Genomic DNA, 163,750 nt, shown 5'->3' with positions numbered 1-163,750 from the left:
CACAGGATTTGGCGGCGAAAATAACCGTGTCTTCTTTGACATGGGTGCGGAAGCTGGCCAAGTACAACTTGATAATATTAGCTTAACGTTAGCGTCTGACGATAGCGGTGATGATTCAGGTGATAGTGGTGATAATGCTGGTAGCGAGTTATTGACAAACTCTAGCTTTGATAGCTCAGAAGGTTGGGGTGGTACCGACGGCATGGCTGAGAGCATCGTTGATGGTGTATTCACTGCTGACGTAGCTGTTTCTGGCAACCCTTGGGATGTTAGTTTGAAGCAAAACCTAACGTTAATTGCCGATACTGATTACATCTTGAGCTTTGATGCGCGTTCAGACGATTCTCGCTCAGTGGTTGCTGGTTTAGGTTTAGACCAAGATCCTTGGACCAACGTAACTGAAACAGTGATGTTATCGACTGAGTGGACCAACTACAGCATAAACTTTACGACCACAGGATTTGGTGGCGAAAATAATCGTGTGTTGTTCGATATGGGGGCGGAAGCTGGTCAAGTACAACTTGATAATGTGAGTTTAGTGCTAGCATCAGCTGATTCAGATGACTCAAGTGATGACAGCGGTTCATCTGAGCCAACTGGTTTAGCAACGATTGATTTTGAAACTGTTGGTAACAGCTTTACTTGGACAACGTTCGAAAATGACTCAAACCCAGCCTTAGAAATTACAGCTAACCCTGCGGTCGATAGCGTTAATGACTCAGCAAATGTCGCGAAAATTACCGCTTTAGCAGGTGGTCAGCCGTGGGTTGGTGTTGAATCAGCGCACGGTGACTTTGGCCCATTAACTCTTGATGTTAACAACAGCACAGTGAAGATAATGGTTTATAAGTCTGTGATTAGTGACGTAGGAATCAAATTTGCGATTGCCAATGGTGGTGCGCAACCTGAAATTAAGGTTTCAAATACGGTTGTCAACCAATGGGAAGAGTTAACCTTTGATTTTTCTGGATATATTGGTTTAACAGAGTCAATTGATATTGACCAAATCATTATTTTCCCAGATTTCGATTTGGCAGGCCGTGGTCAAGATAATGTCGTTTACTTTGACAACATTAGCTTTCAGTAAAAGTGGCAAACTTGACGCGTAACAACAATTAAACATTGTTTGTTGATATCAAAAATACTCTTTGATGATTCAATTGGGTCATCAAAGAGCCAGATAAAAATAAGAAGGTCATTGTGAATAAGATGAACTTGAAAAGAAATAAAATATCTCTGTCAGTATTGTTAGCACTTGGTTCTTCAATGCTAGTGCCTAACTATGTAATTGCTCAGGAGAGTGAGCAAGAAACAGCTGAGCCTGAAGTCGAAGTGATTGAGGTTCGCGGTATTCGTGGCAGTATGATTCGCTCAATGGATCTAAAACGTGATGCCGATGGCATTATGGACGCGATTTCAGCCGAAGAAATGGGTAAATTCCCTGACACTAACTTAGCTGAATCATTAGGCCGTATTACAGGTGTTTCGGTAAGCCGTTCAAATGGTGAAGGTAGTGAAATTACCGTTCGTGGCTTTGGTCCTGAATTTAACTTAGTTACGTTAAATGGGCGCCAAATGCCTGGTACAGGTTTTACCCGCTCATTCGCGTTTGAAAACTTATCATCAGAAGGTGTAAGTGCACTAGAGATTCAAAAATCTGCGCGTGCCGAAACACCTACAGGTGGCTTAGGTGCTACGGTAAATATCGTCTCAACAAAACCATTGAATAACCCAGGTACACAAGGGTCATTTATGGCAAAAGGGATATATGATGAGTCAAACGTCAAGTATGACGACGTAACACCTGAAATTGCCGGTGTTGTGAGTAGCACTATGTTAGATGATACCTTTGGTGTGTCATTGAGCTTTTCACATCAACGTCGCGACTTTCAAAAGCAACAGGCTAACATTCAAGGTTGGCAATATGGTGAAGTTTTATATGGTCCAAACGACTTAGGTGAAATTGTTGCACAAGAGCAAGGTATTGGTCGATTACCGACATTAGACGATACGCGTGCTATAGATCCTCGAGCGATTGATGAAAATGGCGAACGTATTGGCGCTCACTTTTTTCCTAAAGACTTGAACTACGGTTATGAAGATATCCGTCGTGAACGTAATAACGGCCAGTTAACTTTGCAATACGCACCGACAGAAAACTTAACATTTACTGCTGACTATACTGCTAGCCAGGCAACGACAGCTGTCGAGTCTTTTGGTTGGGGTATTTGGAATAACTTTGGCTCAAATATTATTGGTTATGAGCTAGACCAAAACGGTACGGCAATTTACGCCGATATTGCCGGTGACGATGGTTCATTTACCTCAAGTAAAGGGACAACTGACGTTGACTCTAAATCGATAGGTTTCAATGTTAATTGGCAAATAACTGATAGCTTTAACATGGAAATCGATTATCACGACTCAACCAGTGAAGTGGACAATGGCGCCGACAAAGGTAGTGGCAGCCAAGGTCAAGTGATCTTGGGTTCTGATAAGTTAGTGTCGAAAGTTTATGATTTTACCAGTGGTGAAATTCCTCATTACACTATCAACTGGGATAACGGCACTAACCAGTTAATGGCAAGTGAAATAGATTCTAACTTTAGTCAGTTTCTTCATACACCTGGTAAGTCTGAAATTGAACAGCTGCAACTACACTTTGCGTGGGCAACAGACTACGAATATTTAACACAAGTGAAATTTGGTGCTGCACGCACTGAACAATCACTATCGGGCAGAAATGGTTGGAGTGGATTACGTGGTGGCCCTGGTTTTAACCCAAGCTTTACCGCTATCTTTCCTGATGACATGTTCACCGTTCACGATACTGGCGATTTCTTAGACCAGTTCTCTGGCGGTGGCTCTGGTTTGTCGCCTAACTATTTTTACACCTATGACTATGATGAAGCGGTATCGCGACAGTTAGCGGTATTAACTGAAGAAATTCTTGGTGACAATGCCTATTACACTGACCCGTACTATGCACAAGACACTATGAGTCGAGTTGAAGAAAATACCGATAGCTTCTACGTGCAAACGGATTGGGAATTTGAGTTAGGTGATATCTATGTTTCTGTTAATGCAGGTTTGCGTTATGAAACCACAGATGTTGTTAGCCCTTCAGAAGATAGTATTCCGATGCAAGTAAACTGGGTGTCTGCTGGTGAGTGGATTACACTTTACCAAGACGATGCTGTCGCAACCTCAAACTCTGCGTCATATGATGTTTGGTTGCCAATGATTGATTTTAAATTTGATTTAACGGATGACGTTGTTGCTCGTTTATCATGGGGTAAGTCAATGACACGTGCAGGTTTAGGCAACTTACTTGGAGGTATTTCTTATACAGGTAGTCCAAAAATTGGTGCTAGAACAGGTGCTCGCGGTAATACTGCGTTGAAACCATTCCTGTCAACAAACTTAGATTTATCTGTTGAATACTATTATGAGCAAGGTAGTTACGTGTCTCTTGGTTTATTCCAAAAAGATGTGGATGACTGGATTGCTAATTCACCCTTTGATCAAACCTTAGATGGTGTGCACGACATCTACCAAGGTGAACGTTGGAATCAAGCCGTTAACCAGATAGAACAACGTGGTGAAATTGCCACTGATTCTGCGATATTCCAGCAAATGCTTGTCAATGGTCATGGTAATGCCGATGGCGCTATAGAAGCTGATGCAGCAACAGATCCATTACTGATTTGGAGTATTAATTCACCTGAAAACGTTGATAAGCGCACGGTACAAGGTGCAGAGTTTGCTGTTCAACACCTTTTTGGTGAGTCTGGCTTTGGTGTCGCATTAAACGCTACCTTTGTTGACGGCGATGTTGAGTATGATCCTGCTATTTACGCAGAACAGCCTGTTCTTCCAGGTTTGAGTGATTCAGCTAACTTTCAAATGTTCTACGACTTAGATGGCTTATCTGTTAAAGCAACGTACTCATGGCGTGATTCTTACCTGATTGGTTTAGGCCAAGCGCAGGGTACGGTTATAGATACACCACCACAATACGCAAAAGAATATGGTCAATGGGATGTGAGTGTTAATTACGACATCACTGAAAACATTACTATCTTCTTTGAAGGTGTAAATATTAATAACGAAACTGAGCAAGGGTACGGTCGTTACGAGGAGCAATTCTTATTTGCTCGTCAATACGGTAGCCGTTACGCGCTCGGCGGGCGTATTAAGTTTTAACACCTAAAAATGCCACTGCAATGCAGTGGCATTTTTCTTCATGGCGTTTATTTATAAAACGTGTGTTTTATTTTCCAGAAAACAACAATTTTTAAAGGTTTAGAATGAAATTCATTTCTTTGACCCATACGCGGGTCGGTGGAAGGGTGCGTGCGAGCCTATGGATGCTTGCATTGGTTACGCTTAGTGCCTGTGGCGGCGGTGGTGGAGAAACAACGACTGTTGTTCAACCATCAACGCCAACGGTAACCCCGGATACAATAGCACCAGTTATTGCGTTAATTGGTGAAGCGACAATAGAACTAGAACATGGGGCATCGTTTGATGATCCAGGCGTTTCAGCTACTGACAATGTTGATACGAATGTTGATGTTGAGGTAACGGGTAGTGTTGATACAAATCAGGCTGGCGAATATCAACTCACATATGTTGCGACAGATGATGCTGGTAACGAGGCGCAAGTGACTCGTTTAGTGATTGTCTTAGCGCCAATTCCAGTGATCGAAAGTATCACGATACAGGCGCAAGATTATGGCAATTATAGTGATTCAGACGTTGGTAATACGGGGGGCCAATATAGAAATGACAACGTAGACATTGAAGCAACCACAGATACCAATGGTGAATATAATGTTGGCTGGACGGTAGCTGACGAATGGTTAGAGTACACTTTTGAGTCATCAGCAGCGACATATCAAATTGATGCGCGTGTTGCCTCTGAAGTTGGCAATGGTAGGTTTCGTATTAATATTGGCGACCAACAAATTGAATCGGATTCGTTGCCAAACACCGGTGGTTGGCAAACCTACTCCACTGAAAGTATTGGTTCTATTGCTTTGTCTGCCGGCGAGCACACGCTTAGAGTAACCATTATTACTGGTGATTTTAATCTTAACTGGTTATTGCTAGCACAAATTGATGATCAGGATTTTGACGGTGTAGGAGACACAATAGATGTTTGCCCTGACACAGCCGTTGGTTTATCGGTTAACGATATAGGTTGCCCTGATAGTGACGGCGACGGTGTAGATGATAGCGCTGATAGCTGCCCGAGCACACTTGAAGGTGATGTAGTAGATATTGATGGCTGCACAGTCGTTGAACCACTAGAAGAAGTAACGTCTGAAAACAATATACTCGTCGGGGGTAAAGATTCAATTAAGCCTGGTTTTAGTTTGTATGTTTTTGACAACGATTTAGGGACAAGCTCAAGTAGTTGTAATGATGGTTGTGCTGGAAATTGGCCACCACTGCTATTATCAGATGACGTACCTTCAGGTGTTGCAAATTTATCGACTATTATTCGTGACGATGGTAGTGAGCAAGTCACCTATGATAATCGTCCTTTATACTTTTTTGTTGGTGATGAAGCGCCTGGACAAACACTTGGTAATGGTGAGCTTTGGCACACTATAGAATTAGGACTTGTTGGTGATTTCGTTTCATTATTTAACAATGCTACTGAGCTAGCTCCGATCGCATCTTTTGTTCGTAGTGACGGTGTTGCTGTGACTCGTATTGCAGATCGCGGACGTGATCGCCATGCAAAAGACATTACTTTCCAAGATCATTACGATCACTTTCTCGCGCATTATTGGCAATATCGTACCGCTCGCATTCAACTTGAAGATTATACGCCGCTAGGTCAAAGCTTAATTAAAGTAACGTGGATCACTGAAGCTGAGCTTGGAGCGCGAGAGTTTCGGGTTTGGTATAACGGTATTACAACAACCGGCCAGTTCAATTTCAACCCACAGAAAGAAGAAGAAAAGGTTAGCCCAACAGAAACGGGGACGGTATATGTTGGTCAAGGTACGTGGGATGATAATTTTGAAAAGATTAGCGATGAAGGACATCAATTTAAATACACGTTAGATATTGTAGACGAGTGGCAATCTAATGGACCAATCATTCCACTTAGTACCGGTCGTCGAATGGAATTTGAAGCGAGTCAGTTTTTACTTTCACCACCTGCTGGCACAAGATTAAATTATTACGGAACTACATTTTTATATTTAACTGGGCAGCCGGGTGTGCATCCATTTGAGTGGGATAGAAATGAATATGATGATAGCTACCCGATACCTCAAAAAGGTTTAATTGGTGGCGATACATCACTTGGCTATAACTATAGTAAGGAGCCTGCTGGTCGCTTTATGGGCATGGCGACCAATATGAGTCCGGGTAATGCGCAACCTTGGGTTGAAGGAAGGCGAGTGCATCATACAAATTTTGAAACGGGTGAGCATGATGAGCGCCACGATAATATTATTTGGACCGAACAAATTGGAAAAGCAGGTCCTAGATACATTAATCAATCTTGTGCCAATTGCCATATTCGCAATGGCCGAGCACTCGTTTCAGATGTTGGCGAACCACTTGATAAATGGGTCTTTAAAATAGGTGATGAAAACGGTGAGCCTGATCCGAACAAAGGCAGTGTCTTGCAACCTGAGGTTGCTGACCATGCCATCGGTGCTAGTTCTGAAGGCAGTGTATCTTTAGCCGCGTGGACCGAGCTTGAAAACGGTTTACGTTCGCCAAACTATACGTTTACCCAAGGCAGGCCTGCTAAGTTCTCTGCACGTATAGCACCACAACTTGTTGGGCTTGGTTTACTTGAAGCGGTAAATGAAGCAGACATTATAGCATTGGCTGATCCCGATGATGCTGACGGTGATGGGATTTCAGGGCGTGTGTCTGAGGTGATTGACCCAGTGACTAATGATAAACGTGTTGGTCGTTTTGGTTATAAAGCAAGTACAGCGAGCCTAACTCATCAAATCGCAGCAGCGCTTAATACCGATATTGGCGTGCTTACTTCAGTATTACCGACACCTGATTGTGGCACAGAACAAACAGATTGTGGCGATAGTATTGCGGAGCTCAGCGATGAGAACTTAAATAAATTAGCTAAATATGTTGCCTTGCTTGGCGTGCCAGCGCGTCGTGACTACGATGAAGTAACTGGTGAGAACATCTTTACTAATATTGGTTGTGCCTCTTGTCATACTCCAAGTTTTACGACATCTGTTTTTCACCCTATGGCTGAACTTCGCAACCAATCAATAGCGCCATATACTGATATGTTGCTTCATGATATGGGAGAAGATTTAGCTGATAATCTCGCAGAAGGTAGTGCTAGTGGCGCAGAATGGCGAACAGCACCTTTATGGGGCCTTGGTCACGCTGTCGATGTTATGGTGAGGGATGACAAAGCCAATGATTCAGTGTCGTTGTCACAAAGTGCTAGCGATATTAATCGTGTTGGCTTCTTACACGATGGCAGAGCACGTACTATTGAAGAAGCTATTCTTTGGCATGGTGGCGAAGGTGAGAATGCTAAGTTAGCCTTTGAAGAGCTAAGCGCTGCAGATAAGAGCGCGTTAATGGCATTTTTAAATTCGCTGTAAATATGATGGCGATTGATGTAGCTCAATCGCCAGTTATTTTGTTTGGCATGAAATACGATAAAAAAAGCTCTACCGACAAGGTAAAGCTTTTTTATATGCTAAATTAAAATTATTTATAGGATTATGCTGTTTCTCTCATCACCAGTTTAGGGGTACGATCAACATAGAATAAGCCCCAGTGTTTTTCTGGTTCATTGTCATCACCTGAGCCTTTCCATGGTTCGTCAAAGGCTTCGAAAATAAATGTAGTTATTTTGTTTTCTTTGCTCCAAGCCAATAATTGCTGGTAATAAATAGCTTGTAGTTCAGGAGATGCATTCCAGCACTCAATTCCTCTGCCATTTGACGCGGTTGTCCAGCCAGCTTCGGTGATAACTATTTGCTTATCAGGATAGGCGTTTGCAACACTTTGATAATTTTCGATGGTGTAAGCCAGCGCCGTTTCAATGGTTTGGTATTCCCATGCCGGGTAGGTATGAATTGAGATAAAGTCAATCACCTCAACAAGTGGCTGCAACTTTTGACACCAAGGTACGTAGTTTTCGCAGAAAGTTACTGGTTGCTTAACATTGTTTTTAACTTGTTGAGCATAGCCGACTAATCGTTCAACAGGCACTAAATGATCAGTCCAATCAACACTTGCTTCGTTACCTATCGAAACTGCTGAGATAATCTCAGGATATGCATTTGCTAGCTCAATGAGTTTTTCAATTTGTGCTTGATTAGCCTTGGCATTTTTAGCCAATTCATCGTCACTATATTGCGCGCCCCAAGGACAATTAGGGTTTACTTGTTCAGCGCCAATATCAGCACCGAGCATAAGTTTAAAATTTAAATGTTCAGACTCAATAACATTTAGCACGATTTCAGCATGTGGCCCGCAATCGTAAAGTCTTAAATAACACCATTGATCATGTAGAATCAACAGGTCTTCTTTTACTTGTTCATAGCTTGGGTAAATACCTTCTCTAGGGTTTTGACCTTCGCGATATCCTGAATAGCAGATTGCCGTTGCAAACGGCAGTACATTGTCATTACTCATACTTCTACACCAACTCGACATTTAGGGTCTGTTGATCTTTCATTTTGTAATTCTGTTGCCTTGAAAAAGATGAGATTCGCGGCGCTTAAAGTAATGTTTGGTTGCTCCAAATACACTTTAAGCAACAAAGAATATCGCTTTTTCAAGTCAACCCAAAGGGCTTTGGCTAATTTTAAACCTAACATCGTTGAAAATCGTTAAGGTAGAACAACTACATTACTCTCTTTTCGCCTTGTTATCTTCAAAATTAGCCTAAAGCAGAGGCTAAAATGAAAGGTCAACAGCCCCTAATTATTAATATTTATAGTTTCCGTGTGTGTCCCATAGCCCCCAATGAGCACCCACACCGCCTTCATCTTTTACTTTCCATTTTTCATCGAATGATGAGAAATAGAAAACGTCGATATCTTCTTCACCTGCCCATTGATAGGTACCAATAAAGTACTTCATTGCATTAACAAAGCTTGGATCCGCCCCCCATTCACTGGGTCCTTGGTCTGGCCAACCGGTTTCAGTGATAATAACTTTCTTGCCATTTGCTATTTTGGTTGCCCGTCTGAACATATCTTTCATATATAAGATAGAGTATTCAAGGGCACATCCCTCCCAGAAAGGGTAGCAATTAGCTAAAATTACGTCGCATTGTTCCGTTATCCTAGGGTGATCTTCAAATTCATAGTAAGCATCAACATAGCCAACAGGGATATCTGGTAGAGCAGCCTTAACACGCACTAAATATTCAATAAGTTGATCTTCACTTAGCTCTTCTCGAAGGAGTACTTCGTTGCCAACAGCTGCGACATCAACAAACCCTGCCTTAGCCAGTGAAATTAAGTTCGTTATTTCTTTCTCATTGTTTTCTAAGTCGTCATTTAGCCATGCACCCACTAACGTTTTCAAACCTTTTGCTTTAGCTGCTTCAGGAATAAGTTCATTACCCTTGGTACAAGAAAAACTGCGAATCCAATGTATGTTGTTGGCGATAACACTTAGCCTTTCATTGATTTGCATCATTGTGACTTTATCGCCTGGCTTTTGCCCTTCACCATAAGGGCTGAAAGAAATTCCGTGAATTTTTTCGTCGAGAATTGTTCTCGCTTTAGCTTTTAATTCATCTTCAGGCAGGTTAATCACATTCATGCCTGAAATTGACATATATTTTTTCTTACGGTTAGACATTAATAAGTCCTTAGCTTAACGAAGAAAGAGTAGACGGATTTAACGTTAAGGTTATCGACGTAACCTTAGCCGTGCGTTCAAATATTGATTGAGCAATATCGCTACTTAATTGCAGATTTGGCATAACCAGTTCATGTGTTCCTATCTGGACCTTTAACGTTTCATCGGCATCGGTCAATTGATAAACGATAGGTACCTGACACCAAGTAAACGCCAATGTTTTCGCAGGTAGAGACAACACTTGCCACTGATTGTTAACATCAAGGTATTTGAATTCGTGCGGTTGAGAAGAAAACTCACATTGACGTAAAAGTGAAGGTTCAAAATTGACTTGTCCTTGGTTTACTCTAATGCCTAATTCACCAAATCGAGTCAGTACTTCCTCTTTTACTTGGCCTGTCATACCGGGTTGTTGCGCGCCACTATGGATCGGCGTATGTGAATACGGGTCTACAGGAAAAGCACCATACTCTAATGGTGTTTTGTTAAAACCTATGCCTTCACGTACGGCATAATAATGAACGGCTAACCGGTTGATTTGCTCTTCATCTTCACTCGCTGCAATCGCAGTGAAATAGCATTCTTGCACAGCAAGAAGTAACTTAGAAACCATATGCCAATAGATTGAGCCAAGCCCTTCGAAACCAAACATGCCGCCAGAGCGCCCCGTAAATGCTTTATGGTTAAATACCTGCTCATAAAGTGCATGCACAGCAGCTTTGTTTTCTAAAACAACAGGTTGCAAGGAGTTTGGCAGACTGACTAATGCATCTTCTAACTGATCTTTGTTTGTTAATGCGCTATTGAACCGATAATTACCTTCCACATCTTTTTCGATAATGCTGGTATCTTGATTATTTACTAATGCGTTAATTAATGGGTTTTTCTTGGCTTGAGCACTATCAACTACATTTTTATTCAAAAATGAAGGCAGCGCACGGTCTGGGTAAAGCATAAAGGTATGCTGATCTTCACGATATACATCACTAGCAAAGAGATTATCTAAGGCATTGTTTGTCTGTGCTGCACTTAAATAACCAGAACTTAATGCGGCTACTTGTCCTTCTAACATTGGGTAAAGGTGGTCAATTGCTAAGCTATCATCAGAGAGTGACAATAGGTTATAAGCGTGGAACATACCATTGGCCATTTGATTGGCTTTAATCGTGTAATCTATCGCTACTTGCGCATGGCTTAACATATTGACGATATCGGATACTAAAACCTTTGTTTTTCCAGAAAATCCTTTTTTATCGTAAACTGTTTGACGGTACCAGCTTGAAAGCTCGCCCAGTTGATTGGTCATTGCTAATTGTGTGTGTTCATCAACACGCCCAGCATTGATGTCGATGGCTGCTTTAGAAAGTATTTCACTTGTGCCAGCTAGCCATGTAGCGACTTCTTCAGACAACGCAACATCATGTTTTTCATTTTTAAGTAAGTTAATTAAAAATGCCGTGTAGCGTCGCATATAGCATAAGGTAACAACGGAAATGCCCTGACCAACTAATGCGTTGTTGGCATCGTTCCACTCAGGGCGTTGCGTGTTTAACCATATACCGCCACCAAGCACTAGATTACCCAATTTAGCAAGCAAGGCGACACAGAGCTTTTCAACTAAGTTAACATGATAAACCGTGCCATTTGCTGCTAATACAAGCTTACCGTCGGCACCCATTGATTCCACTCTATGCTCAATTTCTTCTGCACTTTCGTTATCGAAAAGTACCGTGCTTTTGGCGTTCTCTTTAATTTCGTCAAAAGACTTAATGCGGTAGGGAACGTTGGCATAACTAAAGATTTCTTTACCCAGTAGTTCAGTGAGCTTATTTGGGTGGAATTGATGGCTTAGCTCTAAGAGCTTTTGCAAATAAATAATTTGATGATCACCCCAGTAGCCAATGTAGCTCCACGGATCTTCAGGATCTTCAACTTCCCAATCAATACCTTCTTTAGTGATGCGGTATGGGTTGTAGCCTTCGATGGTTGAGGCATTAACAAATTTAGATACAACAGACTCAATAAACTCAGGGTAACTAAAGGTTAGTGCTTCCCAGTTTTGGAAAATGTCACGCCAATTACCTTGGTATGAAAGGATTTTTTCTTGGTTATCATCAAGTAGCTTTATCTCAAACTGATTCCAAGGGCGACTCGGGTCACCATGACGTCGGCCAAAAGTAATAGGCAAGTATTCCATCGCCAAACGTTCTAATTGGTGACAATCTAAGGATCGCACTTGTTTATGTAATTCAGGTAAACCAATAAAGTTAGGTAAGCTGTTTAGCCAACTACTGTGTTTGTAATAAACGCCTGAGTTAAAATGCTTGATGGTTTTTATGAAGTCTTTGGTCGAAATACTATATTGATCATCAAAAATACCACCTCGTAGCACATTGAATAGTACGTTCGCATAATGATGTGCGCTAACTGGCTCTTCGTTTGTCGATTGAAAACCATCTGCAGCAGCCATTTTCTTAGCCAGATTTTCAGAGCCATTCTCGATTGAATCCGCTATCGATTTTTGCAACGTGTCAGTTTTAGATAATTGTGAAAGTAATGCCACTATCTGACTTTGGCTTTGCTCAATATTGGTAACAAACTGCCATGTTTTTGATTGCTTGGCTGCTAGAGAAGTCGAAAAGTTTGCTAAATAAGCCCCTCGAACCCCTTTAATAATTGATTCACTTTCAAGGGTACTATCTTGTTTAAATGCTGAAATTTGATTAGACGACATCAACATAGTTGGCTTATCTAAGCCTAAACAAAAAACAGTATTAGCTTTTAAAGACTCACACGGCTCCGCGCGATCGGTGATGCCAGAAAACAGGCTAAACATCCCTAAATTGTAGGTTTCCTCTAATTCTGACCACTTATAAGCGTCAACTAGGTTACTTGAATTTGTTTGAGTATGTCTTGGGGTGCCAGCAGGTAAGATATTTTGAAAGCCATCGAGCAATTCTGCTTCAACCATTGATGAAGATAAGTTAGTTAGCTGACACGAGCGAATAAAACCATATTCGGCACTACTAGCCCATGTGTAGCAAAAAGATAGCTGTAAATCATGATTAATTTCTTCGTAACAAATCTTGTTACCTAACAAGTTTTTATAAAGATTACGAGTCACTTTATATCTAAAGTCATGCTCTTTATTGAAGGGTTCCCACTGTTGAGCTTGGTTATCACGCAAGACCTTCACTAAGGTTTTACAGCCTGTATGTGGGTGACTTTCATGAATTCTATCTACTGTTTCATAGGTAAACAGCGCAGTATCAGGAGAGACTCTGCCGGCGGTTAGTCCTGTATTTGAAGATAAAAACATCCAATGATCGCTATCAGAAACTAAGCTGATAAAAAAAGGCGCCATTTGGTCAACGTTTTTAATTGCATAGTAACGTTCACCATTGAGATCGATAAACTCTCCAGTGACGTTTGCATGAGATTGCACAGAAGTCGACATTACTTACTCCGAATGTGATGTATATATTAGCTAAATAGGTTGGCTGAATTGGGTGTTATCGATTGGTGTACATACGTACGTAGTCGATTTCCATTCTTACTGGGAATATCGAGTCATCGATCGGGCCACCGGCACGTCCCCACATGCCGCCTATAGCGAGATTAAGTATTAAATGATAAGGATGGTCGAATGGCCAAGCTCGCCATCCGGTTTGTTCGTTGCTGTAAGAAAAGTAGGGGGTGCCGTCCATTAGCACAACGATTTGTTGAGGTGACCATTCAACGCTATACACGTGAAATTCTTGATCAGCGCTTCTTGCATTTATCGCGCCTTTACGTTGCTCCCAGTTAATCCAGTAATATGCTTTGTTATGGACCGTGCCGTGCACGTTGTGCATGTCAAAGCCAACGTGTTCCATGATGTCTATTTCACCGGAATTTGGCCAAGCATCACATGTTGAACTTCCTTGCCAATCGGCACCCGCTTGACAAGAAGTCGCATAACGAAACGGGTCTGAAGGTAACATCCATATTGCAGCCCATGTGCCGCGACCAGCGGGTAACTTCGCTTTTACATCAATTTTTCCATAAAGTAAGTCTGCTTTTCCTAAGGTGTGTATTCTTGCAGACGTATACTCACCATTGTCATAGGGTTCTTTATGAGCTTCTATAATTAATTTACGACCGTCGACACGCACATTTTTTTCACGACTGGTATAAACTTGATCTTCATCGTTGACCTTTCTTGCTGGCCATTCATCAAAAGACCATTTTGTTGGATCTGGCTGACCTTCATAATCAAATTCATCTTGCCAGACAAGCTGCCATTGCTTGGTGTTTTCGTCATGGCTTCGAACAATAATCCCTGATAGCACCGGGCTACCTTTTATCGGGACTAAGTCAATAAACAGGTTTCCATTATCAACGTTAATATTATTGACGGTTTTATCGAGAGCAGAAAAAGCCTTCCCATCTCGCATACCTCTTATATCAATCGCTGATAATACTTTTTCGTCATTAATATTAACGTCAAATATACGCTCGCCGGTTGCAATGTCTTCCGGTTCAGCAAACAGAAAGGTGACATCATAGGTGCCATTATCTACAGCGTGATTAATTGAAATATTGCCTTCAATGTAGGTTTGATAAAGCGTAGGGTCTTGTGATCCTAAAATATTATCAACATTACCGAGTAAGAATTTGTGGGAAAGTTGGTCTGATTCAAATGTAACGCCACTTAAAGCTTGGTATTTATTACCACCAAAGTTTACCGCCCAAACAATGTTATTGGCATAGGCGTTTTCAACCGAGTTTGCACTTGCAACAAGGTTTAGGTTTTGACTGCTCGACATCTTAGATCCTTTATCACGTAAATCACCAGAATGAGATTGAGTAAAACAACCTGTTAATACCGGTAAAGTAAGTACGCTTATCACAAAGGAATTTTTAATTATTGTTAGCATTATTGAGTTACCTTTGTCTGTTGCAGGCAATATTTATCCTGCAAGTGACTGCATATAGTTGGCACAATAATTCGCCAGTCAAAGATAGCAATCAAAATAAGCTCAGGTGGACTCGGGTCAAGATTAAGCGGTCAAAGCTAGTAAAATAGCGATGTACAGAGGGAAGATAGCGCATCCTCAATCTAATCCTTTTTACTGTAAAACGATAGCTGAAATTTGAAAAAAGAAAACCGTCTTAATAGCGTGTTTGTCCGTATTGTCGTGTTATCGGGGACAGGTCAGCGTATTTTTCTCACTTAGTTGTTCAAATGTCATACAGTAGATTTCTTGATAATTTGCAAGGGGTTATAGGAGTCGATATGACGCAATTAGAAATGTCCGCAAGAGGCAAAGTGCCAATTGGTCAAAAAACAGCATACGGTACAGGTACCTTAGTGCTTAACTTACTCCCTGCTTCATTAGGGATTTTTTCATTCTTCTTAATTACTGCCTTTGGTGTTGATCCATTGCTTGCTGGTATTTTAAGTGGCGCACCTAGATTATTTGATGCGTTAACCGATCCAATTATGGGGTTCGTTACTGACAATACAAAGTCAAGGTGGGGGCGACGCCGACCTTATATTGTTATTGGCGCTATATTAAGTGGTACTTTCTTTGCCGCGATGTGGCAGCTTAATCCTGAGTGGTCACAAGATCATATTTTTTGGTATCTGATGTTGTTTTCCTTGGCATTCACCATTGGCAATACGATGTACGCAACGCCATTTGTTGGGCTAGGATATGAAATTACTTCTGACTACAATGAACGCACTCGACTTATGGCGTTCTCTCAGTTTATGGGGCAAATTGCATGGATGATAGTGCCATGGTTCTGGGTACTTATTGCGGATCCTGATTTATTTGCGACACAGGCTGAAGGGGTTCGTACGCTCTCACTATATGTTGCTGCTGGTTGTATCATTTTAGGGATAATGCCAGGCTTATTTTGTAAAGGAATTGATAGCGAGCAAATCGAAAATAGGGCAGAAATTTCCTTTAGTACCATTTGGGTAAATTTAGTTGGTGTTGCTCGTAGTATTGCGCAAACCTTCAAAAATAAGCAATTTGTTCAGCTCTGTACAGCAACGTTTTTAGTCTTTAATGGCTTTTATTTAGTGGCCTCATTTAGCTACTTCATTATTGTCTTTCATATGTTCAACGGTGATTACGGTTTGGCTGGAACTTGGCCTGCATGGTTTTCAACCATTAGTGCAGTAGTAACAGCATTTCTTGTTATCCCGGTTGTCACATGGATGTCTAATCGCTGGGGAAAAAAGAATGCTTTCATTGTTGCAACGTTTATTTCGATTATTGGCTATGGCTTAAAATGGTATGGGTTTAACCCTGAAAATCCTTGGCTTATTTTTATGCCAATTCCGCTCATGTCGTTTGGTATAGGTGGTTTATTTACCTTGATGATGAGTATGACAGCTGATGTGTGTGACTTAGATGAAATGAAAAATGGTATGCCACGTAAAGAGGGAACGTTTGGTGCCATATATTGGTTAATGGTCAAAATAGGGCAGGCGTTAGCATTTGTCTTAGGTGGCGCTGTACTTAAATATGTTGGCTTTGATGCAGGTGCGGCAACGCAATCTGTAGAAACCATGACTAACTTGCGCATTGCCGATATTGTTATTCCTGCGACAACGGCTTTTTTTGCCATTATTGTTATGTGGCGTTATAACCTGACTGAAGAAAAAGCCAATGAAATTAAACTTGTATTAGTAGAAAGGCGTGGAGATATCTAGCAGTTACAATCAATGAAAATGGGCTTGTATTGCCCATTTTTTGTTTCCAACCGGAGGGAATAATTGTCATCAATTATGATGAATGATAAAACATAGCTAACTATTATCATTGAGATGATAAGTAATGAATCCAAGTATTTTTAGTCGACCAAAATGCTGCTTATAGACACTCAATCCCCTACCTCGCCATTCGCAATAACATTTTGTTATAGCGACGCATGTGCCGATATCAGGCCATAAAAAAATGGTCTAGCCCCACACCTTGACAATGGAGCAAGCGTCATTTAACTCATTAAGAAAAGTGAATCTCTGTTCTTTTACTGATATTTTTTGTTGAATTCGATATCATCAATTCAAATTACAACAACATGCCAAAGATTATGTCATTTACAAAAAAGCTTTTATTTTTAAGTTTACTGCTCTCTATCTCTACTTTTTCTTGCTCTGATAACCTAAACGGCAAGCCTGTTGAGGTCAGTAAGGTGAATCAACAAATCATTGTTGAAAAATATATTGAAGATACCGGTATCCCCTGGGCTATGGCGTGGTTACCGTCAGGTGAGTTACTTATTACGATGCGAGCAGGTGAGTTACGCATGGTGAAAAATGGCATATTGCTTGATCAAACTATTAGTGGTCTACCTGAAATAAAGGTAAAGCAACAAGGTGGCTTACTAGATATTGCGTTACACCCAGACTACGAGAAAAACGGCTGGATTTACTTGTCGTATAGCAAGGAAGATGGTGAAGGTAATTTTAGTACCGCTATTATGCGTGCAAAATTAAAGAATATGTCTTTGGTTGAGCAAGAAGATATTTATGTCGCGCAAGCCTATGGCGAAAAAGGCGTGCATTTTGGTAGCCGTTTATCTTTTGATAACCAAGGTTTCCTCTATTTCTCTATAGGTGATCGTGGACAGCGTGATATTAATCCGCAGGATATTAGTCGTGATGCAGGAAAAGTTTATCGAATTCATGATGACGGTCGTATTCCTGAAGATAACCCTTTTGTTAGTGATATAGATGCTAAATCGGCTATCTTTTCATATGGACACCGAAACCCTCAAGGTATGGCAAAACACCCTATAACGGGTGATATTTGGACACATGAGCATGGCCCTAAAGGTGGTGACGAAGTTAATATTATTGCTAAAGGTAAAAACTACGGTTGGCCAGTAATTAGTTATGGTGTTAATTACTCGGGTACTAGTTTTACTGACTTAACTGAAAAAGCAGGAATGGAGCAACCTCTGTGGTATTGGGACCCATCAATAGCCCCTTCAGATATGGTGTTTGTGACAAGTGACAAGTATCCTCAGTGGCAAGGTAATTTGCTGGTTGGTTCATTGAAATTTGGCTATTTAGTGATGTTAACGTTAGATGGCAACAAAGTCGTTAAAGAGGAAATTGTTCAAGAAAACTTAACGCGCATACGCAGTATTTCACAAGGGCCAGATGGTTACTTATATGTTGGCGCAGACGGTGTCGGCGTTTATCGACTACTTCCTTAAATTATCGTGTGGAATAGGTAAGATCGTGATAGTTGATTAAAAAAGGTCATCAGATAAGGTGGCCTTTTTTGATACTTGTATGCACAAGTGCCAACAGCTAATAATACAGTTGATATCTCGAAACCTAGCTTTGTAAAGTCTAGCGTGACCTCACATTACGGAAAACTTAAGCTGAGCTGTTTAAAAATCTTACGCCAGTAGAGTCGAGTTGGCTAAATACTGGCTATAAATTATCTTGAAATTATTGCACTAAGCTTAAGATATATTTGATAACAAATGAGTTGGTGATATCAACAAAAAAGGCCGCTACTAACGGTAGAATAATGAACGCCATTGGCGCTGGACCATGAGTTTTGGTTACTGCCGTCATATTAGCGATAGCAGTGGGGGTCGCACCCAAGGCAAAGCCGCCAAAGCCTGCCGATAATACAGAAGCTTGATAATCTCGCCCCATTAATGGAAACACCACCCACAAGATATAGAAAACCGTCCCGATTGTTTGGAAAAAGAGAATTAGCAATAGTGGCCCCGCGAGACCTGCAATGGTCCATAGTTGCATACTCATCAGTGACATCGTTAAAAACAGGCTTAATGACAAGTCAGAAATAATCGCCAACGCTTTGGTATGATCTGGCCAGTTAACCTTTTTAAAGATAACGGGAATGGTATTGGATAAAATAATACCTGCAATTAGGCTGGTGACAAATAGCGGTAATTTAATACCTAGTTCGTTGAGCCATAAGTTAGCGATGTAACCAATAATAATACAAATATGAATGATTAAAATAGACGACATAAAGCTTAAATGACTAAGGCGTCCTACTTGCTGTTGCTCATAGCTAACGCCGACCACAGGTTCATTTATTTGCTCACTTTCTAACTTGTATTTGCCGATTAAGTATTTGGCAATAGGACCACCAAGTAAACTAGCGACAACGAGCCCAAGGGTAGCTGATGCAATACCTATTTCTAGTGCGCTATTTACACCTAGCTTTTCTATTTCGTCAGCCCACGCTATCGCTGTACCATGCCCCCCAATGAGTGATGCTGACCCCGTTAACACACCCATCGCTGGGTTTAAATCGAGCAGCTTTGCGCTTGAAACGCCGATAATATCTTGAATAACGATATAGGAAAGTGTGAGCACGAGTAGGATAACGAGAGGCTTTCCCCCTTTATACAAATCACTTATGCGGGCGTTGATACCAATACAGGTGAAGAAATAAACCAATAAGGTATCTCGGGTATCTAAGGTAAAATTAATTTCTATTTGCCATAAAAAATATAATAGAAAAGAAATGCTTGCAGCCAACAGCCCACCAGTCACCGGCTCTGGAATATTGAAACGTTGTAAAAATTGCACTTTCGTTGTTATGTAGCTTCCTATAAAAAAGACAATTATTGCGATGGTTAATGTCATGAAGCTATCAATTAACACCATTTTTTACTCCTTTTTATTCAAGCGACTAACTGCAATGCTATGACTTAATTTCAAGAATCCATTTATGTTAGTTAACGCAAAGTCAGGTGTTAGACGATATCATGCTGATCGGCGAATACTCGTGTTGGTGATAGGGTAGCGATCAAGTAGGTGGGTAATTTTACGGTACGCCTTACTGTTTTCATGCGACATATCATACTGTCATCCTAATCCCTTGTTGTTTTTTTATATTATTACTGTAAATCCAAGTTGTAAATCCAAGTTGTAAATTAAATGTTAGTTCTAAAGTTGTATGAACAGTGATTAGTCGTGGCTTAGCCTATCGCTAGGGATTGGTCTGATGACCAGGGGAATAACGAATTATTAACTTTTAAATGGCAAGAATTGTGTTACAAAGTGTCACTATCTGTAACTAGATCGTAACGGTCTAAAAAAACAAAGTGAAACGATCATGAAGAAGTTAAATTACTTGTTACCCTTAGCCAGCGCGATTGCCTTACCTGCGATGGCAAGCACTGCTGATCAACCAGGCTATTCATCCTATGGCGTATCAAACCATCATGCAATGTCGATGCATGGTGTTAACGCTGCAGTGCCAGCTGTCTATGCTAAAGAAGGCTTTGCATTTTTTGATATTTTCAATGTCAATGTACAAGCTGAAGCCGGCGATGTTGACTTTGTTGATGAAATTGAAGAGTTGATTGATATCCTCGATGAAGATGATATTACCCTTGATGAAGCAACCGAAATTATTGACCGGTTTAATGAAATTTTGCCGATTGCTGGCGAACAAGGATATGGCAATATTCACCTAAGTAGTGATTTACCGCTTTCTTTCCAATACAAAAATGACGTGGGCACGTTTACGCTTGGTACGCAAATGTCAGCATTCTTGCATAGCATTGTACTGGATGATGAGGTTCGTTATAACGAATTGCAACAAACCATAGAAACCAACAGTAGTGGTTATGTTAAGGCGGCTGAGAAATTACAAGTGAGTTTAGGTTACTCAAGACAAATTAATGAGAGTAAATATGGCGCCTTATATGCTGGTGTGCGCGCTAATCTTGTTCAATACGGTTTGTCTAAGCAAGTTATTTCGTTCGAAGCAGCAGATTCAGATGAAGACTTAGGGGATATTATTTTAGATGACTATGAAGATAATATTAAACGTGAAGTTGGTGTAACAATAGATGCCTCAGCGTTTTTCATGAGTCAAAACTATAGCTTAGGTTTGAACATTCTTAATATTAATCAACCTAGCTTTAAGTTTGGTGATATTGGTAAAAACTGTGAAGAAAAGCCTACCGAGGCCGCTCAAATAAACTGCTATACCGCACAATATTTTAGCGATCGTATCGCCTTGTCTGAAACCTATAAAGCCGATGCTTATGTTACGGCTCAAGCAAGTATCTTTAATGACAGTCAATCGATGGCAATCGATTTTAGCATTGAAACTGAGCATAACATTCCGGTAGGTATCGAAGAACAATGGGCAAGCGTGTCGGTTTCAGGTCGCCCAGAATCAAAATATATGCCTAATTTAAGCCTAACGTACAGTAAAAACCTAGTGGGTACTGAATTAAGTTATTTATCAGGTAACCTTGGTTGGGGGATTTTTAATTTAAGCTTAGGTGCTGCATTAGAAGATACCGAAATCGATGGCGATAAGTCACCACGTGGTGTGTTTATTGGTTTGTCATTGAATAAAGCCATTTAGTGGAGAAGCAATATGAAGAAGTTATTATTATCTACCGCCGTATGTAGTGCGTTAATCGGCTGTTCAACCGACGACCAAGACAGCCCAGAGTTACCCATTCAAGAAATCAATCCGAGTGTATCGGGTGTCGTGATTGACCCTTTTGTGACTGGCGCAATTGTGTTTGCCGATTACAACAATGACGATGTACTTGACCCGTTTGAGCCAAGAGCTATTACCGATAAAGATGGTTACTTTGGTGTTAGCGCACAGGGTGAGGACTATTGTGCATTAGGACAACTAGACTATTGTTTACAATTAAACTCAACCGACAATGTCACCATCAAAGCGGTGGGGGGCTATGATCGCTCAACGTTATCAAAACTCAATACCCGTTTTAGTTTTGATTACCAAGGCAGTAATACAAACGTTGTTATATCGCCGCTTAGCTCATTAGGCGCACTGGCAGTAAATAATCAGCAAACGGTGAACAGCGATGTTAATTTTATGACTGATCCATTAGCTGATGAGCAATCAATTCAATCACTGCGTTTGGCCTTTAGTACTGCCCTTATTATTGAGAAAATTACCGAAATGATAGGTGATGATTATCGCCAAATCGGTGATCATGAAGACCTACCTTCTGATTTAAGCAGTTTTATATATCAAGCACTAGAAACCATTGGTCAGCAAAAAAATGCCTCTATTGAAGCATTACTTTCAGATATTGATACTGAAGACGTGACTGTATTATTAGCGTTAGTTGAATCGGCATTAGAAGACGCTTATGAAAGTGCAGGGTTAGTAACACAAGATATCGATAATAAGGTTATCAAAGCGGCGTTAATAGCTGATGCGATATCGGCGATTGATACGACAGGTCGTCAAATTCTGACTATCGATAACGCGAATTTATTAGTCGAGTATATTGAAGGTAACCCTGATCTGGGTGTTGAAAATGTTAGTGGTCATATCGTTTCAGGCTTAACAAAAGCAACCAAAGGCATAGGCGAGTTAGCCTTTGAATTACCCAGTATTGCAGAACAAGTAGCGCCAATTTTTACACCGCAACTACTGAACGTGATTGCACAAGATAACTTCAATGCTGATGCATTTGAGCCACAAGAGATTCTCGAAGTAGTTATTCAACAAGGTGTTGATGTTAGCGATCTAGAGGCGATTGCTGAAGTGGTTAATACTTATGTAACTAGCGAAGACTTAACGCTTGATGCTAATGCTTTGCCCGATTCGCTTGCAAATAATCACGTCACCTTTGCTCAGTACGGCGACAAAGATATCGCGGCAAGCTTACATTTTGGTGGCGACTTATTTGCCGAGCAAGGCACCTTAAGCGCTTGTGTGAAATATCAAGACAACCAAGATCCTGATGATGAGCTTAATACACAAGGTAAACTGCTTTCCGGTTCATGGCAACGCTTAAGCGACTATCACTTAACGGTTAACCTTGAAATTGCAGGTACAACTCAGGTAAGCCAAGTGGCAAAAATTACTGACTTACGTTTTTCATTCGATTTTGATGATGAAGTGAGAGAGTTTACTAGTAGTACAGGTATTGTAGAGCAAAGTGATGACATTCCAGCGTCTGATGAGCAATGCCAAATGGCATTAGCCAATTTTTAAGTGCAACTTGAATGTAAAAAAGGTCGCAAATGCGACCTTTTTTATTGCGTGTTTAACTGTTAGCTAGGGGCTGTTGATCTTTCATTTTAGCCAAAGCCCTTTGGGTTTGCTTGAAGAAGCGATATTCTTTGTTACTTAAAGTGTATTTGGAACAACCAAACATTACTTTAAGCGCCGCGAATCTCATCTTTTTCAAGGCAACAGAGTTACAAACTGAAAGATCAACAGATCCTAGTTAGCAGCCATCGGCAATAATATCGTATGAAGGGGACGCAGTATCACTTTGAGCTTGGGTATAGCTGAAGTAGCACTGATCATCTTTAACTTGACCGTCTTGATCTAGATCGTAACCCACGTAAGTAAAGTCAATACCTTCTTCTTCAAAAATAAATTCATCAGAGACGTTAATACGCTCTTCAATATCAGTGTTGTCTAGGTAGTTATTTTTCAAACGTAAATCGTAATTACCGTCGCCATTTAAATCGATATCAAGCAAATCATCTCTACCTGGCACCGCTTGGGTTGCGTAACTTGGCATTTGAGATTTCATAAAAATCAGATCGTTTGCTGCTTTAACACTCGCTTTTATTTGCGTTAAGGCGGCTGTTCTTGCATCGCTTGATAGGTTGATAAACTTTGGCAGGGCGGTTGCGCTTAAAATCCCTAAAATGACGATAACGACGACTAATTCAATTAACGTAAAACCATTATGTTTTTGCATATTTTTTACTACTTTTTACCACTATCGCCAAGCGTAACTAACTTTCGTAAAGAAAGTGCGTTGTTCACGCTCTAACGAAGCTAATTCATCGTCTTCAAAACTATTATCTGAATAGCCTAAGAAGAATACTGTTTGCGGGTTGATTTTATACGCATAGATTAATTGCGTCGCAAGATTTTTTGTATTTTTATTGACATCATCATACAAATAATTATCAGGGTTTCTATCTATATCTTGATACACCACACTGAGTTTTAAATAGCTACGGACATTAAACTGATAGGTAATACGAGTATCAATGAGTTGAGCGTCATATACGTCTTGTTCGTCGGCATCTAGTGCACTATTGATATAGCCAAGGGTAGCTTTTAGATGATCTGTAGGATTCCACTCCAAGGTTGCGCCTAATTCCGTGATATCGCCAATTCGATTATTTGAATAATCAATTTTGTCACCTAAAGTAATAGCCGCATCAAGGTAAATGCGGTTAGTAAACTGTGCAGAGGCAAAGCCTGTAACAAGCTTTTCATTAAATAAGTCAGTATTACCAGTAATGGCTAAAGAGCTGTCATCGTGGCGTAAACCTACTCTATCGGCATATTCGTAAACAAGTTCAAAGTAAGACTGCATAGGGCCATCAATGCTAAATGTTGCGTTGTATTCGTCTACAATTAGCTCGCCGTTTTGATTTTTCTTCTTACGCCATTTACCTGATAAGATTGCCTCTTGCCATGCACTGTCATCTGTACCGTAAAATTTGCGAGCAACTTCAATTTCATTGCTTTTTACATCAACCTGAGACATAAAGCCTAAATCAGCACGGAAATCTTCACCGATATTTTCATGCTCTACGCCAAAATCCCAAAACTCTGATTCATGCTCATATTTTACGATAAACGCATCGTCGCTAAACTCGCCGTCTTTTTTAGCGCGAATAACTTGTTCTGAGTAGCTACAATTGCCAAATTCACAACTCGGTGGGATGTCGCTACAGTCGTCATCAAAACAAAAGTCTTGGAAGAGTTCATCAGGGTATTCGGTACTAGCGCCTAACCACATAGCTTTTAGGCTATTGTTGTCATCGAAACGGTACTTGGTATCAAGGCCTGCAACATAGTTGTGGTAATTGTCACTTTTTCGCAACGTTGAGATTGCACCAACGGATAATGATTGTTGGTAATCATATCTATAGCGAAGAACACCGGAATAACTCTCTTGATCAAGTGATGCAATTTCATCACTTAAATTCCCCGGCATTAAAAAGTTTGTTTCACTATCTTGAACGAAAAACGCACCATAAGTATGGTTTGAATTTGAACCAGTAAGCTTCGCGCCGTAATCAGGTTCAGCAATATTTCGGGTATAAACTAAATCTAACTGTGATTCAAAATACTCGTTATTTTCAAGGAAGAACGGGCGTTTTTCATCGTAAAATAATGAGTTTGTTGTATTGACGTTAAGTTGGCCAGCGTCAGACTCAATGGTTGAAAAGTCAGGGTTTATCGTAACATTGACTAAGGTATTTGCATCTATGCCCCAACGAAAATCAACACCCGCATTGAGCTCTTTTTCGTCTTGCCATTTACTACCTGGCGTATAAATGTCTTTTTGTTGCTCAAACCCCGCCACGATTGAAGGGGTAATGGTTAAATCATTTTCTACTTTTGCATCTTCAAAGCCAACGGCCACGGGGTATTGACATAACCAACAAGCGTTATCGCGATCTAAAGGTACATGAGAGATACGTAAACGTGTATCGCGCGGGTATTGGCGCGCTAATTCAAATGCCCAATATTTAGGACCATCTGTTTCTTTAAAGTTAAGAATATGAAAGGGAATTGCCATTTCGACTTGATAACCATTGGCGGTTTTTTTGCCGTATGAGTCCCAAATGCCATCCCATAAACTGCTAGCTTCGCCGGTAATTTCATTACTAATTTGATCGTTTTGCACGCCATATGGATTGACAAAAAACGCATAGTTGCTGCGTCTGTTGTTTTGTGGATCAATTTTAATACCGACGATATCATCAAACCACGTGGTATCTCGATCACCCAATACGCCTTGAATTTTTTCAGGATTTGGGTCGTCAGCTAAAAAGGAAATATACAGATATTCGCCATTTTCAACAATTTTCGCCGTTGTTTTTACCGGAGAAGGGCGGTTGTTCCAAGGGTGGTTGACGATATTAAGATCTATCGTTAAGGCGTCTTGCCAAGCTCTATCGTCTAATTCGCCATCTACGTTAATTTGGTGTCTTGTTTTAGGAATATGAATTTGGGTTGTATTGGTCGCAATTTGTTCTTGAGCGGCATAGGTTACAGCCATATAGCTCGTTCCACAAACTATCGCACTTGCCCATAACAGTATTCGTTGAAATGTTCTCTTTTTCCGAACCATGCATACTCCCTAACCGCATTTATTCTTATTTTGCTCGATTGTTACAAAATATTATCATTAACTCAACTGTTTGCTGGCCTCCACATAACAAAAAACCGCAAATTTATTAAGTTGCGGCTCTTTAAAAACTGATTTTAAATCAAGATATTAATGTCACTACTTTAGCCATGCATAGCTAAATTTCATGTAAACAGCACGGTTGTCTTGGCTTAAGTTGCTAAAACCCGTCGTTGAATCATGATGATCTGAATAGCCTGCATAAAATACCGTTTGTGGGTTCAATTTATAGGCGTACAGTAATTCAGTCGATATATCTTTGCTATTTGCATCAATATCTTCCGGCAACGTATATGGCGAGTTGAATGGGTTTCTACTGGTGTTATTGTAGATAATAGTAAAGCGCAAATAACTTTGTACGTTAAATTGATACGTGGTGCGTAAATCCGTTAAACGCGCCATAAACACATTCGCGTTGTCAGCATCTAACTCTCGGTAGGTATGACGTAGTTTGATTTCTAAATGCTTATTCACACTCCAGTTAATAACAGGGCGAACTTGAAGCTTTTTACCTGCGCGATTATTCGAGTAATCAATACCATCGCCCGACTCAACGCGGGTATTTAAGTAAAGCCCAGAAACCGGTTTAACTTCAGCAAATACATTAAATTCGTTTTGGTGGAACAATGTTGTGTTGCCTTCAATGGCTAAACTACTTTTATCAATGCGACTACCGACAACGTCACGATACGTATAACCAACTCGGAAAAATGACTCGTATTTAGCGCTTAAATTTGCACTCAGATCATATTCTTCTTCTAACAACTCACCAGCATCGTTGTGGCTAATGTCGTAATCACTGTATATATTAAAGCGATTCCACCAATTGCCTTGTTCGGCATACCATTTACGTTCAACCGCTAAACCTGCGCGGTTGTGGTCAACACGTGACATAAAGCCTAGATCACCACGAAAGCCTGAATTTTGTTTGTTATAAAATGCCCGATAAAACCAATCTCTGTCGCTATGACGATAGTCTGCTTTAAAGGCACTACCGCTAAAGTCACCGTCTTTTAACGTGCGTAAAACCAACTCATTTGTGTCACAACCTTCTTCAATACTACATGGCGGTAGGTTGGTAGAATCTTGACAGGCGAGAGGATCTTCTGCGTCACAAAATTGCTCGTAAAAATCTTCTGGATATAGGGTATTTGAATAAACACTTTGAAATTTAAAGGTGTCAGACTCAGTAAACTTAATATTTGCATCAATACCATGAACTTGGTTTTCATAGTATTGACCATCGCGCATCGTACTGATCCAGCCTAAGGTGATATCCTGACCTAGATTGTAACGATAGCGAAATGCTAATGCCTTTGATTCATCCTCAATCGTACCTACTGAAGAACTGCGATTGCCAGGAATCAAGATGTTTGTATACTCATCGTCGGTAAGGAAAACCCCCAGTGAGTGATCACCATGGCGACCTGTTAACTTTGCACCATAGTTAGGCGAGTTAATATTTCGGGTATAAACTAAGTTGTAATCTGATTCGAAATAATCGGCATTATCTAAAAAGAAAGGACGTTTTTCTTCGAAAAATAAAGCAAAGGTGCTGTTGATACTTAGTTGCGCACTATCTGATTCTACGGTAGAAAAGTCAGGGTTGATGGTCGCATTTAGTAGGATATCAGGCGTAATGCCCCAGCGAACATCTAAGCTAACTTCTTGGAGATCTTCGCTTTTCCAGTCAGTGCTATCATCATCACGCTCTTCTCGTCTGCCAAGTACAGCTGATGGCGCTATCGTTAAGTTTTGGCCTTGTTTTGCACCACTAAAGCCTTGAGCGGTTGCTAATTGACAAAGCTCACAGTTATTGTCTCTATCTAAATAAATATTAGAGATACGCAGGCGCTCTTGACGAGGGTAGAAGCGAACGAGTTCAATTCCCCATTCTTGAATGTCTAATCCTTCGTTAAAATTAAGCATACGCAAAGGTAATGCCATTTCCACGATATAACCGTTGTCGTTTATTTCGCCTTTACTTTGCCAAATGCCATCCCACGAATCACTTTCGCGACGTGTTACTGCATTTTCAATACCATCAATTTGTACACCTAACGCATTGGCTAGAAAGCGATATGCGAGTCGTTGATCGTTATAAGCGTCAATTTTAATACCGACAATATCATCGCCCCAAGAACGATCTCGGTCTCTAAGGAAAGCTCTAATTTGGCTAGGGTCTGGATCTTGAGCGATAAAGGCAATGTAAAATGTTTCACCATCTTCCATCAATAGCGCTTCAGTTTGCACAGGGCTAGGGACATTATCATAAGGACGAGTGACATTATTCACTTGCACCTTTTTAGCGTTTTTCCACTGTAGTTCATCAAGTTTCGCGTCAACTTGAATCTCGCCAGAAATTTTTGGGATTGGGATCGTTGGGGCGTCTTTTTCGATTGCGATTGCGCTAAACGACAATGTCATTAAAGTGCATAATAAAGCTGGCCAATTTGGTCGCATGGGTTTCCTGAACATCATTAGATTAATTTTTTCTTGTTGTAGTGTCGCAAATAATTACATTTTGGCGCAAAGCGTTTACGTTTGACGGTACTAAATTTACGTTAGTTTGCATTTGTTAATGAGTTGTAGGTTTTAATTAAAAGGTTTAAAAAGGCTAGTGAATAAATGTAAGTAAATAATTAATAAATGAATTAAATCTAGGTATGATAGGGGGAATTATTTTGGGAGCCTGTTTAAGACTATGATGCTATCGTTGATTGATATTGTCGCGGCAATATTTTTTGTCACTTGTTGGTATGGATATACCACTTTTGCTCGTAAAAAAGCGAAAACAACCAACTGTATTGCCCACTGTTTACATCAACATAGAATCCACTGGATGCATGAGTTGATAGGTCATGACGTAAGGGTGTCAGATGCATCGTTACTCGCCAATTTAGAACGTAATATTGCCTTTTTCGCTTCAAGTACTTTATTAGTATTGGCGGGTTTATTAACCTTGTTTGCTAAGGTGGGGCCTGTAGAAACTGTTATCAACTCGCTGCCGTACGCGTCTATTGCGACAGAAAGTTTAATTCAAATTAAAATCAGCCTGTTGGTCTGTATCTTTGTTCTGGCCTTCTTTAACTTTACTTGGTCGATGCGCCAATATGGTTTCTTGAATGTTATGGTGGGTGCTATGCCGCTAGACGAAGAGCGACAAAATGAAAACCTTAAACGTTATGCGCGTCAAATGGCTATCGTTCAAGATCAGGCTGCTCATTCCTATAACTATGGATTGCGCGCCTACTATTTTTCGTTAGCGGCGCTATGTTGGTTATATCACCCTTTTCTTTTTATGTTTGCTAGTGGCTTTGTCGTGTATACCTTATATATTCGAGAATTTCAGTCAAAAGCAGTAAGAGCGATAACTGTTGGGCAAGAAATTCTTAATCAAGAGCGCGATATCGAAATTAAAAAGCAGTAGGGCATCAATGTATGAGTAAGCAGTACGCTCATTATAGTGTTAACGACTTTGATAAGTATGATTGTTTGAAACTGTCCAAAGTCGCATATTTTGTTATTTTATTCGTCATGCGTGCTTATATCGTTTGGCTAATCTCATTAAGTAACTTTCAAGACAGAAGCAGCATCATTTCGATCATTTATCCTGAAAAACAGGTGTTTTATTTGAATTTGATTTCCGGCATGTTGGGGTTGTTGTTGCTTGCGATTGTTAGTTTACGTAGAGCCAATGCTCCTTCATGGGTGAAAAGGCTTTGGCCTCACTTTCGTACGTTATTGGTTGTTGCGCTAATCTTTGATTTTATTGTCAATGTTGTTGCTTTTTTCTATTGGCAGCTTACTTCTCAAACTTGGCTGTTCATCCAATTAGCTATCACCGTTTATTTAATTTATAAGTGTATTAAAAATAAACGGTTGTCGCTTAATCTCAAAGAGTTTCCTGAGCCATTACCCGAAAAGTAACGAGTTTACATTAGATAAGCTGCATCGGCATTTTGATGTAGCATTGGCCATTGTCTTCTGGGGCAGGCAAGTAACCACCACGAATATTAACCTGTAAAGCTGGGTATAGTAGACGAGGAATAGCCAGCTTGGCGTCACGTGTTTCACGTATTTGCACATACTCTTGCTCGCTTACCGACGCATTAATTTGAATATTATGCTGTTTTTGTTCTGCAACAGTTGTGATGTAAGCAAGCTCACGACCTTGCGGTCGGTAGTCATGACACATAAATAAGCGCGTATTGTCACCAAGCTGATAAATACGCTGGATAGATTGATAAAGTGTAGCTGCGCTACCGCTGGGAAAATCACAACGTGCTGAGCCTGAATCAGGCATAAACAAGGTGTCACCAACAAAGGCACTATTGCCAATGACATAGGTTAAACTATCGGGCGTATGTCCAGGCGTTGCTATAACATTAATGGTTAGATCGCCTAATTCAAGTGATTGCCCATCTTCTAAAAGTCTATCGAAGACATGAGTAGTTAAGACATCGTCCTTCAGATGTAACATCGTTTTGACACTTTGTTGAACATCTCTAATGCCGACGCCAACGGCAATAGTACCACCGACTTTTTCTTTTAACTGGCGTGCGCCAGTGACATGATCAGCATGTGCGTGGGTTTCGAGGAGCCACTCAACATCTAATTCGTTTGTCATGATGTAGTGCGTGATTTCTTCAAGTGGGCTACTCGATATGTCGCCTGAGTATATGTCGTAGTCGAGCGCAGCATCGATAACACAACATTTTTTAGTACGCTGACAATGGACGATGTAAGTAAGCGTAGAAGAATCGTGATGAAAAAATGCCTTGATGATGGGATGAAGCATTTTAATATTCCCAAAAGTGATAAATTATGTCTTTTGGGAATATTAAACAAGAAACGGCACTTTGCCAACGATAATTTACGCTTGGTACCCTTCATCGTCATGCAAGTCACTCGACATAGCTGCTTCACGCGCTAAATCATCACAGCGCTCATTTTCCGCATGACCACTATGTCCCTTGACCCATTTCCAATTTATTTCATGACGCAGGGTTTGTTCATAAAGCGCTTTCCATAAATCGACGTTTTTAACGGGCTTTTTGGCTGACGTTTTCCAATTGTTTTTTTGCCAGTTTTTAATCCAGGCAGTGATACCTTGTTTCACATACTGGCTATCTGTTGTTAATGTCACTTTACAAGACTCTTTTAATGAAGCGAGTGCTTTAACTGTCGCTAACATCTCCATTCGGTTATTGGTTGTCAGTTTAAAACCTTGTGATAACTCTTTGTTATGCCCTTTATATACTAAAATTGCTCCATAGCCACCTGGGCCGGGATTACCTAGGCACGAGCCATCAGTATAAATGCTTACTTCTTTCATTATGTTACTCATAAAATTTTTGTTTCATCTTATCAAAGCTCTACCTATTTGTTCGAATCTTTTTATTTATTTGAATCTGTCCGTATAATGGCATCAATGATATCGATAAAGAGTTAGTTAAGTGGGACATCAACAAGAAGTAAAACAAGAACGCCTCGTGATTCTCGATACGGAAACCACAGGTATAAACCCAAGAGAAGGTCATAGGATTGTTGAAATTGGTTGCGTAGAGATGGTTAATCGTCAATTAACAGGGCGAAGCTATCATGCTTATATCAATCCTCAATTTGAAATGGAACAAGAGGTTATTGATGTCCATGGATTAACGAATGAGTTCCTTGCTGATAAACCGTTGTTTGTTGAAGTTGCTCGAGACTTTATAGAGTTTATTCGAGGTGCAGAGCTTGTAATCCATAATGCTAAGTTCGACGTTGGCTTTATGGATCATGAATTTAACCTCGTTGGCCGTGGATTACCACAAACAGGCGACATTTGTACCGTAACAGATACTCTTAAAACCTCTAAAGATGAATTTGGTTCACCTAAGACTCTCGACTTTCTAGCTAAACACTACCGTGTAGACGGCCTTATCGACCGTACCTATCACGGCGCCTTGATCGATGCGCAGTTATTGGCTTTCGTTTATATCGAAATGACCAGAAAGCAAGAAACGTTGAATTTACATTCTGGTGCAGATTCTGATGGCGATAATAATGCAATTATTCGATTGTCTGCTGATCGAAAACCTCTTAAGGTTATTCAGGCTTCGGCCGATGAAATGAGTGCACACGAAGAAAGGTTAGATATTGTGGCAGATAAAGGGAGTGAGCCTATATGGCGCAAAAGAATTCAATCGTAGCTGCGCTTGGTGGCTCGATGATGGCGGCAATGATATCGCTATCGTCTTTGGCACAATCAGTAAGCGATAAAATCGATTTTTATCGTGTAGATAACGTTACCAATCAAATACCGTACTTTGATAATCGATTTAGAATTGATGCAAACATCGAAGAAATTACGTTGCTATTTTATCGCACACATGGCTCTGCTCCTATTATCTTAGTTCAACCAGACGGTACTAAAGTAAAAGTAGAGTCCCACGATAAAGAAAAAGTTGAGTGGTATGACGACCGTACCTTTGACATGATAAAAATTAAAAAACCGATGCCAGGCCCATGGCAAGCGTTAGGAAATATTATTCCTGAAAGCCAAATTATGGTGGTTTCTGATGTACGTATTGAAGTTGAGCCGTTACCGGAAATCTTACTTGCAGGCGAAACCGTAAAATTAACGGCAAAATTGTTTAATGGTGAGCTTGCCATTGATACACCACGGTTTGATGATGTGATATCAATTGATGTTGATTTTTTTAGTTCGAATAATCAAGACTTTGACAATTTCGGCGCTGACCTTGTTCGTTTAACAACATTTAGAGATGACGGCAGAGAACTCGATGAATTCGCCAATGACAGTACGTTTACCGGTGAATTTGAATTAACGATAGCGCCAGGCGAATGGGTACCTGTTTATAAGTTGACGCTGCCAATGGCAGCAAGAGAATTACAGCAAAAACCGATTATTTTGCACCGTAGTCCTATCACAACCGAAGTTGATACTTCATCGTCTGAAGAGGTTCCGCATAAAATTCACTTTAATATTGCTGATACCTATGTAAAACCCGACAGTTTAATTTTCCAAGGGAAAATAACGTACCCAGATAAACAAGCAGTGCCTTTCTCGGTATTAGAGGGGAGTGGTGACACGAGAACCGTTGATGTTGATTATACTGAATCTGGCGTTCATCGTGTCAAGATAAGTGCCTTTGGTGAAACCGTTAATGGTCGCGAATTTCGTTTAGTTATGCCGGAGTTTAGCTTTATCGTTCAACATACGGGGAACGCATTATTACCCGATGTGCGCAATATGAGTGATGAAAGCAAAGCGCTGGCAGAAGAAGAGCGCCGTGCTCAAATGGCGAAAGAGCGTGAAGAAAAACTCGCAGCACAAATAGCCCAAGTAAAAGCTGAGCAAGCAGAAAAAGAGAAAATGCAGCTCATTATTATTGTTGGCGGTAACGTGATCATTGTCATTATTGCCATTACTGTTTTAGTGGTTTATTTGCGTAAAAAGAAGAAGAAAAAGAAAACACAAGAACTTGAGTTAACAACCTAATTAGTTGGCTTGAGGCAGTGAACTGGCCAGTTGTTGACGTTTATTTCTGCTTTTTGGTTAGCAAATGTTCAACTAGCAAATAAAGTTAAAAAAAGTGTTGACGAGGGGGCATCATAACCGTATTATCCTCCTCGCTTTCAACGGCTTGCTGTTGAAACAAGGTTAGACGCGGAGTGGTAGTTCAGTTGGTTAGAATACCGGCCTGTCACGCCGGGGGTCGCGGGTTCGAGTCCCGTCCACTCCGCCAATTTAACCTTGATAGTTATATCCTAGTGGAGTGGTAGTTCAGTTGGTTAGAATACCGGCCTGTCACGCCGGGGGTCGCGGGTTCGAGTCCCGTCCACTCCGCCAACGATATAGCGCCTTATTGATATGTATACTGCGGAGTGGTAGTTCAGTTGGTTAGAATACCGGCCTGTCACGCCGGGGGTCGCGGGTTCGAGTCCCGTCCACTCCGCCACTTACATTCTCAATAAACAATTTGCTGCGGAGTGGTAGTTCAGTTGGTTAGAATACCGGCCTGTCACGCCGGGGGTCGCGGGTTCGAGTCCCGTCCACTCCGCCACGATTGTTTGTTCTTGTTGTCTTTTCTAATTACCTCAAATATCCTTTTGATATTTTCTACTGTTAAATCTAAATAACTATTTCTATATCTAAATTACACACCTTTCTCTATTACTATATTTGTCGTTTTGCCAGTGTAAATCATTATTTGCGAGCAAAAATAAGGCCTGCATTAATGCAAGCCCTCATTCGTTAATGATTACAGTATTAATGCTTAGGTTAAATACTTAGTCAGTAATTTATCTTTGTTTGTCCATGTATCGTTTAGCCATTGTTGGAATTGAACGCGATAGCTTTTGTCGTTGTAGTAGTCACCCATAACGTTTTCATCAACCGTTAAAGGCTCAACGTAAATGACAATCCTTTTTAAGTCACCGCACAGCATGTCCATCATGATATGGCCAGGATTGTCAGGGTAGGCAAGCGTAATATTTAAGACTTTATCAAATTGCTCGCCCATTGCTGCAAGTGTAAAGGCGATTCCCCCAGCTTTAGGAATAAGCAGGTGGTTAAACTTGTCACCTTGGCGATCATGCTTTTCTTTGGTAAATCGGGTTCCTTCAACAAAATTAACAATCGTTGTTGGCGTTTTTTCAAAGCGTCGACAAGAGGCTTTGGTCGTCTCTATATCTTTGCCTTTAAGGTGAGGGTTCTTTGCGATAAATGATTTTTTATAACGTTTCATAAACGGCATGTCGAGTGCCCAGCAAGCCATGCCAAGAAATGGTATATAACGAAGGGATTCTTTCAAAAAGAACTTAGGCTCAGGGATCCTGGTGCGAGCAAAATGGGCGATAACAAAAATATCCAACCAACTTTGATGATTAGCAATTAGTAAATACCAAGATTGTTTGTTGAGCGAGCTATCATTGATAATTTTCCATTCTACTTTATTAAATAAACTAATAATCAAATAGTTATTAAGCGACCATAAACGATAAAAGAAATGCATTGGTTTATAAAGTAGCTTGTGGAAAGACTTAAGTGGCACCAAAAATTTGATAAAGCCACCAAGAAAAACCATAAAACCACAAAATGCGAGGTTTAGGCAAAACAGAGTAAAAGTAATAGGGAAACAGATAAAGCGGGGTAAAAACGAAAACATGAATTATAACCTAACGACGTATATACCATTTTAAGAACAATAGTTTGTCTTATTCTAACGAGTTTGTTGTGAAATGGGTAATGCTTTGTTTGTTACACGTGTTCACTCAAAAAACGAGTCAATTCACTCATCATTTAGGCTGAACCGTTTAATTATGCGCGAATTCATGCCATTTCTATGATTTTCTTTAAATCAACCAGCATGATATTTTCCATCACCTTAGGTATCTGTAGGTATTTTCAGTTTTTGTCAAGTTTGCTCTTGTCGAGAGAAGCGGTTGATAAAAATAGGTGGATGCCAATAAAAAAGCCCTGAATAATCAGGGCTTTTTAAATTATCTAATACGATAGAAAAGATTATGCAGCGTTATGCTCTTGCTTAAGCTCTTCTTGATACAGTGATTTGTCTGCAGGTAAGTCAATCGGATCAAAGTCATCTACATCAATTGCCGCTTTACGTGCAATCTCTGTCTTACGTAGTAACTCAGCTTCAGCTTCAGTAATTACGTTAGCTTCAAGACCTTTTTCAGCAACTAGATCTAAACGGAAGAACGGTAGTTTTTCACCAATAGCACGACATACTTTATCGAATATTGGCTCACTTGCTAAAATATCATCTAGTGTTTGTTCTAACTTACCAATTGGGTTTTCTTCTTCACGCGTTAAGTACTGACCTTGACCAATACGGTTACGTGTAGCACTTGGCGTTTGCAGAATACGTGCAACTTTGTGATCAAGCTTGTCTGAAGGACGCGTTACTGACTTACCGAATGGTAAAATAGTCATGCGTAAGAAACCTGCAACTGCTTTGTTCGGGAAGTTAGTGATTACTTCATCAATCGCTTCTTGAATTTTGAATAAGCTATCTTCAACTGCCCATTGCATTAACGGTGCATCTTCAGCTAAACGACCTTCATCGTTAAAACGTTTAAGAGTCGCTGATGCTAAGTATAAGTGACTTAGCACATCACCTAGTCTTGCTGAGATACGTTCGCGACGCTTCAAGTCACCACCTAAGGTTAACATTGCGATATCTGAAAGCATTGCTAAGTTTGTGCTGTAGCGTGTTAATAACTGGTAGTAACGCTTCGTCACGTCGCTGTATGGCGATGAAATTAATCGACTACCTGTTACAGAGAACCAAATGCTACGACATACATTGCTCATAGAGAAACCAATGTGACCGAATAACGCATGGTCGAAATCTCGTAGTGCTTGGCTGAAGTCTTTATTGCCAGCAGCTTCAAGCTCTGCAAGTACATAAGGATGACAACGAATAGCGCCTTGACCATAAATAATCATGCTACGCGTTAGGATGTTTGCTCCTTCTACGGTAATTGCTACTGGAGCACCTTGATAACCACGAGCTAGGTAGTTATTAGGACCCATACAAATACCTTTACCGCCATGGATATCCATAGAGTCAGAGATACAATCACGCATCTTCTCAGTTAAGTGATATTTAGCAATTGCTGAGATAACTGATGGTTTTTCACCTAAATCGATAGCGCCAGTTGAAAGGGTACTAACAGCGTCCATCATGTAAGCGTTACCGCCAATACGTGATAATGCTTCTTCAACACCTTCCATTTTACCAATTGGTAATTTGAATTGACGACGAATTCGGCTATATGCACCTGTTGCCATCGCGATAGATTTAACGCCACCTGTTGAGTTAGAAGGAAGTGTAATAGCACGACCTACAGATAAACACTCAACAAGCATACGCCAGCCTTGACCGGCCATTTCAGGACCACCAATGATGTAATCTAGTGGAACGAAAATATCTTTACCTTTTGTAGGACCATTTTGGAATGGAACATTTAATGGGAAATGACGACGACCAACATCAACGCCTTCAAGGTCTGTTGGAATTAACGCACAAGTAATGCCTAATTCTTTTTCATCACCTAATAAACCATCAGGATCTTGTAACTTGAATGCTAAACCAAGTACCGTTGCAACTGGCGCTAGCGTAATGTAGCGCTTGTCCCAAGTTAAACGCATACCTAGTACTTCTTTACCTTCAAATTCACCTTTACAAACAACACCAAAATCAGGAATTGAACCGGCGTCTGAGCCAGCTTCAGGGCTTGTTAAGGCAAAACAAGGAATTTCTTCACCACGCGCTAAACGCGGTAAGTAGTAATCTTGTTGTTCCGTTGTACCATAGTGCTGTAATAACTCACCTGGACCTAAAGAGTTAGGTACACCAACCGTACTTGCTAGTACTGAACTAGCACCTGTTAGTTTTTGAAGTACACGAGATTGTGCGTAAGCACTAAATTCTAAACCACCATATTGCTTTTTGATGATCATCGCGAAGAATTTGTTGTCTTTTAAATACTGCCAGATTTCTGGAGCTAAGTCGGCACGTGAGTGGGTTGTATCCCAGTCATCAACCATGCGACAAACTTCTTCAACAGGACCGTCGATAAAGGCTTGCTCTTCAGCGCTTAAACGCGGAGCAGGGTAGTTATGAAGTTTCTGCCAATCTGGTGCGCCGCGGAAAAGGTCGGCTTCAAACCATGTGGTACCAGCATCAATTGCTTCTTTCTCAGTGCGAGACATTTCAGGCATGATGCTTTGGAATGCTTTAAGCAAAGGCTTAGAGATATATTGTTGACGAATGTTAGTCACATTTAATGGTGCAGCTAATACAACGAAGATTAACCAACCAATCCATGAAACAACTTGGTAAAAACTACCCACTACCATTAAAGCAGTAAATAACAGTGTAAATGTAGAGAGCTTCGCTCGGGAATAGGCCATAAAGCCTGTTAGCGCAACGGCGCTTAAAATCCAAATTAATGTTTCCACTTGTTTTCCTTATTCATAAATAAGAGGTCTGACCACTAAAGGTTATAACGTAATCATAACAATTTCAAACATAATTTTCCGTTGTTGACGAATATTTAATACAATAGGCTGAAATCGCAGTAAAAAGAGTGATAAATAATGTGTGAATTGCTTGCCATGAGCGCTAATGTGCCAACGGATATTTGTTTTAGCTTTAGTGGTTTAATGCAACGAGGTGGCAATACTGGCCCTCATAAAGACGGTTGGGGCATTACCTTTTATGAAGGTAAAGGTTGTCGAAACTTTAAAGATCCTTTACCAAGTGCAGATTCACCAATTGCCAAGCTAGTGACAGAATATCCAATTAAGAGTGAGTTGGTTATTTGTCATATCCGTCAAGCTAACTCTGGCGCGATTTGTTTAGAGAATACCCACCCATTTATTCGTCCAATCTCTGGTAAAAATTGGACCTATGCTCATAATGGTCAACTTGCTGATTTTAAAAACAAACTACCTATTAACAATAATTTTCCTATTGGTACAACCGACAGTGAGCACGCTTATTGTTGGTTACTTGATCAACTAGAGGCCAAACAACAAGGTAAAGGTGGGAGTTTATGCTTACGCAACTTAGCGCCATTTATTGGCCAGTTATGCAGTGAGATTAACAAGCTAGGTGTTTTTAACCTGTTGCTGAGTGACGGTGATTATTTGTTTAGCTACTGTGCTAATAACTTGCATTACATTACAAGACGAGCGCCTTTTGGCAAAGCAAGCCTAATTGACGCTGAGATGGTAGTCGACTTTCAGCAAGAAACGACGGAAAAAGATGTGGTAACTGTTATCGCAACTCAGCCATTAACTGATGATGAAAATTGGCATAAATATAAGCCTGGGCAGTGGGTTGTGTTCAATGGTGGAGAAGTGGTTTTACAAGGACAAGAGCAGGTTAACTAGTACCACCTGCTCATTTATATCAATAGCTTGAGTGGTTATTTGAGTTCAAACGTATCTAATTGGGCTTCAAATTGATCAACGCCTTCTTTAATTTGGTATAACCGCACAAGTAAATAATCAAGCTCAGGTGCAAACCACGCATAAGTGACACGTTCTTTCTCGGCAACCTCACGTTTATATTTTAACGCTTTCACCAAGCCATAAGGTAGCATTAACTCTTCTTCGTTAACAAACTCGTATCGGTAGTTTTTAATTTTTCCTGAGGTTGTGATTACATCATGATCAAAGGATTCTTGCTTTGGGTTGTCAATAAAAGATAATCGTTGCTGCAGGTGATAACTAAGTTTGTCTTGTAAGCCATTACTAAAATCAATCGGTATTTCTTTTTCTTTAACGATATTATGAGCTTTGTTTTGGTTTGGGTAATATTGCCAGTGTTGCTTTTTATTTGGTCCGGTGCCTGAACGAGTAAATTTATACTCTTGCAGTATGAGTTGGTTATTATCAGTTAACTCTAATAAACTAGTCTCTTTTCGTTTGTCCGAAAAGATCATCCATTTACCTTTAGTTTGATAGCTATATTCTATTAGCCCGTTGTCTTGGATGGATAGTTCACGATACCCTTTGCCAACGGGATCGCCTTTATGAAGGATGTTATATTGAGCTTTAAAGGGGGCAATAGGAACATCTTGAGTAGTTGCTAATGTCGTTGTTGAAACAACAAGAGAAGTTAACATCGCGACAAGTTTGACCATCTATTACCACCTTTATTTTAATTATTATTCGTTCGCGTATCCTGATTCCGGTAAAGGTTGATCATCAAGATATGCTAGGTTTTCTACCATTTTTAAACGGCCTTGGCAAAACCATTTTACTACCAGTGGATAAATACGGTGTTCTTGTTCATGAACACGCATGGCAAGATCATCAGCATTATCTTCAGGGAAGATAGGTACCTTAGCTTGCAGTATTACCGGACCACCGTCTAATTCTTCGGTAACGAAGTGAACACTAACACCATGTTCTTCATCACCAGCATCAATTGCACGTTGATGTGTATGCAATCCTTGATACTTAGGCAACAAAGATGGGTGAATGTTCAATAATTTTCCAGAAAAATTATCAACAAAGGCTGGGGTAAGGATTCGCATGAAACCGGCAAGGACAATTAGATCAGGGTTATAGGCTTCGATCGCGTCAATAAGCGCAAGATCATAACTCTCACGAGTAGCGTAATCTTTATGGCTTAATACTTGGTTAGCAATGCCAGCTTCTTCGGCGCGTGTTAAGCCGTAAGCATCTGCTTTATTAGAAATAACACCTGAGATGGTAGCGTCAATTTGTTGAGCTTTGCAGGCGTCAATAATCGCCTGCAAATTTGAGCCACTGCCTGATATGAGTACGACAATATTAGGCATCAGTAATTAACCTTGGTTAATCACAACTTGCTCTTCACCATCGGCTTTGTCGCTAATTTCACCTATGTGCCAAGCGTTTTCACCATGCTCTGTTAGGATAGCCAAGCTTTGCTCAACTTTGTCAGCTGGTACAGCGATAATCATACCTACACCACAGTTAAATGTGCGGTACATTTCGTGAGTAGTGATGTTACCATTTTCTTGTAACCAGTTGAAAATTTCAGGCCACTGCCATGAATCACCCTTAATAACTGCTTGCGCAGATTCAGGTAATACGCGAGGAATATTCTCCCAAAAGCCACCACCAGTGATATGAGAAAGGGCAGAAACATCAACGTCTTTTAATAGCGCTAAAATAGATTTTACGTAAATTTTAGTTGGCGCTAATAGGTGTTCGCTTAACGGCTTACCGTTTAAGTCTTCATTGGTATCTGTATTGTTTACTTCTAATACTTTACGAATTAATGAGTAACCATTTGAGTGTGGACCTGAAGAGCCAAGGGCGATTAACTGGTCGCCAGCTTTTACTGCGCTACCGTCTAATAAGCGAGATTTTTCAGCAACACCAACACAGAAACCAGCGATATCGTAGTCGCCTGCATGGTACATGCCTGGCATTTCTGCCGTTTCACCACCAACTAAAGCACAACCAGATAATACACAACCATCGGCAATACCTGATACTACGTCAGAAGCAACTTCAACATCTAATTTAGCGGTCGCATAGTAGTCTAGGAAGAATAATGGTTCTGCACCTTGAACGATTAAATCGTTAACACACATAGCCACAAGGTCGATACCCACGGTATCGTGCTTTTTAAGGTCAATTGCTAAGCGAAGTTTAGTACCTACGCCATCGGTTCCAGCTACTAACACAGGTTCTTTATAGTTTGTTGGTAATTGGCAAACAGAACCAAAACCACCTAAACCACCCATTACTTCGGGGCGAGTTGTGCGCTTTACAGCACCTTTAATATTCTCTACAAGTGCATTACCTGCATCAATGTCTACACCTGCATCTTTATAACTTAGCGACTGCTTCTGATCACTCACGTGGAACCTCTAATTAATACGTCTATCTTTAGTGGCGCATATTCTATCAGTGCTGTGGCTTTGTTGAAACATAAAGGTAAATTATTTTTTAATACTAATTAAATTACGTATTTGTATGTTAAGATCCTGATTATGCAACCGATTCGTTATGAAAATATGACTAAATCACTCTTTTTATCTTTACTCTTGTTGATAAATTGTTTTGTTTTTACAGCCCGGGCTATCGAAGTTACTCAGTTATACACGGCAAAAGTAACGGTTGATGGCCAAAGTAATGCTGAACGAGCCAATGGTCTTAAGCAAGCCATGAAGCAAGTGATGCTAAAAGTGGGCGGTAACAGTGATTTTGAACAAGATGTGTCAATTGAATCCGCACTAACACGTCCTCAAGCCTATGTTGCGCAGTTTTATTATGATCGTGTTGATCAACAAAGCATGCTGATTGCTGAATTTGATGAATTGAAAATCAACCAACTATTTTATCAAGCAGGTTTGCCCATTTTAGGCAGTATTAGGCCTTTGCTTACCGTTTGGTTGATTGAAGAAGATAATCTTGAGCGCAAGATAATTGACCACTCTAGTGAACATCTATTAGCCCAAAAAGTGCAGGGGTTTTCTGCCGAACGTGCGGTGCCGATGGTGTTGCCATTAATGGACTTGGAAGATATTAACCGAGTGCAAGTATCAGATGTCTGGGGGCGTTTTGCCGAACCTGTAAAAGAGGCATCTGAACGTTACTTAGCAGAAGCCTCGGTGATCATTAGAGTTTCAAACAATACGCTAGTCGAGCCCGTATTCGTTGATGAAGAAACCTGCGAGGCGCCTTGCCAGGTTAATCAATATGCCCTTGACTGGAGTATCCTTGAGGGGGTTCAACAATTTGGTGAACGCCTTTATGGTAATAATCCTGAGTTATTATTAGAGCAAGCCCTAGAAGCGATTAGTTCGCATATTCACCAGCAGTATGCATTAAGTACTGATACAACCAATGTCATGACAATTGAGATAGCTAATGTCGGTTCGATGAAAACATTTGTCGAGATTTCACAATTTTTATCTGATTTTTCTGCGGTAAGTAGCGTTAAGTTACGTTATGCCGAAGGTGAAGTTCGACGTTTTGATATTGGGTTAATTGGCTCTGAACAAACGTTTATGGCGTCAGTGAAATTAGTTGATGCGCTGCAACAAATAATCGACCCACTTGCTGATATTGATGAGCAAGCGATTCCGGTATTTTATTGGCAAAAGTAATGAAATCACGTTCACAACTCACATTGTCGGTGCAATTACCTGACGACGAAACCTTTGCAAGTTTTGAAGTAGGGGATAATCAAAGTGTCGTCAATGAATTGAAACTGTTTATTGGCGGTGAAAGCCAATACCAAACACCAGCAATGTATTTGTTTGGTGCTCAGTCTGTCGGTAAATCACATTTGTTGCATGCTAGTTGTGCACATGCCGATACCTTAAGTCAGTCATCTATTTGCATGTCATTCAATGAGTTAATGAACTTTAGCCCTGAAGTACTTGATGGTTTAGAGTTTTACGACGTGATTTGCCTTGATGATGTTGACTTAATCGCAGGAAAAGCTGATTGGGAACAGGCTGTTTTTGATTTGTTTAACCGCGTTATCGAGCAACAACATAAATTGATCATATGTGGTCAAAAGTCTGTCAAGCAACTTGGTATCACTTTACCTGATCTCGTCTCGCGTTTAGGTTGGGGCTATGTTGAATCGATTAAGCCATTATCAGATGATGATAAAATCAGTGCTATTCAATTACGCGCTAGTCAACGTGGCTTGATTTTACATTTAGATGTCGCCAAATTTCTCTTTAATCGTGTTGAGCGCGATATGAAAAATCTCGTCACGAGCCTTGATGAGTTAGACAAAGCATCAATTCGCGATAAACGAAAAATTACCATTCCATTTATCAAAGAAGTTTTACTTTAAGCATTTCTTTTGTACGCCATTTGTTCTGCCCCTAAAGGCATGACCTAGCTGTTGGTAACGCCTTAGAAATGATGGCTGCAATAACAATAAAAATGCTTGATACAATTAAACATGCGGTGAGCCCGTGCGCTTGAAACACCCAACCTGATAGCACAGTTCCTAGCAATCTGCCCATGGCATTTGCCATATAGTAAAAGCCAACATCGAGTGAAACGCCATCTTTGTCAGCTAAACTCACTATCAAATAGCTATGCAGTGATGAATTAATAGCAAACAGCACGCCAAAAATGAGTAAACCAATCAACAACGCGTGAGGCATTGCAATTTTTAGGTACAAGCAAAGTGCAATCAGCATTGGCACAATAGCAAGACTAGACGCCCAAAACACGGCATCGCTTGGTTGTGCTTGATGGCCATTACGATTGATAATTTTAGGGGCAAAAGACTGCACTGCGCCATAACCAATTACCCATAAGGCAAGAAAGCCACCTACATAGTAATGATCCCAATTAAATGCTTGAGATAGAAACACCGGCAAAGCAACGACAAACCACACATCCCTAGCGCCAAAAAGAAATAGCCTAGCTGCTGAGAGCACGTTTATCGATTGACTCTTAGAAAATATCTCGCGAAACTTTGGCTTGTTTTTAGCTTTGCCTAAATCTTGTTTTAACGAGAAAATACTAAAGAGCCAAACAAGAAATAACACACTGGCCATGATGACCATCGCGCCTTGGAATGAGAACATGCTTAATAGCAAGCCACCAAGGAAAAATCCAACGCCTTTTAACGCATTCTTAGAGCCTGTTAATATCGCAACCCACTTGAACAAGGTGCCTTCTTGGCCTTGAGCCACCAACATTTTTATCGAGCTTTTTGCGCTCATTTTATTTAGATCTTTGGCGATACCTGACAACGCTTGCGCTGCCATCACATAGGCCATACCAAGGTAGGTTGTCGGCATGGCAAGCATTGCTAGGGCTATAATTTGCAGGCCTAAACCAATGTTCATGGTTTTATTTAAACCGAGTTTGGCCCCTAAATATCCACCAAATAGATTAGTAAAAACACCAAATATTTCATAGAACAAAAATAGCATGGCCACTTCTAGCGGCGAATAACCCAATTGATGGAAGAACAGCACGACTAACATTCTTAGTGCGCCATCCGTTAAGGTAAAAGTCCAGTAATTACCTGTAACAATCAGGTATTTTTTTACGTCTTGTGAAAGAGAAGTCGCCATGCTTAATCTACTTACTTGTCTGCTAAACCAACTTTTAAGGCAAGCTCTGCTGTGCGGTTTGCATAGCCCCACTCATTGTCATACCACAAGTACATTTTTACCTGTGTGCCATTAACGACCATGGTTGACAAGGCATCCACTACCGTTGAACGCGGATCGGTTTTGTAATCAATCGACACAAGGGGCTTTTCCTCGTAGCCAAGAATGCCTTTTAATTCACCATTTGCTGCTATGGCCATTAGCTCATTAATTTCTGTTTCTGTCGTGGCTCGGTTTAATTCAAAAACACAATCAGTAATTGAAGCATTTGCCAAAGGCACGCGCACTGCATGGCCATTTAATTTGCCTTTTAACTCTGGGAAAATGTGCGTAATTGCAGTCGCTGAACCCGTAGTCGTAGGAATTAAGCTCATGCCACAGGCACGCGCTCGTCGTAAATCTTTATGAGGCGCATCAAGGATTGTTTGTGTATTGGTAATATCGTGAATGGTCGTCATGCTGCCATGCTTGATACCTATGCTGTCTTGTAACACTTTAACAACGGGCGCCAGGCAATTTGTGGTACAAGACGCTGCAGTAACAATCGGGTGGCTGTCTTTGTCAAATAGGTCATCGTTAACACCCATAACAACGTTTAATACACCTTCTTCTTTTACTGGCGCAGTGACGACAACACGCTTAACGCCTTGATCTAGGTACGCTTGCAACTTAGCTTTAGATTTCATCACGCCTGATGCTTCGATCACCAAATCACAACCTGACCAGTCGGTGTCTGCAATTGACGTGTTACGTGATACGTCGATAATTTTGCCATCAATAATCATTTGTTTATCATTTGATGATACATCGTTTGGCCAAATACCATGGACCGAATCATATTTTAATAAATGGCTTAACGTTTCAGCATTACCTGCTGGATCGTTAATCTGAACAAACTCCATATCAGGCCAGTCGAAAGCCGCACGAAGTGCTAAACGACCCATACGTCCGAAACCATTAATTCCAACTTTAATTGTCATAATTTATTCCTAATAATGTCCAAAGAATGTTAATTGTTTATCTTTAGTTAACGCTAAAGGACGAATGGACTGAACGAGGTTTTTCGCTTCTTTTTTGCGGTAACCAAACTCGACAAGTAACAAAGCGATAACTAGCCCCGTTCGGCCAGAGCCACCTTTACAATGTACTGCAATAGTTTGTTTATCTCGTAGGCGTTGTAACAGCTCATCTTTATGTTTATGCCAAGCAGCAAAAAAAGCGTCTTCAGGCCCATCATCATCAATAATCGGCAATTGATACCAGGCAATGTTTTTTGACTGGCATTGTGCTGGTAATGCTGTGGCACCAAGGCGAGCTAACTCGTCGTTGTGCATAACAGAGACAATGGCATGTGTTTGTTCGTTAGCCAATGTTGTTACTGACGCTGCTAAGTTTTCTTCTTTTGTGCCTGGACATGGCGTAAAGATAATCTTTGCACCATTCTCAATCGTTAATGTGTCAAATGGATGAGACATTGGTTACTCCTTCTCGTTGAACCAGTGTTGGGTTTTAATAGCAAAGGCACATAATGAAAGCATGACAGGTACTTCTACAAGTACACCAACGACAGTAGCTAATGCTGCTCCAGAATGTAAACCAAATAATGAAATGGCGACTGCTACCGCCAATTCGAAAAAATTAGATGTTGCAATCATGCTCGCAGGTGCGGCGATACTGAACGTTAACTTCATTTTTTTAGCAGAAAAGTAGGTAATAAAGAAAATACCGTAGGTTTGAATAAGCAGTGGGATCGCGATCAATACGATGGCTTCTGGCTTTTCTAAAATGGTATTGGCTTGTAAACCAAATAATATGACGACGGTAGCCAATAAACCCACGATAGAAAACGGTTTAAGTTTCGCTAAAATGTCTTCAATACCATGGGCTTTTTTATCAAGTGCTTTGCGCGTAAAGTAGCCTGCGATTAGTGGCAATAGCACATAAAGTACAACAGATAAGAAAAGTGTTTGCCATGGTACGGTGATGTCAGAAACACCCAGTAAAAAGCCTGCAATCGGTGCAAATGCGAATATCATAATGATGTCATTTACCGAGACCTGCACCAGCGTATAATTAGCATCACCTTTGGTTAATTGTGACCAAACAAAAACCATGGCGGTACATGGGGCTACACCAAGCAATATCATACCTGCGATATATTGCTGAGCTGTTTGCGGATCAACAAAATCGGCGAATATGCCCTCAAAGAATAACCACCCTAATAATGCCATGGTAAAAGGCTTCACTAGCCAATTAATGACGACGGTTAACACTAACCCTTTAGGGTTTTTGCCGACTTCTTTAATCGAAGAAAAATCGATTTGAATCATCATTGGATAAATCATTACCCAAATAAGCACCGCGATTACTAAATTAACCTGTGAATATTCAACACTAGCGATAAGCTCAAATATTTGTGGCGCAAAATGACCTAGACTAACACCTGCTGTAATAGCTAAAGCTACCCAAACAGATAAATAACGTTCAAAAATTCCCATTTTACTAACCTCTATTAACAGGATGGTTCACGAGAGGGGCGATCTCTCATGTCTTTAAGACGACTTATTGCATCTTGGATATAACTCGGTTCATTAACCAACGTGGTATGAAGCGTATCTTTCATCCATTTTGGCAGTGTCGCATTTATTCGATAGAACACCCACTGTTGGTGTTTTCTATCAACTAAAATGCCTTGTTTTTTTAGCTGGGCTAAATGACGTGATACTTTTGGTTGACTGTCTTCATCAAGTGCTGTCATCAATTCACAAACACATAACTCTTGCTCTAACAAAATAAGCAGTATTGATTGCAAACGAATATCGTCAGTTAAACATTTAAAAAAGTGCGTAGGGTGAAGGGCTATTTTTTTGTAATCATGAAGTTGTGTTAATAAGGTATGTACTTTGCCATTTATCGTATTAAAGGCGTGGGCAAAGCTCGTTTCGGTATCGTCTATTTTAGGGTCAGTGATTGGCCAATGTAGGTAGTTAACACCATCACTTAACTGTTGGCACTCACTTGCAGCACGTTCACATAAGGTAATAACTAAATCAAAGTCATGATCTGACAGAGAGTTTATTGATTTTGATGACAAGCGCGTTGAATCGATATTGAAATTTTCGAGCGTTTTTAGCGCTTTTTTACTTGGGCAAGAAGGTTGCGTACCAGCACTATAAACGTCAATATTTTCTGCGCTATGATGGCGCAATAGCGCTTCTGCCAATAAAGACCGTGCTGAATTTTCTGTACACAAAAATAGAACTTTCATAAATCACCTTTGAGAGATTGAAAGTATTATATAATGAAAATCGTATATAACAAATTTGTTATGTTGTGATTTAATATAAATTTGTAAAGAAACGTCACGGTTGCTAAATATAGCGAATAAAAAAGCCTGCTCTTGCAGGCTTTTTGGGGCTGTAGCTCGTCATAAATAACTGATCAGCAATAATTGATTAGCTAATTATTTTTCCGGTAACGCTTTATGCCCATATGGCAATATTTCAATCGCACCATGTTGATGAATGGTTGGCTTAACGTTATCTACACTATTAATGAACATAGGGCTAGGTGTTGGGGATATGGTCAAGTTTTCAAGCCAGTCATCTCCCACAACCATAGGAATTGGTGTAGGTAGTGAATCAATTGCCGCTTGCACATCGAACTCAGGTAAAATGCGCTCAGTCACGTATTCTGCACGTAATGAGATACCTGATTCTGCAACGCGCCCTCGTTGACCCCAACTGACGATATAGTCAGTCACCGAAATACTATCGCCTTGCGGTAAATTGGTCACAGCAACATCGCGGCGAATACCGTAGCGGCTTTGCATCATTAGCTCTTCAAACAACATGGCTAAATCTTCTCTGGTAGAAGAATAGTTGTAATAATCGGTCGCCGCGTCACTTGAAAAAATGTTACCTATTTCTGTCGGTGAATATGCACGTTGAACAACGCTTGCACTTTCACCTCTAAAGCTTACTTGTGCTAGATCACGCATGACTTGACTATCCAGCGGGTAGGTAGCCGTTAACTTATCAGACTCCCAGTTAGTTGCTTGCGCTGCGTCTAATATGCGTGTTGAAGCACTATGGCTTTGCCATTCCGCTGGCGGGAAAAAATCATTGGCATGCGCGAGTTCATGATAAAGCAATGAGGTTAATCGATGCTTTCCTGCTTCAATATCTCTATCGGCTCTGAGCTCTCTAGATTGCCTAATATAGGCATAATCGTTATCACGAACATAACGCCATGGCATTATAAATTGTAATTCTTGTCCGAAGGAAGAACGGTAATCAGGTGCTTCATTGATCGTGTCGCGCTCCTGTGCAGTTAACCATAAATTCTCTGGATCAAGATAAATAGCGCCTGTTGCAGCCCAATAAAACGATGGACGAACATCGTAAGAAAGAACAACAGCTGTTGTCGCTCTTAGCAAATTTTTAAAGTCATCATTAGGGTCGTGATTTTCTAGGAAGCTTTTAAACCGGTCACCCATCCATCGGTGTGAGACAACGACTCTGTCCATGATGTCATCAACAGACGGTGCTGTTGTATCTTGCGCCAGTAATGGCAAGGTACCTAATGTACATGAACTTGTTAACTGGGTTGAATAAACACACCCTACAATACTGTTTGCATACGGTGTATTGGCATTGTAGGGAAACACTGTGGCAACAGGGTCGTCAAAATAAGCATTGTTAGCGATACTCGGCTTGTCTTCAACAAGTACGGCTACGATATCCGACTCTCCTGAATTAGCATCGGTAACCTGAAAGCTTATTAAGGTGTCTTGAGTAACGGATGGCGCATCAAAATAAATAACGCGGTTATCGACAGTATCGCCTACTTCGAGGGTTGCTGTTGGCCCTTGTATTTGTTGCCAGGATAAAGCGTTTTCATCAATATCATCACTGATCGCGGCTCTTAACGAGACTTTGTTGCCTTCAACGACATTATGCCCTGAATGGATGCTTACACGGGCATTGTCACTCGAGACATTAAACGTGCGTATTAACGTTTGTGATTGTCCTTCGCTCGTAAAGCTAACTTGAAATTCGTAACTGCCTGCTTGTTGCGGTAACACAGAGATTAGCGGTGCAGTTGCCGATAATATAGGCAGTGGCTCACCCGATACTTGTTGCCAGTTAATATTGGTTGGCGTTAGGTTCGCATTAGGGGGAAGTAAGAAAAGCTCTACGCTTTGGTTGATATTAATCGATTCATCGATAATCGTAATTTCATCGAGTGTTGGACCGGGTGTAACAATAGGTGGGGTCGATGGAGAACTACTTCCTCCGCCGCCACAACCTGAGAGTACAGTAATACCTGCGAGTGTCAGTAAAGACCCTAATGAACTTTTCATAACATTCCTTCGATTTCTAAATTATTGTTCAGCCTTTTTCTTTCTAATACTAAGACCGAGTTCTTGGCCACGATATTTCGCGTAGTAAGTACCACCGTAAAACATCATACTGGCAAAAATTAATTCAAGTGCTGCATAAACCCGTTCATCGGCTGATACCCATAGCGCTGTTAGGCTATGTAAAAAGTAAATCATCACGATAAAGTTAGACCAAGCATAGGTATATGGATTACCTTGCAATAACCCTTTCATCGGAAATAGCAAAGGTAGTGTAAACATCACTAATGACAAAGTTGGAGACAATGCCGATGATGGAGCAAGCACGATAAGCCATAAAGGCATGAAGATAAGCAAAGAAAAATAGCCGATTAATGCTATTTTCCTATACGTTTGTGTGCTGTGTTTTTGAGGTTTAGTCATGTTATTTGATCAGCGTTAAAACATTTTCAGGAGGTCTACCTATAATCGCTTGTTGACCGTCAGTAACAATAGGGCGCTCAATTAATTTTGGCGTGTTGACCATGGCATTAAGCAAGCTTTCGTTGTCAGCACCTTTTAGGTTTTGCTCTTTAAATTCGGCTTCTTTAGTTCGCATCATGTTGATAACGTCAACGCCTAATTGTCCTTGTAAATTTTCAATTTCAGCTTTAGTTAGTGGTGTTTTAAGATATTCAACGACTGTAACCGGCGCATTTTTTTCTTCGATTAACTGCAAGGTTTGACGGCTTTTAGAACATCTTGGGTTGTGATAAATCGTTAACATAACTCTCTCTATAATCGTTTTAACTTAGTTTCTTCATTTTGAAATTGTAAAATTCTAGCTTTAATACGCTTTTGAACCAAAGGGCTCTCGCCAAAATAGTTGTATGCGGTTTGCAGCTCATCAACTGCGCGAGAGTATCCGCCTAGCAAAGCGAATACTTCTGCTTGTGTTGCATGCATATTACCCATGTCTTGTTGCTTACGGTAAATGCCTGTTAACAGATCATAACCAATAAAGTTTTCAGGACTAACGATCAGGAAGTCTTTCAGCAGTTGTTCTGCCTGTTCAAGTTTGCCAGCTTCTCGTAAAACATTGGCATAGTTCAAGCTAACGACTTGGTTGTTGGGCATAAAGTTGTGAGCTCTTTCTAGCATGGTTAACGCTGTCTCGAATTCTTTGAGTGCAATGTAAGTATCACTTAATGCGTCAATGTAAAACAGGTTATGATCATCTGCTTGATAGAGCTCTTCTAACACTTTTCGCGCATTCTTGTATTGCTTGTCTTCATAGTAACTTAACGCTAAACCGTATTGCGCACCTTCTTTTAAGCGATAGCGGCTTTTATTGAGTAAGGTTTGGTAATAGCCGATGTTATGCTCAGCGTCTTTTTGATAGCGGGCTTGAATACGTGCCTTACTTAATTCAAAAGCTAATGACGGTGGCAGTTGAACCGGCGGGTAAGCCTGAGCACGCAAACGTGCGTCAGAAATACGAGAATCAGGAAGTGGGTGAGTTAGCAACATTGCTGGTGGTTTACTTTTGTAACGAAAAGCTTCCGACATTTTGCCAAAAAATTCAGGCGCTCCATTTGGATCGAAACCACTGTATGCCAATAAAGCAATACCTACGCGGTCAGCTTCTTTTTCGTTACCACGAGTGTAGTTAATCGATGCTTGCTGAGTTGCTGCCATTGATGTTGATAAGGCAGCCATACCAACTTGCGGGTTGATGAGCGTTAATAATACACCCGTTAACATACCTGCTAACGAGAGTGATTGTGTTCTAGATTGCTCTTCTAGTCGCCTTGCGAGGTGGCGTTGAGTCACGTGAGAGATTTCATGGGCAACTACAGAAGCAAGTTCACTTTCGGTATCTGCCGTTGTTATTAAGCCACTATGGATACCAATATGACCGCCAAAAAATGCGAAAGCATTAATTTCATTGTTATTAACGATAAAAAACTCGAAAGGGTAATTTACATCGTTGGCATTTCGCACCATGCGATTACCCAAATCATTAATGTATTCAATTAATACGGGGTCGTTGACTAACGGTTGGCTCGCTCTTAGTTGCCTCATCAAAGCAAGGCCAACTTGTCTTTCTTTATCAATGGATAAGACGCTTGTGCCTGCTGACCCTATTTCAGGTAGGGCATTTTTATCATTTTGTTTACTTGCCAACGCATTGCTTGTGCTGGCAAGGCAAAGACCAAACAATATTGAGCATAAAGAAGTTGTAAATTTATTCATTAAATGTCCGCAGAATCATCGGGCGTTTCAATTAAGCCTGATGTAATTTCGCTATAACCTGAACTACTACCACGTACTCTGACATCAACTTCTTTATAAAATTCAACAATTGAATAACCGCGCATTTCAATGATGTCGAACTTTTCTTCAAGAATCTTGATCAGTCTGCTAACCGTTATGTAGGCATATTTAACTAAAGCTACATCTGCGTCATCGCCATTTTCATGGGTGAAAAATAAAAAAGAAGGTAAGCTATTTATTCTAAATAACATACGCATCGTTTCTGGATGCCATTCTTTAAACGGGCAGTGTGGGCTTTTTACTAAGGTTCTGTTTACTTTTTCATTCAATGCAATCGGAAAACAGTGTAACTCGTAGCCCATTTGATTGTAGGTATGACGTAAAGCTATTTGAGGCTTACGATTGACAACCGTTTCACCTGTTGGCAATCGTTCACCATCAAGTAACGAAAGGTTCCAGTTATTGGGATTTAAAATTTGTTTATATGCACTGTCAAAACCATGAGATAAAATTCCGTCTACTTCACCTACTGAACTTGCCACCATGTGGTAAATAGCAGGTACTTCTCCCCAATTTAATTTGCGCTTGTAAGCATTAATCTCTTTAAGGTTGGGATGCTTTGATAATTGCTGCATAACGAAGAAAACGCTCCTAAAATCAAAAAATAACTCAATAGTCTTAACTAGCCATTGTAATCAATTGTCGCAAAATAGATAATCAAACAAAAGGGTTTGTTAAGATAAATTTATGCACTTTGAATACAACGCTACTGAAGACAAATGTCCACTGCCTTTGGTGAAATTGCGTGTTATATTGAAAAAGATGCAACCGAGGGACACTTGTATGATTCAAGTATCCGATAAAGGTTCGAAAAAAGATATTCCTAAATTGCTCAACGAGCAAGGTTATCAGTTTAGTCTCAAGCAAATTGATGCCTTAACCACTCAAATAGATATTATTACAGGCTAGCTTACATGGTTAAAATGATTACCAATTGGTATAAAGAAAAATTCTCTGATCCGAACGCCGTTGCGTTAATTGTGATTCTTTTATCAATTTTTATCCTTTTTTATTTTTTCAATCATATCTTAATGCCGGTGTTTGTTGCATTAGCTGTTGCGTTTTTACTCGACAAACCTGTCAATAGACTGGTGAAATTTGGCTTAGGGAGAAAGCTAGCAACGACGATCATTGTCGCTTTGTTTGTTGGTATTGCGATGATAGCCATCTTAGGATTAATGCCTATCGTGTGGCAGCAGGGCAGTAATTTAATCCAAGAAGCGCCAAATATGATCTCTAGATCACAAGAGTATTTATTTGCCTTACCAGAAAAGTATCCTGAATTAATTAATGTGGATCAGTTACAAACACTGATTAACTTAACAAAACAGAAAGTTTTAGGTTGGGGGGAAGTTGTTCTAGAGGCTTCTCTTAATTCATTGTCTAATATTGTCGCGCTATTGGTTTATTTAATCTTAGTGCCTTTGATGGTGTTCTTCTTTTTAAAAGACAAGAAAGTATTGATAGCACAAGTAACACGCTTTTTACCTAAAGAGCGCCGTTTAGCATCGCAAGTTGGCGATGAAATGAATCAGCAAATTTTGAACTATGTACGTGGTAAGATCATTGAAATCATTATTATTGGTGCAGCCTCTACGTTAGCGTTTTTGTTCTTAGATTTGCGTTATTCAGTATTGCTAGGGGTGTTAGTTGGCTTGTCGGTGTTAGTACCCTATGTTGGCGCCGCTATTGTCACGATTCCTGTAGTATTAGTGGCATTATTTCAATTTGGTTTTTCTGCTGAATTTGGCTATGTCATGCTATCCTACGGTATCATTCAGGCTCTTGATGGTAACTTATTGGTGCCATTACTGTTTTCTGAAGCGGTAAACTTGCACCCTGTGACAATTATTATTGCGGTCATTTTCTTTGGTGGCTTGTGGGGCTTTTGGGGGGTGTTTTTCGCAATTCCTTTAGCAACACTGGTTAAAGCCATTATTAATGCTTGGTCAACACAAGTGGTTGAAGAAGTAAAAGCTCAATAGGTATTTCCTATAAAAAAGGCGCCAGAATAAACGTTATTCTGGCGCCTTTTTTTTTGTTCAATGCACTAATTAGCCAAGTTCAGCTAACACATCAAGTACAACTTGATGATGCTCTTTCGTTTTAAACTTATTAAAAACGTGTTCAATATTGCCGTCTAAACCAATTAAGAAGCTAATACGGTGAATACCGTCGTATTCTTTACCCATAAATTTCTTTAAGCCCCAAACGCCGAAATCATCAGCGACCTTGTGGTCAACGTCTGACAACAGTGTGAAGTTTAATTCATCGCGTTGACAAAATTTAGCAAGGCGCTTTGGCTCATCTGGACTGATACCAAAAACAACCGTGTTGTTTTCATCTAGCGCTGCTTTGGCATCACGAAGATTTTGTGCTTGGGTTGTGCAACCAGGTGTCATCGCTTTTGGGTAAAAATAAACTAATACGCGTTTTTTACCGATAAAGTCATTAAGGTTTACGGTACTTTCGTTTTCGTCTAACAATGAAAATTGTGGCGCTTTATCGCCTGCAGTTAAGGTATTCATGACCTTCCTTTTTAGTAGTTTGATTTTTTAATACAACCTTGAACATTAATTTGCTCACACAGCTGTAAAAAGTCATTTTCAAGTTCATTAACACAAGAGTCATCTTGCATTGTAAATAAGAGTGTTGCACTCATGATGTCAGTTTGCGGGTTAATTTCAGAACGCAATGACGACAAATCAATATTTCGATTGGCAAAAAACGCAGTGACGGATTTAAGCACGCCCGGCTGATCAATCCCTGAATACTGCGCTTGATATTGCTGATTGTAATCTAATGGTTTGTAAGCCGATGTACGCTTCATCATGGTTAATAGATCAAGTTCCATCGCGAACGCAGGCAACTTAACCTCTAATTGATTAATGCTAGCGATATCGCCTTTTAACATCATGATAAAAGCAAATTCTTCACCAAAAATTGCCATTTTACTATCAAGAATGTTACAGCCACATTCACTTGCTAATTTTGTCAGTTCGCTAACACTGCCCATGCGATCAGGCCCCATGGCGGTTAGTACTAAATACTGAGACATTGATAAACCATTAAATAAAATTTAAATAAAGTCTTATTGTAACGCAACTTTTCATCATAATTTAAGTCTCAATCTTGTTATTTCATTGCAATCGTAATAAATCATGCAATTTATTAGCTTGCCACTTGTGTTTGTAATATCAGCCAAGTACCATGAGGCTCACTAAATTAGCAGTAGTTAACTGCGATTGTTCAACAATAAAAATAAAACCTAAAAGGTTTTTTAGAAAACTACTAAGTGCGATGCTTAGTATGAAGACGTTATTCTTTGGGAGTGTTAATGAATCGTCAATTGGTTTATGTTTCGTTACTTAGTGCAGCTTTGGTTGCGTGTTCAAGTAATGACAAAAGAACGGCTGATGGTGGCTTTGAGTACGTAAAAGTCGATGAAGGCAAGCCACTAATTATGCCAGAAGCATTAAAAGCTCCAAAACAACATAGTACTTATATGATCACCAACGAGATTAACCAGTCTGGTCCTGTTGGTGACAAAATGGATATCCGTGCACCTTCGTTAGTGTTACCTATTGCAACCTCTACTAGACTTGATCCTAAAGCGACAAACGCTGTTGTATGGTTTGACCAAGAGCTTGATGATGTAAAGTTAGCCGATTTTGTTCAACAAGTTATTGCTGACATGTTAGTAGATAACGGTGCTCAAATGACGGTTGTCGATGCACAAAACTATATTTTTGAGTCAAATTGGATCAAAACTGAAAAAGAAGAAGGAAGTTTCTTCTCATCTAAAATCGATTCTAAGTCTGAAAAATATCGCTATACGTTTGATGTGAAACCACACGGTCGTAGCTTATTGTTGAAAGTCGAGTTAATTGATTATGAAGCAAGTGCATCGAAAAGTGAGTTAACGCAAATTGACCAGCATAGAGCTGAAATTGCCATGCTTAATAACGTGATTGGTTATGTCGATTATGAATACCGCTTAAAAGAGCGTGAACATCGCTTAATGATTGCTAATCAGAAGTTATTATCTATTGGTGAAAATGGTAAGCAAGAGCCATCATATTTAGTTGAAATGCAACGCGACAGATTATGGCAGAACTTACCGTTATTCTTTAATGATTATGGTTTTAAAGTAACTGATTTAAATGAAACGAAGCGTATTTATTACGTTACTTTCGAAAAGCCTGAAATTGGTATTTGGGATAGTATTTGGGGTAGTGATACACCAATCGTAGAAATTGAAAATGCTAAGTATGAATTTAGATTGTTCGATACTGAGAACCCAAGACAAACGGCACTGACAATCTATAACGAGTCAGGTGAAGCGGTTCCTGCGCAAGTATTAGAACGCATATTCCCAGTGGTAGAGCCAGGTTTATCATTTAGAAACATTTACTAATAACACAAGCTTTAAATAAAAAGGGTCAATGTAAGTAATTACGTTGACCCTTTTTTAATGGCTACTTCTTATTAATAGTAGGCATCACGTGTTTTTTCTTTTTACTGCGAGGTAAGGTTTCATCAAGATCGTTTAACGATTTTTTACGCAATGGTTTGCTCGATGTTTTATGGACCGTTGAAAAGTTACCAATCATAAAAAGAACAATAACAATGATGATAATCAACGTAATGGTGTAATCAGACATTCGGAAACTCGGCTACGTTTATAACGTATTGTTGGTATATCGTTGATATATTATCGACGATTTTATCTTTGAGTAATATATCAGAAGCTAATAATTGTGTTTTTAATGTATCCACAGATAATGCGCGTTGAAATTGCTTTGCGATAGGTAGATATGAGAAATGCCATGGCTCAACAGCCACACCTTGACGGTACGTGTCGTACGGGCGATAGAAACCATAATTTATTGCGTGCTTATCTAACCAACAGGTTAACGGGTAAAAATAACCATCTTGTTGATATTCCCAAGGTGTTAGCGATAAAGACGTATTTTTAGGTAACAATGAAGGGTCATAAAAATCAAAATCAGAGCCCCAGTGATGTCGGCTGGCGCCCGGCAAAGCAGAAAAATGTAGGATTGCTTTGAGCAACTCATCTTCAGATACTTCAGTGGGTAATAACCGTTGGTTTTGCTCGTCTAATATAGCCAACTCGCCAGACGCTTTTCGATTAAAAATTGACAGCTGTCGATCAAAGTTTCTAAAGCTACTTGCGAGCCTCAAGCTAAATCCGTCTTGATTAGCATGGGCGATTAACGCTTGAAGTGGCGCTAACACGTCATAGTGCGCGCCATGATTTGCATGATGCTCATCACTTACTTGCTGAGCACCGTCGTTTATCTCAATAATGTGCTGATTAGATAAACCAAGTATTGTTTGAGTTAAGGCACTGTCTTTTTCCATCGAATAGTTACCGCGTATTAGGTAAGAGCATTGACCAAACTAAGATAATATATTTCAGTTAAGCCTTTTAAATCGTCACAATTAACACATTCATTTACCTGATGAATGGTTTTGTTCACTGGGCCTAGCTCAATAACTTGAGCACCTGTAGGCGCGATAAAACGACCGTCTGAAGTGCCACCAGACGTTGAAAGTTCAGCATATTTCCCTGTTACTTGCTTAATGGCGGTTTGAACTGAATTAACTAAACTACCTGGCTCTGTGATAAAAGGCTTTCCGTTATATGTCCACTCTATATCATAGGCGATATTGTGGCTTTCAATAATATTTTCGATTTTTTCGACAATGCACTTATCTGTTAATTCCGTTGAGTAACGCAAATTAAACCATGCTGTAACCGTTTGTGGAACAACGTTTAGTGCCCCTGTACCACCTTCAATATTGGTGATTTGAAAGCTTGTCGCAGGAAAGTATTCGTTGCCTTCATCCCAATGTGTCGTGCTTAGTTGATCAAGCACTGGCATCGCTAAATGAATCGGGTTATTGACGTGTTCAGGGTAGGCGACATGACCTTGTTTACCATGAACTGTTAACTTGGCGGAGATTGAACCTCTACGTCCATTTTTAACGATATCTGCCAATTGATGACTACTCGATGGCTCACCAACGATACACATGTCTATTTTTTCATGACGAGCTTCTAAGGTATCAATAACACGTGTTGTACCGTTGATAAATGGACCTTCTTCATCACTGGTAATTAAGTAAGCTATTGAGCCTTTGTGATCTGGGTGATCTTTAACAAACCGCTGTGTCGCAACTAACATCGCGGCAAGGCTGCCTTTCATATCAGCAGCGCCACGACCATAGAGCATGTTCTCTTTAATAACCGGTTCAAATGGCGGTGTTTTCCATAGGCTAAGATCACCCGCTGGAACAACGTCGGTATGGCCGGCAAAACAAAAAACTGGCTGCTCGTTACCGCGCCTTGACCACAAATTTGTTGTGTCCTCAAAGACCATGGTTTCATTAGTAAAACCACATTGCTCGAGTAAATCTTTCATGAGCTCTTGGCAACCAGCATCTTCTGGGGTCACTGATTCTCTAGCTATTAATGCTTGTGCTAGTGCTATGGTAGGGTGACTCATGACTGAAATATCTGTAGGTATTGAGGCTCTTTAAAACCAAGGTAGGCGGTGTCATTTAGCACAAGAACAGGGCGTTTTATCAATGTTGGCTGCGCCACCAATAACTCAACAATATTCGTTTCATTGAGGTTTTCTTTAACCATGTCGGGTAAATTACGATAGGTAGTACTGCGCTTATTAACGAGTTCGCTTATATCAAGTTGCGCTAAAAACTGACTTACAAGCGCTGCATCAATACCGTCTTTACGAAAATCATGGAATTGATATGAGATGCTGTTTTTATCTAAAAATTTAAGTGCTTTTTTTACTGTATCACAGTTAGAGATACCATAAATCGTGGTCATAATTTCCCTTAAATAATGTCGTAACCATTCGCTAATAATGCGGTTTTGGCGTGTTCAATTTTATTGCTTTTAACAAGAATGTGATCGGTGTCAAACGTTGAAATAGCAAAAATACTAATTTTTTCGTTAGCTAATACCGTTGATATATTTGACAAAATACCCGTTAAACTAAACGCCAGAGGTCCTACAACTTCAAACATTCGCCAATCGTCTTCGATATCATCACTTTCGATAGTAATGTTTGACGGTAAAACAATAGAAACTTCTTGTGGTGTATTTGCTAAGAAGTATATAGGTGCATTGAACACTTGCTCAGGGATTTTACTTTTGGCTGGCAATGAATGAATTGCCATGACATCTTTCGTAAGTCTTAGGGTTAATTTACTCATTATTTATCTTGTTGATAAGTGTTGATAACACTATACCGATTTACATTGAAATTCGCTACTTATCTCGCGTTTTAGTGCTTATTCAATGACGCCAAGATAACTGGTATACCTGTGAAAATAGCGGTTTTAATGACATTTTTATTAAATTTGCAAAGAATTCATAACTAATCACGTAAAAACGGTGGTGGATTGTATGATTTAAAGTCAATGCACTATCCACAATATCCACAAATGCTGTGGATATCATTGTGTATAGCTTATGGTTAAATGTTTATGTATCTGTTTTTTATGGTTTTTTTTGCTAGGTTGAAAAACGTACTAATGATGTTTTTTGTATGATTTATCAACAATGTGGAAAAGTAGCGATAGTGTTAAGTTTATTAATAAATAGCGTGTTATTTACAATAAACTCAACACTAACTAGCGGTATTTAAGGGACTAGCGTTAATCTTTTGCTTGTATTGCGGTCAAGGCAATCGTGTAAACAATATCATCGACTAATGCGCCACGAGATAAATCATTTACAGGTTTATTCATACCTTGAAGCATAGGGCCAATACTGATTAAATCTGCTGAGCGCTGAACAGCTTTGTAGGTTGTGTTACCCGTGTTTAAATCAGGGAATATAAACACTGTCGCTTTACCTGCAACCGGACTATCTGGTGCCTTTTTCTTGGCAACATTTTCCATAATGGCTGCATCGTATTGCAACGGCCCATCGATTAAGAGATCTGGGCGTTTCGCTTTGGCTATTTCTGTCGCCTTTGCGACCTTCTCTACATCAGCACCTGTGCCTGAACTACCCGTTGAATAACTGATCATCGCTACTTTTGCATCAATGCCAAATCGAATAGCGGAATCGGCAGATTGAATAGCAATATCGGCAAGTTGTTCCGCATTGGGATCAGGGTTGATAGCACAGTCACCATAAACGAGCACTTGATCAGGTAACAACATAAAAAATATTGAAGAAACGAGTGAACTACCTGGTTTTGTTTTTACCAGTTGCAACGCAGGCCTGATAGTGTTCGCTGTCGTGTGCACTGCACCTGAAACTAAGCCATCTACTTGCCCTAGTTGTAACATCATCGTACCCAATACCACGTTATCTTGTAATTCTTGACGCGCAACAACCTCTGTTAGTCCTTTATGTTTGCGAAGCTCAACCATTGGATTCACATAATTTTCAATTATGTGGCTAGGTTCTGTGATGAGTAGACCAGTGGGCAATGTAATACCTTGCTGTTCAGCGATACGCAAAATCTCTTCCTTATTACCTAATAGCTGACAACGCGCAATTTTTCGTTCTGCACAAATCGCCGCAGCTTTTATTGTTCTTACGTCATTTCCTTCAGGTAATACAATTAATTTGCCTGCTTGGCGCGCCATCTCAGTTAACTTATGTCTAAAGGCTGGCGGAGATAGTGTATTGATACTGGTGACTTGGCTTGATAGCTGTTCAATCCATGAAGGTTCTATATGATCGGCAACGAATACTTTTACTTTATCTTGACGCTGTGTGTCGTCTTCTGGAATTTCTGGGTTGAAGTTCATAATATAACGTGAGGTCTGCCACGTGTCCCATGGTACCGACAAAATTGGTAATCCAGTTTCTAGTGCTTGCATACACAGTTTGCTAACTTGCTCGTTTGGTTCAAAGCCATTAGTTAAAAGCAAGGCACCAACTTTCGTTCCATTTAGTGCTGATAAACAGGTTGCGATAATGATATCGACACGATCACCCGGTGTCACAATGAGTCGTCCAGGCATTAGATGACTAACAAGATTAGCCACTGTACGAGCACAAAAGGTTACTGAACGAATTCTGCGATGATCCATATCGCCACTATGGATTATTTTTGCATCAAGGTAGTTAGCTATATCTGCAACACGAGGCGCGATTAGGTCTAACTCCCAAGGCACAGTACCAAGCAAAGAGAAATTTCTTTTATTAAAAATGGCTAATTGTTCAAAGTCGCTAAGTTGCCATGGTGCTTCGATATTACTTTCTTTAGGTAATAATCCAAATTCGTCTTTGTCAGGTGCGTTAACTTTATTGATAATACAACCAATAACTCGCTTATTTTTAAGACCGCCATAGGTTTCTGCGCTAACTTCAAGCCTGTCTTCAAATTCGATCAAAGAGTCTTTGTCAGGGCTTGCAACAAGTACAATGTCGGCAGAAAGAGCTTTGGCAACGTCTCTATTAATTCGACCAGCATAAGGTTGTCGAGTAGTAGGGATTAACCCTTCAATAATGATGACATCATGTTGTTTTTCTAACTCAGAAATATTTTCAATGATCCCTTCTAAGACGACTTCATGATCACCATCAGCCATTTTCTCCTCAACATAACTTAAAGGAATAGAGTGGCTATGTTTTTCAGGCTCATTATGGTGTCGAGTATTTCGCGCTGGCTGAGAAATTGGCTTGAAATAACAAACGTTAATACCGCGCTGTTGGCATGCATGCATGGCACCTAATGCAATTGAACTTAGGCCAACACCAAAACCTGCGGGCACTAACATAATGCGATGCGACATAATGACTTCCTTTTAAATAGCGTTGATAACTTGTGCTGTTTGTTTGGCAATAACCCACTCTTCATTAGTTGGAATAACCAAACAGGCGCGACTTTCATTCGCTGCAATGTTACCTGATTTGCCAAATCGAGTTGCTACATTTAATTCGTTATCAATGGTGATATTTAATAACGATAATGATTGGGTTACCTGTGCTCTAACATAGTCAGAGTTTTCACCGATTCCACCGGTAAAAATGATAGCGTCTAGCGTTGATAACGATGCTGCATACGCTGCAATTTGTTTTGCAATCCGATAACAAAAAATATCTAAAGCGAGCTTTGCTTGCTCATTGCCAGCTAACATAGCTTCTTCTAACAGGCGGCAGTCGTTACTTAATTGCGATAGGCCTAAAAGGCCACTTTCTTTATTTAGTAAGTCGTTAACCTGCTTTTGTGTGTAACCTAAACTATTAATTAAGTGAAAGATAATACCAGGATCAATATCGCCACTTCGTGTCCCCATCACTATGCCTGATAGTGGTGTTAGCCCCATTGAAGTATCGACACTTAAACCATTTTCAATAGCGCATATACTCGAGCCATTGCCTAAATGAGCGCTAATAAAAGATCCTTTCAGCGCAGGTAGGTTAAGCAACTGTGATGCAGCTCGGCTAACAAAGTAGTGGCTCGTGCCATGGAAACCGTAACGACGAATACCATGCTGTTCATAAAGTGCGTAAGGTAGAGCATACAAGTAAGCCTTTTTAGGCATCGACTGATGGAAAGCCGTATCAAAAACAGCGACTTGTGGTAATGAAGGAAAGGCTTTTTCCGAGGCTTCAATACCAGTAATGTTTGCGGGGTTATGTAAAGGAGCTAGTTGCGATAGCCTATGCAGTGTTGCCATCACGTTGTTATCAATTAACGCAGGTTCACTGTATTCTTCACCGCCATGAACGACTCGATGACCAACCGCAAACACTGCTTCTTTGTATGAGTGCTGCGTCAAAAAATCAACAATGCTACGTAGCGCTATTTGATGGTCAAAAGGACTGGTGAGTGACTGTTTCTCTTTATTACCATCGACTTTGAAGGTGATGGTAGCTTGTTCAGTCATTAAACTTTGTGCGAGACCATTAAGCCTTTCATTACCAGTAGCAGGGTCGATAAGTGAAAACTTAATTGAAGAACTGCCACAGTTGATAACAAGTATAAATTTATTTTTCATAAACCTATTAATAATAAGACGTTAGAGCATGTAGTTCTACTATAGCTCGTTATTTCAGAAAAATATCTATCTGCATCGTTAAAACCAAAAAAATATAAGAAAAATATTCGGAGTAACTTTTCATGGGCAAAAGGATAGGCTAAGGTTACAATATTAATATGAGCGTTATTGAAATTATTAAATTAGGTCACAGATATTTGAAACTGTGGCCAGAAAGACCAGAACTTAGTGAGTATTTTCAAGAATACTATGCGATTTCGCTTGCGCGTTTTGTATGGCGAAACTTTTTAGGTTTTAGTTTATTTATTTTGCTGCTGTTTACGTTAGTGGCAGGACAGCAAAACATGAGTTTGTTGGTGTTTTACGTTGTTTTTGCATTATCAATGCCTATACAGGTGTTAGTGATGCTTGGTGTAAAAGCAGATAAAATGTTACCGCCTGGATTATCGTCTTGGTATAAAGAAGGCCTTGCCAGATATAATGAAAGTGGTGGTCAACTGCAACTTTCTAGTCAAAAACCACGCTATATAGACCTTGCCCAATTACTCAATTTGACCTACCAATCAAGTATAAAGTAGCTGGACTATTGGTTATTTTTATACAGGCGGATCATAAAGTCTGCTTGGCATGAAAAAGCCGAAATTTCTGCCAATTGGGCTTTAACTTCTTCACTGGCTTTGAAGGCAAAAGGTGTCATGGCCAGTAAATGAATCGCATCTTCACCTGATGTTATTGTCATGTCGTAAGTGAGTTGTTGTTGATGAACAAGTGTTAGGTTGCTGATAGCTTGTTTTTCGTCATCGTGCTGTTGTGCATCAATATAGATTTTTTGCTTTAATGACAACAAGTGATCTTTTGCTGGTGTTACTGTTAATAAGTAACCATGGTCTGCAAGTACACGGGTGTACTCTTCTTCTAAAATGGGCGCATAGACACAGGTCATCCAGTCAATACTGTTATCGTTAAATGGCAGCATTGACAGGGTACCAACGCTAAAATGACATGCTTTATATCGTTTGGCGGCTTTTTTAATTGCTTCTTTAGATATATCAATGCCGTAGACTGAATTGCTTTGTGTTTTGTGTTGATGAGTATAAAAACCTTCACCGCAACCGGCGTCAAACATACTGCCATTTTCTCGACCATATTGTTGATAAAGCGCAAGCATCGCATCGACTAATGGTTGGTAATAACCTTTATCTAAAAATGCGCGACGTGCATTTACCATCGCTTTATTATCGCCAGGACTTTTTGATTGCTTAAACTGCACGGGAAGTAGGTTGAAATAACCTTCCTTTGCTTGGTCAAAACTATGGTGGTTATCACAGCGTAACGTGCGCTGTGATTTAGAAAGCGGTAATTGGCAAAGCGGACAACGATAAAGTATAGACATAGATTTTAGAAGGCTAACCTAGGCTAGCCTTAGCTGTTGAGTAGTTATTTAAAAGTAGACCAAATTGGTGCGTGATCAGAAGGTTTTTCGATGCCGCGCAACTCATAGTCGATATCTGACTCGATACACTTGCTTGCAAAACTTGGTGTAGCAAGCACAACATCAATACGTAGGCCTCGGTTATCGTCAAAACCACGTGAACGATAATCAAACCAAGAGTACTTTTCGCCAGTATCTGGGTGTAATTTTCTAAAGGTGTCTTCAAAGCCCCAATCAATTAACGTTTTTAACCATTCACGTTCTTCTGGTTGGAAGCTACATTTCCCCGTTTTCAACCAACGCTTGCGGTTTGGTTCGCCTATACCGATATCTAAATCAACAGGAGAAATATTGATATCGCCCATCACCACAATATTTTCTTCATTGTCATGGTGATCGTTTAGGTACTGCATTAAATCTTTGTAGAATTGGCGTTTATATGGGAATTTCGTTTCATGGGCAATATTGTCGCCCTGAGGAAAATAGCCATTTAATACGGTAACAGGTTCGCCATGTTCATTGGTTGTTTTTACCATAATCATCCGCTTTTGAGCGTCTTCGGTATCAGTTGGGAAACCTTTAATGACTTCATCTGCAGGTTTTTTACAGAGCATGGCAACGCCGTAATGTGCTTTTTGACCATGAAAGTAAACGTGATAACCCATTGCTTCAACGTCAGCTAAAGGAAACGCCTCGTCATGGACTTTAATCTCTTGAAGGCCAATGATATCTGGGTTGTGCTTATCAATAAGCGCTTGTAATTGATGAAGGCGAGCGCGTAAGCCATTTATATTAAACGAGATGATTTTCATTTGTTTACCTTGGATTTTCTTTTATGTGTAAGCGAAAAGCGGTGTTAATCACGTTTGCCACTTACTTTAACATGTTGATGAAATTATAGATTGTTTAGTAATGCCATTAGCTTATCTTTTGAAATTGGCTTTTTTAAGTGCGATAGGGCGCCTAGTTCAGTCGTCTTTTTAATATCTTTTGATGATGCATTACCTGAGATAATAATGACTGGTATATGTTGACATTCTGGCATCGCTTTTAACTTTGCGAGCGTCTCAAAGCCATCCATTTCTGGCATGACTAAATATAGCAAAATAACATCAGGTTGAGACTTGGTTAGTTGCCTTAATGCATTGGCTCCAGAGATCGCAGCTTGTAGTTTTATCTCTGCTGGCAGTATACCTTTGATAAGGTGAATGTTTATTGGTTCATCGTCAACGATAAGTACGGTATTAATCATAATTTCCTAGGTACGGCTTAACTGTTATATTTGCGAGTTTAAATGTGATTGCAAGTCGAGAACATGAGTTTTCGCGCCTTCGAAGTCATAATCTTCTATTGATTTTCTCACTTGCGCTAACAAGTCACTTTGAGTAACAAGCATCGATTGCTCATCGATTTCTTCAAATGCTTCAATCGCATCAGTATCAAAATCATCTAAAAGTACCAGTAGTTTATCGACACGAGCTAAGATAAAGTCTTTATCATCATTTTTCAATGCTATGTCGGTTTTAATTGGTAATTGATTGAATGCTTTTAAAATAGAGTCTATCGCAACGTTAAGTTCTATCGTCAAACTCAACAAATAAGGCAATAGCTGACTCATTTCAGTATTTGTTTTAGTTGCTGACTCAAGATTTAACGCAAGAGACTGTATAGCTGACGCACCGATATTAGCGGCAACACCTTTTAATGTATGAGCAAAACGCACTGCGGTATCTATATCATCGCTAATAACGGCTTCTCTAAAACGCTCCTCAAAATTAGCTTCACGTTCCGTGAACTTTATGAGTAATTTCTTATGTAGGTGTTTATTACCTTGGCAAGTATTCAAGCCAAGTGATTTGTTAATACCCAACATATCAGGTATTTCAACATCACCTTCTGCTGCTGAAACTACTTTAGGTTTTTGAACAGCTTGTGGTGAAGACGGTGTTATCCATTTAGAGAGGCTTCCAAATAAATCTTTTACGTTAATTGGCTTGGCAATATGATCATTCATACCTACAGCAAGCACTTTTTCTTTATCGCCAACCATAGCGTTTGCTGTCATTGCTAAAATAGGTAAGTCTTTAAATTTTTCTTTGTGACGAATAATTTTTGTTGCTTCATAACCATCTAGTACAGGCATTTGACAATCCATCAAAACGCCATCAAACGTTTGTGATTCAAGCATCTCTATAGCAATCGCACCATTTTTTGCGGTGGAGACGATAATGCCGTTTGATGAAAGTATTTCAACGGCAAGCTCCATATTGATCTCGTTGTCTTCTACTAAGAGTATTTTGGCGCCACTTAACTTGTCGATAAGTTGTTGTGTATGCTCTCGGCGTGCTGAACTGCGACTCACGTCGATAACTTTACGACCAAGGGCATCCATAATTGAATCAAGCAAGGATGATGGTGTTACAGGCTTAGTTAAAAAGCTACTAATAACAACTTCTTGAGCGGCTCTATAGGCTTTTTCTTTACCGTATGCGGTTACCATAATTACGGTAGGTATGTTCTCTAGGGTTTCATCAGACTGAATAAGTCGTGTTGCTTCAATACCGTCAATTTTCGGCATTTTCCAGTCCATGATGACAAGGTTGTAATTATCAGTAGTGTCTTGAGCTTTAAGCATCGTTAAAGCTTGCTCTCCATCGATAGCTTGGTCAACGTGCAAATCAAATTGGCTCAGAATGCTTGTGAGAATTTCACGTGAGGTTTCATTGTCATCAACAACTAAAACCTTCAGGTTTTCTAACAGGCTACTTTCTTTGGGAATCCATGCGTCTTTCGTGAGCCCAAGATCAATGCTGAAAGAGAATGTACTTCCTTGACTCTCTTGGCTTTTACACCAAATTTTACCACCCATCATTTCAACAAGTCGTTTACTAATTGCCAGCCCTAAACCTGTACCTCCATATTTACGGGTGGTTGACGTATCAACTTGGCTGAATGATTGAAACAGCTTTTGTTGTTGCTTTGGCGATATACCGACACCTGTGTCTTTTACGTGAAATGCTAGTGTTACGGTTTCGTCTTGTTTAGCGATGTATTCAACACTAATAACGATATCACCAGATTCGGTAAATTTTACCGCATTATTCCCTAAGTTAATTAATACCTGACTAATTCTAAGCGGGTCGCCAACGAGTGAAGTAGGCACAGAATCTGGAATATTAAACATCAACTCGAGGTTTTTCTCTTCAGCTTTCAAAACAACGAGATTAGCAAGGTTGTCAAAAACATCTTCAAGCCTAAATTCAATATGCTCAATATCGAACTTACCAGATTCAATTTTCGAAAAGTCTAAGATGTCATTGATGATCCCTAGCAATGACTCGGCTGAGCGGTGTACTTTATCAATGTAGTTTGCTTGCTTAGCGTTTAACTGCGTATTGAGAGCTAATTGTGACATCCCGATAATGGCGTTCATCGGTGTGCGAATTTCATGACTCATATTTGCCAAGAAGTCACTTTTGGCTTGCGTCGCACTTTCAGCTTTATCTTTAGCTTCGATAAGTTCGTGCTCTAATGTTTTTCTTGCAGTGATATCGCGAATTGCGGCGAGCACCAACATGCCTTCAGCGGTTTCAATTGGGCTTAAACTGATTTCAATAGAAAGGGGCTCACCATTTTTCATAATGGCTGTTAAGTCTCTACCTGCACCCATAGCTCGGACAGTTGGCTGTTTGAAATAATTGCTTACCATGCCTGGGTGAGCTGCACGTAAATCATGAGGCAACAACACATCAATTTTCTTACCAACAAGTTCGTGAGTTTTATAACCCAGTACGTTTTCTACTTGCTTATTAACAAACGCTATGATGCCGCATTTATCAACCAAGATAAGGCTATCTGGCGCAGATTCTAGTAATCCTTGGAATTTTTGTTCGTTAACTTTTCTGTCGGTGATATCTAGGACTGAACCATGAATTTTTATCGCTTCATTTTTCTCGTCATATTCTGCTTGGCCTTGTTCGTAAACCCACAATGTGCTGCCATCTCGATGACACAAGCGATATTCAATTGTATAGGTGTCATGATTTTCACAAGCGTTGCTAACGGTTTTTTCTACATGTTCAATATCATCAGGGTGAACAAGTTGTCGCCATGTAATGACATGAGATTCAGTAAAGTGCTCAACATCATAGCCAGTCAATTTATTAACTTCATGGCTAATAAAGCTCATTGTCATACCATCACTAATATCACAAGTATATGCCATGCCAGGAATGGTATTTACTAAGGCACTAAAATGATTCTCTCGCTCGGTAATGCGCTCTATCAATAAGTTGCGCTCCTTAATACGTTTCTCAATTAGTCTAAGCATGATGGCTAAGGTCACACTAATGAGAAAAATAGTAAGAGGAGGAATAATATTGGTGATTGAACTAGACGGGTAAATTTTACTGTTAGCCGCTTGCGCGTGAATCGTCCAATGGCGGTTAGCTACGTCAAAGTTATATTCTTTTTGCAGGAATTCAAGGTTGTCATCGACATTGGCAACACGTGAACGATGATGATATAAAAAACCATGTTCTTTTTCTGCGCCATCATCTGAAAACGTCAAATTTAAACCCGCAGGTTCTAAAAAATTACTAAGAATTCGCTCAAACGTAGGCTGTAAATAGATAACGCCGGCAATTAAGCCGACAACGGCATCATTGTATGGCACGCCATCTGCTAACTTCAATTGGTCATAAACAGGCAAATTAATGATAACGCCGAATTCTTCTTTAGGTGTTTGAACCAGGTCAATACGGCTTGAGATACTTACACTGTTATTGGCAATAGCTTCTTGTATGCCTTGAACGGAATCGTTAGAGGCAATTAATAGCGGATTTATGCCTAATGCCGGTTCATTGCCTTTAATAGGTTCTACATATGCGACAGGAAAATAATAGGGTTGCTCTGGCGCAACAATGACATTGCCTTCATTGTCATAGGATTTTAAAAAGTAATGAATACCCAACTCATCTGACAACGCTTTTTCGAAGGAACTTCTACTTTGATGAGAAACTTTAGGTAGCCATTCAATTGCAAGTAAACCTTTAAATTTATTCAATTCCGACATCGTTACGCTTTTAAATTCTGCTCGCGTTATCAAATCGTCTACGTAATAGGTATTTCTCACGTAGCGCAGCACTTCAATATAAAAGTTTATGCCTTGCTCAAGGGTTTTACCGTGTTGATTAACTCGGTGTTCAAACTTTAAACGGGTTTGTGTTTTTATGTTAGTACTGAGTAATTGGTAGATAGAGAACGATAAAATACTACCAAGAATCACTACTACTAACGGCATGTTAATTCTAGAGGATTGATTTTTATGTGTTTTAGCACGATCTTTGGCATTGATGATGAAAATAATACTTAGCGTTGCAAAAATGCCGCAAATAAGGATACCTTCTGCTGCAAGGCCTGAATTCATACTGTATTGATCTTCAACTTCTCTGTAATAACGATGAATAGCTTGCCATGATGTTAAGGTTAACGTGATGCCAAATATGCCAATGGGTATCGTTAACCAGTGTTCATATAGGCTTAAATAGTTATGTTTTAGTTGTTCTTTATAACAATACAAAAACGTAGCTAATGCTGAAAGCATAAAGGCAAACGATGTATGTACTGCCATTTTAGTTAAGCCAGCCCAACCCCATGATGTTTCAACGGTAAAATACTCGGCGAAAGCAACTAAACCAAACGACAACACGCAACTAGCTAATATACTTAGGACGGCATTAGAGTATTTGTTTTGTGTCGTTGAAATGATGTAGCCTAAACCGCATAAGGCAAAGCAAACCGCAGTATCCGGAGCCATTCTGCCTGGGTGCGTGACCCTTACATTGATATAGTGCTCCATCAATGCTTGATCGATACCTAGATTGATACCCAATATAAATTGGCTTAGGGTGATTAAACCGAGTAAAAGTAGAAAGCTACCAACAACATATAATGCACGTTGGTATTGTTTATTCATGAAAAAACCGCCAAGACCTAAAGCGAGGAAGCCCAACGCAGTGTTGTACTGCATGGGAACAAAAGCTTGGTTTATTTGGATGAGGGTTTCGTTATGTGTGTACCAACCGTAGATAACGACTAAGCCGATTGCTGCTGTTAGAAGACATAACAGCTTTACAACGGATTCAAGGCTATTGCTGCTGTTAGAAGACATAACAGCTTTACAACGGATTCAAGGCTATTGTACAGGTGTTGGTGCTTCATAAATTAATCGGCTTATTAAAGAAAATCCTTTATTAGTTCAAAGCTTATCTCATAATACAGGGGATTTCTAACCCTATATAGGCTTTATTTTAGTGATGTAAAACAATGTCATCATAGCGAGTAAAATAAGAGTTCCACCTAGCATGATGGCCCAAATACTGCCATATATGGCGATAAAACTACCTAACAAGGCCATCGTGACATTGGATATTGAGAATCCTGTGGTAAGAAGCCCCATTAGCCGCCCTTGATGTTCGTTCTGGTGTTGCTCTGAGATATAAATAGGCAATAAGCCATTAAAAAGTGCAATCGCAACACCGATTGACGCATAGCCAAGCCATACAGTCAAAGCACTGAAAGTAGGGTGACTAAAGAGCAAACATGCAAGACCAAATAACCCGATATATACCCCTCTTAACATGCCAAACTTGCGCTTAAACGGGGTGACAAATAAAGCACTCGTTGCCACCATAAAGGTTGTTAACAGCGCAGTAATCGTGCCAATGTCAGGTGAATTAAAGTTAAAGCGTTCAACGAGCCACACAGGATAAAAGCTGTAAAAAGCATTTAAGCCTAAGGTAACAAGCAAGTAGACAATAAATAGACGTTTAATCGATGGTACCTTAAGCAGTCCAAGGGAGTTTTTCTGAACGATAAGTTGATACCACGAAAACTTTTCATTGTTAGTTTTTGTTGGCTCATGATTAAGAAATAGGAAGACGCACAAACAAGCAAGCGCTAGCGAACATGCAGCAACATAAAATACAATTTCAGCGCCAAAAGGCTGCAAGAACCCGCCGGCTAAAGGCCCAATTAACCAACCCGCGTAAGTTGTTGCATTAATTAAACTAAACGAACGCGTTTTATCTAACGTTTTTGACAAATCAATGGCTACAGCTTTGGCAATACTTATATTGCCTTCACACAACCCTGTAAAAATACGCGTAATGACAAACAATGGGTAGTGCTCGCTAACTAGTGCGTATGCAGACAGCAAATAACCTAGCATTGAACCAAATAGTGAAATGATAAGTACTTTTTTACGGCCATAAACATCAGAGGCCGCGCCAATAACTGAACTACCAATGAGCACTCCTAACGGGTAAACCGCAAGCAACATACCCAAGAGTAATTTAGGATGAATGCCGCCAAATGTCGTCAATGGCGAAACTTCATTTAAAAAGAGTGGCGCTAAGATGGGGTAGGGCAAGGCAATGCCTGCACAACTTAACAACACAACGAGCATCATTGTTAATAACGCGTTAATCGCTTGTTGTCTTTGCATTTTCTACTACTTATAGGGGTTTAGATACATGATAGCTAGGCGAAGGGGATTGTAAAGACAAAGTTCTTGTTCTAAGTATTGATTATTCCGCTATTCTCAAAATGTAATTAATTGTTTTAATAGGGTAACATCATGTAGTTACAGTTGTTATCGTAATGTTAAGGGTATAATCTAATACCATCAATTTGTAAACGTTTTATACGGAAACTTAACAAATGGGTAAGCTTCTTTACCCAAATGTTAATAAAGCTAGCCAAGGCACGGGCTACAATTCTAAATAGGAGAATAAGAAATGGCTGAAAATAAGTCAGTAAAGAAAATTCTATTGGTTGAAGATGATCGTCAACTTTCAAATCTAATTACAGAATTTTTAGAGAGCGAAGGTATGCATGTTAAACAAGAGTTTCGTGGTGATACTGTAGCGAAGCGTGTTGAAACTTTCACACCGGATCTTATTATTCTCGACGTCATGCTACCGGGTAAAGATGGCTTTGCTGTTTGTCGTGATTTACGCCCTACTTTTAATGGACCAATCCTTATGCTAACAGCTAAGGGTACTGACTTTGATCAGGTTCTTGGTTTAGAAATTGGCGCTGACGATTACGTTATTAAACCCGTAGAACCACGTGTTTTATTAGCTCGTGTAAATGCCTTATTACGTCGTGGACAATTACCTCAGTCTAGCAATGAAGCAGCTGACTTAACGATTGGCGAGTTATTCATTTCTCGTGGCTCTCGTCAGGTGACGTTATCGGGTGAAAATATTGAACTCACTAGCCAAGAATTCGACTTATTATGGTTATTAGCTAGCCGCGCCGGCGAAGTACAAAATCGAGACTATATTTACAAAGCTGTTGTTGGACGTGAATACGATGGCATGGATAGATCAGTTGATGTGCGTGTTTCAAGATTACGCAAAAAGTTACATGATAGTAACGAGACTCCGTTTAGAATAAAGACTATCTGGGGTCAGGGCTACTTATTCGTGCCTGACGCTTGGTCGTAAACCCTACTTGAATGTTAAAGGGGGGTTTACTCCCCTTTTTTTATGTAAAGATCGATTATTATTTATGAGACTTGGCCGTACCTTTTTTAGCCTTTATTTGCTGATCGTTTTTTCTTTGTTGACCATTATGTGGTTCTTAGATCAAGCCTGGCATTTTTATTTAGAGCAAGATGTTGATTCATACGATGGTTATAAAGTCGTGATGAAGGCAGCTGAAGATCACCTACTTGAATTTCCACAAGAACAGTGGCCAGAAGAAATTAAGCGTATATCAGAAAAGTTTCAAATTGATTTGAATATGCGATTGATGCCGACGATTAAAAAGCTCACTAAAGATGATCAAGAACACTTAGCAAAAGGTAAAACCTATATCTTTTTGAAGGGCGATGACGTTATGTTGCATCACCTCATCGGTAAAACAGAAGAAGTCCTTATCTTAGGTCCTATGCAAATTCCTACTAGGCCTGAACTCGCAACATTCGGCCGCACGTTAATTCTCGTTATTTTTGGTATTCTTATTTTCTTTTGGCTGTGGCCATTATCTCGTGATTTAGACTCGTTAGATAAAACAGCGAGAAAAATTGGCGAAAGTCATTTTGATGTACAAGCACCAAAGGCGATGACGGCAACAATAAGTCCATTAACGAAAACCTTTAATATGATGGCTATTCGGTTAAAGAATTTAGCCAATGCTCACAAAGAGTTAACTAGTGCCGTTGCTCACGAGTTACGAACACCATTAGCTCGAAGTCGCTTCGCACTTCAAATGTTAGAGAATGCTAAAGACGACGAGAAGCGACTTAAATACATTCGTCAGATCGATAGCGACACAAAAGAGCTTGATGAATTAATTAATGAATTATTGATTTACTCGTCGCTGGAGTCTGACCGCCCACAGTTAAATTTTGCTGATTATAATATTAATCAGTTGATTGAAAGCCATATTACCAAGTATGAACAATACGATGGCAAAATTGAGATAAAAAATAAAGTTGGGCAGTTATATGTTGAACTTGATAAACATTTTATCAACCGCGCAATTGCCAATTACATCACTAATGCGATCAAATACGGTGAAGACCTTATCGTGATAACGATTTTTATAGAAGGTGATAATGTGGTTATTGATGTAGATGATAATGGCAGCGGTGTAGATGATGCAATTAAGCCAGATGTCTTTGAAGCGTTTACTCGCGCCGATAAAAGCCGCAATAAAGATGACGGTGGCTTTGGTTTAGGTTTAGCTATAGTTGAACGGATTATGGAGTGGCACCAAGGTAGTGTGCTGGTTGAAGATAGTCTATTAGGCGGTGCTAAATTTCGACTAAAATTTCCGATAGTTCAATAAATTACTAAAGCAATTCGTTTAATGACCGATATAGTTTTTAATCAAACTTTATCGGTCATGTTGTTTTGGAAATCGATACACTTTTAGTCAATGAATCTCAGCTTGGAGCGCAGTTAAATCACTGTGTTCATGACAAACGTCGTAGTGATTTTTCACTGATGCTTGCCATGTTAAGTCAAGACGTAAGAGACTTTAGTGAATTTCAACAAGATCAAGAGAATAAAGCCGAGCAGATAAATACTGATAATGATTTGCGAAGCCTCTTTGAGTTACCTGAACCTGAGCCTCTAGCATTAAAAAGTTTAGAAGAAGTCACTTCGTTTAATCAAGCCGCTACGGTAGAAAGTGAATTGTTTGACGATGTACGTTTATCGCAATGTATAGCGCCTAAACCATTGTCATTTAGAGATGATAAGTCTTATATTCCAACGCAAATTAAAGCTAATTTATCACTATGCCAACAACATCGATTAGCGCACCAAGGTAAAGATTCGATTGCTTCACCTCAACCGGCTAATGTCGCTTCTTGGTTAAAAAACGTTAAAACGGCAATGGCTAAATCAGCTTCGATTTCACTCCACAGCATTGTTTAAGTTTTTTCATTGAGCCACAAGGGCAGGGATCATTTCGTTTAGGTCTATCCAGTGCTTGATGATTTAAAATATCACCATCTACATATCGCCATACTTTTTGTTGGTTAATCTGTTCTTGTTCGAATCGTGAATGCTCTCCAATTTTATATAATTTTCGATTTTCTGCATAAGTCGCGATAAAGGTGACTGTTGTATCACTTGTTTTTGAAACTTCAAGCTTGAGCCAGGTTGTTGCTTTTGCCCACTCTTCTAGTTCACTAAGTGATAAACCTGCCTGCTTGTCGCTATGATAAGTATCAAATATATACTGGCTTAATGTTAAGGCGTAAGCACTGTACCGAGAACGCATTAATTGCTCTGGTGTTTGTGCTTGTTGGCTATTTGTATGAAAAGGTTCGCAACAGTTGGTATAGGTTTGTTGGCTTTGGCATGGACATAACAACATTGGAGAATCGACCCTAAAAACTAGAGTCGATAGTATAAAGCTACCGGCTTTTAATGAACAGTTAAAGGCGCCTCTAATACAATAAAGTCAGTATTTGAAAGTTGCGCTTGTTGGCTAAGCCAGTCAATTTGGTTCTGGGCGAAAAGTTGTTTACATAATACAACTGCACTGCAATTTCCTTTTCTAAGTGCCTTGTGGATACTTTTGGCTTCAATTCTTACTTTATTACTGTGCACTTTGAGAATCTTGTTAGTGTCGACATCATTACCCTGCGATAGTGACTTAAGCGCAGTATCTTCAGGATCAATCATGAGTATCCATTTATTTTCAGCCTTATGGTTACTATAGATATTGGCAAGTGTTTTCTGTTGTTGCTGAATAACATTATTCTTTACGATTTTCGTTGCTTGCATGTCCATCAAATTTCACCTGTATATTATCTGTATAAATTAACAGTACTGTAATTTAAAACAGTTTTCAACAATAAATTGATATTTTTTTAAACAATAACAAAATTCGACATAAGTAAAGTTGATACCTATGCCGTAGTAAAAGTAAAAAAGTATCTAGGAGTCAATAAAGGGTAAAACAGTGGCCAGCGCACATTGGCGTGCTAATCCAACCATTCAAGTTCATCTATCACAAGACGCGCCTGAGCCAACGTACAATTAGATTTAGTCATTAGCTCATTGACGGTAATATTAGGGTTGCGCTTGGCTAATGCCAGCAAACTTTCATGGGTAGTGTATTCAACATGGCTAGATAGTTTTTTAACTAACCATTGCCAACTTTCTTCATTACTGCGCGCGATGTCATGAACAATTTGCTCAAGTTGCTCCGTAGTGCCAGTTAACTGCCAATTACGCGAACGCCCAATTCTGTTTAACGCACAGCCATGATCTCGTATCAATGCTTTTAACGCATAAGCTTTCAGAGATTTCCTCAAAAAAGACGGTAAAATAATCGTAATTAAAGCGGCCACAATATTAATAAATTAGTTTGTTAAACACCCATCATAACATCAAAAAAAAAGCCAGCAAATTGCTGGCTTTGTTTTTAACAATTTGATACTTACCACTTTTTCTTCGGCTGAAAAAGCATATCTAATTCATCTTCTTCTTCTTTCGCTTTTTTCGCTCTGTCTTCAGCATTTGCTGATTTAAGCTGCGTAGTAATTTCGGCTAGCTTGTCAGATACTTCAGCTTTCTTTTGGATAGCGTACTCTGATTGATTTGGATGATCAGTAAGCGTTTGAAGTGCTTTTTCGTAGTATTGGCGAGCAGAACCGACCATGTCGTTACTGTATGCTTGGTTACCGCGCTTAACGAGGCTCTCAATATTTATTTTCAATTGCATCGAATCTAATCGTTTATCTTCCATGCTAAATACTTGAGGATCTATCACACCTTTTGTAAGTTCGCTTTTCAGTACAACGCGTAATTTCTTAATTAACTGCAAAATGGCAATAATTTGCTTTTCGTTGTCTGGCAAAATAAATTGCTCATCTTTGCCAGTTGATGCTTGAGCTATGTCTTTTGCACTATCGATTCGAGATTGCAGCTCATCAACACGTGAAGCGGTCGCTTTAGATTCGGGAGATAAGTTTTTCATTTCTTTTGCCGCATTCAAACTTCTGCGGTGAAGAATTAGGCTGAGATTTGGCGAAGCAGGGATATTAGACAGGTTAATAATGAGCTCTTCATTCTCATCAATAATAGCCTTTTGCTTAGCGATTTTTGCGCGCTTTTCTTGTTCTTGTTTTTGTTTTTGTTGCTGAATGGCGTTAACAACCACTACGATAACAATCAGTATGATTATTAAGCCGATAATAATAGCGACCATATTTCACTTCTCAGTTATGATTTTACAGACTCTTAGCAGTCTACAAAAAATGCTTCTATAAGCATAGCCTAAATCTTGTTTTTTTCATTGATGATAGTTAGATAGCTAGTTAATAGGGGGCTTTTGGTAATTTTATTATCAAGATATTAAATAAATTTTAACAGTTGATAAAAATAATATGGAATATTAGAGCGTTTTTGTATATATTTTTGATATAAGTAAATTAACTAAGATGCATTATGAAGCTGCAACAACTCCGTTATATCGTCGAAGTCCTAAATAATAACTTAAACGTTTCTGCCACAGCTGAAAGTTTATATACCTCTCAGCCGGGCATTAGTAAGCAAGTTCGTATGCTTGAAGACGAGTTAGGTATTCAGATTTTTGGTCGTTCAGGTAAGCATTTAACCCATGTGACCCCAGCGGGTAATGAGGTGATAAATATTGCCACTGAAATTTTGTCTAAAGTTGAAGCAATAAAAGCAGTAGCTCGTGAGCATACTCAACCTGATGAAGGTAAGCTACGTATAGCAACTACACATACGCAAGCGCGTTATGCTTTGCCAGATATTATTCAAGGGTTTGTTAAAAAGTTTCCAAAAGTGTCTTTACACATGTATCAAGGTACGCCAGCTCAAATTAGTGATGCTGCGTCGAAAGGTGAGGCTGACTTTGCAATTGCGACTGAGTCTATGCATCTATATAACGACCTTATTATGTTGCCGTGTTACCACTGGAACCGCAGCGTCATCGTAAGAAAAGATCACCCGCTAGCAATGATGAAAGATATATCGATTGCAGATATCGCGCAATATTCATTAGTCACTTACGTTTTTGGCTTTACTGGGCGTTCTGAATTAGATACGGCGTTTAAAGAAGAAGGTTGTGAGCCTAAAATTGCCTTCACAGCGACCGATGCTGATGTAATCAAAACTTATGTTAGATTAGGTGTCGGTGTTGGTGTTATTGCGACAATGGCATTAGATGACGAACTTGATAGTGATTTAGTGCGTATCGACGCAAGTCACTTATTTAAAGCAAGCACAACGAAGATTGGCTTTAGACGTGGTACTTTCTTAAGAAGTTACATGTTTGATTTTATCGAGCGCTTTGCACCGCACTTAAACAAAGATTTGGTGACAAAAGCCGTGTTATTGAAAAACAATGCGGAAATAGAAGAAATGTTTGCTGATATTGAGTTGCCAGTTAAATAACTCACTAGAGAGAATAGAAAAAAAGCCCTTAACGAAAGTTAAGGGCTTTTTTGATTAACATTCAATAATGTTTACTGCTAAACCACCACGAGAGGTTTCTTTATATTTGGTTTTCATGTCATTTCCTGTATCCCACATGGTTTTAATCACTTTATCTAATGACACTTTTTGTGTGCCATTACCACGCAAGGCTAGGCGAGAAGCATTAATCGCTTTAACAGCGCCCATCGCATTTCGTTCAATGCAAGGTACTTGAACTAAGCCACCAACCGGATCACAGGTTAAACCAAGGTTGTGCTCCATGCCTATTTCAGCGGCGTTTTCTACTTGATCAGGGCTACCGCCCATAATTTCAGCTAATGCGCCAGCAGCCATTGAACAGGCTACGCCAACTTCACCCTGACAACCGACTTCAGCGCCTGAAATTGACGCGTTAGTTTTGTACAAAATACCAATTGCTGCTGCTGTTAATAAGTAACGAATACAATCTTCGTCTTCAACAGGTTTCACAAACTTATCGTAGTAGCAAAGTACGGCAGGGATAATACCGGCAGCACCATTAGTAGGTGCTGTTACAACACGGCTACCTGCGGCATTTTCTTCGTTTACTGCCAAAGCAAATAGATTCACCCAGTCCATCGCAGTCAATGGATCATTTGAGTTTTCTACAGATAACGTTCTATGAAGCGCAGGTGCACGTCTAACAACTTTTAAACCACCAGGTAAAATGCCTTCTGTTCTAATACCGCGCTGAACAGACTCGTACATTGCTTTCCAAATGTTAACGAGGTTTTCACGAATGGTTTGTTCATCGTTAAGGCATTTCTCGTTGTTCATCATCAAGGTACTTATACTGATACCTTTGCTTGTTGCTTCTGTGATGAGTTCGTCAGCAGTCGTAAATTTATGTGGGCGGTCAATATTGCTGTGGAAAGAAAGCGCTTTATCTTTTTCTTTTTCAAACTCACTGTCTTCAACGATGAAACCACCGCCAATCGAGTAGAAGGTTTTCTCTAACAGCAAAGTATCGCCAGAATATGCGTAAAGTGTCATGGCGTTAGCATGTGCTGGCAGCGTTTTACGGCGATGGTAAATAATGGCGTCCCCTTTAGGGAAAGCTACTTGATGCGTACCATTAACTAAAATAGTTTGCGAAGACTCAACTTGCGCGAGCGTTTCATCAATTTTTTCTACTGGGATATCTTCAGGCGTTTGACCTGTTAACCCTAAAATGACGGCCTTACCCGTACCATGACCTATACCTGTTTGACCTAACGAGCCAAAGAGTTCCGCTTTGACACGATCAATTTGAGCTAATTTTTTTAATTTAACCAACTCATCAACAAAAAGTTTTGCTGCACGCATCGGGCCAACTGTATGAGAGCTGGATGGGCCGATGCCAATAGAAAACATATCAAATACACTAATCATGCTTAAAACCTGAATAAATATTGTAATAAATGTAATTATTTTGAATTATCTTCGGCAATAGTAACTGAAAGTTATCTTGTTGAACAACAAAATATATTCCGATATCGCTATTAGTATAGTCTTTGAACGCTATGAAATGTTAATTGCTATACAAGGCGCTTAGTTTGTTGAAGATGATTGGCAAAATCTTTCAACATGGCGGCAGTAGCTCCCCATATATTGTGATCTTGATAGGGGATGAATGTCACTTGATAGGGCTGCCCTTTAATTTGTGTATCAACATGCAGGTGATTTTGCACATCTAAACAGTGACTTAATGGGACAAAAAAAACTTCATCAACTTCATTTTGGTCAATATTGGTTTCAATCGGTGGCTCAAGAAACCCTATAACAGGCAATACATCAAAGCCTGAAATGGTCTGATAAGGGTTTAAGCAACCAAGCAACTTAATTTGATTTCTAGCGATGCCGATTTCTTCTTCAAATTCACGTAAGGCGGTAATAGTCAGGCTTTCATCACTTGGTTCAGCTTTTCCTCCGGGAAAACTCACTTGTCCTGCATGGTGCTTTAGGTGAGCTGAGCGTCGGGTAAGCAGGATTTCAAGCTGACCATTTCGTTCAGTAATTGCGATAAGCACGGCTGCTTGTCTGGTGGGCTTATTTGATACCAGTTCATAACGAAATTGGTGAGTTGAACAGTTTAAAGGAGATAAATTGAATAAACGATAAAATTGCGCTTTATCCATGTTACCTCCTTTGTTATTTATTATTTGTTATCAGTTAATTGGCTTAGAATTGGCAGTATCTTGTTAACTTTATCAAACGTTTCTTGATATTCGTCATCGGCTTTTGAATCTGCAACGATGCCACCGCCAGCACTGCAATAGATATGATTGTTATAACAGGTTAACGTGCGAATAGTGATACTCGTATCCATATTGCCGCAAGCAGATATATAGCCTATAGAGCCACAGTATATATTTCTTCGGTGCGGTTCAAGCGCTTCGATGATTTCCATCGCTCTAATTTTTGGGGCGCCCGTAATTGAACCTCCCGGAAACGCTCCTCGCAAAAGATCAACGGATAACTTGTCCGCAGCTAAATCACCTTCAACGGTGCTTACAAGGTGATGCACAGCAGGGAAGCTTTCGATATCAAATAGTTTTGGTACTTGCACAGAGCCGGCGCGACAAGCCTTTGATAAATCGTTACGCAATAAATCGACGATCATCAAGTTCTCCGCTTTATCTTTTGTTGCATTTAATAAGTCGGTTTTATTGGCTTGATCAATTGCTTGATCTTTACTGCGAGGACGTGTGCCTTTGATTGGCTTAGTTTGGACTTTATTTTCCTTAACTTGAATAAAGCGCTCAGGAGAAATACTTAAAACACTTAATTCTTCTAAGTTGATAAACGCTGAAAAAGGAGCATTATTGTGTTCACGCAAGGATAAATACGCGGTAAATTCATCGCCAACATAATGGGCATTAAATCGTTGCGTTAAATTGATTTGATAACAATCGCCAGATAATAAAAAGTCTTGAATCTTTTCAAACTTTTCGATGTATTCGGCCTTGGTCATATTAGCGTGCCAATCGCTTGTTAACATAAACGGCGTTAGTGACAGAGGCGCTTTAGCTTGGCTAATTAACTGTTTAGTAAGGGCGTTGCGTTTAGAGTCTTCACAAAATAAATACACCTGATTTTGACGCTTGTCGATGATAATTGCCTGATCATAAATGCCAACAGCCATGTCATAAATATCAAGATCATTATGGGCCGCGGTTGGTAGTTTTTCGAATTGACGCCCTAAGTCATAGCTAAAGTAGCCAACAGCACCACCGCTAAATGGAAGCGGGCTTTTGACAATATCGACGTCACAAAAACATTGATTAATTTGTTGTTCAACCGCAGTTAATGGATCACGAGTTGTTACGTGTTCTTGATCATTTTGCTTAACGATAGTTTGGCCATGTTTGCTCATAACTTGCGCTACAGGTTGCCAGACAAAAATATCAAAACGGTTGTCTACGTGCTCACTGTTACATGAGTCTAACCACATCGACCATGGCTTTTGTGCCATAAACTTAATGATGGCTAATGCATCCGGTGTGGATGTATTTGCCATTAATTGAGATGAGAACCGAACGGGTTGTATATTTGTTTGCAACGTAAACTCAATGATATTTATCAAAATGATTCGAAAACCCTCGCTAAAATCCCTAGCGAGACGCATTTAAGCAGGGTATCATATCGGCAAAATTATAACTTTCAACTAAAGTTTACTTAGCTGTGAGTACTTGAGTTGAAGAAATGAAAAAGAGAGACTCATGACAATTATAAAGCAAGAAGATTTTATCGAGAGTATTGCTGATTCATTGCAATATATTTCGTACTACCATCCTATCGATTTTGTTCAAGCGCTTGAAAAGGCTTATCACAAAGAACAAAGCACGGCGGCAAAAGACGCTATCGCTCAAATCCTAATTAACTCAAGAATGTCTGCCCATGGCAAACGACCTATTTGTCAAGACACCGGCATAGTGACATGTTTTGTTAAAGTCGGCATGGACGTAAAGTGGGATAAAACGGATTTAACCGTTCAACAAATGGTTGATGAAGGCACTCGACGTGCTTATTTGAACCCTGATAATCCATTGCGTGCATCAATTGTTGCAGACCCTGCAGGTAGCCGTAAAAACACGAAAGACAATACGCCTTCAGTGGTTCATTTAGATCTAGTTGCCGGCGATCACGTTGAAGTGATGATCGCAGCGAAAGGCGGCGGAAGTGAGAACAAAACTAAAATGGCGATGTTAAATCCGTCTGACTCAATAGCTGACTGGGTAGTGGAAACATTACCTAAAATGGGGGCAGGTTGGTGTCCACCAGGTATGTTAGGTATAGGTATTGGCGGTACGGCAGAAAAAGCCGGTGTACTAGCTAAAGAAAGTTTAATGGATCCTGTCGACATTCAAGAGCTACTTGAACGTGGTCCACAAAACGCTGAAGAAGAGTTACGTTTAGAAATTTATGAGCGTGTTAATAAACTAGGTATTGGTGCGCAAGGTTTAGGTGGTTTAACCACGGTTGTTGACGTGAAAATTAACTCTGCGCCAACTCATGCAGCTTCAAAACCTGTTGTTATGATCCCTAACTGTGCGGCAACGCGCCATGTTCATTTCCACCTTGACGGTTCAGGCCCTGCTGAGTTGACACCGCCTAAACTTGAAGAGTGGCCAGAAATCACTTGGGAAGTTGGTGAGAATGTTCGTCGAGTAAATGTTAATGAGCTGAAAAAAGCTGACGTAAGTGATTGGAAAACAGGTGAAACTGTTTTACTTTCAGGTAAAATTTTAACCGGTCGTGATGCAGCGCATAAACGTATTCAAGACATGGTGAATAAAGGTGAAGAACTACCAGTAGACTTTACTGATAAGTTTATTTACTACGTAGGCCCAGTTGATGCTATTGGTGACGAAGCGGTTGGTCCAGCAGGCCCTACAACGGCGACACGTATGGATAAATTTACCGATATGATGCTTGCTCAAACGGGCTTATTAGGCACAATTGGTAAAGCTGAACGTGGCGCAGCAACGTGTGAATCAATTAAAAATAACAAGTCTGTTTACTTAATGGCTGTTGGTGGCGCTGCTTACCTTGTGTCTAAAGCAATTAAACACGCTAAAGTTGTTGCTTTTGAAGACTTAGGTATGGAAGCGATTTACGAATTTGACGTAGAAGATATGCCTGTTACCGTTGCTGTTGACAGCACGGGTGAATCTGCGCACGTTACTGGCCCAGCAATTTGGCAAGCGAAAATTGAAGATCTTGATAAAGCGTTAAGCTAAGCACGCTTTTCATTACGAGAAAAAGCGCCGACAAGGCGCTTTTTTATTGCGCGAATTAAACGAATACTGAGTTATAAAGTAAAGGGTAAAAATCAATCAAGGTAATTCATCAAAAAAATGTCTAGATTTTAAACAAAAGGTGCTAACCTATTGAAATAACAATAAGCATTTAGGGGCTAGGAATGCTCTTTGATAGTTTGCCGTCATTACCCAATTTTCACGCACTGTTTGTGTTGCTTCTTACATTGGGCGCACTCTATTTATTTAAACGAGATGATGTTGCATTAGAAACGTCGTCATTAGCCGTTATTGCGATGCTCACCGTTAGTTTCGCCTTATTTCCTTTTAATGATGGTACTGAAGACTTAAACCCTGTGATGTTTTTTCATGGTTTTGGCCACGAAGCTTTAGTGACCGTATGTGCGCTCATGATCATTGGTCAATCTATTGTCTTAACTGGCGCGCTTGAGCCTATTGGCAGAAACCTTTCAAGGCTTTGGAAGGTTAGCCCATCTTTCTCATTACTTTTTACGTTAATTATCGCAGGCGGGTTAAGCGCATTCGTGAATAACACGCCAGTTGTTGTTTTGTTGTTGCCTATCTTAATTAGTGTTGCTATTCGCACCCAATCTAACGTCAGTGGTATGTTGCTTCCAATGGGGCTTGCTACGTTAGTTGGCGGTATGTTTACGACTATTGGAACGTCAACTAACCTACTTGTTGTTAGTGTTGCTGCTGACATGGGCATGGAACGTTTTGGTATGTTTGACTTTGCACCTATTGTTTTAGTGGCCGCTTTTGTTGCTTTACTTTATTTATGGCTAGTAGCGCCTAAAATTTTGCCAGAACGAGATGCTTCTCTTCCTGATACTTCACCACGCCTATTTAGCGCTTATTTGTATGTTGGGGAAGATTGCCCGTTAGTTGGTGAGAAAGTTTCAAAAGCTATTAAGCAAACAGACGGCATGATGAAAATAGAAAGTATTCAACGTGGTAAAGACTTCCATAAGTTATTACCCCTGCCTGATACAGTGATCAAAGTGAATGATCGGATTCATGTCAAAGACTATCCAGATCGCTTAAAAGAATACGAAAACGTTTTAAAAGCTACGTTGCATTCAGGAAAACATAAAATAGACGCAGAGCATCCGTTAGAAGCCGGGAACCAAGTACTTGCTGAAATTGTTGTTATTCTCGGCTCTGGCTTAATTGGTAAAACATTAAAGCGCGCCAATTTTAGCTCTGAATATGGCATTTCAGCTATTGCCCTGCATCGAGAAGGCAAGCCAATGGACATAGAGCGCCAAAGCATAGGCAGTATTCCTTTAAGGGTTGGCGATATTCTTTTGGTACAAGGAGAGTCTGAACAAATAGAAGAGTTAAAATCTCAACAAGGCATATTGGTTGTTGATGGCGCTTCTAAAGTTGTACAAACTAAAAAAGCACCTGTTGCATTAGCGGTTATTTGTGGTGTGGTGATGTTACCTGTATTTGATATATTGCCGATTGTCATAAGCTCTATTTGTGGTGTGTTCGTTTTATTAGCATCTCGGTGTTTAAACTGGGGAGAAGTTGCTTCGTCACTCAGTACTCAAGTTATATTAATTGTGGCTGCATCATTAGCACTTGGCGCAGCTATGGTTAAAACAGGCGCAGCGCAATATTTAGCGGAAGCTTTTGTTGCTATCTCGTCATCACTACCGGTAGGTGGGGTTTTAGCTGCGTTAATGTTGTTACTCGCCATTTTGACCAACGTTGTATCTAATAATGCAGCTGCGGTTATTGGCACGCCTATCGCAATTTCAGTTGCCCAACAACTTGGCGCGCCACCTGAGCCTTTTGTGCTTGCCGTACTTTTTGGGGCTAATTTAAGTTACGCCACGCCAATGGCTTATAAAACTAACTTATTAGTGATGAACGCGGGTGGTTATCAGTTTTCAGACTTTGTTAAAGTTGGTGTGCCGCTTATCTTTTTGATGTGGATAGCATTATCTATCACGCTAAATATTATCTACCTATCGTAACTATCGTAACTATCGTTTTCTTTCTATTTTAGGTTTTTAGTCCGCTCTGAAATTGGCCAGTGCCGTTTTTGATCTAGGTAGGAATATTTTCATAGGTTTTGATGGGAATTTATCCTAAACCCCAAATATTTGAGTTAACATCGTAGAACAGCTTTTCGAGCTAAACATCATTTACTCATCGAAGAATTGTATGGCTAAATTACTTTTGAATAATAAAAAACGATAGTTATTAATCACTAACAAGACCGTTACTGGATTTTTGTGATTGAGTAAGTAAATAGTGTTGTCGTTGAGTTTGAGGTTTTATAGCCAAAGTACTGGTTACTTCAATAGAAGAAATATAGTGATGTTTATGTTCGTTTATTTTGATAGAGAACATATCTATCCTTACGTTGTGGTTCGAGTAATCTTTATCATCGACAGTAATTGCTAGTTTACCAGGATCAAATATTGCGTAATATTTATCATCTTGACCGTTTACGTTCGAAAACCTTGTCCAACCTGGATCGTTTCCAATACGAACTTTAGTCAGAAAGTCTTTTTTATGAACGTCTATGCGATTTCCGTCAATTATCAAGTTTATTCTTTTAGGGAGATAATAGGATATAACATCTAACTCTCCTGCAGCAGCAGACAAAAAGTTAGCCATAACTTTACAACTATCTAAGGAACAATTTCCTGAACCCTTCAAGTCAGTCAAAACATTATCCGTAAGCTCATCTAACAACTTCCAGTCTGAATTATCTAAACGTCTATAGTGAACCTGAGACATATGTATAGGCTTTCCATTACTGTCATTAACTAGCCCTTGAAGTGCATTTGGTGCCCAATTTTGAATTGATTGTGCTAAAAGCAATACTTTGTCAGAGTGATTAAGTTTTAGTGTAGAAATATATTTAGAGTACTCTGAAAGTCTAGCTCTTAATGCACTAAGGCCATGTTGTTGAATGTTTTCATCTAACTCTTCTATAGCCCCCTTATAGCTATCTAACTGAGATGGTTTAAAACTATTTAGTGCGGCATTAAATGATCGATTTGTAAAGACCCCGTCAGTTTTAGACAGTTTTAACGTTAATAGCTCATGTCCATCATATCCGAAAGCTATTAGCTCATTAGTTATGTTTTGTTTGTCTAAAATCAGAAGAGATGAAGATGTTTGATCTTTTGAAGGCCACATTTTCTCTAATAAAGATACAAGCATCGTTGATATCTCCACAGCATCATCCACTGAACCTGCGGACATTTGTCCTAAAAGGTTAGCAGATGATATTAAATCCTTAATCAATGTCGCCTGCTTTTTATCTTCCCAATATCTCACAACTAGCTTTATTCTTGGTACGTCATCATCTTTATAAATAATAGATGAAGCAAGAGGGAACAAAATTCCTTTATTTACGGCTACACTATTTATCTCATATTTACTTTCATCATTTGTTGAGTAGGTAAATAATGGGATTTTTTTAGTTGATGCATCTTGTTGAATCTCTGCGTATACCAGCCCGAAACTAGTTTGTTTTCCCCATACCCTATCCCATAAGGTCGGTGTGTCTGGCTTTTGGGGTGTTAGGGACGCTAAATGTATGTTTAGGTAATGCGTAAGAGGATCGAAAGCCACCTCACTTCCACTTTTTTTTGTTACCTCGAGCTAGTTTATAGAATAGACTTTAGGTACAAAAAAAATAACTAATATTAGTGCTAAAGATCTAATCATGGCATACCTCGTGTATTATTTTACTTTCACAAGGATGCACTGAACTTGGCAATTTAAATCTAGACATCCTTGATCGTGTAATAAATATATACAACAAATTACAAACTTGCCTAATTTTTTAATAATTAATGTTTGTTGTTAGGTTGCTATATAGACATGCTTGACTTTGGTAGCAATTGTGAAGCCTTGTACGTTCGAAGTAGGCTGAATCATTTTATAAAGAGAATTAGAGGGTTATTGGGAAATTTATATCATCCCAAACGAGGAAAAGTCGCTAGACTGCAATTGTTAAGCCATCAACTTTGTACTTAGCTTTCGTAAATAATTTACGCGATCTCTAAATACCGCTAAGATAAGCGAAAAGTAGTGTAGTTAAGGTTGGTATGCTAGCTCAATTGGAACAAATCGATATAACATTATGGCTGTCATCAGGTGGCATTTTTTTTAGTCTTTTATTATTACTTCTGGTCTTTAAGCAAAAACGCCATATTGCAGAGTTAAGCCAACAGCAAACCACGTTAAATAGTCAGTTGTCGCAACTGGTGCCTTTACTACAAACTTTACCTGTTGAAATAAAAATGTCGACGGAGCAACAACTTGCTGATCTTCGCATGAAGCTAATGCGTCAGCAGGCCGATTTTCATCAGCAAACCAATGCACAACAACTCAAGTCTTTTGATACTTTGCATCAAACGCTTGCGCGCAATGGCAAAGAAAACAGGGAAGAGCTTGCTAATACCTTGGCAAAAAATATCGCAAGTCTTACTGAAACTACCGATAATCGTTTGCAGAATATCAGTGAACAAGTAGAGAAGCGTCTTTCAGATGGCTTTGAAAAAACCACTAAAACCTTCAATGATATTTTAAAGCGCTTGGCACTCATTGATGATGCACAACAAAAAATTACTGAGCTATCAACGAATGTTGTTAGCTTGCAAGAGGTACTTGCCGATAAGCGTTCACGTGGCGCATTTGGTGAAGTACAGCTAAATGCTTTGATTAAAAACGTTTTACCTGAAAGTCATTTTGCCATTCAACATACGTTATCAAATGGCAAGATTGCCGATTGTGTATTGTTTCTGCCACAACCCACAGGCAACGTTGTTGTTGATGCTAAATTTCCGCTTGAAAGCTATCGAACGTTTACCGATATCACATTGGCCGAGAGCGATAGAAAAGCCGCGCAACGACAATTCAAACAAGATATCAAAAAGCACATCAATGATATAAGTAGCAAGTATTTAATTGAGCATGAAACCGCAGAAGGTGCGGTAATGTTTATTCCTGCTGAAGCTGTGTTTGCCGAAATACACGCTCACCATAGTGACCTCGTTGAGTTGGCGAATAAAAAGCGAGTATGGCTAGCGTCGCCTACCACCTTAATGGCAATTTTAACCACTGCTAGAGCGGTAATTAAAGACGAAGCGACCAAAGAACAAGTGCATATCATACAGGCGCATTTAGGCCATTTATCGTCTGATTTTGCTCGTTTTAGAACACGCTTCGATAACTTGGCAAAGCATATTGATCAGGCCGCAAGTGATGTTAAGCAAATTAACACGTCAGCAAATAAGATCGCTAATCGCTTCGAAAAAATTGAGCAAGTTGATACCAGTTTAACTGACAGCAATCTTAGTGAAATTTCATCTAACAATTAAGGTGATTAAATAGCTAATGGTAAAGGCTGCATTAATCGCTGCGACTAATGAGTTTTGAATAATAAACACATAATTAATGGTATACAGTAATGAGATGCCAAATGTGAATAGCGAAATGAGGTTGATCAATTTCGCTCTACTTGTAACAGCAAAAGGTTGATTTTCTGTGCCTAAATTAATGACTTGTCTTAAAGACATAATCTTGCCTGTGTTATGATATTGCGAGAAAGGGCGCTTGTTATCGGTATTTTAACAAAATAAGAATAGCCTTAAACATACATTTACTTATTTTTTTCATAATTGGGGGAGTCATTGAGTAAACTGATCGGATTGAAAACAAGTATCACCAGTGTTTTCCTTATACTTGTTGCAATAATAGCTGTACATCAGGTCCCTGCCATTGCTCAATTGTTGGGCGAAGTATCATTTAATCAACTCGCACTGTTAATGCTAATAAGTTTCTTATTTGCTTGTCAGTTTAATCATTCTCGTTTTGCCTTGATGATTCTACTTTTTGCCAGTGTCGTGGTACTTGAATCAGGTAAATTATCTGATTTTTCACTACCAGCTATATCATCACAAACGATAGAACTTAGTGTGATGTTCTTTTTTGCTGGCCTCGCATTTTTCAAAGATAGAAGCTTATTCTCTGTCCACTTAGTTCCTCGTTTAGCGCTATTTGTTTTTGCTTACTTGGCTAGCCTAGGCTGGTTATTCATTTTGGAGAGCTTAGCTACTTATGAAACCGCTATTCCTTTTTACCCGTTGCTAAAACCCTATCTGGCAATTGATGTTATTTTTGGCGTCGTCATATTGATTTATATGTTTAAATGCGCAACGACAACCCATTTATTTTACCCTGCTGCATTAGCTAGTTTACTGTTGTGGTATGTCACCCGTGCACACTTTATCGACGTGAGTTGGCAATTATCATTAACCTTGTTGGTGAGCTATTACCTGCTTAGTGTTGTCGCAAGTTCATACTTTTTAGCGTATCGAGATGAGCTAACGGGCTTACCATCGAGAAGGGCATTAAACCAGTTAGCCTTATCTTTAGGCAGAAATTATAGTGTAGCTATGATGGACGTTGATCACTTTAAAAAGTTTAACGATACCTATGGTCATGATATTGGCGATCAAGTATTAAAATTAGTTGCAGCGAAGTTAAAACAAGTGAAAGCTGGCGGGCGTGTTTTTCGGTATGGTGGCGAAGAGTTTACGGTTATTTTCCCGAGAAAAAGTGCGCAGCAAGTGTTCGATGAGCTTGACAACCTGAGACAATCAATTGCTGATTATCAAATGGTCATCAGGCAAGGCGTCAGAAAAACCAAGAAAGACAGAACGCCTAAAGGCAAACAACAAGTGCGTGAGAAAACGGTGAGTGTCACTATTTCTATTGGTGTTGCCCAACGTATGAAAGGACAGACTTTTGAGCAAGTGTTAAAAGCCTCTGATGAGCTGCTTTATAAAGCGAAAAAAAGTGGGCGCAATAACGTCACCAAATAAACAGATTGACGGTACCAACTACAGGTAGCAAACGTTGAAATAAAAAAGCCCAAGTAAACTTACTTGGGCTTTCTTCGTAATAACGACTGTTAATCTTTGGTGATAAGCCAAATGGCGTGCAATATCGCCGGCACCCAAAAGAAAAAACATAAAACGATGTTGATTAGCAAATCTTTACCAGCGCCACTTTTTAGGAAAACAGCGATAGGTGGTAACAAGATAGCTAAAATAATATGTACTACTTTATTCATTGTTATATTCCACTTTTTATTTTTAGTATTAGCTAGTATAGACGCATATTGTGCTTTGGGTTAATCGCTACGCTAACGCAACGTTATAAAACACAATAAGTAAAAGAATAGGGCAAACGTACTGTAAATAATAGCCCCAATATTTTAACCAAGGTCTTTGTGCGATCACGGCATGATCTTTTAGCTTATTACCTCGCTTCCAAATCCATCCAACAACGATGAAATAAAACAAGCAGCTTAGTGGCTGTAGGATTGTCGTTAAGCCTTGAATAACAATACCAAATAACAGGTCAAAGAATGCTACTAGCGTCATACTTGCTATTAATACAGCACCAGAAACTAACCATGTTGCCTTGCGACGGCTCATCGACTTTTCTTCTACTAAATATGATACAGGTACTTCAGTTGATGAGATGGTCGAGGTTAACGCAGCAATTGATAACAGGGCAAAAAAGACACCTGAAACAAATAGACCAATACTCCCCATTGAGCTAAACAAGGTTGGTAAAATATTAAAAATCAGTTGTCCTTCACCAATTAAGTTACCGTCTGAAAAAACTTCTTGGCCGGCATGTTGAGCAACATACAGCGCAGGAATAATCAATAAACCCGCTAAAAATGCGATTAAGGTATCTAAAGCGCCAATGGATAAAACAAGTTTACCAATGTCTTTATCTTTTTCCATGTATGAGCCGTAAATCATCATACCGCCAACACCAATACTCAAAGAGAAAAACGCCTGTCCCATTGCCGAGATAACTAATCTGGGCTCTGTGATACGACTAAAATCTGGAATGATATATTGCTTTAATCCTTCCATCGCACCATCTTGCTGAAAAATATAAATAATTAAACAAACTAACATCACTAATAAGATCGGCATTAATCGGCTTGACCATTTTTCAATGCCTTTATGCACGCCTTGATGAATGATGGCAGCGCCAAGTAAAATGAATATTGGGGTGAAGATGATGTTTCTTAGTGTTGAATCACTAGCAAGCCAATTAGAGAGTTCACTAAAGCCTGCCATGGCTGAAAAGCCAGATAGTGCGTGAGAAAGCATCCAGCCCGCAACAATCGTATAGAAACTTAGCATCATGATGGCGCCAACTAAGCCTATTTTGCCAGCAAAACGACCAAACCTTGGCATTTTCTCGCCACAAGCTTCACCTAGCGCAGAAACAGGGTTTTTCTGTGCTTGGTTACCAATGTAAATTTCTGCATACAGTGCAGGTAACGCCAGTAAAAAGGTAACGACAAGGTATACGAATAAAAACGCACCACCACCATTGTTAGCTGCGTTAGTGGGGAACCCCCAAATATTACCTAAACCGATTGCACTGCCTGCGGCAGCTAATACGAAACCTATACGGGAATGAAATGAATCTCTTGATGCCATAAATATTTGAATTATTGTTTTTAATCAGAAAGCTTAACGAGTTGTATGGCATTAGTGAAGTACTAATTGGCGAAGTGTTGGTTTTCGAGGTTGAAATGGGGCTTAATTAGCTGAGCGAATCCCTTATAACAACAAAACTCTATAAGGGAAGTCATTTCACAGCGAGCGAAAATTCTTAGAAGTTTACGTTTACCCTACTTACAGCAGCAACATCGGTAATTTGCACTGAACCAATACTGTTTTGTAGGCGACCAGCAGTTTTATAAGCACCGTGCTGTTCGGCAAAATCAATGATGTCGACGTTGTTACACATAACGCCTAACGCTACATCACGTTGTTTAAGGTTATAATCATCTAATGCGACTTTTAACTGAATAGGCTTATTACTGGCAGCAGCCTCGCAGGTTTTAACTAATGCTCTTTCTAGTTGAGGCTCCATTTTTGCAACACTAGTTGCAGAAAAAACTAAAGCGCCTACGGTTACTGATAATGCTGCTACTGATTTAATTAACTTAGCCATGATATCTCTCCGTTTCATATTTATGCCTTATTGGCAAATTAATCATGGCATGCTTGATTCAATAAAGTGTTTCTAAACTCCCCGTGAATGTAAATAATCCTACCGTATAAACCTGCATTTCATCGCTAAGTAATTGAAAAGTTACTTGGCTACCTGCGTGAAAAATGTGTCGGCTGACATAGACTTTTACATTCATCGAGTAAAATTTAGTGTTTTCTTCGTTGGCTATTTATCTTATTACCCCAATAGCCATATAATACTGGGCAAATAAAGCCCAAATCGGCACGTATAATTAAAAGGTTTCACGCTATGTTGCGCTATCAAATTGTCCCCGTTACGCCATTTCAACAAAATTGCACGCTCTTTTGGTGCGATGAAACGTTAGAAGGGGCTATTGTTGACCCCGGTGGAGACGCTGAATTAATCAAAGCTGCGGTTAAGCAAAACAACGTTAACATTACCAAAGTACTGTTAACGCATGCGCACATTGATCACGCTGGCGCAACGAAAAGCATTGCTAATTTTTTTGATGTCAAGGTAGAAGGTCCTCATAAAGAAGATCAGTTTTGGATTGATTTGATTCCAATGCAAAAAGAACGTTTTGGTTTTTCTCATGCTGAAGCTTTCACGACAAACCGTTGGTTAGACCAAGGTGATAAAGTGCATTTTGGTAATGTTGAGTTAGACGTATACTTTTGTCCTGGCCATACGCCGGGCCACGTTGTTTTTGTTGATAAAGAAACAAAACTGGCCCAAGTAGGCGATGTTCTGTTTAAAGGTTCTATTGGGCGAACTGATTTTCCACGAGGCGATCATCCAACACTAATAAAGTCGATTCGCGAAAATCTATTTCCACTAGGTGATGATATTCAATTCATCCCAGGACATGGACCAATGAGCACGTTTGGCAATGAGCGTCGCTCTAATCCTTATGTGGCTGATGGAGTAGCATAGATGTCGTCTTTGGTTTTTAAGTTTCAACGTCGTTTAAAGAAAGTTGATAATTCAAAAATCTTTCAGGGTGTTGTTATTGGTGTCATCATATTATCGGCATTGTTAGTTGGCGCGAAGACACACAACTTACCCCCGTTAGCCATTCAGATATTAGGTATTTTAGATGTAGCGGTAACCTTCTTCTTCGTTTTTGAGATTGTTATACGCTTTATGGCTACCCCTAAGAAAAAGCAGTTTTTTAAAAGTGGCTGGAATATATTCGATACCATTATCGTTATCGGTAGTTTAATACCAGCAGGTGGCTCTGGCGTATTGATTGCCCGTTTATTACGAGTATTTAGAGTACTGCGTTTGGTGTCTATGGTGCCAGAGTTACGACTTTTGATTAACGCATTAATAAAAGCGATTCCTCGTATGGGGTATATTGCGCTATTGATGTTTGTCATCTTCTATATATATGCGGCGATTGGTTCAATTGTTTTTAATGAAATTAACGACGTTTTATGGGGCGACGTTTCTATCTCAATGTTAACGTTATTTAGAGTTGCTACTTTTGAAGACTGGACAGACGTTATGTATGAAACAATGGCGGTGTATCCAATTAGTTGGATTTATTATTTAACGTTTATCTTTTTAACTGCGTTTATCTTCCTGAATATGATGGTAGGTACAATCTTAGAAGTGATGAGCCAAGAGCATGAAAACTTTCGTGCCCAAGCTCATGGCGAAAGTGCTGAAGGCGGTGAGCCTGCTAGCCGCGCTCAAATAGATAAGCTAGAAAAAGAACTACAAGAAATAAAAGCACTGTTAAAACAACAAGCACCTAATTGATATAAAAAAGCCGATGATTACTCATCGGCTTCTTCTTGATAGCTAAACACACTTTCGATCGGCACATTGAATACGTCGGCGATTTTAAACGCCACTTCTAACGAAGGAGAATATTTTCCTTTCTCTATAGCAACTATCGTTTGCCTCGAAACACTAACCGCTTGCGCTAAGGCTTGTTGGGTCATCTCATTATGGTTAAAGCGCAATACACGAATATTATTAACTAATACTTTTGCCATGCTTAAACGCCTTTTTGGTAATGATAAAGTTGTGTTGCAAAGCGCAGTAATTCAGCTACTAAAAATCCAACAAGTAAAATATTCAGTACGTTGTATTCGCCACTTAGCGTATCGAAATAATAACGGGCATTTTCTAATGACGTTGCCCAAAGGCTAACAAGTACAATAACTACCCAGGTACTTAATGTGTTGTAGGCCATGTTACCGCCTTTTAAACTGATCAACTCATCACGTTCATCACTTTGTTGCTCTAGCTCATCTTTATTGCTTAATATCGCAACAATAGTGTGCACTGCAATATTCAAAATAACTAATTGAAAAGCCGTAAAGAGCAGCAACTCTGTATAGCCATCATTTGTCAGTTGGTGAGACTCATACAAATAGATAAAGCTATCGATATATTGATAGCCGATGAATAAGGTTATTAAAAATTGAACCCATACACTTTTGTGAATAAATGACATAACGTAACCCTAAAATTGATGTTAAAGATATTTGACATGGTGTAACAATAGTTAGACTTTGGTTGCGTGTCAAATATTTTGGCTCTATTTGCGTTAGTTGTTGATCTCTGAATTTGTACTATAATTAATTGTCCCAAAGCTAGAGAGGTCGGGACATTGAAGAAAAATCAATTCACACTAATAATTGAATCGTTATCTAAGCTAACACATAACCAAAAACGATTGCTACACCATCACGTTGTTGAAGACCTCAAACGTGGCGATACTGATAACTTGATCAATGAATGTAAAGGCGATGATGTTATCTGCCCCCACTGTGGTAATGAGGAAATTGGCAAATGGGGCATGGCTGCTGGCTTACAACGCTTCAAATGTAAAAGCTCTTCATGCGAAAAAACTTTTAATGCTCTAACGAAAACACCTCTAGCCCGATTGAGAAAGCGTGAACTCTGGGCAAAGAACCTAGAGTACATGTTAGATGGCTTGCCAATCAGAAGAGTTGCTGAACTTTTGGAAGTTGCAGAGACTACAGCGTTTCGATGGCGACATAGATTCCTCAAAGCTCCAGCACAGCGCAAACCATCAGAAGTAGCTGGAATCATCGAAGCTGATGAAATGTTTTTCATGGAGAGCTTTAAAGGCAACCAGACGATATATGATCGTAAGCCTAGAAAACGAGGTGGCATGGGCGATAGACGTACAGTTGATGATAAAATCCCTGTATTGATCGTAGTAGATAGAAGCGGTGGTTTAACAGATTTTGTACTTGATGATCATTCAAGCGATGAAATTCACAATGCAATGAGACCAATAGTAAATCACGACAGTATTCTCTGTAGCGATGGCGCACACGCCTATCGTTCTTTCGCCAAGGAAGAAAATATCCAGCATTATCGCACGATTGTCAGTAAAGGTGAGCGAGTGATCGGTGGTCAATTCCATATCCAGAACGTAAATGGCTATATGAGCCGTTTACGGGGCTGGATGCGAAGGTTTAATGGCGTTGGAACAGAATATCTCCCAAACTACTTAGGTTGGATGAGAATGATGGATAGCAAGCAAGATAAGTACAAAGAGATCAAAGTGGAGTATTTGATAAATGAAAATCTGGCATACTCATTACCAGTATGATGTTTGACATTCCTAATCATGCCATTAAGATAACTGTCTGATTTTATTGGTTTGCCTGAACTCATACATCGTTTTAGGCTAATTGGTGAAGCTATAAATTCAATGGAATGAAAGGTTGCTAAATGAAGCTATACATAACTATTTTCTTTACTCTTTTTATTGGGGGCTGTTCGAGTTTTATTGCTAATAAAATAACATCTTCAAATACACTTGATATTTCAGGAAATATTGCTGAACGTATTGTTTTAGTTGATTTATGTGATAACGATTTTCATTGTATTAAAGCGCAAAAGATTAAAGACTTAGAAGTTGATAAGATGGAATTGTCGTTTAACTTCAAAGTAAATAAAAACCATAAGAAGTGGCTGTTCAAGTTAAGAAATGCTGATGTAGTGAATTCAAATTCTGACAACAATCTAATTTTTATATTTTCTGGATATAGCCAGCCCAGCGAAATCATTTATATCCATCAACAGTGGTTACAATACATAAGTGGTGCAGAAGTCATTGTAATTCAAAGTGCGGATAAATCTGATTCGTTTCAATTTGGCTTAGATTATGTTTCGCCTATAGTCTCATACATTGAGAAAAAGAAGCCTAACCAAGTTCACCTAATAGGTTTTTCTATGGGGGCTGTTGCAGCTCAAGCTGTTTCAGAGAAAGTTGACAACCCTCACCTTCATTTAGTTGCTCCGATGACTAACTTTGAACACTCGACCATCGCCATATGGGATATTTTGCACAAAGAAAAGTTTTATTCCAAGTTCATATCACAAGTAGATGTGGAAGATGCGGTTCAATTAGTGTATGAAAAATCAAATGTAGATGTTCAAGACATAGACATAATGCGTAGGATTAAATCGACCACTGTACCGACATATGTATATGCTTCTACTGATGATAGGGTAACGCCAGCTTCTGATTGGAGTGATATACAGTTAAGTCAATTAGTATTAAACACATACAACGACTTAAATCACCTCGAAATGATGGGGTTAATCCATAAGCCTTTATTAAAAGATTTTGTTTCTAATCTTTTACAAACCGATATTATTGAAACAGATATAGAGACATTAGGGATACTTTGCGATATCACAGATGATAAATGCTTATCCAAGATTGAACGCCTCTAGTTGATTTTTACCCACCCAATAAATTGCTCGATTAATTTAGTAATCTCAACCAATTTAATTAACTAATTCTTGTTAGTTATACTTTCAACAACTAACGCAAATAGAGCCAATATTTTTTACTTTCAGTTTGTTATTTTTTACATGGTGTCAATAATAGTAACTATCGTTTAACTCTTTATTAAGAGAAAAATCGAAAGATATCTTTACCGTATTAATTGCGCTTGTGAGATAATTAGCAAAGAAATATCAAAAGGTTCCCCAATGCGATTAGATAAGTTTATTTGTAAGAGCTCAGAGCTCACACGCAATGAAGCCAAGAGGCTATTAAAATCAAAATTAGTGACTGTTAATGATGAGATAGTCAGCAGTGGCGCTACTAAATTACTTGATAACGATGAAGTAAAGATTGAAGGGCGAGAAATATCTATTATTGGTCATCGCTATATCATGCTCAACAAGCCTGAAGATATGATTTGCTCTACAAAAGATGAGCTGCATCCATCGGTGTTGAACTTAATTGAAGTTGAGCGTGTTTTTGATTTACACATCGCTGGAAGACTTGATGTTGATACAACTGGCCTTGTTTTAATCACCGACGATGGTAAGTGGTCACATAATATTACTTCACCCAATAAAGCTTGCCAGAAAACTTATCGTGTTATTACTCAGGCTGATATAACGACTGAAATGGTTGAACAGTTAGAGCAGGGCGTAGAACTTCGAAGTGAAAATGAGGCAACTAAGCCAGCACAAATTAAGGTTTTAGATAGTCGACAGATGTTACTAACGATTACTGAGGGTAAATACCATCAAGTAAAACGCATGTTAGCTGCAGTAGGCAATAAAGTCATTGAACTACATCGTGAGCAAATAGGTACTATTACGTTAGATGAAGATCTTGATTTTGGTCAATGGCGATACTTAACTGAAGAAGAGATTGCACTTTTTAAATAGGTTGATTGATGGATTATAAAGCTAGCCAAGAATACTTGCTTGCAAAGCCGGAAACCATTTGCGATTACCCGTTTGGCGCCGACGTTGAAGTATATAAAGTAAAAGGAAAAATGTTTGCGACCTTATCGTTTGGTAAAGGAAACGAAAAAGGAACCCAGGGTAAAATGGCTGGGTTTTATTGCATGAATTTAAAATGTAATCCTGAAGAAGCGCTGATGTTAAGGGACATATTTCCTTCGGTAATTCCGGGCTACCATATGAATAAAGCGCAATGGAATACGATCATTTTAGACGGCTCAATTCCTCAAGGTGAAATTGAGCGCATGATAGATAACTCGTTTATGTTAGTGGTCAGTAAAATGACCAAGAAAGATCAGCAGTCGATTCTGGTCCACTTATAACAATAGTGCGCCGGTCCTGGCTGTCAAACAAAGCTCATTGGTAAAGGGTTGTGACTGGATTCAATAAAACCTTTACTTGATAAGTAAAAGTAAAGTCTTGTGGTGCTTGTTCTATCAATGTTGAACCATTCCTGTTGGTTTATCTAGAAGATAACCAATCGCTAATATCTGGCAACGGCATAGGCTTACACAACCAAAAACCTTGTAGTTCATCACAGCCAAGCGTTTTCATGAGTTGATAAGTTTCCATATTTTCAACACCTTCAGCAACTACCTTATATCCAAGGCCATGAGCCATATCAACAGATGCTTTGACAATAATTCGAGAACTTTCATTGTGAGTTATATCCATAATCAAAGATCGATCTAGTTTGATCCCTGCAGCTGGAAGTTGCTTTAGGTAAGACAGCGAAGAATAACCTGCGCCAAAATCATCAATTGAAATGTTTAAGCCAAGTGATGTCAGTTGATTCAAAGCGATTAATCCTGCTTCAGGGTCATCCATTGCAGCTGTTTCTGTCAATTCAAGAAAGATTTTAGAGGGCACTACTTGGTATTTGTCTAATATCACCTCAATTTGTTCTTTTAGTTGCTCACTCAACAAGTCTTTCGCTGAAATATTTATAGACATGTTACCGTTATAGCCTATGCTACGAAGCGACTGGAGATCCCTAGCGGCACGGCCAATTGCCCAAAATGTTAACTCTTTGATAACCCCTGTTTGCTCAGCCAAAGGCACAAAGTATGCCGGCGAAACAAACCCTTGCTTAGGATGATGCCAGCGAATCAAGGCCTCTAAGCCAACAATAGTATCGTCTTCTAAATTGAGTTTTGGTTGATAATGCAATTCAGGTTCATCATTTTTGAGTGCCTCTCTCAAATCAGACATGAGTGTCAAACGACTTTCATTGTAAATATCTAAAGCGTTATCATAATAGCCAATTTGATCGGTCGCATGATGTGAACTCTCCATCGCGACTAACGCATTGCGAATGAGCTGGGCAGCATCAAGCCCATGTTCAGGGTAGATAGCACAACCCACTAAAGGTTCAAGGTCAATAGAAAGTGAATCTATTTCAATTGGCAATGATAGTTTTTTAACGAAGGTATAGTACTGCTCTATATTTTCTTCAAAGGTACTTTGCTTTATTAATACGCCGAAAGTATCACCGGTTAGTTGGAATGTAGCATCATGGGAGCCTTGAGATATTTGTGTAGTAATGACCCCAGGCATACGACGGATAGCATTATTCATATAATCGGCAATCGCTTTTAAAATGCGTTCGACACTTGAAAGCCCAAGTGTTCGAGTGATTTCATTGAAACGTGTAACTCTGGCTACACAAATAACAAAACGCTCATTCTTTTGTTCGTTAAGTATATTGTTTACAAACCATTCAAAGCGGTTGCGATTTGCTAAATTAGTCGTAGGATCACGCATGATGGCTTCTGACAATTGGTTCTGTATTTCAAGTCGCTGTTGCTCTTTTTGTATGTTACTAATCTGAGCTAGCGTTTTTTCTTCTCTTTCTCTATACAAGCGGTCAGCCAAAGCTAATGTGAGGATGAATGCTTCTAGTCCCGATCCTATTTGCATCGCATATTCGGTAAAAAAATTGTTCTGGAAAATACCTAATGAGCGTCCTGAAGTTACGACGAACCCTATAGTGAGCGGTACCCAAGCAATGGTAAAAAATATGCCTGCTCGCCTTTTAGCAAGCCACGTAATAGGGCCGGCAAAAAATAAGATAATAAATAGTACGATTGCGGAAATAGCCGATATTCGCACCGCTGTGTTGTAATCTAAAACTACGGCTGCAACCATATTAAAATATTCGAAATAAATCATGCCACGAATGGCCGTGTCCATCACTCGACTATGTTGCTTTGTTTGTAAGAACTCACGTGCAAACAGCAAAGAAAATAGCGCAAGAATAGGCATTGAAGAGAGAAAAAGTTGGCTATTAAGCGCGGGAGAGTCAGCAAACAATAATTGCTGACCATAACTTCTAGCTGTAATAAAGAATAGTAAATAACCGGTTGTTGCCAACGAATAATACAAATATAGCTTTTCATGCAGAGTAAAAAATATAGCTAAGTTAATTAAGATAATGATGGATAAAGAGCCATAGTAGAAAAAGTGGAATTTTTCTTCCTTGGCAGCGAATTCGAAGAATTCATGCTCTTGCCATACTCTAACAGGCAAGATCATAGAGCCTTTAGTTTTTAATTTCGCAAAGAGTTCTACACTTTCATCTGCTTGCAATTGAAAGCGCATTAACATGTTAGGGTGATCAATATCGCGAGGGTAGAAGGGCTTGCTGTCACCAATATCTAATATGCGAACCGTCCCGTCCTGTTTTACAGAATAAAATGTTACGTCATCTAAAAGTGGGTAGGCGATCTCAAAGACGAAAGTTTCAGTCTTGGCTTTCAAGTTATGAATGTTTAGCCTCAACCATAGCTGTGAATCACTCAATCCGAACGATGTATTTGGCTTGTCAGGTTTTATCCAGTATTCGTCAGATAGTTTAACGATGCTTTCAAAGCTATATTCCCTATTTATATCTTCGAAATACTCAAACTTGACACTCGCGTAGGAGAGTGAGGTTTCATTGAAAGAATTGATTGGTAGGCTGGCACTTGAATAACTAGTGAACAATAAAATAAAAACAGCGATGAGCCAATTTAATATACTCAAATTATTATGCCCATATTGATATTTATACACGTAGCTATATTCATTTTTTTCAGTGCAAGTGCAACAGCATAAGCATAGCACAAGTGTCTTAGACTACCAGAGAACTAGTGCGAAGCTAGGCCTATTCAAAGCTATTCTTTATAAAGCACTTAGTTGTACATTACGTATCAGTGGGATGTTCACACTGTAATCTACATGATTTTAATCACGCGGTTATTACAGAATTGAATTCATCCTTGATTTTATAACGTAGCGCTAATGATTACATGTATAAAGCAGAATGGAGCACGATCACTTTAGACGGCTCAATTCCACAAAGTGAAATTGAGCGTATGAACGATAATTTCTTTTCGTATGGTGGTCAGCAATCTAGCAAAGAAAGACTAGCAATCAATCTTGTTGCATTTATCATTCCTATTTGATTGTATCTATAATGATTATTTCACATTCAGTTTTCGCAGAAATTGTAATTGAGCTTGTTTGAGTAATCTCGGCACCATCTCCTTTATTCATCGTGATTGAAGCTGTTTCTTTTGTGATATTATCTTCAATGTTGAACATACCGTCTGAAGCTAGAATATAGGCTTGATGGTCAATACCATGTTCAATCGTGGCACCTTTGGCTAGCTTACCACCGTAAATTCGGGCGTGTTGATTGATAAAAAGTGCATCGCCTCTATCTTCGTCATAGCCAGAAGCGAGTAACATTAATGATTTAGTTTGCGTTGTTGGAAACTGTTTACTTTCCCAGCGAGGCGCAACGTTTTGCTTATTTGTTTCAAGCCAAATTTGGTAAAAGGTTAGTGGCTCTTTCGTTCTGTTGTATTCAGAATGAGTAATACCTGTGCCCGCGCTCATCACCTGAACCTCGCCAGCTTTAGTGACCCCTTTATTACCTGTACTGTCTTGATGAGTAATCGCGCCAGAACGAATAAAGCTAATAATTTCCATGTTACGGTGAGGATGAGACGGAAAGCCTGTTGCTGGCTCAACCCAGTCGTCATTAATAACACGCAATTTACCGAAGCCCATGCGCGCAGGGTTATAGTAGTGAGCAAAGCTAAAATGATGTTTAGATTTTAGCCAACCATGGTTCGCACTACCTAAACGATTATATGGATATTGTTTTAACATAATATTACTCCTGTAACTATAAGCGTGCAGTTAACTAAATTGCTTGTCTCTACCATGCGGCACAGTCCAATCTTGCTTATGCGTGATAGGAACAATGCCGTATGGATTAATGGTTAAATGGCTCGCGTAGTAATGTCGCTTGATATGCGCTTCATTTACTGTTTTTGCAATATTAGGCATTTGATAGAGCTCTAACATAAAGTGGTAAATATTCGGGTATTGCTCAATCAACTTTAAATTACACTTAAAGTGGGTATGGTAAACCCAATCAAAACGTATCAAGGTTACCCATAAACGCCAATCGGCTTCAGTTATGTTGCTACCTGTTAAGTAGCGCTGGTTTGATAGCAATAACTCAATGTTATCCAGTGCATTGAATAACGCGTTTACGTTTTTGTTATAGGCTTCTTGTGTCGTTGCAAACCCTGTTTTATACACGCCGTTATTGATCGCGTGATAAACTAATTCGTTTACTTCATCTATTTTTTCTCTCAATGTTTCAGGATACAAGTCGAGTGTATTACCCGTTAACTCGTTAAAAGCACTATTAAACATGCGAATGATTTCTGATGATTCATTGCTAACGATGACGTTATTTTTCTTATCAAATAAAATCGGTACGCTATTTACACCTTGGTAGTTAGGGTCTTGAGCGAGATATTTTTCTGCTATAAAGTTATCACCACATAACGCATCACCTGTTGTGCCATAAAGCTGCGCTGACTCTTTATCATGGGTAAATGACCAGCCTTTATCGTGCATATCAGGGTGTACCACACTAACAGTGATCAAATCCTCTAACCCTTTTAATTGACGAAATACTAAGGTGCGGTGTGCCCAAGGGCAGGCAAATGAAACATATAGGTGATAACGACCTGCTTCTGCTTTGAATCCGCCAACACCGCTCTTGCCTGCGCTACCATCAGGGGTAATCCAATTTCTAAATTGTGACTCTTTTCGTTGATATTCGCCGTCTTTGATACTGCTATTCCAACTTGTTTTAACGTCAGCCATGATCATTGCTCTCTTTTTAATGAATAAAGATTTACTGTGTTTATTTGTTTTTAGCTAAAGCGTCTAGCTAAAAGGTTATCGAGGGATAACTTTCCTGCGCCACTAATGACTAACGATACAGACGCTGCCAATAAAATCAGGGCAAACTCATAGCCATTAGCTGACATAAATAAACCGTTTTCGAAATGTACGCTAAATATTGCAACAACCATGGTTATGGCTAAAACAAAGCTTGTTGGCCTTGTAAGTAAACCAGCAATAAGTAATAAACCACCAAAGAACTCAGCACTGCCTGCCATTAGTGCCATTAAATAACCCGGAGATAGGCCGATTGAATCCATCCATTGCCCAGTGCCTTGCAAGCCATAGCCGCCAAACCATGCGAATAGCTTTTGTGCGCCATGGGCTGTGAAAATAATACCCGCTATAAGACGCAGCGGCATAGTTGATAAAGATTGTTCAGAATTTGTGATTCTTTTTAAAGTGTTTGTGATACTCATTTTTAATACCTTTTATTGGGTTGAAACGTAATTAACTAACTGTGAGACTATTCTATAAGTTGAATCGTGATTAAATAACCCATAGTATTTGTTTGGTTTGTTCAAAAAAATTGAATAATCTTTATGGGCAATATAAAAGGTAGGAGAACGGCATGAATACACCACCGCTTAGTATTGAAGCATTGATGGTTTTAGATGCAATTGAACATCGCGGCAGTTACGCGGCTGCAGCTGAGCATTTAAACAAAGTACCATCAGCACTCTCCTACATCGTGCAAAAGTTAGAAGAGCAATTAGGCGTCACTATTTTTATTCGTCAAGGCAGGCGTGCGGTACTAACACCTGCGGGAAAGCATCTATTGATTGAAGGGCGTAAAATGTTAAACGCCATCAATATACTTTCTGAACAAACACAAACGATTGCCAATGGCTGGGAGCCCAAAATACGTATAGTTTGTGATTCGATTATTGACACTAAGCCAGTATTTGAAAAGATTCAACGCTTTCTCAACGAGCATCAGACGATTGAAATTGATGTACAAGAAGAGGTAATGAAAGGGACGTGGGAAGCGTTGATGGAAGATAGAGTTGATTTAGTGATTGGCGCGCCAGCCCCAGTACCTGCTCAAAAGGGCATCAGAGCGGTAAAAATAGCTGAACTCAATAATGTATTGGTGGTTAATCAGTCTCATCCATTATCTGCCGTTGATATACCGATTCAAACGAGTGAGCTGTCAAAGCATCGAAGTGTTGTTGTTCATGATTCTGCCAAAAACGAAATTCCCTGGTCGGTGAATCTTGTCAAAGGCAGTCAGCGATTTTACGTTAGCAATGTCTCACGTAAGCTTGAAGCGATATTCGCCGGCATTGGTTTTGGCTATTTACCTTATTACCTTGCTGAGCAGTACATAAAGGCAGGGCAGTTAACGCAGTTGTCGCTATCAGATAAGTCTAAACACCAGGGTCTTTATATGGCGTGGAAAGTTGCTAATAAAGGAAAAGGGTTAAATAAATTAAGGTCAATTTTTTTGAATGAGCCGCTCTAGTTATCATGCTGGTGCCCCCAAAATAACAGGTAATGATTACGTTCGTTATGTATGAAGACAATCGCTCACTGTCAAGACCATAATTAGCTAAGAGGAGAAGTGACCAAGAAAGAGCATTAACCTTTCTTGGTACATATCAATTTACAAGCCGTGGTTTTAATCTGCTTCCTTGAGCTCTTGAAGTTTCTTATCAATACTCGATAACAATGGGTTAAATTTTTTCGTCACTGCTCGTTTATTTAGAAAATAAACAGCAACAATTAGTATTGTTAAAAAGCCATAGTAAATCATAAGTGATTCAGAAAGTTGAGGTATACCAGAAGCGTCAACGCTTGCGCCTAACGTTATCAAAATAATACTGACGGTAATTGGCGCGATATACCAACTCACTACACCTTCTAGCAAGGATTTTTGTTGCGATATTTTTTGTTTTTCATTTTCTAAATAAGATCTGATGCTACTTTCTTTAGAAACATTAATTTTTTTTGCGCTGACTAACCGATAGGGAATGTAGATACTGTTTAGTATCGCAAGTATCAAGCCTATTGACTGAATTATGCCTGCGGAATAAAACAGTCCAAACACCCAAAATGGAATTAACAATAGTGCAATAGTAATCTCAAGAATGTCTCTACGCTTTATCTCTTTATCTACTTTCTTTGTTTCGTGTTCTAACATAGCAATTACCTTTTCTAAGTTTTCGTTGTCAGCAGGTACATCAACGATTTCTTGCCAGTCTTGTTTCAAGTCATCAAGTTTCATTACTCTGCCCCTACATACTGATTTTCAAATGTTGCTTTGATACGTTTAATGCGAGCGCGTACTGCATTAGCGCTAATGCCAACCACTTCTGCACTGGCCTCTGAAGACAAACCGTCCAAATACATCATCAGGAGGCTAGCATCTATGTCGTTAAGTTCATTCATAAAAGTATTAAGTAGCTCCGCCTGACAATTATTTTGGGCAGGCTCACAGATAGGTGGGCGTATATTCGCTATTTGTTGTTTCAGCGCATTATGTTTCACTGCTTTCTTTACGTATGTACAGGCAGTATTTAATGCCACTTTATATACCCAGGTTGCTCTTGATGCCTGCCCTTCAAAGGAATTGAAGCTTCGCCAGAGCTGCAACAATATATCTTGGTATAAGTCGTCAACGTCACCATTACTGCAATAACGTGAAGCGATATACCTTAATCGCCCTTGGTTACTTTTTATGACTTGTTCAAATTCTTTAAGCATTGCACTAGGCGCTCGTTATTATTTGTTTGGATATATAGTTAGTATGTAAGGAAGTTAGATTGTGTCACGGTGATAGAAAAATAATTGATTTATTTTTCGTTTAGTACAATGAGTGAGCATGTTAATTATCGAAGATTATAATTGAATTCACTAATTTAGGGCATCGGTCACACCGTAATTGTGCACTGTAAATTAAGGTTCACTTTTTAATCGATAACCAGTTCACAGAAACTTATGAATTTAGTTTTAACTTCATATAGTTAAAATTATTTAGCCGAAAGTAAGTTAGCTGTTTTTCTCTGGTATGTTGTTTGCAAACGTAATGGATTGGAGCAAATTTGTATTAATGAGGACATGAATGGTTGCGTCTTTTTGGTACCCAGGGAGTTTTATCCTAAAAAGTTTAGGCATTAAAAAATATATCTTTATGTTTTATGTGCTTATTGCTGGATTAATCGCAAGCGGATATGTGGCTAACACCAGTGTTTTTATCATTTTGTCATTAATTACTTCGTATTATCTATCGGCACTATTTTATATAATTATCAATGATATAAACTTACTGTTTAGTTTGCTAAACGGCATTGACGGCGATAATTTTGACTACCGTAATTTAGCGTATAAACCTACGGTGTTGCAGGCCTCTTACCAGCAATTATTACGCACCTACAAAGAAATGAGTCGAACCAAATTGGCTTATTCAGATCGAATGAATGAAGTTGAATTTGTCTCACTTGAAGTCATCGATACCGCAACCAAAGTGGCAACCAATGCCAAACACCAGTCTGATGCGACGCACTCCACAGCATCAGCAATTACCCAAATGAGCCAGTCGATTGAAGAAGTCACACACGAAATCAATAACGTGCAGCATGCCGCAAGTTCAGCAAGTGACTACTCAAAGCAAGGCCGAATAGGCCTAGAAAAGCTACATGAACAAATTCGAATCATGGAAGCAAAAGCTCATAATACGCAAGAACAAATGCGATTATTAGACCAAACTAGTGAAAGTGCACTGAAAATGTCTGAGGCTATTAAAGGCATTTCTGAGCAAACAAATTTGCTTGCTCTAAACGCATCAATTGAAGCAGCTAGGGCAGGTGACTTCGGTAAAGGTTTTGCTGTTGTCGCTAACGAAGTACGTTATTTAGCTCAGCATAGTAATGATATTTCTCAAAAAATCATTAAAGAAATTGGCGATATTCGACAACAAAGCGGACATATCGTCGACAGTATGACTACGGTTGTAAACAGTGCCGATAATTGTTTGTCACAGTCCAATCAAGTCGATGAGCATTTTGAAACGATTGAATGTGAAACGGCAAGTGTGCAAAACCAAGTCGCTATTGTTGCAACAAACGCAGAGCAACAGAAAATGGCAACACAGGAAATATCAGAGCATATTGAGCTCGTTGTTGAAGGAGCACGAAGTAATGCTGAAATTGCTTCTCAAGCAGACAAATTAGCAAATCACCTAAAAAACCTTACTCAGGAAGTTGTTCATTAAAGGAACTTTGTTTATGAATGTGGTACTTATTTCCCTCGTTACTTTTTTACTTATCATTGCTTTTGGTGGGCTCTATTATTCAAAGAAGAAAAAGCTACGTGCTTTGCAATTATCAGGTGTGGAGCAGGTAGAGAAAATTAAATTGCTCATCTCATTGTTACAAAGTCATCGTGGTCTTAGTGCTGCTAAATGTCAAAACGATTCGTCTGTTGATCAACAACTAATGGCCTTGAAAAACAAAATACAGCAGCAGTCCTCACAATTAAATCAATTAATACCTCAACAAGAGCGCTGGCTAGCATTTACAGAACATTGGCAACGTTTAGCAACTGACCAACGTGCAAAGCAAGCAGAGAACAACTTTAAACAACACACTCATATGATTGCTAACGTGATCTATTTACTTGAAGATGTTGCACAGCATCATGCATTAAATATGAACGAACTGCCTAACTTCAAACATGTAAGTTTGGTCTGGGGAGAGCTAGTTAATGTGATAGAGTGTGTTGGACAATCTAGAGCCGTTGGCACTGGTGCCGTTACGGCTGGTCGATGCAATAGTGTTGAGCTGATTCGGTTAAAGTTTTTGGTTAAGCATATTAACGAATTGTCGGATACGGTATTAGATGAGCTCAAACAGGTTGTTGGCGTACCTAAACAATTAATTAATGAGAGTAACGATAAAATAGATCAGCTAACCACGACCATTAGCACTGAAATTATTAATCGTGAAAAAATTGAAATCACCAGGGTTGAATATTTTGAGCTAGCAACCACGGTCATGGAAGTACTTAACCAAGTATTCGATAATCAAGTACAGCAACTTAAAGGTGCGCTAAATCAATAGCCAGGTAATAGATTAATTCTTTTCGGTTGGTTGGCTTAATATTTTCACAATGCGATGATACATTACGTCGTTAAATGTAAGTGTATTGCCACCTACGGTATTAACAAACTGAATAACCACGGTATCAATATCTTTGTGGTAACGTGCGATACTGTAATAGCCCAACACCCAACCGGTATGCTCATATTCATAGATAGACTGGTAAATTTCTTGCTCTTTTTCAGTGAATAAAGAGCCATCGTTTAATGCTCTTAAAAATACACCAACATCTTCTGCTGTAGCAACAAAGCCTTGATCAAGTCCTTTAAAATCATAATCATAGTCAATGTGATATCCACTCATTAGATCGTTTAAATCAATATCATTGACAGAGAAGTGTGTGTTTTTAAGGTTAAGAGGATCTAATATTGCTTCTTTGATAAACGTTGAATGGTCATACCCAAGTACTTTTTTCATTATTATAGATAACAGTAAATAGTTGGTGTTGGAGTAACCATAATCAGCATTGGGTTTGAAGTCTGCGGGTAAGTCGAGCACCAAGTTCAAGTTATCATCTGCACCGACTGATGTTTCACCCCAATTAAAACCTGGTTGGTCGGTATAGTTTGGAATACCACTGCGATGCTCTACCAGCATGCGTATGGTAATTTCATCCGCATTTTCAATTCTCAACGCTAAGGAAGGTAGGTATTGTGCGAGCGTACCGTCTAAAGATAAGGAACCGTTAGCGACAAGTTTAGCAATTGCAGATGCATCGTATAGTTTACCTATACTGGCAATTTTAAATAATGCGTCAGGTTTGGCTTTGATTTGTTGGCTGCGATCATGCCAACCGCTAACAAGTGTTTTAGGAGCTTCACCAAGTTTATGATAGAAAACAATGATGCCATCGATATTTTTAGCAACAGCACTATCAAGCTGCTCTTGCACCGTTGAAGGTAGCGGCGAAAGGTATAAGATGCCTGCACGCCAAGGCGCTAAGAGGTAAATACTTGATACAGTGACGATTACAGCTAATAGCTGTAAAACTAATATTTTTGAACGTGGCATTTGCGCTAATTTTTAAAATCCGTTTCGTGAGTGAGCAACGCATTACTCAATCAATAATACATAACACTGTAAATGTTTTGTTGGTAAAACGCATCTTATATGTTTATATGACTAACATTAAAAGTTGTTAACGGATTAAAGCCAATGAAAAAAATTAAAAATCAAAATGAGTTGTTGCGAGTTGCCATTAGTGTTGGTGAAAAATACGCGCTAAACCGAGGCTATACCGGGTTTTCTTCTACTAACTCATCAAAGGAAAAGGTTGAAAGCTTATATCGCTTGTTAGTGAACGATAATATGATCCAGCCATTGGCTGAAGACAGTGAAGACTTAGCAAGTATGAAAGTTAAACTGGTTAAATGGATTTCTAAACAATTACCAGAGAATCATCCACTGTTAAACTAGTCTAACGCAGTTACGAAAATTAAGATGAGTTAGCTATCACTTATTAATCGAAAATGGGCTTGAATTAGAAGCTTAAACCACATTGCTTGTTAAAAATCACAAGGTAAATGTGATTGTATCGTTTCACTCGCTATTTGCCTAAATAGCTGTTGTGTCGACATATCAACGTCAATATCTTCAATAAAGGGCAATAAATCTGCAGGGTTGCCAGTGATTACTTCATAAAGCACGAAGGCTGTTAGTGCTTTTCCTACGGTAGAGGCATGATTTCCATCTGATAAATAGAGGTACAAATCAGGCTGAAGTGAAATAACCCTATCCCAAGCTAAGCCAATTGGCGCTACACATGCTTTTTGTTCAAACACTATACCCTTATGAATGTTGTGTACTCGCGAGGCCTCTTCTAGATTTCCACGTTGCGGGTGTTCAGGAAATAGGATCGGCATTATTGCGTTGGCTTTCGCTTGACTAATCCACATTTTAGCTGCACGTGTAGGGTATTCAACAGCCCCTGATTGAGAATACTTTTGTCCTTGAAGCACGATGTGACTCCATGATTGTTCTTGAAGCAATTTAGCGCGTTGCCCCATAACATCTTGGCTGTCAAGGAAACTACCGCCAACGGTTAAACTATCAACTTGTATGTTGCTATTTTCTGCTTTTATCATTTTTTCAATGAGCGGACCTATGCTATTGGCGTGACTATTGCCAAAAATCAAAATATTGTAATGAGTTTGAAAGCGGTTATCAGGAATTGGTAAATTGCCGTTGATGGTTTGCTCGTTTATTTCTGTGTTTTTTGCAACGTGTGTTGACGTAGCAGAGTCAGAATTACAGGCTGTAACAAAAATGGCACACAATAGGATGTAAATACGTTGTAACATAGTAAGTGATTATAATTTACGTGGATTTGTCAGTAGTGTTGGCAACATGTTGTTTTTTATCAATAAAGAAGTGACAATGATTTGATAAGGAAACGATAATGACGAAATAAAGGACTTGTTTTATGCAATTTGTTTTTGATGATGTGATTGTTGACAACGATCGAAAAACATTGTTGAAAAGTGGAGAGTTAGTTGAGTGCGAACCTCGAGTTTTCCAATTACTCGTGTATTTTTGCATGCACCCTCATGAAGCAATAACGCGCGCTAGTTTAATTGAAAGTGTATGGCAAGGTAGGGTCGTATCTGACGCTGCCGTGAATCGAGCTGTAGGTGAACTAAGAAAATTAATCGAAGAGTCTCAAAGTTCGCCCAAGTATATTCAAACAGTGAGCAAGGTTGGGTATCGCTTCACCAGTAAACCTAATGTGATAACTCATGGCTCAATAGCGCGAAGCGCTAGTCATTGGCAGCGCTTCATGTTGATATGTTTGTTAGTAGTTGTTGTGGCTATTTGTGCCATTGTGGTTTTACAAAACAACAGCAATAAACTCAGTATCACCCCAACAAAAATTGTTCATCGCAGCCCACTTACCTCATTTTTAGGAAGTTCGTTTAATGCTTCTTACGATAAACGTCATGACAGTGTTTATTATTTATTTAAAGAAGAGCCGAAAGACAGTGCTCAAATCTATCAAATGGATTCAATAGGTCGTTATCAACAGATAACGGACGATAGTTTTTATTACACTGATGTTATTGCTTCATCAGATGACACAATATTCGCAGCTCGTTTAAATAACCTTGAAGAGCGACAATGTGAGATTGTTCAAATTAGCAAAGTTGATTACAACATTTCATCGTTAATTGATTGCGGGCAAAGTATCGTTTCACAATTGGCATTGGATTCAAAACAAAACCGTTTGATATATCGTAATAGAGAGCACATTGCCCAACCTTATAGTATTTTTTCGTTCCATTTAAATACAATGCGACAGCAACAATTAACACGGCCAAAACAAGGTGGTAATGGGCTTGGTGATTATATTTTTGCATTGAATACTAGCAGTAATTTCTTAGCTGTAATTGAATATCATGATACAGGTAAAGATAGGCTTAAAGTTATAGATTTGACGTCTAATAGCGTGATTTTAAACACCGATTTTGACCAAGGCATATTTGGTCTTTTATGGCATGATGAACATAGCCTGATTTATTCTAAAGACGACGGTTTATACGTCTTTAGTATTGCTGATAATCAGGTAAGCGTTATCGAGAAAAGTGACCAATTTGGTCGTTTAAGTTATGGGGAACAGCCTCTTGAAATGTTGACTGAACGCAGCCACCTGCAAGCGAATATTTATGGGGTCCCTTTGCTAAACAAGGGTGTAAAAAACGCTCACTTTAAAGACACCAGTAAATATACATTTACTCAAAATGTTCAATTGAATCATATGCCGGCGCTTGGCAATCTATCGAATATATTGGCTTTTCAAATAAGCAAACCTGGCAAAGTAGAGCTCCATATTAAACCAGAGGGTAAGCCAAGTTATCGAGTCAGTTTTCAAGACGATATAGACTTCATTAGCGCAATGGATTGGTCAATTGACGACTCGCTACTTATCGCGAGTATTAATGGAGGAGTGTATGTCTATTCAATCATTGATCGCACATGGCAAGCGTTAACTGAACGTCATTTAAAAGTACATCATGTAGCTTTTATCAATAAGCACGCATACTATAGCGCTGAAGTGGATGGACAATGGAATATTTGGCGAATGACCGTTGAAGGTGACGATAAAACACAGGTAACTTTTAAGGGTGGATATAGTGTTCAAGGTAATGAAAACGAGATCTATTATACAAAGTTTAATCGTTCTGGGTTATTTAAGTTGTCATTCTCCGCATCTGATGAGGTATTGTTGTTGGCTGACTTTCCAGTAAAAAACTGGCGGCATTGGCAACTCAAAGGAAGTAAGATCTATCTGAAGGAAAACACAACACTAAGCGCCTTTGAACTTACGAGCAAAAATAAAGACGTTGTGTATGAATTTAGTGATGACATGCCTTCTACATGTCATGTATCTCATGACCAAGCGATGGCTGCCTGCAGTATTATTGACGACAGTTCAAGTAATCTATGGCGCGTTAAACTGGCGTCTGAGCAGTGATTTATTGGATGATATCTCTAATGTTTTTGAGTGCTTCAACGCCAAAACCTTGGTCATAGAAGTACAAGATCTTGCCTGCTCGGTTAATGAGTATAACCCGAGCATTATTTGGATTTTCGTTACCCGTGAATTTTTGAACGGTGTCGCCATCTTCGTAAATGGTGATTACACCTTTCCACAAAGGTTTTGGTATGCCTTTTCTCATGCCATTATCAATCAACGTACTGAACATTCTCGGGAACATCCCTTGGATGGTAGGTAATTCGTAAACCGGTAAGTTCGTACTCGTAAAATCGAGTGCTATCAGCCAGCGGTCAATATCAAATTGTGAATCTTGTTTGTAGCCAATCAACAACAAAGTGTATTCGTTGTCAAAATCACCTGGAATATTGATCGCTTCCTGCTCTAATGATTGCCCGCTAACTGAAGGGAAACTTTCACCTGTTAATGACTGGTTGGGATAGGTTGTGCTGCAAGCCGATAATAGACTAACGATGATTAACGAGCAAAAAATAGTTTTCAATGAAGCCATAGAGATATCCAATATCTTTGTTTTTCTTTATCTTACGCAAGGCTTATTGATTTAGTTCACATCGCGCTACAATTTTTAAGAGCTTGATCGTTAATATGTCTAGGCACGTATAACCTGTTATTGGTAGCAAAGGTGGTATTGAGCTGTCAATGAGTACAACATGCGCAATAAGGTGGAGGGGCAAGATGACTAATATTAAAACTGAAACCCGTCAGTTTCTAACGCTCTTTAATTTGGTGACTTCTCAAGGTCAAAAACAAGAGTCTGTTTATGAATTTGAAGGGATCAGAGCATGGCACGATTTTGATGGCTATACCTGCTGGCTTGCGTATAAAGATGTAACCATTACCATACTTTTTCATAGCAAATTCCAGGTTGAATTTGAGAAAGAAGAAACATTTATCAATTTTTCAAAGAAAGCCGCGCGACTTCTAGCGCTCGCTTAACGAGAAAACGCAAAATAATGAAAACTATCTATTTAATCGCCATCATTACCGGCCTTAGTTTATTTTCGAGTGCTAGTTACAGCTTACTAAGCGCAACTTCATTTTATGTTGAACCTACTATGAATAGTCAACCACAACAAATAACGGGCTTGCGCAAGGACCAGTCTTCACTCGTTATTGAAGTCAATCAACAAGACGCAACCAATTGGTCTTCTACCAACGATGGTGTTATGGGGGGCAGATCAACCGGCCAAATGTCCTTTGAGCAAAACTTTGGTATTTTCAGCGGTAATATCTCGTTAGCAAATAACGGCGGCTTTAGTTCGGTTTATCGACGCGTCAACCAACTCGAAGCAGATACTGATGCCGTAGTGATAGACGTTGAAGGCGATGGCAACACCTACCAGTTGAGACTAGCGTTAAACATCAATGGTTATCGTATTCCATACAAACATAACTTTGAAACACGAGCTGGCGTTCGACAACAAATTTCACTGCCAATGGCAGAATTTCGCGCCTCATATCACGGGCGAATTATTAGCGATGCGCCACCTGTTTACCCTGAGCGCATCAAAGAAGTAGGTTTTTTGCTTGCTAACAAAAAAGCGGGGGCCTTTTCTTTAGTGGTACATAAGATAGTATTTGCCAATAATTCTGTGCTGGAAACCGCCGCTATAGAAGTCAGGTAAACCACATGAACAAAGTTAATCCAAAAAAGCTGCTGCATAGCAAATGGACAAAAAGGGATGTGATCAATAAAGAAAAGCACTTTATGATCACAGACGTTGCTTTTGACGAAGACCAAAAGGTTGTCAAATGTCTAATAGAAGCCATTAAAACCAACAATGAATACGCGATTAACTGGCGTACTTTAAAAGATCCTGCACAGTGGCGTATTGGCTGGAAGTAATAACCAACAATGCCGTCTAATCAATAATGGCCGGCGAGTTGCCAAATTACACTTCCTTATTGTCGCTAATAATTTGCGGTAACGTATCGGGCTTAGCATAACTTAATCGCCCTAAACGATTACCAACATGATAATTATCTAAACCTGTCACAGCAACTGTATCTAGTGCTTCGATGTCTATATAACCATCACTTGTGATGTGTTGTGATGGGTAATAAATATCGGTGATTTCACCAATAATCATCATCGTTTTGTTCAGGCTAATCGGCATTATCTCTCTCAACCTCAAGGCATACTTCAACTGACTTTCCTTAACAAAAGGAGCGCTTATACCGGCTTTAAATTCAGGTGTGAGCCCCGTCTCTTCAAATTCAGATTGTGTTTTTAAATATCGGGCTGAGGTTTGATGGGCCTGTTGCCATATCGTACGATTAACTTGGTTTATCGTGTATTGGCCAAGTGCTTTGATATTGGAAAGTGTATGTCGCTCAGCACTATCTGGGCGCATAATAAACCCTACAAGTGCTGGGGAAGCACCTAAGTGAATAACAGAGCTAAAGATAGCCAAGTTTGCAGCGCCAGTGTTGTCAGCAGTTCCGATTAGGTTAGCACTTTTGAATCCGGATAAGCTATTGATAAGGTGAGCTCGGTACCTATTGTCTAAATCATATACCTGTTGCTGAGATAAGTGTTTCATATAGATCTTCGTTGTTGTCAATAAAATGGGTTACGCAAGTGATGAGCTTTACGATCAACCAATACAAGTTTTTGCTCAAAAAGTAGTCTGTTTTACCATGTTGCTCGTAATGAAGCTTGAAACCATATTTTCGAAAAGCTATTGCTAAGGAATGATTATGTTAACAGGTGCTACTATTTTAGGTATTGCAGATGCCACTCACTATTTAGTGGGTGAGACAGACCAAACTGGCAGTTTCTCTAAATTGCCGCAACTTGAGCGTGTTGCCGTGTGTGATTCTTTATCGGAAGCAAAGGCGCTTTTGAGATCGCATCATTATGATCAAGCATCGTTAAAATTGCAGTCAGCCTATGACGAAATGTGTGGCACTGGTGACAGTCTTGGTGGCATGATTGAGCAAAGTATCAAGCTGTAATGTAATTACCACGCTATGGCTTTGTCTTGCCAATCAACATAGCTCAATTCGCCGTCTACTTGATGTCTTTTTACGATTTCAAGTAGTTGTTGTGCGACAAAGTCAGTCGTGAATAGCTTATCTTGGGCAACACGTTTTTGAAAAGGTCTAGAAAGCGCTGTGTCTGTTGTACCGGGGTGGAACGCAATAAGTTTTATATGTTTAGCCGTTCGTTTTAGTTCTATCGCCGCCGTTTTTAACATCATGTTTAATGCCGATTTAGACGCTCTGTAACTATACCAGCCACCAAGTTGATTATCTGAAATACTGCCAATTCGCGCGCTAAAAACAACAACTTTACAAAAAGGCTTAGCCTTTAGCTTGGTCACCAAATGGGTTAACCACAACATTGGTGTTAAGGCGTTAGCAAACATTGTTTGGCAAAATTGGTTTGCACTAAAATTTGCAAGTTGCTTCTCAGGTAAGAATGCTGGTGTGTGAAGCAAGCCATTACACATATAAACTTGCGTCACCTGTTCAAGTAAACTGCTCGTTAATTGCTCACATGTTAAAGAAATGGTTTGTTCACTATAGTCACTGATACTAATTTTCATTGAGTTAGAAAATTGTTCATCGTCGTATTGAGAAAAATCACGACTAACGAGGAGTAAGTTTTCTCCTTGGTTAGTGGCTAGCTTTTTAGCAAGCGCTTTTGCAATACCGCTACTTGCGCCGATTATTAGGTGTTTTTCTTGTGTCATGGCAATATCCAGTTGAGCAGTCAGGCGTTTCTAAATTGAAATGTTTATTTGCGAAGAAGGAAATAGCTTTTCGATAACGCGCGAAAAACATGTAACCTAGTTTCGATAACTGTCTAAATAGCGGTATTTTCAAAAATAAAACCCAGTGCTTTTTACCTACTAACGACCACGCCCAATAATTGACGTCAATCCCGCTAATTAGCTTTCCTAGGTGAATGGCATAGATAACTTTTAATGCTTGATCTTTTGTTAATGTCTCGCCATTTGCCAGTGTTAAGGTTTTCTCTAAAAAAGCTTCATCGTGAATATCGAATAATTCTATTTGGTTATTTGTATCATGCGCTTTAAGTTTATTCATTTCAAAACAACAAAGTGGGCATTGACCATCATAAAAAATTGTTAACGTAGGAATAATCACGGCTATTAAAACTCCATCAGCATTACACTTGCCAACAGGTGCAAGAAAATGACAATTAACGTAAGTCGACTTCTTAACGTGTGATAGGTGTCGAGGTAAGAAATAGTATTAGACTGCCTGAGCCTGCGCTCAGCATACCAAATAGAGAAATACCCAAAACCTAGCCAAAGCAAACCGATTTGGCTAGGTAACAATATACTCGCAACGGCAAATAAACATAATAGGTTACTGATGATAGCAGTGCGTTTTGATTCGATATTTGCTTGCCACAGCGTGCCGGCTAGAAAGCTTAATATGGCAATACTATAAATAACGAAAAGCGGCGGTGACGTTTTTACGGGGATACTGCTAGTGCTTGACAGAAAAAATAAGCTAGCGATAAACGGTAAAACCCCTAAGTAACCTAACAGGTGTCGAATATCCATGATCATTGAGGGTTGAAGACTTTTGTATGAATACGAGAGACTGTTTAAATAAGATCATAACAAACACAATGGCTTAATAATTGTTACTTGATATTTGTTTACCTTTAAATTCCGTTATTGACTGTTATACACTATGCAAAATGTTGGTAATTTTCCTTTGAGCACCCTTAATGAGTTTATTGATCCTCTATATTGTACTAGCTATTGGCGTTTCTTTTTTATGTTCTGTTCTTGAGGCGGTATTACTAAGCGTTAATAGCGCTTATATTACTACGTTAGTTAACGATGGCAGACCTTCAGGTTTGTTATATAAAAAATGGAAAGAAAACGTAGGTAGGCCTTTAGCTGCAATACTTACGCTTAATACCATAGCTCATACTATTGGTGCTGCAGGCGCTGGTGCCCAAGCGGCAGAGGTGTTTGGTAGCGCCTATATTGGCTTGTTTTCTGCAATTCTTACTTTTTTAATTTTAGTTTTTTCTGAAATTATCCCTAAAACGATAGGTGCGCAATTCTGGCGACAATTAGCGCCAGCCTCTGCTTACATACTTAAGTATATGGTGTGGGCTTTATATCCATTTATTGTGATGGCTGAATATCTGACCTCGTTTTTCAATAAAGGAGACAATTTGTCAGGGTTAAGTCGTGAAGAGTTTTCTGCTATGGCTCAATTAAGTACAGAAGAAGGGCAACTTGAAGAGCAGGAAGCTCAGTTTCTTCAAAACTTAATGTTGTTAAAAACCATTAGAGTAAAAGACGCAATGACTCCACGTACCGTGATTTTTGCACTGTCTGAATCTCTGCTCGTTGAAGAATACTTTCACAAACACGATAAAGTATTTTTCTCACGTATACCTGTATATCAAGATGATCCCGATAATATTGTCGGTTATGTTTTTAGAACGGACTTATTAATGGCGCAAGCACGTGAAAATGGTAAACAGCCATTAGCCAATTATACTCGTCCAATCATCGCAATTCCTGACACACTCATGTTAAGCAAAGCGATGAACAAACTGATCAAAGACCGCTCCCATATCATGCTAGTGGTAAGTGAATATGGTAGTGTGCAAGGCATTATCACCTTAGAAGATGCTATTGAAACCTTATTAGGGTTAGAAATTGTTGATGAAAAAGACAAAGATGTTGATATGCAAAAGTTAGCGAGAAAACTTTGGCGTAAGCGCGCTGAGGGTAAGGGAGTAGAACTTAAAGAGTAATGTGTTGTCGTGCATGGTGGCTCAAATGTTACACCATGCACGATTTTTGTCTGTAAACTGTCATCTTTCTATCTTTTAAACGTCATTTATTCTTCATAAACCCCTTATACAGTAACCACATATCGTTTCAATGAGGTTAAATCGATATGTTGGTAAGCAAAAATAATGTCAATCAGATTGATGTCGCAGTATTTAAGTTTTTGTTCGTAAGTCGTTTAAGCTTTCGACTCAAAGACGTTAGTCGCTTCGTCTCAAAAACTGGTGACGGTCAGCTTTATATCGCCGTTGGATTACTGCTTTATTTGTTTGAACCAATTAACGGGCGTGCTTTCTTTTTTCACGCGTTAGCGCTCTTTAGTGTTTACCTTCCTATCTACCTTTTACTCAAGCAACTCTTTAAACGCCAAAGGCCGTGCCACTCAATTGTTGATATGTCATCACATATTACTGCTTCAGATAAGTTTAGTATGCCGTCTGGACATACTTCGGCAGCCACATTAATGGCTTGCTTGATTGAGGCTTATTATCCGCAATGGGGCGCGCTGTGTTTTACATGGGCTGGTTTAATTGGTATTTCCAGAGTCTCGTTAGGCGTTCATTACCCAACCGATATTTTAGCGGGTGCTGGTCTTAGTTTGCTGATTGCATATATAGGTTTGATATGAAAATTCTTTACGGCGTGCAGGGTACAGGCAATGGCCATATTACCCGCGCAAGAGCTATGGCTAAATGCTTTCACGAGCAAGGTGTAAGTGTTGACTATATGTTTAGTGGCCGTGAGCCATCTCAATACTTTGATATGGATATTTTTGGTCCTTACTGTACCTTCAGAGGGCTTTCTTTTGTCACTGAAGACGGCAAGGTACAAGTGTTTAAAAGTGCACGAAAACTTAACCTATTAAGCTTTATTAAAGATGTTAGGGCGCTTAATGTTGATAGCTACGATTTAATTATTAATGACTTTGAGCCAGTCTCAGCATGGGCAGGAAAATTATCGGGTAAACAAGTGATCAATATTTCTCATCAAGCGGCATTTTATGATCCGTTGGTGCCAATGTTATCTGTGGCGAGTTTACATCGACGATTTATTTCGTTATTTGCACCATCAGACCTTGCTTTAGGCGTTCATTGGCTGCCGTTTGGAGGGCGAATCCTGCCGCCATTTGTTGAGGTCAACTGTGATAACAAACAATCACATAGTTTTAAATTGGTGTATTTACCTTTTGAAAACTTAGATGAAATTATCTCGTTACTAACGTTATTTAGTGATGAGGATTTTATCGTTTACCACCCTGATATGACTGAAAAGAAGCATATTGAAAACTGTCATATCAACCCGCTTAATCGCGTCAATTTTATTCACGATTTGCAAAATTGTAATGGTGTTATTTGTAATGCAGGCTTTGAATTATCAAGTGAAGCATTAACGCTTGGTAAAAAGTTACTGGTAAAACCGTTGCAAGGGCAATTTGAGCAACTGTCAAACGCGAAAGTTTTAGTCGATATGCAACGAGCAACCATCATGCATTCGTTGAATGAGTTTACCCTTGATAATTGGCTTACCGAACAAGGTGTTGAGAAAGTTAACTTCCCTAGTGACCCTGCGCCATTAATTAATTGGCTCTTAGCAGGTAACTATCAAGAGCCTGAACAACTCTGTGAACAGCTATGGCTGCGTGTCTAAGGTTTATCACTGTAAACAGCGAGTATTAAATAAAAAAGAGGCAATATGCCTCTTTTTTATTCATTATGCGTTATGCGTGGCAGAGCACTTATTAGTAGCTGAGAATTTCACCGTAATAACGAACCTTTCCTAACGCTGCTTGGCTACCCTTTAAAGAAAAGTCATAACCACAAAGTTTAAAACTGCCACGTTTAGCGAGCTGATTAATTAACTCATTGCGATCTAACGGTGAAAAAACGGCAAAATAATTGGCGTCGTTTTCAACGAAAACTTTAGCCGTACGGATACTTTTTTTATTGTTAAAAGTTAACTGCTGGCATGTTTCATCTCCTTCAGCAGTTGAGAAACGCCATAACTCTTTACGTAGCGTTTCATCAGCTTGCCAAGAAATAACAATGCCTTGGTATGGGTTCGACGAAATTGAAAAGCCATCAACCAAAGTCACTGTATTACTGAGGGTTGAAAACTCATCGAGGTTGGCAGATTGCGCCGCTATTTGTGGCTCTTCAATGGCCGTTTGTTCTGAGCCACTAAACGCAGCAATAATCACCACGAGCAAAAACAAGATAGCCAAGGCAATCGCTATTTTCACTTTATGCGCTAATACCAGTATTCTTATTTGTTCACCGATATCTTGCTCAGTTGCCTCGTCAGTGTTTTGATTCATATGAACCTGAGCAGGCTGTTCATTAATATCGTGTGTACCAACCATAGATCCATCAATTGATGCTCCAGCACTGCCAACTAAAGTTGGCTCAACACGTCGCACGCTACCGTGTTGGTAGCTTGCCTGTGAAGCTGTTAAATCAATAGGGCCGTTGTAACCATATTGGTACGTTAATTGGTTATCTTGGCTCTTGTAGGTGAGTAAGATGAGGATCAATATTAACGGTAGTATTAAGGTTACGATAAAGCCATTGTGATCAGTAAAGGCAATGACCAATGCCGCTAAGCCGAACACAGCACTAGGTAAAAATTGCCAATAATTGGTGATGCCAGCATCTCGACAACGACGAATGCAACTGCCTGCAAACAGTGCGATTATCGGTAACGTCATGATTAAAAGTGCAAACGGGTTAGCTGACAGCATCATACTTAATACAGAGAAAAGCACGATAGATACTATTGTAACAATAGCGAATCGTTCTCTGTTGTCTTTACCTTTTAGGCAAAATAAAGAGTTAAGTAGTGGCAATGTTATCTCCAGAGAAAATAGGTTAGTTGATACGAAATGCTGGTGTCGTGATATCTTGCAGCTTTAAACCTTGCAAAGTCATCACACCTTGATAAGAGGCTTCTCCGTCGCCACTAAAATGAAAGTCAAAGGTACTTGACCAAAATAATCCATTTTTTGTTGTAAAGCTCAAGCGGCTTTTACGTCTAGCAATATCAATAAACTGTAATTTATTTTGCTGACAATATAACTGTACATGTCGCTTTGCTGCTTCGGCAATTTTTCTAAGGTATATGAAATACCAACAAATCAGAAAAGCGAAAAGTAAGTAATAGATATTTTCCATGGTATTTATTGTTGTTCTGCTCGTTTAATGCGTTTTTTGTTGGTTGAATAACGTACCAATTGCTTTTGCTAGTGATTCACTGCGTTGCTCGGCGCGTATGCACATTAATACGGTTGGGCGTAATAATGGTATCGATACAATATCTTTAAATATTGCTGCAAACAAGTTTGAATCGTTGCTTTGTGCAAGGTTATCTAAATAGTTCATCATCAGCTCGTGGCTTGCAAGAGCCTGCCAGCATCTTCCTGATAAAATAATCAGTAGCTCAGTTACCGGCTCTTTAGCTAAAATAGATTTGACGAGTTCGCTAACATGAGGGTGGTCTGCATTTTTAGCCAGTGCTCTTAATGCATGTTGAGCTTCGTCTATATCTGGTGCGTTATTAAATCGCTCAATTAACTGCTCGATAACATCAACCGATAATGTTTCGTTTTCTAGGGCTGAACAAAGCACATTAAATACTTGGCTTGGAATATGAGGTAAAGCTGAACGTAAAAACTGTTCATTATCTTTGTCATTTAACCGAGCGGCAAAGTCAGCAATACCTTGTACACCAACTGATTGCCATTCTTGCCAGCCTAATTGACCAGAAAAATACAATTGGGTGTGTTCATAATAGCTACTTGCGTTTTGCTTTAGCTCAACGTTTAATTTTGAATTTAACGAAGCAAGCTTATATTGCGCTGGTGTAAAATTATAAGGGTTGCTCTTTAATAACTCTTCTTGTTTCTGTGTTGGGTCAACCGTTAAATCGCTGCCCAAGGCTTCAACAATAATCGCAATAAAGTGATTTCGAGCGCCTTGATTCAACAAGCCTCGCTCATCAAGTGGCAGCTTAACAAACCAAATGTAGGGAGTTTTTGAAGACTTTTGCCAAAATGCGAGTGCGAGATGCGCATTTCCTTGCATAGGGTACGGATAGGGTAATTGATTATGTTCAATTTTTTCAAAATCAGCTTTACTGATTTTATCGATACGTCGTCCGATATCATAAACACGAAACTGGCTACCTGAGAGGGTAATTAATTCAGAAATGGTATCTATTGTGCTCATGTTAATTATTGCTATCAAAATTTGTCGGCATTATAGATAATATTGCCTTAACTTTAAATGATCTTCGTAAGGCATTTCGCTGCAAGCAACCCTCCTATGAATGAAAAAAATAATCAAAACATTGAAGCGCCTGATCTTGATAAACCTCAACTTGAGATTTTGTATCAAGATAACTATTTAGTTGCAGTTAATAAACCGTCGGGTTTGTTTGTTCATCGCAGCTATTTAGATCGTCATGAAAAATACTTCGCCTTGCAGTTAGTTCGTGATTTAGTTGGACAATACGTATACCCCGTTCATCGTTTAGATAGGCCGACCTCAGGTGTGCTGCTATTTGCTTTAACTGAAAACACAGCCCGAGCAATGAATGAGTTATTTTCAGAGCGAAAAGTAGAGAAAACTTATTATGCGTTGACGAGAGGGCATTTGCTAGGTGAGGGAATTGTCGATCATGCATTAAAAGAGCAACATGATAAAATCGCTGATAAGTTTGCTCAACAAGATAAAGCACCACAAGAAGCTGTAACCTGCTATCAATCACTTGCAACGGCAACCTTACCGATTGCTGTTGGTAAATATACGAGTGTTCGTTATAGCTTAGTAAAATTGATGCCGAAAACGGGTAGAAAGCATCAAATCAGACGCCATTTATCTCACTTACGTTACCCCATAATTGGTGATATCAATCATGGTGATAACAAACAAAACCCATTTTTCCATCAATACTTTGGTTTTAAGCGATTAATGCTACATGCTAAATCGTTGTCGTTTGTTCATCCTATGACTAATGAACCCATTGACATAACCTCGGATTTTGACGCGCAATGGCAACAGGTGTTTGACCATTTAGGCTGGCATAGTCTCAATGCGTAATCGCTGAAGGCAAATTATCTTGCGACGTTATTTCGGACCAGAGATTCGTTTTGCGTTTGCATCAAAATGACGCCATGCCAGCTGTTGCTTAGCTTTTCCAGGATCGTCAGCACGACTTCCTTTGATTTCGACAAAGTATCCGTTTTGCACATACAGGCTTTGCGCTGTTTGTTTTTCAAAAGCGAGTACCATCAACTGATCTTGTGGTAGCGCTCTGTTAGCTAATGAGTAGGCAAGCTGACCGTCATTGGTATATATACGCGGTTGTGTTTCTGCTTTAAACCCTTGATTCATTTGATAGGTGTGTTGACTTTGTTGACTTGTTTCAACAACAGATGGTGTAGATTGGCAGGCAGTCATCAACAATACTGTACTGAGCAAACCGATTAATTGAGTAAATTTCATAACAACAACTTAAAGTAACGAATAGGGCTTCTAAGTTGTTGTTTGCAGATGTTATGCCAAACTAAATTCGAGTATTTACCTTGTTGTTTTTTAATGATTTATTTTGTGGTGTCAAAAAAACAACAGATAAAAAAACCAGTTCAAAGAACTGGTTTGTTATTTTATGACACTAAAGTTTTATTCGTCAGAAACAGAACGTAATAGGGCGTTGATACCCACTTTAGCACGTGTTTTTGCATCTACTTTTTTAACGATAATAGCGGCGTAAAGACTGTATGTACCACATTTTGATGGTAGGTTGCCTGGCACAACAACTGAGCCGGCAGGTACTCTGCCATAATGTACTTCGCCCGTTTCACGATCAAAGATACGGGTACTTTGGCCGATAAAAACACCCATTGAAATAACTGCACCTTCTTCAACAACTACGCCTTCAACAATTTCAGAACGAGCGCCAATAAAGCAATTATCTTCAATAATGGTTGGGCCTGCTTGTAATGGCTCTAACACACCACCAATACCAACACCGCCAGATAAGTGAACGTTTTTACCTATCTGTGCACATGAACCTACCGTAGCCCAAGTATCAACCATTGAACCTTCATCTACGTATGCTCCAATATTTACGTAACTTGGCATAACAACAACATTTTTACCAACGTATGAGCCTGTTCGAACTGTGGCGGGCGGCACAATACGTACACCATCTTTATCAAACATAGCTTGATCGTAATCAGCGTATTTCAATGGCACTTTGTCAAAGTACTTGCTATCCCCGCCATCAACGACTTCGTTATCCCAAATTCTAAAGGATAACAATACGGCTTTTTTCAACCACTGATGTACAACCCATTCACCGGCAACCTTTTCTGCAACACGTGCTGAGCCATCATTTAACATAGCAAGAGCATCGAGTACTGCATTTTTTATTTCAGTGCTGACGGAAGTAGGAGTGATAGACATGCGCTCTTCAAACGCAGCTTCAATAATATTTTGTAATTCGCTCATTTATTTATCCAATTAATGGTTAATCTAAATCGTGACATAGGCGTATGCGCAACATTTCTTTTTGTTGATCTGTTAGCGTAGTGCCATGTTCATTTGATACGGTAAAAACATCTTCTGCACGTTCACCAAAGGTCGTGATTTTGGCAGAATGAATGACAAGATTTTGATCTTGGAATACCTGACCAATACTTGCTAATAAACTTGGGCGATCCATCGAAATGATTTCAAGCATCGTTCTATTCTTACTCGTCGTTTTTGAAAAGTTAACACTCGTATTTACTAAAAATTGTTCGTTCTTTCTCGGTATTGGTTGCACCTGAATATCGTTAGCCGAAGATCTACTGAGCACGCGTTTCAATGAATCGATAATTTCTTGTGCTCGGTGTTCATCATTAATAGGCTTGTTGTACTGATCTAAGATAACAAAGGTGTTCAAGGTATAGCCATTTTTACTCGTGATGATTTTCGCGTCATGAATTAATAGCTTCTTTTGCCCTAATAATGCTGTTGTGCGCGCAAAAAGATGCGGTAAATCTTTGGTGTAAATGAATACTTCAGTACCACCTCGGTATGGTTCAGGACTGATCAATATCAGTGGTTCATTTTTTTCTACAGCAATAATATGTCGAGTGTGCCACTGAATTTGATCTGGCAGATACCTCAAGAAATAATCGGTTCTAAAGTCTTTCCAACAGTGTTTTATTTGCTCTTTATGTAAGCCGTGTTCGTTGATTAATACTTCTAGCGCTTGTGCTTGGTTTTCACGTATTTTAGCGCGTAAATCAACTGGTTTTTCAAGACCAAGTCTAAAGGCTCGCTTGGTTGAGTTATAGAGCTCTTCTAAAAGGTTTTCTTTCCAACTATTCCATAAACTTTCATTGGTTGCGCGCATATCTGCAACAGTTAAACAATAAAGTAAATCAAGACGTGCTTCGTCTTTTACGACTTCTGCAAATATTCTAATCACGGTTTCATCAGAAATATCTTTACGTTGTGCTGTAACAGACATTAATAAATGTTGTTCTACTAACCATGCAATCATACGACCATCATGAGCAGATAAGTCATGCTCTTTGGCAAAGGCAAGGGCGTCAATCGCGCCAAGTTTTGCATGGTCACCACCTCGACCTTTTGCTATGTCGTGGAATATACCCGCAAAATAAAGCAGCTCTGGCTTTCTTGTTCGTTGAACTATTTTGCTACATAACGGAAATTCATGATTATGCTCAGGTTGAGAGAAGCGATATAGGTTTTTAATTAAACGATAACTATGTTCGTCAACTGAATAGGCGTGAAATAGATCGAACTGCATCTGACCAACAATGTTTCGCCATTGCGGTAAGTAGGCGCCGAGTATTGAATAACGGTGCATTAGGTTAAAAGCTAAGCCTAAACCTCTAGGGTGTTTGATAATTGCAACAAACAAGCGTCGGCAGTCGACATAGTCATTCATACGAGAAATTAAACGTCTTCTTGCATTGCGTAATAAGCGTAGTGTTTCTGGATGGAGATCTTTTATTTCCGGTGTTTGAGCAACATGTAAAAACAATTCTAAAATTTTTGCAGGTCGACTAAATAACCTGCTGCGTGTGATCTTAAGTAAACCGTCTTCGACAATAAAATCGTCGCTAATTTCAATTACCTTTGGCGAGTGACTTGCTGGTATCAACTGTCTTTCAAAATGATGAAGTAACATTTTGTTCAGTTCAGCTACACGAGCAATTAGTCGGAAAAAACGTTTCATCATTTTTTCTACGGCAACTTTTCCATGATCACCAAAGCCCATCATTTTTGCGACATCGGCTTGGTAATCAAACAGTAATCTATTTTCACTTCGTTTGGCGACGTAGTGTAAGCAGAATCGCATACGCCACAGGTAATCTTGACACTCTAATAATTCATAATACTCATTTCGGGTCAGATAGTTCGCGGTAACTAACTCTTCCATTGAATCAGCTAAAAAGTGGCGTTTAGCAACCCAAGCAATGGTTTGAATATCTCTAAGGCCGCCTGGGTTTGCTTTTAAATTTGGCTCTAATGTATATGAAGCACCATGATATTGCTCATGACGTTTCTTTTGTTCGTTGCGCTTGGCGATAAAGAATTTGTCTGAACGCCAAAATACATCTTGTTGCAGCAGTGGTTGAAGTTGCTCATATAAATTACGGCAACCGCTGATCAAGCGCATTTCCATGAGGTTTGTCGCAACAGTGACATCATTAACTGCTTGTTTTATACATTCTTGAACATCGCGGACACTATGACCAATATCTAGGCGTACATCCCATAATTGAGTAATAAATTGGCCAATTTTTTCTTCCAATGCTTTATCAACACGCTTTTGTGTTAACAGCAAAATATCAACATCAGAATGGGGGTGTAGTTCAGCGCGGCCATAACCACCAACGGCAACTAAGCTAACTTGATATTCGTCTAGCTGATGCTGACACCATAATTTAGCCAACACGAGGTCAACATATTGTGCACGAGCTTGTACTAGGAACTCAGTATCTTGAAGCTCAAATTGTTTGAGTAGCCATTGAGAAAATTCATCATTTTGCTGACAGATATCTTTTATCGTTAAAGGCGCTGCGGTGATAGCAAACGTGTCAAAATACTGTGATGGTATGTATGCGCTCATTTTATGCCGTATTGTTTTTATTGTGTGCGTAATTAAACCTAGAAAAAGAAAAGGTACTAGTTAACTAGTACCTTTGCAATGGTATCGTCACTGCGATGAGTTAGTATTTCACAACCCGTTTTATTGACAACAATTGTATGTTCCCATTGGGCCGACTTCTTGCCATCTACGGTATAAACTGTCCAGTTATCTTCTTTGTCTAAGATGGTGCCTGATTTGCCTGCATTTATCATAGGTTCAACAGTAAAACACATGCCTTCGACCATTTTTGTTTTATCATTATTTTTATAGTGAACAATTTGTGGCTCTTCGTGAAACTCAGCGCCTATGCCATGGCCGCAGTATTCTTTTACAATACCAAAACGTCCAGATTTCTTGATAAACTTTTGAATGGCGGCACCAATTTCACCAAAGGCAACACCAGGTTTTACTTTTTTCAAACCCATATAAAGTGCTTCTTGGGTAATTCGACATAAACGACGGTCTTCTGGCGTAACATCACCAATTAAGAACATTTTTGATGTGTCACCGTGATAACCGTCTTTAATCACAGTAATATCAATATTGAGAATATCACCATCTTTCAATGGCTGGTCGTTAGGGATACCGTGACAAACAATATGGTTAACTGAAGTACAGATAGACTTTGGAAAACCGTGGTAATTCAAAGGCGCTGAAATCGCTTCTTGTACTTTCTCTGTGTATTCCGCGCAACGTGTATTTAACTCATCTGTGGTAACACCAGCTTTAACATGCGGCTCAATCATCTCTAACACGTCAGCAGCTAACTTGCCTGCTATGCGCATTTTTTCAATTTCATCAGATGTTTTAATTTTAATAGTCATGTAAATCTCTATTCGTTAGCTTGTTTATCTGTTAAGCCTTAAGTTCTAATTTAACGGCTTCAACAATAGCACTTGGTTCTGTTAAATATAAGTTATGGTTTAACAATACTAAATTATCATCAAACGCTAGTAAAAGAGCAGGAATTGATTGCGTGCCAATTACTTCTTGTAAATCAAAAATATCTTGTATGATAAATTCTGCATCTTTGGAAAACATATCATTTTTAAATACTTTAGCTGGTGGCGACATTTTCAACTGTGTGGCGATATCGCTAAGCTCTGCTTTTGAGTCCATTGATAAGCCGTTTTCAAAATGTGCTTTTTGAATGGTTTTAATCAATTCAATCGCTTGATGATTAGCTTTATTATTTGCCCATGCAGTTAGGTTAGCCGCCATTGTTGAGTCTGGCTCGTTCGGTAACGCTTTTTTGTAGTTTTGGGTAAAGCGTATGTTGCTGTCAGCTTCAACATTTTTAATTTGGGACTCATCAACTGCTTGATCACCTTGAAAATAGCCACAGTGCCATAAGTTCAATTTCATATCAGGAAAAGCGTTGGCAATTTCTTCAACTAGTGCACTTGTCGCATAACTCCAAGGGCAATGCGTATCATAAATAAAGATTAGCTCTGCGTTCATAGTTCAGCCATATGTGTGAATGATTTATCTAAGCCGATAATTTTATCTGTTTATCGAAAACTTAGCTATGTTCAGGTGAATTATTTTAATAATTTATTGGTGAAATTCTGCCTGATTTCTCATTTCAGTATTAAAAAAGCATTGTTTGTTGTTTTTCTAAACATTATTAACAAAATTACTGGTTTAAAAAGCCGGGATATGGTATAAAGTGCGCCGCTAAAAACACTATTCAACCTTATTTGATGTGTGTTTGGCGAAAATTTTTAACCGTACTGTCACACTAATGTGTCAGTATTTATTTAAACTCACATACATCTTGCAAAGGTATACCGGGGTGCTCAAAGCATAGTCTATATGCTGATAGGAGTCGTGTATATTGGATGTATGAACGCTTAACCCCAAGAGGAAAAATCATGCCAAACGTTTCTATGCGCGATATGCTTAAAGCGGGTGTTCACTTCGGTCACAAAACTCGTTACTGGAACCCGAAAATGAAGTCTTACATCTTCGGTGCTCGTGATAAAGTTCATATCATCAACTTAGAACAAACTGTTCCAATGTTCAACGAAGCTTTAGCTTTCTTATCTGGCGTAAGCTCTAAGAAAGGTAAAATCTTATTCGTTGGTACTAAGCGTGCTGCATCTCAATCAGTTCGTGAAGCGGCGATCAAATGTGATCAATTTTACGTAGACCACCGTTGGTTAGGTGGTATGTTGACTAACTGGAAAACAGTTCGTCAATCTATCAAGCGTTTAAAAGATCTTGAAACGCAAAGCACAGACGGTACTTTCGATGCTTTAACTAAAAAAGAAGCATTAATGCGTACTCGTGAAATGGAAAAACTTGAGAAAAGCTTAGGCGGTATCAAAAACATGGGTGGCTTACCTGACGCTATCTTCATTATTGATGCAGACCACGAGCACATTGCTATTAAAGAAGCAAACAACTTAGGTATTCCAGTAATTGCTGTTGTTGATACTAACTCGAACCCAGATGGTGTTGATTACATCGTTCCTGGTAACGACGATGCAATCCGTGCAATTACTTTATACACAGACTCAGCTGCTAACGCAGTAGTAGAAGGTCGTGAGCAGAACATCGCTGTTGCTGCTGAAAAAGACGGTTTTGTTGAAGCTGAATAAGCTTACAAAATAAACCTTTTTTAATTTCTAAAATGCGAAGCAGAGCTTCGCATTTTAGATACTATCTCTTGTTAAATCGAGGAATTTACTCATGGCAATTACTGCTGCATTAGTAAAAGAATTACGCGAGCGTACTGGCGCTGGCATGATGGATTGTAAGAAAGCGCTTCAAGAAGTTGATGGCGATATGGAACTTGCAATTGAAAACATGCGTAAATCAGGTCAAGCGAAAGCAGCTAAAAAAGCTGGTAATATCGCTGCTGATGGTCAAATCATCATCAATGGTGGTGCATTAGTTGAAGTTAACTGTCAAACAGACTTCGTAGCTAAAGATGACAACTTCTTAGCGTTTGCTAACAAAGTTGCTGAAGTAGCTGCAGCTGAAAAATTAGCAATTGCAGACTTACAAGCGAAGTTTGAAGAAGAGCGTATCGCTTTAGTTGCTAAAATTGGTGAAAACATCAATGTACGTCGTGTTGAATATGTTGAAGGCGAAACGCTAGCTTCATACAAGCACGGTGCAAAAATTGGTGTTGTAGTTTCAGGTAACGGTGATGCTGAAACATTAAAGCACATCGCTATGCACGTTGCTGCGTCTAAGCCAGAGTTTGTTAACCCTGAAGATGTTCCAGCTGAAGTAGTTGAGAAAGAAAAAGCAATCCAAATCGATATCGCGATGAATGAAGGCAAGCCTGCTGAAATCGCTGAGAAAATGGTTACTGGTCGTATGAAGAAATTTACTGGTGAAATTTCTTTAACTGGTCAAGCTTTCATCATGGAACCAAAGCGAACTGTTGGTGACATTTTAAAAGAGAAAGGTGTAACTATTACTAGCTTCACTCGTTTAGAAGTTGGTGAAGGTATCGAGAAGAAAGAAGAAGATTTTGCTGCTGAAGTAGAAGCACAAATTGCAGCTGCTAAAGGCGAATAATCTTTTTGACTCGATATAGTGTTTTGAACACAGTTTATTGAGTATGTTTTTGATAAAGATTTTGAAAAGAGCTACCCACGGGTAGCTCTTTTTTTGTTTGGGGCAAATGAAATTGCCGTGATTTGTAAAACGACGCTTGGTCTTGTTCAAGGTCTAGTTTTGTGGTTCTCTTCTTAATAGTGCTGTTTATTTCAACAAGTTACTATTTTAGGCTAAATTTGATACGAACAGTCACTAATTTTTACTTTAACCTTTAGATAGTCAAAAAAAACAAGTAGAATATTGGCGGCCTAAGTTGGGCCTAAAAGGCTAGCTTTTATCAACAGGAAAATATTTATGAGCACCAATCCTAAACCCGTTTATCGTAGAATTCTTTTAAAACTTAGTGGTGAAGCCTTAATGGGCGACGAAGGTTTTGGTATTGATCCAAAAGTCCTAGATCGTATGGCTCAAGAAATTAAAGAACTTGTTGAAATGGGCATACAAGTGGGTCTTGTTATCGGTGGTGGTAATTTATTCCGCGGTGCTGGCTTAGCAGAAGCGGGCATGAACCGAGTCGTTGGTGACCAAATGGGCATGCTAGCCACAGTAATGAACGGCTTAGCTATGCGTGATGCTCTGCATCGTGCATTTGTTAACGCACGTTTAATGTCTGCCATCGATTTAGCGGGTGTTTGTGATACCTATAACTGGGCTGAAGCCATTAGCTTATTAAAATCAGGCCGCGTGGTCATTTTCAGTGCCGGTACGGGTAATCCTTTCTTCACCACAGATTCTGCTGCGTGTTTACGTGGTATTGAAATCGAAGCCGATGCCGTATTAAAAGCTACGAAAGTGGATGGTATTTACTCAGATGATCCAGTGAAAAACCCAGATGCTGAGCTTTATCACCATTTAACGTACCAAGCGGTACTAGAGAAAGAATTAAAAGTAATGGATTTGGCTGCGTTTACACTTGCCAGAGATCATTCAATGCCAATTCGTGTTTTTAACATGAATAAACCTGGCGCACTAAAAAATGTGATTATGGGTGAAGCCGAAGGCACAACCATTGATCACGCTGAAAACGCATAGATTTAGAAATTATTAAGTGATACCACCTATATTTGTATAGGTTAATTACCAAGGATATTTATTGTGAATGACGAAATTAAACAAGACGCTAAAGAGCGTATGGGCAAAAGCGTAGAGTCGCTTAAACTTAATTTAAACAAAGTTCGCACTGGTCGTGCACATCCGTCGTTATTAGACAATGTAACGGTTGAATATTACGGTATGGATACACCGCTTAACCAAGTAGGTAACGTGTCTGTACCAGATGCACGCACACTAGCTATTACTGTTTTTGATAAAGGAATGATCGGCGCTGTTGAAAAAGCGATTTTAAAATCTGACTTGGGTTTAAATCCAGCGTCACAAGGTACGTTGATTCGTATTCCGCTTCCTCCGTTAACAGAAGAACGTCGTAAAGACTTAGTTAAAGTTGTGAAAGGTGAAGCTGAAAATGGCAAAGTGGCTATTCGTAATATTCGCCGTGATGCTAATTCTGATATTAAAGCACTAAACAAAGAAAAAGAAATCAGTGACGATGAAATGCATCAAGCTGAAGATGAGATCCAAAAGATCACTGATACATTTGTTAAACAAGTTGACGCTATTTTAGCTGAAAAAGAAGCTGAGTTAATGGAAATCTAAGGTTTTCATTGCTAATTCAACTACGCCGTAGATAATAACTACGGCGTTTTTGTATAAAGGAGTTAACGTGGGCGAAACTATTGCGGCTGTACAACAAGACATTATTATTCCTAAGCATGTTGCAATCATCATGGATGGGAATGGTCGTTGGGCGCAAATGCGAGGAAATAAAAGAGTTGCTGGTCATAAAGCGGGTGTAGAAAGTGTTCGCTCAACCGTGTCAACGGCTAGAAAGCTAGGCGTAAAGGCGCTAACTTTATTTGCTTTTAGTAGTGAAAACTGGCAACGTCCAGAACAAGAAGTTTCAGTACTTATGGATTTGTTTATGTATGTCTTAACGAAAGAGGTTAAGCGCTTACATAAAAATGATATTCGGTTCAAAGTGATTGGTGATTTGTCTCGCTTTTCTGATAAGTTAAAGCGCAATATCGCAAAAGCTGAATCATTAACCGAAAACAATACCGGCATGGTATTATCTATTGCCGCTAACTATGGTGGTCGTTGGGATATAACCCAAGCGGCGAAAAAGTTAGCTCAAAGGGTTCAAAATGATGAATTGGCCCTTGATGAAATAACAGAGCAAACACTAGATGAACAAACATCTTTATCTGAGTTTGCCGAGCTTGATTTGTTAATTAGAACCGGTGGCGATTACCGCATTAGTAACTTTTTACTGTGGCAATCTGCATATGCGGAGTTTTATTTTACCGAAACGTTATGGCCTGACTTTGACGAGAAGCAGTTCCAATTAGCGCTTGAGGCGTTTACACAACGTGAACGACGTTTTGGTAAAACCGGCGATCAAGTTAAACAGAAATAATAAAAAGGATTACCCCTTGTTACTTAAACGCGTATTAACTGCAGTCGTATTAGCACCTTGTGCTATTGCAGCTATTTTTTACCTGTCATTGCAAAATTTTGCTTGGTTACTCTTCGTATTAATCGGCTTAGGTGCTTGGGAGTGGGGTCCTTTAATGGGCATTACTTCAAAAGGTAAACGCATGCTATTTAGTTTATCGAATGTTGTCCTGTTAGGTCTATTGTTCTCATTTATGCCCATCGACCAATTATGGACACCTGAAGGAAACATCGCGGCTAACGCTAAAATTGTTTTGTGGGTAGCCTCTATATGGTGGTTACTTTCTGCCTTTTTAACGTTTGTTTACCCTAAATGCAGTGCGTTTTGGTCAAGTCACCGCAGTGTGCGTGGTGTGTTTGGTTGGCTAACGCTTGTGCCTGCAGGGTTTGCTTTAATGATTGTTCGAAGTGTAGATTATTCATCCGACCCTTATCATGGTGCACAGCTCATGATGTTTTTATTTGGCTTGGTTTGGTCTGCAGATATAGGCGCATATTTTGTCGGTAAATCGATAGGTAAACATAAGCTTATGCCGAATGTGAGCCCTGGTAAAACGCTTGAAGGGTTTATCGGTGGTGTCGTTAGCGCGTGTTTATTAGTTGTAGCAGTTGGTTATGTACTTGAATGGAATTCAACGCAATTTACGCAAGTACTGTTAGTTACCATGTTAATTACCACTATTTCAGTGTTAGGTGATTTAAACGAAAGCATGTTTAAACGCCAAGCCGGTGTTAAGGATTCAGGCAGTATTTTACCAGGCCATGGTGGTATTTTAGATCGTATAGACAGTCTAACGTCTACTGCACCTGTTTTCGCGCTCTGCTATATCTTCATTGGTTGGTAATTTATGCATCAAATTTGTATTTTAGGGTCAACAGGCTCTATAGGTGTTAGTACGCTTGATGTTATCCAACGTAACCCTGAGTTATTTCAAGTGGCAAGCTTAGCTGCTAATACTAATGTTGATGTTATCTTTGAACAGTGTCGAACCTTTTCTCCTCGTCGTGTAGCGTTAGTATCAGAGCCTCACGCTAAAGAACTTGCCCAGCGACTGAACGATGCTAACTTATCAATTGAAGTGCTTTCAGGCGAAGCTGCACTTTGTGAATTAGTGGTTGATGAGTCAACCGATACCATTATGGCTGCAATTGTTGGTGCAGCGGGGCTCTTACCTACTTACCAAGCAATCAAAGCCGACAAACGCGTGTTGTTAGCCAATAAAGAAGCGTTAGTCACCTCTGGTAAAATATTTATTGATGCTTTAAAGCAATCAAATGCGACGCTATTACCGATTGATAGTGAACATAATGCGATTTATCAATGTTTACCTTGGGCTGAACAACAACACGTTGGTGAATGTCAGCTAAAAGATAATGGCGTTAACAAGCTTTTATTAACGGGGTCTGGTGGTCCATTTAGAACATACCCATTAGCAGATTTTGATACCATTACGCCTGCACAAGCGTGTAAGCACCCAAATTGGGATATGGGACGAAAAATTTCGGTTGATTCTGCAACCATGATGAATAAAGGCTTAGAATTTATAGAAGCTAAATGGTTGTTTAATGTTGCGCCTGAAGACATTCAGGTTGTTCTTCATCCTCAATCTACTATTCATTCAATGGTGCAATATAAAGATGGTAGTGTATTAGCGCAAATGGGAAATCCAGATATGCGCACGCCAATCGCTCATGCACTTGCCTATCCAAAGCGGGTTGACGCTGGTGTTGATAATCTAGACTTTTTCACAACAGCATCTTTTGACTTTCAAGCGCCTGACTTTGAAAGATATCCAAACTTAAAGTTGGCTATCGAGGCATGTAAAGCTGGGCAGGCTGCTTGCACTGCGCTTAACGCTGCAAATGAAATAGCCGTTGAAGCATTTTTGAATGAGCAAATTAAATTTACTGATATTTTTAAAATAAATGAAACTTCAGTTAAAAAGTTTGTCTTAGAACAAGTAATAACAATCGACGACGTGCTTGACTTAGATGGTCGAGCAAGAGAATTTGCCATAACTACTCTAAAAGCAATGCAGTAACGCCATGTTTGATTTTTTCTGGAATTTAGCCTCATTTGTCGTAGCCCTTGGAATATTGGTGACGGTTCACGAATACGGCCATTATTGGGTAGCGCGTAAAAACGGTATCAAAGTGATACGTTTTTCAGTTGGCTTTGGTAAGCCAATTTGGCGCAAAGTTGACAAAACAGGTACTGAGTTTGTCGTAGCACTTATTCCCCTTGGTGGTTACGTAAAAATGCTCGATGAACGTGTTGACGATGTCGCACCAGAAGATCAGCATGTTACCTTCAATAGTAAATCTGTTTACCAACGTATTGCGGTTGTTGCCGCAGGTCCTATCGCTAATTTTATTTTTGCGATATTCGCATTTTATTTAATGTTTTTAATTGGTGTTCCAAGTGTTAAACCTATTGTTGGTGAAGCGGAGCCAAACTCAATATTTGCTCAGGTCAATGTCCCCGAGCGTTCTGAAATCATTTCAATAGACGGTCAGCGTACACGTGATTGGCAAGATGTTAATTTAGCGATAGTTAGTCAAATTGGTAATGATACCATCGCATTAACAGCGCAATTGCCTGATAGCCAATTTCAAAAACCTTATGTACTCAATACAAGCGAGTGGAGTTTTCAGCCTGAGCAGCAATCGTCATTAGCGAGTTTAGGGATCAAACCTTATCAAACGAATACTAAGCCTGAGCTGATTGCTGTGGGTAAGGGAACACCCGCTGGTGACGCAGGTTTGCTTGTTGGTGATTACATCACTGCATTTAATGGCATTGCGATAAAAGATGATTGGCAGTTGCTCTCTAATTCAATAAAAGAATACGCCGATGAAGAAGTTTTACTTACAGTTGAACGTAAGCAAAATTCAACGGTCGAAGAACTAACAATACCCGTCAAGCTGGCAAGTAGAACAGTAAACGGGAAAGAACAAGGTTACCTTGGCGTCTCTCCTAAAAGCGAGCCATATCCTGAAGAATACTTAATTGACTTAACCTATGGTCCACTTGAAGCGCTACCACAAGCTTTAGGCAAAACATGGCAGTTAATTACGTTAAGTTTCGACATGATAGGCAAACTCATAACGGGCGATGTTTCGGTAAATAATTTAAGTGGTCCAATATCAATAGCCCAAGGAGCAGGTTCAAGTGCGGGTTATGGAATTGTGTATTTTTTAAGCTTTTTAGCCTTAATTAGCATTAATTTGGGAATAATTAACCTTTTACCCCTTCCAGTACTTGATGGCGGGCACTTACTTTATTACCTTATAGAACTTTTAACAGGAAAGCCTGTTCCTGAAAAAATACAAGAAATGGGTTTTCGATTCGGTGCGTTAATTTTATTAGCCTTAATGAGCATCGCAATAGTTAATGACATCTCACGGCTGTAAACAGAAGTAGAATAAACTGAGTATGACAATTAAAAAAATAGCCTTAGCCGTATTATTAGGCACATTAGGAACTACAGCGACAGCAGCTGAACCAGAATTTATTGTGACGGATATTGACGTCCAAGGATTGCAACGTGTAGCACTAGGTGCTGCGCTTACGCATATTCCTTTTAACGTAGGTGACACTTTAAATGAATTTCGTATTTCGCAATCAATTAAGTCACTTTATAAATCAGGTCACTTTAACAATATTGCCGTTTTTAGAGATGGCACGCGTTTAATTTTTAAAATTCAAGAACGTGAAACCATTAGTGAAATAGAATACGAAGGTAACAAAGATCTAAAAGATGAACAGTTAACTGAAAGTCTTGATAGTAGTGATATCCGTGTTGGTGAAACGTTAGATAGTACCGTTATTTCAGGTATCGAAAAAGGCCTTGAAGACTTTTACCACAGTGTTGGAAAGTATAACGCTGACGTAACCGCTGAAGTCACCCACTTACCTCGAAACCGTGTAAAAATTAAGTTTAATTTTGATGAGGGCGATGCCGCTTCAATTGAACAAATTAACGTGGTTGGTAATGAAGTGTTTTCTGATGCCGAGGTATTGGAAAACATTGAATTAACCTTCGGTTCTCCTTGGTGGAACTTCATGGCACAAGATCGCTATCAAAAGCAAACCTTACAAGGTGATATGGAGACCATAAACTCTCACTATCTTGATAAGGGTTACTTACGCTTTAAAGTTGACTCAACCCAGGTTTCAATGACACCCGATAAAAAAGGTGTTTATATCACGCTTAACGTGACTGAAGGTGAAAAGTACACTATCAGTGAAATCGACTACATGGGTGATATGGCTGGCTTTGAAAAAACAATTGAAGCAATTAACCCATTAAGGACAGATGAACTATATAACGGTGCTTTGGTTACCTATACTGAAGACTCTATCAGTAAGTTCCTAGGTCGATTCGGTTACGCTTATCCTAAAGTAACAGTTATCCCTGATATTAATGATGAAGATAAAACCGTAAAACTGACGCTTTCGGTAGACCCTGGTAAACGTATCTACGTAAACCGTATCAACTTTGAAGGTAACCATGTTACCGCTGATGATGTATTACGTCGTGAGTTACGCCAATTTGAAGGTGCATGGTTATCAAACTCAAATGTTGAAGGTTCAAAGGCGCGTATTGCTCGTTTGCCTTACATTGAAACGGTTGAGTTTGAAACAAACCAATTACCAAATGAAGACGACTTAGTTGATATCGATTTCAACATTAAAGAGCAGCCATCAGGTTCATTTACTGCGGGTGTTGGTTACGGTTCAACAACTAAGTTAAGTTTGAATGCTGGTATTCAGCAAAATAACTTTTTAGGTACTGGTAACCGATTAGGTTTTAATATCAATACGGTGACATATTCTCAGTCAGCATCAGTATCTTATACCGATCCATACTTTACCGTTGATGGTGTCTCGCTTGGTGGTAACATTTTCTACCAAGAATTCGATGCAGGAAATGCTAACCTTGTACAGTATAACAACCAGACATACGGTGTTGGCTTAACGTTAGGCTACCCCATTAACGAATATACCCGTATCAACTGGGGTGTTTCGTACAAGAGTAACGGCATCACACAATTAGAAACCTATGAGCAAATTTCTAACTTCTATGAAATTTACTCAGATCCTAATAACCCAGATGCACAGCTGAAGTTTAAAACCTTTGATTTATCGTCTTCAATTTCACGTGTGACGTTAAACCGTGGTACATTCCCTACAGCGGGTTCATCAATGGCGTTATCTGGTAAGGTGACTACACCAAATTCAGATGTTAATTACTTTAAACTTAACTTTGATGGTAAGTGGTATTTCCCGCTGACTCGTAACCAAAAATGGTCATTCTTAACAAGATTAGAGTTAGGTTATGGTAACGGTTATAGCAAAGTAAATGGCAATGATCAGTTATTACCATTTTGGGAGAACTTCAGAGCGGGTGGTAATGACACCTTACGTGGCTTTGAAAACAACACCGTTGGTCCTCGAGCGATTTATCGTTACCCGCAACAAATTCCGGGTAGCCCAGATCCTGCCGGTGGCTCAAGTGGTTGTTGTTTAGGTCCAGATCATGATGTTATTGATTTATCTCAACGCTCAGTTGGTGGTAACGCATTAGCACTAGGTGGTTTGGAATTGATATTCCCTGTGCCTGTGATTGATGAATCATATGGTAATAGTGTACGTACAAGTTTATTTATAGACATTGGTAACGTATGGGATACTGAATTTAATATTGACGATTACCGTGATTTAGATCAGGATCAGTTTAACAAGATTGTCGACTACTCTGATATTGACACATTCCGTAGCTCAGCCGGTTTATCTGTACAGTGGATTTCACCAATGGGACCTATGGTATTTAGCTTTGCTAAAGCATTAAAAGAGCAAGAAGATGATGATACCAGTTTCTTTAGTTTCAATATTGGACAAACATTCTAATAATAAAGTCTAAGTAACAAATTTTTTTTAGGAGATAGATTTGAAAAAGTTATTTAAAACAGCTGCTATCGCAGCCGTAGCATCAACAGCCCTATTATCAACTGCAGCAATGGCAGCAGACCAAAAATTAGGTGTTGTTAACGTGCAAGCGATTATGAAGCAATTACCACAATCTGCAGCTATGGTTCAGGCATTAAATGCTGAATTTAAAGATGAGACAGCTGAAGTAGCGCAAATTGAAAAAGACATTAAGTACTATCAAGAAAAGCAAAAGCGTGATGGTGCATTAATGAGCGAAAAAGAAAAAGAAGAGTTAAATAAGCAAATCGCTGAGTTGTTCCAAAATTACCAAACTAAAGGTAAAGCGTTACAACAAAAGATTCAGATGCGTCAAAACGAAGAAACGAACAAAATCTTAGCTTTGGTTCGTCAAGCGGTTAACAACCTTGCTGATCAAGAAAAGTTCGACATCATTGTAGAACAAAAAGCAGTTGTTTTTGCTAAGCCTGACGCTGACTTAACTTCAAAAGTAGTAGAGCAAGTTAGTAAATTACAGTAATGAGCAATATTGCAAATTATACGCTAGCTGAGCTAGCGCAAAAAATCGGAGCCACTGTTCATGGAAATGACAGTTGCTCCGTTTCTAGTTTATCGACCCTAGCAAATGCCCAAACAGGTCAGATCACTTTTTTGAGTAATGCAAAATATAAAGATCAATTGGCCGGTACCAGCGCTACTGCGGTAATTTTGTCACCAGCGTCTGTCGATGAGTGCCCTACAAATGCGTTAGTGTTAGATAACCCCTACGTAGGCTTTGCTAAAGTTGCACAGCTTCTTGACACCACACCTGCGCCGGCTACAAATATTCACCCAAGTGCTATTATTAGCGAGTCGGCTCAATTAGGTCAGGGGGTTTGTATTGGTGCCAATGCGGTGATTGAAGACAACGTCGTGCTAGGTAACGGTGCGATTATTGGCGCTGGTTGTTTTGTTGGTAAAGCCACTAAAATTGGTGATAACTCGAAGTTATGGGCCAATGTCAGTGTTTACCATGGCGTTACGATTGGTCAAGATTGTTTAGTACAAGCGAATACGGTTATTGGTAGTGATGGTTTTGGTTATGCTAATGACAAGGGCAACTGGATCAAAATTCCTCAACTTGGTGGTGTAGTCGTAGGCGACCGAGTTGAAATAGGTGCGAGTGTTACGATTGATCGAGGCGCACTCGAAGACACTATTATTGAAGATGGTGTAATTTTAGATAATCAAATTCATTTAGCTCACAATGTTGTCGTAGGTGAAAACACCTGTATTGCAGGTGGTACAATCATTGCGGGAAGCACAACCGTTGGCAAACAATGCATGTTTGGTGGCATGGTAGGTGTTAATGGTCATATTAATATTGCTGATGGCTCTATTTTTACTGGCATGGCAATGGTAACAAAAAGCACGACACAGGCTGGCGTATACTCATCGGGTTTACCTGCTCAGCCAAATAGAGCGTGGCAAAAAGCCAATGCAAGAATTAATCGATTAGAGACTCTTCAAAAGCAAGTTAAGACCTTAAGCTCTCAAGTAGAGTCTTTAAATAAAGAAGATAAGTAAGGAATGACCTTGGAACGTAAGCAAATTTCACTATCCGTTGAAGAAATTCAAACGTTAATCCCACATCGTTATCCAATGTTGCTGGTCGATAAAGTCGTTGACTTAGAACCAGGTAAAAGTATTCACGCAATTAAAAACGTTACGATCAACGAGCCAGTATTTACAGGGCATTTTCCGGATTATGCCATTTTCCCAGGTGTGATGATTTTAGAAGCCATGGCTCAAGCGAGTGGTGTGTTAGGGTTTAAAACGAGTGAATTAGAAGGCAACCCTAAAAGCGAAAGCGAAATGTTTTTATTTGCCTCAATAGACAATGCAAAGTTCAAACGACCAGTATTTCCTGGTGATACGATTCATTTGCATATTGAGTTTGTAAAAGAGCGCCGAAACATGTGGAAGTACTACGGTGAAGCAAAAGTAGATGGAAAAGTAGTTTGTAGCGCAGAGTTAATGTGCGCAAGAAGAGAGCTTTAGTAAACATGCAAGACAATTTAATTCACGAAACGGCGATTATTGAGCCTGGCGCCAAAATAGGTAATAACGTTCGTATTGGCGCCTATAGCTTAATTGGCGCTGATGTTGAAATTGGTGATGATTGCCAAATCAATTCCCATGTTGTTATTAAAGGCCCAACAACGGTAGGTAAAAATAATCGATTCTTTCAATTTGCCAGTATTGGTGAAGAATGCCAAGATTTAAAGTATGCCGGTGAGCCAACTCAATTAACGATTGGCGACAATAACATTTTTCGTGAATGTACCACCATTCAGCGTGGTACCGTGCAAGATAACAGCTTAACGGCAATAGGCTCTAATAACTTATTTATGGCTTATACCCATGTTGCCCATGATTGTATTATTGGTAATCACTGCATTATGGCAAACAATGCCTCTGTTGCAGGCCATGTACAAGTTGGCGATTGGGTTATTTTAGGTGGTATGTCGGGCGTTCACCAGTTTTGTAAAATTGGTTCTCATGCGTTTGTGGGTGCCACTTCGCTTGTACTTAAAGATATTCCGCCTTTTGTCATGGCATCAGGCAACAGTGCATCACCTTTTGGTTTGAATTCAGAAGGCTTAAAACGTCGCGGTTTTGATAAAGAAACTATCTTAAACGTACGTCGAGCATATAAAATTTTATATCGTCAAGGCTTGCATGCCGATGAAGCGATAGAGAAAATGCAGGGTTTAGCATCACAAACACCTCAAGTTGCTGATTTTGCTAACTTTGTTAAAGACTCAGCTCGCGGCATTATTCGATAGTCGCGATTATGACATCATCTACTTTAGATACTGCGCCTACGTTTGCCATTGTCGTTGGAGAACACTCAGGTGATACGCTTGGTGCAGGTCTTATTTCACAGCTAAAAACTCATTACCCTGATGCCAAATTTATTGGTATTGGTGGCCCTAAAATGCTTGCCCTAGGTTTTGAATCTCTTTTTGATATGGAAGAGTTAGCCGTCATGGGAATAGTAGAAGTACTTGGCAGAATTCGACGTTTGTTGCATGTTCGAAAGTCTTTAGTTGAATACTTTAGTGCTAATCAACCCGATGTTTTTATTGGTATTGATGCGCCTGACTTTAATTTAACGCTTGAAGAGAAGCTTAAAGCTAAAGGTATTAAAACAGTTCAATACGTGAGTCCTTCTGTGTGGGCATGGCGTGAAAAGCGTATTTTTAAAATAGCACGCGCCACCAATATGGTGTTGTCGCTGTTACCGTTTGAAAAAGCGTTCTACGACAAACATAACGTACCGTGTACATTTGTCGGTCACACACTTGCTGAACAAATCCCGATGGTAAGTGAAAAGAACACCGCACGCAGTGCCTTAGGGCTTGATGTTGCTGGTGATGAAAAGGTTGTAGCGTTAATGCCGGGCAGTCGCTCTGGCGAGCTGAAGCTTTTGATTCCAGACTACCTAGAAACGGCTAAAGCCCTGCTCAAAAAGCATAATAATATTCAATTTGTCGTGCCGATGATCAGTCAAGAAAAAGCGGATATGTTTAATGTGTTGCATCAATCGCTAGCACCTGAAGTTAACGTGCATGTAGTTGTTGGACAAACTCATCAAGCGATGGCTGCCAGTGACTGTTTGCTGATTGCTTCAGGCACAGTGACACTTGAAGCAGCTTTGGTCAAACGACCTATGGTTGTTTGTTATAAAGTCAATGGATTAACCTGGCAAATTGCGAAACGTATGGTGAAATTAAAGTGGGTTTCATTGCCAAATTTACTAGCCAATGAAGAGATTGTGCCAGAATTTTTACAACATGACGTCAAAGTAGAGCACTTAACGAAAGCGATTGAAGAACGCTTGTTTGAAGATCAGTCTCAATTAATAGCACGTTTTGAATCCATTCACCACGAGCTGAAACAAAATGCAGATGAAAAATCAGCGCAAGCCATTATTGCCCTAATGAATAGTTAGTTATGACCACCTCAAAACCTGCTAGTCGCAAAACGAAAAAAAAAACTGAGTTACCACCCTTTGTTTATCCCGTCGCCTACTGTATCGCCGGTGTTGATGAAGTAGGGCGTGGTCCACTTGTTGGCGATGTCGTTACCGCCGCCGTGATTCTCGATCCAGATAACCCTATTGAAGGGCTGATGGACTCCAAAAAACTGTCTGAGAAAAAACGCACAGCACTTGCCTTAGAAATAAAAGAAAAAGCGATTTCCTGGTCTATCGGTCGTTGCTCTCCTGAAGAAATAGATACCTTAAACATACTTCATGCTACTATGCTTGCAATGCAAAAAGCGGTACAAGGTTTATCTGTTAAGCCAGACCATGTCTTGATCGACGGAAATCGTTGTCCTGAATTAGGTATTCCATCGATGGCTGTTGTCAAAGGCGATGCCCGCGTCGCAGAGATTAGTGCCGCTTCAATTCTTGCTAAGGTTGAGCGAGACAATGATATGTTGGCATTAGATAAACTTTACCCTGAATATGGCTTTGCTAACCATAAAGGTTATCCAACTAAAGTGCATATGGAAAAGATTGTTGAACTCGGTGTGCTCGATAATTATCGAAGAAGTTTTAAACCCGTTGCTAAAGTGATTGCCAATCAACAAGGTAAATGATTCCTAGTGATTAAATAATAAGTCCCTATAAGAATAATAAATGTCTGAAGATACTGAACGAGAAAACACCCAATTACCACCGCCAAAGTTTGTGCACTTGCGCGTGCACAGTGACTTTTCAATGTCTGATGGCTTAAATAAAGTTAAGCCGATTGTCGCTAAAGCTGAAGCGCTAAATATGCCGGCAATCGCTCTGACTGATCAAACGAACTTATGTGGTTTAGTGAAGTTTTATCATGCAACGCATGGCGCAGGTATTAAGCCTATTATTGGTACTGACTTTTGGGTACAAAGTGAAGAGCTTGGCGATGAGCTTTTCCGTTTAGTTGTCATCACAACAGACAACAAAGGTTACAAAAACCTGACTGAACTCATCTCTAAAGCCTATTTGCGTGGTCATATTCAAGGCCGCGCCGTACTCGATAAGCAATGGTTGGTAGAGTACAGTGAAGGGCTTATATTGCTTTCTGGTGGTCTTGAAGGTGATATTGGTAAGGCGTTAATCAAAGGTAATAAAGACCTGGTCGAACAAATGGTCGGTTTTTACCAACAATACTTTTCAGATAGATTTTACCTAGAACTTATTCGAACGGGTCGAGATAACGAAGAGAATTATATTCATTTAGCGGTCGAGTTAGCAGAACAAGTTCAACTTCCTGTTGTTGCTACCAATGAAGTTGTCTTTATTGCTCCTGAATTATTTGAAGCGCACGAAATTCGTGTTGCTATCCATGATGGCTATACCTTAGACGATAAGCGTCGTCCGAAAAAATATAGCTCTGAGCAATATTTGCGCTCAGAAGAAGAAATGTGCGAGCTATTCGCTGATATTCCAGAAGCGTTAGCCAACTCCGTTGAAATAGCCAAACGATGCAACGTTACTGTCACCCTTGGTGAATATGTTTTACCTGACTTCCCAACAGATGGCCTCTCAATAGAAGATTTTTTAGTTAAAGTATCTGAAGAGGGCCTGCAAGAACGCTTAGAATTTTTGTTTGACAAAGATGCGCCTGACTTTGAAGAAAAGCGTAAACCTTATGATGAACGATTAAAAATAGAACTCGAAGTAATCAATAATATGGGTTTCCCAGGTTATTTCTTAATCGTAATGGAATTCATTCAATGGAGCAAAGATAACAATATTCCTGTTGGACCAGGGCGTGGCTCTGGTGCCGGTTCATTAGTTGCTTACGCACAAAAAATCACAGATTTAGATCCATTAGAATATGACTTACTATTCGAACGATTCTTAAACCCTGAACGTGTCTCAATGCCGGATTTCGATGTCGATTTCTGTATGGACAGACGTGATGAAGTTATTGATCATACAGCAGAGTTGTATGGCCGTGATGCGGTATCACAAATTATTACCTTCGGCACCATGGCGGCGAAAGCGGTAATACGCGATGTTGGTCGTGTATTAGGCCATCCTTATGGATTCGTTGATCGTATCTCTAAGTTAATTCCGCCTGATCCAGGCATGACGCTTGCCAAAGCCTTTGAAGCTGAACCACGCTTACCTGAAGTGTACGAACAAGATAGTGATGTTAAAGATCTTATCGATATGTGTCGCATTTTAGAAGGAACAACAAGAAATGCTGGTAAACATGCCGGTGGTGTTGTTATCTCGCCAACAACTATTACTGATTTTGCGCCGCTTTACTGTGATGAAGAGGGTAAAAACCCTGTTACCCAATTTGATAAAAACGATGTTGAAGATGCCGGACTGGTTAAGTTTGACTTCTTAGGTCTACGAACACTGACAATCTTGCAGTGGGCGATAGAAATGGCCGATGAAAAGTTGCTTAAACAAGGGAAAGAGCCCATTAATATTGCGGCCATTCCTCTTGATGACAAAGCATCATTTAAATTGCTGCTAGCGTCAGAAACAACCGCTGTTTTCCAGCTTGAATCAAGTGGTATGAAATCACTGATTGATAAGCTAAAACCCGACTGTTTTGAAGATATTATCGCACTGGTAGCCTTATTCCGACCAGGGCCACTGCAATCTGGTATGGTTGATAACTTCATTGAGCGTAAGCATGGGCGAGAGGAAATATCGTATCCAGATTCTACATGGCAACATGAAAGTTTAAAGCCAATTTTAGAACCAACCTACGGCATTATCTTGTATCAAGAGCAGGTGATGCAGATTGCTCAGGTACTTGCTGGGTATTCGTTAGGTGGCGCCGACATGCTGCGTCGTGCAATGGGTAAGAAAAAGCCAGAGGAAATGGCAAAGCAACGTGCTGGTTTTGAACAAGGTGCAATAGACAACGGAATTGACGGCGAATTGGCGATGAAAATCTTCGATTTGGTTGAAAAATTCGCCGGCTATGGATTCAACAAGTCTCACTCAGCTGCTTATGCACTCGTTTCATATCAAACGTTATGGATGAAAGCACACTTTCCTGCGCCATTTATGGCGGCGGTAATGTCTGCTGATATGGATAACACCGATAAAATTGTAACCTTGGTTGATGAATGCAAGAACATGGGGTTAACCTTGCTACCTCCTGATGTTAATTCAGGTTTGCATAAGTTTACCGTCAATGAAAAAAATGAAATTGTTTACGGCATTGGCGCAATTAAAGGGGTAGGTGAGGGGCCGATTGATGCCATTATTGAGGCACGTGATGCCGGAGGTCCATTCGCTGATTTATTTGATTTTTGTGCCCGCGTTGATATCAAGAAAACGAATAAGCGTGTATTAGAGCGTTTGGTTAAAGCGGGTGCGATGGATAATTTAGGTCCTCATCGTGCCGCTATGTTTGAAACCTTATCCGAGGCTATTAAAGCCGCCGATCAGCATGCAAAGGCTCAAGCACTTGGGCAACATGATTTATTTGGCTTGATTAATGAAGAGCCGGACGATACGCGACAGGCTTTTAAAGATGTACCTGTTTGGCCTGAAGAAGTTTGGCTAGATGGTGAACGAGAAACGCTTGGCTTATATTTAACTGGCCATCCGATTGACCGATTCTTAAAAGAAACAAAACGCTACGCAACCAGTCGTTTAGTTGGTATGCAGCCAACCGGTAGAGATAAATCTGCGACAGCCGTTGGTTTAGTGATTGGCGTACGTGTTTTGGTGAATAAACGTGGACGACGTTGGGCACTAGTTACGCTTGATGATAAGAGCGCGCGTATCGATGTGCGACTGTTTCCAGATGACTTTGATAGGTTCCAAGATATCTTGGTAAAAGATGCTATTTTAGTTTGTAGCGGACAGGTCAGCTTTGATGATTACTCCGGTGGTATTACAATGTCGGGTCGCGATATAATGACGATTACCGATGCACGGGAGAATTATCTTCAAAGCATTGATTTGTCATTAGATCGTCAAGTTGTTAATGACAACTTTTTTGAACAATTTAGTCAGGTGTTGTCTGAGTACAAAGACGGTACCTGCCCAGTTAAGGTGAATTATTTGCGTGAAGAGGCGCAAGCAACACTAGAGTTGGGCGTTCAGTGGCGTGTAACGCCAGCTGATAAGTTATTACACCAGTTAAAGTTATTGCTCGGTGAAGACAATGTCACTCTGCAATTTAAATAAATTAAGGCGCAAGCCAATAAAAACCTCGGGTTAGAATACAAATATGTCGTTAAACTTTTTAGATTTTGAGCAACCAATTGCTGAGTTAGAAGCAAAAATAGAAGAGCTACAATTAGTTAATAATGGCCAAGATCTTGATCTTGATTTAGAAGACCAAATTCGCCAGTTAAAAGAAAAGAATAAAGAACAAACACAAAAAATCTTTTCTGATTTAGACCCATGGCAAACTGCACGTGTCGCTCGCCACCCTCAGCGTCCATACACGTTAGACTACATTCCACGTATATTTACAGAGTTTGACGAGTTAGCTGGTGATCGCGCCTATGCTGACGACGCTGCCATTGTTGGCGGTACTGCTCGTTTAGACGGTATGCCAGTGATGGTGATCGGCCAACAAAAAGGTCGCTCTACAACAGAAAAAGTAAAACGTAACTTTGGTATGCCGCGCCCAGAAGGTTACCGTAAAGCCAAACGTTTAATGGAAATGGCGCAACGCTTTAACATGCCAATCATTACATTTATCGACACGCCAGGCGCATATCCTGGTATAGGCGCAGAAGAGCGTGGTCAAAGTGAAGCGATTGCGATGAACTTAAAAGTCATGTCTCGTTTAACCGTGCCTATTGTTTGTACTGTTATCGGTGAAGGCGGTTCAGGTGGTGCACTTGCCATTGGTGTAGGTGATCGCGTTAACATGTTGCGTTATTCAACTTACTCGGTAATTTCACCTGAAGGTTGTGCATCAATTTTGTGGAAAACTGCAGAGAAAGCATCAACAGCTGCTGAAGCCATGGGGATAACCGCGCCACGTATCAAAGAGCTAGAGCTTATTGATAGTATTATTGAAGAACCACTTGGCGGTGCGCATCGTGATCCGGATGAAATGGCTGCAATTTTGAAGCAGGCCATTAAAAAAGATCTAAACGAAATTGGTAACCTAGAAAAAGAAGAGCTGATTGAACAACGTTATCAGCGTTTAATGACTTACGGTTACTGTTAGTCAGTACGAATTAAACAGCCAGCAAACTGCTGGCTGTTTTTTTATATAAAATCCCTTAAGATAAAGCACGCTTTATATTCGTTGCTACCTTCATTATTCATGCACATTATTGAACAATCCCTTTTAGATAATTTACATTGTTATGCAGACAAAACTATTTATGTCGCCTATAGCGGTGGGGTTGATTCGCAAGCATTACTTTTCGGGTTATCTCGATTAAAACAGCAGCAACTCATAACCAATCAAATTATTGCTTGTCATATTCATCATGGTTTAAGCAAAAATGCCGATAGTTGGCAACAGTTTTGTCAGCAGCAGGCAGTGCAGCTCGGTGTTGAATTTATTACAGCGCGTGTTGATATCGATATTGAATCGAAAAGTAGTCTGGAAGCTTTAGCAAGAGAAGCTCGTTATCAGTCTATTCAGTCGTTAACACCTGCATCATCAATTATTTTAACTGGCCATCATTTAGATGATCAAACAGAAACCTTTTTACTGGCATTAAAGCGCGGGGCAGGAGTAGCCGGTTTATCGGCGATGAAGTCTTCGACAATGCTCTTTGAACGACAGGTGGTTCGCCCGCTACTTGATGTATCGCGTAAAACAATTGAGTTATACGCATCAAGTTATGAGCTTGAATTTATTGATGATGAATCAAATATCGATGAAAATTTTGATCGTAATTTTATTCGCCACAGTGTTATACCTGTTATTTCTGAGCGTTGGCCTAGCTTTACCAAAACGGTTGCTCGGACAGCGCATAACTGTCAACAAACGCAAATCCTGTTGGATGATCTAGCAAGCAAAGATCTTGAGACTATTGAATCAACCGATGAGAGTTTATCGGTAGAACCCTTGTTATCGTTGTCAAAAGAACGTTTTAACAATCTTGTTATTTACTTTTTAAAACGCCGTTTTGGGACGACGCCGTCAAGTTCTCAACTAGAACAAATTAAACAGCAGATGTTATCACCTTTAGATAGAATGCCTGAAATTGTGCTCGGTGATGTCGTGGTGCGCCGCTTCAAACAAACGCTATATTTTACCAAGCACTTTCAAGATATCAGTGACTGGCGATGGTCGTCACATCGAGATGACGCTTTTGCTGATACTCATTTGATTACGCTACCCGACAATCTTGGTGAAGTTGGTATCGGTTTGTCGGTGACGCCACAAAACAACGCAGCACTTCATCAAGTGCGTCCACCAAACAGTAATCAACAAGTTAGTATTCGCTTTAGTCACAACAACCCTAAATGTCATCCTGAAAATCGAGCACATAGGACGTCATTAAAAAAGGTGCTAAAAGAGCTCAATATAGCGCCATGGCAACGAAAAAGGGTCCCTTTTGTTTATTACGATGAGGCCTTAGTCGCGGTATTAGGTCACTTTGTCTGTAAAGAGTTTAAGCCAGATGAAAATTCAACTAAATTAACCATTAACTATTCTTTTTCTCAAGATTCACGTTAGAATCTGAAGAATAATAACAATAACTCAACTCTAGGAGATTCCATGAACCTCATCGTTAAGCTCATCGCTGGTATTGTCGGCGGTATCTTAATCGGCCAGTTTGCCCCTGAATTCGTCATTCAATTTATTTATACGATTCAAAATATTATTGGCCAAATTATCAAGTTTACTATTCCATTAATTATTTTGTTTTACATCGCTAGTGGGATTGCTTCATTACCACAAGGCTCTGGCTCTTTGCTTGGTAAAACGGTTGGCTTAGCATATGGTTCTACAATTATTGCAGGTACATTGGCTTATTTAGTTGCCAGTAGTGTTTTACCAAATCTTACTGATGGTAATACGGTGCAAGCAGCTGAAGAAACGGTTGCACTTACTGGCTATTTAACAATACAAATTCCACCACTATTTGATGTTATGACTGCCTTAGCATTAGCCTTCATCTTTGGTATCGGCATAAGTGCAATTAATGCGACTAATTTGCGCACGGTTTTAAACGAATCACGTGATGTCATTGAGTTGTTACTATCTAAGGTTATCATCCCCGCATTACCAATATACATTGCGGGTGTTTTTGCAGAAATGACCTACGCAGGTACTGTGTTTGATACCTTAAAAACATTTGGTGTTGTGCTTGTACTTGCGCTTGTCATGCACTGGTTGTGGATCACTGTACTATATGTTGGTTCAGGCATTTTGTTAGGCAAAAGCCCAATCAGGTTATTGAAAAACATGTTACCGGCATACTTTACGGCGTTAGGCACAATGTCGAGTGCGGCAACTATTCCTGTGTCATTAAAAGCAACGAAGAACAACGATGTGCGAGATGGCGTGGCGAATTTCACCGTTCCGCTGTGCGCGTCAATTCATTTAAGTGGTTCAACAATTACGATTGTTACCTGTGCAACAGCTGTGATGTTGTTAACACCTGAACTATCGTTACCGTCGATTGGTACAATGATAGGCTTTATCTTAATGTTAGGTGTTACCATGATTGCTGCGCCAGGCGCTCCGGGTGGTGCAGTGATGGCCGCATTGGGTTTACTTGCAAGTATGTTAGGCTTTACTGATGCCGCGTTAGCATTAATGATAGCGTTATACCTTGCACAAGATAGCTTTGGTACGGCCTGTAATGTTACAGGTGACGGTGCGATTGCTCTTTGGGTTGATAAATTCGCCGATGAAGAATTTACAACACATGAAAGTTAACGAATAAACTTGAAAACAAAAAGCAGCTTCGGCTGCTTTTTTTGTGGTTACAAATTGATCCCAATAGTTAACAATCGACTGCCAATTCATTAAGAGAATTACTCTAAAATATTAGCAATATGTTAGGAGGGCGTTTAATGGTTAATACCGTTTCATCATCGACAAGTGTTAGTACACAAAAAGCTTTTGTTAGCCAACAGGTAACGAGTAGTTCAGCGGATAAAAACCTACCAGAAAATGGCCTCGCAACGGTTGCTCAGCAGCCAGAAACGTATGCTACTGCTAATACAGCATTACAATATGGTTTAGCTAAGAACCAAGCTCAGCATACCCAAAATATGATTGATGCATATACACAAGACAGTAATGAGGAATCAAGTGAGCTTATTTCTGATTTATCGTTAACTGACCTTTATAAGCGTGCCTATGTTCTTGAACATGGCGATTTTCCCGTTGATGTGGATGACGAACAGTTACCAAAGTCAGATGGCTACATGACTATTCAACCGGTTCGTTCTAATCCAATTAGCGCTTATGAAAACAACCAACCGAAAGTCAATTCCTTGTATCAAACACAGGTGTAAACGTTCAATGTAATGTTCGCTTAAAACCACCTTTACAGGTGGTTTTTCTTTAAAACAAATTGTTTTTATCTGCTAACTCGATATAGTGTGGATACTCTATTATTTTCATAAGTTCACAACGCATGTCGACAATCGAAGCAAACTTTGACGGTTTAGTGGGGCCTACTCATAACTACGCTGGTCTCTCTGAAGGAAATGTCGCTTCTTTAAATAACGCGAAAGATATTTCTAACCCTAAGCAAGCTGCCTTACAAGGCTTAGCTAAAATGAAAGCCTTACATGATTTAGGGCTTGTCCAAGGCGTTTTAGCGCCTCAAGAACGACCTGATATTGAAACATTAAAGCGTATCGGGTTCACAGGAAGTGACAGTCAAGTCATTGAACAAGCCTATCAACAAGCGCCTTCCATTTTGGCTAGTTGTTACTCAGCCTCAAGTATGTGGACAGCCAATGCTGCAACAGTAACGCCATCAGCAGATAGCTTAGACAACAAGTTACACTTCACGCCGGCAAATTTAACCAATAAATTTCACCGCTCAATTGAGCCACAAGTAACCGGCAATGTACTACGCGCTGTTTTCAATGACGAACAACACTTCAGCCATCATCTGCATTTACCAGAAAATGAACATTTTGGCGATGAAGGTGCGGCTAATCATACGCGATTGTGTGGCGCACATGGAGACAACGGCATTGAAGTCTTTACTTTCGGTCGATATGCCTTCAAAAAAGGTATGCCGGAGCCAAAGAAATTTCCCGCAAGGCAAACCTTTGAAGCATCACAAGCTGTTGCTCGAATGCACCAGCTAGATAGTCAAAATGCTGTGTTTGTTCAGCAAAACCCTGACGTGATTGATCAAGGGGTATTTCATAATGATGTGATTGCCGTTGGCAATCAAAATGTCTTATTTTACCACGAACAAGCGTTTTTAAATGAACAAGCGTTTATCAATGAAGTACAGCAAAAAGCAGATTTTGATGTTCATTTTGTTCGTGTCAACAATGAGCAGGTAAGTGTCCAAGATGCAGTGCAAACTTATTTATTTAATACACAAATCGTCACGATGCCAAATGGTGAAATGTCGATCATAGCGCCTATGCATTGTGCTAATAATAGCAATGTTAAAGCCTATTTAGATGAGCTAGTTACACAAAATACGCCTATTAAGTCGGTGAAATTCTTCGATGTTAATGAAAGCATGAAAAATGGCGGTGGCCCAGCTTGTTTGCGTTTGCGTGTCGCGCTTACTCAGGCAGAGTTAAATGCTGTTAACCCTCAATGTATCATGAACGATGCACTATATGGTCAATTAACGTCATGGGTTGAAAAGCATTACCGTGACCGAATTACCAATCAATGTTTAGCCGATCCGCAATTATTAATTGAGTCGAGAACGGCACTTGATGAGCTAACTCAAATTTTAAATATTGGTAGCGTTTATCCATTCCAAAAATCTTGATATAACTTAACAATCAATTATTTAGTTGATTTTTACCTTGCTTTTTATGGGAAGTCTTTTAACTTTATAAAAGACTTCTTTTTTATAGAGTGATGCAATGGCAGCGGTCGGTAAACCCATTTCAATTGAAGAACAATCTGCATTAGAAGAATGCGGTGAACAACAACTTGAACACGAGCAACGTGTTGTTCCCGTTAAAATGTCTAAATCTGACTATGCAACCGAACTTGCGCTACTTAATGTCGAGCTTGTGAAGTGGCAAAGCTGGGTCAAAAAAAATGGAATTAAAGTCGTTGCACTGTTTGAAGGGCGAGATGCCGCCGGTAAAGGTGGTACCATCAAGCGCATAATTGAGCACTTAAACCCGAGGGGCTGTAACGTTATTGCTCTTGAAAAGCCATCAGAAAAAGAATGTTCTCAATGGTATTTTCAACGCTATATAAAGCACCTGCCTGGTGCTGGGGAAATCGCATTGTTTGATCGCAGTTGGTATAACCGTGCTGGTGTTGAACGTGTTATGGGCTTTTGTTCAAAGGATGAAGTCATAGAGTTTCTACGTACTGTTTCTACCGTTGAAAATATGATTCAGCGCTCGCGCATACATTTAATTAAATTTTGGTTTTCTGTGACGAAAGACGAACAAGCAAAGCGTTTTGAAAGTAGGGAAACAGACCTACTAAAACAATGGAAATTGAGTCCAATAGATAGAGTCTGCCAAGAAAAATGGGACGACTACACCAAAGCAAAAGAAGATATGTTTTATTATACTTCGGTGCCTGATTCACCTTGGGTTGTTGTTAAGTCTAATGATAAAAAAAGTGCTCGAATAAATGCTATTAAATACTTATTAAATCAATTTGACTACACCGAAAGAAATGATGATGTTATTGCTATTGATAGACGAGTTATTCGAACCGTTAAAGATGAATTGTCTACCTAAGAATCCAACATGAAAGATTCCAGAACCCGATCGAAGCGCTCTTTTCGTGGTTTTTTTGAAGAGCAGATCCGTTTCCTTGATTTTAAGCAAACCTGGTGGCAGCGAAGAAAAGCACATCGACGTCAAAAAGAGCAAATTGACCTCTCTTTAGAACATTTAGTTAACTCAACGAATAAGCGGATAAAAATCGTTGATAACTACAAGAAAAAGCTGAGAAAGTCAGTAGCATGTATTGAAGTTTACCTTGAAGATATAACCAACCAAGTTATCAAAAACATGACCGCCAATGTTGCTCAATACGACACAGAACCGTTTTTACAGGCGCTGTTCTTTGAAGAAAAGCTTTGTCATAATTTTTTTTCGGTATTCAAAATGCCACTTTCTGAACAAGGGACGTTTCATATTGTTTCGGCGTTACCTGTTTTTAAAGAGGTTTTTATGCCAGCGGTACAAGGGGATTCTGTGATCCAGGATGCACGTAAAACCGTACTCAACTTTAAGCAGAAACATGTCGAGCAATCGACGGGAACACCAGAAAAGTTGAAAGAGGCGTTGCATCAATTTTTTTTAGAAAAAATGTTAAGACAAATCAAACAAGAAATTGAACCTCATATGATCACTGGCTACGATGCTTTAAAAGAACAAGGAAAAAATTATAATCCATTGTCACCGAAAGATTATTTGAAGGCTATTCTGAAATTATTGAAACATCCAGAATCTCTATTATGGTTAGATTCTGTTGATGTGATTACTGATAGGTTTGGCATTGTTGATACACAGTTGAGAGATCAAACTTTTCGACAGTTTCATTATTTTTCCTGTCAATCTAAGCATGAATCGAGTTTTGCTATTTGTGTGGTGAAATCTAACTAAAGAGAGATAAATGGACGCTGTTACTAAGCTTTCAATGACATTATCTAAACCAAGACAATCAACTGACAGTAAACTTCAGGAGATTTGCCTTTGTATCCAAAGGCTTATCCCTCAAGCTGACCGTATTAGTTTGTGGAGCTTAAGTGATGCTAAAGACAATATTGTTTGTCATTTGATGATAGATAGTGCAGGGCAAACGACCAGTAATACCGTGTTGGAAAAGCGTGATTTCTCTGAATACTTTGATGCTATTTTGAAACATCAAGTGGTTAACGCGCCTGATGCGAGAAAGCATCCATCGACTGCTTGCTTTAATGAAGGCTACTTCATACCCAACGATATTTTTTCATTATTTGATTATATTATTCACCACGATTTTGAACCGGTTGGTATCATTTGTTGTGAGTCAACTCGTCAGGTTGCTCAGTGGCGAGAAGATCAAATTAAAAGTTTGAAACGCATTGCAAATATCTCCTCATTATTCTTCGCTCAAAACTTTCAACAGTTACGAAAGTGATAAAAAACACTTGCTAAATTGTTTATGTCTCGATTAATATGCCTTCACTAAGAGGTCGTTAATAGACGTTTCTTAGTAACCTAACTTTAATGGATGCGCGCCAATTGGGAACCACGGAATGGTTTTAAGTAAAGTTTAGGAGCGCCGTTATGGGCTACTCAAAATTTATATTACCTATCATGTTCTGTGCTGAACATTCAGTACACGTTAAATCTATCTATACCAAACCAAAAAAGTTTACTCATCTTGATTTTAGTGGGCTTTTACCATCTTGTCTTTTAAACCGGATCTGCTGTTCCTGCGAAGTAATAGGGCTGAATTATTTTGCTCTTCCTATAAAAGCAATCGTTAAGATTTTTAAGGAAGCTTAGTACTGCATATGAAAGAGAAGGTCTGGTTTATGAAAAACTATTTAGTCATTTTTATTATTGTTTGTTTAGCTGGGGCCGTTGTTTTACTTACCTTAAGTGTTACCAATGACTCCCGTGCGGCTTACAACGCAGCAACAGAAAATAGCTTAGCAGGGCAATTCAATCTTGAAAATAAACTGCTTAAACTCAAACAGGTTAACGCCTCACTGCAAGAAGAAATGCCTATTGCGGATCACTTACTCGCTTTACATCAAGAACTCGATGTTGCTAAAGGCGAGTTAATACAAGTGCCTTGGTACATCGATGAGTCACTTGAAACCGATGCTTTGGTACAGCGGTTTGCTGTTGAGCAATACAAAACAGTGACGTTTAATCAAACCATGTATTTGGATGTAGGTGTCGGTGAAAAGGTGATGCTCACTCTGCCATGTCGAACAAATCTAGAAATTGATGTTGTTGCGAGGCAACTAAAAAACAATGGTGACTTTTCATGGCAAGGTGTTATATACCAAAATGGTCAACAATACCCTGTTGAAATGACACAAAGTGAGTTAGGGACCTTTGGTTCAATTGTTACTCACAACGCAAGTTATACCGTGACGACAACTGCAACAGGTGTTGGCGTAGTGTATAAAAACCTTGCACAACTAACACGTTATAACGAGCAATACGCGCGACTGTCTATCCACTCATAGTTTTCAGTGTTTTATTTTTCAACCGCTAGAGCTTTTATGTACGGCTTTAGCGGTTTTTTTCTTATCTATGCAGAATATTTTGTCTGTTTATGGTTGGCTAAGTTGTCGATTTTTAAAACGTTTTGAAAAAAAAATGGAAAGATGTCGTTTTTTTTGTTCTGGGGCAAGAAATCAGACTTGTTTGCTTTCAGGCGAGCTTGTATAGTGTTGGCTTTTAATGAAACCGTCATAAAACATTTAGGGTCAAAGCGATATGCGCATTATATTATTAGGTGCACCAGGTGCTGGTAAAGGTACTCAAGCACAGTTCTTAATGGCTAAATTCGGCATTCCACAAATTTCTACTGGTGATATGCTACGTGCTGCTATCAAAGCAGGTACTGAACTAGGCAAAAAAGCTAAAGAAGTTATGGATGCAGGTCAACTTGTATCAGATGAACTGATTATTGGTTTAGTAAAAGAGCGTATTGCCCAAGAAGATTGTAAAGATGGGTTTTTACTTGATGGTTTCCCTCGTACAATTCCGCAAGCTGACGCGATGAAGTCTAATGGCATTGCTGTTGATCACGTGATTGAGTTTGATGTGCCGGATGAGGTTATCGTTGAACGTATGGGCGGTCGTCGAGTGCACGCAGGTTCTGGTCGTGTTTACCATGTAGTATATAATCCACCTAAAGCTGAAGGTGTTGATGATGAAACTGGCGAGCCTTTAACCATTCGCCCAGATGATGAAGAAGCTACAGTTCGTAAGCGTTTAGGTATTTACCATGAGCAAACTAAGCCATTAGTAGAGTACTACCAAAGCGAAGCTAATTCGGGCAACTGTCAATACCTTACGGTTGAAGGTACTCAAGCAGTTGAAGCAGTAAGTTCATTACTCGCTGAGAAACTAGCATAAAACGTATTATTGAAGAAAAGCCCGCTTAGCGGGCTTTTTTTTTACCGGTTATTTGTTAATCTAAATATTCCATATCTTTAAATGAATAAAAATAACAATGATTTCTCTTGATACAACATCTATCTTTGCCGCAATTTTAACTCTGTTATATATCGCGCTTTCTATTAACGTTATACGTATGCGCTTTAAGCATCAAGTCGGGTTAGGGGACCTAGGTAAGATTGAGGTTTTAAAAGCGATTCGTGTTCACGGAAACTTCGGTGAATATATTCCACTAGCACTTATTTTAATGGCCTTTTATGAAATTAATGGTGGCAGTGAACAATACCTAATGGGCTTTGGCATTGCACTTATATTAAGCCGCCTTGCTCATGCATTTGGCTTATCTAAATCGCATAAAACATCGTTACCACGAGCTATTGGTACCTTATTGCTGTTTGGTGTATTGATTACGCTAAGCGTTTTATTATTGATTCAATAAAGATTTGTTGAAACTCTTATTAATTGAAGCTCACCTTAGGTGAGCTTCATACCGATATGTTCTATACCGTCTTCTAAATACATTTCTGTACACGTTATAAACCCATGTTGTTGGTAAAAGTTTTCTAAATGCTGTTGAGCTGAAATCTTTATCGGTTGGTGAGTAAATTTATTTTTGGTTTCTTCAAGTGCTAGCTTAATGATTTCATGACCAAGGGCTTGGCCACGAAATGCTGGCGCGATAATCACTCTGCCGATACTTACGTAGTCGTCGTATGTTGTGCCTTTTGGCAGTATACGTAGATAAGCAGAAAGCTTTCCATCGATATATTTAAACACGTGCAAAGTTAATGGATGACGATCTAAATCGTCAAGATCAGGGTAGTAACAGGTTTGCTCAACAACAAATACGTCAATGCGAAGTTTTAGACAGTCATAAAGTTCATTTAAAGAAAGTTGCTCAAAAGTTTTTACTTGCCAAGTTTCAGACATAAAAAAATACCTCTAGTAAGATAAAGGTATTTTTTATTAAAATCACGAGCCTCGCAACGTAAATTATTACTTAACGACTATTTAATTGGAGCTTAACTCTGTTTTAGTTGGTAAAGCTTACCTGAATACTGCTTTTTACCTAGGTAATCTAGCATCTCCTTCTTATAGCTCGGTAAATCAAGCTCAGGAAACTCTTTGGTAAGGGTTGCTTCAAGTGCCGATTTTTCAAGATATAACAAGTATGCTAACGGTAAATAGTTTGGCTTAAAATTGCATTGGTAAACTGTTGCTCTAATTTCTGAAGCCGAATAAAACGGCTTTTCGCTATAGCGCTTAGTTAATTTATTTGCGAGATTGTCGCCATACTTTTTGATATGCCAATATTTAAACATTGCCTTTCCTTAGCTAGTTATCAATATATGCGTGTTTTGGAGCGTTGTATTTTACGGGTATTATGATAATGAGCAATGAAAATAACGTTAATAGTCAGAAAAATTTGCTCTAAGAAAACGATTGTTAATACGCCCGTTTTTCTAGAGCAACTTTGACTGCATACAACCTACTGTTTATTATGTCTTTCTTGTAAAACAGCCATAACCTCATTTAATGCAATGTCTTTATGCTGCAATAATACTAGGGTGTGGAAAAATAAATCCGCACATTCACCCAGTAAGTCTTCTTTTGTTTCACTAACGGCAGCTAGTGCAACTTCAACACCTTCTTCACCAACTTTTTGAGCGACTTTATTAAGCCCTTTAGCCATCAAAGCTGCGGTATAACTTTCTTCAGCAGAAGACGTTTTACGTGATGCAATCACTTGTTCCAATTGAGACAGAAAGTTTTGTTGAGTAAGCGACTCTTCTGGAAAGCAAGATCTAAAACCTAAATGGCAAGTAGGTCCTTTGGGTGTTGCATTGATTAACAGGCTATCGTAGTCACAGTCGGTGAGCACTTGATTGACCATTAAGAAGTTATCAGATGTTTCACCTTTTACCCATAAACGTTGTTTAGAGCGACTAAAGAAGGTTGCTTTTTTATTTGTTAAGGTGGCTCTAAGCGCTTCTTTATTCATAAAACCTTGCATTAACACGCTACCTGTAGCGCCATCTTGTATGATAGCAGGCAATAAATTGTCCATTTTTTCCCATGCCAATTTATCGATATTTTCTAATGTTACTAACATAGTATTCCTTGCGGTCGTATTGCCACGCCCTGTTTGATGAGTGTTGATTTAAGCGTATTTATTTCTATTACTTTTTTATGGAAAACGCTAGCGGCTAATGCGCCATCAACATCTGATTGTTTAAATACTTGGGTAAAGTGCTCAATAGTTCCTGCGCCACCAGAGGCAATGAGAGGTACCGAAGTAATCGCTCTAGCTTGTGTGAGTTGCTCTAAGTCATAACCTTGCCTAACACCATCTTGGTTCATGCAATTTAAAACAATTTCACCAGCACCGCGTTTTTGTACTTCTTGAATCCAGTCAAAGGTTTGCCACTGAGTCTTTTGTGTACGCTTTTCATCACCGGTAAATTGATAGACCTGATATTGATCTGTATCTTTATCGAAGTAGCTATCAATACCAACAACGATACATTGCTGACCAAATTGATCGGCAAGGCGTGAAATAAGGTCTGGATCGAGTAAAGCAGGGGAGTTGATGCTGATTTTATCAGCGCCCATGTTGAGAATTTGCTGAGCATCTTGTGCTGTTTTTATTCCACCGGCTACGCAAAAAGGTATATCAATAACTTGTGCGATTTTACTTACCCAACTTTTGTCAACAACACGCTGATCACTGCTCGCGGTAATATCATAAAACACTAATTCATCAGCACCTTCTTCGGCGTATCGTTGAGCAAGGGGCACAATATCTCCGATGATTTCGTGATTGCGAAACTTGACGCCTTTTACTACTTTACCATTTTGAACGTCTAAACAAGGTATTATGCGTTTGGCCAGCATGAAATAGCCTCCTTTAGGGTAAACTTACCTTCAAGTAACGACTTACCCAGAATTACGCCACTGACACCCGTAGGAATAAGTGCCTTGATGTCATCAATTGAACCGATGCCGCCTGAAGCTTGCCATTCAATATCAGGGTAACTTTCACACAGTTCAGAATATAGCTGAACATTGCTGCCCGATAACGTACCGTCTTTAGAAATGTCAGTACACAATACGTGCTTAATACCCGCGTTTTGATATTGTGCTAATAAAGACTCTAGGACAACGCCTGAATCTTCAATCCAACCATGGGTTGGCAGTGTTTTATTGCCTTGTGCGTCTATTTTAAGATCTAGCGCTAGAACAATTTTATCGCTACCAAATTTAGCTAACCATTGGCTAACCAATTCAGGTTCTTTAATAGCTAAAGAGCCGATCACAACGCGATCTGCGCCAAGTGCGAGTAGCTGCTCAACATCATCTTCACAACGCACGCCACCACCTACTTGAATAACCATGCCCTCGAAATTAACCAGCGACTTTAACGTGGCTAATTGACGTTTAGCACTATCTTTTGCGCCGTCCAAATCGACAAAGTGCATGACCTTAGCGCCAGCATTAAAATAAGCTTGTTGACGTTCTTCAGGTGTATATTGATATTGCGTTTTTTGTTGGTAGTCACCTTGAAATAGGCGAACAACCTGACCATCTATTAGGTCAATTGCTGGAATCATCATGTCTTACATTTCCAAGAAGTTCTTAATTATTAAACTGCCAATGTCACTGGAACGTTCAGGGTGAAATTGACACCCTATAAAGTTATCTTTGGCAATTGCTGCGCTAAATGGTTGCCCATATGTGCAGCTGGCAATTGTGTATTGGCTAATAGGCGCGCAGTAACTATGAACGAAATAAACATAAGCACCTGACTCAATACCTTTAAAAATAGGGTGATTACCTTCAAAGGTTAAGGTATTCCAGCCCATGTGAGGGAGCCTAAGGCCATCTGCTTTCATGACGTTTATCGTGGTCGGTACTAGGCCCAAACATGCTACTTGTTCGTTTTCATTATTGAAGCCTGACTCTGCTGACTCAGCGCACATCAATTGCATTCCTAAACAAAAACCTAATACAGGTTGCGTTAACGATTGGATGGTCTCAACTAAACCCTTATCTTCTATGTTCTTCATTGCATGTTTAGCACTACCTACGCCAGGTAAAATCACTTTATCGGCTTGTGAAATTACTTGGGGTGAATCACTCACTGTGACTTGGTCGCCAAGACGTTCAACAGCGTACAACACTGATGAGATATTAGCGCAGCCAGTATCAACAATGACAATGTTTTGCTGTGTCATTAAAGGCTTCCTTTTGAACTTGGTAGTTCGTTTCCGTTAACTAAAATTGCTTGACCTAATGCACGACCAAAGACTTTAAAAAGGCTTTCTACTTGGTGATGGCAATTACCTGCAGTCGTTGATAGGTGAATGGTTGCTGCCATTGAATCTGCTAACGACCTAAAAAAGTGAGAAACCATTTGTGTAGACATGGTACCAACATTATCCGCCGTGAATTTTGCGTCAAACTCAAGCCATGGTCGACCTGATAAGTCTAGTGCTGCTTGCGCTAAACACTCATCCATAGGCAATACGAAACCAAATCGACCTATACCACGTTTATCACCCAGCGCTAGCTTCAAGGCTTGACCTAACGCTAAAGCTGTATCTTCAACACTGTGGTGTTCATCAATGTGGTAGTCACCATTAACGGATACTTGCATTGAGAAACCGCCGTGGGTCGCAATTTGCTCTAACATATGGTCAAAAAAGCCAAGCCCTGTGTTAATGGCAATCGGTGATT

Annotated in this window: 154 protein-coding genes and 4 tRNA genes (1 of these 158 running past the window's edge); 77 read left to right on the top strand and 81 right to left on the bottom strand. The window is 39.5% G+C overall.

Going from position 1 to position 163,750, the window contains the following annotated elements; all coding sequences use genetic code 11:
- The 3 genes from QQK02_RS02685 to QQK02_RS02675 all read left to right on the top strand — a co-directional run.
- A partial coding sequence (locus QQK02_RS02685; protein ID WP_284206402.1) for a carbohydrate binding domain-containing protein occupies positions 1–1,087 on the top strand: 1,087 nt, incomplete at its 5' end.
- Between the two features lie 113 nt (positions 1,088–1,200).
- The gene (locus QQK02_RS02680) at positions 1,201–4,206 is read left to right on the top strand and encodes a TonB-dependent receptor (RefSeq protein ID WP_407705000.1); all 3,006 of its coding nucleotides are present in this window, start codon (positions 1,201–1,203) and stop codon (positions 4,204–4,206) included.
- Positions 4,207–4,310: 104 nt separating this feature from the next.
- Positions 4,311–7,619, top strand: coding sequence for a di-heme oxidoredictase family protein (locus tag QQK02_RS02675; RefSeq protein WP_284206401.1), 3,309 nt, complete (start codon positions 4,311–4,313; stop codon positions 7,617–7,619).
- A gap of 121 nt (positions 7,620–7,740) precedes the next feature.
- On the opposite strand, the gene QQK02_RS02670 is transcribed toward QQK02_RS02675, so the two are convergent.
- From QQK02_RS02670 to QQK02_RS02655, 4 genes are all read right to left on the bottom strand, one after another.
- Positions 7,741–8,661 (bottom strand): glycoside hydrolase family 17 protein, encoded by a 921-nt coding sequence (locus tag QQK02_RS02670; protein ID WP_284206400.1) that lies wholly within the window; start codon positions 8,659–8,661, stop codon positions 7,741–7,743.
- 294 nt (positions 8,662–8,955) lie between these two features.
- Positions 8,956–9,840 (bottom strand): glycoside hydrolase family 17 protein, encoded by an 885-nt coding sequence (locus tag QQK02_RS02665; protein ID WP_284206399.1) that lies wholly within the window; start codon positions 9,838–9,840, stop codon positions 8,956–8,958.
- 10 nt (positions 9,841–9,850) lie between these two features.
- On the bottom strand, positions 9,851–13,297 hold the full coding sequence (locus QQK02_RS02660) for a hypothetical protein (protein ID WP_284206398.1): 3,447 nt from the start codon (positions 13,295–13,297) through the stop codon (positions 9,851–9,853).
- Between the two features lie 55 nt (positions 13,298–13,352).
- The gene (locus QQK02_RS02655; RefSeq protein ID WP_284206397.1) at positions 13,353–14,759 is read right to left on the bottom strand and encodes a family 16 glycosylhydrolase; all 1,407 of its coding nucleotides are present in this window, start codon (positions 14,757–14,759) and stop codon (positions 13,353–13,355) included.
- Positions 14,760–15,118: 359 nt separating this feature from the next.
- On the opposite strand from QQK02_RS02655, the gene QQK02_RS02650 reads away from it, so the two are divergent.
- Together QQK02_RS02650 and QQK02_RS02645 are read left to right on the top strand one after the other, a co-directional pair.
- Positions 15,119–16,549, top strand: coding sequence for an MFS transporter (locus tag QQK02_RS02650; protein WP_284206396.1), 1,431 nt, complete (start codon positions 15,119–15,121; stop codon positions 16,547–16,549).
- 380 nt (positions 16,550–16,929) lie between these two features.
- The gene (locus tag QQK02_RS02645) at positions 16,930–18,060 is read left to right on the top strand and encodes a PQQ-dependent sugar dehydrogenase (protein WP_284206395.1); all 1,131 of its coding nucleotides are present in this window, start codon (positions 16,930–16,932) and stop codon (positions 18,058–18,060) included.
- A gap of 241 nt (positions 18,061–18,301) precedes the next feature.
- On the opposite strand, the gene gltS is transcribed toward QQK02_RS02645, so the two are convergent.
- A complete protein-coding gene (gene gltS, locus QQK02_RS02640; RefSeq protein WP_284206394.1) occupies positions 18,302–19,501 on the bottom strand; it encodes a sodium/glutamate symporter in 1,200 nt (399 codons plus the stop codon).
- 451 nt (positions 19,502–19,952) lie between these two features.
- Between gltS and traF the strand changes: the two genes are divergently transcribed.
- Together traF and QQK02_RS02630 are read left to right on the top strand one after the other, a co-directional pair.
- Positions 19,953–21,221, top strand: a complete 1,269-nt coding sequence (traF, locus tag QQK02_RS02635) for a conjugal transfer protein TraF (protein ID WP_284206393.1) — start codon at positions 19,953–19,955, stop codon at positions 21,219–21,221.
- Between the two features lie 12 nt (positions 21,222–21,233).
- Positions 21,234–22,841 carry a hypothetical protein gene (locus QQK02_RS02630; RefSeq protein WP_284206392.1) on the top strand — a complete coding sequence of 536 codons (1,608 nt, stop codon included), beginning with the start codon at positions 21,234–21,236 and terminating at the stop codon, positions 22,839–22,841.
- A gap of 235 nt (positions 22,842–23,076) precedes the next feature.
- Here the strand turns inward: QQK02_RS02630 and QQK02_RS02625 are convergent, their stop codons facing one another.
- From QQK02_RS02625 to QQK02_RS02615, 3 genes are all read right to left on the bottom strand, one after another.
- Positions 23,077–23,562, bottom strand: a complete 486-nt coding sequence (locus QQK02_RS02625) for a type II secretion system protein (protein WP_284206391.1) — start codon at positions 23,560–23,562, stop codon at positions 23,077–23,079.
- Between the two features lie 21 nt (positions 23,563–23,583).
- Complete coding sequence (locus QQK02_RS02620; RefSeq protein ID WP_284206390.1) at positions 23,584–25,962, bottom strand: carbohydrate binding family 9 domain-containing protein; 2,379 nt, start codon at positions 25,960–25,962, stop codon at positions 23,584–23,586.
- Between the two features lie 156 nt (positions 25,963–26,118).
- Positions 26,119–28,482, bottom strand: a complete 2,364-nt coding sequence (locus tag QQK02_RS02615; RefSeq protein ID WP_284206389.1) for a carbohydrate binding family 9 domain-containing protein — start codon at positions 28,480–28,482, stop codon at positions 26,119–26,121.
- A 241-nt stretch (positions 28,483–28,723) separates the two neighbouring features.
- On the opposite strand from QQK02_RS02615, the gene QQK02_RS02610 reads away from it, so the two are divergent.
- Both QQK02_RS02610 and QQK02_RS02605 read left to right on the top strand, forming a co-directional pair.
- The gene (locus tag QQK02_RS02610) at positions 28,724–29,449 is read left to right on the top strand and encodes a DUF599 domain-containing protein (RefSeq protein WP_284206388.1); all 726 of its coding nucleotides are present in this window, start codon (positions 28,724–28,726) and stop codon (positions 29,447–29,449) included.
- Positions 29,450–29,460: 11 nt separating this feature from the next.
- Complete coding sequence (locus tag QQK02_RS02605) at positions 29,461–29,949, top strand: DUF2919 family protein (protein WP_284206387.1); 489 nt, start codon at positions 29,461–29,463, stop codon at positions 29,947–29,949.
- Between the two features lie 10 nt (positions 29,950–29,959).
- Here the strand turns inward: QQK02_RS02605 and QQK02_RS02600 are convergent, their stop codons facing one another.
- Together QQK02_RS02600 and rnhA are read right to left on the bottom strand one after the other, a co-directional pair.
- Positions 29,960–30,820: an MBL fold metallo-hydrolase gene (locus tag QQK02_RS02600; protein ID WP_284206386.1), complete on the bottom strand. Its 861-nt coding sequence runs from the start codon at positions 30,818–30,820 to the stop codon at positions 29,960–29,962.
- 75 nt (positions 30,821–30,895) lie between these two features.
- Positions 30,896–31,357 (bottom strand): ribonuclease HI, encoded by a 462-nt coding sequence (gene rnhA, locus QQK02_RS02595; protein WP_284206385.1) that lies wholly within the window; start codon positions 31,355–31,357, stop codon positions 30,896–30,898.
- Between the two features lie 121 nt (positions 31,358–31,478).
- Between rnhA and dnaQ the strand changes: the two genes are divergently transcribed.
- The 6 genes from dnaQ to QQK02_RS02565 all read left to right on the top strand — a co-directional run bounded on the left by dnaQ (position 31,479) and on the right by QQK02_RS02565 (position 34,094).
- Positions 31,479–32,216, top strand: coding sequence for a DNA polymerase III subunit epsilon (gene dnaQ / locus QQK02_RS02590; RefSeq protein ID WP_284206384.1), 738 nt, complete (start codon positions 31,479–31,481; stop codon positions 32,214–32,216).
- Positions 32,192–33,529, top strand: a complete 1,338-nt coding sequence (locus QQK02_RS02585; RefSeq protein WP_284206383.1) for a TIGR03503 family protein — start codon at positions 32,192–32,194, stop codon at positions 33,527–33,529. The genes dnaQ and QQK02_RS02585 overlap by 25 nt, the downstream gene beginning before the upstream one ends.
- 170 nt (positions 33,530–33,699) lie before the next feature.
- Positions 33,700–33,776: transfer RNA gene (locus QQK02_RS02580), tRNA-Asp, on the top strand.
- A gap of 27 nt (positions 33,777–33,803) precedes the next feature.
- Positions 33,804–33,880, top strand: a tRNA-Asp gene (locus tag QQK02_RS02575).
- A gap of 32 nt (positions 33,881–33,912) precedes the next feature.
- Positions 33,913–33,989, top strand: a tRNA-Asp gene (locus QQK02_RS02570).
- A gap of 28 nt (positions 33,990–34,017) precedes the next feature.
- A tRNA-Asp gene (locus tag QQK02_RS02565) sits at positions 34,018–34,094 on the top strand.
- Positions 34,095–34,307: 213 nt separating this feature from the next.
- On the opposite strand, the gene QQK02_RS02560 is transcribed toward QQK02_RS02565, so the two are convergent.
- Both QQK02_RS02560 and fadE read right to left on the bottom strand, forming a co-directional pair.
- The gene (locus tag QQK02_RS02560; RefSeq protein ID WP_284206382.1) at positions 34,308–35,198 is read right to left on the bottom strand and encodes an acyltransferase; all 891 of its coding nucleotides are present in this window, start codon (positions 35,196–35,198) and stop codon (positions 34,308–34,310) included.
- A 356-nt stretch (positions 35,199–35,554) separates the two neighbouring features.
- The gene (gene fadE, locus QQK02_RS02555) at positions 35,555–38,017 is read right to left on the bottom strand and encodes an acyl-CoA dehydrogenase FadE (RefSeq protein ID WP_284206381.1); all 2,463 of its coding nucleotides are present in this window, start codon (positions 38,015–38,017) and stop codon (positions 35,555–35,557) included.
- A 138-nt stretch (positions 38,018–38,155) separates the two neighbouring features.
- Here fadE and QQK02_RS02550 point away from each other — a divergent pair, with 138 nt between their 5' ends.
- The gene (locus tag QQK02_RS02550) at positions 38,156–38,953 is read left to right on the top strand and encodes a class II glutamine amidotransferase (RefSeq protein ID WP_284206380.1); all 798 of its coding nucleotides are present in this window, start codon (positions 38,156–38,158) and stop codon (positions 38,951–38,953) included.
- A gap of 35 nt (positions 38,954–38,988) precedes the next feature.
- Here QQK02_RS02550 and QQK02_RS02545 read toward each other — a convergent pair whose 3' ends face one another.
- From QQK02_RS02545 to purM, 3 genes are read right to left on the bottom strand one after another with little or no spacing between them, the layout of a single operon-like run.
- A complete protein-coding gene (locus QQK02_RS02545; protein WP_284206379.1) occupies positions 38,989–39,708 on the bottom strand; it encodes a DUF3108 domain-containing protein in 720 nt (239 codons plus the stop codon).
- Positions 39,709–39,732: 24 nt separating this feature from the next.
- On the bottom strand, positions 39,733–40,371 hold the full coding sequence (gene purN, locus QQK02_RS02540; protein WP_284206378.1) for a phosphoribosylglycinamide formyltransferase: 639 nt from the start codon (positions 40,369–40,371) through the stop codon (positions 39,733–39,735).
- A 6-nt stretch (positions 40,372–40,377) separates the two neighbouring features.
- A complete protein-coding gene (gene purM, locus QQK02_RS02535) occupies positions 40,378–41,424 on the bottom strand; it encodes a phosphoribosylformylglycinamidine cyclo-ligase (protein ID WP_284206377.1) in 1,047 nt (348 codons plus the stop codon).
- A 132-nt stretch (positions 41,425–41,556) separates the two neighbouring features.
- Between purM and QQK02_RS02530 the strand changes: the two genes are divergently transcribed.
- Together QQK02_RS02530 and hda are read left to right on the top strand one after the other, a co-directional pair.
- Positions 41,557–42,675 (top strand): DUF2066 domain-containing protein, encoded by a 1,119-nt coding sequence (locus tag QQK02_RS02530; RefSeq protein WP_284206376.1) that lies wholly within the window; start codon positions 41,557–41,559, stop codon positions 42,673–42,675.
- Positions 42,675–43,379, top strand: a complete 705-nt coding sequence (gene hda / locus QQK02_RS02525; protein WP_284206375.1) for a DnaA regulatory inactivator Hda — start codon at positions 42,675–42,677, stop codon at positions 43,377–43,379. The genes QQK02_RS02530 and hda overlap by 1 nt, the downstream gene beginning before the upstream one ends.
- Positions 43,380–43,410: 31 nt before the next feature.
- On the opposite strand, the gene arsJ is transcribed toward hda, so the two are convergent.
- The 10 genes from arsJ to QQK02_RS02475 all read right to left on the bottom strand — a co-directional run bounded on the left by arsJ (position 43,411) and on the right by QQK02_RS02475 (position 52,914).
- Entirely contained in the window at positions 43,411–44,622 is a 1,212-nt protein-coding gene (gene arsJ, locus QQK02_RS02520) for an organoarsenical effux MFS transporter ArsJ (protein ID WP_284206374.1), read from the bottom strand.
- A gap of 11 nt (positions 44,623–44,633) precedes the next feature.
- Complete coding sequence (locus tag QQK02_RS02515) at positions 44,634–45,641, bottom strand: ArsJ-associated glyceraldehyde-3-phosphate dehydrogenase (RefSeq protein WP_284206373.1); 1,008 nt, start codon at positions 45,639–45,641, stop codon at positions 44,634–44,636.
- A 9-nt stretch (positions 45,642–45,650) separates the two neighbouring features.
- Complete coding sequence (locus QQK02_RS02510) at positions 45,651–46,136, bottom strand: phosphatase domain-containing protein (RefSeq protein WP_284206372.1); 486 nt, start codon at positions 46,134–46,136, stop codon at positions 45,651–45,653.
- Between the two features lie 3 nt (positions 46,137–46,139).
- On the bottom strand, positions 46,140–47,159 hold the full coding sequence (arsB, locus tag QQK02_RS02505; RefSeq protein WP_284206371.1) for an ACR3 family arsenite efflux transporter: 1,020 nt from the start codon (positions 47,157–47,159) through the stop codon (positions 46,140–46,142).
- Between the two features lie 14 nt (positions 47,160–47,173).
- A complete protein-coding gene (locus QQK02_RS02500; protein ID WP_284206370.1) occupies positions 47,174–47,929 on the bottom strand; it encodes a metalloregulator ArsR/SmtB family transcription factor in 756 nt (251 codons plus the stop codon).
- 195 nt (positions 47,930–48,124) lie between these two features.
- Complete coding sequence (locus QQK02_RS02495) at positions 48,125–50,026, bottom strand: hypothetical protein (protein ID WP_284206369.1); 1,902 nt, start codon at positions 50,024–50,026, stop codon at positions 48,125–48,127.
- 21 nt (positions 50,027–50,047) lie between these two features.
- Positions 50,048–50,446 (bottom strand): DUF2069 domain-containing protein, encoded by a 399-nt coding sequence (locus QQK02_RS02490; RefSeq protein WP_284206368.1) that lies wholly within the window; start codon positions 50,444–50,446, stop codon positions 50,048–50,050.
- 1 nt (position 50,447) lies between these two features.
- On the bottom strand, positions 50,448–50,789 hold the full coding sequence (gene arsC / locus QQK02_RS02485; protein ID WP_284206367.1) for an arsenate reductase (glutaredoxin): 342 nt from the start codon (positions 50,787–50,789) through the stop codon (positions 50,448–50,450).
- 8 nt (positions 50,790–50,797) lie between these two features.
- Complete coding sequence (gene bepA / locus QQK02_RS02480) at positions 50,798–52,258, bottom strand: beta-barrel assembly-enhancing protease (RefSeq protein ID WP_284206366.1); 1,461 nt, start codon at positions 52,256–52,258, stop codon at positions 50,798–50,800.
- Positions 52,258–52,914 carry a hypothetical protein gene (locus QQK02_RS02475; RefSeq protein ID WP_284206365.1) on the bottom strand — a complete coding sequence of 219 codons (657 nt, stop codon included), beginning with the start codon at positions 52,912–52,914 and terminating at the stop codon, positions 52,258–52,260. Before QQK02_RS02475 ends, bepA begins: the two co-directional genes overlap by 1 nt.
- Positions 52,915–53,026: 112 nt before the next feature.
- Here QQK02_RS02475 and QQK02_RS02470 point away from each other — a divergent pair, with 112 nt between their 5' ends.
- Positions 53,027–53,248 carry a sulfurtransferase TusA family protein gene (locus tag QQK02_RS02470; RefSeq protein ID WP_284206364.1) on the top strand — a complete coding sequence of 74 codons (222 nt, stop codon included), beginning with the start codon at positions 53,027–53,029 and terminating at the stop codon, positions 53,246–53,248.
- A gap of 5 nt (positions 53,249–53,253) precedes the next feature.
- The gene (locus QQK02_RS02465; RefSeq protein WP_284206363.1) at positions 53,254–54,324 is read left to right on the top strand and encodes an AI-2E family transporter; all 1,071 of its coding nucleotides are present in this window, start codon (positions 53,254–53,256) and stop codon (positions 54,322–54,324) included.
- 69 nt (positions 54,325–54,393) lie between these two features.
- Here QQK02_RS02465 and bcp read toward each other — a convergent pair whose 3' ends face one another.
- Both bcp and QQK02_RS02455 read right to left on the bottom strand, forming a co-directional pair.
- On the bottom strand, positions 54,394–54,867 hold the full coding sequence (bcp, locus tag QQK02_RS02460; RefSeq protein ID WP_284206362.1) for a thioredoxin-dependent thiol peroxidase: 474 nt from the start codon (positions 54,865–54,867) through the stop codon (positions 54,394–54,396).
- Positions 54,868–54,878: 11 nt separating this feature from the next.
- A complete protein-coding gene (locus tag QQK02_RS02455; RefSeq protein WP_284206361.1) occupies positions 54,879–55,397 on the bottom strand; it encodes a glycine cleavage system protein R in 519 nt (172 codons plus the stop codon).
- Between the two features lie 279 nt (positions 55,398–55,676).
- Here QQK02_RS02455 and bamC point away from each other — a divergent pair, with 279 nt between their 5' ends.
- Positions 55,677–56,756, top strand: a complete 1,080-nt coding sequence (bamC, locus tag QQK02_RS02450) for an outer membrane protein assembly factor BamC (protein ID WP_284206360.1) — start codon at positions 55,677–55,679, stop codon at positions 56,754–56,756.
- A 61-nt stretch (positions 56,757–56,817) separates the two neighbouring features.
- Here the strand turns inward: bamC and QQK02_RS02445 are convergent, their stop codons facing one another.
- From QQK02_RS02445 to QQK02_RS02415, 7 genes are all read right to left on the bottom strand, one after another.
- A complete protein-coding gene (locus QQK02_RS02445) occupies positions 56,818–57,003 on the bottom strand; it encodes a hypothetical protein (RefSeq protein WP_284206359.1) in 186 nt (61 codons plus the stop codon).
- Positions 56,996–57,724 (bottom strand): M15 family metallopeptidase, encoded by a 729-nt coding sequence (locus QQK02_RS02440; RefSeq protein WP_284206358.1) that lies wholly within the window; start codon positions 57,722–57,724, stop codon positions 56,996–56,998. Before QQK02_RS02440 ends, QQK02_RS02445 begins: the two co-directional genes overlap by 8 nt.
- Before the next feature lie 17 nt (positions 57,725–57,741).
- The gene (dapE, locus tag QQK02_RS02435) at positions 57,742–58,872 is read right to left on the bottom strand and encodes a succinyl-diaminopimelate desuccinylase (protein WP_284206357.1); all 1,131 of its coding nucleotides are present in this window, start codon (positions 58,870–58,872) and stop codon (positions 57,742–57,744) included.
- The gene (locus QQK02_RS02430; RefSeq protein WP_284206356.1) at positions 58,869–59,216 is read right to left on the bottom strand and encodes an arsenate reductase; all 348 of its coding nucleotides are present in this window, start codon (positions 59,214–59,216) and stop codon (positions 58,869–58,871) included. Before QQK02_RS02430 ends, dapE begins: the two co-directional genes overlap by 4 nt.
- Before the next feature lie 8 nt (positions 59,217–59,224).
- On the bottom strand, positions 59,225–59,605 hold the full coding sequence (locus QQK02_RS02425) for an ACT domain-containing protein (protein ID WP_284206355.1): 381 nt from the start codon (positions 59,603–59,605) through the stop codon (positions 59,225–59,227).
- 444 nt (positions 59,606–60,049) lie between these two features.
- Positions 60,050–62,149, bottom strand: coding sequence for a phosphate acetyltransferase (gene pta, locus QQK02_RS02420; RefSeq protein WP_284206354.1), 2,100 nt, complete (start codon positions 62,147–62,149; stop codon positions 60,050–60,052).
- A 12-nt stretch (positions 62,150–62,161) separates the two neighbouring features.
- Positions 62,162–63,358: an acetate/propionate family kinase gene (locus QQK02_RS02415; protein ID WP_284206353.1), complete on the bottom strand. Its 1,197-nt coding sequence runs from the start codon at positions 63,356–63,358 to the stop codon at positions 62,162–62,164.
- 158 nt (positions 63,359–63,516) lie between these two features.
- On the opposite strand from QQK02_RS02415, the gene yfbV reads away from it, so the two are divergent.
- Entirely contained in the window at positions 63,517–63,936 is a 420-nt protein-coding gene (yfbV, locus tag QQK02_RS02410) for a terminus macrodomain insulation protein YfbV (protein WP_284206352.1), read from the top strand.
- Positions 63,937–63,941: 5 nt separating this feature from the next.
- Here the strand turns inward: yfbV and rlmA are convergent, their stop codons facing one another.
- The 5 genes from rlmA to QQK02_RS02385 form a co-directional block, all read right to left on the bottom strand.
- Positions 63,942–64,751 (bottom strand): 23S rRNA (guanine(745)-N(1))-methyltransferase, encoded by an 810-nt coding sequence (gene rlmA / locus QQK02_RS02405; protein ID WP_284206351.1) that lies wholly within the window; start codon positions 64,749–64,751, stop codon positions 63,942–63,944.
- Positions 64,752–64,795: 44 nt separating this feature from the next.
- On the bottom strand, positions 64,796–65,602 hold the full coding sequence (xthA, locus tag QQK02_RS02400; protein WP_284206350.1) for an exodeoxyribonuclease III: 807 nt from the start codon (positions 65,600–65,602) through the stop codon (positions 64,796–64,798).
- An 83-nt stretch (positions 65,603–65,685) separates the two neighbouring features.
- The gene (locus QQK02_RS02395; RefSeq protein ID WP_284206349.1) at positions 65,686–66,042 is read right to left on the bottom strand and encodes a response regulator; all 357 of its coding nucleotides are present in this window, start codon (positions 66,040–66,042) and stop codon (positions 65,686–65,688) included.
- 24 nt (positions 66,043–66,066) lie between these two features.
- On the bottom strand, positions 66,067–70,962 hold the full coding sequence (locus QQK02_RS02390) for a PAS domain-containing hybrid sensor histidine kinase/response regulator (RefSeq protein ID WP_284206348.1): 4,896 nt from the start codon (positions 70,960–70,962) through the stop codon (positions 66,067–66,069).
- A gap of 123 nt (positions 70,963–71,085) precedes the next feature.
- Positions 71,086–72,297 (bottom strand): MFS transporter, encoded by a 1,212-nt coding sequence (locus QQK02_RS02385; RefSeq protein WP_284206347.1) that lies wholly within the window; start codon positions 72,295–72,297, stop codon positions 71,086–71,088.
- Between the two features lie 292 nt (positions 72,298–72,589).
- Between QQK02_RS02385 and QQK02_RS02380 the strand changes: the two genes are divergently transcribed.
- From QQK02_RS02380 to QQK02_RS02370, 3 genes are all read left to right on the top strand, one after another.
- Positions 72,590–73,303 carry a response regulator gene (locus QQK02_RS02380; protein ID WP_284206346.1) on the top strand — a complete coding sequence of 238 codons (714 nt, stop codon included), beginning with the start codon at positions 72,590–72,592 and terminating at the stop codon, positions 73,301–73,303.
- A 127-nt stretch (positions 73,304–73,430) separates the two neighbouring features.
- Positions 73,431–74,651: an ATP-binding protein gene (locus QQK02_RS02375; protein WP_284206345.1), complete on the top strand. Its 1,221-nt coding sequence runs from the start codon at positions 73,431–73,433 to the stop codon at positions 74,649–74,651.
- 65 nt (positions 74,652–74,716) lie between these two features.
- On the top strand, positions 74,717–75,244 hold the full coding sequence (locus QQK02_RS02370) for a VC2046/SO_2500 family protein (protein ID WP_284206344.1): 528 nt from the start codon (positions 74,717–74,719) through the stop codon (positions 75,242–75,244).
- Here QQK02_RS02370 and QQK02_RS02365 read toward each other — a convergent pair.
- From QQK02_RS02365 to QQK02_RS02350, 4 genes are all read right to left on the bottom strand, one after another.
- Positions 75,207–75,689 (bottom strand): YchJ family protein, encoded by a 483-nt coding sequence (locus QQK02_RS02365; RefSeq protein WP_284206343.1) that lies wholly within the window; start codon positions 75,687–75,689, stop codon positions 75,207–75,209. The two genes, QQK02_RS02370 and QQK02_RS02365, sit on opposite strands and share 38 nt — an antisense overlap.
- A gap of 50 nt (positions 75,690–75,739) precedes the next feature.
- Entirely contained in the window at positions 75,740–76,108 is a 369-nt protein-coding gene (locus QQK02_RS02360; protein ID WP_284206342.1) for a hypothetical protein, read from the bottom strand.
- Between the two features lie 194 nt (positions 76,109–76,302).
- Positions 76,303–76,671 carry a ribosome recycling factor family protein gene (locus QQK02_RS02355; RefSeq protein ID WP_284206341.1) on the bottom strand — a complete coding sequence of 123 codons (369 nt, stop codon included), beginning with the start codon at positions 76,669–76,671 and terminating at the stop codon, positions 76,303–76,305.
- 89 nt (positions 76,672–76,760) lie between these two features.
- Positions 76,761–77,531 carry a hypothetical protein gene (locus QQK02_RS02350; RefSeq protein ID WP_284206340.1) on the bottom strand — a complete coding sequence of 257 codons (771 nt, stop codon included), beginning with the start codon at positions 77,529–77,531 and terminating at the stop codon, positions 76,761–76,763.
- Positions 77,532–77,770: 239 nt separating this feature from the next.
- On the opposite strand from QQK02_RS02350, the gene cysB reads away from it, so the two are divergent.
- Positions 77,771–78,745, top strand: coding sequence for an HTH-type transcriptional regulator CysB (gene cysB, locus QQK02_RS02345; protein WP_284206339.1), 975 nt, complete (start codon positions 77,771–77,773; stop codon positions 78,743–78,745).
- Positions 78,746–78,799: 54 nt separating this feature from the next.
- Here the strand turns inward: cysB and QQK02_RS02340 are convergent, their stop codons facing one another.
- The 3 genes from QQK02_RS02340 to pabB form a co-directional block, all read right to left on the bottom strand.
- The gene (locus QQK02_RS02340) at positions 78,800–80,176 is read right to left on the bottom strand and encodes an L-serine ammonia-lyase (protein WP_284206338.1); all 1,377 of its coding nucleotides are present in this window, start codon (positions 80,174–80,176) and stop codon (positions 78,800–78,802) included.
- Between the two features lie 146 nt (positions 80,177–80,322).
- On the bottom strand, positions 80,323–80,922 hold the full coding sequence (locus tag QQK02_RS02335; RefSeq protein ID WP_284206337.1) for a CoA pyrophosphatase: 600 nt from the start codon (positions 80,920–80,922) through the stop codon (positions 80,323–80,325).
- 20 nt (positions 80,923–80,942) lie between these two features.
- On the bottom strand, positions 80,943–82,346 hold the full coding sequence (gene pabB, locus QQK02_RS02330) for an aminodeoxychorismate synthase component I (RefSeq protein WP_284206336.1): 1,404 nt from the start codon (positions 82,344–82,346) through the stop codon (positions 80,943–80,945).
- 160 nt (positions 82,347–82,506) lie between these two features.
- Here pabB and QQK02_RS02325 point away from each other — a divergent pair, with 160 nt between their 5' ends.
- Both QQK02_RS02325 and QQK02_RS02320 read left to right on the top strand, forming a co-directional pair.
- Positions 82,507–84,027, top strand: coding sequence for a fumarate hydratase (locus QQK02_RS02325; RefSeq protein WP_284206335.1), 1,521 nt, complete (start codon positions 82,507–82,509; stop codon positions 84,025–84,027).
- A 182-nt stretch (positions 84,028–84,209) separates the two neighbouring features.
- Positions 84,210–86,051, top strand: a complete 1,842-nt coding sequence (locus QQK02_RS02320) for an SLC13 family permease (RefSeq protein ID WP_284206334.1) — start codon at positions 84,210–84,212, stop codon at positions 86,049–86,051.
- A gap of 229 nt (positions 86,052–86,280) precedes the next feature.
- Here the strand turns inward: QQK02_RS02320 and QQK02_RS02315 are convergent, their stop codons facing one another.
- Positions 86,281–87,666, bottom strand: coding sequence for a hypothetical protein (locus QQK02_RS02315; RefSeq protein ID WP_284206333.1), 1,386 nt, complete (start codon positions 87,664–87,666; stop codon positions 86,281–86,283).
- A 479-nt stretch (positions 87,667–88,145) separates the two neighbouring features.
- On the opposite strand from QQK02_RS02315, the gene QQK02_RS02310 reads away from it, so the two are divergent.
- Entirely contained in the window at positions 88,146–89,420 is a 1,275-nt protein-coding gene (locus QQK02_RS02310) for a DNA recombination protein RmuC (RefSeq protein ID WP_284206332.1), read from the top strand.
- On the opposite strand, the gene QQK02_RS02305 is transcribed toward QQK02_RS02310, so the two are convergent.
- Complete coding sequence (locus tag QQK02_RS02305; RefSeq protein WP_284206331.1) at positions 89,406–89,618, bottom strand: hypothetical protein; 213 nt, start codon at positions 89,616–89,618, stop codon at positions 89,406–89,408. The genes QQK02_RS02310 and QQK02_RS02305 overlap by 15 nt on opposite strands.
- 114 nt (positions 89,619–89,732) lie before the next feature.
- On the opposite strand from QQK02_RS02305, the gene QQK02_RS02300 reads away from it, so the two are divergent.
- A complete protein-coding gene (locus tag QQK02_RS02300; protein WP_284206330.1) occupies positions 89,733–90,926 on the top strand; it encodes a GGDEF domain-containing protein in 1,194 nt (397 codons plus the stop codon).
- 89 nt (positions 90,927–91,015) lie between these two features.
- On the opposite strand, the gene QQK02_RS02295 is transcribed toward QQK02_RS02300, so the two are convergent.
- The 3 genes from QQK02_RS02295 to QQK02_RS02285 form a co-directional block, all read right to left on the bottom strand.
- Positions 91,016–91,177, bottom strand: coding sequence for a YqaE/Pmp3 family membrane protein (locus QQK02_RS02295; protein ID WP_407704998.1), 162 nt, complete (start codon positions 91,175–91,177; stop codon positions 91,016–91,018).
- Between the two features lie 67 nt (positions 91,178–91,244).
- The gene (locus QQK02_RS02290; RefSeq protein ID WP_284206329.1) at positions 91,245–92,576 is read right to left on the bottom strand and encodes a sodium-dependent transporter; all 1,332 of its coding nucleotides are present in this window, start codon (positions 92,574–92,576) and stop codon (positions 91,245–91,247) included.
- Positions 92,577–92,751: 175 nt separating this feature from the next.
- Positions 92,752–93,096: a DUF3718 domain-containing protein gene (locus QQK02_RS02285; RefSeq protein ID WP_284206328.1), complete on the bottom strand. Its 345-nt coding sequence runs from the start codon at positions 93,094–93,096 to the stop codon at positions 92,752–92,754.
- 309 nt (positions 93,097–93,405) lie between these two features.
- On the opposite strand from QQK02_RS02285, the gene QQK02_RS02280 reads away from it, so the two are divergent.
- Positions 93,406–94,050 carry an MBL fold metallo-hydrolase gene (locus QQK02_RS02280; RefSeq protein ID WP_322790583.1) on the top strand — a complete coding sequence of 215 codons (645 nt, stop codon included), beginning with the start codon at positions 93,406–93,408 and terminating at the stop codon, positions 94,048–94,050.
- Positions 94,051–94,881, top strand: coding sequence for an ion transporter (locus QQK02_RS02275; protein WP_284206327.1), 831 nt, complete (start codon positions 94,051–94,053; stop codon positions 94,879–94,881).
- A gap of 17 nt (positions 94,882–94,898) precedes the next feature.
- On the opposite strand, the gene QQK02_RS02270 is transcribed toward QQK02_RS02275, so the two are convergent.
- Together QQK02_RS02270 and QQK02_RS02265 are read right to left on the bottom strand one after the other, a co-directional pair.
- Positions 94,899–95,120: a helix-turn-helix transcriptional regulator gene (locus tag QQK02_RS02270; protein ID WP_284206326.1), complete on the bottom strand. Its 222-nt coding sequence runs from the start codon at positions 95,118–95,120 to the stop codon at positions 94,899–94,901.
- Positions 95,121–95,122: 2 nt separating this feature from the next.
- A complete protein-coding gene (locus QQK02_RS02265; protein WP_284206325.1) occupies positions 95,123–95,584 on the bottom strand; it encodes a hypothetical protein in 462 nt (153 codons plus the stop codon).
- 156 nt (positions 95,585–95,740) lie between these two features.
- Between QQK02_RS02265 and QQK02_RS02260 the strand changes: the two genes are divergently transcribed.
- The 4 genes from QQK02_RS02260 (at position 95,741) to QQK02_RS02245 (ending at position 99,203) form a co-directional block, all read left to right on the top strand.
- Positions 95,741–96,715, top strand: coding sequence for an IS1595 family transposase (locus QQK02_RS02260; protein ID WP_284206324.1), 975 nt, complete (start codon positions 95,741–95,743; stop codon positions 96,713–96,715).
- Positions 96,716–96,837: 122 nt separating this feature from the next.
- Entirely contained in the window at positions 96,838–97,848 is a 1,011-nt protein-coding gene (locus QQK02_RS02255; protein ID WP_284206323.1) for a hypothetical protein, read from the top strand.
- A gap of 261 nt (positions 97,849–98,109) precedes the next feature.
- The gene (gene rsuA / locus QQK02_RS02250) at positions 98,110–98,802 is read left to right on the top strand and encodes a 16S rRNA pseudouridine(516) synthase RsuA (RefSeq protein ID WP_284206322.1); all 693 of its coding nucleotides are present in this window, start codon (positions 98,110–98,112) and stop codon (positions 98,800–98,802) included.
- A gap of 8 nt (positions 98,803–98,810) precedes the next feature.
- Positions 98,811–99,203: an MmcQ/YjbR family DNA-binding protein gene (locus QQK02_RS02245; RefSeq protein WP_284206321.1), complete on the top strand. Its 393-nt coding sequence runs from the start codon at positions 98,811–98,813 to the stop codon at positions 99,201–99,203.
- Positions 99,204–99,342: 139 nt separating this feature from the next.
- Here the strand turns inward: QQK02_RS02245 and QQK02_RS02240 are convergent, their stop codons facing one another.
- The gene (locus QQK02_RS02240) at positions 99,343–101,904 is read right to left on the bottom strand and encodes an EAL domain-containing protein (protein ID WP_284206320.1); all 2,562 of its coding nucleotides are present in this window, start codon (positions 101,902–101,904) and stop codon (positions 99,343–99,345) included.
- Between the two features lie 266 nt (positions 101,905–102,170).
- Between QQK02_RS02240 and QQK02_RS02235 the strand changes: the two genes are divergently transcribed.
- Positions 102,171–102,326 (top strand): MmcQ/YjbR family DNA-binding protein, encoded by a 156-nt coding sequence (locus tag QQK02_RS02235; RefSeq protein ID WP_284206319.1) that lies wholly within the window; start codon positions 102,171–102,173, stop codon positions 102,324–102,326.
- Here QQK02_RS02235 and QQK02_RS02230 read toward each other — a convergent pair.
- The 3 genes from QQK02_RS02230 to QQK02_RS02220 are packed head-to-tail and all read right to left on the bottom strand — an operon-like array spanning position 102,319 to position 104,552.
- Positions 102,319–103,038 carry a pirin family protein gene (locus QQK02_RS02230; RefSeq protein ID WP_284206318.1) on the bottom strand — a complete coding sequence of 240 codons (720 nt, stop codon included), beginning with the start codon at positions 103,036–103,038 and terminating at the stop codon, positions 102,319–102,321. The two genes, QQK02_RS02235 and QQK02_RS02230, sit on opposite strands and share 8 nt — an antisense overlap.
- 30 nt (positions 103,039–103,068) lie before the next feature.
- The gene (locus QQK02_RS02225; protein ID WP_284206317.1) at positions 103,069–104,052 is read right to left on the bottom strand and encodes a glutathione S-transferase family protein; all 984 of its coding nucleotides are present in this window, start codon (positions 104,050–104,052) and stop codon (positions 103,069–103,071) included.
- Between the two features lie 50 nt (positions 104,053–104,102).
- A complete protein-coding gene (locus QQK02_RS02220) occupies positions 104,103–104,552 on the bottom strand; it encodes a DoxX family protein (RefSeq protein WP_284206316.1) in 450 nt (149 codons plus the stop codon).
- 152 nt (positions 104,553–104,704) lie between these two features.
- On the opposite strand from QQK02_RS02220, the gene QQK02_RS02215 reads away from it, so the two are divergent.
- Positions 104,705–105,598: a LysR substrate-binding domain-containing protein gene (locus QQK02_RS02215; protein WP_284206315.1), complete on the top strand. Its 894-nt coding sequence runs from the start codon at positions 104,705–104,707 to the stop codon at positions 105,596–105,598.
- Positions 105,599–105,754: 156 nt separating this feature from the next.
- Here the strand turns inward: QQK02_RS02215 and QQK02_RS02210 are convergent, their stop codons facing one another.
- Together QQK02_RS02210 and QQK02_RS02205 are read right to left on the bottom strand one after the other, a co-directional pair.
- On the bottom strand, positions 105,755–106,360 hold the full coding sequence (locus QQK02_RS02210; RefSeq protein ID WP_284206314.1) for a hypothetical protein: 606 nt from the start codon (positions 106,358–106,360) through the stop codon (positions 105,755–105,757).
- Complete coding sequence (locus tag QQK02_RS02205) at positions 106,360–106,839, bottom strand: sigma-70 family RNA polymerase sigma factor (protein WP_284206313.1); 480 nt, start codon at positions 106,837–106,839, stop codon at positions 106,360–106,362. The genes QQK02_RS02210 and QQK02_RS02205 overlap by 1 nt, the downstream gene beginning before the upstream one ends.
- A gap of 358 nt (positions 106,840–107,197) precedes the next feature.
- On the opposite strand from QQK02_RS02205, the gene QQK02_RS02200 reads away from it, so the two are divergent.
- Positions 107,198–108,346: a methyl-accepting chemotaxis protein gene (locus QQK02_RS02200; protein ID WP_284206312.1), complete on the top strand. Its 1,149-nt coding sequence runs from the start codon at positions 107,198–107,200 to the stop codon at positions 108,344–108,346.
- Between the two features lie 13 nt (positions 108,347–108,359).
- Complete coding sequence (locus tag QQK02_RS02195; protein ID WP_284206311.1) at positions 108,360–109,193, top strand: nitrate- and nitrite sensing domain-containing protein; 834 nt, start codon at positions 108,360–108,362, stop codon at positions 109,191–109,193.
- 12 nt (positions 109,194–109,205) lie between these two features.
- Here the strand turns inward: QQK02_RS02195 and QQK02_RS02190 are convergent, their stop codons facing one another.
- Positions 109,206–110,243 (bottom strand): serine hydrolase domain-containing protein, encoded by a 1,038-nt coding sequence (locus QQK02_RS02190; protein ID WP_284206310.1) that lies wholly within the window; start codon positions 110,241–110,243, stop codon positions 109,206–109,208.
- Between the two features lie 144 nt (positions 110,244–110,387).
- Here QQK02_RS02190 and QQK02_RS02185 point away from each other — a divergent pair, with 144 nt between their 5' ends.
- On the top strand, positions 110,388–110,648 hold the full coding sequence (locus QQK02_RS02185) for a DUF5062 family protein (RefSeq protein WP_284206309.1): 261 nt from the start codon (positions 110,388–110,390) through the stop codon (positions 110,646–110,648).
- 89 nt (positions 110,649–110,737) lie between these two features.
- Here the strand turns inward: QQK02_RS02185 and QQK02_RS02180 are convergent, their stop codons facing one another.
- A complete protein-coding gene (locus QQK02_RS02180) occupies positions 110,738–111,532 on the bottom strand; it encodes a hypothetical protein (RefSeq protein ID WP_284206308.1) in 795 nt (264 codons plus the stop codon).
- A 122-nt stretch (positions 111,533–111,654) separates the two neighbouring features.
- Here QQK02_RS02180 and QQK02_RS02175 point away from each other — a divergent pair, with 122 nt between their 5' ends.
- Positions 111,655–113,700: a winged helix-turn-helix domain-containing protein gene (locus QQK02_RS02175; RefSeq protein ID WP_284206307.1), complete on the top strand. Its 2,046-nt coding sequence runs from the start codon at positions 111,655–111,657 to the stop codon at positions 113,698–113,700.
- A 1-nt stretch (position 113,701) separates the two neighbouring features.
- Here the strand turns inward: QQK02_RS02175 and QQK02_RS02170 are convergent, their stop codons facing one another.
- Positions 113,702–114,232, bottom strand: coding sequence for a hypothetical protein (locus QQK02_RS02170; protein ID WP_284206306.1), 531 nt, complete (start codon positions 114,230–114,232; stop codon positions 113,702–113,704).
- Between the two features lie 185 nt (positions 114,233–114,417).
- On the opposite strand from QQK02_RS02170, the gene QQK02_RS02165 reads away from it, so the two are divergent.
- Genes QQK02_RS02165 through QQK02_RS02155 form a run of 3 tightly spaced genes read left to right on the top strand, consistent with a single transcriptional unit; the run spans position 114,418 to position 115,588 of the window.
- Complete coding sequence (locus tag QQK02_RS02165; protein ID WP_284206305.1) at positions 114,418–114,678, top strand: DUF3081 family protein; 261 nt, start codon at positions 114,418–114,420, stop codon at positions 114,676–114,678.
- Between the two features lie 17 nt (positions 114,679–114,695).
- On the top strand, positions 114,696–115,367 hold the full coding sequence (locus tag QQK02_RS02160) for a CIA30 family protein (RefSeq protein WP_284206304.1): 672 nt from the start codon (positions 114,696–114,698) through the stop codon (positions 115,365–115,367).
- A 5-nt stretch (positions 115,368–115,372) separates the two neighbouring features.
- A complete protein-coding gene (locus QQK02_RS02155) occupies positions 115,373–115,588 on the top strand; it encodes a TIGR02450 family Trp-rich protein (RefSeq protein WP_284206303.1) in 216 nt (71 codons plus the stop codon).
- A gap of 46 nt (positions 115,589–115,634) precedes the next feature.
- Here the strand turns inward: QQK02_RS02155 and QQK02_RS02150 are convergent, their stop codons facing one another.
- Positions 115,635–116,285 carry a flavin reductase family protein gene (locus QQK02_RS02150; protein WP_284206302.1) on the bottom strand — a complete coding sequence of 217 codons (651 nt, stop codon included), beginning with the start codon at positions 116,283–116,285 and terminating at the stop codon, positions 115,635–115,637.
- A 157-nt stretch (positions 116,286–116,442) separates the two neighbouring features.
- Here QQK02_RS02150 and QQK02_RS02145 point away from each other — a divergent pair, with 157 nt between their 5' ends.
- Entirely contained in the window at positions 116,443–116,700 is a 258-nt protein-coding gene (locus QQK02_RS02145) for a DUF6482 family protein (protein ID WP_284206301.1), read from the top strand.
- A 5-nt stretch (positions 116,701–116,705) separates the two neighbouring features.
- On the opposite strand, the gene QQK02_RS02140 is transcribed toward QQK02_RS02145, so the two are convergent.
- From QQK02_RS02140 to QQK02_RS02130, 3 genes are read right to left on the bottom strand one after another with little or no spacing between them, the layout of a single operon-like run.
- The gene (locus tag QQK02_RS02140; protein WP_284206300.1) at positions 116,706–117,440 is read right to left on the bottom strand and encodes an SDR family NAD(P)-dependent oxidoreductase; all 735 of its coding nucleotides are present in this window, start codon (positions 117,438–117,440) and stop codon (positions 116,706–116,708) included.
- Entirely contained in the window at positions 117,403–117,858 is a 456-nt protein-coding gene (locus tag QQK02_RS02135) for a thiol-disulfide oxidoreductase DCC family protein (RefSeq protein ID WP_284206299.1), read from the bottom strand. The genes QQK02_RS02140 and QQK02_RS02135 overlap by 38 nt, the downstream gene beginning before the upstream one ends.
- 5 nt (positions 117,859–117,863) lie before the next feature.
- Positions 117,864–118,283, bottom strand: a complete 420-nt coding sequence (locus QQK02_RS02130) for a DUF3429 domain-containing protein (protein WP_284206298.1) — start codon at positions 118,281–118,283, stop codon at positions 117,864–117,866.
- A gap of 170 nt (positions 118,284–118,453) precedes the next feature.
- Here QQK02_RS02130 and QQK02_RS02125 point away from each other — a divergent pair, with 170 nt between their 5' ends.
- From QQK02_RS02125 to QQK02_RS02115, 3 genes are all read left to right on the top strand, one after another.
- Entirely contained in the window at positions 118,454–119,503 is a 1,050-nt protein-coding gene (locus QQK02_RS02125; protein ID WP_284206297.1) for a CNNM domain-containing protein, read from the top strand.
- A gap of 146 nt (positions 119,504–119,649) precedes the next feature.
- A complete protein-coding gene (locus tag QQK02_RS02120; protein WP_284206296.1) occupies positions 119,650–120,168 on the top strand; it encodes a phosphatase PAP2 family protein in 519 nt (172 codons plus the stop codon).
- Positions 120,165–121,187, top strand: coding sequence for an MJ1255/VC2487 family glycosyltransferase (locus QQK02_RS02115; protein ID WP_284206295.1), 1,023 nt, complete (start codon positions 120,165–120,167; stop codon positions 121,185–121,187). The genes QQK02_RS02120 and QQK02_RS02115 overlap by 4 nt, the downstream gene beginning before the upstream one ends.
- Before the next feature lie 91 nt (positions 121,188–121,278).
- Here QQK02_RS02115 and QQK02_RS02110 read toward each other — a convergent pair whose 3' ends face one another.
- Genes QQK02_RS02110 through QQK02_RS02100 form a run of 3 tightly spaced genes read right to left on the bottom strand, consistent with a single transcriptional unit; the run spans position 121,279 to position 123,760 of the window.
- Positions 121,279–122,382, bottom strand: coding sequence for a DUF805 domain-containing protein (locus QQK02_RS02110; protein ID WP_284206294.1), 1,104 nt, complete (start codon positions 122,380–122,382; stop codon positions 121,279–121,281).
- 22 nt (positions 122,383–122,404) lie between these two features.
- A complete protein-coding gene (locus tag QQK02_RS02105; RefSeq protein WP_284206293.1) occupies positions 122,405–122,707 on the bottom strand; it encodes a DUF3301 domain-containing protein in 303 nt (100 codons plus the stop codon).
- 24 nt (positions 122,708–122,731) lie between these two features.
- Positions 122,732–123,760, bottom strand: a complete 1,029-nt coding sequence (locus tag QQK02_RS02100) for a DUF3549 family protein (RefSeq protein ID WP_284206292.1) — start codon at positions 123,758–123,760, stop codon at positions 122,732–122,734.
- A gap of 96 nt (positions 123,761–123,856) precedes the next feature.
- Between QQK02_RS02100 and truC the strand changes: the two genes are divergently transcribed.
- Complete coding sequence (truC, locus tag QQK02_RS02095; protein ID WP_284206291.1) at positions 123,857–124,633, top strand: tRNA pseudouridine(65) synthase TruC; 777 nt, start codon at positions 123,857–123,859, stop codon at positions 124,631–124,633.
- A gap of 27 nt (positions 124,634–124,660) precedes the next feature.
- Here truC and QQK02_RS02090 read toward each other — a convergent pair whose 3' ends face one another.
- The 5 genes from QQK02_RS02090 to QQK02_RS02070 all read right to left on the bottom strand — a co-directional run bounded on the left by QQK02_RS02090 (position 124,661) and on the right by QQK02_RS02070 (position 130,169).
- On the bottom strand, positions 124,661–125,038 hold the full coding sequence (locus tag QQK02_RS02090) for a hypothetical protein (RefSeq protein ID WP_284206290.1): 378 nt from the start codon (positions 125,036–125,038) through the stop codon (positions 124,661–124,663).
- A gap of 177 nt (positions 125,039–125,215) precedes the next feature.
- Positions 125,216–126,046 carry a 2,3,4,5-tetrahydropyridine-2,6-dicarboxylate N-succinyltransferase gene (gene dapD / locus QQK02_RS02085; protein WP_284206289.1) on the bottom strand — a complete coding sequence of 277 codons (831 nt, stop codon included), beginning with the start codon at positions 126,044–126,046 and terminating at the stop codon, positions 125,216–125,218.
- A gap of 19 nt (positions 126,047–126,065) precedes the next feature.
- Positions 126,066–128,687, bottom strand: coding sequence for a [protein-PII] uridylyltransferase (gene glnD, locus QQK02_RS02080; RefSeq protein WP_284206288.1), 2,622 nt, complete (start codon positions 128,685–128,687; stop codon positions 126,066–126,068).
- A 56-nt stretch (positions 128,688–128,743) separates the two neighbouring features.
- Entirely contained in the window at positions 128,744–129,532 is a 789-nt protein-coding gene (map, locus tag QQK02_RS02075; protein ID WP_284206287.1) for a type I methionyl aminopeptidase, read from the bottom strand.
- Between the two features lie 31 nt (positions 129,533–129,563).
- Complete coding sequence (locus tag QQK02_RS02070) at positions 129,564–130,169, bottom strand: DsbA family protein (protein ID WP_284206286.1); 606 nt, start codon at positions 130,167–130,169, stop codon at positions 129,564–129,566.
- A gap of 413 nt (positions 130,170–130,582) precedes the next feature.
- On the opposite strand from QQK02_RS02070, the gene rpsB reads away from it, so the two are divergent.
- From rpsB to QQK02_RS01935, 27 genes are all read left to right on the top strand, one after another.
- Positions 130,583–131,311, top strand: a complete 729-nt coding sequence (gene rpsB, locus QQK02_RS02065) for a 30S ribosomal protein S2 (RefSeq protein WP_284206285.1) — start codon at positions 130,583–130,585, stop codon at positions 131,309–131,311.
- A gap of 91 nt (positions 131,312–131,402) precedes the next feature.
- Positions 131,403–132,242 (top strand): translation elongation factor Ts, encoded by an 840-nt coding sequence (tsf, locus tag QQK02_RS02060; protein WP_284206284.1) that lies wholly within the window; start codon positions 131,403–131,405, stop codon positions 132,240–132,242.
- A gap of 336 nt (positions 132,243–132,578) precedes the next feature.
- The gene (pyrH, locus tag QQK02_RS02055) at positions 132,579–133,316 is read left to right on the top strand and encodes a UMP kinase (RefSeq protein ID WP_284206283.1); all 738 of its coding nucleotides are present in this window, start codon (positions 132,579–132,581) and stop codon (positions 133,314–133,316) included.
- 63 nt (positions 133,317–133,379) lie between these two features.
- The gene (frr, locus tag QQK02_RS02050; protein ID WP_284206281.1) at positions 133,380–133,937 is read left to right on the top strand and encodes a ribosome recycling factor; all 558 of its coding nucleotides are present in this window, start codon (positions 133,380–133,382) and stop codon (positions 133,935–133,937) included.
- A 67-nt stretch (positions 133,938–134,004) separates the two neighbouring features.
- Positions 134,005–134,757 carry an isoprenyl transferase gene (locus QQK02_RS02045; protein ID WP_284206280.1) on the top strand — a complete coding sequence of 251 codons (753 nt, stop codon included), beginning with the start codon at positions 134,005–134,007 and terminating at the stop codon, positions 134,755–134,757.
- Between the two features lie 16 nt (positions 134,758–134,773).
- Positions 134,774–135,640, top strand: a complete 867-nt coding sequence (locus QQK02_RS02040) for a phosphatidate cytidylyltransferase (RefSeq protein ID WP_284206279.1) — start codon at positions 134,774–134,776, stop codon at positions 135,638–135,640.
- A gap of 3 nt (positions 135,641–135,643) precedes the next feature.
- On the top strand, positions 135,644–136,837 hold the full coding sequence (ispC, locus tag QQK02_RS02035; RefSeq protein ID WP_284206278.1) for a 1-deoxy-D-xylulose-5-phosphate reductoisomerase: 1,194 nt from the start codon (positions 135,644–135,646) through the stop codon (positions 136,835–136,837).
- A gap of 4 nt (positions 136,838–136,841) precedes the next feature.
- On the top strand, positions 136,842–138,209 hold the full coding sequence (gene rseP / locus QQK02_RS02030) for a sigma E protease regulator RseP (protein ID WP_284206277.1): 1,368 nt from the start codon (positions 136,842–136,844) through the stop codon (positions 138,207–138,209).
- 22 nt (positions 138,210–138,231) lie between these two features.
- A complete protein-coding gene (gene bamA / locus QQK02_RS02025) occupies positions 138,232–140,709 on the top strand; it encodes an outer membrane protein assembly factor BamA (protein ID WP_284206276.1) in 2,478 nt (825 codons plus the stop codon).
- Positions 140,710–140,749: 40 nt separating this feature from the next.
- Positions 140,750–141,268 (top strand): OmpH family outer membrane protein, encoded by a 519-nt coding sequence (locus tag QQK02_RS02020; protein WP_284206275.1) that lies wholly within the window; start codon positions 140,750–140,752, stop codon positions 141,266–141,268.
- Positions 141,268–142,314, top strand: coding sequence for a UDP-3-O-(3-hydroxymyristoyl)glucosamine N-acyltransferase (lpxD, locus tag QQK02_RS02015; RefSeq protein ID WP_284206274.1), 1,047 nt, complete (start codon positions 141,268–141,270; stop codon positions 142,312–142,314). Before QQK02_RS02020 ends, lpxD begins: the two co-directional genes overlap by 1 nt.
- Positions 142,315–142,317: 3 nt before the next feature.
- Entirely contained in the window at positions 142,318–142,788 is a 471-nt protein-coding gene (gene fabZ / locus QQK02_RS02010; RefSeq protein ID WP_284206273.1) for a 3-hydroxyacyl-ACP dehydratase FabZ, read from the top strand.
- Between the two features lie 5 nt (positions 142,789–142,793).
- A complete protein-coding gene (gene lpxA / locus QQK02_RS02005) occupies positions 142,794–143,576 on the top strand; it encodes an acyl-ACP--UDP-N-acetylglucosamine O-acyltransferase (RefSeq protein ID WP_284206272.1) in 783 nt (260 codons plus the stop codon).
- Positions 143,577–143,584: 8 nt separating this feature from the next.
- A complete protein-coding gene (gene lpxB, locus QQK02_RS02000; protein WP_284206271.1) occupies positions 143,585–144,745 on the top strand; it encodes a lipid-A-disaccharide synthase in 1,161 nt (386 codons plus the stop codon).
- A 2-nt stretch (positions 144,746–144,747) separates the two neighbouring features.
- Positions 144,748–145,398: a ribonuclease HII gene (gene rnhB, locus QQK02_RS01995; RefSeq protein WP_284206270.1), complete on the top strand. Its 651-nt coding sequence runs from the start codon at positions 144,748–144,750 to the stop codon at positions 145,396–145,398.
- Between the two features lie 40 nt (positions 145,399–145,438).
- Positions 145,439–148,954 carry a DNA polymerase III subunit alpha gene (gene dnaE / locus QQK02_RS01990; protein ID WP_284206269.1) on the top strand — a complete coding sequence of 1,172 codons (3,516 nt, stop codon included), beginning with the start codon at positions 145,439–145,441 and terminating at the stop codon, positions 148,952–148,954.
- A 43-nt stretch (positions 148,955–148,997) separates the two neighbouring features.
- Positions 148,998–149,954, top strand: coding sequence for an acetyl-CoA carboxylase carboxyl transferase subunit alpha (accA, locus tag QQK02_RS01985; protein ID WP_284206268.1), 957 nt, complete (start codon positions 148,998–149,000; stop codon positions 149,952–149,954).
- A 99-nt stretch (positions 149,955–150,053) separates the two neighbouring features.
- On the top strand, positions 150,054–151,424 hold the full coding sequence (gene tilS / locus QQK02_RS01980) for a tRNA lysidine(34) synthetase TilS (protein ID WP_284206267.1): 1,371 nt from the start codon (positions 150,054–150,056) through the stop codon (positions 151,422–151,424).
- A 42-nt stretch (positions 151,425–151,466) separates the two neighbouring features.
- On the top strand, positions 151,467–152,633 hold the full coding sequence (locus QQK02_RS01975) for a dicarboxylate/amino acid:cation symporter (RefSeq protein ID WP_284206265.1): 1,167 nt from the start codon (positions 151,467–151,469) through the stop codon (positions 152,631–152,633).
- Positions 152,634–152,770: 137 nt separating this feature from the next.
- Positions 152,771–153,217 carry a hypothetical protein gene (locus QQK02_RS01970; RefSeq protein ID WP_284206264.1) on the top strand — a complete coding sequence of 149 codons (447 nt, stop codon included), beginning with the start codon at positions 152,771–152,773 and terminating at the stop codon, positions 153,215–153,217.
- 122 nt (positions 153,218–153,339) lie between these two features.
- Positions 153,340–154,677, top strand: a complete 1,338-nt coding sequence (gene astB / locus QQK02_RS01965; RefSeq protein ID WP_284206263.1) for an N-succinylarginine dihydrolase — start codon at positions 153,340–153,342, stop codon at positions 154,675–154,677.
- A 97-nt stretch (positions 154,678–154,774) separates the two neighbouring features.
- Entirely contained in the window at positions 154,775–155,617 is an 843-nt protein-coding gene (ppk2, locus tag QQK02_RS01960; RefSeq protein ID WP_284206262.1) for a polyphosphate kinase 2, read from the top strand.
- Positions 155,618–155,626: 9 nt separating this feature from the next.
- Complete coding sequence (locus QQK02_RS01955) at positions 155,627–156,490, top strand: hypothetical protein (RefSeq protein ID WP_284206261.1); 864 nt, start codon at positions 155,627–155,629, stop codon at positions 156,488–156,490.
- Positions 156,491–156,500: 10 nt separating this feature from the next.
- Positions 156,501–157,007, top strand: coding sequence for a GAF domain-containing protein (locus QQK02_RS01950; protein WP_284206260.1), 507 nt, complete (start codon positions 156,501–156,503; stop codon positions 157,005–157,007).
- A 400-nt stretch (positions 157,008–157,407) separates the two neighbouring features.
- On the top strand, positions 157,408–158,073 hold the full coding sequence (locus tag QQK02_RS01945; RefSeq protein ID WP_284206259.1) for a hypothetical protein: 666 nt from the start codon (positions 157,408–157,410) through the stop codon (positions 158,071–158,073).
- Positions 158,074–158,326: 253 nt separating this feature from the next.
- Entirely contained in the window at positions 158,327–158,971 is a 645-nt protein-coding gene (gene adk, locus QQK02_RS01940; protein WP_284206258.1) for an adenylate kinase, read from the top strand.
- A gap of 97 nt (positions 158,972–159,068) precedes the next feature.
- Positions 159,069–159,452: an MAPEG family protein gene (locus QQK02_RS01935; RefSeq protein WP_284206257.1), complete on the top strand. Its 384-nt coding sequence runs from the start codon at positions 159,069–159,071 to the stop codon at positions 159,450–159,452.
- A 35-nt stretch (positions 159,453–159,487) separates the two neighbouring features.
- Here QQK02_RS01935 and QQK02_RS01930 read toward each other — a convergent pair whose 3' ends face one another.
- The 7 genes from QQK02_RS01930 to hisB form a co-directional block, all read right to left on the bottom strand.
- Positions 159,488–159,943 (bottom strand): GNAT family N-acetyltransferase, encoded by a 456-nt coding sequence (locus QQK02_RS01930; RefSeq protein ID WP_284206256.1) that lies wholly within the window; start codon positions 159,941–159,943, stop codon positions 159,488–159,490.
- A gap of 92 nt (positions 159,944–160,035) precedes the next feature.
- Complete coding sequence (locus tag QQK02_RS01925) at positions 160,036–160,335, bottom strand: DUF6559 family protein (RefSeq protein ID WP_284206255.1); 300 nt, start codon at positions 160,333–160,335, stop codon at positions 160,036–160,038.
- A gap of 167 nt (positions 160,336–160,502) precedes the next feature.
- Complete coding sequence (hisIE, locus tag QQK02_RS01920; protein ID WP_284206254.1) at positions 160,503–161,126, bottom strand: bifunctional phosphoribosyl-AMP cyclohydrolase/phosphoribosyl-ATP diphosphatase HisIE; 624 nt, start codon at positions 161,124–161,126, stop codon at positions 160,503–160,505.
- Positions 161,120–161,908, bottom strand: coding sequence for an imidazole glycerol phosphate synthase subunit HisF (gene hisF, locus QQK02_RS01915; protein WP_284206253.1), 789 nt, complete (start codon positions 161,906–161,908; stop codon positions 161,120–161,122). Before hisF ends, hisIE begins: the two co-directional genes overlap by 7 nt.
- Positions 161,890–162,627 carry a 1-(5-phosphoribosyl)-5-[(5-phosphoribosylamino)methylideneamino]imidazole-4-carboxamide isomerase gene (gene hisA / locus QQK02_RS01910; protein WP_284206252.1) on the bottom strand — a complete coding sequence of 246 codons (738 nt, stop codon included), beginning with the start codon at positions 162,625–162,627 and terminating at the stop codon, positions 161,890–161,892. Before hisA ends, hisF begins: the two co-directional genes overlap by 19 nt.
- Before the next feature lie 3 nt (positions 162,628–162,630).
- Positions 162,631–163,248 (bottom strand): imidazole glycerol phosphate synthase subunit HisH, encoded by a 618-nt coding sequence (gene hisH / locus QQK02_RS01905; protein WP_284206251.1) that lies wholly within the window; start codon positions 163,246–163,248, stop codon positions 162,631–162,633.
- Positions 163,248–163,750, bottom strand: partial view of a bifunctional histidinol-phosphatase/imidazoleglycerol-phosphate dehydratase HisB gene (gene hisB, locus QQK02_RS01900; protein WP_284206250.1) — the end only. It continues 568 nt past the right edge of the window; 503 of the gene's 1,071 nt are visible here — the last part of the coding sequence; its start codon lies beyond the right edge, outside the window; its stop codon occupies positions 163,248–163,250. Before hisB ends, hisH begins: the two co-directional genes overlap by 1 nt.

Origin of the sequence: Thalassotalea eurytherma (assembly GCF_030161415.1) — a bacterium.
GTDB lineage: Bacteria > Pseudomonadota > Gammaproteobacteria > Enterobacterales > Alteromonadaceae > Thalassotalea_G > Thalassotalea_G eurytherma.
Note: the sequence above shows the minus strand (reverse complement) of the source record. Positions and strands in the feature narration are given on the sequence as shown.

Excerpts from the sequence above, each read along its gene's own strand:
- QQK02_RS01930 (WP_284206256.1), bottom strand. The coding sequence starts at position 159,943 with ATGTCTGAAACTTGGCAAGTAAAAACTTTTGAGCAACTTTCTTTAAAT.
- lpxB (WP_284206271.1), top strand. The coding sequence starts at position 143,585 with ATGACATCATCTACTTTAGATACTGCGCCTACGTTTGCCATTGTCGTT.
- QQK02_RS01970 (WP_284206264.1), top strand. The coding sequence starts at position 152,771 with ATGGTTAATACCGTTTCATCATCGACAAGTGTTAGTACACAAAAAGCT.
- QQK02_RS02605 (WP_284206387.1), top strand. The coding sequence starts at position 29,461 with ATGAGTAAGCAGTACGCTCATTATAGTGTTAACGACTTTGATAAGTAT.
- rnhB (WP_284206270.1), top strand. The coding sequence starts at position 144,748 with ATGACCACCTCAAAACCTGCTAGTCGCAAAACGAAAAAAAAAACTGAG.
- QQK02_RS02660 (WP_284206398.1), bottom strand. The coding sequence starts at position 13,297 with ATGTCGACTTCTGTGCAATCTCATGCAAACGTCACTGGAGAGTTTATC.
- QQK02_RS02225 (WP_284206317.1), bottom strand. The coding sequence starts at position 104,052 with ATGGCTGACGTTAAAACAAGTTGGAATAGCAGTATCAAAGACGGCGAA.
- QQK02_RS02360 (WP_284206342.1), bottom strand. The coding sequence starts at position 76,108 with ATGGACATGCAAGCAACGAAAATCGTAAAGAATAATGTTATTCAGCAA.
- astB (WP_284206263.1), top strand. The coding sequence starts at position 153,340 with ATGTCGACAATCGAAGCAAACTTTGACGGTTTAGTGGGGCCTACTCAT.
- QQK02_RS02625 (WP_284206391.1), bottom strand. The coding sequence starts at position 23,562 with ATGCAAAAACATAATGGTTTTACGTTAATTGAATTAGTCGTCGTTATC.
- bamC (WP_284206360.1), top strand. The coding sequence starts at position 55,677 with ATGAATCGTCAATTGGTTTATGTTTCGTTACTTAGTGCAGCTTTGGTT.
- QQK02_RS02415 (WP_284206353.1), bottom strand. The coding sequence starts at position 63,358 with ATGAAAAATAAATTTATACTTGTTATCAACTGTGGCAGTTCTTCAATT.
- map (WP_284206287.1), bottom strand. The coding sequence starts at position 129,532 with ATGACTATTAAAATTAAAACATCTGATGAAATTGAAAAAATGCGCATA.
- QQK02_RS02130 (WP_284206298.1), bottom strand. The coding sequence starts at position 118,283 with ATGGATATTCGACACCTGTTAGGTTACTTAGGGGTTTTACCGTTTATC.
- ppk2 (WP_284206262.1), top strand. The coding sequence starts at position 154,775 with ATGGCAGCGGTCGGTAAACCCATTTCAATTGAAGAACAATCTGCATTA.
- QQK02_RS02310 (WP_284206332.1), top strand. The coding sequence starts at position 88,146 with ATGCTAGCTCAATTGGAACAAATCGATATAACATTATGGCTGTCATCA.
- QQK02_RS02220 (WP_284206316.1), bottom strand. The coding sequence starts at position 104,552 with ATGAGTATCACAAACACTTTAAAAAGAATCACAAATTCTGAACAATCT.
- QQK02_RS02675 (WP_284206401.1), top strand. The coding sequence starts at position 4,311 with ATGAAATTCATTTCTTTGACCCATACGCGGGTCGGTGGAAGGGTGCGT.
- rpsB (WP_284206285.1), top strand. The coding sequence starts at position 130,583 with ATGCCAAACGTTTCTATGCGCGATATGCTTAAAGCGGGTGTTCACTTC.
- QQK02_RS02665 (WP_284206399.1), bottom strand. The coding sequence starts at position 9,840 with ATGTCTAACCGTAAGAAAAAATATATGTCAATTTCAGGCATGAATGTG.
- QQK02_RS02335 (WP_284206337.1), bottom strand. The coding sequence starts at position 80,922 with ATGGATAAAGCGCAATTTTATCGTTTATTCAATTTATCTCCTTTAAAC.
- QQK02_RS02545 (WP_284206379.1), bottom strand. The coding sequence starts at position 39,708 with ATGGTCAAACTTGTCGCGATGTTAACTTCTCTTGTTGTTTCAACAACG.
- yfbV (WP_284206352.1), top strand. The coding sequence starts at position 63,517 with ATGAGCGTTATTGAAATTATTAAATTAGGTCACAGATATTTGAAACTG.
- traF (WP_284206393.1), top strand. The coding sequence starts at position 19,953 with ATGAAGAAGTTAAATTACTTGTTACCCTTAGCCAGCGCGATTGCCTTA.
- QQK02_RS02490 (WP_284206368.1), bottom strand. The coding sequence starts at position 50,446 with ATGACTAAACCTCAAAAACACAGCACACAAACGTATAGGAAAATAGCA.
- hda (WP_284206375.1), top strand. The coding sequence starts at position 42,675 with ATGAAATCACGTTCACAACTCACATTGTCGGTGCAATTACCTGACGAC.
- QQK02_RS02280 (WP_322790583.1), top strand. The coding sequence starts at position 93,406 with ATGTTGCGCTATCAAATTGTCCCCGTTACGCCATTTCAACAAAATTGC.
- lpxD (WP_284206274.1), top strand. The coding sequence starts at position 141,268 with ATGAGCAATATTGCAAATTATACGCTAGCTGAGCTAGCGCAAAAAATC.
- pyrH (WP_284206283.1), top strand. The coding sequence starts at position 132,579 with ATGAGCACCAATCCTAAACCCGTTTATCGTAGAATTCTTTTAAAACTT.
- QQK02_RS02655 (WP_284206397.1), bottom strand. The coding sequence starts at position 14,759 with ATGCTAACAATAATTAAAAATTCCTTTGTGATAAGCGTACTTACTTTA.
- bepA (WP_284206366.1), bottom strand. The coding sequence starts at position 52,258 with ATGAATAAATTTACAACTTCTTTATGCTCAATATTGTTTGGTCTTTGC.
- QQK02_RS02200 (WP_284206312.1), top strand. The coding sequence starts at position 107,198 with ATGGTTGCGTCTTTTTGGTACCCAGGGAGTTTTATCCTAAAAAGTTTA.
- QQK02_RS02125 (WP_284206297.1), top strand. The coding sequence starts at position 118,454 with ATGAGTTTATTGATCCTCTATATTGTACTAGCTATTGGCGTTTCTTTT.
- QQK02_RS02630 (WP_284206392.1), top strand. The coding sequence starts at position 21,234 with ATGAAGAAGTTATTATTATCTACCGCCGTATGTAGTGCGTTAATCGGC.
- QQK02_RS02100 (WP_284206292.1), bottom strand. The coding sequence starts at position 123,760 with ATGAGCACAATAGATACCATTTCTGAATTAATTACCCTCTCAGGTAGC.
- QQK02_RS02395 (WP_284206349.1), bottom strand. The coding sequence starts at position 66,042 with ATGATTAATACCGTACTTATCGTTGACGATGAACCAATAAACATTCAC.
- rsuA (WP_284206322.1), top strand. The coding sequence starts at position 98,110 with ATGCGATTAGATAAGTTTATTTGTAAGAGCTCAGAGCTCACACGCAAT.
- QQK02_RS02290 (WP_284206329.1), bottom strand. The coding sequence starts at position 92,576 with ATGGCATCAAGAGATTCATTTCATTCCCGTATAGGTTTCGTATTAGCT.
- QQK02_RS02385 (WP_284206347.1), bottom strand. The coding sequence starts at position 72,297 with ATGCAAAGACAACAAGCGATTAACGCGTTATTAACAATGATGCTCGTT.
- QQK02_RS02530 (WP_284206376.1), top strand. The coding sequence starts at position 41,557 with ATGCAACCGATTCGTTATGAAAATATGACTAAATCACTCTTTTTATCT.
- QQK02_RS02465 (WP_284206363.1), top strand. The coding sequence starts at position 53,254 with ATGGTTAAAATGATTACCAATTGGTATAAAGAAAAATTCTCTGATCCG.
- QQK02_RS01935 (WP_284206257.1), top strand. The coding sequence starts at position 159,069 with ATGATTTCTCTTGATACAACATCTATCTTTGCCGCAATTTTAACTCTG.
- QQK02_RS02090 (WP_284206290.1), bottom strand. The coding sequence starts at position 125,038 with ATGAAATTTACTCAATTAATCGGTTTGCTCAGTACAGTATTGTTGATG.
- QQK02_RS01975 (WP_284206265.1), top strand. The coding sequence starts at position 151,467 with ATGAACCTCATCGTTAAGCTCATCGCTGGTATTGTCGGCGGTATCTTA.
- cysB (WP_284206339.1), top strand. The coding sequence starts at position 77,771 with ATGAAGCTGCAACAACTCCGTTATATCGTCGAAGTCCTAAATAATAAC.
- QQK02_RS02140 (WP_284206300.1), bottom strand. The coding sequence starts at position 117,440 with ATGACACAAGAAAAACACCTAATAATCGGCGCAAGTAGCGGTATTGCA.
- fabZ (WP_284206273.1), top strand. The coding sequence starts at position 142,318 with ATGACCTTGGAACGTAAGCAAATTTCACTATCCGTTGAAGAAATTCAA.
- QQK02_RS02670 (WP_284206400.1), bottom strand. The coding sequence starts at position 8,661 with ATGAGTAATGACAATGTACTGCCGTTTGCAACGGCAATCTGCTATTCA.
- QQK02_RS02455 (WP_284206361.1), bottom strand. The coding sequence starts at position 55,397 with ATGTCTCAGTATTTAGTACTAACCGCCATGGGGCCTGATCGCATGGGC.
- hisIE (WP_284206254.1), bottom strand. The coding sequence starts at position 161,126 with ATGTTAGTAACATTAGAAAATATCGATAAATTGGCATGGGAAAAAATG.
- bamA (WP_284206276.1), top strand. The coding sequence starts at position 138,232 with ATGACAATTAAAAAAATAGCCTTAGCCGTATTATTAGGCACATTAGGA.
- dapE (WP_284206357.1), bottom strand. The coding sequence starts at position 58,872 with ATGAGTCACCCTACCATAGCACTAGCACAAGCATTAATAGCTAGAGAA.
- QQK02_RS02120 (WP_284206296.1), top strand. The coding sequence starts at position 119,650 with ATGTTGGTAAGCAAAAATAATGTCAATCAGATTGATGTCGCAGTATTT.
- QQK02_RS02380 (WP_284206346.1), top strand. The coding sequence starts at position 72,590 with ATGGCTGAAAATAAGTCAGTAAAGAAAATTCTATTGGTTGAAGATGAT.
- QQK02_RS02470 (WP_284206364.1), top strand. The coding sequence starts at position 53,027 with ATGCACTTTGAATACAACGCTACTGAAGACAAATGTCCACTGCCTTTG.
- QQK02_RS02245 (WP_284206321.1), top strand. The coding sequence starts at position 98,811 with ATGGATTATAAAGCTAGCCAAGAATACTTGCTTGCAAAGCCGGAAACC.
- xthA (WP_284206350.1), bottom strand. The coding sequence starts at position 65,602 with ATGAAAATCATCTCGTTTAATATAAATGGCTTACGCGCTCGCCTTCAT.
- QQK02_RS02215 (WP_284206315.1), top strand. The coding sequence starts at position 104,705 with ATGAATACACCACCGCTTAGTATTGAAGCATTGATGGTTTTAGATGCA.
- adk (WP_284206258.1), top strand. The coding sequence starts at position 158,327 with ATGCGCATTATATTATTAGGTGCACCAGGTGCTGGTAAAGGTACTCAA.
- QQK02_RS02620 (WP_284206390.1), bottom strand. The coding sequence starts at position 25,962 with ATGGTTCGGAAAAAGAGAACATTTCAACGAATACTGTTATGGGCAAGT.
- QQK02_RS02275 (WP_284206327.1), top strand. The coding sequence starts at position 94,051 with ATGTCGTCTTTGGTTTTTAAGTTTCAACGTCGTTTAAAGAAAGTTGAT.
- QQK02_RS02430 (WP_284206356.1), bottom strand. The coding sequence starts at position 59,216 with ATGACCACGATTTATGGTATCTCTAACTGTGATACAGTAAAAAAAGCA.
- bcp (WP_284206362.1), bottom strand. The coding sequence starts at position 54,867 with ATGAATACCTTAACTGCAGGCGATAAAGCGCCACAATTTTCATTGTTA.
- QQK02_RS02550 (WP_284206380.1), top strand. The coding sequence starts at position 38,156 with ATGTGTGAATTGCTTGCCATGAGCGCTAATGTGCCAACGGATATTTGT.
- QQK02_RS02320 (WP_284206334.1), top strand. The coding sequence starts at position 84,210 with ATGCTCTTTGATAGTTTGCCGTCATTACCCAATTTTCACGCACTGTTT.
- rseP (WP_284206277.1), top strand. The coding sequence starts at position 136,842 with ATGTTTGATTTTTTCTGGAATTTAGCCTCATTTGTCGTAGCCCTTGGA.
- QQK02_RS02615 (WP_284206389.1), bottom strand. The coding sequence starts at position 28,482 with ATGCGACCAAATTGGCCAGCTTTATTATGCACTTTAATGACATTGTCG.
- QQK02_RS02230 (WP_284206318.1), bottom strand. The coding sequence starts at position 103,038 with ATGTTAAAACAATATCCATATAATCGTTTAGGTAGTGCGAACCATGGT.
- pta (WP_284206354.1), bottom strand. The coding sequence starts at position 62,149 with ATGTCGCATCGCATTATGTTAGTGCCCGCAGGTTTTGGTGTTGGCCTA.
- QQK02_RS02150 (WP_284206302.1), bottom strand. The coding sequence starts at position 116,285 with ATGAAACACTTATCTCAGCAACAGGTATATGATTTAGACAATAGGTAC.
- QQK02_RS02160 (WP_284206304.1), top strand. The coding sequence starts at position 114,696 with ATGAAAACTATCTATTTAATCGCCATCATTACCGGCCTTAGTTTATTT.
- gltS (WP_284206394.1), bottom strand. The coding sequence starts at position 19,501 with ATGGTGTTAATTGATAGCTTCATGACATTAACCATCGCAATAATTGTC.
- QQK02_RS02425 (WP_284206355.1), bottom strand. The coding sequence starts at position 59,605 with ATGAGTAAATTAACCCTAAGACTTACGAAAGATGTCATGGCAATTCAT.
- arsC (WP_284206367.1), bottom strand. The coding sequence starts at position 50,789 with ATGTTAACGATTTATCACAACCCAAGATGTTCTAAAAGCCGTCAAACC.
- QQK02_RS02500 (WP_284206370.1), bottom strand. The coding sequence starts at position 47,929 with ATGAAAGTTCTATTTTTGTGTACAGAAAATTCAGCACGGTCTTTATTG.
- QQK02_RS01950 (WP_284206260.1), top strand. The coding sequence starts at position 156,501 with ATGGACGCTGTTACTAAGCTTTCAATGACATTATCTAAACCAAGACAA.
- QQK02_RS02170 (WP_284206306.1), bottom strand. The coding sequence starts at position 114,232 with ATGGCTTCATTGAAAACTATTTTTTGCTCGTTAATCATCGTTAGTCTA.
- hisA (WP_284206252.1), bottom strand. The coding sequence starts at position 162,627 with ATGATGATTCCAGCAATTGACCTAATAGATGGTCAGGTTGTTCGCCTA.
- QQK02_RS02560 (WP_284206382.1), bottom strand. The coding sequence starts at position 35,198 with ATGTTTTCGTTTTTACCCCGCTTTATCTGTTTCCCTATTACTTTTACT.
- QQK02_RS02205 (WP_284206313.1), bottom strand. The coding sequence starts at position 106,839 with ATGCTTAAAGAATTTGAACAAGTCATAAAAAGTAACCAAGGGCGATTA.
- QQK02_RS02145 (WP_284206301.1), top strand. The coding sequence starts at position 116,443 with ATGTTAACAGGTGCTACTATTTTAGGTATTGCAGATGCCACTCACTAT.
- QQK02_RS02115 (WP_284206295.1), top strand. The coding sequence starts at position 120,165 with ATGAAAATTCTTTACGGCGTGCAGGGTACAGGCAATGGCCATATTACC.
- QQK02_RS02510 (WP_284206372.1), bottom strand. The coding sequence starts at position 46,136 with ATGTCTCATCCATTTGACACATTAACGATTGAGAATGGTGCAAAGATT.
- QQK02_RS02165 (WP_284206305.1), top strand. The coding sequence starts at position 114,418 with ATGACTAATATTAAAACTGAAACCCGTCAGTTTCTAACGCTCTTTAAT.
- QQK02_RS02375 (WP_284206345.1), top strand. The coding sequence starts at position 73,431 with ATGTGGTTCTTAGATCAAGCCTGGCATTTTTATTTAGAGCAAGATGTT.
- QQK02_RS02105 (WP_284206293.1), bottom strand. The coding sequence starts at position 122,707 with ATGGAAAATATCTATTACTTACTTTTCGCTTTTCTGATTTGTTGGTAT.
- dnaE (WP_284206269.1), top strand. The coding sequence starts at position 145,439 with ATGTCTGAAGATACTGAACGAGAAAACACCCAATTACCACCGCCAAAG.
- QQK02_RS02585 (WP_284206383.1), top strand. The coding sequence starts at position 32,192 with ATGGCGCAAAAGAATTCAATCGTAGCTGCGCTTGGTGGCTCGATGATG.
- QQK02_RS02195 (WP_284206311.1), top strand. The coding sequence starts at position 108,360 with ATGAATGTGGTACTTATTTCCCTCGTTACTTTTTTACTTATCATTGCT.
- QQK02_RS02440 (WP_284206358.1), bottom strand. The coding sequence starts at position 57,724 with ATGGAAAAAGACAGTGCCTTAACTCAAACAATACTTGGTTTATCTAAT.
- rnhA (WP_284206385.1), bottom strand. The coding sequence starts at position 31,357 with ATGAAAGAAGTAAGCATTTATACTGATGGCTCGTGCCTAGGTAATCCC.
- QQK02_RS02305 (WP_284206331.1), bottom strand. The coding sequence starts at position 89,618 with ATGTCTTTAAGACAAGTCATTAATTTAGGCACAGAAAATCAACCTTTT.
- QQK02_RS02265 (WP_284206325.1), bottom strand. The coding sequence starts at position 95,584 with ATGTCATTTATTCACAAAAGTGTATGGGTTCAATTTTTAATAACCTTA.
- arsJ (WP_284206374.1), bottom strand. The coding sequence starts at position 44,622 with ATGGCGACTTCTCTTTCACAAGACGTAAAAAAATACCTGATTGTTACA.
- QQK02_RS02390 (WP_284206348.1), bottom strand. The coding sequence starts at position 70,962 with ATGTCTTCTAACAGCAGCAATAGCCTTGAATCCGTTGTAAAGCTGTTA.
- truC (WP_284206291.1), top strand. The coding sequence starts at position 123,857 with ATGAATGAAAAAAATAATCAAAACATTGAAGCGCCTGATCTTGATAAA.
- hisH (WP_284206251.1), bottom strand. The coding sequence starts at position 163,248 with ATGACACAGCAAAACATTGTCATTGTTGATACTGGCTGCGCTAATATC.
- QQK02_RS02185 (WP_284206309.1), top strand. The coding sequence starts at position 110,388 with ATGAAAAAAATTAAAAATCAAAATGAGTTGTTGCGAGTTGCCATTAGT.
- lpxA (WP_284206272.1), top strand. The coding sequence starts at position 142,794 with ATGCAAGACAATTTAATTCACGAAACGGCGATTATTGAGCCTGGCGCC.
- tilS (WP_284206267.1), top strand. The coding sequence starts at position 150,054 with ATGCACATTATTGAACAATCCCTTTTAGATAATTTACATTGTTATGCA.
- glnD (WP_284206288.1), bottom strand. The coding sequence starts at position 128,687 with ATGAGCGCATACATACCATCACAGTATTTTGACACGTTTGCTATCACC.
- QQK02_RS01925 (WP_284206255.1), bottom strand. The coding sequence starts at position 160,335 with ATGTTTAAATATTGGCATATCAAAAAGTATGGCGACAATCTCGCAAAT.
- accA (WP_284206268.1), top strand. The coding sequence starts at position 148,998 with ATGTCGTTAAACTTTTTAGATTTTGAGCAACCAATTGCTGAGTTAGAA.
- QQK02_RS02340 (WP_284206338.1), bottom strand. The coding sequence starts at position 80,176 with ATGATTAGTGTATTTGATATGTTTTCTATTGGCATCGGCCCATCCAGC.
- QQK02_RS02515 (WP_284206373.1), bottom strand. The coding sequence starts at position 45,641 with ATGACAATTAAAGTTGGAATTAATGGTTTCGGACGTATGGGTCGTTTA.
- QQK02_RS02235 (WP_284206319.1), top strand. The coding sequence starts at position 102,171 with ATGTATAAAGCAGAATGGAGCACGATCACTTTAGACGGCTCAATTCCA.
- QQK02_RS02350 (WP_284206340.1), bottom strand. The coding sequence starts at position 77,531 with ATGGTCGCTATTATTATCGGCTTAATAATCATACTGATTGTTATCGTA.
- QQK02_RS02070 (WP_284206286.1), bottom strand. The coding sequence starts at position 130,169 with ATGAACGCAGAGCTAATCTTTATTTATGATACGCATTGCCCTTGGAGT.
- hisF (WP_284206253.1), bottom strand. The coding sequence starts at position 161,908 with ATGCTGGCCAAACGCATAATACCTTGTTTAGACGTTCAAAATGGTAAA.
- QQK02_RS02175 (WP_284206307.1), top strand. The coding sequence starts at position 111,655 with ATGCAATTTGTTTTTGATGATGTGATTGTTGACAACGATCGAAAAACA.
- QQK02_RS02180 (WP_284206308.1), bottom strand. The coding sequence starts at position 111,532 with ATGTTACAACGTATTTACATCCTATTGTGTGCCATTTTTGTTACAGCC.
- QQK02_RS02190 (WP_284206310.1), bottom strand. The coding sequence starts at position 110,243 with ATGCCACGTTCAAAAATATTAGTTTTACAGCTATTAGCTGTAATCGTC.
- rlmA (WP_284206351.1), bottom strand. The coding sequence starts at position 64,751 with ATGTCTATACTTTATCGTTGTCCGCTTTGCCAATTACCGCTTTCTAAA.
- QQK02_RS02650 (WP_284206396.1), top strand. The coding sequence starts at position 15,119 with ATGACGCAATTAGAAATGTCCGCAAGAGGCAAAGTGCCAATTGGTCAA.
- QQK02_RS01955 (WP_284206261.1), top strand. The coding sequence starts at position 155,627 with ATGAAAGATTCCAGAACCCGATCGAAGCGCTCTTTTCGTGGTTTTTTT.
- QQK02_RS02365 (WP_284206343.1), bottom strand. The coding sequence starts at position 75,689 with ATGTTGTTATGTCCATGCCAAAGCCAACAAACCTATACCAACTGTTGC.
- QQK02_RS02255 (WP_284206323.1), top strand. The coding sequence starts at position 96,838 with ATGAAGCTATACATAACTATTTTCTTTACTCTTTTTATTGGGGGCTGT.
- QQK02_RS02610 (WP_284206388.1), top strand. The coding sequence starts at position 28,724 with ATGATGCTATCGTTGATTGATATTGTCGCGGCAATATTTTTTGTCACT.
- arsB (WP_284206371.1), bottom strand. The coding sequence starts at position 47,159 with ATGGGAATTTTTGAACGTTATTTATCTGTTTGGGTAGCTTTAGCTATT.
- QQK02_RS02445 (WP_284206359.1), bottom strand. The coding sequence starts at position 57,003 with ATGTCTGATTACACCATTACGTTGATTATCATCATTGTTATTGTTCTT.
- QQK02_RS02495 (WP_284206369.1), bottom strand. The coding sequence starts at position 50,026 with ATGAAAAGTTCATTAGGGTCTTTACTGACACTCGCAGGTATTACTGTA.
- QQK02_RS02270 (WP_284206326.1), bottom strand. The coding sequence starts at position 95,120 with ATGGCAAAAGTATTAGTTAATAATATTCGTGTATTGCGCTTTAACCAT.
- QQK02_RS02600 (WP_284206386.1), bottom strand. The coding sequence starts at position 30,820 with ATGCTTCATCCCATCATCAAGGCATTTTTTCATCACGATTCTTCTACG.
- ispC (WP_284206278.1), top strand. The coding sequence starts at position 135,644 with ATGCATCAAATTTGTATTTTAGGGTCAACAGGCTCTATAGGTGTTAGT.
- QQK02_RS02210 (WP_284206314.1), bottom strand. The coding sequence starts at position 106,360 with ATGAAACTTGATGACTTGAAACAAGACTGGCAAGAAATCGTTGATGTA.
- dapD (WP_284206289.1), bottom strand. The coding sequence starts at position 126,046 with ATGAGCGAATTACAAAATATTATTGAAGCTGCGTTTGAAGAGCGCATG.
- QQK02_RS01945 (WP_284206259.1), top strand. The coding sequence starts at position 157,408 with ATGAAAAACTATTTAGTCATTTTTATTATTGTTTGTTTAGCTGGGGCC.
- QQK02_RS02645 (WP_284206395.1), top strand. The coding sequence starts at position 16,930 with ATGTCATTTACAAAAAAGCTTTTATTTTTAAGTTTACTGCTCTCTATC.
- QQK02_RS02295 (WP_407704998.1), bottom strand. The coding sequence starts at position 91,177 with ATGAATAAAGTAGTACATATTATTTTAGCTATCTTGTTACCACCTATC.
- purN (WP_284206378.1), bottom strand. The coding sequence starts at position 40,371 with ATGCCTAATATTGTCGTACTCATATCAGGCAGTGGCTCAAATTTGCAG.
- QQK02_RS02285 (WP_284206328.1), bottom strand. The coding sequence starts at position 93,096 with ATGGCTAAGTTAATTAAATCAGTAGCAGCATTATCAGTAACCGTAGGC.
- QQK02_RS02325 (WP_284206335.1), top strand. The coding sequence starts at position 82,507 with ATGACAATTATAAAGCAAGAAGATTTTATCGAGAGTATTGCTGATTCA.
- QQK02_RS02155 (WP_284206303.1), top strand. The coding sequence starts at position 115,373 with ATGAACAAAGTTAATCCAAAAAAGCTGCTGCATAGCAAATGGACAAAA.
- QQK02_RS02475 (WP_284206365.1), bottom strand. The coding sequence starts at position 52,914 with ATGCAGCAATTATCAAAGCATCCCAACCTTAAAGAGATTAATGCTTAC.
- tsf (WP_284206284.1), top strand. The coding sequence starts at position 131,403 with ATGGCAATTACTGCTGCATTAGTAAAAGAATTACGCGAGCGTACTGGC.